Here is a 223,301-nt window from a genome sequence, read left to right as displayed (position 1 = left end):
CCGTCCGAGTTGTGCCTTGCGCTTTGCACGCAATTTCTGAGCCTTGGTCAACATGGGAATCCTTTCGAGCGTGGTGATTGAGACATCCGTTGCGGGCGCCCTGCCGTGAAGCGGCGGGACGTGACGGTATTCAGGGTGAACTGAGGGTGGGTATGGAATGCGAGCCGCCGCAAGGCTCAGCCGACGGTGTCATCTCTGGAAGCTGCCCGGCTTCCGGCACCGCCATCATTCACGACCGCAAGCACGGTCGTGTGGTCTCTATGGAAGATGCGGCCGATCCCCGCCAGCGAGAGATCCCGGCGGCGCTCATAGACCGCGCGCATGCAGGCATGCCTCGGCTTCACCAGCCGGCGCTCCCGGCGCACACTGATGATGTCGTCCCAGCTCACACCGGGAAAATCCTCGAGCACGGCGGCAACGATCTCCTCGATCGGCGCTCTGTCGCGGCCGGCCTCGTTCGACGCACCGGTATCTCGGCTGCCAAGCAGAATTCGGGCCTGGGCGAGCAGCCGCGCTCCCGCATCGGCGAGATCGGCTTCCAGTCTCGCAATCCGCCGTCCTTTCGCTTCGCTGTCGGAAGCAAGTTCGACCAATTGTCCTTCGAGCTCTTTGATGCGCGCAGATCGGCCCATCGCTTCGCTCGGGCGAGCCAGCCGCTCCCGTACGGCGCGATAGTGTCGCGTCTGCCTTGCCAGTTCCGAATTCTCCGCCACTGTTCTCGAACTCCCTTTCCCGTGCTCCCAGCAGTCGCGGTGCCTCCGCAGCCGCGACTTGACTTTACCAATGACATCTATAATGTCGTGTTGTCAACATGATTTATGTTATCAACATTGCTAAGTCCCGTGTCATGAGCGAAAGAGCTGAAAGATTGCGCGAGGCGCGCGTCAAAGCGGGCTATCGGTTCGCCTCCGACGCAGCGAATGCCTTGGGCATCGTGGCCTCGACCTATCGCGCCCATGAGAATGGGCAGAATGAGTTCGAACTCAGCGAAGCGGAGATCTACGGCCGCAAGTTCAATGTCGACCCGCTTTGGCTGCTGACCGGCACCGACCGCCGAAGCTCCACGGGCTCCGCCACCGGCTCGACAATGGTCGAAGTCGACGCGCCGAACGCCCGGATCGGCGCCAAGGTAATCGGCCAGGGGGAAAAGATCCCGGTCTTCGGTCAGGCCGTCGGCGGGGTTGATGGTGAATTCATAATGAACGGCAACGTGCTGTACGAAGTGATGGCGCCGCCGATACTCTCGGACATCTCGGGCGCATATGCGGTCTCGGTTTCAGGCGATTCGATGTACCCGCGCTACGAAGACGGCGAGGTCTGCTTCGTTGATCCCAGCCGCCGCGTCCGGAAAGGCGACTACGTGATCGCTCAGATTCGGCTGGAAGAAGGCGGGGCCCTGCTGGCCTACGTCAAGAAGTTCGTGCGCCACAACAGCTCCGAACTGGTTCTCGAGCAGTTCAACCCCCATAAGGAACTGCGCTTCGAAGCCTGTACCGTTCACTCGGTCCATTATATCGCGCTCGCCGGCAACGCCTGAGGGACGCAAAGCCCCCAGTCGTCAGGCGAAAGTCGAACCAGTGAGCTTATTCCTTTGCCGCACCCCGACGACATCACTCATGTCGGCGGACTCAACACAATTCGTGTTGACATGTATCGTGTCGGATGCAATGTTGGGTGAACACAGGGCAGAATTGCACGGCGGACGAACGCCGGCAGCGATACGAGGAGAATAAGCGCCACATGTCCCTCTCCCGCATCAGATCCGATCTTCATGACCAGGTCGACGAACTCTTCGCCGCCGACTTTCTCCGTTCAACCGACGCGCAGAACCAGATGGCGCTCAAGTGCTTTCTCTCCTCCGCCTATTCTAGTCTGGCTTCGCTCGCCTGGCATCTTGGTGCAGATGGGCATGTCTTCCAGCGTGAAGCCCGGCCCGCGTCGGATCTCGTCGACGACGCCTTCTTCGCACTCAATCGCGAGCGCGAGTTCGGCAGCGGCGTGGATGCAAGCCAGGTCCAGCGGCAGCTCGGTACGCACAATCCCCGGCAGCAATTCGGAGGCGCCCTGTGATCCGCGCCGAGACATACGCCGTCGTCAATCTCGCTGCCCTCAATCTCATCGAGGCTGTCAGTGCCGCCTACTTCGTCACCGAAAGCCAGGCCATCGCCCGTCATGAGTTTCGCGCTCGCGAAATGCTGAAGAAAATCGCCTTCGCTCTCGGCTATGATCTGGCTGAAGCGGCGGCGCAGGACGATCGGCCGCAACGGAGAGCCGGCGCGGAGTCGCCGCAGGCACGACCGGGTCTCAGGCTTGTATCCGCTGAGCTTGCGGCACCGAACGGTGATCGTTGAAGCGCCCGCCCTTCACGCTTCAATCGTCGTCGGGAGGGCACGGCCATTTAGCGGGCGCGGCCAGTCCCGACGGCAACTTGGTCGCGCCGTCACCGCAGGTGAGATCGACCTGTTCCTGTGTGAGCCCGGACGCTCTGGAAAGGTCGACGCCCTCTATCCTCGTCAGGAAAAGGAAGGCGCGGTCCAGATCGATCGGTCCTTCGAGAACCGCACCGCTCAGCTTGGCGCGCGAAAGATTGGCCATCGCGAAGCGCGTGCCCGTCAGCACGGCCTTGTCGAAATTGGCGCGCCCGAGTTCCGCTTTCTCGAAGTCGGCGCCTGCCAGCCGTGCTCCGGTGAAGTCGGTGCGCTGCAGCTCGGCACTTGCGAAGGATGCATTCTCCGCAGAGATGGCTGAAAAGTTGCCGCGATAGGCCTCCACCCTGCTGAAATTCGCCTTGTCCGCTTTCGCCCTGGCGAGCGAAGCACGAACGAGCGTCGCCTTCTCCAGATTAGCGGACGTGAGATTGGCCCCGCGCAGGTCGGTCATCGTAAAATCGGTGTTGAACAAATTGCTGTCCGGGAGGTCGCTACCACCCAGCATGATCTGCTTCTTGTTGCAATCCTGCCAGTCCGTGCCCGGTCCAGCGGCGCTTTTGCAATCCGCCGCTGCGGCGACGCCGGCGGCAAGGGCCCACACCGTGATCGCCGCAGCGCAGAACGTTGTACGCGCGCTGCCACCCGTCTTGCCAAGCTTCGTCATATCGCCGCTCCTCGATCGGCTGCGGGCGAAAGATCAGCAGGCCGACACGTGCCGGACTGAACGAACCACCGCGCAGAACTCAACCGGAATTCAAGATGTTAAGGCGAATCCGCCCGTCAGAAAAGAGCGGCAAAGAGCGGCGCCGTCAATAGCCGATCTTCGCCTTCTTCTGATCGGATCGTGATGCCGGTGGCAGGCTTGCCGCCCGGCGGTTAGGCTGGCGGGCGTTCAGGCCTCGACGCCCTGGATGGCAGATACCTGCCAGTCGGCGCCGGGCTTTCGCGCGAACGTCCATATCTCGACGGCGTCTGTCGCCTCGTCGGCATTGCCGCTCACGACCCTGCCTGTGGCCCTGTCACGCATCACGTCGATGCTCTCGTAGCGCATGGCGACCGTCGCATATTCGGTACCGTTTTCTCTCCATGCCTCCGCGAGGTCGCCCTGAACGAGGTGAACGTCGCGGACTTCGTTCTTGAGACCCTTTGTTGCGTTGTCGCTCAGCTCTTCCGCGAGGTAGGACATGGCTTCGGGTGTGGTCAGCTTACGCAGCGCCGCATAATCCTCCGCTCCGTAGGCAGCCTGGACATCCTTCAGCATCGCCTCGAAGCGATCGAGATCGTCCTGCCCCACGCTGATCTCATCTGTCTGCACCGGTACCGGTGCGGCGGCTGACGCCCCTGTGGCAGCACCACCCATGGCTTCACCTATCCGCGGAATACGGAAGGACGGGGCTGCGCCGGCTGCCGCCGAAGAGCGGGCCGCGGCAGCGGGCGCCGAATAGGCCGGACGCTGGTTGCGGCCGAAGAAGCGCATTGCCAGGGAGATCAGCAGAACGACGAGGCCGACCTGCAGCAGCAGGCCGAGGAAGCCGATGCCGCCGCCGATGCCATGGCCGAGCAGCATGCCGATGAGACCGCCCATCATGAGACCGCCGAGCATGGATCCGCCGAAACCATTGAAAAAGCCCGGCCGTGCATTGGTTCGGTTCTGGCTGGCCGGATTGGTCGCGGTAGAGGGCTGGGTGCTCTGCCGCGGTGTCATGGTTCTGTCGATCGGCGCGGCCGGTGCCGGTGCCGTCCGAGTGACCGGCGGGGCGGAAAAGGTCCGGCTGCCGCGCGAGCCGAAGCCACCGCCTGCCCGCCTCGCGTCAGCGACGTCGACCACCGTCATCATCGCCGCAACACCGATTGCCGCAATGGCCAGAACACGTCCGAAACGCTGCATTTCCACCCTTCCCTGTCTCTCGACCGCAATCGGTCAATACGAGGTCATATAGAGCCGGAGGCGCAGGAATTTAAGAGTGCTGCCCCGTCTTTCCTCGTATTCGGTGTGAGCTAACGGTAAACTGTCCACCAGATTGAGGCGTTTGGCGCCGTTCCTCCCGATGCCTCGGACGCGGCTACGGCTAGCGCACGGGTCCGATAAAGCCGAGTTCAAGCAACTGCCTGGAACTCGAGAACCGCGTCGAGCACGCATCGGAAAAGTCGAACTCACCGGTTTCCTGAAGATCTTCAAACATCTTGCGGTAGACGGCCGCAGCATCGAAATACTGCCCGTCGGCGACTGCCTGTTCGATCTTTTCCTTGTAGTCGGAGAAGAACTTGAAGTGCAGCAGCACACCGGAGACGGCGGTGAAATTCCTTTCGCAGGGCAACGGCTGATGAATGCTGACGCCGAGGCTGCATTCCCTGTCCCAGAAGATGACAGGATATTTGACGAGTTCGAGCAGATGGGCGAATTTGCGCTTCCGCGGGCCGCCCGTGATGCTGATCGCCCGCTTCGTATAGCTGATCTCGTATCCGGAGCCGTCGAAATGATCGGCGATTTCCCACGGCATGCGGCCATCATCGCTGTCGAGCGTGGCAGCCCCGAGCGGTCCGATCGGATACATGTCGAGCATCGGGGCTGCGAGGCGCTTTTCCCCTTTGTTCTCCAGCGCCCGCAGAAGAGCATCGAGCGGCCGGTTCTCGCAATCCTCGTAGATCAGGAACTCGTCGGAATCGACATTCAGATACCACCGGTTCCAGCCATAGCGCTCGAACAGAGCCTCTCGCCATTCACGCCCCCTGCGGGCATCGCGATACCGCACCGGCGAGCTCCAAAGGTCCACATCCGCCTGCGCAAGCAGGTAGTCCCGCGTCCCGTCCGACGATACGTCATCGACGCAGATGAAGCGGGTAACGCCGAGCCTTCGGTAGTGTGCGAGAAACGAAGGCAGCAGCTTCCGGTCGTTATGCGTATTGAACACGAGCGGAATGTCTTCCTTGCCGAGCGCCCGCTGCCCGCCCGGCGTCAGGCACGACATCTCGATCGTCCGCTTCCGCTTGCGGACCCGCGCCGTCAGCTTGTAGGTTTCGTAACGGGTAAGAACGCGATCGAATATCCCTCTGCGAACCCGCTCGCTCTCAGCTCGGCGAAAAGGATAGTGAAGTTCTTTCAAGGTCTGCTCCCGATCGACCGCTGCGAGAGGAAGCGTTTATCGGCATCGGTGCGCGAATTCAACTCCGCCGCAACCGCGAAGCTTGCGCCGGTTGAGGACAGAACCGCCGGCCTGGAATGCAAACGGGTGCCGCGGTCGCAGGGTCCGGCTGCCAAGCTTGACGAAGTTCTCGATCTTTCCCGGAATGTGCTCCCGCCGGTCATACAAAAGAGGCTGTGGCGACTATGCGAAGTCCGCTCGTCAGCTTAGCCGGAGCGATCCAGGCGTAAGCCGAACCATTGCTGCGTTCCGAGAGAAAATTTAAGGTTTTGGTGGGTGATCACGGGCTCGAACCGTGGACCCGCTGATTAAGAGTCAGCTGCTCTACCAACTGAGCTAATCACCCGACCGGAACCGCTTCGCTGCGGTCTGGTGGGGCGTATAATGGCGTTCGCCGGGCTTGTCCAGCGCCCTTTGCAAGTTTTCTGCAAAAATTTCAGCGCGGTGCATTCGTGCGTCCTTCGCCGCCACTTCAGACCGTCAACTCCCCTTCGGCAACTTTTATGGCATGGCCGCCTATCCGCGCGCTCGCGATCTTGCCCTCCGCGATGTCCAGATGCAGATGAATGAAGGAAGGGCGGCCCATTTCGACCCCCTGCTCGATCAGCATGGGGTGGTGGCCATCGACCAGGCCGTCGAAGAAGTTGATGGCGCCTGAAAGAGCGGCCGCGGCCGAGCCGGTTGCCGGGTCTTCGACGAGGCCCATGCCCGGGGCGAACATCCGGGCATGAAAGCGGGCTGTATGATTGATGCCACCGCGACAGTAGAGATAGGCTGCAGCGAGCCGGCCCTCGCCAAGCGGTGCCAGATGCTCCCAGCGCTGCGGATCGAATTCAACCGAAGCCGCCGCGCCGACGTCATGGAGGGGCACCATGACGAAGGGAACGCCGGCGCTCCAGAACGACGGCACATGATTTTCAAAGCCGACCTGCGTGGTCTTGAGCGCAAGTGCGTCGGCGATCTCCTGCCGGTCCAACTGCGCGTGGAGCCGGATCGGTTTGCGCGGCAGGTCGAATTCGGCGAAGGTCGCCGCTCCCGGCTTCAGCCTGACGGCAGCGCGGACCGGCCCCACGCTTTCTTCCAGTACCTGCATCAGTTCGAGCGCACTGTTGGCCTCCCCGTAGGCCGCTTCCGCAATTGCTACGGCCGCTCCGACTGTCGGGTGTCCGGCGAAGGGCAGTTCGTGTGCCGGCGTGAATATCCGAAGCCGGGCGGAATGGGCGACGTTGCCGGGCCGCAGGATGAAAACCGTTTCGGAAAGGTTGAACTCCTGGGCGATCGCCTGCATGGCTTCCTCGGCAAGCCCCTCGGCCTCGAACACCACTGCAAGAGGGTTGCCCGCCAGCCGTTTCTCGGTGAAGACATCGTAGATCGCGTAACGCCGTGCCATACATGTCCCCTTATTGGTCCGGGTCGTTGTGGATTAGGTCCGGGTAGCGCGGTATTACGAAGATCCCGTCTGCCGACGCCGCGACGTCGGGTCAAAACTCTGCTGTGCCGCACCGCTCGCGACCTTGCAACGCCAGCGGCCCGGCGGCAAGGCAAAATGCCCGCGGCGACGTTCCTTCACGCCATCTGCTGCCTGCGGCTACGCGCAAAAAGCCATTCAAGTATGGGTGGAATGAACGGCGGATAATTATGTGCGGTCGGCTCTGGCCCCCGGATCGCCACCGCCTCGTCGATCTCGGGATGGGGATCGGCAGCAACATGCGCCGCCACCCGCGCAAGGATTTCCTCCGCCGTGGCCGCCAATCGGAAAACGCGGAAAACGGTAAGGGTGCCATCCATGCGGATGGCGTGCCAGCCCGGTTCTGCGATCGCCTCGGAAAGCGAGATGCCGGTTTCCTCCATGACCTCGCGCGCGATGTTGCGCGCGACGTCGCAGCGCCCGTCGATGATGTCCTCCGGCTCCAGCGAACCGCCGGGGCTATAGACCCGGCCCGGATTGGCCGTGTGCGCACCCATGCGGATGGCGATCAAAGCGCCGTCCGAAGAGACGAGCATCGGCATGCCGAAGATATGGCTCGCGCCCGCTGCCCTCGTTTTCCGCCACCAGAGAAAGGTCGAATAGGGAACGATATGGGCCCGCGCGCTGATGCGCCCGTCCGTGATCCGGACCGACCTCTGCAGTACCATCCGGCCGTCGAAAAGGTGTGGGTTCGCGGCGATTTCCCGCTGCCAGCTTTCGCGCGCCCGATCCGCCTCTGCCAGATGGAACGGATGGGGCTCGGGCGAGACCTCTATATCGATGTCCGAGACCGGGAAGATCGTCCCGTCGAGAGGCCATTGCCCCTGGCTGGTTTCCAGTAAGGTCATCTTCAAATATCCAAGGTCATTACAACAGGGCAATGGTCGGAGGCTTTCGGACGGTCCCAGCCGGTGCGCGGATAACGCTCGACCTCCTGCCCTGCGGGAAAGATCGTGCGATAGGGCTGCCCGGAACGGATGATTTCAGGCAGCCGGGCCGCGTTGCGGCGCGCCAGCTCCGGCGACAGCCAGATATAGTCGAGCTGGCAGAGATGCCGATCTTCCGGCCCCCTGCTGTGGAAGAGCGTCCAGCGGTCGAGGACCGGCCGGCGCAGATTGGGATTTTCGACAAAACCGTCATGACTGAGGATGTCGAGCGCGCTCGTCGTTTCCTCATGCGGCACAAATTCATAGCCGTTGCGCCGGTCGCCCAGCACCTTCACCTTCTCCTGATAGTCATTCATATCGCCACAGATGGCGAAGACTTTGTCGGCCGTATGTCCGCGGCCGAAGCGGCGTTCGATAATATGGCGCACGGCCTTCACCTCCGCGACACGCACGGCCATCGTCGCCTGCCGGCCGTCGAGACCTTCGCGCGCCGGCCCCATGGACTTGAGATGCACCACATAGAGGGTCAGCGGCCTCCCGCCGATTCTCACGTCCAATTCGAGGCAATCGCGTTTGAAGATGCGGTCGCGGGGCCGGTTCGTAAGTGCCAGTTCGTCGTTGAAAAGGTCGAGATCCTCATAGGTGAGCGCAGCGTGGCTCTTTACCTCCAGGCACTCGATCTTCTGGCCGTCGCGAGTCTCCTCCCGCATCAGCACGGCGACATCTATGCCGCGGGAGTCGTTGCCTTCGATCAGATATTTCTGGCGATAGCCGTTGCCGGCCATGCGAAACAGATAGCCATATTCGAAGGCCTGCAGCGCCGCCATGTTGTCGGCCTCCTGCAGGCAGAGAATATCGGCGTCGCAATCGGCAATCGCCAGCGCCGACATCTGCCGGGTGTCGTCCGTATGCGCGATCGTGCGTGCCTCTTCCAGACGCTGGTATTCCGCCTCGCTGCGAACCTCGAAGAGCCGCAACACCCGATCCTGCTTGAGCTGGTTGCGAAAGCCGGAAAAATCGAAGCGGCTCATGAGGTTTTCGATATTGAAGGTGGCAAGGCGAAGCGACATCAGGGGCAATTCCACATTGAATTGCCGCGGAGATTAGAGCGGGACGAGCAAGAGTGTAAAGCTGCAGATTGTGCCGCGCGCGAGCCCTCCGCGGCGTCGCCGTCCGCCGGGAACCTTGCGATGAGCCCGTGCGCGGCCTTGGCCGCTATCGTCTTACCGCCACCACCTGGGCCCGGCTGAAATAGGACAACTGCACGCGACCCGACTGGTTGCCGCCGATAAGACGTGCGGTCGATTTGGACATCTGCGACAGGACGCCGACGTGATAGCTCCGTCCGGCTCTGACGACGACGACGTCGCCCGGCTTTGCGTAGGACAGCTTGACGGGCGCACCGAACCTCAGCCACGAGCGGGCGATGCCATAGCTCTTCGGTGGCTGCCGGCCGGATTTCCGGGCGACCATCCCCATGAAATGGCCGCACCAGGGCGTACGAGCCGGATTGATGCCGAGAGCGGCGCGCAGGCGCCTGTTGTTCTTCACCTCGTGCAGCCCGGCATATTGCTGGGCCTGGGTGAGCATTCCCGCTGATGCGGTGTCGGGTGACGTAAGCGCAAGAAATGCTGCAGTCAGAAGCGCGACAACCTTCATGAGTTGGTCTCCCTCACGGCGCTGCGCGTCCAATAAGACGCAAAGTCGCCGTAGCACCTGGTTTTGCCGCATCTTCCGGATTGACTTCGATCCAAAAGATGCAGCCGGCGCGGACGGCGTCATGCCGGCCTTCGCCTGCCTCTTCGTCTCCGTCCATCGCAAGAAGTTCGCCCCTTCCGCAGACGCGCATATGCACGCGCCGAGCCGCTCCGCATTCGGGAATGCGTCCCGATCGCAGATGAAGATGGCTCCGGAATCAAAGGGCTAGAGCGTCCTCCACCGAGGCGTGCAGCAACGGCCGCGCCCAGCGCCCGTTAAAGGCGCCAAGGCCGCATGCCTGGATCGCTGCACGGTCCGCCCGTGAGCGGTACCGTGTCGGCAGCCGTCAAGGCTGCACTACGCCTTCGGCACAAAGCACAAAGGACTCTCTAGCGCTTTGAGGCTGCACATGACCGTCTCCGAAAACCGAATATGGATTTTCAGCGCGGTGTTGCAGCCGGCCCGCGAATTGCAATGGCCGTGCCCCCAACCTGATGGCGTTCGCTTTGCGAGAGTTCGAAATTCCCCTGCCAGCCGGTGGTCAGCAGGCGAAAACTTGCCGGCTAGGTGAAGCGAAATTGTGGCAAAGACCGCTTGACTTGCGCAATTGGCGTCGATTTCTTCGCCAATTCGCTACTGTGGCCCGAAATTGGCGCGTTTTTGCCTATCGGTCGGCGGCTGTTGACCCTTATCCCGCCCCGGCGGCCAGCATGGCGGCCTGGCGTCGCTGCTTTCAGGATCAGCGCACCAGACGAATGGCGCCCGGATAATTGAAATGGGTATTGGCAAGCTCCTTGCTGCAATCCATCTTGAAAGTACTGTTGCCGATCAGCGTGATCTCCTGTGCGATCAATCTGATGCACTCACCGCTGGTCGTGCCGTTGCCGGCATATTGGAGCTCGCCGGCGTCGGGCAAATAGAGGATCCCTGTCAGCGAGGATTTGCTGTTGCCGTTGATGACGGCTGGTGCGGTGTTGCCGTGCTCTGCAACGATCGAGAAGCCGGCCCAACTGCCCTCGAGCGAAGGCGAGATATTGAAGGTGGCGCCTCCATTGATCCTGAGTTCCGCATCGTTGATCAGGAAAAAGGTCACGCCCTGACCGCTGACGACCGTCTGGCTGCCGAGTTCGAGCCGGCCGCCGTCGATGATGTAATTGCCCGCCTGGAGTGCGACTGCTCCTTTCAGATCCAGGCCTCCGTAGGTACCGGGTTTCAGCGTCACCACATAGCCGTCGGCATTTTTCGGTGTCTTTCCGGTGCCGTTGCAATCGCCGTTGCCGCCGCCTCCGGCGACGTAGGCCTGACCGCAGCCGGAAAGATCCGTCCAGCCCGAAGGCCTGGGGAGCACCTTGCTCGCAAATGGATCGGGTATGCGCGGCGATCCCTCCACGGCGGCCTCGCAGGCGAGCTGTACCGCCTGCGGCGAGCTGTAGATGCCGCCCGCCGCGTAAAGACACTCGGCTTTGAGCTTGCCTGAGCCGCCGATATAGACCGACTGATCGTCGTCGGAGTTCGAAAGGACCGCGCATCCCGTCAGATCGGCAATTGCGCTGCCGCTGACCTCGAATGCCCGGTCTGCCGTGTGATGAAGCGCAAGAATGCAGGCCTCCGCCCCGGAGGCGCGCGCGGCAATCGCCAGGCGCCGGATCTGCAGCGGCAGGCGCTCGAGGAAGAGCGGCTTGTGGTCCAGCACGAACTCGGCGGTAGCGGTATCTTCATTCACATTGCGCGTGAACTTTACGGACAGCGCCTGCGTGGACGGCTCCGTGGCGACGGCCAGCGCGTCGACGACGCTCTCCTGCGGCAGCGCATAATTGCTCCAGAAGAACTTTTGCGCCGCGGCGTAGGCGTCGTCCTCGGTCGCGCCCTCGCCATAGGCGCGGACCGAGCCGAGCGCGGCCGCATCGAGAGCGCTCTGGATTTTCTCCGCCTCCAGGTAAGCCCCGGCGAAGTCGATCGCCAGCGCAGCCGCGCCGATGATCGGAACGAAAGCGATCGCGCCCAGAACGGCGAAGTTGCCGCTCCTGTCGCGCACCAATCTTCTCAGATGCAGGCGGAACGTCGCGGCCCTCATAGCCTTCCCTCTCAGCAGCCCCACCGCAACACATAAGCATCAACTAATTTTAAGATCGTTACCAAACACGTTCGGCTTTTATGAAATCTTTACAGGAAGCGCTCGGTTGTACCGCTCTCCAAGCCGCCTCCTGCGCAAGAATCGGTCGTAGTTCGTAACAAATCGCCCTGAAAAGTTACTGGACCAAGGCCACCGATCTCGTCAAAAATAACGGTGCAATCAGGGAAATGATTTCAGTAGCAATTTAGATCGGAGCTCCCTTCGGGGTGAACGCCGATTGCGAGGATTTACCCGGTCGAGCTCGCGGCAGCCCCCGGGCGGAGAGTGATGGATATGCCCGGGGCGTCTGGCAGCCGGGTGTGATATTGCCGCCGGGAAAATAGAGAGATTGAAATTTTCGCCGCAATTTACCAGGACCCGCTCGCTGACGGCGGGCCCTGGTTTTGTATGGGCGCTCCTGGCGCCGGGTCATTTCCGCGGCGCCGTTCAACGCCGCAGCAAGCGCGTCAGCCATAGAGATATTCGGGCAGCCAGAGCGTCATGCCCGGCCAGATATACATCATGATCATGCAGAGAATGACGATGAGCATGTAAGGCATCATGCCCGCGAATATCTGGTTGAGGGTAACCTGCGGCGGCGACACGCCCTTGAGATAGTAGGCCGACATCGCAACCGGCGGGGACAGGAACGCAGCCTGCAAATTGACGAAGACGAGCACGCCCCAGAGGATCGGGTCGATGTCGAAATGGTGGAGCATCGGCAGAAAGATCGGCACGAAGATGATGATGATCTCGGTCCATTCGAGCGGCCAGCCGAGAATGAAGATGATCGCCTGAGACAGGATCATGAACTGCACCGGCGTGAGATCCAGCGCGAGAACCCATTGCTCCACCAGCGCCTGTCCGCCGAGGATCGCGAAAACGGCGGAGAAAAGCGCCGACCCGACGAAGAGCCAGCAGACCATGGCGGTCGTCTTCGCGGTCAGGAACACCGCCTCCTTGGTGCGCTGCCAGTCGAGAGTCCGCGCCTGGAGCGCCAGCAGGAAGGCACCGGCCGCGCCGACGGCGGCGGATTCCGTCGCGGTGGTTATGCCGAACAGGATCACCCCGAGCACCACCACCGTGAGGATTGCGAGCGGCATGACGGAGGAAACGAGGAGCTTCACCACCTGCAGCCGTTCCGCCGTCATGTTGCGGTAGTAGCGCAGCAGCGCGAAGACGGCGATTGCGGCGGCAAGGCCGAACCAGACGTAGAAGCTCGTCGCAGGGCCGCCAGCCGCTGCAGGCCCGGCATCGGCTACCGGCGCGCCGAGCTCTTCCAGCCCCTCCGGTGCTTCGGTCGCGGCCGCCTGTTGATGAATGACGACATACCACCAGAGAAGCCAGAGCGTGGACGCCGTCAGCAGAAGCGGGAAGAGCGCCGCAGCAAGGTTCTTGACGAGTTTCCAATAGGTGAGCCGTCCCTCTTCCCCTTTGATCCCGAGCGCGCGTGATGGCGAGACGAGCGCTGCGAGAAGACCGGCGAGCATGTTGGGTGAATAGACCTCTGCGAAATGCTTCATCCATGGCGGCACCGGGACGCGCGTCTGTTCCTCGGGCAGGCTCGGAGCGATCTTCGGATTGAGCATCGCCCAGCCGAGGACATAGGCGAGATAGAGGAGCGCCAGAAAGAAGCCGGGAAACATCGTCGCCGCATAAAGCTTGACCACCGACTGGCCGGCGACGGCCGCATAGACGATGATCATCACCGAAGGAGGGATCAGGATGCCCAGCGTGCCTCCGGCGGTAATGACGCCCGAGGCAAGCTTCACATCGTAACCGGCCCGAAGCATCGGGTTCATGGCGATCACCCCCATCAGCACAACCACGGCGCCGACGAGGCCGCTGGCGATGCCCCAGAAGGTGCAGACGATGAGCGTTGTCACCGCGAGCGATGCCGGAACGCGCCGGAATGACAGCTGGATGCTGTAGAACATCTTGTCGACCAGCGCGCCGCGCTCCATCACGTAGCCCATCAGCACGAAAAGCGGGATGGAGATCAGCACGTCATTGGTCATGGCGCCGTAGGTGCGCTGGACCATGAGATCGAAGACGCGATTGTCGATCCAGGGTTCCACCGGATTGTAGAAGGCGTAGAAGCCGAACAGCATTCCGAGACCCATGAGGGTGAAGGCCGTCGGAAATCCCATCATGATCACGACCACGATGAGGCCCAGCATCGTCAAGCCAAGAAAAGGTTCACTCACCGCTCTCCCCCTCCGAGGCCGCGCTGCCGGGCCGCCCTGTCGATATCCTGCGCGCGTTCGATGGCAGCTTCACGCGTTTCCTCGTCCAGATGCTCGCTATGGGCAAGCTGCTCGGCGACGACGTCGATCTCTTCGACGTCCTTCAGCCGCGCCGGCCACACCCCGGTTCTAAGACAGACGATGCAGCGCAGGATCTCCGCCAGTCCCTGAAGGATGACGAGCGCGCCTGCGATCGGAATGACCGTCTTGAAGTAATAGATCGGCGGCCCTTCGGCGGTCACCGTCGAGTGCTCGCCGATCCGCCATGACAATGCGGCATAGTCGTAGCCTGCATAGATGAGGGCGGCGATTCCGGGCAGGAAGAAGAAGATGTAAAGGATGAGGTCCAACGCCGCCTGTGTGCGCGGCTTCAACGAACTGTAGATGAAATCACCGCGCACATGCGCGTTCTGCGCCAGGGCATAGGCGCCCGCCAGCATGAAGAGGCTGCCGTAGAGCATGTTGCTGGCATCGAAGATCCATGCGGTCGGCATGTTCAGGATATAGCGTTTGAAGACTTCACCGCAGACCAGCATCATCAGACCGATGATCAGCCACGCCGCCGCCTTGCCGGTCCAGACGCTGATGGCGTCGATCCTCATGAGCAGATGCTGAACGTTCACGCGCACCCCCGGGATGGCCAGGTCCTGACCGTACGTCACCGGCCCCGCGCCGGTGATGTACTGGATCGGATGAAGTCAGAGCGACTTGGCGACCCCGTCTCGCCCGAAATAGTGGTCGAAGGCCATCCGCCGGTTGACGACGGTATCCTGCTCCCAGCGTGTCGCGCGTTCGGCAAAGGCGATCTGGGACTGCAGAACCTCCTTGAACACCGGATTTTCCGCCGACTTCTTCTTCACCACCTCGTCATAGACTTCGAGTTGCCGCTTGAGGATTGCTTCGGGCGTCTTGTAGAACTTGACCTGATCGGCCGTCTGCATCTCGCGATAGTCCGTGGAGTAGCGGTCGATCGCTTTCCAGGCCATGTCCGCCGACGCCGCGTCCACCGCATTGGTTATGATTGCCTTCATCTGGTCCGGCAGGCCGTCGAACTTTCCTTTGTTGAACAGGATCTCGAATGTCTCGGCATTCTGATGATAGCCCTGCAGCATGCACACCTTGGAAACGTCGGGAAAGCCGAGCAGGCGATCGGATGAGGCATTGTTGAATTCCGCCGCGTCGAGCAGACCGCGGTCGAGTGCGGCGACGATCTCGCCTCCCGGCAAGGCGTTGACCGCTGCGCCGAGCCCTGTGAACACATCGATCGAGATACCGACGGTGCGGAACTTCAATCCCTGCAGGTCCTCGGCCTTGGCGACTGGCTTCTTGAACCAGCCCAGCGGCTGTGTCGGCATGGGCCCGTAGGGAAACGACACGACATTGGCGCCGATCGACTCGTAAAGCTTGGCGAGCAGGTCCCTGCCGCCGCCGTATTTGTGCCAGGCCAGCATCATGTTGGCGTCCATGGCGAAGCCGGGCCCCGATCCCCACAGCGCCAGCGCAGTCTGCTTGCCGTAGTGATAGACCATCACGCCGTGGCCCCCATCGAGCGTTCCTTCGGAAACCGCGTCGAGCAGTCCGAATGCCGGCACGACGGCACCGGCCGGAAGCACCTCTATCTTGAGGTCGCCACCAGTCATATCGTTGACCTTCTTTGCGAAGTCGAGCGCGAACTCGTGAAAGATGTCCTTGGACGGCCACGTGCTTTGCCAGCGCATGCTCACCGGCCCTTGTGCCCTCACGATGCTCGGCGCTGCAGCCAAGGCCGCCCCGGCCGCTGCGGCGCCGCGGAGAAATTTGCGGCGCGATGGCCCCCCGCTTTCGGCTTTGTGTTTCATGCTTTCCTCCCAAGGCTGCGCGCGAACTCCCTCCCCTTTTGGGAGCGGACTTTTTCGCGGGCATTCACAATCGCTGAAGAGGCACAAGCATCGTCTGGAGACGCGCTGCGCCCCGATTTTTTTCTTGCTGCAGGGGAGAATACTCCCGAATGCGCCCCTCGCAAAGATTGCAGGGAACGAGCGGAGAACGCTGCCGGTCGGATGCGGAAGGGAATAGTATGGCACAGCGTTCTGTCTCACTGCGAGAGCGGCCGATCTCTTCGGGAGGGCATGGCATGACTACCGTTCCGCGAAACCTGATCGTCATCACCATGGCCGGTGCGCTTATGGCCGGCTGCGCCGGCGTTTCGGCCCGAAATGCGGCTCGCACGACGGGCCTGGTCGGCTACGGCCCGAATCCGACTTTGCCGAAGCCGAACCCCACGGTGATCCCGACCGTCAACATCGCCGACGCAAAAGGCTGGCAGGAAGGCGCCACGCCGACACCCGCAAAAGGGCTGAAGGTGAACGCCTTCGCTGCGGGCCTCGATCACCCGCGCTGGCTGCATGTACTGCCGAACGGCGACGTGCTGGTGGCCGAAACCAATGCACCGGCCAAGCACGACGAAGGCTTCAGCCTCAAAAAGGCATTCATGAAGCTGGCGATGAAACGAGCGGGTGCCGCACCGCCAAGCGCCAACCGGATCACGCTTCTGCGCGATACCGACGGCGACGGTATCGCCGATCTTCGCAGAACCTTCGCGGAAGGCCTCAATTCTCCCTTCGGCATGACGCTTTCCAAGGGCAAGCTCTATGTCGCCAATACCGACGCGCTCGTCGCATTCCCCTATTCCCGCGGTCAGACTCGCCTGGGCACGCCGGAAAAGATCATCGACCTGCCGTCGGGAAATCTCAATCACCATTGGACGAAAGACGTGATCGCGAGCCCGGACGGACGAAAGCTCTATGTCACCGTCGGCTCCAACAGCAATGTCGGGGAAAACGGCATGGCTGCGGAAAAATATCGCGCGGCCGTTCTGGAGGTGGACAAGGCAAGCCGCCGCACCCGGGTCTTCGCTTCGGGCCTGCGCAATCCCAACGGCCTGTCCTGGAACCCGGAAAGCGGCGAGCTCTGGGTCGCCGTCAACGAGCGTGACGAGCTCGGCGACGATCTCGTTCCGGACTACATGACCTCCGTCAGGGACGGCGCCTTCTATGGCTGGCCCTACAGCTACTTCGGTCAGAATGTCGATACGCGCGTCAAGCCGCCGCGCCCGGATCTCGTGGCGAAGGCGGTAAAACCCGACTACGCTCTTGGTTCGCACACCGCTTCGCTGGGGCTGACATTCTCCGAAGGCGCATCGCTCGGGCGCGCCTATGCCAACGGTGCCTTCGTAGGCCAGCACGGCTCCTGGAACCGCAGCGTCCACAGCGGATATAAGGTGATCTTCGTTCCCTTTGCCAAGGGCAAGCCGAACGGCCGACCGAGAGACGTCCTCGCCGGCTTTGTCAGCCGGAGCGGGAAGGCGATGGGCCGGCCGGTCGGCGTTGCGATCGACGAGCAGGGCGCCCTGCTCGTCGCCGACGATGTCGGCAATGTCATCTGGCGCGTCAGCCGTAGATAGCGGTCTTCGCCCCGATAGACTTGCCGCTTCCCCATTGCTACTCTCCCACTCGAGGCGATCGCAATGCGATTTTTCATGGCGTCCGCGGCTCTTTGGAGCGGACCGGAAAGTACGCACGAATTACCGCTCACACATGTTCAACCGATCGGTATTTTCGCTCACGACATCGCCGGGAGACGGACGGCATGAGGCGGCTGGCAGCGATCATGGACGCGGACGTCGTCGGCTATAGCCGGCTGATGGGGCTGGATGAAGCAGGCACGTACCGGGCGGTCAAGCAATGCCGTGATGCCTTCATTCTACCTTTGGTCGCGGCCCATGGCGGAAGGATCGTCAAGCAGGCGGGAGACGGGACGCTCGCGGAATTCGCAAGCGTTCTCGATGCGGTCGCCTGCGCGGTCGCGATCCAGCGAACGATGCATGATCACGCCGGAGGCGCCGAAGCGGAGCGTCTGAAGTTGCGCATCGGCGTCCATCTCGGCGACATCGTCGCTGACGATGGCGACATCCATGGCGAAGGCATTGCCGTTGCCGAGCACCTGCAGGAAATGGCGCCGCCCGGCGGCGTGTGCGTGTCGCAGCAGGTTTATGACCAGATCGGCTTGAAGGTGGATTTCCCCTTGACCGAAATCGGCTGCAGGACATTTGCCGATCTTCCCGGTCCGCTGCGCGCCTGGCGCTGGCAGCCGGGCGGCGCGGCAGGGGAAGTGCCGCCGGCGCCGGCGCAAACCGACCCCCTGCCCGGTAAGAAGCGCCCATCGATCGCAGTCCTGCCCTTCGTGAATCTTTCGAGCGCCGACGAACAGGAACATTTCTCCGACGGCTTTACCGAGGAGTTGATCACCACGCTCGCCCGATGCCGGTGGCTGCGCGTCGTCGCTCGCAACTCCTCCTTCACCTTCAAGGGGAAGGCGGTCGACGCAAGGAGAGTGGCGGAAGACCTGGGTGTCAAATACGTGATCGAGGGCAGCATACGTCGCGCGGCCAACCGCATCCGCATCACGGCGCAATTGCTGAGCGGCGAAACCGGCATGCTGCTCTGGGCAGAACGCTACGACCGCATGCTGGACGATGTTTTCGTGCTCCAGGACGAGATCGCGGGGCAGATCACCGGCACCGTGGAGCCGGAACTCGGCTTCATCGAATTCGCTGCGCTGCGCGGCCACACCGCGACGGACATGGATGCCTGGAACATTTACCTGAAGGCGCTATGGCATCTTTACAAGTTCGATCTGGAAAATCTGAGGATATCCAAGACGCTCTTCGAGCGGGCGGTCGATCTCGAGCCCGCCTTTGCCCAGGCCCATGCGCGGCTTGCCTATGTCCATATACAGCTCGGCTGGTACGGCCCCCTGGAAGAGCGGGCCGACCGGATCGCCGACGCGACGGCGCTCGCGGAACGCGCAATCGCGCTCGACGACCGTGAGCCGGCCGCCCATCTTGCCCTCGGCCGGGCACGGGCGCTCGGCGGGCAGCCGCAGCGGGGCATAGACCACCTGCGGAATGCGCTGAGGCTCGATGCAAGCTTCGCCCAGGGCCACTTCGCCCTCGGGCAAGCGCTTTGCTATGTCGGCCGCCCGGAGGAGGGCATTGCCGCGATCAACGAAGCCTTCCGGTTGAGCCCCCGCGATCCGCATCTGTGGACCTTTTACAATATGGTGGCTATCGCCCACTATCAGTCGGGTCGCTTCGCGCAAGCCGCCGAAGCGGCCCGTGCCTCCCTGCGCCAGGAGAACGCCACCTTCTGGCCGGCAATGGTCCTGGCGGCCTCGCTCGGCGCCATCGACCGGACCGACGAAACCAGTTCGGCCGTGGCGAACCTTCTTCGCCGTCGCCCGGACATGACCGTGAAAACGGCCCGCGCCGAATTCTACTTCGGCAGCGTGCCGGTCATGCCGGAAGATTTCATCGCCCGTTTCGTCAGCGATCTGCGCCGCGCCGGCCTGCCTGACTGATATCCAGCTGCTGCCGAATGGCCCGCTCGAAGGGACATGCGGCGGCGCCTGTCCACCACAGCGTAACCGCAAATAAAATCGCCCACGTGGTGCACGTCCCCTCTCCCCCCTTGCGGGTAGAGGGCCAGCGTGAGGGGCAAACTGCAGCAGGGTTGTGTTCCCTGAAACCCCGCCCCCGTTCGTCACTTTCGTGACATCTCCCCCGTACGGGGGTATCCGCCGGGTCGCCCTATCCTATTGCAGCGTGCGCGAAGGAGCGGCGGCCGCCTGGCCGTTCATGGCCTCCGGCGCCGTCGCCTGAGTTCCGCGGTTGCTGTCGAGGCCGGTCGCGACGACGGACACGCGGAAAGTGCCGTCCAGGCTCCGGTCGAAGATCGCACCGACGACGATGTCGGCTTCGTCGTAAACTTCCTCGCGGATGCGGGTCGCCGCCTCGTCCACCTCGAAAAGCGTCATGTCCATTCCGCCGGAGATCGACACGAGCACGCCTTTGGCACCGCGCATGGAGACTTCGTCGAGCAGCGGGTTGGCGATCGCCGCTTCCGCCGCCAGCATCGCGCGGTTCTCGCCGGTCGCTTCGCCCGTGCCCATCATCGCCCGGCCCATGCCCTTCATCACCGTCTTGACGTCGGCGAAGTCGAGATTCATCAGCCCCTCCTTGACGATCAGGTCGGTGATGCAGCTGACGCCCGAATAGAGGACCCGGTCGGCAATCATGAATGCGTCGGCGAAGGTCGTCTTGGCATCGGCGATGCGAAAGAGGTTCTGGTTGGGGATGACGATGACCGTGTCTGCACTCTCCCGCAGCCGCTCGACGCCGAGCTCCGCCGTCTGCATGCGCCGCTGTCCCTCGAAGCTGAAGGGCTTGGTGACGACCGCAACCGTCAGGATCCCGGCCCGCCGCGCCGCTTCCGCGATCACCGGCGCCGCTCCCGTACCGGTTCCGCCGCCCATGCCTGCCGTGACGAAGCACATATGCGTGCCGCCGAGGTGGTCCATGATCTCGTCGATCGATTCCTGCGCGGCCGCATTGCCGATGTCGGGCACCGAACCGGCGCCGAGACCCTCGGTGATGGCAGCGCCCAGCTGGATCCGCCGCTCCGCCTTCGACGTCGCCAGCGCCTGCGCGTCCGTGTTCGCGGCGATGAAATCGACGCCCTGCAGGTTTTCGGCGATCATGTTGTTGATCGCGTTGCCGCCGCCGCCACCGACGCCGATGACCGTGATCTTCGGGCGCATCTCGGTAATGATCGGCTTCTTGTATTCCGTCATGGTTCTTCTCCTTGGGCAGTTCCCCGGCCGCCCGAAAACTCGGAACACGGAGAGCGAATGCGGTGCGGCGCGAATCAGGCGCCTTCATTCTAGGAATTCAAAAAAGCCACAGAGAAGGCAAGAGCGACAAAATCATGGCAGTCCACAACTACCTTCGTCGGCAGGGGAACAAAGAAATATCCGGGCACGTTCAATCTGGGTTTCGCGCAAGGAGGAATGGCTGCCATGGGTACCGAACAAGCCCCGACGGCGAAGGGCAAGCAATCCAGCACCGGCCTGCACAAAAGCGCCGCCAAGGAAGAGAAAAAGACCGAAGCACAAAAGGGATCGGACCTTAGAAAAGGCGCCGATCGGTTCGACGAACGTTCGAAAAGCTCCGACGGCCGCAGCGCCGCCTCGAAGCAGAAGCCGAAAAAGTAAAGAGACGTCTCTTCAACGCCCGCCGCGGGCGCCGGCTCAACCCGCTTCGGATGCGGGCGCGGTGTAGCGCCGGCGCACCGCCTCGGCCAGCCTCTGCCGGCTTTCGGCAGGCGAGAGCGAACGATCCTCTTCTATGCCCGCAGCCTCCTCGGCCAACTCCTCGTCGCCGATGTGTTCCTCGAACCACTTCGAGTAATCGCCGTGGCGCAGATGGTGCTCCCAGGTCGCGTCGTCTATGCCTTCGGCGATCTGCAGAAACATCGTCAGATTGTGGGCGCGCAAATTCATCTCGTTCTTCGGACCGCGGAAATAGAAGCTTGCCTCCTCGCCCAACCGGCCCTCCGCATATTTGCGCGTATGCCGCTTGCGGGCTTCCCGAGGTTGCTCGCTCTTGATCCGCCGAACCGGCGCGGGCGGCGTGCGCCGCCAGAAAAGAACCTCGTCTTCCCCGAAAGCAGCATCCAGCCCGTCCGGCAGCGCCTCACCCAAGACGGAGCAAACCGTCGCGATTACGTCGCGCGCCTTGGGACCGAGCGCTGCGACCGCAGTGATCTCCTTGAGAGCATCGGGCGAGACGGAGTCCGGGTGGACCGTGATCATGATCATGCCGGAGCGGTCGTCGGAAAGCGCGAGCGAGGCACTGTCGCGCGCTGCGGGCATGAGATGATGGGCCTCGTCGATAATCAGCCAGTGCGGCCTGCCGGTCTTGGCACGCAGAGCCGACAAGTCGGGCATCAGGCCGGCGAAGAACTCGGGCCGGTCGTTGGGCTCGACGCCTGTTGCGCTGACGACGACGTTATCGTCCGGATTGGCCAGGAGCTCCAGCACCTCCCTGCCCGTAGGCGCGACAGACCCGTTCCCCACGGTCACCGCGCCTTCAAGCCCCTCATAGTCGCCCTCCGGATCGAATATGCAGAGCTGGAAGCGCCGTTCCCGTAATCGCTCCGCAAGGGCGGTCGCCAGTCTCGACTTGCCGATGCCGGAACTCCCCGCTATCAGCAGCACGTCTTGCGGTCCGATCTCCACCGGCCCTTCGTCATCCTCACCGATCGGCACCTGGTGGCGGGCACTCGCGCACAACGCATAATCGGACTCCATGATCCGGTTCATCAGTTGCTCGACGCCGGCCCCGCGCACACCCTCGAGGATCACGTCGGCCGTCTCCTTGAGCGCCGGCAAGGCGTTGGCCACGGCGGCTCCGCAGCCGCACATCCTCAAAAGCGCGTGATCGTTCTCGGCATCGCCCACCCCCACCACGTTGAGAAAGGAAAGCCCCATCTCCTTCAGGGCCGCCTTCAGCCCCGTGGCCTTGTTCACACCCGTCGGGAGCACCATGACGGCGCCCTTGTTGAAGATGATCTCGAGTTCGAGGCCGAGCTCGTTGATCGCTTCGAGCGCGGCTGTCTGGAACGGCTCCCAGGTGGCGACGATGGAACGGCCGACCGACATCCTGTCGACGCCCTTCTCCTTGAGGCGCTCGATGAAGGCCTCCGGCGGCGAGGGTGCAAGCAGCCGCTCCTCGCCGGTTTCCGGCGTATAGAGCAGCGCACCGTTCTCGACGACGACCTTGTCGAACACATCGATTTCGGGAAATACGCTCTTGAGGTCCGGCAGTTCGCGCCCGGTCACGAGCAGAAGCTTGCGCCCGCTCTCCTTCAGCCTCTTCAAGGTCTCCAGAGTTTCCGGACGGACGGCACCGTAATCGGCCAGTGTACCGTCGTAATCCGTCGCAAGAGCCATGACATACATCTGCGTGCCGCCTCCTTCTGTTACCGGCCGCCGGATCCGCTCGATCTTTAGCCGCCGCTATTGTCGTGCTGCACGGTGGAACGTGCAAGGCCAAGGCTGGTTCCGGCCCGCAAAGCCGCCTGTCGCCGCAAGCTTTGTCTAAAGCCGCCAGCCTCCACGCACGACGAAAGGAACGCGAGCACCGTCGCAGAGCGGCACGCTGCTATAGGCTTTGAGGCTTTGCCCGTCGGGCAGCGCGAGTGTGAGTGCGGAGCGTTCGCCCTCGAAGACCGAGGAGAGAACCCGCATCGGGATGCCTTCGCCATCCCGATGAACCTGCTCCGGACGAATGAGCACGTCGCAAAGCGGCCCCTCGCCTGCATGCGGTTCGCCTGCATGCCCTTTGCCGCCGTGCCTGTCGGCAAGCGCAGCGCGGAGGAGCGGCCAGTCGAGCGCACGCCCCGCTCCCTCCGGCAAATTCAACCGCACGATCGCGCCGCGACCGATCAGACCCCCCACCACCCGACCCTCAGGCCGCGCATAGATATCCGCCGGCGGCGCCACCTGAAGAAGCTTGCCTTCCGACATCACCGCGACGTCGGTCGCAAGCGCCATCGCCTCGGCCTGGTCGTGAGTCACATAGATCATCGTGGCGCCGGAGCGCTCGTGAAAGGCGCGGAAGGTCTCCTCCATCGACTTCCTCAAATGCTGATCGAGATTGGCGAGCGGCTCATCGAGCAGCACCACGTCCGGTTCCGTGACCAGGCAGCGCGCCAGCGCCACACGCTGCCGCTGGCCGCCGGAAAGTACAGCCGGCCGCCGATCGGCGAAATCGGTAAGCTTCACCAGCGAAAGCGCGTCGCCTACCCGCTTGCGCCAGGCCTCGCCGGAAAAGCCGCGGACCTTCAAGGGGTAGCCGACATTCTCCGCCACCGTCATATGCGGCCAGAGCGCATAGGATTGGAATACCATCGCCATGTTGCGCTTCTCCGGCGGCAGCACACGGGCTGCATCCGAAAGCCGGCGCTCGCCGAACTCGATCGAGCCGTCCGTCGGCTGCTCGAAGCCGGCGATCATCCGGAGCACCGTCGTCTTGCCACAGCCGGAAGGCCCGAGCAGCGCGAGAAATCCCTGCTTGCGCAGCGCCAGCGACACGTTCGAAACGGCCGGCCTCACCTGCTCTACACCTTTTCCACCGAAGTTTTTGGTCAGGTGGTTGAGGATCAGTTGCGCCATGGCAGCACGCCCTCCGGCAAATATTTCGCGAAGAATTCCAGCGCCGCCATCAGCCCGATGACCATGACGACGACGAGCACCGAGAGCGCCGAGGCGAGATCGGAAGAGCCGCTGTCGTCGAGATTGAAGATTGCGACGCCGAGCGTCTGCGTGCCGGCGGACCAGAGGAGCGCCGAGACGGTCAATTCGTTCGCCGCGATCAGGAAGACGAGGATGACCGAAGCGCCGGCGGCCGGCGCCAGAAGCGGCAGCAGCACATCGCGCATGCGGCGCAGGAACCCCGCGCCCGCAAGCCGCGCCGCCTCCTCGAGCGAGGGATCTATCTGCAGGAAGGCGCTCATCACCGGCTTGAGGCTAACGGCGAGGAAGGAGGAGAAATAGGCGGCAAGAATGATCCAGATCGTACCGTAGATCGAAACGCCGATCAGCGGCAGCGGTGCCGCGAAGGCAAGGATGAAGGCGACGGCGAGCACGATACCGGGCAGCGCATAGGGGATCTCGATCAGGATCGCCATAAGACTGGCAAGCCGCCCGCGCCGCGTCACAAGCAGGTAACCGGCCGGTACGGTGACCGCAAGCAGGCCGACTGCAGCGGCGGAGGCGAGGAAAAGGGAATTCTTGAGCGCCGTCAACGTCATCGACTGGCGGAAGAGTATTTCCCCATAGGCGTTCAAGGTCATGGTGTCGAAACTGAGCGGCACGCCGTAGGCCGGCACGAGGGAACTTGCGACGAGCGCCAGGAGCGGTGCGACCAGCAGCAGCGCCAGGATTGTCCAAAGCAGCGCCTCCGCGGCGAACCGCATGCGCCCGAGCGTGAAGGCGGCCCTCGCGCCGGCAAGGCCGATCAGGCGATAGTCTCTGCGCTTGAGCGCTCGCTGCTGCAGAAGCAGCCCTGCGGCGGAAATCAGGGCGATCAGCGTCGAAAGCACCGCGATTTCGCCGAAGGTGGACGAACCGAAACTCGCAAACCGGCTGAAGATCAAGGTCGGCAGCGTTTCGATCGAGGCGGGAATGCCGAGTATCGCCGGGATACCGAAATTGCCGATACCGGATACGAAGGCGATCGCCGCTCCGGCGATGAGCCCCGGAGAGGAAAGCGGCAGAACGATGTCGCGAAGGACGCGCCAGGGCGAGGCGCCGCAAAGCCGCGCCGCCTCGACCCCGTCGCGGGGCGCCGCTGCAAGTCCGGCCCTGATCGCCAGGAAGACGAGCGGCGCATGCTGTACGCCGAGAAGCAAGGCGATCCCCGCAAGCGAATAGAGTGGCTGAGGGCTGCCGAGCGGCGGTGCAAGCCCCAGCGTCTTGAGAAGGGGGCTCGATGGACCCGACATCTCCACCCAGGCGAGCGCCGTCACCTGTGGGGGGATCATCATCGGCAGCATGAAGGCGAAGCTCAAGGCAAGCTTGCCACGGATGTCCGTAAGCGCCACGACAAAGGCGAAGAGTGCCCCCACGAAGAGCGAGATCGCCGTGCCGCCGGCCGCCGTGATCAGCGTATTGCGGAGCGCCGCAAAGGTCGCCGCCTCGAAGAGCACCCCCACCGCCTCGCCTCCTTCGAGGCCCTTGATACCGGCCCATCCGAGTCGGATCAGCGGCAGCGCCGAAAGCAGAAAGACTGCGCCGAACACCAATGCCAGCAGCCATGCGGGCTCCCCGCCCGCAGACATGCGCGGGCCACGGAGCCGGAAATATGCCGCTCGCCACCCCGTCCCGGCCTTCGAGGAGTTCGCTCTAGGTGATCGACCCTCCGTCACGTAAGGCGACGGCGGCACCTCGAAGCCGCGCAGCGTCCTCGTCAGCGGTTTCGGTAGCGGAGCCCGGCTCGGTTCCCTGCTCCGGTCTGCCGCCTCGTCCATCGCGCCGCCGAATGCGAACCAAAGCCACAGCCAGGACCGCGCCTTCGACAGAACGCTCAGCGGGCGCTCCAGCTTTTTCAAGCCGGAACCACCCTCGGCACTCCGGTCGGCAGCCGGCGCGCAAGATATCCGGCGCCCGCTGCGGGCGATCTCGTCAGTGTCCGGCATCGAGAGGTCAGTTGGTACCGAAAATGCCGGAGAAGGTTTTCAGGTCCGCCTCGGAGTTCTTCACGGCTTCGGCAGCATCGACCGGCAGCACCTTGATCGTCTCGCGCGCCGGGAAGCCCTCCGGCAAGGCCATGCCGTCGCGCGCCGGGATATAGCCCATTTTCACCGCCACTTGCTGGCCCTCCTCGGAGAGCAGGAAATCAACGAATTTCTTTGCTGTCTCCGGGTTTCTTGCGGTCTTCAGGATGGCGACCGGCTCGGTGACGGCGGAAACGCCCTCGGCCGGGAAGACGAATTCCACCGGCGCACCCTTGGCCTTCTCGCGGATGGCCATGAAATCGACCACCATGCCATACGCCTTCTCGCCGGTCGCGACCGCCTTCAATACGCCGCCATTGCCGCCGGCGGCCGTCGCGCCGTTTTCGGCGAGCGCCTTGTAATAGTCCCAGCCGAGCCCGTCGATGCCGGCAAGCGTCTGGGCATGGATCAGCGCCGCACCCGAGGTGAGCGGGCTCGGCATGGTGACCAGACCCTTGGCCTCGGGTTTCGCAAGATCCTGCCAGCCGGCCGGCTTCATCGAAGCGGAAGCGTTGTAGACGATGCCGGTCGTGATCATCTTCGTCGAATAATAGGCGCCCTCGGCATCGAAGAGCGAGGCGTCATAAGCCGCCGCTTCCGGAGATTTGTAGGGCATCAGATATCCCGTTTCCTTCAGCCGTTGCATCGTCACCGTGTCGGCGATCAGAAGCACGTCCGCCACCGGGTTCCCCGCTTCGATCTCCGCCATCAGCTTGGCCATTATCTTCGTCGTCCCGTCCCGCACCCACTCGACCTCGACACCCGGATTCGCGGCCTGAAACGCGTCCACCGTCGCCTGCGCGTCCTCGTTCGGCTGGCTGGTGTAAAGCACGAGGCTTTCCGCGAAAGCGGCAGTGGACAGGAGGCCGGCGACGAGCGCTGCGGCGACGGCAGGGAGAAGCGTTTTCATGAATTTGCCCTCGGTCGGAGAAAGATCGCGCCGAGGGATAGAGCGGGTGTTTTACAGGGATGTGACAGCGAAAAGCCGGAAAACCCTCAGCTCGTCGGCCGACCGGAGTATTCCACGAATGTTCTCGGACGATCTCTCTAAAATATTATTGGCGATTCAAATCAGCGGCTTGATCGTATTTTCGGGACGGGGTGAGTCCCTCGCACAATTAAATTCGGTTCATCCATTGCATATCTCGAAGCAGCGTTTATATATAGCTCATCGAAACTTGCTTGTGACCTTTGTCTACGCGCCGAAGCGCTTCGTCAGATTTCCTCTCAATATCGATCAAACCGGGCTGATATTCGTCCGGGAACTCTAGCGATTGAAAGGAAATCGTTATGAACTCAGGCACCGTAAAGTGGTTCAACAGCACCAAGGGCTTCGGCTTCATCCAGCCCGACGATGGCGCCACCGACGTATTCGTGCACGCCTCCGCCGTTGAACGCGCTGGAATGCGTTCGCTCGTAGAAGGCCAGAAGGTTACCTACGACATCGTCCGCGACAACAAGTCCGGCAAGAGCTCTGCAGACAATCTGCGGGCCGCATAAATTCGTCATTCGCCTCCGCTGACCACGGATGTACTGGCAGGGAGCGTTTGAATGACGGGGCGCCCCAGCGCGTCTGGTAAAGACGCGCGGCGCTCAAGAGGAGGTCGGGGTAACGCCCGGCCTTTTTTGCTTGTGCCGCCCCCGGGGTGGCACGGACGAAGGAGATGGCCATGGGCCGGAACACCTACAGCGTTGGCGACAGTGTCGTCCTGAGAGCCGATCTCACGCGCACGGCCGCTGCAGACCGGACCTGCCGCATCGTGTCCATCCTGCCCGCGGCCGAACATGGGGAAGCGCAATATCGGGTGCGGTTCGGAACGGAGAACTTCGAACGGCGAATCTTCGAACACGACATCGATCCTTCGGAAACGGCTTCGCCGGTCCAGGAACACGGCCAGACGGCATCGGTCGAAGGCAAGCCCTGGTTCAAACCCTTGAACATCAGGACGCCGAAATAAAGAACCCAATCAGCAATCCTATAAAAACGGAAAGGATATACTTTGCAGGTACTCGTCAGGGACAATAACATCGACCAGGCTCTTCGCGTTCTCAAGAAGAAGATGCAGCGTGAAGGCGTCTTCCGCGAAATGAAGATGCGCAGCGCCTACGAAAAACCGTCCGAAAAGCGCGTCCGCGAAAAAGCAGAAGCTGTCCGCCGCACCCGCAAGCTGGCGCGCAAGAAGCTTCAGCGCGAAGGTCTGCTGCCGTCGCCGAAGAAAGTAGCCCGCGCGCGCTGAGGCGCGCCCTGCGGCTGCACAGCAGCTACGGCGATCCTCGCACGTCTGATGAGCGCGCGGCGCTGTAGGCTGGTACCACTTTGCGACGCGCCCTTGCGCGTCGTTTTCATGCGTGAATTCGCTCGGTCCCCTCTGCGGCGTTTCCTTCGACCCTGCGATCACGGTTCCTGCGCCTTTGCATCCGCCAGACCCACAACGCGGCCGCGCAGATCGCAATTTCCGCCGCAAAGGTCCAGTGCAGTATGAAATTGAGGTACCAGGGCTCAAAGCGCGCCGGCACCTCGACGAGGTTGAAGCGGGTCCCCGAAAGGGAAGGAGCCAGCGGATGTCTGCGGCGATCGAATCGAGAAGAAGGTGCATCATCACGTTGGCGAGCGCGACCCAAACGAGAAACATAGAGTGCCGCTTCCCGGCAAGGGTCAGCGCCGCGGCCGTGAGCGCCGCAACCCCCAGCCAGAAAATCGGCAAATGGGTCCAGTAGTCGTGATGTGGCGTACGCCGGCCGTCTCCGAGGTAAAAATAAAGCAGATCCAAATCCGGAAGCACGGAGAAGATCAGCCCTACCGCGAGCGCGCGGGATCGGATGGTTTCATTCTTTCGAGCGATGCAATGGGTGAGAATGTAACCGGCGGGAAGATGGGCAATGAACATCGAGCGGGATCCTGGGCGGCTGCGTGCCGGATGCAGACCATCAGGGCATCCCGGCATTTTCATGGCAACCTCCGGTTAGGGTTATGAGGAATTTCCACCCTAAAGGGCACTGCAGAGAAGCCTGCTTTTCCCCTCCCGAATCCGCGCTATAGTCACTGGGGCCGGCCCAAGGACATGTCGCATGACACTCACCCTCTACGTTCATCCGCTTGCTTCCTTCTGTCACAAGGTGCTGATCGCGCTGTACGAAGCCGGCACGCCGTTCACCCCGCAGGTCGTGGATCTCGGAGACCCGGCGGAGCATGCTCGCTATCTGGAGGTCTGGCCCGTCGGCAAGATTCCCGTGCTGCACGACGCTGCACGCGACAGGACGGTGCCGGAAACCTCAGTGATCATCGAATATCTCGACCAGCATTACCCCGGTGAGCAGCCGCTGATACCGCACGACGACGCCCTGGCGCTCGAGGCGCGGCTCTGGGACCGCTTCTTCGACCTCTACGTCCAGGTCCCGATGCAGAAGATCGTGACCGATACGCTGCGCGCCTCCGGCGAGAACGACCGGCGCGGCGTCGCCGATGCGCAAGCGGCGCTGGCGAACGCGTATGACCTTGCCGAACGCCACTTCGACGACCGGCGCTTTGCGGTCGGGGAAAGCTTCTCGATCGCCGACTGCGCCGCCGCGCCCGCCCTCTTCTACGCCGGTATCGTGGCCCCGTTCGACGGCACCCATCCGAACCTCGGCGCCTATTTCGAGCGCCTGCTGGAGCGCCCCTCCTTCCAGCGCACCTTGGCCGAGGCGCGGCCTTACTTCCCGCTGTTTCCCTATAAGGACGCGATACCGACAAGATTCCTCTAACATCCTATAGGCGACCAACAACACAAGGAGCGAGACAATGGAATATCGTCGGCTCGGCCGCTCCGGGCTCAAGATCTCGACCATCACCATGGGTACGATGACGATCGGCGGTGGCGGAAAGTTCTCCCAGGTCGGCGATGTCGGTGTCGCGGATGCCCGCCGCTATGTCGACCTCTGCCTGGATGCGGGCGTCAATCTGATCGATACGGCGGACATCTATTCGACCGGCACCTGCGAGGAGATCATCGGCGAAGTTCTCGGAGGAAAGCGCAAGGACGGCGTGCTCATCGCCACCAAGGCGCGCTTCTCGATGGGCCCCGGCCCCAATGACGGAGGCCTGTCGCGCCATCACCTGGTCCACGCCTGCGAGGCGAGCCTGAAGCGTTTGAAGACCGACGTAATCGACCTTTACCAGGTTCATGAATGGGACGGTCAGACGCCGCTCGAGGAAACCATGGAAGCGCTCGATACGCTCGTGCGCCAGGGCAAGGTGCGCTACATCGGCTGCTCCAACTATTCCGGCTGGCACATCATGAAGGCACTCGGCATCAGTGCGCTCGAACACCGCCAGCGCTTCGTCAGCCAACAGATTCATTACACGCTCGAAGCGCGCGAGGCCGAGTACGAACTGGTCCCGATCTCCATCGATCAGGGTCTCGGCATCCTCGTCTGGAGCCCGCTGGCGGGCGGCTTTCTGTCAGGCAAGCACAGGCGCGGACACTCGCCGGAAGGCACCCGCCAGCTTGCCGGCTGGAACGAGCCGCCGATCCGCGACGAGGAACGGCTGTGGAAGATCGTCGACATGCTGGTGGCGATCGCCGCCGAGCGCAACGTGTCCCCGGCGCAGGTCGCGCTCGCCTGGCTTATCGGCCGAGATGCCGTCACCTCGGTGATCATCGGCGGGCGCACCGAGGAGCAGTTCCGCGACAATCTCGCCGCTGCCGGCCTGAAGCTCACCGACGAGGAACGCGAGCTCCTCGACGCCGTCAGCCTGCCGCCGGTCATCTATCCCTATTGGCATCAGCTCTGGACCGCCAAGGACCGCCTCGGCAAAGCCGATCTGTCGCTGCTCGGGCCGCATATTTGAGCGACGACAGCTCTTTATGAACCCGCGGCCGCCCCTCATCCGCCTGCCGGCACCTTCTCCCCGCTAGCGGGGCGAAGGAGACTCGCGGTAGCCGCTCGATATCTCTCCGCAACGGTTCATTGGAACTGAGTGCATGTCGCTTGTCCCTTCTCCCCGATTTGCGGGGAGAAGGTGCCGGCAGGCGGATGAGGGCGAAATCGCCAGCCTGCCGCGACTTCCACTCAGGCCGCCTGCGCGACCTCGCCGCGAATGAGATCGGCCAGCCGGCGGATGCCCTCGTCGATCATCCTGTCGTTGGCGCAGGAGAAGCTGAGCCGCAGGGTGTTTTCGCCGGACCCGTCGGCGAAAAAGGCGCGGCCGGGGACGAACGCCACCTTGGCCGTCTGGATCGACTTGGCCAGCAGCTCAGCGCCGTCGCTCCCCTTCGGCAGCGTTACCCAGATGAACATGCCGCCTTCGGGCTTCGTCCAGGTGACGCCGGCGGGCATGTATTTTTCGAGCGCCGACAGCATCGCGTCACGCCGCTGCCTGTAGGCCTTGTGGATTTTCGCCACCTGCGCCTCGAAGCCCCGCCCGGCGACGGTCGCGATCGCCATCTGGTTGATGGTGGAGGAGTGAAGGTCGGCTGCCTGCTTCATCAGCACCAGCTTGCGGATCACCGGTTCGGCGGCGCAGATCCAGCCGACGCGAAGGCCAGGCGCCAGCGTCTTCGAGAAGCTGCCGCAATAGATCGTGCGGGTGCTGTTTATGTCGCCTTTGCGGGCGATCTCAAGCGCAAGGATCGGCGGGATCGCCTCGCCGTCATAACGCAGCGACTGGTAGGCCGCATCCTCGATGATGGCGATGTCGAGCTCCTCGGCAAGTGCAAGGACGTGCTCGCGCCCGGCACGACCCACCGTCTCGCCGGTGGGGTTGGAAAAGTCGGCCGAGAGATAGGCGAACTTGACGCGCCCGCCCGCTTCCGCTGCAGCCTGGGCATAGGCTGCCGGCGTCCGGTTGCCGGCGGGGTTCAGCTGATCGTAATTGGGTTCATAGGCGTTGAAGGCCTGTAGCGCACCTAAATAGGTCGGCCAGGTGACGAGCGCCGTGTCTTTCGGCGACAGAAACAGCTTGCCGAGATAGTCGAGCCCCTGCTGCGACCCGGAGGTGATGAAGATGTTGTCGACGCTCGCCGGAATGCCAAGTGCCGCCATCTGCCCGGCGAGCCACTCGCGAAGCGGCCGATAGCCCTCGCTCACCGAATATTGCAGCGCAGCACCGACCGACGGCCCATCGAAAATCTCGACGTAAGCCTCCCTGAACGCATCATTCGGGAAAAGCTCAGGATCGGGAATTCCGCCCGCAAACGAAATGATGTCGGGACGATCAAGGAGCTTCAGCAATTCGCGGATTTCCGAAGCCTTCATCCGGCTCGAGCGCGTGGCGAAAATGCTTTCCCAATCCAGCATGGAGGTCCTCCCGGTTGCACCCGAGGGACATGAACACAGCGCAATATTTAAGTCAATATTCCTGACCTATTTTGCCTCAGCTGTCGCCTGCGCCGTTACGGGCAACCGTGCAGCTACAGACATTCCGATACGCTCGTTGGAAATGGGAGGCGTTGGGAAGGGCGGCGTACGGGATCGAAGCATACGGGACTCTGTCGCCGTCGGCACCGGCAGGCAACGATCGGCTAGCCGCTTCGGCTCGAAACGCCGAGGGCCGGACCGGGTAGGTTCCGGTCGGCAGGAGACGGCGAACGACTCCCGATACTCAGGCCTCACCCTCGTCGAAATAGCTGCAGATCAGAAGAAAAGAGATCCCAGCCAAGATAAGCAAATCGAAAAGAGCGAAGTGCTGTATGATCGTGGACATAGTGCTCCTCCTACCCACAAGGGTATCAGAACACAATTTCTGAATTTTTTGAAGAAAATTCTCCGGATGACTTCCGAAGGAGAACTCTATTCTTTAATTTTTATGCGGCGCAACATTTATACTGCGCCGCAAAAGCGAGCCGGAAGAGGCGTTTGTTTGAATCCGCCGTCTTGAATACCTATGCCGGCTGGACCGACTTCACGCTGCCGCTGCTGTCCACGATGCAGGTAAACTTGCGACCGGCGGCATCGAGGTCGACGCTGTAGCTCGTCGCATCGAGCTGTCGAGAACTCATCGGCAGGACCTTGGCGCCGCCGGCCTGGGCGACCACGGCATTGGCGCACAAGAGCTGCAGGTCGGCGGGGGCTGTCTGGAGGCTCGTGCGGGCCATTTCCTGAGGCTCCGGGGTCGATTGGCATGCGGCAAGAAGAAAGACCGCAGCCATCACAGACGCTTGAATTGGACGGCTTCCCGCTTTACTCGTCGACAAATCCACATCCTCCGGTCTTGGCCTATCGCCCGTATCTTCGCGCTCTCGCCCGTGCGGCCGCGTTTCGGCCGGTCACACGCCCTTGTAGAGAGCAGCCCCCTGCATCAGCACGATGACCTTCGCGCCCACGCTGACGCGCGAATGCAGGTCGATAATGTCATCATTGTTCATTCTTATGCACCCGGAGGAAACGTCCAGCCCGATCGTCCAGGGCTCCACCGTACCATGGATGCGGTAGATCGTATCGTTATCACCTTCGTAAAGGTAGAGCGCGCGAGCGCCTAGCGGATTGTCGGGCCCGCCCGGCATGCCGCCTGCCCATTTTGCCGCGTTCGGATCGCGCGCGACCATCTCGGCCGGCGGCGTCCAGGTCGGCCACTCGGCCGTGCGCCCTACCCGAACGATGCCCGCCCAGCCGAAACCTTCGCGGCCTACACCGATGCCGTAGCGGATCGCCTGACCGCCGGGCTGCACGAGATAGAGGAAATGCTGGTTGCCATCGATGATGATCGTGCCCGGAACTTCTGCCGTGCGGAACGGCACCATCTGCCGGCGAAAGGCCTCGGGAACCTGATTGTTTCGCGCGAAGTACTGTCGCGCTTTCCTCTTGTCGTAGTTCACCCATTTCTTCGTCTTGGAATCGTAGATCTGGGTTTGGGCAAGCGCTGCAAGCGGAACGAGGCAAAGACCGAGGAGAAGCAGCGCCTTGCCGAATTTACGCCGGCCTGCCTGTCTTTTCGAGAGCGTCTGGAGCATCGTCATTTCGCCCATCCGTCGATCCGTTCCGCGTGGCTTTCAACCCATTTCCTGGCGTAGTCCGCAGGCGCCTGCCGCTCGACTTCGAGCGCATAGCTCATCGCCGTCACTTCATCCGGCGAGAAATCTACCTTCTGAAGGAACTGCGCGACTTCCGGATGCTTCTTTGCGAAGGCCGTCGCATAGCCGATCTGAAATTGTCCGGCGTCCCAGGCCGTGGCGGCGCTCGATTTGCTGACCCATAGCGGGTCGTTCGGCGGCGCGATCTTCCATTTCGCCGGGTCGTGAGGCGGCTCCTCGAGCCGGGAGATCTGGTGCAGCTTGAAAACGTGGTGCGGAGCGTAGCAGTAGAAGACCATCGGGCGCGCGGTCGCGATCGCCGCGTCGACGGCCGCCATCGCCACTTCCTCCTTGGCCTCGACGAGCGTCAGGTTCGCCGCATAGCCGTAGCCCGCCGCCCGCGCCCGTTCGATGCCCGTCGAAAGCCATTCGGTGGCGCCGATCCACATTTCGCCGCGCCCGTCGCCGTCGGTATCCAGTATCTTGGTCTTGGCCGGATCGCCGAGATCCGCGACCGATTTGATCGTCGCAGCCGCTTCCGGCGTGGCGCAAAGCCCCTGCCATGCAGGCACCGCACGCTCGCTGAGCGTCACGACGCCTTTTTCGGTCACGAATTTGCGGACGAGTTCGTCGAAATTCGGCCGCCAAACCTCCGGCTGGATATCGACCTCGCCCTTTTCGAGGCCGATGAAGGCGGTCAGCGTCCCGAGTTCGCGCACCTCCGCCTCGAGGCTGAACTTCTTGGCGATGCCGAGCTTGAGAATGTTCGCGGCTGCCTGTCCGGATGGCCAGGGCGGCATCGCGATCACCAGATCCGCCGCCGCTGCCGGCGCAGCCACGGCCAACGCCAGCGCCGCCGCGCAAAGGAACTCCCGGCCTCTCCTCACAGTGCCCCCCCGAAAAGATTTATCTGAACGTCGTTCCTATGCGAATGCCTGCTGAGCTTTATCTTCCTTGGGGGCACAATGCACGGCTTGCCGAGTCCCGTCAACTTCCGGTTACACCGCATGCATTTCGCCGCTTAACCTATGCGAGCCGGTGCTCACCGTCCGGGACGGTGCGTGACCCACCGAAGTCCCGCCGCCACCGCAATTCCAAGCAGAGGCCATACCGCCCAGAATCTCCCCTCCCAGGAAAGGAGATTGACCGCAAGGACCGCAAATCCGGCTGCCCCGAGCAGGGCCAGTCCGCGGTCGAGCCGCGTGGACGTCCATAGGCCACCGAGCATCGCGATCAAGGCCAGCGCAAACAGGGGCCATCTGGCCCAGAACGTTCCCTCCCACGACAGCAGATTTATGGCGACGACCGCCGCTGCGGCTACGGCGAGAACGCCGAAAAGGCGACGGCCGGGCGCTGCGCGTCTTACGATCGTCGCTCGCCCTACCCCGGTCTCGGCGGCCGGGGTCCCGCGGTCCGGAAGTGCACCCGGCCTCCCCCAGTCGCGGCCCCGTTTTTGCGACACCGCGCCCTCGGCCGTTCCGATCTGGACCACATAACTCGGAACGCCCCCGTCGATGTTCTTGACCGTCAGCGCGCCAAGGAATTCGAAGCCGACGGCCAGCTTGTTGCGAACCTGATCATAGACGGTGCTCGAAATCACGATGCCGCCGGCCGGCGCCGAGGCTTGCAGGCGGGCCGCGATATTGACGCCGTCGCCGTAAAGGTCGTCGCCGTCAGCGATCACATCGCCGAGATTGAGGCCGATGCGATAATCCATCCGCGCCTCGCCTTGCCGCTCGGCATTCAGTCCGGCCAACTCGTTCTGAACGTCTATTGCCGCCCTCACCGCCTCCACCACGCTCGGAAACTCCGCGATCACCCCGTCGCCCCACGTATTGACCACCCGTCCTTCATGCGCCTCGATCAGGCGCGCCATGGCATCCCGGCTGCGCTTGAGAGCCTGAAGCGTTCCCTCCTCGTCTTTCCCCATCAGGCGCGAATAATCCTGCACGTCGGCGCAGAAAATGGTGGTCAGCTTACGGCGTGTTGGTGACATCGGATTTCGCCCTCGCTCGGAGGCTGGCCGAAGGCCCGCGCCTCGCAGGATAGCGACGCCGTCGCGATTCTCAATGCCGGACGCATCTGCGGCGCGTCACTGCGTGCTTAGAGCACTCCAGGAAAGTGTGTGACGGCTTTGCGTACGGGAGCACCGGCAGCTTGCGGCAAGGAACTGATCGGTCCCTCGGTGGTTTGGAGCCGTGTATCGCATGAAGCGACGAAACTGGAGGTTACAGATGTTGAGAAAAATGTTGGTTGCAGCCGCGATATCCGCCGCTTGCGTGTCCCCAGCCTTTGCTCAGGCCGATATGGTTTGCGACCAGGCAGGCATGACGAAGCTCGAGACTGACGTGGGCCAGATCACCGACACGGGTCGGAAGGAGATGGCGCAGAAGGAACTCGCCATGGCCAAGGAGGCACTGGCGGCGAACGATCAGGAAAAGTGCAAGTCCCATATGGCGAATGCCATGAAGGGTAAGGATCCGATGTAAGCCGCTGCATATGAAGAAGCCGGAGCGTGGGCTCCGGCTTCCCTTTTGTTCATTGCAGGCAGATCTTAGTTTTTCGCCTTGTCGACCAGCTTGTTCTTGCCGATCCAAGGCATCATCGCGCGCAGCTTCGCGCCGACTTCCTCGATCTGGTGAGAGTCGTTGACGCGACGGATACCCTTGAAGCGGGCGGCACCGGAGCGGTATTCCTGCATCCATTCCGAGGTGAACTTGCCGGTCTGGATGTCCTTGAGGACCCGCTTCATCTCGGCCTTGGTCTCTTCGGTGATGATGCGCGGTCCGGTGACGTATTCGCCCCACTCGGCCGTGTTCGAGATCGAGTAGTTCATGTTGGCGATGCCGCCTTCATAGATCAGGTCGACGATCAGCTTCACCTCGTGCAAGCACTCGAAATAGGCCATCTCCGGCGCATAACCGGCCTCGACCAGCGTCTCGAAACCGGCGCGGATGAGTTCGACCAGGCCGCCGCAGAGAACGACCTGTTCGCCGAAGAGATCGGTTTCGCACTCTTCCTTGAAGTTGGTCTCGATGATGCCCGAGCGGCCGCCGCCGACGCCGCAGGCGTAGGAGAGAGCGAGATCGAGGGCATTACCGGAAGCGTCCTGATGAACGGCGACCAGGCAGGGGACGCCGCCGCCCTTCTGGTATTCGCCGCGGACCGTATGACCCGGGCCCTTCGGCGCGATCATTACGACGTCGACCGAGGCCTTCGGCTCGATGAGGCCGAAGTGGACGTTCAGGCCGTGCGCAAAGGCGATTGCCGCGCCGTCGCGGATGTTTCCGGCGATCTCGGCCTTGTAGATGTCGGCCTGCAGCTCGTCCGGCGTCGCCATCATCATCAGGTCGGCCCAGGCGGCAGCTTCGGCAACCGTCATGACCTTGAAGCCGTCCGCTTCGGCCTTCTTTGCCGTGGCGGAACCCGACTTAAGCGCAATGGCGACGTTCTGCGCACCGGAATCCTTGAGGTTCAGCGCATGGGCGCGGCCCTGGCTGCCGTAGCCGATGATGGCGACCTTCTTCGACTTGATGAGGTTGAGATCGGCATCACGATCGTAATAGACGCGCATCGAATTTTCCTTCCCTTTGCTTGTCCGTTTCGCTTTGGCAGCCGCAGATACGGCCGCCCTACCTTTTCGCGCCGTAGAGCGTGAGAAAGGCGTCGACCGCCCGCTCCGCCCTGCGGCTGAAATCCTTCTTCAGGCTACCCGGCTCCTCGCCGAGAAGCATGCGCAAATGCCAGTCGGAGACGACGAGCCCGTAAAGAGCGCCATAGGCTTCGTCAGCGTTGTCGAAAGCCAGGAGACCGGCCTTGCGGCCCGCTTCGAGCAGCGCTCCCGCCCTGCGTCCGATCTGCCGGCGGCCGCGTTCCTGCAGCATGTGGCCGAGCTTCGAGCCTTCCCGGCTCGCCTGTCCGATCGCCAGCCGGTTGAGCGCCAGCGACACGTCGCCCGCCAGCACGTCGAGAAGGTCCTTGGCGAAAGCGACGAGATGCACCCTCAAGCTGCCCCCGTCCAGCTTTGCGGCGGAGACGTCGAGCGTGCGAACCTTGCTCGCCTGAAAGGCGATCATGGCCGAAAGGAGCCCTTCACGATCGCCGAACCACTTGTAGAGGCTCTCCTTGGAGCAGTTCGCAGCGCGCGCCACTCCCGCCGTCGTCAGCGCCTTTTCGCCCCCGTCGACGAGCAGGCGCAAAGCCTGTTCGAGCACCGCTCCCTGGCGCTCGGTCAGGCCGTTTGCGGCACCTGCCTCTCTTATCGCTCCGACGCTTTGCACTCGCTTCGCCCTATCAGTACCGTACGGTACGGTTCGTGAGGTTTCTAATTGTCCGATCCGGCGACGTCAAGCGGTTTTGGATATCGTTTCAAGGCAGCCCCGGACAAAAATGGGAGCAACCCACTGGCGGGACTCCGATTTCCGTGCCTGCGTCGCCCCCGCGCCCGCTTTACCGGTGCGCGCCTCTCTACATTACGAAAATATAATGATCTCAAAGCTTTTCGCTGATCGGGTTGATCTTTATGTTGAATGAAGATGCCTGGGATAGAGAAAAACGATGAGCAAGACAGCCAAGACGACGGACGAAGCGTCGCGTTCGACACCGTCGAACGTCACCGTCATCCCGGCTCCGGTGATGCCGCCACGCAAAAAGCGCCGTTCGCGCCGCCGCTGGATCTTTGCGCTCCTGGTGCTCGCTATCGTCGGCACGGGCTACTATGCCTGGAGCCGCCAGGGCGCGCAGCCGGCCACCACCATGATCACTCAGGCGGTCACGCGCGACGACATCGAAAAGAGCGTGACTGCCGTCGGCACGCTGGAGGCGGTCAAATCGGTCGATGCCGGCGCACAGGTCTCCGGCCAGTTGAAGTCGCTGCATGTCGGGATCGGCGACAAGGTCGAACAGAATCAGCTCATCGCCGAGATAGACCCCGCCTCCATCGAGAACAGGATCGAGATCGACGAGGCGGAACTGGCCAATCTTGAAGCGCAGCTCGTCTCGAAGAAGGCCCAGCTCGTATTGAAGCAGGCCAACATCGAGCGTCAACGCAATCTCGTCGCCACGAAAAGCGTTTCGCAATCGACGCTCGACCAGGCCGTCGCCGATCATGCGGCCGCTGGAGCGGATGTGCAGGCGATCGAGGCGCAGATCCGCAAGCAGAAGGCCACCCTTGCCGGGGACCGGGTCGATCTCGGCTATACCAAGATCTATGCTCCGATGGCCGGCACGATCGTCGACGATCCCGCCAAGGAGGGACAGACCCTCAACGCCAACCAGACGACGCCGACGATCGTGACCATCGCCGATCTTTCCACGATGACGGTCAAGGCGCAGGTCTCCGAAGCCGATGTCGGCAAGCTGAAGCTCGGCATGGATGCGTATTTCACCCTGCTCGGCCAGCCCGGAAAGCGCTTCACCGGCAAGTTGCGTCAGATCGAGCCGATGCCCGATACCGAGAACAACGTCGTCCTCTACTATGCCCTGTTCGATGTCCCCAATCCCACGGGCGAATTGATGATGTCGATGAGCGCGCAGGTCTTCTTTGTCCAGGCGGCGGCCAAGAATGTGCTGGTCGTCCCGAGCACGGCACTCCGCACCATGGAGGCGGCGGCCTCCGACGGGCCCGCAAGAGCGGAAGTGACCGTCGTCGCGCCGTCCGGTGCGAGGCAGACGCGCACCGTCGAGGTCGGTGTCCGCAACCGGGTGAGCGCCGAAATCGTCCGCGGGCTGGAGGAAGGTGAGAAAGTCGTCGTCGACGCTGCCTCCGCCACGAACGGCAACCGCGGTCCCAATACCAACCGGCGCGGCATGCGCATGCCGCCGATGTTCTGAGCACGCCGATGGCCCCGCTCATTTCACTCCGGGATGTCAGCAAGACCTATTTCAACGGCGACATCGCCGTCGAGGTCTTGCACCATATATCCCTCGATATCGAGGCCGGCGAGTTCGTCGCAATCATCGGCCAGTCCGGTTCCGGCAAGTCGACGCTGATGAACATTCTCGGCTGCCTCGACCAGCCGACCTCGGGCGACTACTTCATCGAAGGCGATAGCGTCTCCGGCTTCGACGGCGACGCGCTCGCGGCGCTGCGCCGCCGCACCTTCGGCTTCATCTTCCAGTCCTACAATCTGATCCCGACCGCAAGCGCCCGGGAGAATGTCGAGGTACCCGCCGTCTATGCCGGCGTTTCCGCCCGCGACCGGCACGATCGTGCCAAGGCGCTCCTGCAGTCGCTCAAGCTCGGCGAACGGCTCGATCATCGTCCGAACCAGCTTTCCGGTGGCCAGCAGCAGCGCGTCTCGATCGCCCGCGCCCTGATGAATGGAGGCCGCGTCATCCTTGCCGACGAGCCGACCGGCGCGCTCGACAGCCAGAGCGGCGAAGAGGTGATGCGCCTCCTTCGCGATATGAACGAAAACGGCCACACCGTCATCGTCATCACCCATTCGCGCGAGGTCGCCGCACAGGCCGACCGGCTGATCGAGATCAGCGATGGGCGGATCGTTGCCGACCGCTCCAAGAAGGGACGCAGCAATCCCGATGCAGCCGTCGGTCTCGCCCAAAGCACGCGTGAGGGCTTCGCGGCGATCGCGGACGTGTCGGAAGCGGTGAAGATGGCACTGCGGGCGCTGCGGGCAAACCTCTTTCGTACGATCCTGACGCTTCTCGGCATCGTCATCGGCGTCGGTTCGGTTGTCGCCATGCTCGCCATCGGCACCGGCGCGCAGAATTCGGTACTCGACCGCATCTCGTCGATGGGGTCGGATCTTCTCGTCGTCCGCCCCAGCATGGCGAATTTCCGCGGCAGCGCCGGCGGGACGAATGTTACCCTCGTGCCGGCAGATGCGGACGCGATCACGGAGCTTGCGAATGTCGCATTCGCCGTCCCGGAAATGACGAGCACCGTGACGCTTCGGCGCGGCAACATCGACTATCAGACGACCGCTAACGGAACGGTGCCGCAGTTCACGGAAGCGAAGTCCTGGAAGATCGGCCGCGGCGAGTTCATCAACCGGAACGACATGGAAACATACGCACCGGTCGCCGTGCTCGGCGAGACCGTCGTCAAGACGCTCTTCCCGGAGGGCTCCGACCCGATCGGTCAATACGTGCTCGTGAACAAAATTCCCTTCCAGGTGATCGGGGTGATGAGCGGGATGGGCGCCAGCGCCGGCGGCAACGATCAGGACGACGTGGTCCTCGTGCCGCTCACGACCGGCAGCATGCGCCTCTTCGGTCAGCGCAACATCCGCACGATCACCGTCAAGGTGCAGGATGCCGCGGCAATAGACCTGACCCAGGAGAGAATTCAGGCACTGCTCAACGAGCGCCACAGGAAGGAGGATACCCAGATCACCAACATGTCCTCCGTGCGCGAGGCCTTTACCGAGACTTCGAACACCATGAAGTTCTTCCTGGGATCGGTCGCAGCGATTTCGCTGCTCGTCGGCGGCATCGGCGTGATGAACATCATGCTCGTCAGCGTCAGCGAACGCACACGCGAGATCGGCGTGAGAATGGCGACCGGAGCGCGCGAGCGGGACATACTCGTGCAGTTCATCGTCGAGGCACTGGTCGTTTCCGCGATCGGCGGTGCGATCGGCGTCGTGGCGGGTCTATCGACCGGTTACGCCGCTAAAGCCTTCGGCATGCCCGTCAGCTTCACGCCCGGCCCCGTCGCGCTTGCGTTCGCCTGTGCATTTCTCACCGGCCTGCTCTTCGGCTATCTGCCGGCCAGAAATGCATCGCGCCTCCAGCCGGCGGTGGCCCTCGGCGCGGATTAGATCAATTCCACGCAGTAGCGGTTTTCCCGCCCTGCAAAAGCGCCCATTCAGTCGAAGTCAGATATTTTGCGCGCCTGCGATCAATTCCCAGCGCTTACCGTTCGACTGGGACTGTCGGGCGAAGTAATTATAAGGAGTGCGTGACCAATCTCTGACCGAGTTGGTCCTGTTGTCGAGCACAAGGTCGCCTTCGCTCGTGCGGACGGTGAGAACCGTGTGGCCCTCCCCGCGATAACGCGCAACCGTGAGTAGCAGAGCCGAGGCCGGCCACCCCCGTTTCAGAAGTTCCCGCTTCTTCAGAATTGCAAAGTCCTCGCAGTCTCCGTAAGCGGTCGGCACGCGCCAGTCATCGTCCTTGCCGACATTTGCGCGGTCGCTGCGTTCACGGATGCTTGCATTGACGGTGCTGTTGATCTGTTTGAGCTCGCTGATCTTTTCCGGGGCGAGAACGACGGCCTTCTTGCCGCCGCCAGTGTTACAGAGCCGCGGCTCGCGGGCGCAGAAGGATGCGAAGGCCGGCGGCGCGAAGGCCTTGCCGGCGGTCCTCATGGTTGTACCGGCATCGGCAGCCCCAGGGGCCGCGATCAGCAACAAAAAGACTGTCTGCGCAATGAAGCGTTTCACGAGGCGTTCTCCAACGGCGGGCATAAGTCCCCCGGTTCGCCGTAGAGACTAGCTAAGATAGATTAAGCCATGGTTGATAACCCGAAATGAGGCAGTGATATGGCCATCTACTAACAATTCGTAAGTTGACCACAGGTAATTTTAATTCAATTCTAAAAAGTATTTTTAAAGTTAATGTTTTTAGGAGTATAGAAATGAAAAGAATTAATAGATCGATATTTCGGACATTTTTCATACTATCCACGGCCACGATAGGAGCCGTAATCGTTACGACGGATGCGGATGCAGTACAGCGCCAGCGCATGACTGCCCGTCAGTGCAGTCCGCTTTCGGAAGACAACTTCGCGGCATGTTGCGTTGCAATAAACCGGTCGAAGATTCTCACCCCCGCGCAGATTAAGATGTGTCCGCCCCTGACGACGGCGACCATTGGTGCGGGCACCGGACGCCACGATCGCAGTGACTCCACTGCAAGCGGTCCGACGAGAGGCAGCGGCAAGAGCGGTGGCAACAAGGGCGGCGGCGCTGGCGGCGGCGGTGGTGGCGGCGGCGGCGGCGGCGGCGGCGGTGGTGGCGGCGGCGGTGGTGGCGGCGGCGGCGGCGGCGACAACGGCGGCGGTGGTGGTCAGGATCCCGGCAAGGGCGACCAGGATAATGGCAAAGGTGATCAGGACGGCGGTAAGGGCGGCCAGGATAACGGGAAGGGCGGCCAGGACGGCGGCAAGGGCGGCCAGGACAACGGGAAGGGCGGCCAGGACGGCGGCAAGGGCCACCAGGACAACGGGAAGGGCAACCAGGACGGCGGCAAGGGCAACCAGGACGGCGGCAAGGGTAACCAGGACGGCGGCAAGGGCCACCAGGACAACGACAAGGGTAACCAGGACGGCGGCAAGGGTAACCAGGACAACGACAAGGGTAACCAGGACGGCGGCAAGGGTAACCAGGACAACGACAAGGGTAACCAGGACGGCGGCAAGGGTAACCAGGACAACAATAAGGGCGATCAGGACGGCCAAGGCAAAGGCGGGAAGGACAAGGGCGATAAGTAAGCAGCCGCGGCCATGGCCGCGGTGACGGAAGTCCCTGGCATCAGCGAGAACAGCGATCGCGACCGTCGACGGCTTACGGCCGGACAGGGAAAGTGACAAGCCGGGGCGCTTGTCCAGCAACGTCGACGGTAACCCTTGAAGGGCGGCTCCCGCAGGTGCCGCCCTTCCCTTTTGGCAGCGGTGTCGTCAGAGCGGGATCAGGAAGAGTGTGTAAAACTGAAATGATTTGACCCGTGCAGCGACGACAACCTTTCACTAACCCCTGGTCCCGATAATGCCGCCGCAATCGAGGACCGAATCCCATGACCAAGGCAAATTCCAAAAGACGAAAGCGCAGCACGGCCCGCAAGAGCAGCCGGAGCGGTATGGGCCGCTGGTATCTGGCGGCAGCAGTCATCGTCGGCGGGATTGTGGCCTACGAGCACCGGGGGGAGTTAGGACATCTCCCCGGGGCATCGAAGGTGACGGCACTGCTCTCGCACGCCGAGAAACCGTCCGAGAAAAAAGCGCAGGCGAAGATGCCGGCCGAGAAGAAACCGCCAAAAAAGGTGGAACTGGCGACCATTCCGATCCCTTTCCGTCCGAAGGATCAGACCGGGTCGATAGCGCCGAAGTCCGCATTGATCCCGCCTGCACCCGTCGAACTACCGGTTAGGCAGTCTCTCGAACACACGAACCTGCGGCCGGCCGAGAGCGGCACCTTCTATTTCTGCGGCATCCGCCATGATAACTGCGTTCTCGACGGCGATACCTTCCTGTACCAGGGCCAGAGAATTCTCATCGCCGATATAGATGCGCCGGAAACGAAGCTCGCGAAATGCGACGAGGAACGGTCGCGCGGCTCTTATGCCAAGGCACGATTGCGAGAGTTGTTGAATTCGGGAAACTTCGCCCTCGTTGCATCCGAAGCCACCCTGGGCGACGAGCCCGGCAAGCGGCGGCTCGTCGTCAGGAACGGCAGATCCCTCGGAGACATCCTCATATCGGAAGGGCTCGCCAGAAAGCGAACCGGGCACCCACAGTCGTGGTGCGGCCAGTCCACCGCGCGCGTTTCCGGTTGAACCGTGTCGGCCACAGGACGCGGGATTGGAGTTCGCTACCCATAGCGACGGTGATCTGACAGAACCGCATCGATGACCCGCCGCGATTTTTCGATCTCCCGCCGATCGGTGCCCGGCATCTCGGCGGCAACGATCAGGGCCTTCCACAAGGTCCATCCACGGCCACGCGCCCAGGTCTCTTCGTCGAGCGGAAGGGCGTCCCGGAATGCGGCGCGGCTTGTTTCATCGAACATCGTCCAGGAGATCGACAGGTCGCAAGCCGGATCGCCGACGCCGGACGTGCCGAAATCGATCACGGCGCTCAACTGGCCGTTTTCGACCAGGAGGTTGCCGGAGGCGACATCGCCATGGAACCAGACGGGAGCATTGTTCCATGCGGAGCCAAGCGCCGCCTCCCACACCACACGTGCGGTGGCAACGTCGATCCTGCCCTCGAGCGCTTCGAGTGCCCGGCGCGTTTCGTGGTCGTAGACGGCCAAAGAGCCGCCTCGGAAGAAATTGTGTTGTCCGGGCGGCGGACCGCTTCGCGCGTCGATCCGTTGCAGCGCAGTCAGGAATTCACCGAGGGTCGTCGCAAAACTGCCGAGGTCGGCGATGGGCGCATGGGTCGCGGTCTCGCCCGGGAGCCATCGATAGACGGACCAATGCCACGGATAGCCCCTGCCCGGCCGCCCGATGGCCAAGGGCGCAGGAATACGCAACGGCAGGTACGGCGCAAGACGAGGCAGCCAATGCTGCTCCTTTTCCACTTGAAGCGCGTAATGGGCGGCGCTCGGCAACCGCACGTTCATATCGTCGCCCAGGTGAAAGGTCCTGTTGTCCCACCCTCCGAACTCGACCGGTCTTATCGGCAGGTCCGCCCATTGCGGAAACTGCTCGGAAATCAACTGTTCGACGAGAGCTGTACTGATTTCGGGCGTTTCGGCGGAAGACATCGAATGTCCGCTTCCCTGATCACGGTGATTGGTAGACTGCCGGGAGGAGCAGGATCGCTTCGATGGCTCAATGAGACGGCGGAACGATCCGGCTGAACCGAATTAAGATCATGAAACGTGACGGTTTCCAAGTTCCGCCCGGAACCTGCGCTCAGGCATCGACCTGCAACAGCCCGAGAACCCGCGTTACGGCGGACGGGATAGGGCCGATGACGGGCACATCGAATAGCGGCTGCAGCTGTTCGGCCGCCTGTCCGAGCGGGCCGCCGCCGATGATGACTGCCTCCGCCCCATCCAGGTCGACGGAGGCGCGAACTGCATGCCAGAGTGAGGACCGCAGGCGCTCCTCGTCTCGGGATACGGCGAGCGGATCGCCGGGCGTGCAGCGGATGCCGGAGTAGAGATGGGAAAGCCCCAGATGCCGTGCCCGCTCTGCGATCGCATCCGCGAGGTCGGGCGTCGTGGTTGCAACGCCGAACCGTCGTCCATCCCGCGAAGCCTCCAGCATCGAAGCTTCGCAGATGCCCACGACGGGAATGCCGACACGCTCCCGAAGCAGGGCAAGGCCGGGATCGCCAAAGGCGCTGACGATGATCCCGAGGCAGCCCGGCTCGTGCCTGGTGCCGATTTCCACCACCTCGTCGGCGGCGGCTGCCAGTTCGTCCGGCTTCAGGATCATCCGGGGACTGCGCCTGGCCGTGGCGCTTGCCACGGCCAGGCGTCCATTCGCAGCCTTGTGCGCGATGGAGGCCATCATCTCGCTCGTCGCCTGCGAGCTGTTCGGGTTGATCAGCAGAAGATGGAAGTTCACGTTCTGAGCTCCGCGACGACTGGCCCCTGCTGCGCCGCCTTCGGCTGATCGGCCTCCGCCGGCAGCGAGAGATCCTCCATCGATCGGCCGTAGGTTTCCGGGCCAAGCTGGATGCAGAATGCGAAGACCGCATACATTCCCGCAGCAAGCCCGAAGACGCCGATCATTCCGTAGCTGTCGAACAGCATGCCGGAAATCGTCGGCACGAACGAGCCGGCCGCCGATCCCGTTGCCAGAATGAGGGCCACCCCGAAGGCGCGAATTCTCGTCGGGAACAGTTCCGGCGCATAGATCCAGATCGACGTGTTGAGCAGCAGGACGAAGAACTGGAAGATGGCTCCGAACAGGAGAACGAGATAGATATTGGTGCCGAGAGCGACGATCGACACCGCCGCAAGGCAGGCGAGCGCCGCACCCACGGTCAGCACCTTCTTGCGCGGCAGATAGTAGCCGAACATCGAAGCGGCGATCGCACCGAGGACGCTGCCGCTCTGGATGATCATGCTGTAGAGCAGGCTGCCGGAGAGCGTATAGCCCATCGACACGAAGATGACGGGCATCAGCGTCAAGACCGACAATTGCGCGCCATAGCTCATGAGAATGGCGATCGCTACCGGTATGGTCCGCCCGATGAAGGGGGCTCGGAAGAGCTCCCGCCAGTCGCTCTTCTCGGTTGCCTCGTCCGTCATATGATCTGTCGTCAGGTATTCCTGCACCACGAGATTGCGCGGTTTCAATGAGCCTGAGGCCAGGATGGACAGTACCTTGTTCGCCTCGCCGATCCTGTTCTTCGAGGCGAGGAACCGCGGCGTCTCCGGTACAAAGCGGCGATAGAAGACGACCAGAAGCGCCGGCAGCGCCAGTGACGCAAATAGCCAGCGCCAGCTGTTCTCTCCCGGGAAAAGCGTAAATATCAGCAGGCCGAATGCCGGCGCCAGGAAGTTGCCGAACCCGCCGGCGCCGACATTCACGAGACCCGCCGCCGTGCCGCGAAACTTCGGCGAGCAGAATTCCGAGAGCATCGTCACCGCCGTCGAGATTTCGCCGCCGACGCCGAAGCCGACGATCGCGCGGGCAAAACAAAGCATGGTGAAGTTCGGCGCCATCGCGCAGGCCGCCGAGCCGATGGTGAAGAGCAGGAGATTGACGGTCAGCATCACCCGCCGGCCGTAGCGGTCGCCGAGAATGCCTGACAGCAGTCGCCCGACCGCGGCGCTGCCGAAGGTGATCGTGTTGAGAAACCCGATATCCGTGCCGGTAAGACCCCAGTGCTCCTTGAGAATGGGGCCGGCGACGCCGATCGTGTTCTGTTCGAAGCTGTCGAACAGGCAACCGATCAGGACGAGGGCGAGAATCTGCTTGTGCGCGCCGGTAACGCCGATTTTGGTGAAAGCCGATTCCAGTTGTCGAATGACCGGCGAACTCCCGCCGGTCGGCACCATATTTTCCGCTGCCATTGTTGTTCCCCTTGTGGTTGAACGAGCGTGAAAACTTAGTTTCTCTATCATACATAAAGAAACTGCAGTTTCATAGCCCCGAATCCACGGGGGGCGACGGAGAGGAATTCCTGCCCTTTCCGCAGGCTTGGCCTCCACGAACAAGGCGTTCCGGCAGGGGCCTATCGATGGCGAGCTTCGTGCGCCAAGCCGTTGCGATCCGTACTGCGCGGGCTTACAGCTCTTCCAGCGTGTCGTTCAGTACCTCGATACCGCGCAGCCGGTTCCGGCCGGCAACGCCTGCGGTCTCGATGCAGCGTGTGGTCAGGAGATGGCAGAGCGCCATCACCGACACATGGTTGAAAAGCGGCCCCGGCGCCAGGGTCTGGCAACGGAAGTGCCAAGCCGCACCGCTCAGGAGAGGCACGCCTTCATCGGTGATGTAGAGCAACTTCGCCTTGGTTCTTTCCACCTGCGCCATGAGTTGCTCCATCAGAGCGACGCGGCGCCGCAGGCCGAAGAGAACGACGACGTCGTCGGACGCGATGCTGACCAGATGCTCGCCGAGCGTCTGCCCGCCTCCGGGAATGGCAGCGATGTTTTCGATCACCTGCGTGAGCTGCCATTGCAGATAGGTCGCAAAGGAATGGCTGGCGCGAAAGCCGATGACCCACACCTTGCGGGCCTCCAGGATGGCCGTGGCAGCCGCATCGATCTCAGCCTCGCCGATCGCAAGGAACGTGGCTTCGAGATTGGCGACGCCCTGTGCGACATGCGCTGCGACCGATTGCCGGCCGTCGGCATCGGTGGCGGTTGCCAGGAAAAGGCGCGACCCGGTCTGCTTGTCCGCGCGCGCGTGCCGCCGCGCTTCCTCGTAGTTTTCGTAGCCGAGGCGCTGAACGAAGCGCGATACGGTCGCTTTCGACACATGGGCCAAAGCCGCCAGCTCCTGCGCGGAATAGCTCGCTATCTCCCCCGGAAAATCACAGAGGAAATCGCCAAGCCGCCGCTCGGCCGGGTGCAACTCGGGTAGAATTTCGCGGACACGAGCGAGGAAGGAACGTTCTTTGGCGGCCATTGGCACTCCCATGAAACTGTCGTTTCACGGGACTGTCCGATTTTCGTCCGGCCTTGGCAATAGATGGAAGATCCGCCCCGCGGTCACCTCTCCTCCCGAAGCGTATCCTTCTGCGTTATCAGTCGGGCGCTATGCTGGCCGCTCAGATATGTCCATAGCCAGCTCCAGGCCACGGCAAAGCGGCTGCGGGTACCGATCAGGAAATAGATGTGGGCAATGCCCCAGATCCACCAGGCAAGCGAGCCCTTGAGCTTGATCCGGCCGAAATCGATGATCGCCGCGCGCCTGCCGATGGTGGCCAGGCTTCCCTGGTGCCGGTAGCGGAACGACCCCGGAGCCGGAGAGCCCGTGAAGCGGCCACGGATCACCTGGGCGACGTAGGCCCCCTGCTGCTTGGCCGCGGGCGCGATGCCGGGCACCGGCTTGCCGTCTTCCTGGATGACGGATGCCGTATCGCCGATGACGAAGATGTCCGGATGACCCGGCGCGGTCAGATCGGGCCCGACCTTAACGCGGCCGGCGCGGTCCACGTCGGCGCCGATCCATTTGGCGGCGGGCGAGGCCTGGACCCCGGCCGCCCAGACGAGCGTCCGGCTCGCGACGAAGCTCTCGCCTATCGTGACCCCCTCCTCGGTACAGTCGGTCACCGGCGTGCCCGTCAGCACCTCGACGCCAAGCTTCTCCAGTTCGCGGGAAGCATAGGCGGAAAGCTCCTCGCTGAAGGCGGGAAGAATGCGCGGGCCGGCTTCGACGAGCACCACGCGGGCCAGACGCGTATCGATCCGGCGGAACTCGCCGGGCAGCGTTCTATGGGCCATTTCGGCAATGATGCCCGCAAGCTCGACCCCGGTCGGTCCTGCGCCGATGATCGTGAAGGTCAGCAGTGCGTCGCGCCTGGCGGGGTCCTCCTCCACCTCCGCCTGCTCGAAGGCGATGAGCACGCGGCGGCGAATGGTCGTCGCATCCTCCAGGGTCTTGAGCCCAGGCGCGACCGCCGCCCATTCGTCATGGCCGAAATAGGCGTGCGTTGCGCCGGTCGCCAGGACCAAGGTGTCGTAGGGGATCGATTGCCCATGCACGAGCGTCACTTCCTTCGCAGTCGTATCGACGCCCCCTACCTCGCCGAGCAGTGTCGTCACCTCCTGTCGGTCGCGGTAGAGCCGGCGGATCGGCCATGCGATCTCGGAGGTTGCGAGCACCGTGGTCGCCACCTGGTAAAGCAGCGGCTGGAAAAGGTGATGATTGCGCCGGTCGATCAGCGTGACCCTGACCGGCGCACCCTTGAGGTCGTTGACGAGTTGCAGCCCGCCGAAACCTCCGCCGACCACGACGACATGATGTCTTTCCTGCATGGTCTTCCGTCCTGTTCCTCATCCGCTCACATCGAGCTGGCAACACTGTTGAACTCCACACGCGGGAGCGCAAGCCGTTGCCCGGCATGGCTGCATTGCATCCGCGAATGGTCTTCGCCGGACGTTTCGGCGGCCTACTCCGCATAGCCGACGGGCACTGCGGTACCACTTTTCAGGACTTCCATCGAAATCGACGCGGAAACGTCGAAAAGCTCCACCTTCCGCACGATCTGCTTGTAGACGACGTCGTAGTGTTCGACCCGCGGCAGAACCACCTTGACGATGTAATCGTAATTGCCGGTCAGCCGGTGCGCCTCGACGATCTCCGGAATGTCGCTGATCGCCCTGCGGAACTTTTCGATCCAGTCGTCGGAATGATGCGCCGTCTTGATCAGCGCAAAAACCGTGGTCGGCACGCCCATCCTTTCCCGGTCGAGTACGACGATGCGCCGGGTGACATAGCCGGCCTCCTCCAGCCGCTGAATGCGCCGCGAGCAGGCGGAAAGCGAAAGACTCACCCTCTCGGCAAGGTCGCCCATGGCGACGCTCGCATCCTGCTGCAGAAGCATGAGCAGCTTCCGGTCTCTCTCGTCAAGCACGCTCCGACTCCTTGCTCTTGCCATAGAGTGCGCCGAAATTTTTCGCGGCATTCGGATTCGGGCGCAAATGGCTTGCTAAAATCTGGCCAAGCGCCGATCAAAGCAAACACATGCAACCGGGCCCGCACGATAATCTAGCAATGGAACGGGGAACGTGGCGAAGCGTTCCCGACGGCCAAAGGGCAGCAGCAGGAACGACGATGGAAATGCGGAAAATCGGCCTCATCGGCGGCATGAGCTTCGAAAGCTCGGCAGTCTATTACCGCTTGGTCAACGAGGCCGTGCGCAAGCGACGCGGCAAATTACATTCGGCGGAAGTGCTTCTGCATTCCGTCGACTTCCAGGGGATTGTGGACCTGCAGAGAGCCGGCCATTGGGACGACGCCGCCCTGCTTCTCTCCGATGTCGCCCGCGGGCTCGTCGCCGGCGGCGCGGACTGCATCCTGATCTGCAGCAATACCATGCACATCATTGCCGACGCGGTGCGTGCCTCCGTCGACGTCCCGTTGATCAACATCATCGACGAAACGGCCTTGCGCCTGAAGGCCGCCGGCAGCCGCAAGCCCCTGTTGCTCGCCACACGCTACACCATGGAACACGGCTTCTATGCCGAGCGCATGAACACACATGATATCGACCTGATGGTACCCGATGCGGATGGCCGGACACTCACTCACAACGTGATCTTCGACGAGCTCTGCGCCGGCCAGGTGCTGAACGTCTCGCACTCGGCAATGATCGGGCTCGTCGAGAAAGCAAAGGCGGAGGGTGCGGACGCCGTCATTCTCGGCTGCACCGAAATCTGCCTGCTTCTCGATCCGGCCGAATTGCCGCTCCCGGGCTTCGATTCCACCGCCATCCATGCGGAGGCGGCGGTCGAATTCTCGCTTGGCGACCGGCAGTAAGCTGCACCGCCGAAAGGCGCTGATATAGCAGGCCCACCGCAGCACCGAGAGCAATACCGATCGCATGAGTGTGGCGATGCCACAGGCCTGTGGCGACAATCCGCCTATGGCGTGTCGTCGTACTCCGCCCGCGCCTGCCGGATAGCCTGGTGGTTCTCCAGCGACCAGTCGACGAAGACCCTTAGCACGTCAAGAAACGAGCGCCCGAGATCCGTGAGGCCGTATTCCACGCTCGGGGGCTGCGTCGGGTAAACGGTACGGCGCAGATAACCGTCACGCTGCAGATCGCGTAGCGTCTGGGTCAGCATCCGCTGTGAAATGTCCGGGATGAGCCGCCTGAGCTGCGAGAAGCGCAAAGGACCGTCGGCGAGCGATAGAATCATCAGCGAGTTCCACTTACCGCCGATATTGTCCATCACGTCCCGCACCGGACAATTGTCGATGTCCATAGGCATGCCGCAGACGACTGCCACCCGCTCGCCCTTCAACGTGCCCGACGCCCTGGTCATGTCGGTACCCTTTCCGTAACCACGGCAGAAAAAACTGCCTCCTTTACAGCTCTTAGCAGATCACGGGATAAGAGCAACTCTCAAAAAGAGACCAGCTTTCGGGATGAGCTCATGTCGACAGGACATGCTGAACAACGCGCTGGAGTGGAAACGAAAGGAAAAACATGTCTGGAAGACTGCTCGTAACCGGCGCCGCCGGACAGTTCGGCAAACTCGTGCTCGATGCGCTCCTGACCTCCGGCAAGACGAAGCCGGCCGATATTACCGCCACCAGCCGGGACATCGCCAAACTGGCGGACTACGCAGCGAAGGGCGTCGAGACCCGTGCCGCCGACTTCGACGATCCGGCCTCGCTCGAGCGGGCCTTCGCCGGCGCCGACCGCATACTCATCATTTCGACGGATGTTCTCGACGAACCAGGCAAGCGTCTGAAGCAGCACCTTGCCGCCGTCGAAGCGGCCAGGAAGGCGGCGGTGAAGCACATCCTCTATACGTCGATGCCGCAGCCGGAAACCTCGGTGATCCCTTTCGCGTCCGATCATCTCGGCACCGAAGAAGCCATCAAGGCGACGGGAATTCCCTACACGATCCTGCGTAACGCCTGGTACATGGAAAACCTCCTCCTGTCGCTCCCGCACGCACTCGCGGCAGGACAATGGTTCTCCTCCGCCGGCGATGGCCGTATTTCCCACATCGGGCGCCGTGATCTTGCCGCCGCCGCCGCTTCCGCTCTCCAGTCAAGCTCGACCGAAAGCCGCACTTACACCCTGACCGGACCGCAGGCCCTCACAACCGGCGAGATCGCCGACCTTGTTGCCAAGGCCACCGGCAAGACGCTCGAGGTCGTCCATGTCACTGACGAGGCATTGGCTGGCGGTCTCAAGAATGCGGGTCTGCCGGACTTCTTCGTCCCGATCCTCGTCTCCTTCGACGCCAATGCCCGCAAAGGACATTTCGACATCGTGACCGACGACACCGCCGGGCTTACCGGAAGGCCCCCCATCGACCTCGCCTCCTTTCTGGAGGCGAATAAGTCAGCACTCGTCCACTGATCATGAGGAAGCGGGAGGCCTGGCATACGGCCGGGCCTCGTTTAAAGCGGGAGCAGGAAGAATACGCAGCTTTCCGGTAGGAATTGCGATCCGGCTAATCGAGGGTGGAGGTCGGCGTTCAGCGCAAGGCGGTCTCGCTCGAACTCTGCGGCGCGGACGCTGCGGCCCGGCGAGCTACCCTGCCCTCCTCGGCCTTGTAGAAATATTGGCTCGCCACCAACCAGCCCTTTAACGGCCTCAACGGCGGAATACAGGTCAGGAACATGAACGGCCCGGTGACCAGGAGATGGACCCAAAGGGGTGCGCTGTATTGTACCTCCAGCCACACGCCGAGAAACACGCTCGGCACGCAGGCAAAGCAGATCACGAAGAAAGCAGGACCGTCCGCGGGATCGGCGAAGGAATAGTCCAGGCCGCAGACTTCGCATCCTTGCCTGAGCTTCAGGAAACCATCGAACAAATGTCCCTGGCCGCAACGGGGGCAGCGACCTCGTAATCCCGTATGCAGCGGCGACAGAGGCGGCCACTCATGATCCGACATCGTTCTTCCTTTCAGTCTTCTGCATGCCCCGGCAAACCCGCAAGCCTGCGAGACGTTCCCGTCGACCAGGCACCGGCCGCTTCGGCGATCCCCAAAAGATGACATACAAACCATACAAGAACAATAAATTGTATGCATACGGGGGCGCGGCAATTCCACGCAGTACCTTCGCACGGGAGTATCACCGCTAAACGATGAGGTTTCGGGCCGCCGGCGACTGAGCGAGGAGACCGGCGATGACCTCCAGGCTGTGCCGCAGTTCATCGCGTGTCCGCGCAGACCCCAGACCGAGCCGGACGGCTTCCGGTGGGTCGGAGATCGCGAAGGCATCGCTGGCGACGACGCCGATCCCCGCCGTTCGCAGCTGCGCCGTGAACTCGCCGCGATTCCAACGGGGGGGCAGCTTCAGCCAGAGATGAAACCCCTCGCGATCGGTGAGAAGATCGGCGTCCTCGAGGCTCTTGATCGCGATCTGCTGGCGCGCGCCGGCTTCCGTGCGGATCGCTCCCAGAACCGCTTGCGCCGTTCCTTCCTCCAGCCAGCGCGTGGCGATAGCCGCCGAAAGCGGTGACGTCATGCCGACTGTCGCTCGGATCGCGCCTTCGAGGCGGACTGCCGCCGATCGATCGGGCGCGACGAGATAGGCGATGCGGAGCGCCGGCGAGAGGCACTTGGCAAGCCCCGCTATATAAAAGACGAGGTCCGGCGCGAGCGCGGCCAGTGGCGGAACGGGGTTTGCGGGCAAGGCGCCGTAGGCGTCGTCCTCGATCACGGCCACGCCGTAACGGCGTGCAATCGCCACGATCGCCTCGCGGCGCTCGAGCGGAAGCGTCGCGGTCGTGGGATTGTGAAGGGTCGGATTGCAGTAAAGCGCCTTCGGCTTGTGCCGGGCGCACGCCTCCTCGAACGCGTCGGGCAATATCCCGTTTCGGTCGATCCGGACGCTCACGAGCTCGATACCCATATGCGCCGCCAGTGAGCGGAGGCCGGGATAGGTGAGCGCCTCGGCGCAGATCCTGTCGCCCTTCGTCGCCAGCACCCCGACGCTCGCAAGCAGAGCCCCTTGCGCTCCTGTGCAGACGACCAAGCGGTCGGCTCGAAGGTCGCCGAGCCGCGGCTTGAGCCAGGCTGCACCGGCAGCCCTGTCCCGCTCCGTGCCGCCGACGGGCTGATAGCGCATCAGCAGTTCGGGATCACGCTGGTCGAGAGGCGCAACATCCGTCCACATTCTCTCCGACAGGGCGGGGTCGTCGAAGAGCGGCGGCAGGTTCATGCTCATGTCGACGAGACCGCCCAGCAGGCCGCCCGCCAGACCGCCCGAGGAGGGACGTGCGGCGCTCCGGCGCCGAGCCGTGACGTAGGTACCCTGCCCCACGCGACCCTCGACCAAACCGCGCCGGCGCGCTTCGTTGTAGGCGCGGCTGACGGTTGTAAAGTCGATGCCGAGCGCGGCCGCCAGCGCGCGCTGCGGCGGCAGGCGCACTCCACCCTCAAGTCGACCCGCCGCGATGTCCGCGGCGATCTCGTCGGCAATTGCGAGATACAGCGGTCCTCGCGCTTGACCGAGCGCCGGCATCCAGGAAACCTCCACGCGATCCACGTCCCTCGTAGCCTTTCGAGTCTTACAATGTATGGATATTGCATGGACGGAGTTTGGCGCGCAAGATCGTCCTGGTAGACAGAGCTGGAGCGCGCGGCTTTCCGGCGATACGACTAACCGGGCCTGAGCCGGCGATTGGTGTCGCTCGGCATGAGATCCTTAAACATCCTCGGCACGATGGTCATCGCACCGTAGACGCTGAGGTGGTCGTCGTCGGAATATAAGGGAATGCCGTTCTTCTCGACAGCGCAGACCGGATTACAGAGGAGCGGCACTGCACTGACGCGCTGTACGCCCAGGTCCTCGTCGGCAATGGCCAGGACCGAATTGGCCTTCGCGCTGCGTGCATCGACTGCCTGCCGCGTTGGCGGAGGCGGCAGGTCGGCGTCGATGAGGCGGTGCAGCCCCAACGCGTGCGGAACAGACCAGCCGATCTCCGGTATCCCATCCACGATGACGACGCGCCGGCCGGTGTCGCGGATCTCCCGAACCGTCCTCAAAAACTCGCTCTTGAAAATCGCGTAGTTTCCGGCGGTGCCAAGGCTCGCCTCCTCGAAATCCAGACGGTCGAGGATTGCGGGGCGTCCCGTCTCCCCGGGATATCGTTTACCGTTCGCTGCGAGCGGCCAACGTGCGCTGAGGACGACGATCGGAAAATCATCGCTTTGTTCCAGCATCGCCATGATGGCCGCGTTGAAGGCGACGCAATCTCCGCTGTGTTTCTGATCCACCCGCTGCACGCCGAGGATCGGCGGGCATGCGCCCTTGAAGGCGACCGCGCCGCCTCGTTTCCGGCCGTCCATCAGGAAATCGAGGCCCGACAAAAGCGCCCCTGCATGGGAGTCACCCCATAGGAGCACGTCGTTCCTCCGATCCGAGGGCGAACTTGCTTCGCCTTCGATGCGGCACAGTCCGTCCTTAGGCAGCTTGCCGTCACACCGCCCGCGGCGCGCGTCGATATCGCGACTGCCGGCATAGGCAAGTCGGACATCCTGCGGAAGGCGTTCCGGAAAACCCTCCCGCAGGTCTACGACTGCTGAAACGACCGAGAGGACGGCAGCGCCGGCGAGCGCGGAGGCGAAAATGCGTTGCCGCGAAATTCCAATCGGCGGCCGACGACGGAAGGGCCTTTCGACCAGACGCCAGCTCGCGAAGGCACAGGCGAAGGAAAGGCCTATCGCAAGCGAAGCCTGCGCGTAAGGAAGGTCCAGCGTACCGAGGGTCAAACGAAAATAAACGATGATCGGCCAGTGCCAAAGGTAGAGCGAATAGGAGACGAGGCCGATCGCCACCGGCACCGGGCTGGACAGAATGCGCGCTACGGCCGTCTGCCGTTGCTCGCCCGACCAGAGCAACGCCAGGGCTCCGAAGCATGGCAGCGCGGCGGCAATGCCTGGAAATGGCGTCGCGGCGCTATAGAGCGCGACGGCGATGAAGATTGCCGCGATCCCCGACAGCGCGATCGCCTCGACCAGATACGCGTTCCGGCAGGCCGGAAACACGCCGAGCGCCAGCAGCACACCGAGCCCAAGTTCCCAGGCCCGTGTCGGAGCAAAATAGAAACTCTCCTGCGGATAGGGACCCGTCGCCCAGACGGAAAGCAGGAAGGAGAAGATACAGAGACCGACAAGCGCACCGAGAACGGCCCTGCGCGGCCTCCCGTAGAGCCACCAGAGGAGCAGCGGCAGGACGATGTAGAACTGCTCTTCGACAGCCAGCGACCAGGTATGAAGCAGGGGTTCCAGATCCGCACTTGGAGCGAAGTAGTCGGAAGTGGAGAACCAGAACCAGACGTTCGAGGCGAACATCATTGTCGCCAGTGCCGAACGCGCAAGGCCGACCAGCATGTCCGGCAGAAGGAGAAGCACACCGGCAGCAAGGCACGTCGCCACGACGACGAAGAGCGCCGGCAATATTCGGCGGGCACGCCGCTCGTAAAACGTAGCAAGCGAAAAGCGACCTTCGGCCAGATCCTTATGGAGTATTCCCGTGATCAGAAACCCCGATATCACGAAAAAGATATCGACGCCCACGAACCCGCCGGAAAAACCCGGAATGCCGGCATGATACAAAACTACCGGCAGGATCGCGATCGCTCGCAGCCCGTCAATATCCTTTCGGTACTCCATCTGAGCAATCCTCGAGCACCTGCAATAAATTTATTCGAAATAACTTGATCGATAACGCTGTAGTGTGACCTCTATAATACAAGTGGAGCCCGAACTGAACTCAATTACGTTGATCCGTCGCTTTTTTTTGGCCTCAGCTGCCCGCAGTCGGCGCGCGCAGCTTCACATCAAAAGAGGTACGCGCGAAAATCCCTCGTCAAAGCGACACGCAACAAGAGGCGCGCCGAGCTACTAATCCGTCGCCCTAAGCCGTCTCGCCACAGGAGCGGCGGAAGCGTCGTACGGTCTCGGCCATTCCGTATTCGAGCGCATCGGCCGTCAGCCCGTGTCCGATCGAAACCTCGGCGAGTTCGGGAATGCGTTTGACGAGCAATGGCAGGTTGGCGACGGTCAGGTCGTGGCCGGCATTGACGGCCAGACCAAGGCCGATCGCGATCTCCGCGGTGCGGCCCAGCTCGATCGCGATCCGCTCCGCCTTTTCCGGATCGTCGTAACAGCCGCCATAGGGTCCGGTATAGAGCTCTATACGGTCGGCCCCGGTCTCCTTGGCAAGCTTCAGCGCCTCCGGGTCGGGAACGCCGTCGGCAAACAGCGAAACGCGGAAACCTCTCTTTTTCAGCCGCCCGACGACGTTGCCGAGCAGGTTATGGCTCTTGCGAAAATCCCAGCCGTGATCGGAGGTTGCCTGTGCCGGATCGTCCGGCACCAATGTCACCTGCTCGGGTTCGTGCCGCTCGACCAGTTCGAGGAACGCCTCGTTCGGAAAGCCCTCCATGTTGAATTCCGCAGCCGGAAACTCGTCGTCGATCAGGTCGCGGATCGGCTGGAGATCGGAAAAGCGGATATGCCGCTGGTCCGGGCGCGGGTGGACGGTCAGTCCGCTCGCTCCCGCCTGCAAGGCGGTGCGGCCGAGGCCGGTCACAGACGGCCAGGGGAGATCGCGCCGGTTGCGCAGCATGGCAATGGCATTGAGATTTACGGAGAGCTTTGCAGGCATATCGGAACTTTCGGACGAAACGCCCCAATTGAACGAGGGGCCGAATGATGGCTACGCTGCTGTTCTACCGCAGTTTTCAGGAAACCGAAATCGCTCTTTGCCCGGCCCCGTCACAGGACGCCTCTTTGACAGCGATCAGATAGGTTGATATCAACGTTACCGCCGATGATTGATTGATGCCGCAGCAACCGGAGGAGAGTGATCATGACGATGCAGACCACCGCTACGGAACTGGCAGCGCGTAACCGCGCCCGCTTTCCCAACGAAAGTCCCGACTACCGCCGGGCGCGTAACGCGCTTCTCGCCGAGGAGATCGAATTGAGGCGCCACATCGAGCGGGTGTCGGAGCTGCGCAGGCGATTGCCGCCGGGCGGCGAAGTGACCAAGACCTACCGTTTCGAGAGTGAGAGCGGAACCGTCACACTTGCCGATCTCTTCGGCGACAAGGATACCCTCATCATCTACAGCTATATGTTCGGGCCGCAGCGCGAAAGACCCTGCCCCATGTGCACCTCCCTGATGGCCGGCTGGGAGGGCAAGGTGCCCGATATCGAGCAACGCGTGGCACTCGCCATGGTCGCCCGTTCGCCCGTGGAGAGACTGCTCGCCGCAAAGAAGGCCCGCGGCTGGACGCAATTGAAGGTTTATTCCGATAGCGACGGCGCCTTCACCCGAGACTATGTCAGTGCCGAGGATGAGGACGTTCCGGGCTATACCGTCTTCACGCGGAGAGACGGAAAGATCCGGCACTTCTGGAGTGCGGAGATCAGCGGCGAGATGGCCGATCCGGGCCAGGATCCGCGCGGCGCACCCGATCCCGACCCGTTATGGACCCTGCTCGACACCACGCCAGAGGGACGAGGTGCCGACTGGTACCCGAAACTCGAATATAGCAGCGGCCAGTGATCGCGCCGTTTTAGGCGCCCTCGCCTGCCCGTCCATAGAGGACCGTGCAGGCGACGGCCTTGCGCGCCCGCCAATCCACGCATTTCTGCTGCGGAGCCCGAAACGCGGACTTTTTGACGCGCGGCCTGACAACCACCATCTTTGGGCCTAAGTTTCGAATCAGGCTAAGGTTGCTTATGTTCTAAAACAATTTGAGCCGCATCTTTTATTGGAGCCATCGATGACGCCAGCCGAAAGGCCATGCAATGAGACGATCCGGCGAGCGCTCGCCCGGATTCTCGATAGCAAGGGCTTTCAACGCTCCGAGCGGCTGCGCGCGTTTCTCGCCTATGTGGTGGAAAAGGAGATCCTCGGTGAAGGCGCCCAGTTGAAGGGCTATTCGATTGCCATCGATGTTTTCGGACGCAGCCAGACATTCAATGCGGACAGCGATCCGCTTGTCCGCGTCCATGCCGGCAAGCTGCGCAAGCTGCTAAAGACCTTTTACGAAACGGACGGCGCAGACGAAGAATGGCAGATCGCCATGCCGAAGGGGACCTATGTGCCGGAGTATCGCCGGCGGTCGTCCAGTGTGCCTGTGTCTTCAGGTCACGATACCGCAGGCACCCGCAGCCGGCAGTCCGGGCGCAGGCCGCCCTGGCAGCCCGCCCCCTTCTCCTCTCCCTGGGCCGTGCTCACGGTGCTGCCGCTTCTCCTTTTCGTTCCTCTGCCGGCGTCGGAAATGTCGCTCGAGATCGATGCCGAGGCCAAGCTCGTCAATGGTCCTATGGCCGCCGTCAGGGGCCTTCCCTCTGTCAGCATCAGCGTGACCGGCCCGCAGCACAAGAGCACCCGACGGTTTGCCGCGCAGTTGCGCGAGGCGGCGCTTCGTCACGGAACGCTCGGGCAGGCAACCGCGTCCGACGGCGGCCGTGCGTCGGTTTCGGGCAATCAGGCGCTTGCATTCTCCATAGCGCTCACCTGGTATGATGCGCCTGCGGCCGGCATCCGGGTCACGCTTTCCCATGACGGCGAAGGCATCCCCCTGCGCCAGGACTTCATTACAGCGGACCGGCTCGATAGCGAGGCCGACATTCTCTACGAAAGCACCTCGCTTGCGGCACAGCTTTTTGCCCTGGACGGCGAAATCTATGCCCATGCCGCACTGGAAGGCCTGCAAAGCACGCTGATGCGATGCATGTCGGCGACCGCTCAGTACCGCAAGCTGCTGACGCGCGAGAGCTTCCAGGAGGCGTGGAACTGTCAGCAGAAACTAAAGCCGCTCAAGGGCGACGAGCCCTTCTTCATCCTCTCGGTCAGCAGTCCGCACAAGATCAAGGGTCACTGAACTCTTCACAGGGCGTTCTTCATCCGGTGGGACGCCGCTGAGCGGGAATATGACCCGGCATAATCACGGCCCACATCATATGTTGCCATTGGTGATCGGTGGTCAACTGGCCCGAGAGTTGTTTTCACGCATAGGCAGCGGTAGTATTTGCCGTTAGTCCGCACGTCTTTCCGGATGGACCGCGTGTTCTGCCGAAGGGCAGCTTCCGATGGAACAGAAGAACCCTCTTCTTGGGAAGGAGTTATTCGGAAGCCCTTTTCCATTCGACGCCACTCGATGGCGCCTCCTACGATCTGTACTTGATACGGGCGAAATGCTTGGAGGAAGAAATGAAGAATTGCACGATCGCTCTCGCTCTCGCAGCCTGCTTCGCCTTGTCCGGCTGCCAAACCGCCTCGATGACCGGGGGGCGGACCGGTGAGTTCGGCTGCATCGCAGGCACCGTCGGTGGCGCGGTCGTCGGTGGTCTGGCCGGCGCGACCATCGGATCGGGAACCGGACAACTCTGGGCCGTGGGCGGCGGTGCCGTACTCGGCAGCGCGGCGGGCAGCGCCCTGACCTGCACCTGACCCAAAGGAACGGGGTGATGAAGAGACCAGTCCTCGTGGCGGTGTTCGCGCTTTGCCAGGTGATTGCAGCAGCGGCGCAGGATCAGCCGCTGGCCATGAACCAGGGTCAGATGAATCGTCTCGACCGTGACGGGAACGGCGCCGTCGACCGGCCGGAATACCAGGCCTTCATGGCCTCGGCCTTCGCGAACCTGGACAGGAACAAGGACGGAAGCCTGCGCTCGGAAGAAGTGGCGCAGGTTCTGAACGCGCAGCAATTTGCCGCGACCGACGCCGATCGCGACGGGAAGCTCAGCCGAACCGAGTTCCTCAACAGGGTCATGGCCGACTTCAAATCAGCCGACAGAAGCGGCGACGGCAGCCTCCAATAGGGCAGCGCCGCCGCTCGGCCAAGGATGTTCAGTCGCGATGCCGTTGCGGAGCCAACGCCATGACCTGCGCATAGGCCATGGGCGACCGGCTGCCGGGCATGTTCTCGTCGAGCACCAGGGTCTTCACGTCGTCGGAGCGGACGTCCAGCGCAATGACGCGCTCTAGCTTGTCGATCTGCCATACGGCGTAGCCGAGTTCGGGAACATATCCGCAGTCGCATCCGCAATCCCCGCCGAGGATCTCCCGCGGCTCTTCCGGCAGATACATGATCTGCGGCTTCGGCAACTTGTAACAATGCCCCTCATAGGCATAGCCGTATATCACGCCGATGCTCTTGATGTATCGTTCGCCGCCCCTTTCGAAATTCTTCGCCGGTATGTTGACGCTGACCGGAAGCTGACTGAACTTCAGCTCATCATCGAAAATGGCGAGGACGATCTGCTGCTTTAAGATACCGGCGAGAACGTCGTTGTCGACCGTTCCGATCGCCGCCTCCTTTACTATTCTCACCAGCGTATTCAGGTCTTCGTCCCGAAGCGAAGTTTCGCGTAGCGACGACTTGATTCTTTGCCGGATCTGCTCGTCCGTGATCTTGAATATCTCTTCTCGCGTTGCCGGTCGCCCGTAGAGACGTACTTCGCTCGGATTGTAGGTATCGTAGATTGGTTTGGACAGGCCGTCCGGCTCTTTGCCCACCCCGGGATGGCTGCTGCAATTGCTCATCTTCCTCTCCTTTTCTGTCCCCTATCTCGAGCTGATGATTTCACGCCATGCGAAATTCGCCTCCAGAACTCCGGCGGCCGTTCCATCGGCAGCCGCGACGACAGCGGCCGCGGCCTGATCCAGCCGCAAGGTGTCCGGATTGACCGACCGCAGCGAGGCTGCCAGCGCCTGCCCAACCGCGTCGCGGGCCGACCGCAGCGCAAGTCCGAAGATCATCGGCTTGATCCGGAAAGCCTCTGCCGTTGCCTGACGGAACCGGTCGAAATCATCCTGCTCCAGATGCCGGAGGTCGATATCGAGCAGCCGTATGTCGGCACAGTCGCGTGCCACAAGCTCGCGATGATAGAGCTCGACGATCGAGTCGAAAATTGCGCCCACGAACGGCAGTGCGCGGTCATGCACCTCGCGCGTGACCTCTGACATGCGGCGAAAATTCGTGGCGAGACGGATCTGGGTTTCCGGACTCGTCTCGGCGAAGCGGTTGAGCTCGTTATAGAGAAGGAGGTTCCCTTTCGTCCGCCTGAGCAGCCTGTCGATCGCGGAATCGAAGTGCAGGAACGAGATCAGCGACACAAGGTCTGAAAAGGCCTCGGAAAAAGCGAAGAAGTCGCCTCCATGTGACACAGCCGTCGGAATGCCGGTTTCAGAAAGGAGAATGAGATGTCCGGTCTCGTGAGCGATGGTGTCCAAATTGAGCGCATAGGGCCGCCTTATTCCGTCGATGTCGGAACAGCCAAGCTCCAGGAAGCCGTAGCCCGCCTGGGCATTGTCCCAATTCACGAAGGCAACGATCTCCAGCCGCGGAAAGGTCTGATCGAAGAACCAGCGGACCGGTCTGCCCAGATAGCTCTGCCAGATGTTGAGAACGAAGTGGACACAGGCATAGGCATGCACAGGCAGGAACGCCCGGGAGTCGGGAGACAGGTTGTCGAAATGGCGATCCGGACCCGGTCCCACCGGTGCGCGAGCGGCGCCGTGAAACGGCGGCAGCCGGTCGAAGCCGTAGGGTTCCTTGTCATCGAGCGGATCGACGACATACATCGTCGCGTCGCTCGGGCCTTCGCCGATCTCATCCCTCGGTATGGGCAGCCAGACGCGGTCCGGTTTTTCATAGCCCGGAATGAAGGGTGGCTGAGGGAAAATCCAGAACCGCGTGCCCAGACGGGAATCGCCGGACTCGAGGGCTTCGTCTCGAAGCAGACGCATCGCACACTGCCCCCCGGATGAAAATGCCTAAATTATGGTTTCAATTTATAGGTGTTCACCAAATTCGAGTCAATGCCGCCTGCTTCCAGGTCGCGGAGGAAGGTGTTTGTCGCGATCCAGTCGCCATCTTGCTGCGTGCCGCGATGCTGCTCCAGAAGGCTTGGCGCTTGCTGTAGTGCATGGATCGCGTCGTGCCTCTTCTGTCCGATCATCTGCTCCCGCAGTTCCTTGCTTCTCTCCTGAGCCCAGCCCGCGGCATGCAAGACCGCAGAAAGCGAGCGCTCCCGGAAGTTCAGATTTCGCGCAAACGTTGTAAGTCTCTCGCGTTCCGAACGGCTGACGACACCCAGGCGCCACCACGCGGAAAAGGTTCGCTCCAGGTCGACAAGTGCATCCGTCAAAGGCGGAAAGCCGAGTTCCGGCGGCCCCGAATGTACCGCGACCGCATCGTCGGGGGCAGGGTTGGAAAGTGGACCACGTCCGAAGCGACGATACCACCTGTAGACGAGACCGAGACCGATCATGCCGAAAGCGTCAAGCTCCGCGGCTCGGAGCGCGCCCATGCTGGCGGCGCCGATAACGACGATCCCTTGCGCCATGGCCCAGAGAATTTCCTTGTGCCGGACAGCCGGTCTGTCTTCGAACTGGCCGTCGATCAAAATCATGGCCCGCGGTCGAAAGGCATGTGCCGCAAGCAGGACATCCCCCTGGGCGGCCGGCTGCAGATAAATCGCGTCGAGGATTTTCTCCGCCTCGGCAAGACGCAGCGTCGGACCGAGAAACACTAGGATCGGATTGTCGCCTCGGCCGGCCATCGCACACTCATCGCAGGACGAAAAAGGGAGAGGCTCCGGGAAGAACCGTTCGCACGCAATGGACACCCGCCTCCTCGTCGGCGCCCACGGGAATGGCCAGCACAGGTCCAAGACCGGCTTCGACCACCCGGTCTACCAATGTACCGGGATCCGGAGTCGCCGCGGGCGTCGGCTCTGCCGGCTTGGCCGCCGCATCGGCGAGGACGAGCTCGCGGGCCTTCGCCACCGCGGCATCGGTGCTCCTGCGGTAATGTTCCCTCGTCTGGTCGTCACGGGCGCCGGAGATCGCCCCTGCCCTTGCCGAGAGCGCCTCCAGCATTGCGCTCGCCGCCGCCATTTCGATGCTGGGCCCGGCGGCGTAGCCTTCCGTCGGCAACGCAAGGATCGGTTCCCCGAACCCGGCCTCGACCGTCTGACACCAGACGACGGCAACAGCCGCCGGCGACGGAGCGCGCCACAGTGCAAACGATATCCCGCGAGCGCCCGCGAGCGATCGGATATGATCCACCCCGTCACCGAGTCCGTGGGGCGCAATGCGCCACCGGTCGAAGAAGCCGTGTGTTGCGAATGCGCGTGCGATGGCGTCCCGTTCAAGGCATTCCCATAATCCGTGCAGGAAAGCACCATGGGGGCTCGTATGGCAGGCAAGCCCGGTGGTTGTTCGCAGAAAGACGCCGTCATGGGACGGCTGCGGTTCGCTGTAGCACGTATGCACAAGTTCCAGCGGCACCGGGTGCGCCGAGCCGCCGACGACATCGATACCGTCGATCCACGCAATTGTCCTTTGCCGCCATTTCCCGCGCCACTGCGGAACCACGAGGTTGTCAAAAAGGTCGTCGGCGATTTCGAGCTGGTCGGCCGTCGCCAGAAAGGTCCGCTCCGCCGGAATGGTCTCGGCGAAATAACGCTCGAGCGATTCCATCAGAGCGCCGACTGCCGCCTCCGCTCTCGACAGGCCCCGTCCGAGAGACGTGACCTCTGAAAGCGCGGCGGGGCGGACAGCCTGCATCACCGGCAGGCCGATGCGGTCGAGCCCCGTCAGATCGCCGAGGCGGGTGATGCGCGCGCGGCGGCAGAGTGGCGGCAGGGCGGCGAGACAGCGCTCCAGGCTCCCCTCGACCAGATCATCCGAAAAGGGCGCCTTCCGCGCGGACACGAACGAGGCATAGAGATCAGCGAGGGGGCCGCGTGCGCCCTCGTTCGACTTCGCACCGTTTCGTTCAACGCCCGATGGCAATGCCGAACTCCCGCATCGAATGCCTCGCTCGCCTGATGAGCGCCGTCGCCCCTTGGCTTTCCGCGATTTCAACGGCGCACCGCAGGTCTGTGGCGACGGCATCCTTACGCTCGCCTGCCCGCGCCCGGAGAATGGCGCGGCATCGGTGCAACTCCGCCAGCCAATAGGCATGGCCGGTTTCCTCCCCCCTACCGATCGCTTCGTTAACGATGTCGATCGCCGGCTCGATCTTGCCGGCGAGACCCAGCAAGGTAGCGTGCATGCAGAGATAGATCGGCAGATCCGCCACCGTCCCAAGTTCGCGCAGAAGCGCCAGGCCGTTTTGAAAGGTGGCATGGCCACTCGCAAGGCTCGTGCGGTGCGCCTCGGCCCACCCGCTGAAGAGAATCGACAGGCCGGACAGGGACTGCATCTTGTGCCGCTTTGCGAAATCCGCCATTCGTGCCGAAACCTCGACGAGCCTTTCGAAATCGTCCCGGTAAAAAGCAGACACCGCTTCGGTATCCAGGGAGTGTGCCTTGCTGTGCGCATGCGCTATCCGGTCCGTGAAAGCGATCATTCTCGATAGCGCCGCGTCCGAGGCTTTCGTGCGCCCCGTGAGCCATAGGGAGAGCGCGAGTTGGCCGAGGCCGCAAACCTTCGCATCATGCCCGCCGAATTCCGTTCGGCTCTCTTTGGCGCGCTTCTCGTCATAGAGCGCCAGGCCGGCCTTGATCGCCTCCTGCGTTTCCCGATGGCGGCCGAGATTGAAATCGATCGCCCAAATGCAGTGGTTGACCTGGAGCTGGATTTCCGGTTCGTTGGCCTTCGACAGCATCGACCGCACCTCCAGGGCACGGTCGTGCATGATACGGAAGTCCTGTCCGGTAAGCCACCAACCCCAATATATCGGAAACCATTGGGACTGCTCGGACATCGGTCGTCGCCGGGCGATCTCCACCGCGTCCTCATAAAGCCTTCGCGCGGGGTCGGAACTCAGGCCGACCGTTCCTAGCAAAATCGGACCGAGGGCCGTCAACGCCGAAAGCTTCAGAGGTTCGGCTGTGTCGCTCTCGCTCAATTGGCCGCAAAGATCCAGGGCATGTTCCAGAAATTGCCTCGCCTCTATCATTGCGGACCGGCTCGAACTCTCCTTCCCTGCGGCGATGAACAAGGAAACGGCCTCTTCGACAAGCCCCGCCCTTTCCGCATGCTCGGCAAGCGCGCCGGTATCGATCCAGGCCGCCATGCCACGATTTTGGTCGACCGCTGTGAAGAGCCGCCGATGCAGCACCTGCCGCTGCTTGCGCAGCACGGCATTGTAGATCGTCTCCTGGATCAGCGTATGCCGGAAGCCGTAGGCGGTGCGCCCCGGCACCCTTATCCGCGTCAGGAATCCCGTCTCGCAGAGAGTATCGGCCGCGTTCGCAAGCGCGCTCTTGCCGAAATCGGGTAACAGAGCCCGAAGCAGCGGCAACGTCACCTGCGTGCCGGCGACTGCCGCCGCGCGCGCGACCTCCCTGGCCGTGCCGAGCTGCTGCAGGCGGGATTCCAGTATCGACTCGAACGCCGACACATGCGACGGGTTGGCGCTCTCCGACAGGCGCATCGTGTCGGGCTCGACATTTTGCGACACCCATTGACAGATCTCCTCGATGAAGAGCGGAACGCCACCGGATATCCGTTCGGTCGCATCGAAGAGATCGGGAAGCAGCGCCAGGCGGTGCTCCGGCCATTTTGCCTTTATCGCCAGCCTGGTTTCGTCCGAATCAAGTGGCCGCAACGGAAGCCGCGTCGGGTTGGCGGCGTCGAGCCATTCCGAAGCATAGGAAGGACGCGACGTCGTAACGAGCAAGACGGGGAATTTTGCAATGATCCTCGCAGCTTCGCCAAGCAGGTCACGGGATGTCGGATCGATCCAGTGGACGTCCTCGACAGCCACCACCACCGGCCCGCGTCGGCACACGGCTTCCAATGCACGGAGCATGGCGCGATGAGCCTTCTCGCGGATCGCCTTCGGATCTTCGTTCGACTGCAGACGGCTGCCCTGCGCCCCGAGCAGGTAGGAGAAGACATCGACGACCTCGGCGTCCCTGATACCGTTGCGTTCGAACAGCGCCGCCACCGCAGCGGCCGTCGGACCCATCTGCCCTCCGCTCCCCGACGCCGCCTCGGGGAGATTGTTCAAGAGAGGATGAAGTGTCGAGCGGAAACCGCCGGGCAGGCACTGGAAGAAGAGAAGCTTGGAACGCTTGGCGCGCGTCCGCCTGCGAATTTCCCTGAGAAGACGCGATTTGCCGATGCCGGCGTCCCCCTGGATCAGGACCACGGAGCCTTGTCCCGCAAGGACGCCATCCCAAAGTTGCCCGATGGTATTCAGTTCGTTCTCGCGGTTGATAAGCGGCCCGCCCATCCGTCCGAAGGCATAGAAGCGGTCCACTCCCAATTTATGACCGAGCGCGCGCCAGACTTTCTCGGGCGCCGCAAAGCCCTTGAGCTCCTTGCTGCCCTGAAACACGAAGGCATGGGATCTGCCGGCAAGGTGACGTGTCTCCTCGCAGACCAGAACGCTGTTCGGGGCCGTGATGGCCTGCAACCGGGCAGCCATGGCAAGCGCCGCGCCTGTGACCGGTTCCCGAGTCCAGCCTTCGCGGGATCCTTCGCGAACGAGGGCTACCGACGTGGCGATGCCCACGCGGACCTGGAGATCGTCCTGCCCCGCCTCGCGGCCGACGCGCTTGCAGGCCTCTACGATCCCGAGCCCAGCGCGGATTGCGAGCGAGGCGGCGTCCTTCGCCTCTAGTTCGATCGGGAAGAGCGCAACACCGCCGTCGCCGGCCTCATGCTGCATCACGCCGGAATGCGATGCGATCGCTTGTTTGGAAGCGAGCTGAAAGGCGGACATCAGTTCCTGATAGTCCTCGATATCCATCACGTGCATCAGATCGGTCGACCCGACCAGGTCATAGCAAAGCGCCGTGACGATACGCCGCTCGCCGCCACGCACGGAAGAGCCGCCCGGGCGCTTCCCACGCTCGGCCGCTCCTCGTGGTGTTTTGGTCCGGCTCTCGCGCAGCATGCACCACTCCCGCATTCGCCTGCCAGGTCCGCTCAGATACGCGGCGCTGCCTAAGGGCGACCTGTCTGCCTCGCATTTTTCCGACGTGATCCCGACCTGAGTGCGGAAAATATCACCCCTGACTGCACGCGGTGTCGGGACCGACTCGGGGAAGGCTGATTGCCCGTCAGGGCAATGTCAATCGGCGGGCAGTTGCAAAACGCGCAGCCGGGCAACCTTTCCCCTTCGATGAGCGTTAAGACGCGCCTTCTTGTGCTGCAAGGACCACGCCGTAACCGCAGGCGCTACTGGATTGCCGCACGGTTTGAGCGCAACCTTGCAAGAGGCGGCGCAGGCACCCGGCGCCTGGAGGATGGTTTTTCGTCACATCTGCATCAGGAGACGATCGATGGCACGCACTCCCGCGAAATACTGCGATCTCGTCATGAAGGGCGGCATCACCAGCGGTATCGTCTACCCGAATGCCGCTCTGGCGCTTGCGCGGGACTACCGGTTCAAGAATATCGGCGGCACGTCGGCCGGGGCGATCGCAGCTGCGGCTTGTGCGGCGGCCGCGGTCGGAGATCGGCGGAAGCAGGTGAAGGCGGCGATCGCTCAACCAGAGGAGCACGTCGGTTTCGAAGGCCTTGCGAAGGCATCGTCGAACCTCGCCTCTCCCGGCTTCATCAACGGCCTCCTCCAGCCTGCGGCCGGCGCAGGTCAGGCATTCCGTTTGCTCGTCACACTCGCCGGCAACGCCGGCGTTCTTCGCAAAGGCCTTGCGCTTCTTGGAAGCGTCGTGCTCATCGCACCCGTCGAAACGCTGCTCCTGCTCGCGGCACTCACGGGTCTTGCCTATGCTGTCGGGGGGCAAACCGGCATGATAGCGGCGGCTCTACCGGCTGCGGTCTGCGCCTATCTGGGAGGGGCGGTGTTCTCGGTATTGCGCATCGCTCGTGTCCTGCGCCGCAATCTGATGGGCCTCTGTACCGGCACGGCACCGGATCAGCCCGCCCGCCCAGGAAAGATGGTCTTGACCGATTGGCTCCATGAAACCCTGCAGGCACTGTCCGGCAAGGCTTCGGACCAGCCCCTCACCTTCGGCGATCTTTGGACGGCGGAGCGCTACCCCGGCGAACCGGGCTCCGACCGGGCCGTCACCCTGAAGATGATCACGACCGGCATATCGCACCAGGAACCGCGCAGCCTGCCGTTCGAAAGCGCGCTTTTCTGGTTCAGGCGCACGGAATTCGAAGCGCTTTTTCCGAAGATCGTCGTCGACTGGATGGTAGAGAAGGCCGGGGAGCCGGTCACCGTGGCGGGTGAGGATCACTATCTGCTACCGCATGGCGCCGACATGCCGGTGCTCGTCGCAACGCGCATGAGCCTCAGCTTCCCCCTCCTGATCAGCGCCGTGCCGCTGCATGAGCCGGCCCGCCGCGAAAGCCCGCCGGAATCCGACGGAGAAAACGAAGCTGAAGATACGACTTCGGACGAGGACGAACAGAAGACCGTATTGGACAGCACGGAAGCGCTGACCACCGGCGGCAAGAAGCGCAGGGCCAGGCCCGCCGCGTTCCGGATCTGCTGGTTCTCCGACGGCGGCATCAGCAGCAACTTCCCGATCCACCTCTTCGACCGGGCGCTGCCGCGATGGCCCACCTTCGCCATCAATCTCGTTTATCCGGGAACCTCCGATACCGGCTCGCGGCCGGAGGTCTTTCTGCCGGAGAACAACCGGCAAGGATGGCAGCGGCACTATCAGCCGATTGCACACAAGTCGGCAGTTCACGAACTCTGCGCCTTCGTTTTTGCGATCGTCGCGACCATGCAGAACTGGCGCGATCTCCTCCAGTCGCGCGCGCCCGGGCATCGCGAACGCATCGTCCATGTCTCGTTGAGCCCACAGGAAGGTGGCCTGAACCTCGCCATGTCGAAAGAGGTCCTCGCGACCGTCTCGAAAAAAGGCACGGCCGCCGGCGAGGCATTCGCCCGGTTCTCCTTCGAGAACCATTACTGGATCCGCTGGCGCAATCTCGCCTCGGCACTCCAGCGCTACACAATCGATATTGCCGCGAGCGACGCCTATCAACCGAAGATCCCCGGCTACGAGACCGCCTACGCTCTCGCCCGCGACCCTACGTCGAAGCCTCCCTCCTACCGGTTTGCAAGCAAGGCGGAGCGCGAAGAGGCGGCGCAGCTTCTCGAAAAGCTGATCGGCGAGGGAGAGAAATGGAGCGGTGAAGGCCCCGATCTGACGAAGACGGCGCCGCGGCCGCTGCCACAATTACAGATAGCACCGACTTATTAAAGGGTGAACGACCGAAAGTTTGAAACTACAATTTCCGCTACAGCGTCGCGCGTTATCGGATGCGCTGAGGTCAGGAGCGCGTGACAGTCCCTCATCCGCCTGCCGGCACCTGCTCCCGGCAAGCGGGGCGAAGGACTGACTACAAGCGTCCGTGCCAACAGACTGCCGGCGATTTGCGGGGCAGGTCTCCTCTCCCCGTCGAAAACGGAGAGGGTTTAAGGCGAAGGGCAAACCGCCGGAGGCATAAGGAAGGCCGAGGCTTCACCGGACTATCGTCAACCGCTCGGCGGCGCGTGTGATCGCCGTGTAGAGCCAGCGTTCGCGCGTATCGCGGAAAGCCCAGCTCTCGTCGAAAAGCACGACGTTGTTCCATTGCGAGCCCTGGGCCTTGTGCACGGTCAGCGCGTAGCCGTAATCGAACTCGTCGTAACGCTTGCGCGTGGACCAGGGGATTTCGCCCTCGACGTCCTCGAAAGCCGCCTTCAGGAGCTTGATCTTGGCAGCGCCGCGATCCATGTCGTCGTCTTCCGGGCGGATCATCAGGTTGATCCCCGGCTTGACCGTCTCCTTTGACGAACTCATCACCTGCCAGAGCGAACCGTTGAGCAGCCCCTTGGCCGGATCGTTGCGAAGGCACACGAGCTTGTCGCCGGACTGCGGATATTCGCTGGTAAAGCCCTTCAGTTCGCGAAGCCGCTGGTTGTAGCGCCGCCGTGTCCTGTTGGTCCCGACCAATACCTGATCGGCTTCCAGCACCATGGGCTGTGTCACCTGCCCCTTGGAGATGACCTGGGCGGTGCCGTAGTCGCCGTGCATGATCTCCTTGCCCTCGCGCACCTGCATGGCGAGCTGGATGATAGGGTTGTCCCTGGCCTGGCGATGGATATCCGTCAGGAGAAAATCCGGTTCGTGATTGGTGAAGTAGCCGCCGCCGGAAACCGGCGGCAATTGGCCGGGATCGCCGAGAACGAGGATCGGCGTGCCGAAACTCATCAGATCCTTGCCGAGCGCCTCGTCCACCATCGAGCATTCGTCGACGATGATCAGCGCCGCTTTCGCGACCGGACTCTGGCGGTTGATCGCGAACATCGGCGCAATCGAGGTCTTGCCGGTTTCCTCGTCCTCCACTTCCTCCTCGCCGCGCGGTCGGTAGATCAGCGAGTGGATCGTCTTGGCGTTCGTGGCCCCCTTGGAGCGCAGCACCTGTGCAGCCTTGCCGGTGAAGGCGGCGAACACCACCTCGCCATCGACATTTTCTGCAAAATGGCGGGCGAGCGTCGTCTTGCCGGTGCCGGCATAGCCGAACAGCCGGAAGAGCTGAGATCGGCCTCCCTTCAACCATTGCGAAACGGCCTTCAGGGCCTCATCCTGTTGCGGAGCGAACTGCATGACCTTGAGTGTCAGGATTCGGCCGCCCGGCGCAAGTGCGGATTTGGCCGGCCAGCCAACGAAGCTCGTGCGGTGCTGCTGCGCGAGGCCATCACGTCAGCAATCCACGACTTTGTGGCCGACTTCCGGCAAAACGGCTGTGGCACTTTTTTTGCACCGCACCTTGAATCGGGGCGGCCGATCCTGCTACCAACGGTGCGCTGCATACAGTGTGCAGGAAGCCGCGCCGCCCGCCGGAGAATGACCTTGAAGCCGGAACAGCCCTCAACCCCGACGCTGCCCAGGAACGGCGGACTGGGACGTCTGTCCGCCGTTTGGCAGTGGTGCCTGCTGGCCCTGCTCTCCGCCGTCTTCGCCGGCCTCCTCGAAATGATCGGAATTCCTGCGGGGCTGCTGATGGGGCCGATGATCGCCGGCGCGCTCGTCGGCATGAATGGCGGAACGATCCGGCTGCCGCGACAACTCTTCTTTTGCGTTCAGGTCGTGCTGGCGATGATGATCGCCGCTTCGATGAGTCCCGATCTTCTCGTGACCTTTTCCGGCAATTGGCTCCTCTTTCTCGCCATCATTCTTTCGGTGATCGGCGTCAGCACGCTCTGCGGCTGGACGATCACCCGGATGGGCATCCTGCCGGGCACGACCGCGATCTGGGGCTCGTCGGCGGGCGCTGCCTCGACCATGCTGCTGATGGCCGATGCCTATGGCGCGGACGCCCGGCTCGTCGCCTTCATGCAATATCTGCGCGTCGTCTTCGTCGCCAGCACGGCGACCATCGTGTCTCATCTCTGGGTGAGCGGCGTCGAAGCCGAAACGGCACCTCACTGGTTCGCCCCGCTTGCCGGTCTGCCTTTCATCATGACGCTCGCCGTCGGAATCGCGGGCGGCTTCCTTGGCAAGATACTGCGTGTCCCGGCCGGCGCCTTCCTCGTGCCCTTTGCAATCGGCTCGGCCCTCAACATTACCGGAACGCTTACGATCGAACTGCCGCAATGGCTGCTGGCGCTCTCTTTCGCGATGCTCGGATGGAATATCGGCCTCGGCTTCACGCGGGCAATTCTGGTGCATGCGCGGCGCGCTCTGATGCCGACGATCGTCTCCATCCTCGTGCTGATTGCCTTTTCCGGCTTTCTCGCTCTGTTGCTCGTCAAGGTCGCCGGGACCGATCCGCTGACCGCCTATCTCGCGACCAGTCCCGGCGGGCTCGATTCGATCGCCGTCATCGCTGCCTCGAGTGACGTCGACCTGCCATTCGTCATGGCCTTGCAGACGACCCGTCTGCTCATCATCACGCTGATCGGCCCCGCCCTCGCCCGCTTCGTCGCCGACCGGGCATAAACCCAGCGCGACAATCGTTACTTGCGGAGGGAATAAATCCGTAGCGTTCCGTGTCTTATCCTCGAACCCGCCCGAGCGCGGTTCTCGTCGAAGACATCTGAGGAAGGAACGCCCATGAGAACGCTTGCGTTGACCATCGCCATCTCACTTGGCACGGCCGCCGCCGCCTTTGCCGCTCCGCCCGTGAAAACGGTCGAGTCGGAGAAAGGGCCGGTGCTCGCCGCCGAAAACGGCATGACGCTCTACACTTTCAAAAACGACAAAAAGGGCGTCTCTGCCTGCTATGATGCCTGCGCCACGAATTGGCCGCCCTTCATGGTGGAAGGCGACGCAACGGCCGAGGGTGCCTTTTCGGTCGTGGAGCGAAAGGACGGCAGCAAACAATGGGCGAAGGACGGCATGCCCCTTTATTTCTGGGTGAAGGACAAGAAAATGGGTGACGTCACCGGCGACGGCGTGAAGGGCGTATGGGATGCCGCACGGCCGTGATGGCTTGAATAAACGCGCGGGGGAGGAAATCTCCTCCGCCGACCCGTTCGAGGAGGACGTCCTGGCGCTGATTCCGGCGCTCAGGCGTTACTCGCGCAGCCTCGCGCGTTCCGATACGGATGGCGAAGATCTGCTGCAGGACTGCGTCGAAAAAGTGCTTACGAGACGCGCGCAATGGCGAGGCGTGAACCTTCGCGCCTGGGTCTTCACGATCATGACCAATCTTTATCGCAACGGCCGACGCCGCCGCGCTCAGCACCCGGAAGTGGAGCTTGACGAGACGCTCGGCCTTCGCGCGGAGGAAAACAATGCGGATCCTCTTGAGCGGCAGCGTCTGCTGCGCGCACTCGAGCGGCTCTCCGCGGACAATCGCGCCGTTCTGATGCTCGTCGTCATCGAGGGATACCGCTACCAGGATGTGGCAGACATGATGGAAATTCCGGTCGGGACCGTGATGTCCCGCCTTTCGCGAGCCCGCCGCCAGCTCGCCGAAGCGATGAAGGACGATAACGTGATCGCCCTGCGGAGACCCAAATGAGCGCCGACTTCGAAACCGTCTCCGATGACGACCTCCACGCCTATGTGGATGGCCACCTGGCGCAACCGGAGCGCGAGCGCATTGAATCCTGGCTGGAAAAGCAGCCGGCAAAAGCCGAAGAGGTCCGCCAGTGGCAGGCGCAGGCGACGGCGCTGAAGCAGCATTTCGCCTCTTATGCCCGCAGCGGCGAGGAAGATCGCTCGCTTATATCCGCCCGCCGAAAATCACGGAGTACCGGATGGGCATCGGCGGTGCCGACGCTGCGACGTCTCGCCGCCGGGCTTCTGATCTTTGCCGCCGGCGCGCTCGCCGGAGCCTATGGACCCGACCTCGTGGCTCCGCCGCCCGAGTCCGCCGATGCCTCCGAGGCGCTCCCCCGGCAGGCACAATCGGCATTTCTGATCTATGCCAGCGAAGTCCGCCACCCAGTGGAGGTCGGTGCCAGCGAGCGGGAGCATCTCGCCACATGGCTCGGCAAACGCCTCGATTATGGGCTGAAAATTCCCGACCTGTCCTCGCTGGGATTCTCGCTCGTCGGCGGGCGCCTCGTGCCGGTCAACGATACGGCAGGCGCAATGCTGATGTATGAAGACGTGACGGGGGAACGGCTAACGGTCCTTCTCGGCCGCAACCCGGAAAATCGCGAAACGAGTTTCCGTATATCCAGCCGGGGTGAAGTCGAGACCTTCTACTGGATAGACGGCGAAATCGGCTACGCCGTGACGGGCGAAGTGCCGCGCGCCCTGCTGCAGAAGGTTGCCGACGAATGTTATCGCCAGTTCGAGGCTTCGGAGAGCTCCTGAACCGCCGTTGGACAATCCCTCAACGCAGAGGATCATTCGCGAGCGCGATCGGCGTTCCGTGCGGCGTCGCTTCCGCTGCGCGCTGCCAACTGCCGATCAGCGCTTCCAGTTCGGGGCCGGAAACGAGGGAGAGTTCCGTTACCAGACGGCTCAGCGCCGCAACCCAGCAATCGTAGTAGTCGCTGCCGTCCGCCCTGCGGCCGGGCTTGTAGAGCTCGGCCGAAAGCGCTTCCGCCCATTCGCTCCACGAAAATACACCCTGCTCGTGAAGCCGCACGGTCATGGCAAAGGCGACCGCCTGCCAGGGTTCGGCAAAGACGGGATCGCCCTCGCGCGATTTTGGCAGTTCCGCCGAAGCCAGAAGCGGGGAACGGGCAGGAGCAGGCGTCGATCTATGCGTGTTCAAGATAGCTCTCCCAGGCATCGATAGAGACGGTAAGCGTCGGGTCCGCGCCCTCACCCCAGATCTCGCCGGCGTCGAAGACCACCGTATAGAGCCATTGCGGGTTCTCGCCCCTGCCGTGGGCGTTGTCATCCGGGAAGACGAAGCCGCCCTGCACGGCCTCCACCATGCCTGTCCTGGCGCGGGCGTAGCGCGGCAGGCGCGTGTGGCTCTCCGGATTGAAGTTCTTCGTACGCACTCTCTCGCCGGCGGCAAAACGCGGCGGCGTTTCGACCGGCCGGTCGCATGGCCCGCCCTTGGCGAGCACGCCTGCTACCATATCCGCTGTGAGCACCCGTTTCGGCTCCCGCCCCTTGTCGAGCATGTGGCCGGCGTCGAGCTCGGCTTCCGTCACGAAGCCGTGGCGCTTCAGAAGCGTTTCCAGCGCCCGCGTCCAGATTTCATAATAGCTCGCGGAAAGATAGGTCGCCGGGGGCAGGCTTTCGCGCGCGTGCCGGCTTTCGTCCAGCGTCCAGGCACCGAAAGCGCCACAGGAAAGCGTGATGCCGAGCGCCCGCTTTTCCCACTCTGCATGGAATGTGGGCTCGCTGCGTTCCGGAGCGATCGGACCCATGCCATGCTGACCTCCGAGATCGTGCGGGCCGTTCATCGTACCCCCTCCGGCGAAAGGGCGAGCGCGGTGCCGATCATGGAATCGCGCGTCACGAGCTCTGCCAGGGCGTTCTCGCCGAAACCATCGGTGCCTTCCGGCCGCTCCGGCACCACGAGGTAGCGCAGTTCGGCCGTCGAATCCCAGACGCGAACCTTCTTTTCAGCCGGCAGCTCGAGCCCGAATTCGGCAAGCACGCCGCGAGGATCGATAACGGCGCGCGAACGATAGGGCGGCGCCTTGTACCAGACCGGCGGCAGCCCCAGCACTGCCCAGGGATAGCAGGAGCACAGCGTACAGACGATGAGGTTGTGCGTTTCGGGCGTGTTGAACACCGCACGCATGTGCTCGCCCTGGCGCCCGGTGAAACCGAGGCTGGCGATCGCCGCGGTCGCGTCGCGTTTCAGCCAATCGGCGAAATCGACGTCGCTCCAGGCCTTGGCGACGACGCGTGCGCCGTTTCGCGGTCCCACCTTCGTCTCGTACGCCTCGACGATCGCGTCGATCGCCTCAGGATCGATCAAACCCTTTTCCGTCAGCACCGTCTCCAGTGCCTTTACCCGGGCTTCCATGTCGGTCAGATGGTTGTCGTGGTGATGGCCGTGATCGTCGCCATGCCCATGATGATGCTCGGACATTCCTGGCTCCTCTACCGAAGGCTGCTGATCTTGATGCGTGACCCTAAAAACGTCGCGTGTCGGCGGACTATCTGAGCATCGGCCAAAGACTGACGACGAGCAAGACGGCCATGGTGATGTTGAACCATTTGAGCCTCGCAGGTTCCGAGAGCCATTGCCTGAGGGCCGAGCCGAAACCCGCCCAGGTCGAAACGCTCGGCACATTGACGAGTGCGAAGACGACGCCGACGACGAGCACGCTCATCAGATAGCTGTCGCTGCTCGTATAGGTGGCCATGGCCGAAACCGCCATTACCCAGGCCTTCGGATTGACCCATTGGAAAGCAGCCGCCTGCAGGAAGGTCATCGGCACTGCATTCGCCTTTCCTTCGCCGAGCGAGCGAGACGTGCCGATCTTCCAGGCGATCCAGACCAGATAGGCGCCTCCGGCGAACTTCAGGGCCGTATAGAGGAGCGGCACGGAATGAAGCAGTGCGCCGAGACCGAGCCCCACGGCAATGAGAAGAACGAAGAAGCCGATGCCGATTCCCAGCATATGCGGAATCGTGCGCACGAAACCGAAGTTCACGCCCGAGGCGAACAGCATCATATTGTTCGGTCCGGGCGTGATCGATGTCGTTAAGGCAAACAGGAACAGCGCCAGAAGCGTATCCAGTTGCATGAGTTCCTCCAAAGCCGCGGGTCTGCCGAGAACGCCGCTACAAACCTGGGATTCGCGTCGCGTAATCTCCCGGGCGGCGACCCTGGTGGGTCAAGCTAGCTGACCCAAATGCAACCGCCACCCAAATCTTGTCACGGTGACAAACCGAAAGCCGGGGGTGCTGCACCGCCTTGACCCCTAACCTTTTCCATGGGATAGCCACGCTATGTGTGAACATGACACCCACATTGTCGCCCGGTTCGCCGGCATCCCAACAGGCGGGATGCAGGGGCTTCGCACACGCTGACAACAGCGCCGCGCGTCTATTATACGCGCAGGCACGCGCAACCCCTCAGCCTCGCTCAAAGCGGACGGGGCTTTCTTCTAATTCAGGCGCCCGTCCATCGTCATCATGGAGATGGAAAATGGCACAGAACGTTTACGACAAACCCGAATTCTTCACCGGCTACAGCCAACTCGGGCGATCCCTGCATGGACTCGCCGGCGCTGCCGAATGGCCGGCAATCCGCGCAATGCTGCCCGACCTCAGGGACTTGCGCGTCGTGGATCTCGGTTGCGGCTTCGGCTGGTTCGCCCGCTGGGCGCGGGAGAACGGCGCGGCCCATGTCCTTGGCGTCGACCTCTCCGAAAAAATGATCGCACGCGCGCGGCAAGAGACGGAGGATCCTTCGGTCGAGTATAAAATCGCCGACCTCGAGCATCTGGTTTTGCCCGAGGCGAGCTTCGACTTCGCCTATAGCTCTCTCGCCTTCCATTATATCGAAGACTTCGACCGGCTGGTGCGAACGATCCATAGCACTCTCCTGCCCGGATCGCATTTCGTCTTCACCATCGAACATCCGGTCTACATGGCTCCGACGAACCCTGGCTGGTCCACGGACGCCGAGGGCCGCCGCATCTGGCCGCTCGATCGCTACTCGGCCGAAGGAAAGCGTGTCACCGACTGGCTTGCCAAGGGCGTCGTCAAGTATCACCGCACGCTCGGCACCACATTGAACACCCTGATTTCAGCCGGTTTTTCGATCCGCCGCGTTCAGGAGTGGAGCCCGACCGCCGCTGAGATCGCCCGCAATCCGGACCTCGCGGAAGAGGTCGACCGGCCGATGATGCTGCTCGTTGCCGCACAAAGGTAGGAGTCTCGGCCGCGCGGGATGCGCGAGTAGCGTTTGCCATTCCTTGCCGCCGACCTGTTGGAGGGCAAGCGCCGAATTCAGGAAATATGCCGTAAGGTCCGGCTACTTTCGCTTCTGCGCCTTGCCCTTCTTGGCGGGGGCGGCAACTGGATTTGCCGCCTCCTCGGCCTCTTTCTCCAGCCGCATCTGTTTGAGCCGGGCGGTCTTCTTCACACGCGCCGCAGCCTCCTGCTCGATAATGGCGCGTGATGCAATTGTGGCCTGATCCGCGCGATCCGCAGGGTTCTTCTTCTCGGCCTTGAAAATACGATTGCCGACGTCCTTCATGCGAGATCCTCCATCAAATTTCAGCCAATAAAAAAGGCCGGGACAGGCCCGACCTTCCTCATCATCTCAACCCGCCGCGCCAGTACATCCGTGGTCACGGGCGGGGAGATAACAATGTCATGAAGTGCCGTGTTAGGGCACAAACGCGCAATCCGTTCAGAGAGCGCGAAGGTTGTCCGCCGAGGTCTTGCCCGAGCGCCGATCCTGCGTCAGCTCGAAGCTTACCTTCTGCCCGTCTTTCAGCGTGGACAGGCCGGCGCGTTCAACCGCCGAAATATGGACGAACACGTCAGCGGCGCCGTCATCTGGCTGGATGAAACCGAAGCCCTTGGTGCTGTTGAACCACTTTACCGTTCCAGAAGCCACGTCGATGTCCTTTCAATAGCCATGGAAAACCGCCACCGCATAAAAACGGTGTATCAAAACCGATGTTGTCAGGATTTTCGTGACGATGCGCCTTGGCGCAGAAACAAATATCGTCGATCAATATCGATACCGAGCTATGTAGGTCATCATTGTGTTTCTTACAAGGCACAATTTTATTTTCTTTCGAGAGAAGACTATCGGCGCGACCGCACGCGGCGGCGTGTCACGGCCGCAATGCTGCGACTTGCTTGTGGACTTTCCCCCACGCGGCCTTAAATCTCGGAACTGGAGCAACTCTCAGGACAATCCCTATGCACGAACCGATCCCGACCATCGTTTTCAAGGACGGCCGCAAGGTTCCCGCGCTCGGCCAGGGGACATGGCGCATGGGCGAAAACCGCGCGAAGTCCGCCGACGAGGTCCGCAGCCTGCAGACCGGGCTCGATCTCGGCATGACGCTGATCGACACTGCAGAGATGTACGGCGACGGCGCTGCCGAACGTATCGTGGGAGAAGCGATCCGGGGTCGGCGCGACGAGGCATTCGTCGTCAGCAAGGTGCTGCCCTCCAACGCCAGCCGCGCGGGTACGGTTGCCGCCTGCGAACGCAGCCTGCGCAATCTCGGCATCGACTGCGTCGATCTTTACCTTCTGCATTGGCGCGGGGGCTATCCGCTCGCCGAAACTGTCGCCGCCTTCGAAGAGCTGAAGAAGGCCGGCAAGATCCGTGCCTGGGGTGTATCCAATTTCGACGTCGACGACATGGAGGAGCTGTCGGGCGTTCCTGACGGCGGCAACGTCGCGGCCAATCAGGTGCTCTACAATCTCGCCCGCCGCGGCATCGAATTCGACCTGCTGCCCCGGTGCCGCGATCAAGGCGTGCCGGTCATGGCCTACTCACCGCTCGATGAGGGCCGCCTTCTGCATGACGCCGATCTGATTCACATCGCCAAGGCGCATCAGGCGACGCCCGCCCAGGTGGCACTCGCCTTTTTGAAGACGCGTTCCGGGGTGATCTCGATTCCGAAGACCGGTTCCCCCGAACGCGCCCGCGAAAACCGCGACGCGATGGATATCCGCCTCACGACGGAAAATCTCGACGAACTCGACCGCCACTTCCCGCCGCCGCGAAGGAAGACGCGGCTGGAGGTGATTTGATGCCATAGGGTACCCAGACGGGTGAAGTGGGCTTGAAAGGGTGCGGCAGCAGGTGCAGCCCCTCCCACCTTTTGTGGGGAGGGGTTGGGGAGGCGCGCGCCCCGAAGGGCGCAATCTTCCCGCTGCTTTACATTCCCTGGGGCCCGCGGTTCATCGCGGCGATGCCGGTGCGGCAGACTTCGATCAGCCCGAGCGGCTTCATGATGGCGATGAACTGCTCGATCTTGGAAGGCTTGCCGGTGATCTCGAAGACGAAGTGATCGATGTTGGCGTCGATGACCGAGGCACGGAAGGCGTCGGCGAGCCTGAGCGCCTCCACCCGATGTTCTCCCGAGCCGTGTACCTTGACGAGCGCCAGTTCGCGCTCGATCGGCCGCTCATGGCCCAGACCGGCGGCGCGAACCGTGAGATCTACGACCCGGTGCACAGGCACCAGACGTTCGAGCTGGTTCTTGATCTGCTCGAGCACGTGCGGCGTGCCGCGGGTCACGATGGTGATGCGCGAGAGATGAGCCTCGTGCTCCGTCTCGGAGACCGTCAGGCTCTCGATATTGTAGCCGCGGCCGGAGAAAAGGCCGATGACGCGGGCGAGCACGCCCGGCTCGTTATCGACCAGAACGGAAAGCGTGTGCGTTTCCGCAAGCTCCGTTTCCTTGGCGATGAAGTAGGCGGAGCCCGTCGCCTGAAGATGTGCATTCATTTTCCTGTTCCTACCTTGTCTTCAAACGAGCTGGCGGCCCTTGGCATCGATGGCGTTGGCGACCACCTCGTCCGTTGCCTCGTCCGGGAGCAGCATCTCGTTATGCGCCTTGCCCGAAGGGATCATCGGGAAGCAGTTGGCGAGATTGGCGACGCGGCAGTCGAAGATGACCGGGGCCGGTGTGTCGATCATCTGCCGGATCGCATCGTCGAGCTCTCCCGGCTTTTCGCAACGGATGCCGACGCCGCCATAGGCCTCGGCGAGCTTGACGAAGTCCGGCATCGCCTCGGTGTAGGAATGCGACAGCCGGTTGCCGTGCAGGAGCTGCTGCCACTGCCGGACCATGCCCATATATTGATTGTTCAGGATGAAGATTTTGACCGGCAGGCCGTACTGAACCGCGCACGACATCTCCTGGATACACATCTGGATCGAGGCGTCGCCGGCGATGTCGATGACGAGGCTCTCCGGATGCGCGACCTGGACGCCGACCGCGGCCGGGAAGCCGTAGCCCATGGTGCCGAGGCCGCCCGAAGTCATCCAGCGATTCGGCTCTTCGAAGCCGAAGAACTGCGCGGCCCACATCTGGTGCTGGCCGACTTCGGTGGTGATGTAAGTGTCGCGGTCCTTGGTGAGCTCGTAGAGCCGCTGGATCGCATATTGCGGCATGATGACGTCGGCACTCGGCGTATAGGCCAGCGAGTTGCGCGCCCGCCACCTGGAGATCTCTTTCCACCAGTCGCCAAGCCGCGCCTGGTCGACCGTCTTGGCCGCAGCACGCCACAGGCGGATCATGTCCTCGAGCACAGCGGCGACGTCGCCGATGATCGGAACGTCGACGCGGACGTTCTTGTTGATGGAGGATGGGTCGATATCGATGTGGATCTTCTTCGAGTTGGGCGAGAAGGCATTGAGCCGGCCGGTGATCCGGTCGTCGAAGCGCGCGCCGATGCAGATCATGAGGTCGCAATCATGCATCGCCAGGTTGGCTTCGTAGGTCCCATGCATGCCGAGCATGCCGAGCCAGTTCTTGCCGGAGGCCGGATAGGCGCCGAGGCCCATCAGCGTCGACGTGATCGGGAAGCCGGTGAGCTCGACCAGTTCCCTCAGGAAATGTGCGGCTTGCGGCCCGGAATTGATGACGCCGCCGCCCGAGTAGATGACCGGCTGGCGCGCCGTTTTCATGAGCGCGACCGCCTCCTCGATCCTCTTCAGGTCCCCTTGGGTCTTCGGCTGGTAGCTCTTCTGTGTCGGAACGGCCGAAGGCGGCGTATAGGTACCGGTTGCGAACTGAACGTCCTTCGGAATGTCGACGACGACCGGACCCGGACGGCCCGACTGAGCAACGCGGAAAGCCTCATGGATGACGCGGGCGAGCTCGTTGACGTCCCTGACCAGCCAGTTGTGCTTGGTGCAGGGCCGGGTGATGCCGATCGTGTCGCATTCCTGGAAGGCGTCCGAGCCGATCAGCGACGTCGGTACCTGCCCCGAGATGCAGACGAGCGGGATCGAGTCCATCAGCGCGTCCTGCAGCGGCGTGACCGCATTGGTTGCTCCCGGGCCTGAAGTCACCAGCATGACGCCGACCTTGCCGGTGGAGCGGGCATATCCTTCGGCCATATGGCCGGCGCCCTGCTCGTGGCGGACGAGGATGTGCTGGATATCCTCCTGCTGGAAAATCTCGTCGTAGATCGGGAGCACGGCACCGCCGGGATAGCCGAAGATGTGTTCGACGCCATTGTCTTTCAAAGCCTGGAGAACGATCTCCGCGCCCGTCATCTGGTTCTCAGTTCCGCTCATTGGCCTGCTTCCGTCCCTCGTTCAGGTTTGGGTGAATAACGTGTTTGAAGGCATAAAAAAAGGCCCCGTCAGGAGCCTCGTTCAGCGCATGGGTGGCTACCGCCGGATGGTTACACCATCCTGCCCATGCGCCGTCCCACCACAAGAATAACCGCGAAATTTTTCATGGGGCGATTTGTTAAACGGAAATTCCCCATCCGTCAACGGCTTTGGCGTGTCCCGATCGGCACGGCCTGCGAGCAACCAGTTATTAAACCGCAGCCGCTATCCTGGGACGCAGCAAGGAAAAGGCGCCGGATTCGGCGCGCATCCTGCTGCTGATTGGCGTTTTCGCCCGAGGTGCTGCGTTGCTCGAAAGTGGAAATCAATCGGCGCCTCGCGCCGCCGAGACGGATCGCCGCGATACGTTCAAGCCCGGCAATCGATTTCTCGGGCGGGTCGTCGCCTGCAACGGCTCGCGCGCCACGATCGCGGCGGTCGCCGAAAATGGCGAGACTTCGCTCACCGAGCTCTGGTCGGTCGGCAAGCTGGTTTCGATTTCCGTCGGCACCAACCGTGTCGTCGCACTCGTCTATTCGATGCAGACCGTTTCCGAGGGCTGGGGCGAAGAGGTCAACAATACTTTCCGCATCGAAGTGGAATTGATGGGCGAGGTTCATGTCGGTGCGGATGGGCGGGAAGAGTTTTCCGCCGGCATCAGCCGCTATCCCTATCTCGGAGCGATTGCCCACCGCATCCGCGTGAGCGATCTCGCCCGCATCTACGACTCCGGTCAATCGGACAGTTGCGTCATCGGCAAGCTGACGCAGGACGAAAGTCTCGACGCCACCATCCATGTGCCTTCCATGCTTGCCAAGCACTTTGCCATCGTCGGCACCACCGGCGTCGGCAAGTCGACCGCCGTGACACTGCTCCTGAACAAGGCGATCGCCGCCGACCCGAAGCTGCGTGTGCTGATCCTCGATCCGCACAACGAGTTCGCCGCCGCGTTTCCCGACCAGGCGGTGGTAATCGACACGGATACGCTCGACCTCCCGTTCTGGTTCTTCCGGCTCGAGGAGTTGGCCGAGGTCATCTTTCGTGGACGCCCGCCGGTGCCGGACGAACTCGATATCCTGCGGGATGTCATCGCGGACGCGAAAAAAGCATTCAAGGGCGGCGAATCCGCCCTGATGCGGCGGCAGACGGAAAAGAGCTCGATCACCGCGGATACCCCCGTCCCATACCGCATTGCCGATCTTCTGGCGCTGATCGATGAGCGCATCGGTCGGCTGGAGGGACGCAACGACAAGCCGTACCTGCGCTCCCTCAAGGTCAGGATCGTCTCCGCAGTCAACGATCCGCGCTACCATTTCATGTTCTCGCAGAACACGATCACGGACACGATCGAGGACACGATTGCAAAGATCTTCCGCATTCCGGGCGACGGCAAGCCGATCGCCACCTTCGAGCTTGCCGGCATCCCTTCGGAAGTCGTCAACTCCCTCGCCTCCGTGCTCTGCCGCATGGCCTTCGAGATAGGCCTCTGGGGCAATGGCGCCATTCATATGCTGGTCGTTTGCGAAGAGGCGCACCGCTATGTGCCGGCCGATCCGTCGCTCGGCTTTGTGCCGACACGCCAGGCTATTTCACGGATCGCCAAGGAGGGTCGCAAATACGGAGTCTCGCTCGGCATCATCACCCAGCGGCCGGGCGAGCTCGATCCGACGATCCTGTCGCAATGCTCGACGGTCTTCGCCATGCGGCTCGCCAACGATCGCGACCAGGAAATCATCCGTTCGGCGATCGCCAATTCGTCGATCTCCACCACCAGCTTCATTTCCTCGATCGGCAACGGCGAGGCGATCGCATTCGGCGAGGCGGTCGCAGTGCCGATGCGCATGCGCTTTGCCCGCGTCGACGATGCGCGGTTGCCCCGCGCCCACGGCATCACCGACAAGGTTGACGACGACGCGCCGCCCCTCGCCGACCTCCGTTCGATCATCAGCCGAATGCGTGCCGTCAACGGTCCCGACATATCGAGTTTCCAACAGAGCTATCTGGCGTCACAGACCAAGCAGCCGCCGGCGCTCGAGGACAATAACCGGAGCGGGAGAAGCACCGGGACCGAGATCGCGGACTCCCATTCGCGCCGATACCCCGCATCCGAGCCCTATAGCCCCGACATGCTTCCCCGCCCCTCCGAGCCGGGAAACCAGGAGTTCGAACGCTTCAGCCGGATCCGCGAGCAGATCCTGCCCGGAGAGGCGGAACGGATGTCGGGCCGGCCCGCCGAGGCGCCCGGCCAACCGGATGCAGGCTTCGCCACGCCGGCACCGCGTCACGAGGGGTCGCTTCGCGAAAGCCTGCTCAGGCGACCACTCGGCAGCCTCATCCGCAAATAGAACGGAAGCGGAGGGTACGGTGCGTCCTGACCGCTCAACCTGCCCTGATTGCAATTTTGGATCCGGGGGCTCCTCTCAAGCGTTGAGGTGACGTCAAGGCGAGGAGACGATCATGGACGACACTGACGCATGGAGAAACGAGCGGCGCCTCTGGCTTGAGGGCTCCGATCCCTATCGCGAATTGCTGGACGAAGACTGCATCATGGCATTCCCTGCGCCGGTTGGTCTGCTGCGCGGACGATCGGTCATAATCCGAAGTCTCCAGGGAATTCCGCGGTGGGAACATCTCACGATCAGCGAGAAAGTCATGAGCCGGATCGGCGAGAACTTCATCGTGCTCGGCTATCTTGCGGAGGCGCGACGCGCGGAAGGTGGGCCTTATGCGGCGTGTTGTACCTCGACCTATCACGGCGTGGGAGCAGACTGGAAGCTTATTCAACACCAGCACACGCCGGTTGATTGACGGCCCGCAAGCCTCCGCCTCCGTTGCGCGGAGCAAATTGGGATGAAAATCATGGAAGAGATTTTGACGCGCTTCTTCGAGCGCTACGAGAGCATGGCCAATCAGGTCCTTGCGGGGGCGCTTCCGGTCGGAAGTACGACCTCCGCCTTCGCCACGGACTTTATCGCCGCCTCGCCGGCCGGAGTCATGACGGGAAAAAACGACGAGACCCTGATGGCTTCGATGGAAAAGGGTTATGCCCGCTATCGTGCTATCGGCACCAGGGAATTGAAGATCCGCAAAACCACGGTAACGCCGATCGATGCGCTGCATTTTCTCGTAAGGGTCGATTGGCGCTCCGTCTTCGACGCCGAGGACCAGCCGAATGTCACCATCGATTTCGAGGTTTATTACCTCGTTCAGCTGCGTGGCGGCGAGCCGAAGATTTTCGGTTGGATCAGCGGCGACGAGGAGGCGGTATTAAAGGAGCACGGCATCGACTGACGCTTCTGATGCCGCTTCAGACCGCAGCATAATGCTCAAGGAGCCTCAGCCCTGTGCTCGTTGTTCAGTCCAAGGCATCCGGATCGTCGATACGCTGCCAGGTCTCGTCAAGCTGGTTGCGAAACCAGGTCATCTGACGCTTGGCATATTGCCGCGTTGCCGCCGCGCCGGCCTCGATCACCTGCGCCTCGCTCATCTCGCCTCTCAGCATCGCGGCGATCTGTGGGACGCCGATCGCCTTCATCACCGGCATCTCCGGAGGAAGGCGAAGCGCGAGAAGCGCGCGCACCTCCTCGACGGCGCCTCTCGCAAGCATCGTCTCGAAGCGTCGATCGATACGGCCATGAAGAAGCCGCCGCTCCGGCAATACGACGATCTTCTGCGCGCGCGCCGGGTCGATGTTCACCGGTCCACGGCTCTTCTGGTAAGATCCTATCGGCCTTCCCGTGGCCTCGATTACCTCCAGCGCGCGCACGATACGCTGCCCATCGCCGGGTTGCACGCGCGCCGCCGTCTCCGGATCGCGCTCGGAAAGTTCACCGTGCAGCGCCTCGGCACCCTCCTCCGTCAGGCGCGCACGCAGGCGCTGGCGGATCGCCGGCGGAATCTCGGGCATATCCGATAGCCCTCCGATCAGCGCTTTGAAATAGAGGCCCGTGCCGCCGACGAAGACCGGCAGCCGCCCTTCCTTTCTCAGCCGCGCCACGAGCGCTTCCGCTTCGCGGAGCCACACGCCGGTGGAATAGGCCCGGCCCGGCGGGACGTGACCGTAGAGGAAATGCTCGACGCCCCCCATCTCGCTTTCATCCGGCCGCGCGGTTAGGACTTTCAGCGTCCCGTAAACCTGCATGCTATCCGCATTGATCACGACGCCGCCGTGTCTTTGCGCGAGCTTCACCGCGAGCGCGGACTTGCCGCTGGCGGTCGGCCCGGTTATCAGGATCGCGTCGATGTCTTTCGCAAGGTTTTGCATCATGGCTCTCGTTGCCACGCTTATCGCCAATCCGTCAAATCCCGTTCTGTCGCCAGCACGGGCGGAAGCGGCAGCGGAAAGCCTCGACGCGTCCGGGCTCTATTGGCTCGCGGACGGTATTGCCTGCGACATCGTGTTGAGGGATGGCGCCGAGGCCGGCGAAGCGGAAGCTCGGCTGCGCCAGGCGGTCGCCGGCGCCGCGATCGACGTCGCCGTGCAAGATGCCGAAAGCCGCCGCAAGCGATTTCTGATTGCCGACATGGACTCCACCATGATCGAGCAGGAATGCATCGACGAGCTGGCCGCGGAAGTCGGCTTGAAGGAAAAGGTCGCGGCAATCACCGCGCGCGCCATGAACGGCGAGATCGCTTTCGAGCCGGCACTCGTCGAAAGAGTGGCGCTTCTCCAGGGCCTGCCCGTTACCGTCGTCGCGGAGGTCATCGCCACGCGTATCACATTGACGCCGGGTGGCCGCGAACTGATTGCCACGATGAAGGCGAAGGGACATTACAGCGCCCTCGTCTCCGGCGGCTTCACCGTATTTACCGGCCCTATCGCAGAGAAGCTCGGATTCGACGAAAACCGTGCCAACATTCTCGTTGAAGAGAACGGCAAGCTGACCGGCGACGTTGCCCGGCCGATCCTCGGCAAGCAGGCCAAGGTCGACGCGCTCATCGACATTTCTGAACGGCTCGGCATCACGCCGGCGGACGTCATCGCCGTCGGCGACGGTGCCAACGATCTCGGAATGCTGCAGCTTGCCGGCACTGGAGTGGCGCTCCACGCTAAGCCCGTCGTTGCCGAACAGGCGAAGATCCGCATCGACCATGGCGACCTCACCGCCCTGCTCTATCTCCAGGGATACCGCAAGACGGATTTCGTGACGTGATCATTCTAGAGACCGAGCGGCTCAGGCTCCGTGCCTGGGCCGAGACCGACCGCGAACTCTTTGCCGAGATCAACAACGATCCCACGGTCATGGAGTTCTTCCCGTTCCGCCGCACCCGCGCGGAGGCCGACGCGCTTTTCGACCGCAACAACCGCAACATCTTCGAAACCGGCTTCGGCTTCTTCGCGCTCGCGCTCCGTGAGAACGACTCACCGGTCGGCTTCTGCGGACTTGCACGCACCGATCTCGAACCGCACCTGCCCGACGGCACCGTCGAGATCGGTTGGCGCCTGGCTCTCCGCCATTGGGGAAAGGGCTACGTGACGGACGCAGCCCGGGCGCTTCTCGATTATGGATTCGGCGAGAGGAAGCTTAGGGAGATCGTTGCCATCGCCGTTCCGGCCAACACGCGCTCCACCGCCGTGATGAAGCGGATCGGCATGCGCCCCGATTCCAGGCGCGACTTCGATCATTCCGGCGTCCCGGACACGCATCCGCAGCTCAAACGCCACGTGCTTTACGCAATAACCGCGGAAGAATGGCGGCGGGATGGCCTTGCCGCGAAGCGGTAGCGCCCCGTCGCCACGGCCGAGAGCGCGTGCTCTATTCCATCCGCACCGTCACGAAACGCAGTTCGCCGGTCTTGTTCGCGATCATCAGCAAGGCGTTGCGGCGCCCGTCGGCCTTCAGTTCGGTGACGCGTGAGGTGACATCCTCCGGCGTTTCCATCGCTTCCTGACCGAGTTCGACGATCACCTCGCCCGGCTCCACCCGACGCTCGGCAGCGGGCGAATTGGGTTGCACCTCGGTGATCACGACGCCTTTGACGCTTTCGACGATGCCGAAACTCTGGCGGCGGTCGGCGTCGAGCTCGGCAAGCTTCATTCCGAGCACGGTGTCGCTTGCAGGCAGTTGCGCCGCCGGCGGCTCGCCGGGCTTCGCCTCACCACCGTTCGGCAGCACTTCGCCCGGTTTCGCATTGGCGAGCTGCTCGCCATCCTCCAGCCGGCCGAGCGTCACGCGAGCGGTCTGCTCCTTGCCGTCGCGGATAATGACCACATCGACCGCCTTGCCGACCGGGCTCTCGCCGACCGTGCGCATGAGATCGCGAATTTCCGCGATGTCCGTTCCGTCGAAGCGGATGATGATGTCGCCCGGCTTGATCTCGCCCTTGGTGATCGGACCGCCCTCGATGATGCCCGAAACGAGCGCGCCGCGTGGGAGCTCCATCTTCAGGCTCTCGGCGATATCGTCGGTGACGGGCTGGATCCGTACACCGAGCCAGCCACGGCGCGTCTCGCCGAATTCCCTGAGCTGATTGACGACGTTCACCGCAAGCTCCGCCGGCACGGCAAAGCCGATACCGACCGACATGCCGGTCTGCGAAAGGATCGCCGTATTGATGCCGACGACCTCACCCTGCATGTTGAAAAGCGGACCGCCCGAATTGCCGCGGTTGATCGCCGCATCGGTCTGGATGAAACTGTCGTAGGGTCCGGCATTGATATTGCGGCCGCGTGCGGAGACGACGCCCACGGAGACGGATACGCCCAGGCCGAACGGATTGCCGACGACCATCACCCAATCGCCGATCCTGATCTTTCGCGAGTCGCCGAAGGAGACGGCCTTGAGCGGCTTCTTCGGTTCGACCTTCAGGAGGGCGAGGTCGGTTTTCGTATCCATGCCGACAAGCTTCGCCTTAAGCTTCGATCCATCGGAGAAATTGATCTCGATATCGTCGGCATCCTGGATGACGTGGTTGTTGGTGACTATGTAGCCGGCCGGATCGATGATGAATCCCGAACCGAGCGAGTTGACCGTGCGCGGCCGGCCGCCCTCGCCGCCCTGTCCTTTGAAAAACTCGTCGAAGAACTCCTGATGCGGCGATCCTTCCGGCACCTGCGGCATCGGCGCATTGTCGTCGCTCTTGACGTTCTGCGAAATCGAGATGTTGACGACGGCGTCGAGCAGTCCCTCGGCGAGATCGGCAACGGACGGCGGGCCGGCCGGAGGCCGGGACGTGGCCGTCTGGGCCAGCGTCGCATTGGTGAATATGAGTGCCGTCGCAGCCGCCAGCACCAGGCCGCGGAAGAATTCGGGTCGTTTCGACAAGTCGCTAGGCTCCTATCATTTCCCTTACATAACGCCGGCCCCCGGTCGTCCGGCAAGGATGATGCATGAACATCGCTCGGCTGCAACGAACTACAGCGCAGCGCGACCCGATCGAGACGCGCATCACGCGAACCTTCTCTTGAAGATACGGCGGAATTCCGAAGCGTCCAAACACGATTTCCTGATCCGGGCAGCGAACCGGCGGCGCCTCAGATGGTTATTTCGTGCCCGTGCTCTTTCAGAGCCTCCACGGCCTGCTCGAGGTTGGACCCCGCGACGAAGACGTAATCGGTGCTGAAGGTGGAATTGGCGAAGACGCCGACACCTGCCTCCGAGAGCGGTCGCAGCACCGACGATAGAACGCCTGGCACGTCGAAACTGAAGTGCTGCTCGATGCGGAAGCAGCGCCAGCCGAGCGAACTCTGCACGCTCGATGGGACACGGGCGGCACGACAGACGAGCGTCATTTCCTCGCGGGAACTGGAAACCGTCCAGAACCCCGGGCCCGGCAGCCACTCCGGAATCGCGGATCCGACGTTCAAACGGGTAATGGCATATTCGGCATCGACCAGCCGGATGAGCAATTTATGTGGCATTCGCATTATCCTCGAAGCAACCATACGAGCCCGACACCGACGGCCACCGAAGTCAATCCGGCCAATCGGAGCTGATGTTCAGGGACATACGGCAATCGCCTCGCCAGTTCCACCAAAACCAAAGGGGCCAGTGCGTACACCAGCCCCTCGATGATCAGGAAAAAAGCCAGACCGGTCAAAAAGTCGGACATCGTCCGCTCAATCTGCGGTGGTCGGCGCCGCCAGGCCCGGGCTCGGTGGCGGTTGGCCCGCACCGTCCGCACTGTTGAAATAACGGAAGAATTCCGAATGCGGCGACAGCACGATGGTTGTATCCGGGCTGCCGATCGACTGCGCATAGGCAGCCATCGACCGGTAGAACTCGAAGAAGCCCGGATCGCGCTGGAATGCGTCGGCAAATATCTGCGTCCGCTCCGCTTCGCCCTCACCGCGCAGGATTTCCGAATCACGCTGCGCTTCGGCGACGATCTCGACCACTTGACGATCGGCAATCGCGCGGCGTCGCTGGCCTTCCTCGTTGCCCCGGGCACGGATCAGTTCGGCTTCGGCCAGACGTTCCGCCTTCATCCGATCGTAGGTCTGCTGCGAGACTTCCTGGGTCAGGTCCGTGCGGCGGATGCGCACGTCCTCGATGTTGAGACCAAGCGACTCGGCATCCGCGCTGAGGTCCGTACGGACCTCACGCATCATCGATGCGCGCTCGTCGGAAAGCGCCGCCTCGAATCCCCTCAGACCGTAGACCCGGCGCAGCGACGCATCGAGGCGCGTCCTAAGCCGGGACTCCGCAGATTCCCGGTCTCCGGAAACCGTCTGCCGGAAGCGGCGGGGGTCGGCGATCTTGTAGACGACGAATGCATCCACCTCGTAGAATTTGCCGCCGGAGACCTGCACGCGGATATTGTCGAGGTCGAAACGGAGTGCCTGGTCTTCGACATACTGGACGCGATCGGCGTCCATGAAGCCGAATGGAAGCTTGAAATAAAGACCCGGTTCGCTCTTCACCTCCCGGATCTGACCGAAGCGAACGACGATCGCCTGCTGGCGCTCGTTCACGACGAAGACCGAGGAATAGACGACGAACAGGACGGCGGCGAGGACGATCAGGATTATTGAACTGCGATTATTGATCATTGGTTTCCTCCCGACTGAACGGGCCTGCCGATTTCGTTGAGCGGCAGGTAGGGCAGCACGCCCTGGCCGTTCTTTTCGTCCAGGATGACCTTCTTGGACTTGCCGAGAACGCCTTGCAGCGTTTCGATGTAAAGCCGCTTGCGCGTGACCTCGGGGGCCTTGGAATATTCGTCGTAGACCGAGATGAAGCGCTGAGCCTCACCCTGAGCTTCCTTGACGACGCGGTCCTTGTAGGCGGCTGCCTCTTCGCGGATCTGGGCGCCCTGGCCGCGAGCCCTGCCGAGCACCTGGTTGGCGTACTGGTTCGCCTCCTCCACGAAGCGGTCCTCGTCCTGTTCGGCGCGCTGCACTTCGTCGAATGCATCGGCCACCTCACGCGGCGGTGCGGCATCCTCGATCGCTACGGTATTCACCGATATGCCGGCGCCGTAAGCATCCATCGTCGCCTGGATCGTGTTCTTCACGTCCGCGGCGATCGCCTGGCGGTTGTCGCGGAAGATATCCTGGGCCGGACGGCGGCCGACGACCTCGCGCATTGCGCTTTCGGCCACCTGCTGCAGCGTGTCGGCCGGGTTCTCGACATTGAAGAGATAGGCCTTCGGATCGGTAACCGAGAACAGCACCGAGAACTGCACGTTGACGATGTTCTGATCGCCGCTGAGCATCAGGCCGGCATTCGACTGGCCCGTGCGGCCGCCGATATTCTGCTGCTGCTCCGTCACCTTGACGATCTCGACGGTTTCGAGCGGCCAGAAGTGATAGTGCAGGCCCGGCATGGAGATTTCTTCCTTCGGCTTGCCGAAGCGCATCTCGACGCCGCGTTCATCCGGCTGAACGGTATAGATGGAATTCAGCAGAACGAAGCCGAGGACCAACAGGCCCACGATGACGAAGATCCCGCCGTTGAAGCCTCCCGGAACCACGTTTTTCAACTGATCCTGGCCACGCCGGATGATCTCTTCCAGATCCGGCGGACCACCTCTTCCGCCGCGTGGCCGGTTGGGCCCCTGGCCCCATGGCCCCTGATTGCCGCCGCCGCCGCCCCACGGGCCGCCGCCGCCGCCATTCTGATTGCTCCAGGGCATCAAATCCTCACTTCCAAGAAACTCTGTCGCTGAACGCCCCGCAGGCATTGCGGCCGGTCACGATGTGAACCCGTTATAGGTATCATGTGCATTGCTTTCAACGCGATACGGCCGAGTTCACCGTAAATGCGTTAAAATTGTTCACCGCTCCCGCCGCAGCGATAGGCAAGTGCGAGGATAAGCACCCAGACCGCTCAGGCTCCGGCACCTTCTGGCGGCGACGTGCGGCGGCGCCAGGTCACGAAGTGCATCGCGTGGCTGTCTTTCTCGCCGCGCGGAAGGTCTTCCTCCAGCACCTTTTCGAAAATCGCCGGGTCGATAGAAGGGAAGCGTGTATCGCCATCCACCTCCGCTTGCACTTCGGTCACGTGCAGCACATCGGCCATGCCGATCGACTGACGGTAGATCTCGCCGCCGCCAATGATGCAGATCTCGTCGGCCCCGACCGCGGCCGCCCGCTCCCGCGCGATCGTGAGCGCCACTTCCAGCGACGGCGCCACCTCCGCGCCGGGAGCCTCGAAATCGGGGTTGCGGCTGATGACGATGTTCGGCCTGCCGGGCAAGGGTCGCCCGAGCGAGGCCCAGGTCTTACGTCCCATGACGACCGGCTTGCCGATCGTCAGCGCCTTGAAGCGCTTGAGATCGGTCGAGAGCCGCCAGGGCAGATCGCCCTCGCGGCCGATGACTCCATTCGCTGCGACAGCGACGACGAAAACGATCTTCGGTCGGGTGGTCACCTTCTGCTCCGCCTCAGTCATGAAAGCCACTCGGCTTGCTGTCGATTTCACGCGCGCGAACCAGCGCCGCCCGGTCCGTGACGACGCGAATATAGCGATCTATCACATCGCTTTCCGGCAGGATCTTGCGCATCCACTGCAATGCGCTTGCGAGCAACAGATCGGCCGCGCTCATCGATTCGCCAAGGAGATAGGTGTGCCGCGTAAGCGCGTCGATCACATGCGCGCACATTTCGGTGTAAAGCCTCGCGAGCCCCGGATTGTTCACCGTCACTCCGGATATATGAGCGAGAGCGGTCGGCTCGATGACACCGGCATAGTAGGCGAGCCACGACAGATAGGCGCCGCGCTCGCGATGGCCGGGCGGCCGGCTCAGGCTGCAATCGGGATAGAGATCCGTCAGATATTGCACGACCGCCACCGACTCCCAGATCAATGTCCCGTCGTGGAGGAGTGCCGGCACCTGCTTGTGCGGATGCGGATTGTTTTCGTCCGGGCCGCCGGATCCGTCCCAACGGCGGATATCGACATAACGGATGTCGTAGTCGGCACCGAGTTCTTCGAGCAGCCAGATGATGCGCGATGAGCGCGACAAAGGCGCGTGGATCAGCGTCAGCATGGAAACCTCCCATTGGGGCACCACCGGGAAACGCGGGAGCCGGCTTTGCCCGGAGTGCTTAGCTAGACCGCGACCGGCGCCTTGATATGTGAATCGGCTTCGTAGCCGACGAGCTCAAAGTCTTCGAATCTAAACGAAAATATATCCTTCACCGCCGGATTTATTTCCATTTTCGGCAGCGGCTTCGGCGTTCTCGTCAGTTGCAGCTGCGCCTGTTCGAAGTGGTTGCGGTAGATATGTGCGTCACCAAGCGTATGAACGAAATCGCCGGCTTCGAGCCCTGTCACCTGCGCCACCATCATCGTCAGCAGAGCGTAGGAAGCGATATTGAAGGGTACGCCGAGAAAGATATCGCCCGAGCGCTGGTAGAGCTGACAGGAGAGCTTCCCGTCCGCCACGTAGAACTGGAACAGGCAGTGGCATGGCGGGAGCGCCATTTCGTCCACAAGCGCCGGATTCCAGGCCGAAACGATGTGGCGGCGGGAATTAGGATTGGTCTTCAGGCCTTCGACGAGCGCCGCGATCTGATCGATATGTCCGCCGCCGGGCGTCGGCCAGGAGCGCCATTGATAGCCGTAGACCGGTCCGAGCTCGCCGTTTTCGTCTGCCCATTCGTCCCAGATGCTCACCCCGTTTTCCTTGAGATAGGCGACGTTCGTGTCGCCCCTGAGGAACCAGAGAAGCTCGTGAATGATCGAGCGTAGATGCAGCTTCTTGGTGGTCAGCACCGGAAAACCCTGCGACAGGTCGAAGCGCATCTGATAACCGAAAACGGAGCGCGTGCCCGTACCCGTACGGTCGCCCCGGTCGGTTCCCGTTGTGATCACATGTTCGAGGAGATCGAGATATTGTCGCATGCTTTTCCGCCGACGATTCGTTCGTAGCGTCGAAAATAGAACGAACCGCCGCGCGAACCAATGGTGGAAAGGTGTTTTCCCGCACTTCGCGTCGCCATGCACGACCGTCCGTCGATCGGGCCAACCAGCCCCAAGACCTCCGGCATACGCGCCCGGCGGTTCATTTCGACGGGCGTCGGTTTGCGGCGTGGTCCTGATACTGCTCGTTCCTTACCGCCCTCTCGTCGAGGCCCCGCGAGTCGGAATGCTGGGCCTTGTCCCTGTTCGACAGGACGTCGTTTTCGCCGAGGACGCCTTCCTTCAGTTCGGTTTTCGCACCGCTACCGTCGCCCTTGCCCTTGTCGGGCTTTCCCATGTTCTTCTTGCTGGCGTGAGCCATCGCAGTCTCCTTTCAGCTATTCTCGGAAATGCCGGCCAGTTCCATCAGTCGCCGGCGCCCTTGTGATGCCTGCTCTCCTGATTTTTCCCACGCAGAATGCTGCGATCGTCCGCCTCGCGGGCATCGCCATGCTCGGTGCTCAAATCCTGTCCCTTGCGTTGCGCCTTTCTCAAAGCGTCGGAACGGTGCAGATCCGCTTCGGCATTGAAGTCCTTGTCTGCGTTGGAGGTGTTCTCGCGGCCCTGCAGCACGCGCTTCTGCTGCTCTTGCGTCTTTCTGCCGACCATTGCCTTGCTCCTATTTGTTGCTGCGACCGCGCTGGTCCGGGTTTGCGCCGCCTTGCGCGGTCGTGTCGTTCGCGACATCTCCTTCGATAGTGTTGCCGCGTTTCAGGGCTTCGTAGTCCGACGGTCCACGAATGCCCTTCGTGCGTCCGATCCCGGGATCCTGCTTCAGGTCCTTGTCGCTCGGGCGGCGTGTCTTCGGATGTTTGGACGATGTCATCGGCCTTCCTCCTGCTCTGCGACTTGTTCCGGGGCGCCCCTGGTTCACTTCCTCGTTTAACCGCACTGAACCGTGAATGTTCCGCAATCGCGGCCCCCTTCGGCAGCACGAGGCGGAGCATATTTATCGGCAGCGGCGAAACAATCGCGGCGTATGGCTGTTAGGCCAATCTACAGCGCCGCGTTCTTCGCGGGACGCGAAATTCTGCATGTTCACGCCTGAACGGGCTCTAGGCGCCTGAACCGGTTCCCGCCAAAGAGACATGCAGTTGCGCTTCAGCCATCAAGCAAGGGAGGTGACGATGAGCGCCACAGGTCTCGACGTCTTCGAGAAGACACTGCAAACGACCCATATCTGGCTCGGCGAGATCATGGAACAACACGGTCCCGACCGGAAAGTCGCCTGGCACATCCTGTCAGTTGTGCTGCGGGTCCTGCGGGACCGGCTTCCTCCGGAAATCGCGGCCCATCTCGGCGCGGAACTTCCGCTGATCGTACGAGGCGCCTACTACGATCAATACCGGCCGAACCACCCACCGGACAAGGGCACTCGTTCGCTCGACGAATTTCTCGCCCGGATCGCGGACGGTATGAAGGATACGCGGCCGGTCAATCCGGCCGACGCGGCGCGTAGCGTATTTCGGGTCCTGGCACGGCATGTCGACCTTGGCCAGACTGCTAAGGTACGCGACGCCTTGCCCAAAGAAATTCAGTCGCTGTGGCCCGACAGCATCGGCGCCCGCGAATAGCCAAAACGGGGGCGAATAAAAGAGATCGGCGCCGGGTCACGGCGCCGCCGGGGCAGCTCTGGCGCCCGGCCGGCTCGTCGCCGACCGGAAAGCGCTTTGCCGGCCAACCTGGATCAGAGCGTCTGGAGCTTGCCCAGATTCTTGGCGACCAGATAGTAGAAGGTCACACGCGACTTGCTGCGATCATCCGCCATCGCTTTGGCCGCCGCAGCAACAGCGGCATCTGCATCTGACCCGCCGACGCCGAGCTTCTTCTCACACCACTTTTCCTTGACGCGTTCCAGTTCTTTTGGATCCGACGCCGAAACGAGGGCGGAATCCTTATTGCGAAGGGCGATACCGAGATGGCGCACGATCTTGTTGACAACTGCTTCGTCGGCGCTGCTGTCATACTTCTGCACGTCTGCAAGATAATCAGTCATGAAGCCTCCACTTTGCACTTGCTCTCAAAAGCTGCCGCCCTTCTCGCGAACCGCGTGCAGCAGGCGGAGTTTTTCACGCCGCTCGTGTAAGTCAAGCATTTCGTGCGGAGTTGGCGAGACCGACATAAATCCGTCGTTTCCCTCAAGAAGCCCTTTTCTTGGCAGTCGGAAAGACCTATATGACGAGTGCCGTCTTCGGGCGGCTATGGCAATAAACGGGCGATGCAATAAACCCATTGGACCCGGGGGCGGTACCCGGCGCCTCCACCAAAAACCGGCCTGGTGCAGACCGGCTTTTGATGGGGGCGAAATAGGATCGACAAGGGCGTAAAGATCGACTTTTTGCTCGGCATTGTACCACCGTTATCGGGCTAAACTTATAGTTGCAAACGACAACTATGCTGAAGCACGTCTCGCTGCCTAACGGCGGTGCGACACTTCAAATCAAGTCCTTCCGGGTAGCACCGTAAGGCGGGGTCCGAAGGCACCTGGCAACAGAAGCCTTCACCTTCTCCCCTGTCGTGAAATGGTCTATAGATGCCTCAATAATTGACTCGTCATAAACAGACGGGCAATGAAGGAGCAGGCCACGGCGCCGACATAGTCAAGGCGCAGGTTTGGCTGTAGCACCTTGAATCGCTGCATGATTTCCTGAATGGAGTTCCGGTTGCAGGAATCATGCATCAAGTGACTTGAAGAGAACGGGGACCAAATGGGCCAGGACCATATTCGCTACGACATTCTGGCGCAGGACGCGCTTCGCGGCGTCATTCGCAAGGTGTTGGCCGAAGTTTCCGCTACGGGCCACCTGCCCGGCGATCACCACTTCTTCATTACGTTCCTGACCGGTGCGCCCGGTGTCCGGATCTCGCAACATCTCAAGGCCAAATATCCGGAACAGATGACGATCGTCGTCCAGCACCAGTTCTGGGATCTGAAGGTTACCGAGACCGGCTTCGAAATCGGCCTTTCGTTCTCGGACACACCGGAAAAGCTTGTGATCCCGTACAATGCAATTCGCGGCTTCTACGATCCCTCGGTCAACTTCGAACTGGAGTTCGATGTGGCGGCCGGTGAGGAAGAAGAAACCGATTCGGCGGAAATAACCGCTTATCCGCTCGACGAAGCTGCCGAGGCCGCAACTGACGAAAGCACGGAAAAACCCGACGGCCCGAAGGGCGGCGGCGCTTCCGTCGTCTCGCTCGATTCCTTCCGCAAGAAAAACTGACGACGCGAGGAGGCGCGGACCATGGCCGGCGACGTGATCAATCTGCGTCAGTTCCGCAAACGCCAGGCTCGGACTGAAAAGGAAAAGCAGGCCGAGCAGAATCGCCTTACCTTCGGCCGCAGCAAGACCGAGAAGGCCCTGACCAAGGCCTTGAACGAAAAGGCCGCAAAGACGCTTGATCACGGCAGGCTCGAGCAAGCGGGCGGCGAGGCCTCAATCGACCGGAAGAAGCCGTGACGACCGCAGCCGCAAAAGCGATTCCCACTCAAGGACTTGCGGCAGCTTTCCGAATCCGATCGGCAGCTGCTTGAATCCGTTTATGAGCATGGGGAAGGTCGTCAAGCATTCGGCCACCTTGCACGGACACCGCACCAGCTTCACTCTCGAAGAACCCTTTTGGCTGGAATTGAAATCCATCGCCAAGGACCGCGACATGCCGCTCGCGCGGCTCATTGCCGAGATCGACGACGGCCGTGGCCAGGATGGAAATCTGGCGTCGGCCTTACGGGTCTATGTGCTCGCCTGGGTCAAGGCACGCGAAGGGACGGTGCGCGAGGCATAGAGCCACCTCCGGGAACAATGCCGTTGCTCGCCGGTCGCCTGCTACTGCACGGTAATGTCGGGAAGCAAATCGAAATTCAGGCCCTGACCAGCCGGTGGTCCGGCATTTTGCCCGCCCGGGTTGCCGGAAGGCGATGGCAACTGGCCGCCGCGCCGGGCATCCTGCGATGGAGCGACAGGCGTCTGCTGGCGACCGATGCTGCGCGGCGGCAGCTGCCGCATTCTCAGCCGCTCCTCATCCTCCGCACGGCGTTCAGCGGCCGCCCGTGCTTCCGCCTCCGCCCGCATCCGCGCCGCTTCCGCCGCCGCTGCCTGACGGCGGCGCTCCTCGGCGATCGTCCGCAAGCGCTGCTGCTCACGCTCCGCCGCGCGCCCCCGATAAAGCGCGACCTCGCGGCGCAAGCGTTGCTTTTCGAGCACATTCGCCTGTAGTGTCTCGACACGCCTGCGCTCGCGCTCGAAGGCTCTGAGCGACAGGAAGTTCGACAGCTCCGTGACATCGATCGTCACGCCGGGCGATGCAAGCAGCCCGGCATAGGAGAACCGGACGCGAGGCTCGGCTCCCGCAAGCGCCTCCTCGCCGGGACGGAAGGTCAGATCGATCGCCCCGCTCATTCGCCCTGCAGGCAAGTCGAAAGCGGCCTCCCCGCTGAAAGCGGCGTTGCCATCACCGGCGGTGACGTTCTGCGCCCTGACGGTTCCGCCTGCAATGCCGAAGGGCACCTTCACAGCACCGACGACCGACTGGCCGGTGAAGAGCAGGTTCTCTGCAGCCTTGCGGATCGCATCGGGCGAGATATCGGTCTTCATTGCGTCCGCCGCCGCCATCAGTTGCGGCAGCGCCGCCGTATTGATGCCGTTGAGCGTAAGCCCGTTCAAGGTCGCCGTTCCAGATCCGCTGAGCGATTGCACCATTGCCTGCGGCGTTGCGCCGGCAGCCTCCATCGCCACGGCAAGATCGAAGCGGCCGGTCGCCACCGGGCCCGTCGGCCGTACCCAACCCGTTTCGGCAATGTCGGCACCTGTGAGATCGAACTTCGAGCGCAGGTAGCCGGAGCCGTTGGCATTGCCGATTTGCAGCCGCCCCGCGAGCTTGCCCCCCAGCCAGTCTCCCGTCGCATCGCTGAGTGCGAGTTCATCTCCCTTCCATTGCAGCTGCCCGGCAAAGCCGGTCACCGGACCGTAGACGCCTGGCCAGAAGCGCTTCGCACTTACGTTGAGCGCCACATCGAGCCCGGTCCATGCCGGTTTTACGACCGGTGCCAGCGCCAGTCCCCCGGTGCTTGCGTCGTGAACCTGCCCCAGAATTCCTTCGCCGAGCCAGGCGAGATCGAGGGCATCGACCGAAAGCTCCCCTTGCGCCTTGCCGAGGACCTTGCGGTCGATCGAAAGCGCGCCGGCAAAGCCGTTCTGGTCGGCTTTGCCCTCGATTGCGGTCACTGCGATTTTTTCGGCATCGGTCGCAAACTCGGCCGAGACCGTTACCGGCAAACCGCTGCCCATCTGCGGCAGCCCGATGCCCTGCAACAGCAGATAGGGCTCCAGGTCCTCGGACTTCAGGGTGAGCTTCCCCTGCCCTTCGAGGTAGTGCGCGCGCGCAAGATCGAAGACACCGTTCGCCGCAAGCGACGTCCGCTCCGTGGTGAAGGTCAGCGAACCATTTGCCTTCGAGCCCTCCGTGCTCTGCAGCTTTATGGCAAGAATGCCGTTTGCGTCCGCTTCGAAGGGCAGCGGGTCCAATCCGGCCTGCCCCAGGAGAACGGATGTCTGCGGATTCTCGAGCGTCGCCTCCAGCAGCATGCCCTGGCCGGCGAGCGCCTGGGCGACATCGGGCGCCTGATAGCTGGCGGCTATCTTGCCTCCGTTGGCGGTCCCGATTACGCCGAAGGTGAAGGGTGCGTTCCCCTCCTTGTTGCCGGCCGTCAGCGTTACGTCGAAAGCAGCGTCCGAGTAATAGGGTCCGGCCTTGATCAGCCGTGCCAGCGCCGGATGGGCCGCGCTATGCCGTCCGATCATTTCGAGGAAGGGCGTAAGCTCCTCCGCGGCGAGTTTCATCTTCGCCGACACGACCGGTTTTTCGAGCCCGCCGCTGATGCGGCCGGAAAACGCAAGCTGTGCGCCGGAAAGAGCGCCGATCGCCACGCGCTCCGCCTGGAGCTGGCCGTTCTTGAAGGTGAGTACCGCCTGAACGTCCTGCGCTTCCTCACCGAAGGCGGAGAATGTCTCGGCGGAAAGATCGGCGGCGATGGCGTGCTGCAGCAACGTCCCGGTGGAGGCGTCGCCCGCGACAAGACCGGCGAGGGCCTGAAGCGCCTCCATATCTATGCGGTTGCCTTTCAACTGCAGCGACAGCGCGGGCGGCTGCTCGGCGAAGGACTGGCGCTCGATCCTGCCGCGCAGCGTGGCCGGACCCGCCGCCACTTCAAGGTTTTCAAACTGCTGCAGAGTGTCCGTCAGATTGACCGTCGCCGAAAACCCGGCCGTTTTCAGCGTGCGTATCTCCGGATCGACCGATCCCGCCAGCCAGTTCGCGAATCCCGACGGCTGGTTCGAAGCGATGACGAGGTCCCCGCGAAAGGAGCGCTGCTCCTTGAGGCTCAGCCGGCCCTTGGCTTCCAGTTGCGTGCGGCCGGGCAGGAGTGCGACCGCATTGTCGACGATCCAGCCGGCGCCGTCGGGCCGGACGTCAAGGCGAACGTCGCGCACCGTCGTGTCGCCGATCACGATCGCCGGAAGTTTCAGACTGGCGCGTCCCGGCACCTGCGGGATCGGGATATCGGCGGCGATCGCCAGCATTGCGTCGATCCGCTGGCGTAGCGAGACGGCCGGATCGCGCCCCGTCTTGCCGCTGCTGCCGGAATTGCCGATGCGGCTGACATCGATCTGCTGGCCGTCGGCGATCAGCAGGAACCGCTGGTCCTTGCCGGTGTCGAGCGTCGCCTCGCCGGTGACGATATAGGGATCGTCGGGCGGCCCTATTTCGAAATGGTATTCCGGTACGCGGATGCTTTCATTGGTAAGCTGGAACTCGCCGTTGATACGAAGGGCGCCGTCCGCCTTGACCTCGCTGGCGGGCCGGTTCTCCGTGAGCGTGAAGCGCCCGGCATAAACCGGTCTGAAATCGACGATCTTCAGATCGCCGTCGAGCTCCACGCCGAAGGGCCGTTCGTCCGGCACCAGCCGCGCCCGCAGGCTCAAGGCGCCTGTTTCGTCGACAGTGTTGCTCGTCAATGAGAAGCTTCCCGCCTCACCGTCGAGCGTCGCACGGCCTTCGACCTTCCAGGGCCCGGCGAGCGTGCGGGCGGAGAGGTCGGCGGAGAGCTCACTGACCAGGCGTGTGCGCCCCGTCTGCTCATCCACGAACTCGATCTCGCCGTCGGCGATCTCCACCCTTTCCAGGATGACCGTATTGGCGGGAATCGCGGCGCGCGACCCGCGTGCCCAATCCAGCGTGCCATCGGGCTGGAGCCGGAGCCGCGCCTTCGGCCGGTCGAGCCGCATGTCGAAGATCAGTGCCTCGCCGCTCAGGAAGGGCGCAAGCTCCGCGCTCATCGAAAACTGCGCGACCTGAATCAGCGGTGCGCCGCCGTCGCTCGCTCCGACGCGCACGTCGTTGAGCGTGACCGTAGGAAAGGGAATGAGACGCGCATCGACGCTGCCATGGACCACCACGGGCTTGCCCATGATGCGGCTTGCCTCCCGCTCGAAATCGGCACGGAAGCTGGTCCAGTCGATAAACAGGGGTGCGATCAGCGCGGCAAAGAGCGCGACGACCAACAGTCCTCCGAGGGTAACCAGAATTCGCGCCAGCACCGTGTCACATTCCCGTCAGTTCGTCCGTCCCTTGCATTGCGGCTTTGAACCGGTTTTGCAAGTCTCAGGCAAAGATCTTGCCCGGATTGAAGATGTTGTCGGGATCGAGAGAGCGTTTGATCTGCCGCATCAGATCCAGCGCATCGCCGAGTTCGGCCGCAAGAAACGGCATCTTGCCCTGCCCGATCCCATGTTCGCCCGTACACGTGCCGTCCATGGAGAGCGCCCGCCCATTCAGCCGCTCGACGAAAGCCTCCGCCTTCGCCACGTCAGCCGCATCCGTGTCGTCGAAGAGCAGCCCCACATGAAAATTTCCATCGCCGGCGTGCCCGACGATCGGCGCGACCAAACCATGCGCAGCAATGTCTTCATGCGTCGCCGCGACGCAGTCGGCAAGACGCGAGATCGGCACGCAGACGTCGGTGGAGAGAATGGCGCGCCCGGGCATGAGGCTCTTCTGCGCCCAGTAGGCGTTGTGCCGTGCCTTCCAGAGCCGTGCCCGCTCTTCCGGATTGGTCGTCCAGATGAAACCCGTAGAACCGAATTCCGACGCTATTTCGGCGAATTGACGGGACTGCAGCTCGACGCTCTCCCCGTTGCCGTGGAATTCGACGAAAAGGGTGGGCGTTTCCTGGTAGGTCAGGCCCGAATAGGCATTGCACGCCCTCATCTGCAACGCGTCCAGGAGTTCTATGCGCGCCACCGGGATGCCGGACTGGATCGTCAGGATCACGGCATTGCAGGCGTCGGCAATCGTCGGAAAAGGGCAGACGCCGCCGGAAATCACCTCCGGTATGCCCTGCAGGCGCAGCGTGATCGAGGTGAGGATGCCGAGGGTGCCTTCCGCGCCGACGAAGAGGCGCGTCAGGTCATAGCCGGTCGACGACTTGCGCGCCCGATGGGCCGTCGTGATTTCGCGCCCGCCGGCGACGACGGCCGTGACGGCGAGCACGTTTTCCTTCATGGTGCCGTAGCGCACCGCATTGGTGCCCGATGCACGCGTCGACGCCATGCCGCCGATCGAGGCGTTGGCGCCCGGATCGATCGGGAAGAAGAGACCGGTGTCGCGCAGGTAGCTGTTGAGTTCCTCCCGCGTCACGCCCGGCTCCACCGTGCAGTCCAGGTCGTCGGCATTGACCGCAAGCACCCGGTTCATCCGCATCATGTCGACCGAAATGCCGCCATGGGGCGCGTTGACGTGACCTTCGAGCGAAGAGCCCGTTCCGAAGGGGATGAGCGGCACGCGGTGCTCACATGCGATCTCCACGACCTCGCGCACCTCGGCTGCACTTTCGGGGAAAACCACGGCATCGGGCAGCTGCGCGGGAATGTAGGTCGTCGTGTGGGCGTGCTGGGCCCGGATCGCTTCACCGGTCTGGAATCGATCGCCGAAGCGTGTGGCGAGGTGTGTTTTGGCCGCCGCGATACCGTTCTCGTTTCTCGCCCCTGCCCGGATTGCGTTCACCGCCACGAAAATTCTCCTTCTCATCTCCCGATGCGCCTTCGCGGCCCCGGAAGAGCGCTCTTTCGTCTTGAGCGCCCGCACAATCTATCTCCAATTCGCACTCGAATTAAGGGCACCCGGTCCGGCGCGACAAGGAAAATACGCGAGGGCTCACTCTCCCGTCTCCACTCTCGCAAATCCGTCGCGGGCGCTTTGGACGGCTTCGAAGATCGACACCGTCCTTGTCCGCACGCGCCCCAGCCACCCGGCCGACCGGAAGCGCTTACATTTCAATGGGCTACTGTGCAAATCGGAATCACTTTGTCCAGAAGTTCACCGGTTTGGAGCGGCATCGCGTCAAAAAATTACCGCCGGTGATACCGGCTTGTCACAAGTCCGGCCGACTGGAGGGCACCGCAGCGAATGCGCCTTTTGTTTGCAGGCCTATAGGGTATTATGTCCGGAAAGGGAGAACGTCGCATGTTCGGGCTGCTTGCTTTGATCACCGCGTCGATTTTCTTCGGCGCCGCCATTTACATCAATGTGGCTGAACAGCCTGCCAGACTGGCGCTGGACGGAGGTGCAGCGCTGCGGGAATGGGTACCCGCCTATCGGCGCGGCTTCGAGATGCAGGCTCCTCTCGCGATCGTTTCCTGCCTCCTCGGCGCTGTGGCATGGTGGCAGTCAGGCGATGCGCTCTGGGGCTTGGGAGCGGCCGTCATCATACTCAACTGGCCCTATACGCTTTTCGTCATCATGCCCGTCAACCAGCGCCTGGAGACGACCCGTCCGGATCAGGCGAATGCGGAAACCCGCGAACTGATCGAGCGCTGGGGCAGGCTCCATGCCGGCCGCAGCGCCCTCGGTGCGCTCGCTACCCTCATCTATCTCGCTGCCGCAGCAGGCGGCTTCTGACGAGCCCGCGGCAATTGCGCCGCGCCACCTGCCGCTGCCTCAGATCTCGCTCATGTCAGATCTTGAGCACCTCGGCCGCCTTCATCTCCTCCAGCAGCTTCCGCTCCTCGTCGGCATGCGGCTTGGTAAAGCGGGCAATGACCAGATAGGCGACGGGGGTCAGATAGAGCGTCACGACCACCGCCAGACCCAACCCACCCACGAGCACCCAGCCGAGGGCGATGCGCGCTTCGGCGCCGGCACCGCTTGCCAGAACCAGCGGTACCGCGCCCACGACAGTCGCGATCATTGTCATCATCACCGGCCTAAGACGGATATTGGCGGCATTCTCGATGGCGCTGCGGACGTCCTGCCCACGGTCGCGGAGCTGGTTGGCGAATTCGACGATCAGGATGCCGTTCTTGGCCATGATGCCGACCAGCATGACGAGTCCGATCTGACTATAGATGTTGAGCGTGTTGCCGGTCACGATCATTGCGAAGACGGCGCAGGCGAGACCGAGCGGCACGGTCGACATGATGATGAGGCCGCTTACGAAGCTTTCGAATTGCGCCGCAAGCACCAGAAAGATGATGACGAGCGCGAAGCCGAAGGTAACGAACAGGCCGTTGGCGTTCTCGTCCAGCGTCGTGGCTTCGGCAAGCGGCATGATCCGCGATCCGGGCGGCAGAAGGGGTTCGGCCATCTCCTCGACCATCGACAGCGCCTCGCCGAGTGCGAGATCGGACTTCAGCCCGGCCGACAGCGAAACGGCGCGCAGTTGCGATTCGCGGGAAAGCTGCGGCGCCACTGCCTTCTCCTCGACCGTGGCGATGGACGACATCGGCACGATGCGGCCGTCGCCGGCCTTGACGAAGATGTTCTGCAGATCCGTCGGGTCGTTGAGCGGCTCGGTGGAAGAGAGCAGTTTGACCGGATAGGCCTCTCCTTCCACGAAGATATCGACGACGCTGCTGCCGTCGAGCATCGCCTGCAGCGCCCAGGAGAGGCCACCTATGTCCACGCCGAGGTCGGAGGCGCGCTCCCGGTCGATCGTCACCGACAATTGCGCCTGGTTGGCCTCGTAGTTGAGCCTCACATTCTCGAAGCGGCCGGTATCCTCCATCGCCCTGACGAGCTTCGCCGCCGCGTCGCCCAGCTTCGTGTAATCATTGCCGACAAGCGCGACCTGCAGGCCGCTGCCGGCACCGCGGATACCGAGGCTGTTCGCCTGGATGGTGAAGGCGCGAACCGACGGGATCTTCGACGTCGCCCTGTTGATGTCGGCGACGATCTGGCCCTGCGTACGCTCGCGCGCTTCCCATGGGGCAAGCGTCAGGACCATGAAGCCGCTATTGGCCGAGCCGCCCTGACCGGAAATCGAGAACACATTGCTGATCTCGCCGGATTTGAGCAGCGGCTGCAGGCCCTCTTCGATGCGGCGCAGCTGTGCCTGCGTGTATTCCAGCGAGACGCCCTGCGGCGCGTTGACCCGCAGCATGACCTGCGAACGGTCCTCGTTCGGCGTCAGCTCCGACTTGAGCGTCAGAAAGCCCAAAGCGCCGACGGCGGTAAAGAAGGCGGCCACCGCGAAGACGATGAGCGGCGCATTCAGGCAGGCGCGAAGCGTCACGCGGTAGAAGGCGGAAGCGCGCCGGCCGAAGCGCTGCATCACCCCCTCATGCTCATGCGGCTCTTTCGTCAGCATGCGCGAGGCGAGCATCGGACAGAGCGTCAGCGAGACGAAGGACGACAGGAGGATCGAGAAGGCGAGCACGAAGCCGAATTCACGGAAGAGCCCGCCCGTCTGCCCCGGCAGGAAGGAGAGCGGAACGAACACGGCCGCCAGCGTAGCCGTGGTTGCGAGCACGGCGAAGAAGACCTCGAGCGTACCGTGGACGGCGGCGGCGCGCGGACCGAGGCCCTCGGCCCGGCGCCGCACGATATTTTCGAGCACCACGATCGCATCATCGACGACGAGCCCGGTCGCAAGCACGATCGCCAGAAGCGTCAGGATGTTGATCGAGAAGCCCGCAAGATAGATCGCGGCCACCGTTCCGATCAGCGCGATCGGCATGGTTATGGTCGGGATGAGCGTCGCGCGCCAGTCGAGCAGGAACAGGTAGATGACGAGGGTGACGATGAAAACGGCGACGAAGAGTGCGATCTCCACCTCATGGATGGCGCCGTTGATGAACACCGCATCGTCGCTGGTGATCTTGAGCTCGGTTCCGGGCGGCAGGATATCCGAGGAGATCGCGTCCACGACGCTGCGCACGCCCTCGGAAATATCGACCGTGTTCGACTGGGCCTGGCGGATGATGCCGAGGCCGATACCCTCGCGGCCGTTGGAGCGCAGCGCCGAAGTGCCCGTATCCGGGCCGAGGGTCACGGTCGCGACGTCGCGAAGCCGGACATTGTTGCCGAGCATCAGGTTTTCGAACTGCTCGGGCGTCTGGAGGTCGGCCGTCGCCCGAACGGAGATGTCCTGACTTGCGCTCGTCAGCGAGCCCGCCGGCACATCGTAGGAGGCGTCGGAAAGCGCCTCGCGAAGATTGGCCACGGTGACTCCGCGTCCGGCGAGCTTCGCCTGATTCAGGTCGATACGGAAAATCTTCTCCTGGTCGCCGTAGACGGTGACGTCGGCAACGCCTTCGACCGCGGCCAGCCGGTCGCTGATCTCGTTCTCGACGAGCAGCGTCATGTCGTCCATGCTCATCGTGTCGGAGGTCAATGCAAGGCGCATGATCGGCTGGCTGTCGGAATCCGCCTTCACGATGCGCGGCTCGTCGGCATCATCAGGCAATTGGCCGGTGATCCGGCCGAGCGCATCGCGAACGTCGTTGGCCGCCTGGCCGATATCGGTCGTGTCGGAGAATTCGAGCGTCACCCGGCTGCGCCCGAATGACGAGGAAGACGAAATGCCCTTGATGCCCTGCACGCGCGAGACGGCACCTTCGATGACCGAGGTCACTTCACGGTCGATCGTTTCCGGCGAGGCGCCGTCGAACTCGGTCGTGACCGAAACCACCGGCTGGTCGACCTGCGGCAGTTCGCGGATCTCGACGCCGTTCCAGGCGGCAAGACCGGCCACGACGATCAGCGTGTTGACGACCAGGGCGAAGATCGGCCGGCGGATGAAAAGCGCGGTGAAACCCGTCTTTCCGCCCTGCCCTCCGCCTGGTTGATGGCCTCCCATGCCGATATTCATTTCGCGTCTCCCGCGACCTTCTGCTCGGCCTCGGCCGCAGGCTCGCCGGCGATCCGCACCACGCCGCCGTCGCGAAGCCGCTGCACGCCCTCGGTCACGACGCGGTCGCCCTCGGCGAGGTCCGCATCGACAAGCACCCTGTCGGGATTGCGCTGGATGATCTTGATCGGCACGCGCTCGCTTTTGTCGCCTTTGACCCGCCAGATAAAGGAGCCTTCGGAGCTCCATTGGATCGCCAGCGGGTCGACGGTGGGATATCGGTCGCCGTCGAATGCCACGGTGACCGAAAAGGACATGCCGGCGCGCAGCATGTCATCCGGATTCTCGAGTCGCGCCCGGACCCGGAGCGTCCGGCTCTCCGGGTCGAGGCGGTTGTCTATCGCGTGAACGACGCCCTGGAGTGCACGCCCTGGCTGCGCGATCGCGCTCGCGGTCACCGGCTGATCGACGGAGATCTTGCCTGCGAAGCGCTCGGGCACCCAGAAATCGACGAGGATCTGCGACCGGTCGTCCACGACGGCGATCGGCGTCGAGGTCGTGACGTAATCTCCTATATTGACGGTGATGATCCCGACCACCCCCTTGGAGGGCGCCACGATGTCGCGACGCTTCAGGTCGAGCTCGGCGGTTTTCAGCGCCAGTTCGGCTGCCTGCAGCGCGATTTCGGAGTCACGCACCTCGACGGCCGTCACTGCGCGCGCGGTGCTGAGATTGCGGTAGCGCTCGACCTTCTCCCGGGCACTGTCGCGGGTCAGCCGCGCCTGCTCGGCAGCGATCATCTGGTCGTCGCTGTCGAGGCGCGCGATAACCTGGCCTTCCGTGATCCTGTCGCCCGACTTCACCAGTATTTCCGTGAGATTTCCCGTTGCGGTCGGCGTCACCGTAACCGAGCGGATCGCTTCGCCGTTGCCGATCGCGTTCAGCCTGTCGTTGACGACGGCGCGCTCGGCAGGCTTAACGACGACCAGGGGGGCTTCCGCGAAGCCGCTGCGTCGACCCTGCCCGCGCTCGCCATTGCCCGAACCGCCCCCTGCCCCTTCGCCGTCCTTTGGTCCCGACAACGCATCGATCAACGGTTGCGAAACCCCGATCGCCGCCAAGGTCTCACCCGCGCCGGGCGCAAAGCGCACCCACGCGGCGCCCCCGACGGCGAGGACGACGACGCTGATCGCGAGCTGATTCCAAAAGCGCATTCATGTCTCCAAAAGAAAAGCTCTCCAAAAGAAAAAGCCCTCCAAAAGAAAAGGGCGCTCCAACGAGGCGCGCACCCGATGGAACGTTCCGATTTGCGCCGATTATCGTTGTTTGCAGACGTCCGGGCAATCTCGGAATGGCATCATTACGCAATTGTAACAAAAGCGATTTTGGTGGCGGCATGATGGCCCCTGCGCCCGTCCTGAACCGCACACGCTGGCGGCGGGTCGGCGGCATGTTTACAGCTTGCGTGGCTCGGCTATTCTGTTCGTCGCCGGCGGCTGTTTCGGGCCGGCTCTCGACACGAAGGGAGACGGCAATGTGCGATGCATGCGTCATCGAATCGGTCAAGCAGCGGATGATGTCGCGGCGGAGTTTGCTCCGTGCGGCCGCGGTCGGTACGGCAGGCATTGCCGCCGCCGGCATGGGGATCGCACCTCCGGCGCTTGCCGCCGGCCACGGCAGCGTCACCGATCTCACCCATGAACTTCATGAGGAGTTTCCGACTTTCTTCGGTCAGCAGCAATTCTTCCGGGAGCAGAAGTTCAAATATGCCGAACACAAGTTCAACCTGTTCGAACTTCGGGTGAACGAGCACACCGGGACTCATGTCGACGCGCCGCTGCACTTCTCCGCCGACGGCCTTTCAGTCGCCGAGTTGCCCCTCGACAAGCTGCTCGTGCCGCTCTGCGTCGTCGACATCCGCGAGAAGGCGGCCGCCGATCCGGATGCGCAGCTGACGCCGGACGACATCAAGGCGTGGATTGCGGCCAATGGAGACATTCCCGAAAACGCCTGCGTCGCCATGCTGTCGGGCTGGTCGGATCATCTCGGTACCGACAAGTTCCGCAATGCAGACACGGCCGGTAAGATGCATTTCCCCGGCTTTCACGTGGAAGCGGCCAAGTTCCTGATCGAGGACACGAAGGCAGCCGGCATCGCCGTCGATACCCTCTCGCTCGATCACGGCATTTCGCCCGATTTCGCCACCCATTACGCCTGGCTGCCGGAAGGCCGCTGGGGCCTCGAGGCGGCCGCCAATCTCGACAAGGTGCCGGCCAAGGGCGCGACGCTGGTCCTCGGCGCACCAAAGCACCGTGGCGGCACCGGCGGCCCGGCCCGCGTCTTCGCCCTCGTTTGAAACGCATGGAGTAAGCATGAGCACTGTGGCGCCGCCATCCGGTCCCGAATCCGACCCACGCGTCAAGGCCGTCTTCGACGACATCCGGGCGACTCGGAAATCGGACTTCATCAACAATATGTGGCTCTGGCTCGCCTTCGACCCCGAACTGCTGGAGCGGACCTGGGCGGAGGTCAAGGCGGTAATGGCGACGCCTTCGGCGCTCGACCCGCTGGTGAAGGAAATGCTGTATATCGCGGTTTCCGTGAGCAATGGCTGCGGCTACTGCATTCATTCCCACACCGCCGCCGCAAGGACCAAGGGAATGACGGACGCCGAGCACGCGGATCTCCTGCGCGTCATTTCGCTCGCCGCCAAGACCAACCAGCTGGCGACGGCCCTGCAGGTCCCGGTCGATCCGGTGTTCGACGCGTCCGGCAAAACATAAACGGCGGCATGCCGACCTGAAAACATCAGTCTTTCCACAGGCATGCGCGAGCGGGCGAAGGTTCCGGAATAAAAGAAGAACATCCTTTCTGGCCTTTCGGTCCCGAATCACTACATTGGGCCGCATGACCAAAGGTTTTGACGATATTCCCTTTTTCGACGAGGAACCCGCGCCGCGGAAACCCGCCGCCGCCGGCGGCGGCATCGCGGCGCGCGCCATGGCCGCCCGCGACAAGGCGCAGCGACCGGACTATGTCTCCGGGCTCAACCCGGAGCAACGGGAGGCAGTCGAGGCGCTGGAAGGTCCGGTGCTCGTGCTCGCCGGCGCCGGCACCGGCAAGACGCGCGTTCTGACCACGCGGATCGCCCATATCCTTTCGACCGGCCGCGCCTATCCCTCGCAGATCCTCGCCGTCACCTTCACCAACAAGGCGGCGCGGGAAATGAAGGAGCGCATCGGCGTGCTCGTCGGCCACGCCGTCGAGGGCATGCCCTGGCTCGGCACCTTCCACTCGATCGGGGTCAAGCTCCTCCGCCGCCATGCCGAGCTGGTGGGTCTGCGGTCCGATTTCACCATCCTCGACACCGACGATGTCGTTCGACTTATCAAGCAGCTCATCCAGGCGGAGGGTCTCGACGACAAGCGCTGGCCGGCCAAGCAGTTCGCCGGCATGATCGACACCTGGAAGAACAAGGGCCTGGACCCGTCGCAAATCCCGGAAGGCGATGCCCGCGCCTTTGCCAACGGCAAGGGCCGCGAACTCTATGCCGCCTACCAGAACCGGCTGCTGACCCTGAATGCCTGCGATTTCGGCGATTTGCTGCTGCATCCGATCCGCATGTTCCGCGCCAATCCGGACGTGCTGAAGGAGTATCACGCCAAGTTCCGCTACATCCTCGTCGACGAGTACCAGGATACCAACACGGCGCAATATATGTGGCTGAGGCTGCTGGCCCAGCGGACGCAGGGTTCCGGGAAGAACAACCCCTCCCCAAGCCCTGCGGCGCCGCAGTCCAGCCCCTCCCCCTCGTGGGGAGCGGTTGGGGAGGGGCATTCCCCTGGCGCCGAAGAGAGAAAGCCCACCGTCAACATTTGCTGCGTCGGCGACGACGACCAGTCGATCTATGGCTGGCGCGGCGCCGAGGTGGACAACATTCTCCGCTTCGAGAAGGATTTCCCCGGCGCCAAGGTCATCAAGCTGGAGCGCAACTACCGCTCGACCGAGCATATCCTCGGCGCGGCGGCGCATCTGATTGCCCATAACGAGGGCCGGCTCGGCAAGACGCTCTTTACCGAGCGCACCAATCCCGACGACGAGAAAGTGCATGTTCATGCCGCCTGGGATTCCGAGGAGGAGGCTCGCGCGATCGGCGAAGAGATCGAGCAGCTCCAGCGCAAGAAGCACAACCTGAACGACATATCGATCCTCGTGCGCGCCTCATTCCAGATGCGCGAGTTCGAAGACCGCTTCGTCACGCTCGGCCTCAACTATCGCGTCATCGGCGGCCCTCGCTTCTATGAGCGGCTCGAAATTCGCGATGCCATGGCCTATTTCCGCCTCGTCTGTCAGCCCGCCGACGATCTCGCCTTCGAGCGGATCGTCAACACGCCGAAGCGTGGCCTCGGCGAGACGACCGTCCGTACCCTGCACGACTATGCCCGGGCCCGCGACATCCCGATGCTGTCCGCGGCGAGCGAGATCGTCGAGACGGACGAATTGAAGCCGAAAGCGCGCAAGGGCCTCTTCGACGTCGTCGCCGATTTCCGCCGCTGGCAGGCTTTGCTCGAATCGACGCCGCACACCGAACTTGCAGAGCAGATCCTCGACGAGAGCGGCTATACCGCCATGTGGCAGGCCGACAAATCGGCCGAAGCGCCCGGGCGCCTGGAAAACCTGAAGGAACTCATTCGTTCGATGGAAGCCTTCGAATCCATGCGCGGCTTTCTCGAGCACGTCGCCCTCGTGATGGACGCCGAGCAGAACGAGAATATGGACGCCGTCTCCATCATGACGCTGCATTCGGCCAAGGGGCTGGAATTCGACACCGTCTTCCTGCCGGGGTGGGAGGAAGGGCTGTTCCCGCATCAGCGCGCCCTGGACGAGGGCGGCCGCGCAGGTCTGGAGGAGGAACGCCGCCTCGCCTATGTCGGCATCACCCGCGCCAAGCGCCGCTGTCATATCTGGTTCGTTTCGAACCGCCGCATCCACGGCCTCTGGCAATCGACGCTTCCCTCACGTTTCCTCGACGAGTTGCCGCTCGCCCATGTGGAAGTCGCCGAACAGGAGGTCTCTTATGGCGGCTACGGTCGCGGCGGTTACGGCCAGTCGCGCTTCGACAAGGCCGATCCCTTCGAGAACAATTATCAGACGCCCGGCTGGAAGCGCGCCCAGCAGCACCGCTCGGACGCCACCCGCGACAATTGGGGCACCCGCTCCGGCCACGCCATCGAACGCATCGGTTACGGCGAATCGGGGCCCCGCACCCGCACCATCGAAGGCGAGCTCGTCGCCAAGTCGACGAGCGCCGAGCCCTCCCGTTTCAATGTCGGCGACCGGGTCTTCCACATCAAGTTCGGCAACGGCAACATCGCGGCGATCGAGGGCAACAAGCTGACGATCGATTTCGACCGCGCCGGGCAGAAGCGCGTGCTGGATGGGTTCGTAGAGCCGGTGTAAGCACTTCCGGAAAAATGTGCAGCGCTTTTCCGCTCTACCCTATCCCAGCCCTCAAAACATCTTTCGATACATGACGAAGCCCGACTTCTCGGCCACCTTGTCGTAGAGCTGCATCGCCGTGTGGTTGGTCTCGTGGGTCAGCCAATAGACGCGCGGCGACCCCGCGCGTTTCGCCGCTTCGTAGACGCCGTTGATAAGCGCCCGGCCGACCCCCTTGCCGCGGGCGGCCCCATCGGTGAAAAGGTCTTGCAGATAGCAGTTCGGCTGGATCGACGTCGTGCTGCGGTGGAAAATATAGTGCGTCAATCCGATGAGCCGCCCTTCGCTTTCGGCGACCAGCGCATGCATCGGCTCATAGGCATCGAAGAAGCGCGACCAGGTCATCTGGGTGATGTCGGGAGGGAGCGCCGTTTCACCGGCTCGGCCGTAAAAGGCGTTGTAGCCGTTCCAAAGCGGCAACCACTGCTCATAGTCGAGGCGCGTTACCGGGCGTATGGCAAGATAGTCGGACATTCTCAATCCCCGTTCGCAAATTCAGGCGCACTACAACTATCTTTGCCGGAAGCCTGTGTCACCGCCCCAGCGCAAGACCCCGTTTATCCGCCCCTCGCCTGTCTCAACAGCGCGATCACCTCGGCATCCGTGGTCTGCTCGAAATCGTCGTAATAGACGCTGACCGCATGGAAAGGGGTGGGGGTGGCGAGACAGACGAGCCGGTCCACCTCGTCCCGCAGGGCGACGATCGCGCTCTTCGGCGAGACCGGAACGGCGAGCATCAGCGCCGCGGCGCCTGCCTGCCGCAGGGCTTTCGCCGCAGCTTTGGCCGTTCCCCCCGTGGCAATACCGTCATCGACAATGATGACATTGCGCCCGCTTGGAGAAATTCGCGTCTGATCGCCCAGATAGAGGACGCGGCGGCGCGCGAGTTCGAGCCTTTGCCGCTCGGTCTCCGCCTGCACGTACTTCTCGGAAGGACTGACGATACGCATTGCCTCGGCATTGAGGACGACCTGCGGCTCGTCGCTGTCGACCAGCGCTCCGAGACCGAATTCGGGATGACCGGGTGCGCCGATCTTGCGAACGATGAGGAGTTCGAGGGACGCGCCGAGGGTTTTTGCCACCTCGAAGGCCACCGGTACGCCGCCGCGCGGCAACGCCATCACCAGCGGGTCGGCGAAGTCCGCTTTCTCGGTGAGATGCGCTTCGATGGCGCGAGCAAGCCTTCGACCCGCATCGGCCCTGTCTGCAAAGGGTATGTCTGCAAAGGATATGCCTTCCTGGGCCATGACATCGCTCCCTGAAAAGCGCCGCTACCGATTGCCACAACCATGGAGAGAGTGATCGCTCAAATTGCAGCGAATTTCGCCAGCTTTCGTTAATGCGCCATCGTTACCAATGGCCTTGCATAATGGCTGAAACGCAAGCCGCACTTTATTTTAGCACGACAGGCCGTTTCGAAATGAGCTTTCTCTCCGCCATACCGGTCATCGCCCTTCTTGCCATGCTACCCGTTCTCCTTTCTCTGCGGCCGGTCTCCGCTGTTCGGGAGTTCTCCGCGGGTTGCGCGCTCTCGGCAGCTTCGGCAGGCGCTTTGACGGTCGCGGCGGCGTTGCAGGCGCCGGTCGCTGCAATGTTCGGCTATGCGGGTCTTGCCGTTTCCCTCTTCTTCGTCCTACAGGGCCTCCGCTGGTTCCTCGCATCGTCGATGCCGGCATCGCTTTGTCTGGTGCTCGCATTCACGAGCGGCGTGCTCGGCTTCATCATCGCGCTCGGCGGCCATGACAGTCCGGCCGCGGCCCTGATTGTCGTTGCGGGCGTTGTCGCGGCTCCACTTTTCGTCCTTGGTCTGGCCGCAGCCGACCGCTGGCCGAGCGAAAAGCCGGCGATCGGGATCGTAGTCGTCGGCTCCGCCGCCGTGGTTTTCACCGCCCTTGCTCATGTTCTCGGCCCATCGTCGCACGTCTTGCCGGGGCCCCCGGGCCCGCCCGCTTCGATGCTGTTTGATTTCCTGCTCGTCACCATGCGGGTGCTGTGCCTTCCCCTCGTCTTCCTGGCCGTGTTCCTTACGATGCAGGCCCGCATCATCGCCGGGTTGAGGGCTATGATCGCACGCGACGGCTTGACCGGTGCGCTGTCGCGCGGGACGCTCATGGAAGAGGGCGAGCGGATCTTCGCCGAGTGCCTGGCACGCCAGGAGCCGGCTGCCTTCCTGCTGCTCGACCTCGATTTCTTCAAACAGATCAACGATCAGTACGGGCACGCCTGCGGCGACATGGCGCTCGCGCATTTTGCCGAAACCGTCTCGGCTTTCCTCGCCGGACGGGGCGTCCTCGGACGGATCGGTGGCGAGGAATTCGGCATCGTCCTGCCGGATCACACGGAAGAGCAGGCAAAGGCGCTGGCGGAGGACATCTGCCGCGTGGTGCGCGAGACGCCTGCCGGCCGCTCGCATCAGCGCATCCGTTTGACCGTGAGCATCGGGATCGCCGCCGCCATAGCGGGCGAAACGATTGCCGACGTGATGATACGCGCCGATCTTGCTCTCTACGACTCAAAGGCGGATGGACGCGACCGTTGCTCGGTGGCAAGGGATCGCCGCATCGACGCCAGCGCCCGCGCCCTCGCGGCAGCCGCCGCGCAATTGCGCGAAGCGCGTGCCGCCCGGTCGGAACTGCGCCACTCCGCGTGACTTCTCGCACGATGGATCCTGCATATCGACGGGCGTGGCGGCCGGTGCTTGCATTGCAGCATCCGCTGCCTATCTGAACGGTGCAGTTCATTGGAGGATACTCATGTTGCGCCGCATCCGTGCCTTGCTTGTCGCCGGCCTCACCGTCTCGGCCGCGGCGGTTGCGCCCGTCCACGCCGAAACCGTCGGCCAGGTCGGGGTCGACTGGCTCGGCAACGATATCAAGATCGATGCCGTGAGCGACCCGAAGGTGACCGGGGTTACCTGCCACGTCACCTATTTCGATCGCAGCGTCATCGACCGCCTGAAGAACGGCAACTGGTTCGAGGATCCGTCGAACAACTCCATCGCCTGCCGCCAGACCGGCCCCATTGCCATCGGCGATATCGACCTGTCGAAGGAGGGGGAGGAAGTCTTCCGTTCCGGACTGTCCCTCATCTGGAAGAACCTGCTGGTGACCCGTATCTACGACAAGGCCAACGACACGCTGATCTATCTGGCGCATTCGAGGCAGTTGACCGACGGTTCGGCCAAGATGTCGATCACCACGGTCCCGCTCTATGGCCAGCCGGTCACCTGGAAGAATGGGCGGCCGGAATAAGCGATCCGGCAGACGCAGCAGATCAAACGGCCGGAAGGGGAGTACGGGTTTCCGCACTCCCCTTCCGAGCTACAGCGCGCGCTTCTGCGAGACTAAGGTCTGCCGCATTTTACGCCGCATACATAATTTCTTGAGCTGGTGCGCCTCGATGAAACATGCAGTAGCTGATTTCGCGCCTTACGGTTTAGGCGGCACAATACCCCGATAGTAGTCGCCCTCACCCGGGTCGAATCTCTCCTGGTAGGTACCGTTCGGAGACATCATACGACCTCCGTCGATACTCCCTGTCGCAGTCGGGTCGACCGAAGACGGAGGCAGGTTACGCGACGTCGGCATGCGCACCTGATTCTGCGTCCCCGGAGGGTGGTTCGGGTCGAGGCCCTGATAGTAGCTATCCGCAAAGGCTGGCGCCGCGGCGCCCACCAAGGCGGATGACAGGACAAATGCAGCAAATGATTTTTTCAGAGAAAGTCTCATGACATTAACTCCTATGTCCGTTAGGCATCCCACCTCCCAATGGATGCTACTGTTCAGCATACGAGCCTCCTACGGATGCTGCGGTTACAAAGATAACACCGGGCACCGGTCGAAAGCGTTTGACGATTTGTCACTTTTGCTCATCCAAGAGTGATGCTCATTACGTAACTGTAACTTGACCGCCCCCTGCACCGACCAAGGTGGCATTGCGGGCGCGTCCTCAGCCTGAAAGAGCATGCAGCGGCGGACCATCGCCTCTGAAGGCGGTGGTCCGCGAAAGCGCAATGCGCTCGAAGGCATCAGGAATGTTTAGGGACGGGGAGCCGGAGGCGCGATGCCTTGATAATAGTCCCCGTCACCGGGGCCCTGATACTCGTTCGTATAGTGCTCCCGTACTCGGCCGGGAGCGTTGCTCGCCCGGCTGCCCGGCACCGGTTCCATGTAGATGCTGCCGGTCGGCGCAGGATCGACATAGACGCTGCCCGTCGGTGCGGGATCGACATAGACGCTGCCGGTCGGGGCAGGATCGACGTAATACGGACGGGCCGGCACCATTACCGCGCCTCTGTTCTGAGTGCCCGGAGGATTATGCGGGTCGATGCCCTGATAGTAACTGTCTGCAAAGGCCGGCACGGCGACGCCGGCAAGCGCCGATGAGAGGGCAAATGCAGCGAGCGATGTTCTGAAAGAAACTTTCATGGCGTTGCTCCTGTCTGTTTCCACATCAGCTTCCAAACGCGGAGGCTGTAATCACCAGCAGACGGCTTCTCGCCAAATGCTGCCTGTGCATAACTCGTTTGGCGTGCAGGGGTTCCTTGCGTGCGACCGCTACGTTTTCACATTTGCTCGCTCCGCCGTGATGCCGATCGCCGTGCAGCAGCCGCCGAGCGTCCGCCGGCTCATGCGAAAAGGCCCGCTTTCGCGGGCCCATTCGGAAACCGTCCCTGGCGGTCCGGCAGTCATGCTTTCAGGGCCGAGCCGATCTGAAAAATCGTGATTAGGCTGCCTGGGCCAGTTCCTCGGCGATGACGGTGTCGAGATTGAGGAAGCAGACCATGGATTTTTCAAGGGCGACGATGCCGCGGCAGAAGGCGCGCTGGGCTTCCGGGATGATCTCCGGCGCGGGCTGCAGGTCTTCGCTGCGAATCGTCATCATATCGGAGACCTGCTCGACCAGCAGTCCGACGAGCTTGCCATTGATGTCGGTGACGATGATGGCGGAGCGCTCCGACGGCTCGGTCATCTTCATGCCGAGGCGGCAGGCCATGTCGATGACCGGGATCACCGCACCCCGGAGGTTGATGAGGCCGAGAACGTACGGCGGCGTGTGCGGCATCGGCGTAACCGGTGCCCAACCGCGGATTTCCCGGATTGCCATGATGTCGATGCAGAATTCCTGTTCACCAAGGTGAAAGGAGACGATTTCGAGATAGGCGCCTGACTGCTTGATTGCGTTGCTCATGATCAAAACTCTTCCCAATTTTCACCGGACGCCGTTACCGACGGCGTTGATCCCGGCATGTTGCCGAATGCGCCAGCCAGTTTTCCCATCAGCGCCTTTGCTGGAGATGGAGCTGGACGCGTGGATGATTGCGCGGCCGCGGGCTTGCGAAGTGACACCGGCGCGGCAGCAGTCGCTGATGCCGCCCCGGCCGGAGCGCCTGCCCTCGCCGGGCCTGCCCTGCCCGGCGGCCGGATCGCCGCCGTGCGGATCGCCGTCTCGCGCGCCTGCCCGTGGCGGAATTGCCCGACGATCTCGCTGAGCTTCTCGGCATCCTGCGCAAGCGTATGGCTCGCCGCATTGGTCTGCTCGACCATGGCGGCATTCTGCTGCGTCATCTGATCGAGTTGAGCGACGGCGGTATTGATTTCGCGGAGGCCCGTCGATTGCTCGCGCGCCGCCATGACGATCGAGCTCATATGTTCGTTGATGCAGGCCACCTTGGCACCGATGCGGCCGAGCGCGTCGCCGGTCTCCTGAACCAGCCTGACGCCGGTCTTGACCTCGTTGCCCGAGCGGCTCACCAGAGCCTTGATATCCTTCGCGGCACCGGCAGCGCGCTGGGCGAGCTCCCTCACCTCCTGGGCAACGACGGCAAAGCCCTTGCCGGCCTCCCCCGCCCGCGCGGCCTCGACCCCGGCATTGAGCGCCAGCAGATTGGTCTGGAACGCGATCTCGTCGATCACGTCGATGATCTTGCCTATCTCGCTGGAAGCGCCCTCGATGCGGGCCATGGCGGCGATCGCCTCGCCGACGATGCGCCCGGACTCCTCGGCATTGATGCGGGCCTCGTCGACCATATGGCTTGCCTCTTCGGCGCGCTCGGTCGCTGTCTTCACAGTGACGGTGATTTCCTCGAGCGCGGCCGAGGTTTGCTCCAGCGATGCGGCCTGTTTTTCCGTTCGCCGAGCCAGATCGTCGGCCGCGCTACGCATCTGCCGCCCGTTCGATTCGATCGAGGCGGTATTCTCCGTGACACTCGAAAGGACATGGCTCAGCCGTTCCACCGTGTCGTTGAAGTCGCGGCGCAACGCATCGAGCCCGCTATCGAAAGGCTCGCGGATCGCAACCGCCAGATTGCCGTCTGCAAGCTGATTGAGCGCTCCGCCGAGGGCTTCGACTGCGGTCTTGATCCGTCCGATAGCCTGCTCGCGCTCCGTCTCGTGCCGCTCGCGTTCCGCCTCGATTTCCTGCCGACTCGTCCTCGCCCCTTCCTCGAGCGCGCGTTTCTCGATTGCCGAGACCCGGAAAAGCTCCACCGAACGTGCCATCTCGCCGATTTCGTCGCCGCGGTCGAGCCCCGCCACTTCAGTCGTGAGCTCGCCCGAATGTATTCGCCGCATGCCGTCGCGCAGACCGAGGATGCCCCGGCGCAAGACGTTCCCATGGAACCAGATAAGGCCGATCAGGGTCGCCATTGCCAGCAAACAGGCGGCTGCCTGGAGCATGAGCCCATGCTCACCATTGGTGCGGACATCTGCGATGCGCGCCGCGGCCAGGCCGGCTGCGGCATCGGCCAGTTGCGCAAGCGATGCGCCAACGCGCTCGCCTGCGGCGTCGATGACATCGTCGATGCGGGCGAATTCCTCGCCTGGCGCTCCGGCCTCCACGAGCGCTTTCAGGTCCTGCTCGACGGCCTTGCGCAGTTGGGCGATATCCGCTTCGTAACCGGCAAGAACTTCCGGCTTGCCGACAAGACGCGCGAGCGCCTCGAGATCGGCTTGCCTGCCCTCGATGACCTCGAGCGAGGATTTGATCTGGGCCGCACGCTCCGGCTGTATCCGGCGTTCGCCGCGGTCGACGATGGTGTCCATTGCCGCAAGCACGAGCTTCAGGCGGGCAAGGCGCATTTCCTCTATCGTTCCCATGTCGCGCTGAGCGACAACCGCCTTGTCGAGCGCCTCTTGCGAGCTGCCTTGCTCATAGAGGCCGACGGCGAGAACGGAACCGAAACCGAGAAAAGCTGCCCCCGCAAGCGTCGCAAGGCGTTGGCTGACGGAGAGCGTTCTCCTGGCGGATGCAAGGGTGTTCATCGATATGACAGTCCATAGCTGGACCCGCCGCGGCAGGCGGGGTCCTCCGTTGCGATCGATGCGGAAAACCGGGCTCGATCAAACCGGATGACCTCATGTCATATCGAAGTGGTTCACTTCTCCGCGTCTGTGGACAGTGGCAAACAGACCTTAAACAATCGCTAAAACACGGGCCGCGACTTTGCGGAAGTTCGCGCGTTTCGACCGCTGCTGCCCTTTTCCTTCCGTCTCATGGTGTTATGATCGCCTTATGCGCACGGACACCAAAAAGTCGCTCTCTCCCCTGATCTTCGCCCTTGCCACGGGCGTGCTCGCGCTCGTCTTTCTGCTCGCCTTCAGGGGCTGGATCGCGAATGGCGCCGACATTTTCCTGTCGCTGGCGCAAGCCGGTCTCGCCTGGTGCATTTGAGACGCATCGCCTCGAGCACACCTGCGGCAATTGTCCCCTTTGCACCCGTGTGTCCGAAGCGGTATCAACGCTACATTCCTGACGGCCCGACGGCGCCGTGCGTCCGTTTCAGATGCGTCGGGGCAGCAACAGACTGGTGGCAATAATGAAATCCATACGCATCGTTCTCTGGGTAGCCATTCTCGTCATGGTGGCCGTCCTCGGCTGGCTGACCTTCGACATGACGCAGTCGAAGCAGCAGGCCGCATCCGGCCCCTTCGGCGTACCCTTTACCCTCGTCGCCCAGAATGGCGAGCCCATCACCGAGAAAGCGTTCACCGGCAAGCCGACGGCGCTCTTCTTCGGCTTCACCCATTGCCCGGAAGTTTGCCCCACCACGCTGTTCGAACTGAACGGCTGGCTCGACAAGGTCGACCCCGAGGGCAACAAGCTGCAGGCCTACTTCATCACCGTCGATCCGGAGCGCGATACCCCCGAAGTGCTCAGCCAGTATGTTTCAAACGTGTCCAAGCGCATCACCGGTATCTCCGGTCCGCCCGAAAAGGTGCTGGAAATGGTCAAGGGTTACCGCGTCTATTACAAGAAAGTCCCCACCGACGAGGCAAAGCCGGACGGCGACTACACAATGGATCATACCGCCTCGGTCTTCCTGCTCGACGCCAACGGCCAGTTCAGCGGAACGATCGCCTATGGCGAAAATCCCGAAACGGCCGTCAAGAAGCTGGAAAACCTCACGCGCGGCTAACAAGGTTTGCCCGTGTATCCTGCGGGCGCCGGCAATCCCGGCGCTTTGCCTTTGTACCTCATTCATGATAGCGGCGAACCGCCCACAGCGCGCGCATCCGATCGGACGCGCCGAAGCCACTGTGGCCCTTTTGAATGGCTGCATGCCGAAGGAAAGCACCGTGAGCGAGATACGCCTTTTCGTTACCACTACCGAGAAGCAGGCGGCCGCCGTCCTCGACGTCATGAGCGCAATCTTCGAAGAAGACGATTACGCGATCGCGACCATGGAGATCGACGAGAAGCGGGATGTCTGGGAGGCCTCCGTCTACATGATGACGGATGAAGAGGAGAGCGTGAGATCACGCCTCGCTCAGGCACTCGAAGCCGAATTCTCGCACCTTCCGATCGAGCGCGAAGTGCTGCCGGATGTCGACTGGATCGCCAAGTCGCTGGAGGGCCTCGCCCCCGTGCGCGCGGGCCGCTTCGTCATCCACGGCTCGCACGATCGCGACAAGGTGAAGCCGGGCGAGATTGCCATCGAGATCGATGCCGGTCAGGCCTTCGGCACCGGCCATCACGGCACGACCGCCGGCTGCCTCGAAATGCTTGCCTCCGTCGCCCGATCCCGGCCTGTCCGCAACGCGCTCGACCTCGGGACGGGAAGCGGCGTGCTGGCGATCGCCGCCTGGAAGCTCCTGCATGTTCCGGTGCTCGCAACCGACATCGATCCGATCGCAACCCGCGTCGCTGGCGACAACGCCCGTCGCAACGGCGTCGTCAACGGCTTGACCTTCGCCACGGCGCCCGGCTTCCACTCGACCACCTTCAGCGCCAACGGCCCCTTCGACCTCATCATCGCCAACATTCTGGCGCGGCCGCTGATGAAGATGGCGCCGCAACTTGTGGCCAACCTCGCTCCGGGCGGTTCGGTCATCCTCTCGGGCATTCTCGCCGAACAGCGCTGGAAGGTGCTCGCAGCCTATAACGGCCAGAACCTCAGACATGCGTGCACCATCTGGCGCAATGGCTGGGTAACCATTCATCTGACCAGGTAAGCCACGCTTGTCGCAGACGCGTCCGGTCGCGGCGTCCGCTTCAGTGTTTCTATGAAACGTTGGAATGCTCTAAAGCGCATCCCTGATCGGGAACATGTCTTCGCCGTAATGATGAAGCCTCGTGTGATGTCGGCGGCATAACCACCGCACCTTCAAAGGCTCGTCGTATTGATCGTGATGGGCATCGACCGCTTCGATCCCGCAAACCTCGCACGTTTGCTTTTCCAGCTCGCCTGCCTTCACGGCTCGCTGCACAGCGAGGTGAGCATCATATTTTCCCGGATTGGCACGGCGCCAATTGGCTTGGCGGGTATCGGTTTTCAGCATCGCTGCTCTACCTCTGCATGCTCCGTTTGAGAGATATCCTCGCAAGTCGACCGTAAGCGGACATATCACGAAGCAAACCGTTCTTCATTTGTTTTCCCGTGGACACCGCCTCTTTCCACAGGAACCTCCGTATCGACCGAAACGGGAGCTGAGAAAACGAAAAGGCCGCCCGGTCCATCATGACGGGCGGCCTTCTCGAAACAAAGGCGATGCCGAAGCATCGCCTGCTGACCGGCTTTTGGCCGACCATACCCGCGAGCTTGAGGAGGAGGAGCGCTCAAGCGGGCTCTACCGTTCCGAAGCTGGCCACCCTGAGGGAGGAGGAGAACAGATGACCAACTATTCTCGGAACTGCAGTCTTTTGAACCGGCGGACGTTCGTCCGTGTTCGTTGAGGCGGCTTATAACCTATAATTCCGATAGAGAAAGCCACATTCGGGCATGGGTGCCATGCGCCGCGTGCATATGTATTACAAATGAGCAAATGGCCGCCCGCGCTGCCCGAGGTGCCGGACGTTCACGCGAATTTCGCCTCCCTCTCCGGGAGCGGATCTTAAGTTGTTATTTTATGCGGGTCGTTACCCCAAAACCGCTGCACACTTTTGGAAGAGATGCATTAACATGCTCGTCTCACCTGCGGTTCTCCGCCAAGCTTACCGGGAAAGTCCATGTTCCAATCCTTCGAAGTCACCTCCACGCCCCAGTTCGGCAAGGAGAGAACCACCGCCCTGCGTGCCGCCCTCGCAACCCTGGGCGTCGATGGCTTCCTCGTGCCGCGTGCCGACGAATTTCAAGGGGAGTATGTGCCCCGCAGTTCCGAGCGGCTGTCGTGGCTGACGGGCTTTACCGGTTCGGCCGGTGTAGCGCTCGTGACGCAGCGCGAAGCGATCGTCTTCGTCGACGGCCGTTATGTAACCCAGCTCAAGGAGCAGGTGGACGGCAGCGTCTTCACCGGCGGCGATCTCATCGGCGAACCGCCGCATGTCTGGCTGGAGCGCCATGGACCCAAGGGCTTCCGCCTCGGCATCGATCCTTGGCTGCACACCGCGGCGGAAGTTCGCCGGCTCGAAAAGGCGCTGACGGCGGTCGGCGGCAGTGTCGTCCTCCTCGACCACAATCCGCTCGACCGGCTCTGGACCGATCGTCCCACAGCGCCGCTCGGCCCTGTGACGATCCAGCCGGTCGAGCATGCGGGACAATTGGCAAGAGACAAGATAGCGGAGATCGCGGCGGGCGTGTCAAAGGCGAAGGCCGCGGCCGTCATACTCACCGATCCCTCCTCCGTCGCCTGGACCTTCAACATCCGTGGCAGCGACGTGCCGCACACGCCGCACCCGCTGGCACGCGCCATCATCCATGCGGACGGCAGCGCCGAGCTTTTCCTCGACAAACGCAAGACCGGCATCGAGCAGGAGGCCTACCTGACGCAACTCGCCGATATAATGGCGCCTGCTACCTTCGACGATCGGCTCGCCGCCCTCGCCTCAACCGGCGCAGCCATCATGATCGATCCGGATCTCGCCCCCTTTGCGATCGGCGAGCTGATTCGCAGGAAGGAAGGTTCGGTGGTCGAGGCGGTCGATCCCGCCCGCCTGCCACGCGCCTGCAAGAATGCAGCCGAGATCGCCGGATCGACCCGGGCGCACCTGCAGGATGGTGCGGCGATGATCGAGTTCCTCGCCTGGCTGGACGCGAGGGAGCCCGGCAGCGTCACCGAAATCGGGGCAACCAGGCAATTGGAGGCGATGCGCGCGGCCGTCGGCGAGCGCATGCAGAACCCCCTGAAGGACGTTTCTTTCGACACGATCGCCGGCGCCGGTTCGCATGCCGCAATCATGCATTACCGGGTCACGAACGAAACCGACCGGCGGATCGAGGCGGGTACCATGTTCCTGATCGACTCCGGCGCGCAATACATCAACGGCACGACCGACATCACCCGCACGGTCGCGATCGGCGCGGTGCCGGAAGAACAGAAGCGATTCTTCACGCTCGTGCTCAAGGGCATGATCGCAATCAGCACGGCGCGCTTCCCGAAGGGGTCACGCGGCGTCGATCTCGATCCGCTCGCCCGGATCGCACTGTGGAAGGCGGGCGCCGATTATGCGCACGGGACCGGCCACGGTGTCGGCTCCTATCTCTCGGTCCACGAAGGACCGCAGCGCATTGCCCGCCTTGCCACGCAGGAATTGCTGCCGGGCATGATGCTGTCCAACGAACCCGGTTACTATCGCCCCGGTGCCTTCGGCATCCGCATCGAGAATCTCGTCGTCGTCCGTCAGCCGGAGGAGATCGATGGCGGCGACCAGCCGATGCTCGGCTTCGGCACGCTGACCTTCTGCCCGATCGATCGCCGGCTCGTCCTTCCCGCCCTGCTGACCGACGACGAGCTCGACTGGCTGAATGCCTACCACGCGGAAACGCGGGAAAAGCTGATGCCGCTGCTGTCGGACGCGGAGACGAGAGACTGGCTGGTCAATGCTACGGAAGCAATCGCACGGTAGCTCGGAACCGGGCGGCCCGGCGGTGTGGGCTGGGGCTGGGGTACCGCCGGGCCTCCGTTGGGAGGGTCGATTTCTCAACCAACAGCATGGTTATATTTGCGGCGACGCTTTCGCGTAACCCGCGAATTTTACTGGATCGCAGCCTCAGAGCGTTTCATAAGACACACAAAGGTCGCTGCAGGAAACTTTTCGGGACTGCAATCTCTTCTTCCTCATCCCTGCGCATGTCACAGAGATGAGGGCAGCGCCGCGCCTGCGGCGCGACGAGCACAGGGATGAGGCGATCAAAAAAGCCGCGGCGGGTAGCCCGAATCTCGACAGGCCTTCATCCGACAATCGTCTGAATGCCGAATCACCGCGCGTTCCCAGTCAGATACCGAGCATCGTCTTGGCTTGGCTGAGCGCTGCTTCTGAGCCCGCATGGTCGCCGGCCTTGTGCAAGTCTTCGCCCTGCTGGCGCAACTGTTTCACCTTGGCCATGTCGGCCTCGGACAATGATGCGTTGGGCATGGCCGCATCGATGGCCTGCATCATGGAGGGGCACTGATTCGCAAAAGCGGGGACAGGCGCAAGCGCGAGAAACAGCGCAACGGAAATTCTGGTAATCATGGTCGCTCCTCCGTGGGCCGGGGGGCGGCTGCCTCCCCGGCAACGAGAGGATGATAGTCCAGAACCGGCCCGGCGCCAATCCGAGCGGCCGGACCCGTGCTCAGGCGGGCGGGAACCTACATGATCAGGTGCCGGATCGCCATGACCGCGATCCAGCCGACGAGCAGCATACGAAGCGTCGAGAAGCGCAGCCCGATGACGAAGGCGACGAGCATCGCTGCGGCGACGTCGATGCCACCATAGACGAAGGCGGGCGCCACCAGCGTCGTCAGTACAGCCGCGGGAACTGCGTTCAACGCAGATTCGATCCGCGGGGGAATGTACTTCAGCTGCGTGATGAGCACGTAGCCACCGAAGCGCGTGACATACGTGGCGACCGCGGCCGCAACGATGAGATAGAGCAGATCGAGGTGTTGCGCGTCCAAGGATCAGGCCTCCTTTTCCACGGCGCGGGCTTCGATCACCGGTCGCTTCGGCGGCATACAGGCCGCAAGCACGATGCCGGCAAGCGCGCCGATGCTGACATGCCAGGGGGAGCCGACGAAATGCATTGCCGCCACCGAGGCGACGGCGCTCACGGCCACGATCGGCAGAAAACGGTCGCGTGTGCGGAAGCTCATCACCAGCCCTAGAAAGTAGATTGGGAGGAGCACGTCGAGACCGATCGCCTTGGGATCGCCGATCAGCTGCCCGAAAATCGCACCGATCAGCGTATTGATGATCCATGGAACATAGATCACGACGCCGAAGCCCGCATACCAGGCGAAGGTGACCGGCAATCCGCGCTCGCCGCGCTGTTCGGTCTCTGCATATTGCGGATCCACGAGCAGAAAGAAGGCGATCAGCTTTTGAGCGAAGCTGAAATGGCGGATGTGCTTGGCGAGAGAAGCGGAATAGAGCACGTGGCGGAAGTTGACCGCAAAGACCGAGAGCACCACGAGCCAGGGCTGCACGTTGCTTCCGAAGAGTTCTATGCCGACCATCTGGCTTGCACCCGCATAGACGGTGGCGCTCATGAATACCGCATCGGCAATCGAAAAACCGTTATCCACCGCAAGCGCCCCGAAAAGCGCGCCGAAGGGCGATGCCGCCAGCATGATCGGAAAGCCGCCGCGAAGCCCTTCCCGGAAATCGCCTCTGCTCATGAAATTCTCCCGCGGGGGCCGCTCGTAACGAGCATGCCGGCAGATTGCCTGCCGGACAGATAGGGGCTGCCGCACATCGCGACAATTCAATTACTCTGATGCGGCGATTGAATTTTCTGATGGTTGGACGCGCGTCATTCCAAGCGCACGCAAGACCAGGTGCTCGGCCGGCCAACCATAAGAAGGCGGACGCAAGGAACGCGCCCGCCCCGACACGTCAGCGCTTTACCTGAAACGTGTGCTCTATGCCTGGAAAAGTGCGCGCCTTCACCTCGTTGGCATAGGCCTCCGCCGCCTTTGAGATCGTCGGCGCCAGTTCGGCGAAGTGCTTGACGAAGCGCGGTTTGAAATCGTTGAAAAGACCCAGCATGTCGTCCGATACCAGGATCTGGCCGTCGCAGGCCGGCGAAGCGCCGATGCCGATGGTCGGCGCGCGCAGCGTGGCGGTGATCTCGCGGGCGACCGGCTCCACCGTTCCCTCGACCACGATGGCGAAAGCGCCGGCATCGTCGATCGCCTTGGCGTCGCGGCGGATCTTGGCCACTTCCTTCTCGTTGCGCCCGACCGAGCGGTAGCCGCCCGTCGTGTTGACGAGCTGCGGCATCAAGCCCACATGGCCGAGCACCGGAATGCCACGGCTGACAAGAAATTCGACCGTCTCGGCCATCTCGGCCCCGCCCTCGAGCTTCACTGCGCTGCAGCCCGTTTCCTTCAGGATGCGCGCGGCGCTGCGGAAGGCCTGTTCCTTGGATTCCTGATAGGCGCCGAAAGGCAGGTCGACGACGACACAACAGCGCTCCGAACCGCGCATGACCGCCTGGCCATGCGCAATCATCATGTCGAGCGTGACGCCGACGGTCGTATCGAGGCCGTAGAGAACCATGCCGAGCGAATCGCCGACGAGGAGGAAATCCACATGAGGATCGAGAAGCCGTGCGATCGGCGTCGTATAGGCCGTCAGGCTGACGATCGGGCGCTCGCCCTTCAGGGCATCGATGCTGGCGGGGCTGAGCCGCCGTTTCGTGGTCTGGACGCTCATTCTCAGGCTACCTTTGCAAAACGGGCGGATTTCGGGGCTATGACGCGGTTGTCGAGCAGCTTCGTGGTGCCGAAGCGGACGAAGAGCAGGAGCAGGACCGGCTTTTCTCCCATCTCGCCGACAGGCTCAAGCGTTTCCGGGTCGCGCAGCGCCACCACTTCGGGCCGCGCCAGGGGTTCGCCGGCGAGAAACTCCAAGACACCCTTCTCGATTTCGGGCGGTTCGGTGACGCCGCTTGCGATCAGCCGCTCGGCCTCGTCCAGCGCCTTCGGCACGATCGCGGCTGCACGCCGCTCTTGTGTCGTCAGATAGACGTTGCGCGACGAACAGGCGAGCCCGTCCTCCTCGCGCACCGTCGGTACGCCGATGACCGTAACCGGCTGCGCCAGATCCTCGACCATGCGCCGGATGATCTGGAGCTGCTGGAAATCCTTTTCGCCGAAGTAGGCGCGGTCCGGCTGGACGATGTTGAAGAGCTTGGTGACGACGGTCGCAACGCCTGCGAAATGACCGGGCCTCACCGCGCCTTCGAGCTCGGAGCCGAGCTTCGGCACGTCGACCACCGTTTCCATCGGCCGCGGATACATGTCGGAAACGCCGGGTGCAAAAAGGAAATCGACGCCGCCATCGGTCAGCAACGCCTGATCACGGGCGAGGTCGCGCGGGTATTTGCCAAGATCCTCGTTCGCGCCGAACTGCAGCGGATTGACGAATATGCTGGCAACGACCACGTCGTTCGCGACGCGGGCGCGGCGCACGAGTTCCATATGGCCGACATGGAGATAGCCCATGGTGGGGACCAGTCCGATGGACCTGCCCGCGCGCCGATGCTCGGCAAGGGCGTCTCGCAGTTCGGCGATGGTGCTGATGGTTCTCATTTCGGACCCTCCAATCCGCCGGGACGTTAGATACGCCCCGCTTCGCCGATATGGCTCCTGCATCGTCAAAATGCTACAGCGACAGTTGCGCGTCCGATAAGACGCGCGGCTGCGGGCGCCAGCCCCGCGAAAAGGCAATTGCACAAATTTTGGCTGCAAGATCTATCTTGTGCAGCGCAAAAACACAAACGGAAATGGGCTCAAATTCGAAGCGCCGCACCTGATCGGCGTCTCAGACAGCGGTCGAGTACGAGGGGGTCGCAAAATTCAACGAGCCCTGTCGGCACGCGGCACATGTCTTCGTCCTTGGCTCATCGGAGCGAAACCATCTTCAACAAGGAGCACCCCATGCGCATGATTTTCGTCAACCTGCCGGTCAAGGATCTGAAAGCCTCGCGGTCCTTCTTCTCCGCTTTGGGCTTTACATTCAACGAGCAGTTTTCCGACGAGACCGCCGCCTGCATGGTCATCGACGACAATATCTTCGCCATGCTTCTGACCGAGCCGAAGTTCCGTAGCTTCATCGTCGGCGAGATCAGCGACACGGCGAAGGGCACCGAGGTCATCACCGCGCTCTCCGCCGGAAGCCGTGCCGAATGCGACGACATGTTCGACAAGGCTATTGCCGCGGGCGGCAAGCCATGGAAGCCGGCGATCGACTACGGCTTCATGTACGGCATCAGCTTCCAGGACCTGGACGGCCACGTCTGGGAGTTCATGTGGATGGACATGTCGGCTGAGCAGCAGGCGTGACAATCTAAACCAACGGGTCGCGCGGCATCGCTCTCATCCGCCTGCCGGCACCTTCTCCCCCCGTCCATGGGGAGAAGGGACTGAAAGGGGCGCCGCGAATCCCCTTCGCCCCGCTTGCGGGAGAAACAAAATACGCTACCCGCCGATCAACGCCAGCCACTCGTCCTCGTTCATCGTCTGGACGCCGAGTTCGCGGGCCTTGTCGAGCTTCGAGCCGGCGCCCGGGCCGGCAACGACGATGTCGGTCTTCTTCGATACCGATCCCGCCACCTTGGCGCCCAGACTCTCCGCCTTCGCCTTCGCCTCCTCGCGCGTCATCTTCTCCAGCGATCCCGTGAAGACGACCGTCTTGCCGGCGACGGGGCTGTCGGTCGCCACGGGCAATGCCGCGCTTTCGGGGGTAACTTCCCGCAGCAGCTCGGAAACGACCTTCAGGTTGCGCGGCTCCTTGTAGAACTCGACAATGGCGCGAGCGACCACCTCGCCAATGCCGTCAATGCTGTTCAGCTCGTTCCAGGCATCTCCCGAAAAGCCTGCCGCCTCGGTCATGGCCGCTCCGAAATGCTCGTAGCTGCCATAGGAGCGCGCAAGCAGCTTGGCGGTCGTCTCGCCCACATGGCGGATGCCAAGCGCATAGATCAGGCGATGGAGCGCTATCGAGCGGCGGGCATTGATCGCCTCGTACAGCTTGCGGACGCTTACCTTGCCGAATCCGTCGATGTTCTCAAGCTTGTTGAGCGATTGCTCCTGGCGGCGCTCGAGCGTGAAGATCTCGGGAGCGGTGCGGATCCGCAGATTCTCGTCCTCGCTTTCGAAGAAGAACTCGATCTGCTTGGAGCCGAGGCCTTCGATGTCGAAGGCATTGCGCGAGACGAAATGCTTCAGATGCTCGACCGCCTGCGCACGGCAGACGAAGCCGCCCGTGCAGCGGCGCACGGCATCCACCTTGCCGGTCTTTTCGTTGATGTCGCGCACCGCATGGCTGCCGCAGATGGGGCACGTCGTGGGAAACCTGTAGGGCTCGGCGCCATCCGGCCGCTCGTCCATCACCACGTCGACGATCTGAGGGATCACGTCCCCTGCCCGCTGGACGATCACCATGTCGCCGATACGGACGTCGCGCCCATCGCGGATCGGTTCGCCGGTGTTGCCGACGCCCCGGATGTAATCCTCGTTATGCAGCGTCGCGTTAGTGACGACGACGCCCCCGACCGTGATCGGCTCCAGCCGCGCGACGGGCGTCAGGGCGCCGGTACGGCCGACCTGAATGTCGATGCCCTTCAGACGCGTGAACGCCTGTTCGGCCGGAAACTTGTGCGCCGTTGCCCAGCGCGGACTGCGCGAGCGGAAGCCGAGCCTGGCCTGCAGATCGAGCCGGTCGACCTTGTAGACGACGCCGTCGATGTCGTAGTCGAGGTCCGGACGCTCCCGCTCGATATGGTGATAGTGCTCCAGGAGCGCGTCGGCGGAGAAGAAGCGCTGCATCAGCGGGTTGACCGGGAATCCCCAGGCCTTGAAGGTCTCCACCATGCCGAGCTGCGTATCCGCAGGCATCGCCGAAATCTCGCCCCAGGCATAGGCGAAGAAGCGCAGCTTGCGGTTCGCCGTCACCTTCGCGTCCAGCTGCCGGAGCGAACCCGACGCCGTATTGCGCGGGTTGACGTAGAGCGGCCTGCCCTGCGCCGCCATTTCGGCATTGAGCGCGGCGAAGTCCGATTTCGCCATGTAGATCTCGCCGCGGATCTCGACAACGTCAGGCGCGTCGGCGGGAAGCGTCTGCGGGATCATGCCGATGGTACGAACATTGGCCGTGACGTTTTCTCCGGTCGTGCCGTCGCCGCGGGTCGCAGCCGTGACGAGCCGCCGGTTTTCGTAGCGCAGCGACATGGATAGCCCGTCGATCTTCGGCTCGGCCGTGAAGGCGATCGAGCCGCTCGGTAGCTGGCCGAGGAAGCGGTAGACGCCGGCGACGAATGCGCGGGCGTCCTCGTCCGAGAAGGTATTGTCGAGCGACAGCATCGGCCGCGCATGGGCGACGGGCGCGAAGGTGAGCGAGGGCGCGGCACCGACCTTCCGCGAGGGGCTGTCCTCGCGGACAAGTGCCGGAAAGCGCTCTTCGATGAGATCGTTCCGCCGCTTCAGCCCATCGTAGTCCGCATCCGAAATCTCCGGAGCATCCTTGCCGTGATAGAGGACGTCGTGGCGGGAAAGCTCCGCCGCCAGGAAGGCGAGTTCCTCGGCAGCTTCCGCTTCGTTCAATTGTTCGACGGGTTTTCTTTGATTCAGCATGGATGCGGCTCCAGAACTTTGGAGTCGCTTTTACTGCATGATTCTTAAAATCGGAATCGATTTGAGGGTAATCGATACGAAGATAAGCGGGGGGCTATTCAACCGTTGCCGGCGAGCAATCGCGCAGCCGCAGCCCTCGCCTCCTCGGTAATCGAGGCGCCGGCGAGCATGCGGGCGATCTCTTCCGTGCGTGCCGCTTCGTCCATGCGGGCGACTCGGGTCGCGATCATCTCGGTTTTTTCCGCGGAAGGCCCCTTCGAAATCAGGAGATGCGTCGCCGCACGCGCGGCAACCTGCGGCGCATGGGTGACGGAAAGCACCTGCACGGTTTTCGAAAGTCGCTTCAGGCGCTGGCCGATCGCATCCGCCACGGCGCCGCCGACGCCGGTATCGATCTCGTCGAAGACGAGCGTCGGCGCCGACCCGCGGTCGGCAAGCGCCACTTTCAGCGCCAGCAGGAAGCGCGAGAGCTCGCCACCCGAAGCGACCTTCATGATCGGCCCCGGCCTGGTGCCGGGATTGGTCTGGACGTGGAATTCGACCGCATCGATCCCGTCGGCCGTCGGCGATCCCGGGTCGCTCGTCACCTCCACCATGAAGCGGGCGCGTTCGAGCTTCAGCGCAGGCAGTTCTTCCATGACGGCGGCCGAAAGCGCAGCAGCCGTATTGTGGCGCTTCTCGGAAAGCGAGCGGGCCGCAACGTCGAAGGCCGCTCTGGCCTCGGCGACCTGTATTTCCAGATGCTTCAGCTTCTCCTCGCCGGCGTCGAGATCGGCAAGATCTGCGATCATCCGCGCGGCAAGTGCCGGCAGTTCGGTGACGGGAACCGAATATTTGCGGCTCGCGGCCCGCAGAGCAAAAAGCCGCTCCTCGACGCGCTCGAGTTCCTTCGGATCGAATTCCGTGTTGCGGAGCGCGCGCTCGACCGCCATCTGGGCATCCGCGAGCTGGTTCAGCGCCCCGTCCAGAAGCTCGACCGTCTCTTCGAGCAGGCCGGGTGCCTCATGGCTCTTGCGTTCGAGCCGCCGGACGAGCGACGCGATGAGCGGTACCGGCGAGGCGTTGCCGTTCAGAAACTCGGATGCCTCGCTGATGTCTCCGGCAATGCGCTCGACCTTCATCATGCGGGCCCGGCTCTCGGCGAGTTCCTCCTCTTCGCCGTCGCGTGGCGAAAGCGTCTCGAGTTCCTCGACGGAGGAACGCAGATAGTCCGCCTCGCGGGCTGCTGCCTCCACCTTCTCGCGGTGTTTCTTCAGACCGCGCTCGGCATCCTTCCAGCCGCGATAGAAGGTCGCGACGTCTTCCGCAGCTTCGGTCGTGCCGCCGAAAGCGTCGAGCAGCGTGCGGTGCGCGTCGGTGTCGACAAGCGCCCGATCGTCGTGCTGGCCGTGAATTTCAACGAGCGTCTGGCCGACCTGCCGCATCAGCTGGACGCTCACCGGCTGGTCGTTGATGAACGCCTTGGTGCGGCCGTCGGCCGATTGCACACGGCGGAAGATCAGATCGCCGTCGTCGTCGATGCCGTTCTCGCGCAGGAAGAGCCGCGCCGCATGGCCGGCGGGAACGTCGAAGACAGCGGTAACCTGGCCCCTTTCCTCGCCGTGACGCACGAGCGAACCGTCGCCGCGGCCGCCCAGCGCGAGCGACAGACTGTCGAGAAGGATGGATTTGCCCGCGCCGGTTTCGCCGGTCAGCACCGAAAGCCCGGCATCGAAGCTGAGGTCAAGCCGTTCGATCAGGACGATATCGCGGATCGCGAGCTGGGCGAGCATCCGGTTTCATATCTTCGTTGTCGGGCGCCGGGAAAATCACGCGCCGATGAGGTTCTTTCCCGCGCGCGCGATCCAGGACGTGCCGGTTTCGCGCGGCTCAAGCCCGCCGGATTGCAGCAGCTTGTAGGAGTCGGCATACCATTGGCTGTCGGGGTAGTTATGCCCGAGAACCGCTGCCGCCGTCTGGGCTTCCCCAGTCACGCCCATCGCATAATAGGCTTCGACGAGACGGGCGAGCGCTTCCTCGACCTGATTGGTGGTCGGATATCGCTCGACGACGGTGCGGAAGCGTGAAATCGCCGCAAGGTATTCCTTGCGCTCGAGATAATAGCGGCCGACCTGCATCTCCTTGCCGGCGAGCTGGTCGCGTGCAAAGCGGATCTTTGCCTGCGCATCGTCGACATATTCGGAGTCCGGATACTTGTCGACGACGACCTGCATCGCCTCGATCGCCTTTGCCGCAGGTCTTTGATCCTGCGTCACCGACGGAATCTGCTTCGTATAGGCAAGGCCCTGGATATATTGCGCGTAGGCCGCGTCTTCCGACTGCGGATAAAGGTTCAGATAACGGTTGGTCGAGTTGATCGCGTCCTGATACTGGCCGTTGCGATAGGAAACGAATGCATTCATGACCAGCGCTTTGCGGGCATATTCGGAGAACGGATGCTGCTTGTCGATCGCCTCGAACTTCCGCGCCGCTTCCGTCGTCTTGCCGGCATTCAGGTTTGCGAGGCCCTGGTTGTAGAGCACGTCCGGCGGATCGGTCTCGGCCGTGAGTTTGGTGATGTCGATGTCCGGATCGTTCTGGCAGGCCGTGATCAGACTGGAGCCGGCGATAGCCGCAAGAACGACCGCGGCGACGCGCGCTGATCTTCTTATGTCGACAGAAACTGCAAGAACCATCGGATATTCCCGTTTCACTCAGCGCCTAGCATCGCGCCAGACTTGCGCGTTTTAGAGCAAGTTACCTCAAGACCGCAACGTCATGATCGGCAATTCATGCAAATTTGTGGCGCCCTGCAGCGCTGCACCCCTTTTCAGATGTGTAAAGCGCCTCTGGCATCGTGAAAATCGGTGGCGAAGAACACGCGTTACTCGGGGAAACTATCGAATCATCATAAAAATGCCGGCCTTTCGGCCGGCGACTGGAGAAGAATATCCTATGCCGTCAGGCGGACCAGGGCGCGAAGCCCGGCGCGGCAACCGCCACCATGTCCCGCGAACGGGTGCGCTGACGCGGCGTTGCCGTTTCCACCACCTCATAGGCGGTCGGATCGCTGAGCAATGCCTTGAGGGCATTGGCGTTCATCCGGTGCCCGCCGCGATAGGAGCGGTAGCAGCCGAGGAAGGGAGCGCCCGCCAGCGAAAGATCGCCTACGGCGTCGAGGGTCTTGTGGCGGACGAACTCGTCCGTATACCGCAGTCCCTCCACATTGATGACCGCGTTGTCGTCCGAGATTACCACGGAGTTTTCGAGTGACGAGCCGAGCGCGAAACCGCCTGCCCAAAGGCGCTCCACATCGCGCATGAAGCCGAAAGTACGCGCCCGCGACAGCTCCCGTTTGAAAACGGAAGGCGTCATGTCGCCCTTCCATGCCTGGCGGCCGATCAGCGGGCAGTCGAAATCGATCTCGACTTCGAAGCGCATGCCGTCATAGGGCGTGAATTCCGACCAGGAAGCGCCCGATTCGATGCGCACCGGCTTTAGGATGCGGATATAGCGGCGCTTCTCGGCAAGCGATTGAATACCTGCCTGCTCGATCGCCTCGATAAAGGGGGCGGAGCTGCCATCCATGATCGGCATTTCGGCGCCATGCACCTCGATCGACAGATTGTCGAGGCCGAGCGCATAGACCGCCGCCATGACATGCTCGATCGTCGCGATCGAGGTCGCCGGCGAGAGGCCAAGGACGGTGCAGAGATCGGTGTTGCCGACCTGCGAAGAGACGGCCCGGAATTCGCTCACCCGGCCGCCGGCAAGCACACGCTGGAACACGATCCCGGCGTCGGCATCGGCCGGCTGGAAGGTGATCTCGACTTCCGCACCGGAGTGAACGCCAATTCCCTTGAGGGTTATCGGGTTTGCAATCGTCGTCTGAAACCCGAGCAGTTCGATTCCCATTCTCGTCACTTTCAATCAAGGCGGCCTTCGGCCAAAATCCTAGAGGGTGCCACGTTGCTCAAGACACAAGACGAAGTACCGGGATCCCGCGCCAGTCGGCGGAAATCTCGTCTTCGAACTAACAGCGCCCGATCGAATCGTATGCGTCCCCAATTCCGATGATGAAAATAAGAGTTTGGAGACACCATTCCAAATCACTGTTCGTTTCGGTTTGTTACGCAATTCATATGCGCGCAATGCAAATGATAAGCATCTGATTTCACGCGAGAAATCGAAAAATGCCCGGGCTGGCGCCCGGGCATCGGCAAGGTGAAGGAACAGTCTCCGCATGTTTCCCTGAACCGGAGCCGGCTCAGGAAAAACTGCGGCGACTGAAAGTACCACGGCGACGTTGCGCGTCCGATCGGACGCACGGCACCGTAGGTATCAGCTCGACTGGCGGCGCAGGAACGCCGGAATTTCGAGCTGATCGTCTTCATGCGACCGCATCTGAGGCGCAGCGCGACCGTGATCGTCGAGCTGGCCGCGACGCGGCGCATAGAGGCTGGCTTCCGGCGAAAGCGGCCGGCGCTGTTGCGAGGCGGCGCTTGGTGCGGCGGCGGTCATGTCGGACGAGACATTCGTCGCTTCCCGTTCACGCAGCCCGAGCGAGCTCGTGATCCGGTTCAGGAGTCCCATCGGTCCGCGTTCCTCCTGATGCACAGGCGCCGGCTGCGTCCGGTGATCCATTTCCGCCTTCACGACCGGCGGAAAGTCCTCGACCTTCGGCATGCGTACCGGCTCGGCCTGCTGCCGCACGACCGGGGTGGGCTCCTGCCGGACCGGCTGTGCCTGCATCTGCGGCTGAACGGGCGCCTGCATCTCGACCGGGCGCGGTGCCGGCTGCGCCGGCCGCATGACCGGTGCGGCCTCCGCCGGAGCGACGCCTGCGAAAAGCTTGCTCTGCGGACGGAAGGTCTCTTCCTGCAGTTGCGGCTGCGGCTGCGGCTGCGGCTGCGGTGCGGCGACCTGGGTGCGCGCAGCGATGTCGAGTTCGCGCTCCATTTCGGCTTCGCGAATGGCGAGCGCGATGTGGTCGACATTCTGCTGCTGCTGGAGCGGCTGCTGCACCGGCTGCGGCTGCGGGGCCGGCTGCAGCGAAACAGTCGGCTGCGGCTGGGCCGGAACGGCGGCGGACGGGCGGACGATCGGCTTCGGCGCTACCGGACGAAAGTCGGCGGAGCGGCCGGCCACCTCCGCGGCCGTGCGGTCGATGCCGGTCGCGACGACCGAAACCCGAATGAGGCCTTCGAGCTCCTCGTCGAAGGTCGCGCCAAGAATGATGTTGGCGTCCGGATCGACCTCCTCGCGGATACGCGTCGCAGCCTCATCCACCTCGAACAGCGTGAGGTCGCGGCCACCGGTGATGGAGATGAGCAGGCCTTGAGCGCCCTTCATCGAGGTTTCGTCGAGCAGCGGGTTGGCGATCGCAGCTTCCGCAGCGGCCATTGCGCGGCCTTCGCCGGAGGCTTCGCCCGTGCCCATCATGGCGCGGCCCATTTCGCGCATCACCGAACGGACGTCGGCGAAGTCGAGGTTGATGAGGCCTTCCTTGACCATGAGGTCGGTGATGCAGGCGACGCCGGAATAAAGAACCTGATCGGCCATGGCGAAGGCGTCCGCGAAGGTCGTCTTGTCATTGGCGATGCGGAAGAGGTTCTGGTTCGGGATGACGATCAGGGTGTCGACCGACTTCTGAAGATCGGAAATACCCTGGTCGGCGATCCGCATGCGGCGTCCGCCTTCGAAATGGAACGGCTTGGTGACGACGCCGACGGTGAGGATACCCTTGTTGCGGGCAGCCTGGGCGACGATCGGAGCAGCGCCCGTGCCGGTGCCGCCGCCCATGCCGGCGGTGACGAAGCACATATGCGTGCCCTGCAGGTGATCGATGATCTCGTCGATGCATTCTTCAGCGGCCGCACGGCCGACTTCCGGCTGCGAGCCGGCACCAAGACCTTCGGTGACGGCGACACCCATCTGGATGATCCGCTCGGCCTTGGTCATGGTGAGTGCCTGGGCATCCGTGTTGGCGACGACGAAATCGACGCCCTGGAGCCCGGCGGTGATCATGTTGTTGACGGCGTTGCCGCCGCCGCCGCCGACGCCGAAGACCGTGATACGCGGCTTCAGCTCGGTAATGTCCGGCTTCTGCAAGTTGATGGCCATAGTCCTGTTCCTTCTCTTTCCCTGGCCGCCTTGCCGAGCCGGCCAATTCCTTCAAACTCGAACACCTGTCCCGTTCGGCGCTATGCCGAGCGGTCTAGAAACTTTCTTTCAGCCATTGCCCCATGCGGGCGAAACGGCTGTTGCCGCCGAGGGTGGAGAACATGCCGCTGCCGGCGGCATGCGTCTCGAGGTCGGCGACCTGAGGGTAGATCATCAGCCCGACGGCCGTGGAGAAGGCCGGGCCCTTGGCAGCGGCCGGCAGTCCGGATACGCCGAGCGGGCGGCCGATGCGGACATTGCGTGCAAGGATGCGCCGCGCCGCTTCCGGCAGGCCTGTCAACTGGCTGGCTCCCCCCGTCAATACGATCCGCTTGCCGACGATCGGGCTGAAACCGGACCGCTGGATACGGTCGCGTATGAGTTCCAGCGTCTCTTCGATGCGAGCGCGAACGATGCGCGAAACCAGAGCGCGCGGCACGTGCGTCGGCTGGTCGCGGTCGTCTTCGCCGATCGGCGGAACCGAAATGATATCGCGCTCGTCCGCGCTGTTCGGAAGCGCCGAACCGTGCACGACCTTCAGGCGCTCGGCATCCTCGATGCGGGTGGACAGGCCGCGCGCAAGATCGGTCGTGACATGGTGGCCGCCAAGCCCGACGGCATCCGCATGGACGAGCTTGCCTTCGGCGAAAACCGAGATCGTCGTCGTACCGCCGCCCATGTCGATGGCCGCACATCCGAGCTCGACCTCGTCATCCACGAGTGCCGCAAGGCCGCTGGCATAGGGCGTCGCGACCATGCCCTCGACCGAGAGGTGAGCGCGGTTGACGCAGAGCTCAAGGTTCTTCAGTGCGGGCCGCTCCGCCGTCAGCACATGCATGTCGACGCCGAGAACGTCACCGAACATCGCCAGCGGGTCGCGGATGCCGCGCTCGCCGTCGAGCGAGAAGCCGGTCGGCAGAGAGTGCAGGATGGCACGATCGGTGCGCAGCGACTGGTGACCCGCGGCAGCGAGTACCTTCTTTAGATCGTTTGCCTCGACCTCCTGCCCGCCGAGATCGATCGTCGCGGTATAGACGTCGCTCTGCAGGCGGCCGGCCGAAACATTCACGATGAGGCTGTCGATGGTCAGTCCCGCCATGCGCTCGGCTGCATCGACCGCAAGCCGGACGACACTTTCGACCGCGTCGAGATCGGCAATGACGCCATTCTTGACGCCCCGCGACTTCTGGTGACCGATGCCGATGACCTCGATGCTGTGCGTGCGCCCCGGCAGGATCTGGCTTTCCGCACGCGGCGTCAGGCGGCCGATCATGCATACCACCTTGGTCGAGCCGATATCGAGCACCGACACGACATGCGACCGCTTCGAGGGCAAAGGTTTCAGACGCGGAAGGCCGAAATTGGCGGATCCGAACAAACTCATATCCGCTTCTCCTGGGCTTTCAGCATTTTCTCCCTCGCCTTGAGTGCGACTTCCCGGCGCTTCACAGCTTCCGGCGTCAACTGTACGGTCGTGCGGTCTTCGAGCCTGAGATCGACGGCGGCGATATCGCGCTCCAGCAGCTGATGCGTGTCTTGCATACCGGCGAGCACGCTCATCGCGCGGGCAACATCCTTTTCCGGAAGCTTCACGACGACGCCGTTGTTGAGCCGCAAATCCCAGCGACGCCCGGCCACGCGCACGAAGGCTTTGACGCGGGAGCGGAACTCCGGCCAGCGGGAAAATTCATCGTAGAACGCGGCCGCCGCCGTCTCCGCGTCGCGGCCGACGAAAAGTGGCAGGCTGGCGAACTTGTTGTCCCTGAGCGGCGCGATGACGCTGCCGCTGCGCTCTATCAGGGAGAGATCCGATCCGTGCTGCCAGATACCGAAGGCTTCGCGCTCCTTGAGAACGACCTCGATCGTACCCGGATAGATCTTGCGCACCGTGACGGTCTCCACCCAGGGCAGTTCGCCGATAAGCCGACGCGCCTCCTCGATGTCGAGCGCCACCAGTGACGTCATGCCGTCCAGGCCGAGCTGCTGGAGAATGTCGATCTCGGAGGTCTGCGCGTTGCCGGAGACGCGGACGTCCTCGATCGCGAAGCCGGCGGCAGTCGTCGAGACCTGCGCGAAGCTCTGCGTGTGGCCGCCGAGCGACATGCCGTAAAGGCCCGTGGCCACCATGAAAGCTGCGGCGGAAACTGTTCCGGTATGATTCGGGAAGCGGATTCGACCGGCGCCAAGGCTGATCAGAAAGCGCACGCCCTTGCGCAGCGGCCGCGGCAGGACGAACGCTTCATCCGCCTCGGCGACAGCGCCGGCCGGGTAACGAACCCTCTTGCCCCTTCTGCCCCTCAGCGCAAGCACGACGCGTCCTCCACCATCCACCTGAGAAATTCACCGAACTGAAGGCCCGCATGCTGCGCCATTTCGGGCACCAGGGACGTTGGGGTCATGCCGGGTTGGGTATTGATCTCGAGCCAGATCAACTCGCCCTCACCATCCCCACGATCGTCGAAACGAAAGTCGGACCGGCTGACGCCGCGGCAACCGATCGCCTCATGCGCCTTCAACGCCAGTGTTTGTATTTTTTGGTAAATATTTGGTGAAATCTGTGCAGGTATGACGTGCTTTGAACCACCTTTTACGTATTTCGAGTCGTAATCGTAGAAGGCGTGCCCCTGCGGGATGATTTCAGTGACGCCGAGGGCGACATCGCCCATGACACCGCAGGTGAATTCGCGTCCGGCAATATAGCGCTCGACCATGACGCGGTCGCCGTACCGCCACTCGCTTGAGGTGATCACCTGAGGCGGATGCGACTGATCCTCCTTGACGATCACCACCCCGAAGCTCGACCCCTCGCGGACCGGCTTCACCACATAGGGCGGTTTCATCGGATGCTGATTGCCGAAGCTGCGCCGGTCCATGACCAGCGCCTCGGCAACCGGGATGCCGGCAGCCTTGGCGACATGCTTTGCCTGGTCTTTATCCATGGCCAGTGCCGAAGCCAGGACGCCCGAATGGGTATAGGGGATCTCGAGATATTCGAGAATGCCCTGGATCGTCCCGTCTTCGCCGAACGGCCCATGAAGCGCATTGAAGACGACATCCGGGCGCAAATTCTGAAGAACCGCTGCGACGTCGCGACCGACATCGACGCGCGTGACGCGATAGCCTTCCGCCTCCAGGGCATCCGCGCAAGCCGTCCCCGAAGACAGGCTCACCGGCCTCTCCGAGGAAAATCCGCCCAACAGGACAGCAACATGCTTGCTGCTCATTCAAACCCCCAAACAATACGCCACTATCGCGAAGCTTGCTTGCACCTGGCTGATTTCGAAGCCTCGATTCGCGTGACCGCCGCGTGGAACCACTACAACGACATTATGGTTAATGAAGTGTTTACTTTGGTTAACTCTCGCCGCGAAACGCGCTTCGGCGAAACCCGCCAAGAATCAATCAGAGACAAGATTTCCTAGCTGAATCAGAGCTTTCTGTGGCTTGCAAGGGAAATAATCTTAGGAAAGGCAGAGCCCGCCTGCGTGTGCAGGCGGGCTCTACACGGTCTCGCGTTGCGCTATCTTTCCCGATCTAGCTATCGTCGCCGACGATTTTCCATACGATTCCGGCGATGGCTGCACCGATCAGCGGTGCGACCCAGAAGAGCCAGAGCTGGGAAATCGCCCAGTCGCCGACGAACAGCGCCTGTCCGGTCGATCGGGCCGGATTTACGGAGGTGTTGGTGACCGGGATCGAGACGAGGTGAATCAAGGTCAGCCCCAGGCCGATGGCGATGGGCGCGAAGCCCACAGGCACACGGCCATGCGTCGAGCCAAGAATGATGAGCAGGAAAAAGGCGGTCATGACGACCTCGGTGACGAGAGCCGCCGTCAACGAGTAGCCCCCCGGAGAATGTTCGCCGTAACCATTGGCGGCAAAACCGCCAAGCTGGAAATCGGCCTTGCCGCTGGCGATCACGTAGAGCACGGCAGCTGCGGCGATCGCGCCGGCGACCTGCGCGATGATGTAACCGACGAGGCTCGCCGGCGGCATTCTGCCGGCTACGGCAAGTCCGACCGATACCGCCGGATTGAAATGGCCGCCGGAAATTCCGCCGACCGCATAGGCCATGGTCAGCACCGTAAGGCCGAAGGCAAAGGAGACCCCGAGCAGGCCGATGCCGACCTCCGGGAAGGCAGCGGCAAGTACGGCGCTGCCGCACCCGCCGAGAACGAGCCAGAAAGTACCGAGAAATTCCGCAGAGAGCTTTCTGAACATGAATATTCCCCCAAATCGAAGCAAAACGCTTCGCCGGCGAGAGTTCTCCAGTATTCGATTCTCGTCAAGCAGGAGATGTATTTCCTGGCGATGCCCGCAATACGGGAAGCCCGTGAATTCATGTAGGTGGGCATGTCGACCGCTCGAGCACACCGGGGCGATGCGCCGGTGGAATATTGCTGCGCCGGCAAGCGCATTTAGTTCGCATTTCTTACGAAATCGGACTTTCTCAATGTGAAAACTTGCGCTAAGAACCGGCCGCCCGCCTCCCAAGACGGCATAACCGCCAGATCATTTTTTTGCGTCCATGGGACGGCGAACTGATCTAACCCTCTGAAACTACGCAATTCCGGCGGGAGAGAGTTACTCGCTTTCCCGCGAATTGCCACAGGAACGAACCAATGACAGACGCGACAACCTCGCTGTCGCCGCAGGATGGTGCGTTGCATCGGCAGGCCGTGAACTCCCCTGCCCGGGTGCTGTTCGCCAGCCTGGTCGGCACCACGATCGAATTCTTCGACTTCTATGTCTATGCGACCGCAGCGGTAATCATCTTCCCGCACCTTTTCTTCCCTGCAGCCGATCCGACCTCGGCAATGCTGCAGTCCCTCGCCACCTTTTCGATCGCCTTCTTCGCCCGCCCGCTCGGCGCCGTGATCTTCGGTCACTTCGGCGACAGGATCGGCCGAAAGGCGACGCTCGTCGCCGCGCTGATGACCATGGGCATTTCCACGGTCATCATCGGCCTGTTGCCCACCTATGCGACGATCGGCGTCGTGGCACCGCTGCTGCTTGCCCTTTGCCGTTTCGGTCAGGGCCTCGGCCTCGGCGGCGAATGGGGCGGCGCGGTGTTGCTCGCCACCGAGAATGCGCCCGAAGGCAAGCGGAGCTGGTACGCCATGTTCCCGCAGCTGGGCGCGCCGATCGGCTTCATCCTGTCGGCAGGAACCTTCCTCATCCTCGGCGAAGTCATGAGCGAAGAGGCCTTTTTCGCCTGGGGCTGGCGCGTTCCCTTCATCGCCAGCGTGCTGCTCGTGATCGTCGGCCTCTATGTCCGCCTGAAGATCACCGAAACGCCGGAATTCCAGAAGGCGATCGACAAGCACGAGCGTGTCGAGGTGCCGGTCGCGGCGATCTTCCGCTCGCACAAGCGAAGCCTCGTACTCGGCACTTTCGTGGCGCTCGCGACCTTCGTCCTGTTCTATCTGATGACCGTCTTCTCGCTCTCCTGGGGCACGACCAAGCTCGGCTATTCGCGCGAACAGTTCCTGCTCGTACAGATGACGGGCGTCGTCTTCTTCGGCCTGATGATCCCGGTCTCCGGCATACTTTCGGACCGCTTCGGCCGGCGCCTCGTGCTGGTGCTGACGACGATCGGCATCGGCGTTTTCGGCCTCTTCATGGCGCCGCTTCTGTCATCCGGTCTCGGCGGGGCCTTCGTCTTCTCGATCGTCGGCCTCGGCCTGATGGGCCTCACCTACGGGCCGATCGGCGCGGCGCTGGCGGCCCCCTTCCCGACGGCGGTGCGCTATACCGGCGCCTCGATGACCTTCAACCTCGCCGGCATCTTCGGCGCGTCGCTGGCGCCCTATATCGCCACCTGGCTCGCGACCAATTACAGCCTCGGCCATGTCGGCTACTATCTGCTGGCGGCGGCGTCGATCACGCTCGTCTGCCTGCTTCTTTCGAACGAGGAAGAGGTCTCGGGCTGAGAGATGGAATAATCCGGAAAAAAAGGCCGCGTCGGTTATCCGCCGCGGCCTTTTTCTTGGTCCCGATTTCGGATCAGGCCGTGGCGCGGCCGAGGAATTCCCTGATTTCATAGCCCGGCATGAAATTGCCGACCCGCTTGATTTCCCATTCCAGCTTGACGCCGGAATGCTCCATCACCCGCTGGCGCACGGTCTCGCCGAGATATTCGAGCTCGTAGCCGGTCGCCTGTCCGGTATTGATCATGAAATTGCAGTGAAGCGGCGACATCTGGGCATTGCCGATCATCATCCCGCGGCAGCCGGCCTCGTCGATCAGCTTCCAGGCCGAGTGGCCGTCCGGGTTCTTGAACGTGGATCCGCCGGTCTTCTCGCGGATCGGCTGCACCGTTTCGCGATGCTGGCGCACGGCGTCCATGTCGGTGCGGATCTTGGTCTTGTCTTCCGCATAGCCCTCGAAGATCGCATGCGTGAAGATCAGCTCCTTGGCCGCGCCGGAATGGCGGTAGCCGTAGCCCATCTCGGCTTTGCTCAGGACATGCCTGTTGCCCTTGCGGTCGACGGCATGGACCTCGACGACGCGTTCGCTGGTTTCGCCGCTATTGGCGCCGGCGTTCATGCGGAGTGCCCCGCCGATCGAACCGGGAATGCCGTAATAGAAGTAGAAGCCGCCGATACCATGGTCGAGCGCCATGGCGGCGATGTTCTTGTCCGGGCAGATCGCGCCCGCCTTGATGCGGTTTTCACCGGCGAGTTCCAGATCGCCGAAGCCCTTCGCCGAAAGCCGGATGACGACCCCCGGAATACCGCCGTCGCGCACGAGCAGGTTGGAGCCCACGCCGACGACCATTACCGGCACCTCTTCGGGCACCAGCTTCAGGAAGGCGACGAGGTCGTCGGTGTCGTGCGGCTGGAACATGAGCTCGGCGAGACCGCCCGCCCGAAACCAGGTAACGCGGTCCATCGGCGCATCGGGCGTGAGACGTCCGCGGATTGCAGCGACGCCGTTTCCGAGCGAATCGAGAAGTTTCTGACCGTTGACCTGTTTCATGCTCGATTTCCTGAAATTTCCGCGAGCTGCTTGGGCAAGGCCGCGGCCCAATAGGTAATGCTGCCAGCTCCCAAGAGAACCACAAAATCGCCCGGCTGTGCAATCTTCGCGATAACGGGCGCCAGTGCCTCCTGTCCGGGGATGTGGCGGGCATCGCGATGGCCGGCAGCCTTGATGCGGTCGACGAGCGCTTCCGAACTGACGCCCTCTATGGCTTCCTCGCCGGCCGCATAGACCGGAGCGAGCAGGATCGTATCGGCGTCGTTGAAGCAGGATGTGAAGTCTTCGAAGAGGCTCGACAGGCGCGAGTAGCGATGCGGCTGGTGGACCGCGACGATGCGCCCCTGGCACGCCTCGCGCGCCGCCCTCAGGACCGCCCTGATCTCGACGGGATGGTGGCCGTAATCGTCGAAGATGCGCGCGCCGTTCCACTCACCCGTCAGAGTAAAGCGGCGTTTCACGCCGCCGAAGGTGGCAAGACCTCTCGCAATGTCCTCGGGCTTGATGCCGAGCCGCTGTGCGACCGCCACGGCAGCCGTGGCGTTGGAGACATTATGGCGTCCGGGCATCGGCAGCCTGAGGTCCTTGATCGCGATCACCTGGCCCGTGCGGCGGCGGCGGATCTCGATATCGAAGATGGAAGTCGCACCGTCCATGCGGATATTGTGGAAGCGCACGTCGGCCTGGGGGTTCTCGCCGTAGGTGACGACCTTCCGATCCTCGATCTTGCCGACCATGGACTGGACCTCCGGATGGTCGAGACACAGCACGCCAAAACCGTAAAAGGGCACGTTCTCGACGAACTGCCGGAATGCCGCGCGCACGGCGTCGAAATTGCCGTAGTGGTCGAGATGTTCGGGATCGATATTGGTGACGACCGCGATGTCGGCCGGCAGCTTCAGGAACGTGCCGTCGGATTCGTCTGCTTCGACTACCATCCATTCGCCGGCGCCCATGCGCGCATTGGTGCCGTAGGCGTTGATGATGCCGCCGTTGATCACGGTCGGATCGAGGCCGCCCGCATCGAGCAGGGCGGCAACCATCGAGGTCGTCGTCGTCTTGCCATGGGTCCCGCCGATCGCGATTGCATTGCGGAAGCGCATCAGCTCGGCAAGCATCTCGGCCCGCCGCACGACCGGCAGGAATTTCTCGCGCGCAGCGATGAGCTCGGGGTTGTCCTTCTTGATCGCCGTCGAGACGACGACCACCTCGGCATCGCCGAGATTTTCCGCTTTGTGCCCGATGGAGACGCTGATGCCCTTTTCCCGCAGACGCTGCACATTGGCGCTGTCGGCCTGGTCGGAACCCTGGACGCGATGGCCGAGATTGTGCAGGACCTCGGCAATACCGCTCATGCCGATGCCGCCGATACCAATGAAATGTACGAGCCCGATCGTCTTCGGCATCTTCATGAGCGTGTTTCCTTGAACTTCGCGACTGTCGAGCCGCTGGCAATAGCCTCTACCAGCAAGGCAAGCAAGCGCGCGGCATCCGGCTTGCCGGTCTGGCGGGCGCCGGCCGCCATCTGCGCCAGCGCATCCGGGTTGCTCATCGCATCCGCAAGGATGCCGGCGAGCCGCTCGGCGCTGAGCTCCACCTGCGCGATCACGCGCGCCCCCCCTTTCGCGGCGAGTGCCGCGGCATTGGCTGCCTGATCGTGGTCGAGAGCGTAGGGATACGGCACCAGGATCGCCGGGCGTCCGATGACCGAGATTTCCGAAACGGTGGACGCGCCCGAGCGGCAGATAACGAGCTGCGCCGAAGCGATCCGACCGGCCATGTCGGTGAAGAAGGGAGATACCTCAGCGGGAACGCCGAGCTTCTCGTAGACCGCAATGACGCCTTCCCGATCCTCGGGCCGGGCCTGCTGCGTCACCTTCAGCCGCTGGCGCAGCGCGTCGTCGAGCCGGCAGACCGCCTGCGGCACCGTTTTCGAGAAAAACTGCGCGCCCTGGCTGCCGCCGAAGACCACCAGATGAAAGGGCGCATCATCGGCAGCCGGCGCATAAGGAAGCCCGGCAGCCTTCAGTACCGCCGGACGCACAGGGTTTCCGGTCGCCACGGTCTTCGCCGCGAAGGCTCCGGCGCCTTCCGGGAGAAAGCCGCCGGCCACGGCCTTGACCCGCGATGCGAGCATTTTGTTGGCGCGGCCCATTACCGCGTTCTGTTCGTGGATGATCGACGGAATGCCCATGCCCGTGGCCGCAAGCAGCGGCGGCACCGTCGGGTAGCCGCCGAAGCCGACGACGGCCCTGGGCCTAAGCCTGGCAATCAGTCGCCGGGCCGCCCTCAGCCCCGTCCAGAGCTTCCACACCGACCGGGCGAGTTTCATCGGGTTCTTCGAACCGATCGTCGCCGACGGCACGACATGAATCTCGTCGGCCGGGAACTTCCCCGTGAAGCGTTCGGCACGGCTGTCCGTCACCAGATGCACGGAATAGCCCGTCGCTTTCAGCTCATGCGCCAGCGCCTCGGCTGGAAAGAGGTGCCCGCCGGTCCCGCCGGCGGCAAGAAGAATGATGCCTTTATCCATGTCTCACTCCGCCGGCACTCCGACGCCCGATCGAAAGAGGCTGCGCTCGACGGCACGTTTCTCCGGCCGATGACGCGTCAGTGCCAGAATGAACCCCGCCGTCACGCAGATCGCCACCATCGACGACCCGCCATAGGAAATCAGCGGAAGCGTCATGCCCTTGGCCGGAAGCAGCTCGAGATTCACGCCGATATTGATCATCGACTGGATGCCGATTTGCAGAACCAGCCCGGCAACCGCGAACCGATTGAAGTCGTTGCGCTCGCGGAAGGCATGATTGAGGCCGCGCATGACCACGAAGGCGAAGATCATGACGATGACCATGCAGAAGACGATGCCGAACTCCTCCGCAGCGACGGAGAAGATGAAGTCCGTATGGCTGTCCGGAATGATGCGCTTCACCACGCCCTCACCGGGGCCGCGGCCGAACCAGTCACCGCGAATGATCGCCTCGCGGGCCGTATCCACCTGGAACGTATCGCCTTCGCCGGTCAGGAACCGGTCGATGCGGCCGGCGACGTGGGGCAGGATGGAATAGGCGGCGAAAAATCCGCCTATCGCCACCGACGCGAGCACGATGATCCAGAGCCATGGCATGCCGGCCATGAAGAACATGCCGCCCCAGACCGCCGCAGTGAGGATGGTCTGGCCGAGGTCGGGCTGGGCAACGAGGAGCGCCCCGACGATACCGAAGAGGAGGATCGAAAGCAGATTGCCGGGAATTTCCGGCTGCCGTGCATGTTCGGCGAAAAGCCAGGCGCAGACCACGACAAAGGCGGGCTTCATGAATTCCGAGGGCTGTACCGAAATGCCGGCGAGCGACAGCCACCGCCGGGAGCCCTTGACCTCCTGGCCGAAGAACAGAGCCAGCACCATCATCGCCGTGGAAATCACGAGCAGGATGATCGCCGTGCGCCGAACCTGTCGGGGCGAGAGAAAGGAGATGCCGACCATCACCACCAGCGACGGCAGGAGGAAGAGCGCATGGCGCTTGACGAAGTGGAAGCTGTCGAGGCCGAGCCGTTCGGCGACCGGGGGGCTTGCGGCGAAGGAGAGCATGAAGCCCACGCCCATCAGCAGGATGAAGGCGGCGAGAAAAAATCTGTCGATCGTCCAGAACCAGTCGGCCACGGGGCCACGTTCGGCTCGGCTTACCATCAGTCTGTCCCCTTTCCGGGCGCGTACCGCGCCAACATCCACTACCGGCCGAAGCCGTCAAATCAGCATGCTCACGCCCTCGAGCGCCGCCACATGGCCGACGAAGGCATCTCCGCGCACCTCGAAATTCTTGTACTGGTCGAAGCTTGCGCAAGCCGGGGAAAGCATCACGGCCGCAGGGCCTTGCGTGTCCCGCGCCGCATCCGCTGCCGCGTGCGCAACCGCCTTTTCCAACGTCCCCGAGATTTCGTAGGGCACTGCTTCGCCGAGTGTCGCCGCGAAGGAGGGTGCCGCTTCTCCGATCAGATAGGCCTTTACGATCTTCGGGAAGAATGGCGCCAGTGACGTGATGCCGCCCTCCTTCGGCAGACCGCCGGCGATCCAGTAGATTCGGTCGTAACTCGAAAGCGCCGGGGCTGCAGCCTCTGCATTGGTCGCCTTGCTGTCGTTGACGAAGACGATCTCGCCCTTTTTCGCAACCGGCTGCATCCGGTGTTTGAGGCCCGGAAAGCTCCTGAGGCCGTTCACGATATCCTTCCCGGAGATGCCGACCGCCAGGCAGGCGGCGATCGCAGCCGCGGCATTCTGGGCATTGTGCCCTCCGCGCAGCGTCTGGATGCCGGCAAGATCGGTAAAGAGCGACGATGCCCCGTCCTGCGCCCGCATCAGCGCCGAGCCTTCGGCATATACGCCCTCGGCAAGCGGATGGCGGCGCGATATGCGCACGACCTTTGTTCCTGCCCGCTCCACCCGATCCGCGATCAGGCTCGAGAGGCTGTCGTCGACGCCGACGACCGCCGTTCCGCTCCCCGCCACCAGACGCTCCTTGATATCCGCATAGTGCTGCATCGTGCCGTGGCGATCCAGGTGATCCGGCGTCAGGTTGAGCAGTATCCCGGCGGTCGGGTCGAGCGTGGGCGCAAGGTCGATCTGGTAGGATGAGCATTCGACGACATAGAAGCGCCCTGCTTTCGGCGGGTCCAGCGTGAGCACCGCGGTGCCGATATTGCCGCCGAGCTGCGTGTCCCGCCCGCTCGTCCTGAGGATATGGGCGATCAGGGCCGTCGTCGTGGATTTGCCATTGGTGCCGGTGATGGCGATGAAGGGGCAATCGGGCGCGTGTTTGCGTCGCTCACGCACGAAGAGCTCCACGTCGCCGATGATCTCGACGCCCGCCTGATGCGCGAGATCGACGCTCCAGTGCGGCTTCGGATGCGTCAGCGGCACGCCGGGCGAAAGCACCAGGGCGGCAAAGTCATGCCAGTCGACGCCGCGCAAGTCAGCCGTGGTTATCCCGGCCGCCGCAGCCTTGGCGACGCTGTCAGGATTGTCGTCCCACGCCACGACATCGGCTCCGCCCGAAACGAGTGCCTGAGCCGTCGCGAGCCCCGAGCCGCCAAGCCCGAAGAGTGCGATCTTCCTGCCCTTGAATGTGGTGACCGGGATCATCGCGGCTCACCGCAGCTTCAGCGTCGAGAGGCCGACCATTGCGAGGATCACTGCGATGATCCAGAAACGGATCACCACCTGGCTTTCCGTCCAGCCTTTCTTCTCGAAGTGATGGTGGATCGGCGCCATCAGGAATACGCGATGCCCGGTGCGCTTGAACCAGAAGACCTGGATGATGACCGACAGCGTCTCGATGACGAAGAGCCCGCCGATGATGACCATGACGATCTCGTGCTTGGTCGCGACGGCCACGGTGCCGATCAGGCCGCCGAGCGCAAGCGAACCCGTATCGCCCATGAAAATCGCAGCAGGCGGTGCGTTGAACCAGAGGAAGCCGAGGCCCGCGCCGATCACGGCGCCGAGGATCACCGCGAGTTCGCCGGTGCCGGGCACGAAATGGATCTGCAGGTAATTGGCGAAGACGGCGTTACCCGCAAGATAGGCGATCAGCCCGAATGCGGCCGACGCGATCATGACGGGAACGATCGCGAGCCCGTCGAGACCGTCGGTCAGGTTTACGGAATTTCCCGCGCCGACGATGACGAACCCGCCGAACAGCACGAAGAAATATCCGAGATTGAGCATCAGGTCCTTGAAGAAGGGAAAGGTCACCGACGAGCCGAAGGTGGAACCCGCCGCCCCCGCGGAAAGCGCCGCCTGCATCATGAAGAAGACGGCAACGGCGGCGATCACGAACTCGATGCCGAGCCGTGCCTTGCCGGAGAAGCCCTTTTCCGACTGCTTCGTCACCTTCAGATAGTCGTCGTAGAAGCCTATCGCGCCGAACCCGAGCGTCACCAGAAGCGTCGATACGACGTAGATGCTGGATAGATCGGCCCAGAGCAGCGACGACACCACGATGCCGGTCAGGATCATCAACCCGCCCATGGTCGGGGTCCCTGCCTTCTTGAAGTGCGTCTGGGGGCCGTCCGCCCGGATCGGCTGGCCCTTGCCCTGGCGGATGCGCAACGATGCGATCATGGCGGGGCCGAACAGGAACACGATCAAGGCAGAGGTGAAGAGAGCCGCCCCCGTACGGAAGGTGATGTAGCGAAAGAGATTGAAGAATTGAAAGTGGTCCGCCAGTTCCACAAGCCAGATCAGCATAAGGGACCTTTCCCCCAGAAGTTTATAATCGGACATCGTCCAACAGAATCATCTGCCAGAAGATACCCGCTTGCGTTCGACTATGTTAGGCCATTTCCCCTGGCCGAAGGCCGTATCCACCAGCACTGCGGCGCCGCGCACCCTTTCGGGCGTACAAGAGCCGCCGCAGCGCTTTCAGTAGCCGCATGTTCTTCCGCAGACCGGTTCCGGGTTCGAGGAAACATGCAGCGATGGCAACGTCCCTATACTTCCCCTGCTCCGGCCGTCTCCTGCGGATAGGCATCGAGAAGCGCCTGGACGATCTTTGCGCAACCGGTGCCCTTCGAAGACTTGACCATCACGACGTCCCCGGCCGCGACAGCTCCGAGCGCGTAGCCCGTGAGATCATCCACACGGTCCCGATGGACGACGGATACCTCCGGCGGCAGGGCGTCGCGCAGATGGGCCATCTCTGGTCCGGCCAGCCAGACATCGGCAATACCCGCCTCGACAATGGGTCTCGCAAGCGCCGCATGAACCGCCGCCGAATGCTCGCCCATTTCCAGCATGTCGCCGAGAACGGCAATGCGTCGCCCGCCGGGTGACGGCTCTGCATCGCGCAGAAGCGAGATCGCCGCCCGCATCGAGGCGGGATTGGCGTTGTAGCTTTCGTCGATCACGGTGAGGTGCCCGGTGCCGATCCTGAGGTGATGCCGCAGCCCCCGGCCCTTTTCCGGCTGCATCGTCGCAAACGACGCGACGACGCGATCGGTATCCGCGCCTGCCAGCGTCGCCGCGGCGATCGCCGCCAAGGCGTTCTCGGCAATATGGCGCCCGGGTGCCCCGATCGCTATCTCAAGCGTTCTGCCTCCGACGGCGGCCCAGAGCACCGAGCTTTCCGCTCCCCCGGCAAACTCGGCCAGACGGAACTCCGATCTCGGATTTGCGCCGAAGGAATGGACATGGCTGACCCCCGCCGCCGCAGCCGCCCTTTCGAGGAGCTCGTATTGCGCGCTGTCGCGATTGATGACCGCATGGCCGCCATTGACCACGCCTTCGAAGATCTCGGCCTTGGCGGCCGCAATCTCGTCCAGGCTCGTGAAATTGCCCAGATGGGCGGCGGCAATGCTGGTCACGACCGCGACATGCGGGCGGACCATCCGTGTCAGCGGCAGAATTTCGCCCGCATGGTTCATTCCGATCTCGAAGACCCCGAAATCGGTCGTCTCCGGCATGCGCGCAAGCGTCAGCGGCACGCCCCAGTGATTGTTGAAGGACGCCACGGAGGCGTGGACCCGGCCGAGGGGCGACAGCACGTGCCTCAGCATCTCCTTCGTGGTGGTCTTGCCCACCGATCCCGTGACGGCGATGATTTTCGCCGCGCTGCGGTCGCGTGCCGCGCAACCGAGCCGGATCATCGCCTCCAGCACGTCGTCGACGACGATCATCGGGGCGGTCAGGCGCCCCAGCGCCGGGAGTTTCGCTTCGCTGACGACCAGGAGCGCGGCTCCGTTTGCAAGCGCGATCCCGGCATAGTCGTGGCCGTCGACGCGATCGCCTCTGATCGCGAAAAAGGCCTCGCCATCGCCGATCGTGCGGCTGTCGATCGAAATGCCGGTGATCCCTTCGGGCAGGTTCCCGACCGGGCGGCCGTTCATGGCGGCCAGAAGATCGCTGCTTGTCCAGAGCCAGTTCAAATCAAAGACCTCCCAGTGCCTTGCGGACCTCCGCGTGGTCGGAAAAAGGCAGCGTCACCGAACCGACCGTCTGCCCCTCTTCATGCCCTTTTCCGGCAACGATCAGCGTATCGCCGGTCTTCAGCATTCCGACGGCCGCACGGATCGCCTCGGCGCGATCGCCGATTTCCGTAGCCCCCTTGGCCGCGGCCATGATCTCGGCACGGATCACTTCCGGTACTTCCGAGCGCGGATTGTCGTCGGTGACGATCACGACATCGGCGAGGCGGCTGGCAATCTCTCCCATGATCGGGCGCTTGCCCTTGTCCCGGTCGCCGCCGCATCCGAAAACCACCACGACCCGGCCGGTGGTAAAGGGACGCACGGACTCCAGTACGTTTGCGAGTGCGTCCGGCTTGTGGGCGTAGTCCACATAGGCGAGTGCGCCGTCCTTCGTCTGTCCGACGAGCTCCAGCCGCCCCGAAGCGCCCTGCAGCCTCTCCAGCGCCGAGAATGCCGCCTTTGCGGTGATCCCGGTGGACATTGCGAGCCCCGCGGCAACGAGCGCGTTGGCGATCTGGAAATCACCGGCGAGCGGCACGTGAATTTCGTAGATGTCGTCGCCGACATGCACCTCCGCCGACTGCTTGTGGCGGAAATGCTCGACGCGCTTCAGCGCGATGAAATCGCCGTTGCGCCCGACGGTGCGCACATCGTGGCCGGCCTTGCGAGCGGCAGCGATCGCCTCGGCGGACCATTGGTCGTCCGCGAAGATCACCGCCGGCGAACCTTTCGGCAGGAGCGCCCCGAAGAGGCGCATCTTGGAGGCCATGTAGTGTTCGACCGTCGGATGGTAATCCATGTGATCGCGGCCGAGATTGGTAAAGGCGGCGGCCGCGAGGTTGACCCCGTCCAGCCGGCACTGGTCCAGGCCGTGGCTCGAAGCCTCCATTGCCGCATGGGTCACGCCCTCATCGGCAAGTTCGGCAAGCAGCTTATGCAGGGATACCGGGTCGGGGGTCGTCAGCGAGCCGTATTCGGTGCGGCCGGGCGCCACCACTCCCGTGGTGCCGATCATCGCCGCCGAGAAGCCGCTATGCGCCCAGATCTGCCGGGTGAAGGAGGCAACGGACGTCTTTCCCGCCGTGCCCGTGACCGCCACCATCGTCTCCGGCTGGCGCTCGTAGAAGCTGGATGCCGCCTTTGCCAGGAACCTTCGCGGTTCGGAGATCGCAAAGACGGGCGCACCCGCTTCCGCCTGGGCGCCTTTTCCGGCGACGACCGCCGAGGCTCCGCGAGACAGCGCATCCGCTATGTAAGCAGCCCCGTCAGCCTTCGATCCGGCAACGGCGACGAAGAGATCGCCGGGCTTGACCTGCCGGCTATCGGCCGTGATGCCGCTGATCTCGATGGTTGCGGCGTCGCCCTTCAGCTGCGCCGAAAGTTCCGGGAAATTCGATCCCGCCAGATCCGTGATCTTCATGAACTGCACGTCTCACATCGATATGAACCAACAGCGCCGTGCGTCTTTTCAGACGCGCAAAGGTCGCCGTAACACTTTGAATGCAGCATGGTATGGTCCTTGAATCGACTCCGGTTCACGGAGCCATGCAGCGGAATCGCGAATCCTCCGCCTTTCATTTCACGGTCAATAAGACACAAGCAAGGCAGAACCGTCTTGTCCGAATTTCGGCTCCACGCCGAGCAGCGGAGCGGAGCGGCTGATGATGTCGCGCACCATCGGGGCGGCATTCGAACCGGCCGTGCGGCCCCCGCCTTCGCCGGTCTTGGGCGCGTCGATGAAGGTCAGCACCATGTATTTGGGATCGTCGATCGGAAACGCCGCAAGGAAGGCATTGAAGTTCAGGTCGCTGGCATAGCGGCCGTTGACGACCTTGTCGGCCGTGCCGGTCTTGCCGCCGACATTGAAACCCGGAACGAGCGCCCGCTTGCCCGAACCCGCGATGCCGTTCCAGCGAAGCAGATAGCGCATGTCTTCACTGGTGCTCTTCTTGACCACTGCGCTCGCAAGTTCGCTCGCTTTTTCCTCGCTGCGCGGCAGGAAGGTCGGCGGGATGAGTTTGCCGCCATTGACCAGCGCGGCACCTGCGACCGCCGTCTGCAGCGGCGTCGTCGAAACGCCGTGGCCGAAGGAGATCGTGATCGAGTTGATCTTCTTCCACTCGCGCGGCTGGCTTGGCGCCTTTACTTCCGGCAGTTCGGTCGGAAGCCTCGTCAGCAGGCCTATCCGCGTGAGGAACTCCTTGTGGCCCGGAATGCCGATCAGGTCGGCGATCTTGGCGGTGCCGATATTCGAGGAATACTGGAAGATTTCCGGCACCGTCAGTACGCGGCGCTTGCCGTGGAAGTCCTTGATCGTGAATCCGCCGATGCGGATCGGCGCGGTCGCATCGAAACTGTCGTTGAGCGTCACCTTGCCGGAATCGAGACCCATGGCGATGGTGAAGGTCTTGAAGGTGGAGCCCATCTCGAACGTGCCGTTCGACATGCGGTTCATCCAGCCCTCTTCGGCGCCTTCCGCGGGCCTGTTCGGGTCGTAATCCGGCACGGAGGCCATGGCCAGCACTTCGCCGGTATGGACGTCGAGGACGACGGCACCGGCGGCAATCGCCTGGTAGTTCTTCATGCCCGCGTCGATGACGTCGCGCACGATGTTCTGCACGCGCACGTCGATCGAGAGCCTGACCGGTTCGAGCTTGGCATCGCTGGTCATTCCGATCGCCGCAAGATCGGCGAGACCCTGCTCGTCTATGTAACGCTCCATACCGGCGACGCCGCGGTTGTCGATGTTGACGTGACCGAGGATGTGGGCGGCAGTCGGCCCTCCCGGATAGAAGCGCCGTTTCTCCGGGCGGAAGCCGATGCCGGGAATGCCGAGCGCGAGGATTTCGCTCTGCTGCTTCGGCGTCAGTTGCCGGCGCAACCATTGAAAGCGCGAATTCGACTTGAGCTTGTTGTAGATTTCGCGCGCGTTGAGATCGGGAAGCACCGTCGCCAATCGCTCCACCGCCTCGTCGGCATCGACGATCTTGTGCGGCTCCGCATAGAGCGAGACGGTACGGATATCGGTTGCGAGAACCTCGCCGTTGCGGTCGAGAATGTCCGGCCGCGAGGCCATGAGACTATCGGCGCGGCCGATCGAGGAGACCGTTTCCGGTTGCGCGAGACCATATTGGACGAGGCGTCCTCCGATCGCCGCGTAAACGAGGCCGAAACTGGCGATGATGATCGCGACCCGGCTTTTCGCCCGGCTTGCGCTCTTCTTGCGCGTTCCTTCGAAAGTGACGTTGAGCCCGCTGTCGGCGGGGCGGTTATTGCCGCCCGCCGAAAAATGCGCCTTGCTCTTCAGCACCATGATACGAGAGAGAAACGACATCAGCGCGCCACCGAACCTGTTGCAATATTATCGGCCTCGATGACGGCGGCGATATTGTCGGCCGCCTGGTCCTTGGCCTTCTTATCCTCTTCGGAAGGAGGCAGATCAGCCCTCAGCATCGGCAGCTCCTCCGGCCGCGCCAGCTGCGTCGAGGGGGTCGGCGCGAGTTGCAGATCGGCTGCAAAGACGGTCACCAGCCTCTCCAACCGGTTCGGCTGGGTCAGAAGCGCCCAGTCGGCCTTGAGCAGATCGATCGTGTCCTCTTCGAGCTTTATCGCTGCGTCGAGCCTGCGCACCTCTTCGAGCTTGTTCTCGGCCTTATGCTTGATCGTGTAGGTGACCGTCGCGGCCGCCGTCATGATGACGATCAGGACAATATCGAGCGTTCTGAGCATCGTCTTCTAGCCCCCCAGCCTTGCAAGGCTCGCCAGTTCCGGCAGATTGAAAATCGAAAGATCGGCGCCCGGCGACGGAGCCTCGGTGCGGACACCCGCTCTCAGCTTCGCGGACCGGGCACGAGGATTGCGGGACGCCTCCTCCTCGCTTGCCGCGACCATAGGCTTGCCGACTGGCGTGAAGGTTGCGGCGCGCGCCGTCACCAGCGGCAGATGGCGGGAGCCGCCCGCCTTGCCGGACCGATCCTGGAAGAACGTCTTTACGATTCGATCCTCGAGCGAATGAAAGGTAACGACGACGAGCCGGCCGCCAGGTTTCAGAGCCCGTTCGGCCGCAAACAGGGCATGGGCGAGCTCGCCCAGCTCGTCATTGACGAAGATGCGCAGCGCCTGGAAAACGCGCGTTGCGGGGTGAATCTTGTCCTTGGCCTTGCGCGGCGTAACCGTCTCGATGAGATTTGCGAGATCGCGGGTGGTCTCGAACGGCGTCTCGGCGCGGCGTTTTTCGATGGCACGCGCAATCCGCCCCGCCTGTTTTTCCTCTCCGAGGAAGCCGAAGATGCGGATGAGGTCCGACACCTTCGCGCGATTGACGACATCGGCGGCGGAGACGCCGGCGGCCGACATGCGCATGTCCAGCGGCCCCTTCTTCTGAAAGGAGAAGCCACGCTCCGCCTCGTCGATCTGCATGGAAGAGACGCCGATATCGAGCACGACGCCGTCGAGCCCCTGTGCCGGCGCATGCTCGGCCAGATCGGAAAAACGGGAATGAACGAGTTTCAGCCGTCCGCCGCTCGCGTGCATCATGGCCTGCCCCGCGGCGATCGCCGTCGGATCGCGGTCGAGCGCGATGACGTCGGCACCGGCATCGAGAATGGCGGATGCGTAGCCGCCGGCGCCGAAAGTGCCATCGAGAACGATCTTGCCGGGAGCGGGATCCAGAGCCGCGAGAACTTCCTTCAGGAGGACGGGAATGTGACGAACCGGTCCGCCGTCGGCATCAGAAGTTCCGCCGCCTTGATCCGTCACCATTCCGCCTCTCCATTCTATTGTGAACGCAGCCCCCGTTGCTTGCGCCCTTCTCTGGCCTCCGCCTGCGCCCTCGCAAACGCCTGCGGATCCCAGAGCTGAAAATGATCGCCCCGCCCGACGAAGGTCACGTCGTTCGAGATGCCGGTGAAGTCGCGGATGAAATCCGTCACCATCAGCCGGCCCTCCGGGTCGAGCTTCACATAGACCCCGCCCCCATGAACAAGGAGCGACATCTCGTTGGCCGCATCCGAAAACGGATCCTCGGCGGCCATCTGCTTCTCGAACCGGTCCAGAAGCTCCGGCCCGCCGACGCTGATCGCCGGAAAGACGAAGTCCTGAAAACAGTATAACTCCCGCACGCCTGCCTCCAAAAGCACGGCGCGGAAGGCCGACGGGACGGAGACCCGCCCCTTGGCATCGATCCGGTTCGTAACATGTGACAAGAAGCGGTTCATGACGCGAAACGGCCGCCTCCGATTGACGGGCCACGATCATCGGCCCGCACATACACTCGCACCACCGCGCATGGATCCCCCGCCGGGCACGTGCGTGCCCGCCTGATCTTCCCATCGACGGAAGCCTCGAATTTCGCGATGGAGGGCCGCTGCATGGCCCTTGCGCAGTACCATTATGGGATAACATGGGACCATATGGGCGTCAATGGGAGAAGCTCGTAACCAGCCTTGCGGATGATCAAATATTGATAGGTTGTTAAGTTTAACAAAGGGTTACGATCCAAACCCTAATGCCTTGGAATCGCGCGCAAAAGCGAGCCCCGCCGGTGAGGTGCGGCGAGCCTCGCAGGCGTGATTCGCCTGAGTCAGGGAATTGAGGAGACGTGCTTTGCCGCAGTGGCGAAAGCTGCAAAGAAAAAAGCCAGTTGGCCTGTAAGCCGGGTTCTGTATGGCTCCGCCTCCGGAGAGACGAAACGTGGCAGCCATTCATCTGGGGCTGCGCTTGCGCGCAGCCTCGTGCAACCCACCCGGACGACGCGCCTGGAAACCGGCTGGGCGCTTGCGCGCCCATGTCGTCCCTATTCGGTCTTGCTCCCGGTGGGGTTTGCCGTGCCGTCCATGTCGCCATGTCCGCGGTGGGCTCTTACCCCACCCTTTCACCCTTACTCCGCAAGCGGAGCGGTCTGCTTTCTGTGGCACTTTCCCTGGGGTCGCCCCCGCCGGACGTTATCCGGCACCGTGTTTCCGTGGAGCCCGGACTTTCCTCGCCCCGCGGCCTTTCGGCACTTGCGAGGCGCGGCTGCCCGGCCAACTGGCAGAGGCTCATTAAACGACCGGGACGGCAAGCGCCAGAGAAATCGGCACTGCCGCGCGGTCCGGCGGTTACTTAGCGATACGCGACCGCGAAGTCCGTTTCGTACCCGTCCGCCTCGAGCCGGCCTTCCGTCATTAGCAACGCGCCAAGCCTGCCGATCTCGTCGGAGCTCTTGGCAGCCTGGCCATTGCCGCCTGTGAGCACGGCGATGCGGTCGCTCACGAAACCGATATAAGGATAGCCGTGTCGCGTGAACGCCGTGACGCAGGGCGAATAATGCGTCGAAACGGGTCTCAAGGCGGGGATCGTCTCGGCGAGCAGTCCGCGCATGTGTTCGGCCGCTTCCGCGTTTGCACCGCTTCGGAACCAGTCCCTGATCGCCCGCTCGCTCGCAAGGATCCGATCGGTCGGATCGCCGCCGATCTTTACGTAGTGTTTGCCATCGGCATAGGCAACCGGCGGCAACAGGTAATAGCTTCTCTCCTGCTCCGGCGCGACGCCGATCAGCGACGGCATGCCTTCATAGAAGGAAAGATCATCCGCGCCCACCTCCGCAAAAAGCACGGTGCGCGCCTTTACCGCAAGGTCGAGCGGCCGCGGAAGAAGCGCCTGCGAAAGCGAGAAGCCGCCCGCAGCGACCAGGACGCGGCCGGCCCGTACCAGGTGGCCGTCGGTCGTGCCGACCACCACGTGATCCGGGCCGTCTTCGACCGAGATCACCTCCGAGCGGATCACCCGTGCACCCGATTTCTCGGCCGCGATCGTTTGCGCCCGGACGAGCGAGCGAGGATTTATGTAGCCTGCGCCGCTTGCCTCGTGAACGCCGGCATAGCCTTGCGGGAAGCGGAACCAGGGAAACCGCCCGGCAAGGTCGTCGCCAAGGATCAGCGGTGCCTCGAGGCCGAGCCTGTCGCGGGCACGCTCGACATTCTCGAGATAATCGAACGCGCCGCCGGGAGCTGGGGCCGCGATCAGACAGCCGACGGGAAAATAGAATTCGACGCCGCTTTCCTGTGCGATTTCCGGATACCGATCGATCGAGCGCCGGGCCAGACGCGCCCAGACCGGGTCGTCGTCGATCGTACGGGTGATGCGGGCATTGTCGTAATGACTGGCGAAAACGCCGCCGTGGTTCGCCCAGTCCTCCGGCTCATCGGGGCCGATAAGCGCGACACCGGCGCCCGCCCTCGCAAGGTGACGCGCCGCTGCGGCGCCCATCATCCCCTTGCCAATGATAACGAAATCAACGCTCTCCGACATGCCTTTCCCCGATGTTCGCTTCGCGACCGAGATAGCACGCCGTTCAGGCTTTCGCACCGAATTCCTTCGGACAATCAACAATATGCCGGAACGCAATACCCACCCGGCGTATGTCTTACAGCGTCACATGCGATAGATCACAACCAGTCCAGGATGTTCTTGACTTTACCGCAATAGCGCTTCGAAACGGGGTTCATTCGCTTCGCGGCGTGGCCGGCATTGTATTTGAGGATGGTGCCGCAGGTCGTCCCGTCCGAAAGCTCCTGCGCCTTCGCCAGGTACTTCATCCCGAATTTGATATTGGTCTCAGGCTCGTAGAGGTCTTTGATCGAGCCGGTATAGCCCATCATCCGGGCCGTGGCCGGCTTGATCTGCATCAGGCCGACTTCGCCGGCGCTTCCGCGAGCCTTGGCATTGAAGTTGCTCTCGACCTCGACGATCGCGTGAGCGAGGTCGGCGGGAATGCCGTATTGCTTGGCATAGGACTGGATGAGGATCGTATATTGGGATCCGCGCGGCAAAGTCAGGTCGGGTTTCGGATAACCCGTCGTTCTGCTTACCGACGGAATTGCAGAAGTCTTGACGGTTTTGTCGATGCCCCCTGCATACGACGTACCAATCCCGGCGAAGAACATGCCAAGGCATGCCGCCACCGCAGCAACAGACGCTATTCTCATTTAGTTTGAAGTCTCCGGTCTGGGGAACCGATCGCGCGGCGCACCCCACCGCGACGATCGAATTTCCCGATCGTTTTCATTGACAAGAGTGCCGCGCCCGGCGCCACATCCCCTGCAGTTGATGCAACGGAAATGACCGGCGCATCATGGTAAACATGTGGCAGCACGAGAAAATCGTGCACGAAAATCAATCAGACGCTAATTTAGGGCGGACAAAAATCGCTTTTCAGGCGGCCAGAATCGGCAATGTCGAAAGCAGGCGGTGCAACGTATCGATGGTGGAAACGTCGGCGATGCCGTCCACTCGCGATTGTCGGAAATGGCGCTGGAACGCAGCGACCACCCCTTCGGTCTTCGCGCAGAAATCCCCTGTGATTTCAACTCCGTAACCATAAAGCAAAAGCATGGACTGGAGTGCTTCCACGGGCTGGCCCCGGTCGCCGCGCTGGAAGAAGCGACCGCCCCTCACGGAGGCCGGTTCAACCCAGTGTCCGACCCCGCGACGAAACAGCACATCCCAAGGAAAATTTTCTCCAGGATCAACCTTGCGAATCGGCGCGATATCGCTATGCGCAAGCACCCTCTCCGGGGTGATTTGCCAGCGTTCGCCACAGTCCAGACACAATTCGGCGACCGCCTCGATCTGCGCTTCAGGGAAGTCCGGGAGGCCGCCCGGGTGACCGGCATTGGCAATCTCGATCCCGATGGAGCACGAATTGATATCCGTTTCGCCCTTCCAGACGCCCTTGCCCGCGTGCCAGGCCCTGCGTTCTTCCGGCACCAGCTGGGCGATTCGCCCCTCCTCGTCTACGAAATAATGACAGGAGACCTGGCTTTCCTCGCGACAGAGCCAGTCGAGCGCGGACGCCGCCGTCTCCATGCCGGTGTAATGAAGGATGATCATATCCGGCCTGCGCCCGCCGGCGCGCTCGCCATGGTTGGGCGAGGGCACGAGATGAGCGCCGGGGAAGTCGCAGGTCTCGGATGTCATGCGGCGCGGCGCTCTCTTTCGATCGCCTCGTAGGCCGCGTTGAGCACGGCCATGCGATCGTTGGCGATCGCGTGGAACTCTTCCGGCACGCCGCGCGCCACGAGCATGTCCGGGTGGTTCTCGGAAACGAGAACGCGATAGCGCTTGCGAATCGCGGAAAAGTCATCCTTCGGCGAAACGCCGAGAACCTGGTAGGGATCGCGGTCGTCGCCATGAACGTGGCGCGCCATGATGCACCCGAAATGCTCGTCGTCCATCCTGAATATTTCAGCCACACGCCTCAGGAACGTAAGCTCCTTCTCGTGCACCGCCCCGTCCGATTTCGCGATATGGAACAGGCCGTCGACGATGTCTTCGAGAATCGGGCAATTCCTCTCGCAAGAGGAGCAGAGCGAAGCCATTTTCTCCGCATAGGCCTCGTAGCCGGCAACGTCCTGGCGGGCGAGATTGTAAAGCCTGGCGACGTTCCTCGCCTGGTCCGCGGGAAACTTGAAGATGTCGCGAAAGGCGCTCACCTCGGCCTCGTTCACGATGCCGTCGGCCTTCGCCATTTTCGCCGAAAGCGCGATCATGGCGACCGAAAAGGCGACCTTTCGCCGGGTTTCCGGATCTCCTTCGAAGAGCGTCCGGACCGCCTCGACCACTCCCGTAAGGGCGTTACCAGTGGTCGTGACGATTTTGAGGAGGCTGTCCCAAAATGACATGAGTGCGATTGTTCCCTGTCCACCACGCGAGCATGATCTGATGCGGTGGCGATTTGCAAGCGGCAGAGCCGCGTCAACCATCATGGATGACGAATTTGTGATGGCCCCTCAATAATTCATATCGCCACAAATCTCAATCGAATTCCTGGACGGCGCCGTGCGACCTTCAGGCGCAACGCTGCAACCGCGCGGCCGGTTCCCCTTTCTCGTGATCCACAACCCTGTCATTTAATTTCCATCGGATTTGGGTTAGACCACCGCTATCTTTGATCTAAGGCAAGGATTTAGAATGCGGTTGATCTCACGAGCGATCGCTTGATGCCGAAATCCCCAGGAGGACCCCATGGCCAAGAAGAAAGTCGCAATGTTGACGGCAGGCGGGCTCGCGCCCTGCCTCTCATCCGCTGTCGGCGGCCTGATCGAACGCTACACGGACATCGCGCCGGACTATGAGCTCGTGGCCTACCGTTCCGGCTATCAGGGCCTGCTTCTCGCCGACCGGATCGAAATCACCCCGGCCATGCGCGAGAAGGCGCATGTGCTCCACCGCCACGGCGGATCGCCGATCGGCAACAGCCGCGTGAAACTCACCAACACGGCCGACTGCGTGAAGCGCGGCCTCGTCAAGGAAGGGGAGAATCCGCTGCGCGTTGCGGCCGAGAGGCTCGCCTCCGACGGCATCAGCATCCTGCACACGATCGGCGGCGACGATACCAACACCACCGCGGCCGATCTCGCAGCCTATCTCGGGGCCAACGGCTACGATCTGACGGTCGTGGGCCTGCCGAAGACGGTCGACAACGACGTGGTGCCCATCCGCCAGACACTCGGCGCCTGGACGGCGGCCGAATACGGCGCACGCTTCTTCGACCATGTCAGCAACGAACAGAGCGCTGCGCCGCGCACCCTCGTCGTCCATGAAGTCATGGGCCGCCACTGCGGCTGGCTGACCGCGGCAACCGCGCGCGCCTATATCCAGCTGGCCGGCAACAAGGAATATGTCGACGGCTTCATGATGAACGCACAGCTGAAGAACATCGACGGCCTCTACCTTCCCGAGATGGCGTTCGATCTGGAGGCGGAAGCCGAGCGCCTGCGCGAAGTCATGGATCGCGCCGGGTTCGTCACGCTGTTCGTGAGCGAAGGCGCCTGCCTCGACGCCATCGTCGCCGAACGGGAGGCCGCCGGCGAGACGGTCAAGCGGGACGCGTTCGGCCACGTGAAGATCGATACGATCAACGTCGGCAACTGGTTCTCCAAGCAGTTCGCGGCGCTCCTCGGCGCCGAGCGGTCCATGGTGCAGAAGTCCGGCTACTACGCCCGCTCCGCCCCCGCCAATGTCGACGATCTGCGCCTCATCCAGAGCATGGTCGATCTGGCGGTCGAGAGCGCGCTCAACAAGGTCTCCGGCGTGACGGGTCACGACGAGGACCAGGGCGGGCGGCTGCGCACGATCGAGTTCCCGCGCATCAAGGGCGGAAAGCATTTCGACACGTCCGCGAAATGGTTCGGCGAGGTCATGGATGTCGTCGGTCAGAAATGGCAGGTGGCCGACTGATGAAGGACGAGGAACGGTTCGCTGTTTTCTGAAACGGCGAACCGCTTCTCACCGGAGGCTTTCGGCTCGAGAGGAGTTGACGGCTGCCCGCCGGCATGGCTCCCTCCTCTTCAGCAGCCATTCAACCGCGGAGCCCCCTCATGTCCTTCGAACACTGGTTCGCCTTCGCCGCCGCATCTGCGGTGCTGCTTGCGATTCCCGGCCCCACGATCCTTCTCGTCATATCCTATGCGCTCGGCCACGGCCGCAAGATCGCGGGGGCGACCGTGGCCGGTGTGGCTCTTGGCGATTTCACCGCAATGACGGCGTCGATGCTCGGCCTCGGTGCTCTGCTTGCAACCTCGGCGGCGATTTTCACCGTGCTGAAGTGGATCGGCGCCGCCTATCTCGTCTGGCTCGGCATCAAGCTCTGGAAGGCGCCGGTCGGCAACGACAGCGGGAGCACCCTTGAAACGAGTCCTGCAGAAAGGCCGCTGCGGATATTCGTTCACACCTATGCGGTGACCGCACTCAACCCGAAGAGCATTCTCTTCTTCGTCGCCTTCCTGCCCCAGTTCCTCGATCTGTCGCGGCCGCTTTTCGCGCAGATGGCCATCTTCGAGACGACCTTCCTGATACTCGCCACGACCAACGCGGCGCTTTATGCCTGGCTTGCTGCCGCGGCCGGAAGCACCATCCGCAAGCCGAATGTCCGGCGCATCGTCAATCGCCTCGGTGGTTCGCTGCTCATCGGCGCCGGCCTGCTGACGGCGGGTCTGAAGCGCGCCACGACCTGACATGAGCAGTCTCTGAAATGCTCTCACGCGCTTGCCGCAACCGGCGGCATAGGTTAATGGAGATTCAAGCGCGGCGGGGTGGCAACCGCTGATTTGCAGGGGCTACGGGGCCCAGAAGCACGAAAGTGACAGCATGGCGAAATTCCGTATTCCCCTTTCGAAGCGGGCACTTGCCGCCGTGTCCCTCGTTTCCGTCGCTGTTGCTTCCGGATGTTCCACGGTCGAGCATACGTCGCTTGCGGAGTTAACGGCCGTGCAGACGGTCACGCCCCTGCCGAAGCCGGGAACGGAGACGACGGCTTACGCACTGCCTGCGCCGATCGGCGCAACGGCGAGCACCTCGGCCGCATTGACCGCACAGACCTCGTCGGCGGCGCCGGCAAGCGCCGCGGGAACTGATGTCGCTGGCGAAACGAAGACGGCGCCCGCGACAGACACGACCCTCGCTTTCGCGGCTCCCCAGTCGGTCGCCGTGCCGGCGGCCAAACCCGCGCAGCCCTTTGAAGTAGCGATGGCGACACCCGTCTCGGCAGGCACCTCCCCGGCAGCCGCGCCGCCGGTCCCCGAGAAAGGCGCCGGACATCAGTCCGCCCCGCTTATCGGAGTTGCCGCCTCGTGGGAGTCGGATTTCGACACCGGCGAGCCGGTCGGTCTGGAAACGCTTGTCGCCAAGCGCATGATCGTTCCGACGGAGCGCCCGAAGACGGGCGTGTTCGGCACCGCAGTCGGCGCGGTCGCAAGCGTCATCCCCGATTCGCTGAAGTCCGGAAAAACACCGACCAGCTCGCGGCCGGAGCTTGACAGGCTGATCAAATATTATGCCGAGCTGAACGGTCTGCCGCTCGAGCTGGTGCACCGGGTGGTCAGGCGCGAGAGCAACTACAACCCCCGCGCCTACAGCAAAGGCAATTTCGGGTTGATGCAGATCCGCTATAACACGGCCAAGGGTCTCGGCTATGAGGGCCCGGCCGAAGGGCTCTTCGACGCGGAAACCAACCTCAAATACGCGACCAAGTATCTGCGCGGAGCGTGGATGGTTGCCGACAACCAGCACGACGGCGCGGTAAGGCTCTATGCCAGCGGCTATTATTACCATGCCAAGCGCAAGGGCATGCTCGACGAGCTGAATATGAGGTAAGCCGAGCGGCTGGCCTGTCTGCCGGACATCGCTCAATCGAGCGCGTCGATTATCCTCGCATTCAGCTTCTGCACGTCGTAGCCGAGGCGCGACGGTGTCAGCCCCAGGCGGACGACCGCGAGGCGAAGCGAGGGGACGATCATAATCGCCTGCCCGTCATGTCCAAGCATCCAGAACGTGTCGGGCGGGAAATTCGCCGTTCCGGCGCGGATACCGTTTTCCTTGAGCCAGACCTGGCCGGCCCCGTAGTCGCCGCCGGAAGCCGCAGTCGGCGTGCGCATGAAGGATACGTAACCTTCCGGCAGGAGCCGCCTCCCCTTCCAGCTTCCGTCCTGAAGCAGAAACTCCGCGAAGCGCGCCCAGTCCGGCGCCGACGCATACATGTAGGAAGAGCCGACGAAGGTTCCGCTTGCATCCGTCTCCATCACGGCGCTCGTCATCCCGAGGGGAGCGAAGAGCGCCTCGCGCGGATAGGAAAGCGCTTCGGCCGGATCGTCGAATGTCTCCATCCAGAGCCGGGACAGAAGATTGCTCGTGCCGCTCGAATAGGCGAATTTCGTGCCCGGAGCCGCCTCCAGAGGCTTCGAGGCGACGAAGCCGGCCATGTCGCTTTCCAGATAGAGCATGCGCGTCACGTCCGTGACGTCGCCGTAATCCTCGTTGAAATCGAGCCCGCTCTGCATCGCGAGAAGATCGGTCAGCTTGATGCGAGCCCGCTCGTCGCCGTTCCATTCGGTCACCAGATCGGTCTGGGCCAGATCCATCCGCCCTTCGGCAATGCGCCGGCCGATGATCGCCGCCGTCACGGACTTCGTCATGGACCAGCCGAGCAGGGGCGTGTTCCGGTCGAAGCCCGCCGCATAGGTTTCCGCGACCAGCCTGCCATCCCTGACGACCACGATTGCGCGCATGCCCGGACCTGCCAGTGCCGGATCTTCGACAAGCATTTGAATGGCCGCGTCGATGTCCGGCTTGTCCCCGTCCGGCCAGTCGACGCCAGGATCGTGGGCGAGAGGCGCCGTCGCCGACTCGGTCCCGCGCATCCCCGCGATGGCCTCGGCGCTGCCTCCGCTCACATTGGCGCAACCGCTGCCCGGACGGTAGACGGCGCGGCCGGGTGCGGCAAAGCCCAGGATACGCGCCGTCACGCTCTGCTCTTCCCGATCGACCGAAACGCGCACGAGCTTCAGCAGCGGGTGCCCGGGCGCCTGCACGTCCTGCGCCAGCACTTCCTGCGGATCGCGTCCGGCGAGGAACACGTTGGAGCAGACGATCTTGGCGGCATAGCCGTCTCCCACCTTGAGGAGTTCAGGCGGAAACAGCGCCAGCCAACCGACGAGGCCCACGAGCGAGGCCGCCCCCAGTCCGCCAAGCGTCTTCAGAAGACCCTTCATTCTCGCCCTCCCGCTCTTCGCATAAGTGCTACTGCGCTTTCGCCCGTCTGACCAGTCGGATGAGGGGCAATACCCGAATCCCTGCGAGCCCTTGTGCGAAACCTCGTCATCAAAGTGTAGCCGAGTCACCTTAGAAGCGGCTCAGTTTCAATTGGACGATAGGCAAGATGACCGACTTCGCCCCGGATGCCGGCTTCGGCAAGAAGAATCCGAAACTGAAAAGCGCACTCCTGCAGCATAAACCTCTCTCCCCCGCCGGTCTCTCCGAACGCCTGTTCGGTCTGCTCTTTTCCGGACTCGTCTACCCGCAGATCTGGGAGGATCCGATTGTCGACATGGAAGCGATGCAGATCCGCCCCGGACATCGGATCGTGACGATCGGTTCCGGCGGCTGCAACATGCTGACCTACCTCTCGGCCGCGCCTGCCCGGATAGACGTGGTCGATCTCAATCCCCATCACATCGCGCTCAACCGGCTGAAGCTTTCGGCCTTTCGCCACCTGCCGAGCCACAAGGACGTGGTGCGGTTCCTCGCCGTCGAAGGTACGCGCACGAATGGTCGGGCTTACGACGTGTTCCTCGCTCCGAAGCTCGATCCGGCAACCCGCGCCTATTGGAACGGCCGGGATCTCACCGGCCGCCGGCGCATCGGCGTCTTCGGGCGCAACATTTACCGTACCGGCCTGCTCGGCCGCTTCATTGCCGCGAGCCATGTTCTCGCACGGCTGCATGGCGTCAATCCTGAAGACTTCGCAAAGGCGCGCTCCATGCGCGAGCAGCGGCAGTTCTTCGACGACAAGCTCGCTCCGCTCTTCGAGCGTCCCGTCATCCGGTGGATCACCAGCCGCAAGAGCTCCCTTTTCGGCCTCGGCATCCCGCCGCAGCAGTTCGACGAACTCGCGAGCCTGAGCAGGGAGAAATCCGTCGCCGCGGTGCTGCGCAATCGCCTGGAAAAGCTGACCTGTCATTTCCCCTTGCGCGATAACTACTTCGCCTGGCAGGCCTTTGCGCGGCGCTACCCGCGGCCGGAAGAGGGCGAGTTGCCGCCTTATCTTCAGGCATCGCGATACGAAGCGATTCGCCACAATGCGGAGCGCGTCGAGATCCACCATGCGAGCTTCACCGAGCTTCTCGCCGGCAAGCCCGCCGCCTCCGTCGACCGCTACGTGCTCCTCGACGCACAGGACTGGATGACCGACCAGCAGCTGAACGATCTCTGGACGGAGATCACCCGCACCGCCGACGTCGGCGCGGCGGTGATCTTCCGCACGGCGGCGGAAGCGAGCATCCTGCCGGGGCGCCTCTCCACCACGCTCCTCGATCAGTGGCACTACGATGCCGAGAGCTCGATGAGGCTCGGCGCCGAGGACCGGTCGGCGATCTATGGCGGCTTCCACATCTACCGGAAGAAAGCATGAGCGCCGTGCAGACTGCGAATGAAAGCCAGGCTCACCTCATGGACCGCATGTATCGCTATCAGCGGTACATCTATGATTTCACGCGCAAATACTATCTCTTCGGCCGTGACACGCTGATCCGTGAATTGAACCCGCCGCCGGGTGCATCCGTGCTGGAAGTCGGTTGCGGCACGGGCCGCAATCTCGCCGTGCTCGGGGAACTCTACCCCGGTGCGCGCCTCTTCGGCCTCGATATCTCGGCCGAAATGCTGGCGACCGCCAAAGCCAAGCTCCGGCGCCAAAATCGGGCGGACGCAGTGTTGCGGGTCGCCGACGCGACGAACTTCACCGCCGCCTCCTTCGATCAGGAAGGTTTCGACCGGATCGTCATCTCCTACGCCCTTTCCATGGTTCCCGAATGGGAAAAGGCGGTCGATGCCGCGATTGCCGCGCTCAAGCCGGGCGGCTCGCTGCATATCGTCGATTTCGGCCAGCAGGAAGGTTGGCCGGCCGGCTTCCGCCGCCTCCTCCAGGCCTGGCTCAGACGTTTCCACGTCACGCCGCGCGAATCGCTTTTCGACGCGATGCGCAAAAGGGCCGAGAGAGACGGAGCGGCGCTCGAGGTCAGATCGCTCGGACGAGGTTATGCCTGGCTCGCCGTCTATCGCCGCGCGGCACCGTAGCGGACGATGGCGGAAAGCATTCGGCTGCAATTCCCACTTGAGCTAACGCAATTTTTACGATGATATGGTGAAAAGGAGGTCACGCCTCCCTGGGGGACATCACCAATCATGGAAACCATCGCGTGAGGCAGGATCGTCGTTCGTCTCGAAACGGAACCCCCATGCGCCGGCTTCTCCTGGCATTGCTGCCCATCGCCTCCATTCTCTCTTCCTGTACCTCCACCGATTACGACCTCGTCAAGACGGCCTCCATTCAGCCGCGCTTCCACGATACGGATCCGCAGGATTTCGGCGGCCGCACGCCGCACCATCACAGCGTTCACGGAATCGACGTCTCCAAGTGGAACGGCGACATCGATTGGCGAAAGGTCAAGAATTCCGGCGTGTCCTTCGCGTTCATCAAGGCAACCGAAGGCAAGGACCGGGTGGACTCGCGCTTCCACGAATATTGGCAGCAGGCGCGCGCCGTCGGCCTCGCCTACGCGCCCTATCATTTCTATTATTTCTGCTCCACCGCCGACGCCCAGGCCGACTGGTTCATTGCCAACGTGCCGAAGAGCGCAGTCCACCTGCCGCCCGTCCTGGATGTCGAATGGAACGGCGAATCGAAGACCTGCCGCTACCGGCCGGCGCCGGACACCGTACGGTCCGAAATGAAGCGGTTCATGGACCGGCTCGAGGCCCATTACGGCAAACGGCCGATCATCTACACGTCCGTCGACTTTCACCGCGACAATCTGGTCGGCGCCTTCAACGACTATCATTTCTGGGTGCGCTCGGTAGCCAAGCACCCAAAGGACATCTACGTCGAACGCCGCTGGGCCTTTTGGCAATATACCAGCACCGGCGTGATCCCCGGCATTCAGGGCAGCACGGACATCAACGCCTTCGCCGGTTCCGCCAGGAACTGGCAGAAGTGGGTCGCGACCGTCTCGCAGGCAAGATAGACCAGAGGACGGGGCGGCATGGTCCGCATTTTTCTTCATTCGGTCATAATGCTCTGAGAGAGCATCGATAGATTTCATTCTCGACAGACTTCGGGCCCGGCGGCATTCCGTGCGGCCGGCCACGGAAAGGAATTGTAATGACAGGCACAGCGCGCAAAGCCCTTCTCTCCCTCGGATTCCTTGCCCTCGCCGGCACGCCGGCCCTGGCGCAAGCTCCGGCTCAGTCGGGAAACCCAGCCGCCGCGTGCGGCGGCGACCTCGGCTCCTTTCTGGAGGGCGTCAAGGCCGAAGCGGTCGCCAAGGGCATTCCCGCAGACGTCGCCGATCGGGCCCTCGCAGGCGCCGCGATCGACCAGAAGGTGCTCAGCCGCGACCGCACCCAGGGCGTGTTCAAGCAGACCTTCACCGAATTTTCGAAGCGAACCGTCAGCAAGTCGCGCCTCGACATCGGTGCGCAGAAGATGCGGGAATATGCCGACGTCTTTGACCGGGCCGAGCAGGAATTCGGCATACCGGCGCCCGTGATCACCGCATTCTGGGCGATGGAAACCGACTTCGGCGCCGTGCAGGGCGATTTCAATACGCGCAACGCGCTGGTGACGCTGGCGCATGACTGCCGCCGCCCGGAAATGTTCCGGCCGCAGCTTCTCGCTGCAATCGAGATGGTGCAGCACGGCGATCTCGATCCCGCGACGACCACGGGCGCATGGGCGGGCGAGATCGGCCAGGTACAGATGCTGCCTGAGGACATCATCGCCTATGGCGTCGACGGCGACGGCGACGGCCATGTCAATCTCAAGAAGAGTTCTCCGGATGCCATTCTGACGGCGGCGAAATTCATCCAGAGCCTGGGCTTCAAGCGCGGGGAGCCGTGGATTCAGGAGGTCCGCGTCCCGGAGCAACTGCCTTGGGAGAAGACGGGCCTGCAGTCCGGCATGACCGCCGGCGACTGGTTCGCACTCGGTGTCACGCCGCGTGACGGCAACACCTCCAACAGTGGGCTCGAAGCCTCGCTGGTTCTCCCTCAGGGCCGCAAAGGCGCCGCTTTCCTGACCTACCCGAACTTCAAGATCTATCTCGAGTGGAATCAGTCCTTCATCTACACGACCTCCGCCGCCTATTTCGCGACCCGGCTTGCCGGTGCGCCTCCCTATCAGCAGGGCAATCCGGAACCGGGGCTCGGCGACGCCGAGATGAAAGCCCTGCAGACCAGATTGCAGGCGCTTGGTCATGACGTCGGCAAGATCGACGGCATTCTCGGCTCGGGCACGCGGGCCGCACTGCAGAAGGAGCAGTTGAAGCTCGGCCTTCCCGCCGACGGCTGGGCAACACCGGGCCTGCTGGAGGCGCTTTAACCTTTGGCAGGACGCAAGAAGCGGGTGGCGACACCCGCTTCGCCGCAATACTGCTTGCACAATTCTGAATTGTCGGGCTCCTATTCCGGCTTAGAGCGCGGTCGTTCCGGATGGGCGCACGAAGTGCGCTCCAACTTATTCGGTCGACGCATCGTGCTTTCCGAAATCGTCCGATTTCGGGCCGATGCGGCAGCTGCTGCGCAGGCAAGATATGGCTTCACCCGCAAATTCCATCAGCACCCACATGACCATGCGCCTCTGGGCACTGCTCGGGCTGCTCGGTCTCATCTGGGGCGGTTCCTTCTTCTTCGCCCGGGTGGCCGTTGCCCATGTGCCGCCTTTCACGCTCGTGCTTTTGCGTCTCGGCCTCGCTGCCCTCGCCCTGCATCTCTATCTTCGCGGGCGACACGGCATATATCCGGCGCTCGCCGGGCGCTGGCGCGAGTTCCTGCTCATGGGGCTCATCAACAACGCCATTCCGCATGCGTTCATCTTTCTCGGCCAGACGCATATCGGCGCCGGTCTCGCTGCAATCCTCAACGCCACGACGCCGGTCTGGACGGTGCTCATCGCGAATGTCGCGACCGAGGATGAAAAGCTGAGCACCGCGAAGTTCAGCGGTTGCCTGCTCGGGCTTGCCGGTACCGTCGTGCTCATAGGGCCGAGTGCGCTTGCCGGCCTCTTCGGCGCTGCCGGCGACGTGCCGCTCTGGGCGCTGGTCCTGCCGGTCCTGGCGGCAGTCAGCTACGGGTTTTCCGCTTCTTACGGCAGACGCTTCCGCAATCTGGCCGCGCCGGTGACGGCCGCCGGGCAATTGACCGCATCGACACTCATCATGCTGCCGGTCGCGGTTCTCGTCGACATGCCATGGACCCTGCCCATGCCGCCGCTCACGACCGTGCTCGCGATCCTCGGACTGGCGCTCGTTTCAACCGCCTATGCCTATATCCTGTTCTTCCGCATCATGGCCGAAGCGGGCGCCACCAACACCTCGCTGGTAACGCTGCTCGTCCCGCCAAGCGCCATCCTGCTCGGCTATCTCTTCCTGGGAGAAATACTGCAGGCGACTGATATCGGGGGCATGCTGCTCATCGCCGTCGGCCTGGCGATCCTGGATGGGCGCGTCCTGAAGCTCGGATATTCCGCCGGACGGTGACCATTCCGCGCGCCACGATCCGCCCGGCGGGCGCCCGGTAGACTGATTCACCGTCTTTTTCACACACTCACGCAGCGTTACAGATGTTTACATTAACCTCCTGGCAGGAATTGTGAATAAAATGTGGCATTCCCAATAATTGATTGTTTTCAACACGTTATATGTATTCATGAAAAAATCGGAGATAGGGAATTTCGCAGTGCAGCACAAGTTTCGCTTTCACATGCCGTTTTTTCGCCCTATGTTTTACCCGTCAACGCAGGGAGGATCAGCTTATGGGACTTACACACTCGTTGAACGTCCTTATGATCAGTGCAGCGTTCGCATTCGTGGCCGTAATGCTTTTCGTGTGATTCAGGGCCACTGACAGTCCAGCCGAAACGGGGACTTTAATTTCCGGAAAATCCATTTTGCAGCAAGGTCTCACCGCCGCTCAGGCGCAATAGTTCGACAGGCTGCAACAATCAGAAAGCCCATGAATGCTGCGGCATTCATGGGCTTTCGCTATGGTGCTGCTTATCCGAGGTCGGCCGTCATGCCCTCGCGACCGCCCGGACCGGGCGCTCCGTGTCTGCCGGCTGAGCCGGCGCGAGTTCCGGATCATAGCCGATCAGTTCGCAAACGGCAGTGATGAGCTGCGGGCGGTTCATCGTGTAGAGGTGGAAATCGCTGACGCCGCGCCGGACGAGATCGGTGATCTGTTCGGCCGCGATATGGGCCGCCTCCCGGAAACGCCCTTCCGGCTGATCGTCAAGAGGGCCCAGCCGCGAAACGATCGACTCCGGAACTCTGGCGCCGCAAAGACCGGCAAATTTCTGCACCTGGGTAAGATTATTGATCGGCAATATGCCGGGTACGATCGGTATCGCGATGCCCGCGCGCCTTACGCGTTCCAAATAGCGCTCGAAGTCGTCATTGTCGAAGAAGAACTGCGTAAGCGCGCGCGTTGCGCCATTGTCGACCTTGCGCTTCAGCATGTCTATGTCGGCAGCGACGTCGGGGCTCTCCGGATGCTTTTCCGGATAGGCGGAGACGGAGATCTCGAAATCGCCGCGCGCCCGCAGGGCCTCGACGAGGGCGGCGGCATTTTCGTAGCCGCCCGGGAAAGGCTCGTAGACGCTGCCGATACCGCCTTGCGGATCACCCCTCAAAGCCACGAAATGGCGCACCCCGCAGGCGACGAACTCGTCGATGACCGCATCCACCTCCGCCTTCGGCGCGCCGACGCAAGTGAGATGCGCGGCCGTATTCCGGATCTCCATCTCCCCGATCATCCGCTTGACCGTCGTCAGGGAGCGCGCCTTGGTCGACCCGCCGGCACCGTAGGTCACGGTGACGAAGGCGGGCGCGAAGACGGAGAGAGCCGTGACGGTCTGAAAGAGTTGCGCCTCCATCTCGTCGTTCTTCGGGGGGAAGTACTCGAAGGAAAATCTAAGCCCGTCGCAGTCCACGGGATAAGGCGTCCGTCCGTTCATTCTCAAACTCCCCCTGCATGAAGACGCTGGCGCGGCAAGTCGGCAACGGTTTCGACCGCGCGCTGATCGCGCGCCAGCCAGATGGTGACAGTCAGCTTCCCCTCCTGCCCGCCTTCCGGCGCAAGATCGGTCGTCTTCTCGAGCGAAAGATCCGCCTTCTGCAGCCATTCGCTCATTGTCTGGTGCGAGAAGCCCAGGCGCGCATGGGCATGGTCGTCACGCAAATGTTCAAGCCCATGCGGCGCGAAATCGATGATGACGAGCCGGCCGCCCGGGACGAGCATGCGCGCGGCCTCGGCAATCGCCGCCTCGGGCTCCTCGAGATAATGCAGCACCTGATGGATCGTGACGAGATCGAAGGATTGACCATCAAGCGGCAGGTTGAAGATGTCGCCGTGGCGGATCGACGCCTTGGTGATGCCGGCCCTGTCCAGGTTGGACCGCGCGACCGCCAGCATGTCGCGGCTGGCGTCGACCCCGATGCCGCGACGGTAGATACCCTCGAAGAGCTGCAGGATACGTCCGGTTCCTGTGCCGAGGTCGAGCAGGCTGTCGACCGGCTCGTCGCCGACCATCGCCTTGAGCGCCGCCTCGACGTCGCCTTCGGCGATGTGCAGACGTCTGAGCTTGTCCCATTCGGCGGCGTTGCGGCTGAAATAGGCCTGCGCCTTCTCCGCGCGGGTTCTCTTCAACGTGGCAAGGCGGATGGCATCCCTGGCCAGAATTGCATCGTCGGCTGCGGCCGATGCGAGAAGCTCGCGGATCAGCGCGACGCGACGGCCCTCCTGCCGCAGGCGGAAATAGGCCCAGGCGCCTTCCTGATAGCGATCGATGAGCGCGACCTCGGCCAACAATTTCAGATGACGGGAAATGCGCGGCTGCGATTGCCCGAGAATTTCAGTAAGATCGGTGACCGTCAGGTCACCGGCCGAGAGAAGGGCCAGCAGGCGCAGGCGCGTCGGCTCGCCCGCCGCCTTCAGGACGTCGACCAGCGCATCCAAACCAAGCGTTTCCCGATCAGCCATAGCCTTCCCCATCAACACATAAAGATATGTTTATGTGATTTGTGACAGCTGCGCAAGAGATTTGCGCATAGAGGCAATAGAATGGCGTCTGGAGGATAGAACGGCCGGACCTTGCGGTCGCCCGGCCGACAAATGGCGCGCTACGATTTGTGGAGATTTCAGAACGCTTGGGGAGCGGCTCTGCCCGTCGACCCCCTCTGCCTCGGCCCCGACATTCATCCTCAGCCGTGACCCCGACAGTCATCCTCTGCCTGGACCGGAGGATCCACACGCCGGGCATAGGAGCCGAACTCCGTGGATGACGCGGTGCATGCAACGGGACTGCGCGTAACGCCGCCTGTTTGAGTATCGGTGGCTTGTGAACGGATCCTCGGGTCAAGCCCCGAGGATTACGGCGGCGAAGCCCGGCGATGGCGACCCGGAGAGGCCGCCTTCGCTGGATGTACAGACTCAAAGAACGCCGTCAGCGATGCGCCGCCGCAAACCTATGACGGTCAACGCGTCAGGCGCTTGTAGGTTACGCGCTTCGGGTTGACCGAGTCCGGGCCGAGGCGGCGGATCTTGTCCTTTTCATAATCCTCGAAATTGCCTTCGAACCACTCGACGTGGCTGTCGCCCTCGAAGGCGAGGATATGGGTGGCAAGGCGGTCGAGGAACATGCGGTCGTGGCTGATGATAACAGCGCAACCGGCGAAGTTTTCGAGCGCATCTTCCAGTGCGGCCAGGGTCTCGGTGTCGAGGTCGTTGGTCGGTTCATCGAGCAGGACGACGTTGCCGCCGGACTTCAGCATCTTGGCAAGGTGAACGCGGTTACGCTGTCCGCCCGAAAGCGTGCCGACCTTCTGCTGCTGATCGCCGCCCTTGAAGTTGAAGGTCGAGCAATAGGCCCGCGAGTTGACCTCGTGCTTGCCGAGCTTGATGATGTCGTTGCCGCCCGAGATTTCTTCCCAGACCGTCTTGTTGGCGTCGAGCGCATCGCGGCTCTGGTCGACATAGGCGAGCTGCACGCTGTCTCCGATCCGGATGGAACCGTCGTCGGGCTGCTCCTGCCCGGTGATCATGCGGAAGAGCGTCGTCTTACCGGCGCCGTTCGGTCCGATGACGCCGACGATGCCGCCCGGCGGCAGCTTGAAGCTCAGGCCTTCGATCAGCAGCTGGTCGCCATAACCCTTGGAAATATTCTCCGCCTCGATGACCACCTGCCCCAGTCGTTCGCCCACGGGAATGACGATCTGCGCATCGCCCGGACGCCGGTCCGCAGCCGCCTCGACCAGCTCGTCATAGGCGCGAATACGAGCCTTGGACTTCGCCTGGCGGGCCTTGGGGCTCGAAGAGATCCACTCCTGCTCGCGGCTGATGGCCTTCTGGCGGGCAGCCTCTTCGCGTCCTTCCTGCGCCATGCGCTTGGCCTTCGCCTGCAGATAGGCGGAGTAGTTGCCCTCATAGGGAATGCCCCGTCCGCGGTCGAGTTCGAGAATCCAGCCTGTGACGTTGTCGAGGAAGTAGCGATCGTGCGTGACCATCAGCACGGCGCCCGGATATTCGCGCAGGTGTTTTTCGAGCCAGGCGATCGTTTCCGCGTCGAGGTGGTTGGTCGGTTCGTCGAGCAGAAGCAGTTCGGGCTGCGACAGCAGAAGCTTGCAAAGCGCCACGCGGCGCTTCTCGCCGCCGGAGAGATTGGTGACCTCCGCATCGCCCGGAGGGCAACGCAACGCTTCCATCGCCATTTCCACCTGACTGTCGAGGTCCCAGAGGTTCTGGCTGTCGATGACGTCCTGGAGCTTGGCGCCCTCTTCCGCGGTTTCGTCGGAATAGTTCATCATCAGCTCGTTGTAGCGGTCGAGGATCGCCTTCTTGGCAGCCACCCCTTCCATCACGTTATCGAGCACGTTCTTCTGAGGATCGAGTTGCGGCTCCTGTGCGAGATAGCCGACCCTCGCACCTTCGGCGACCCAGGCCTCACCGGTATATTCGGTATCAAGGCCGGCCATGATCCGGAGCACGGTCGACTTACCGGCCCCGTTCGGGCCGAGAATGCCGATCTTCGCCTCCGGATAGAAGGAGAGATGGATGTTCTCGAGGACCTTCTTGTTGCCGTAGGCCTTGTTCAGCCCGGCCATGTGATAGATGAATTGACGTGCCATAAAGGAAATGCTCCGCATCGGAAGGGAATTTTGCCCGCTATGTAGGCGAATTATGGTGGCGGGGCAACGCCAAAGGCCCTTGCCCCCACGCTCCCCCGCCGCTTCCTCAATGCGAATTGCGGTCCGGATCAGCCCCGCCCGGCAGCGTCTGCGACCCCCTTCGCGCATTTGAATTCCGTCGGCCCCGCCGCCTGGATCAAATCCGCCAGCTCGGCTTTGCCCGAGAGGTCGCCCGAGAGCCCGATCGTCAGCCCGGTAATCACGTCGCGGCCGTTCACCGACTGGCAACGCATGCGCACCCGGTCTCCGGCCCCCGCCCCGAAAGTCTGGTCGAAGGCCTGCTTGATCTGTTTTTCGTCGAGTTCCCTGCCGATCCCGCCGGCGAAGAGCGCACGCACCGCCGACCGGTTGAGCTCGTCCAGAAGCCGGAGCTGCAGCGCGAAATAGTCCTCGGCATTTGCCGTCTGGCAGGTACCGTTGCGCAGCCATTGGTGCCGGTCCAGACCGGACATGACGCCCGGCATGGCGACGAGCAGGCGCTTGGCCGTCTCGTCCCCCATGGCGACTTCCGGCAGTTCCAGCCAATCGCCCTTGCGGTCGCGCGCTTTCAGATCCGCTTCCACGCCGCAATAGCTCTTCTTGAGCGGCCATAGTCCATGAAGCGAGAAATTCGTGGCGTCGAAGCGATCCGCGGTCTGATCGACGCATTCCTTGCGATCGGGCCGCGTCTCGCAGAATCCCGGCTGCCAGCTCACGGCGAGGACATATTCCGTCCTTCCCGCGCCGGTTTCGCCCTCGCTCGCCTCACTCTCCTGAGCCGCAGCGAGGGGCGCATTCGCCAAACCCAGCGCCAGCGCCGCCAACCTGATCAGATGCATCATCGCCCTTGTCTTCATTGCCCCAAACCCTCTAAAGGAAACAAAACAGGAACAAATAACGCCATATACGGGAAAATTGCAACCCTGAATCGCATCTGCGGATTCGTTGTGATCTCATGCGCAACGAGCAACAAGCTGCGGTTGCCTTTCCCACCCAAATCGATTTGATATCCGCACGGCATCCGCAAGTGGGGGAGAGCGCATGGCATGTTCGGGCAGGTGAGGACGCATCGAAGCCCGACCGGCGCGACGCTCGGCTGGCGCCATCTCGGCGCCGCGGGTGAACCGCAAGGCATTCTCGTCATCAGCCACGGCCTTGCCGAGCATTCCGGCCGCTATGCCCGCTTTGCCGAAGCCATGGCCGGCCAAGGTTTCCACGTCTACGCCCATGACCACCGCGGCCACGGCACGAGCTGTGCCCCCGATGCGTGTCCCGCCATGTTCGCGCAGCGGGATGGCGCTGCCAAGGTCGTCGCGGATCTCCGCGCGCTCCGCGATATGGCGGTGGCCAGCCATCCCGGCCTGCCGGTCGTGCTGTTCGGCCATTCGATGGGCGGCCTGATCGCGCTTAACGCCGCCGAAACCGATCCGGAACTCTACGACGCGCTTGCTGTGTGGAACTCCAATTTCCGGCCCGGCCTTGCCGGGCGCGGCGGCCAGTTGCTGCTGGCGATCGAGAAGATGCTGAAGGGTTCGGACGTGCCAAGTCCGCTCGTGACGAAACTCACCTTCGGTGCCTGGAGCACCAGCATCGCCGACCGGCAGACCGATTTCGATTGGCTCTCGCGCGATAGAAGCGAGGTTGCCAAATATCTCGAAGATCCGCTCTGTGGTTTCGACCCGACCGTATCGCTGTGGCTCGACGTATTCGCCTTCGCCTTTGCCGGGGCCCGCTCCGACCGGCTGTGGCGGCTACCGTCAAGCCTGCCGGTTCACCTCGTCGGCGGCAGCGCCGATCCTTCCACCCTCAACGGAGAGGCCGTTCGCTGGCTGGGCAACCGCATGAAAGCGCGGGGCATGACGGATGTCACGATCGCAATTCACGAGGGCATGCGCCACGAAACGCTGAACGAGATCGGACGGGAAAAAGCGATGACGGAGTTCGCCGCCTGGTGCAGGAAGGCAGTCGGGGGAAAGCGGCACCGTCCATGAGCGAGCTCTCCCTTTCCAAGGCGGCAATCGACCACAACCGGATCTCCTACGGCCTGACGCTGATGGTCCTTTCGGTGTTGCTGTCGCCGCTGATCGACGTCTTCTCGAAGCTCGCCATAGCGACGGTTCCCTCGGCCGAGATCACGGCGGCACGCTTCCTGCTGCAGATCGTCTTCATCCTGCCGATCGTCCTTCTGCGCGGCACGCTGTTCGATCTCACCTGGCGCAAGAGTGCGCTGCATGCGCTGCGCGGCGGCCTTTTAGTGGTGACCATGCTTTCCTTCATCACCACGCTGAAGGTCATGGAGGTGGCCGATGCCATCGCCATCTTCTTCGTGGAACCGATCATCCTCACCATTCTCGGCAGCATTTTCCTGAAGGAGACGATCGGGTGGCGCCGTTATACCGCCTGCGCTGTCGGCTTCCTCGGTTCGCTGCTCGTCATCCAGCCGAGCATGCAGGAAGTTGGTTGGGTCGCGCTTCTGCCGATCGTCGCCGCCTTCGGTCTCGCCGTTTTCCTGCTCGTGACGCGCATGGTCGCGCAGAACGAGGACCCCTGGTCGATGCAGTTCCATGCCGGCATCTGGGGAGGCCTCTTCTGTCTCGCGCTGCTCTGGTTCGGCGAGGGCAGCGGATCGAGCGTCTTCGATCCGGTCTGGCCGGACGGCCGCGCCTGGTATTATCTGTTGGGAGTCGGCGTCACCGCGACGATCTCCGGCGTGCTCGGCGTCTATGCCTATCGGGCGGCGCCGGCCTCGGTGCTCGCGCCGCTGCAATATCTCGAGATCGTCTCGGCGACGATTTTCGGCTGGCTCGTCTTCGGCGATCTGCCGGACGCGCTGAAATGGCTGGGGATCGCGATCATCATCGGCTCAGGACTTTATATCATCTGGCGCGAGCGACAGGTGCAGAAGACGGCGGGTATCGCGCCGGTGTCGCCGGCGATCTGACAGCGGCGAAACAGGACAGCAGTTGGGAGGTGCACATGAAAACGGGCGGACAACTGGTGGTGGAGGCGCTTGCCGCAAACGGGGTGAAGCGCATCTCTTGCGTACCGGGAGAAAGCTATCTGGCGGTGCTCGATGCGCTTTACGACGCCGACATCGAGGTCGTCGTCTGTCGGCAGGAGGGCGGGGCCGCAATGATGGCGGATGCCTGGGGCCGGCTGACGGGCGAGCCCGGCATCTGCATGGTCACCCGCGGCCCCGGCGCGACCAATGCCTCCGCCGGCCTCCACGTGGCCCGGCAGGATTCGGTTCCGATGATCCTCTTCATCGGCCAGGTGCAGCGCGACGCCCGCGAGCGGGAGGCTTTTCAGGAAATCGAGTATCGCCGGGCCTTTACCGAAGTCGCAAAATGGGTCGGCGAAATCGACGATCCGGCGCGCATCCCGGAATTCGTGACGCGCGCCTTCGCCGTCGCGACGTCCGGCCGTCCCGGCCCCGTGGTCCTGACCTTGCCGGAAGACATGCTGACACAGAGCGCCGAAGCACCGGCCGCACGCGCTTACCGGCCGGTGGAAAGTCACCCCGGCCCAGGCCAGATCTCCCAGCTTGCAGAGCTTCTCTCCACCGCGAAAAGGCCGATCGCCATTCTCGGCGGTACCCGCTGGTCCGCCGAGTCCGTAGCCGGATTCCAGAGCTTCGCCGAGCGTTGGCAGCTGCCTGTCGGCTGCTCCTTCCGCCGCCAGATGCTTTTCGACCACCTGCATCCGAACTATGCGGGCGATGTCGGCATCGGCATCAATCCGTCGCTGGCAGGCGAGATCCGGGATGCCGACCTCGTCCTCCTCGTCGGCGGGCGGTTCTCGGAGATGCCTTCCTCCGGCTACACGCTGATCGACGTCCCCTACCCCAGGCAGACCCTGGTGCATGTCCATCCGGATCCGGGCGAGCTCGGCCGGGTCTACCGTCCGGACCTCGCAATTGCCGCGAGCCCGCGCGACTTCGTCGCGGCGCTCTCGAGCCTGACGCCTTCGGCCGAGCCCCATTGGTCCGCCCGCACCGGGGAAATGCATGCGGCCTACCTCAAATGGTCGACGCCGCCGGAAAAGGGACCGGGCGACGTGCAGATGGGCCCGATCGTGAACTGGTTGGAGGCGAATACGAGGCCGGAGACGATCTTCACCAACGGTGCAGGCAACTACGCCACCTGGCTCCATCGCTTCCACCGTTTCCGGCGTTACGGGACGCAGGCTGCTCCCGCTTCCGGTTCGATGGGCTACGGCCTGCCGGCCGCAGTCGCGGCCAAGCATCTGCATCCCGACCGCGAGGTGGTCTGCTTTGCCGGGGACGGCTGTTTCCTCATGCACGGCCAGGAGTTCGCGACCGCCGTCCGCTACGAACTCCCCATCATCGTGCTCGTCGTCAACAACGGTATCTACGGTACGATCCGCATGCACCAGGAGCGCGAATATCCCGGCCGCGTCAGCGCGACGGATCTGACGAACCCGGATTTCGCAGCGCTCGCCCGCGCCTATGGCGGCCACGGCGAAACGGTGGCGAGGACGGAAGAATTTGCAGGCGCCTTCCTGCGGGCGCGTGAGAGCGGCAAGCCGGCTATCATCGAGATCAAGCTCGATCCGGAAGCGATCACGCCGACGCGGACGCTGAGCGAAATCCGGAACGGGTGAGTGCATTTGGTGGCCCGGCTGCAGCCGGGCCCGCCTCAGCCCCGAATGTGCAGCGTCTGCTGATAGACTGCGGTGGAGCGGGCGCCGGAGCGGCAATAGCCGAGCATCGGTCGCTGGAACTCGTCCAGTGCGTCGACCATGCTCTTGACCGCGTCCGCGGTCACGCCCATCGGGCCGACCGGGATATGGGTGATCTCCAGCCCGAGTTCCTGGGCACGTGCCGCGATGGCGTCGAAGGTCGGCTGATCGGGGGCCTCGAAATCCGGGCGATGACAGACGATGGACTTGAAGCCGAGCGCCTTGATCTCGTCGAGGTCGTCGACGGTGATCTGGCCCGAAACCGAGTACTCATCGTTGATCTGGCGAATGTCCATGTGGCGTCCCTCAAGAAAAGCGTTGCCCTGATTTAGGCCCGGCGCCGGGCGGCGTCAATCGAGAAGGCGTCATCGGGAGACGGTGAAAGCCAGGCGATATTCACGCGACTGACCGGGCTTAAGAGCACCAAGCTCCCCGTTTGCGGCAAGTTCGGGCCGTTTCGCCAGGCGATGCGAGGCCGGTTCGATGCTGACGACGTTGGCGCCGCCGCGCTGACAGCGCCACATCTGCAGGAACGGCAGCGTCTCGGTCCGGAACCGCACACGGAGTGCACGCCCGTGAAGACCCGGCATTGCGGTCAGCGCCACCTCCGACCATCCGTCACAGGCAACGGCAGGCCGGCAGAAATGCGCGCTATCCCCCTCGCCGAAGCGCCAGGGAAGCGATCCGCCGTCGACCGACGGGCTTTCGATCCGCGTCATCTCGCCGAGCAGCCGGCCCGCGATGTTCATGTGATACATCATCATCGGCGCAAAGGCCGACGAACCGATGTTGACGACGCGGTCGGCAAGCGTCACGGCGTGCGCGGCCGCATCGACTTGCCAGAGCCGCTCTATGGCCGCTCGGCCGCCGCAGGCGAGATCGACTTCGGTCACCGCAGTACGGCGATCGCCTGCCCCGCACATCTCGGTCCGGCTGACAGGCGTTCCGGCGAGCGAACCATGCAGGGGATAATAGGCGCCGGCGCCGCCTTCCAGAGCCTCGGGATGACGAATGTGCTCAGGACCGCAGGTGAACAGGAAACCCGCAAGCGCGCGGTCGATCCGCGGATCGCCGTCCGAGGGGATCGCCGCGCCGGGCGACAGGTCGACGCCGCCGACGACGAAGGCCGCGACATCGAGTGCCGAGGACGGGTCGAACAGGAGGTGGATCGCGGCGCCATCGGCCGCGTTCAAGGTGGTCCGCATTTCACCTCCTCAGAAGGAGCCCGGAATCAGGCAGAGAATCCATGATAGTCGAAGCCTCGGAACCGGGCCATTTCGGCGAGCGTTGCAATGGGCAGGATGTTGGCCTAACTAATTTAACCGGCTGTTCATGATGAATTCACTTTTTTCACATTAACGTCCAAATCGGTATGTACCGCCGCAAAGCAACCGCCATGAAGACAGGTTCCCTAGTGACGCCCGCGACCCGCACCGGCCTTTCGCTCTTCGCAGCATTCGCCCTCATCGCCGTGGAGCTTGCGCCCGCCAACGCACAGGATGCCTATGGTGGCTATTGGGGCGGCGGCGACGTGATGCTCGTCACCCCCGAGGGCGACATTCTCGACTATATCCCCGGAGAGGCCGAGGTTCACGCCATGCGCGACCGGCGCGGACGCACGGTGCTCGTGGATCCGTGGGGCAATATCGTCGCCACCGTCGTGCCGAATGACGGCTATGGTCGCGGACAGCGGCGCCGCCAATACGGGCGCGATGGCTATCCCGATCCCCGCGATCGCGGTTACGGCTATTCGGAGCCCGGCGAGTTTACCGGCGCCATCCCCGAATATCGCGATATTGCGCCCGCTCCGGTCGAGCGCGAGGATCTGCCCAACAGCCTTCCCTCGCTCTCCGATCGTGAGGAGGCTGCCTACGATCCGCAATACAATGACCCGCTGGCACAGCCGATGCCGCCGGCCATGACGGTGAGGGGAAAGTCGCGCGCCGAGATCGCTGCCCTGCAGGTCTTCCTCGACCGCGAAGGCTATTCTCCCGGCGTGATCGACGGCAAGATGGGCTCGAACGTCACCAAGGCCATTGAAGCCTGGCAGCAGGCAACGGGCGAAACGCTCGATCCGAACAATACCGAAGACATTCTCGAGCGGCTGCGCTTCAACGGCGGCTTGCCGATTACGACCTACACGATCACCGCCGCGGATGCGGCCGGCCCCTTTGTCGCCTCCATCCCGGAAGATTACGCACACAAGGCGCAGCTGCCGCATCTGTCGTTCACGTCGGTGACGGAGATGCTCGGCGAAAAGTTCCACATGGACGAGGCCTATCTGCGCGAGCTCAATCCCGGTGCCGATTTTTCAATTCCCGGCACAACGATCAAGGTCGTCAATCCCGGCCCGAACAAGAAGGGCAAGGTGGCGCGCATCCTCGCGGACAAGGCCCGCAAGCAGGTGCTCGCCTACGACGAAGCGGGGAAACTGATCGCCGCCTATCCGGCCACAATCGGCTCCTCCGACACGCCGTCGCCTTCCGGGACCGTGCATGTCGAGCGTATCGCCTTCGATCCTGGTTATACCTATAACCCGAAGATCAACTTCCAGCAGGGCGCGAACGACAGGATCCTGCAATTGCAGCCGGGTCCGAACGGCCCGGTGGGCACCGTCTGGATCGCACTGTCGAAGCCGACCTACGGCATTCACGGGACACCGGAGCCGTCGAAGATCGGCAAGACCCAGAGCCATGGCTGCGTCCGCCTTACCAACTGGGATGCGACCGAACTCGGCAAGATGGTGAGCACTGGCGTCACGGTCGAATTCGTCGACTGACGCACGACAATCGGCCAAGCGTGCCGCGTGAATGCGCATGATCGCGACACGCTTGAGCTGCCTCGAATGCCATATAGCCCTGCCGGCGCAGCAGCCTCATGACATCATGAAACATTGTCATGAAAAACTCCGACGCATTGCCTTTATCACAGGCGAAACACCCCTGACTCTAAGGAACTGTCCGCGATGGCAACGGAGCGTGCTCTCCCCAATCTCTGGCATGCGACGGCACCGGCCGCTCCGCGCACCGCTCCGCTAGCAGGCGACCTGGCGGTCGAGGTGGCGATCGTCGGAGGTGGTTTCACTGGCCTTTCGGCCGCGCTTCATCTGGCCGAGACAGGCGTCAGGACGGCGGTGATCGAATCGCGGATGATCGGCTTCGGGGGTTCGGGCCGCAATGTCGGCCTGGTCAATGCCGGCATGTGGGTGCAGCCCGACGACCTGATTGCAACGCTCGGAGCAGCCGCGGGCAATCGGCTTCTCGACGAACTCGGCGACGGCCCGTCATTCGTCTATGATCTCGTTGCGAAACATGGAATCGAATGCGAAGCCGTTCGCAACGGCACGCTGCATATGTCGGTCGGCGCGGAAGGGCTCAAGGAAATCCGGGAGCGCGAGGCGCAATGGAAAAAACGCGGTGCTCCGGTTGAGGTGCTTTCGGCAGAAAAGGCGCACGCGCTTTCAGGGGCCGAGTGCTTCACAGGCGCACTGCTCGACCGTCGCGCCGGAACGATACAGCCGCTCGCCTATGCGCGGGGATTGGCCCGTGCAGCGCTTGCCGTCGGCGCCGAAATCTTCACCGATACCCCCCTCCTTGGAGCCAGCCGCCAAGGCGATCTCTGGAAATTGAAGACCGGGCGGGGGACGGTCACGGCCCGTCACGTCATTTTAGCGACCAACGCCTATGGAGGCCTTGTCACCGATGTCCCATGGAAGGAGTATCGGCAGGAGCTGACGATCCTTCCCTATTTCCAGTTCGCGACCAATCCGCTGCCCGACAACGTGGCCGAGCGCATATTGCCCGAACGGCAGGGGGCCTGGGACACGGGGCTGGTGATGACCTCCTTCCGCATGGACAAGCAGAACCGGCTGATTTTCGGATCGATCGGCAGGCTCGATGCGATCGCCGCGAGCACACACCGGGCCTTCGCCGCCCGGTCCGTGCGCAAGCTCTTCCCCTTTATCGGGGATTTCCGCTTCGAATATTGGTGGGACGGCCGCATCGGCATGACCACGAACAATCTGCCGGCCATGCATGTGCTCGCCCCGAATGTCGTATCGATCAGCGGATATAACGGCCGCGGCATAGCCCCAGGTACGGTCTTCGGCCGCGCGCTTGCCCGTCACGTCACCGGCGACACGTCCGCGATCCCGCTTGCCGAGACGCCGGTCACGCCGGATCCGTGGCGGACCCTGAAATCCGTCTTCTACCACGCCGGCGCCCAGGCCAAGCATTTCATCGATAAACGGTTCTGAACGGCAACGCCCTTCGCGATCGATCGCTACGCCGCCCGCGGCAAAGCCGAGCGCAGGCGGGACATCAGGGCGCGGCGTGCGGTCACGGGGAGCAGGTTCTGCACCTCGGCGGCAAGCGCGTAGGCGTTTTCGCGCGCCTTGTCGAGATTGCTGACCCTGTTCGGGTCCATCATCTGCAGGGTGCCGCCGCACTCGAAGATTTCGCGATAGGCAACACGCTCGACGATCGGCGTGTCGAGGACCGAAACGCCGCGGGAGGCGAGCAGCGCCTTGATCGTCTGCAGCGCTCGCGTGGTCACCAGCGAATTGACGCGCGTCAACACGACCGAGTGGTTGATGCGTACCCTCGCCTTCTCTCCGATATGGCGGATAAGTTCAAGAATCTGTACGGCCCCCCGCGCATCCATGGCACAGCCCTGAACCGGTATCAGCACGTGATCGGACAGCCCCAGCGCCAACGCGACGATCGCGTCCTTGGCTCCGGCGAGGTCGATGACGATGAAATCGGCCTCACCCTTGAGTTCGCGGATATGACAGGGAAGCGAAGCCGGAGTGACGTGCGAAATCACCTCGAGATTGGCGACACGGCCGGACACTTCGGACCAGCTCGTGATCCAGCGCTGCGGATCGGCGTCCAGTACCACGACGCGGTTTCCCTGCCTCGCCAGTTCCGTCGACAGGATCAGCGCCGCGGTCGTCTTTCCCGCACCGCCCTTTGCATTGGCGAATGTGATGACCGCCATTTCTCTCACCTCGTCCTTGCTCGTTTCCGGTCCGCCGAGCGATGCCCGGCGCGCGGTTTCCTTAATAGAACCTTGCAGAACATGGTTAACGAAATGGAAACTTTTGGCCCCCAAAAGTTAACCGTGGGGCGCATTTTCCGTTGAAGAGCAACGAAAAAGCCCGGAAAACATGGGTTTTCCGGGCTCGAAAAAATTAACGACGGCTCCCGTCAAATGCATTCGGCGAACAGCTTTTTGGCAGCATCGAGCGTCAGTTCGACGGGATTGCCGCCGGCCGTCGGATCGACGATCGCCATCTCGGCCATCTCGTCGATACGGTCCGTGCCGACACCAAGCGCCGACAGCTTGTCGGGAACGCCGAGTTCCTCCCGGAGCTGCAGCACATAGTCATAGAAACCGTCGAAACCGCCCGCAATGCCGAGATAGGCGGCGGCGCGACCGATCTTCTCCTCGATCGCGGAGCGGTTGAACCGCAGGACCGGGGGCATCACCACGGCGTTGGTCATGCCGTGATGGGTGTTGTAGATCGCGCCGACGGGATGCGACAGCGAGTGGATCGCGCCGAGGCCCTTCTGGAATGCAACCGCCCCCATGGCCGCCGCGCTCATCATATTGGCACGGGCTTCGAGATCCGTGCCGTCCTTATAGGCGCGCGGCAGGTATTCCTTGACGAGCCGCATGCCCTCGAGGGCGATACCTGCCGACATCGGGTGATAGAAGGGAGACGAATAGGCTTCGAGGCAATGGGCAAAGGCGTCCATGCCCGTGCCGGCGGTGATCGCCTTGGGCATGCCGACCGTCAATTCCGGATCGCAGATCGTGACGCCAGGAAGGAACTTCGGATGGAAGATCACCTTCTTCACATGACTTGCCGAATTGGTGATGACGCTGGCGCGCCCGACTTCTGACCCGGTGCCGGCGGTCGTCGGAACGGCGACGATCGGCGCGATACCTTCGACGCTCGCCCGGGTCCACCAGTCGCCGATATCCTCGAAGTCCCAGACCGGCCGCGTCTGGCCGGCCATGAATGCGACGCACTTGCCGAGGTCCAGGCCCGAGCCGCCGCCGAAGGCGACGACGCCGTCATGGCCGCCGTCACGGAACGCTTTCACGCCGGCTTCGAGGTTCCTGTCGTTGGGGTTCGGATCGACGTCCGCGAAGATCGCGCGTCCGAGCCCACCCGCTTCCAGAATATCGAGCGCCTGCTGCGTGATCGCCATCGGGGCAAGTCCGCGATCCGTTATGAGCAGCGGCTTCTTGATGCCGAGCGCCTTGCAGTGGTCGGCAAGCTCCTTGATCCGGCCGGCGCCGAATTTGACGGCGGTCGGATAGCTCCAGTTGGCGGTGATGGTCATGCGGTCACTTTCTTGAGGTGATAGGATTTCGGGCGGGTGAGGTTGTGGAAGCCGAGCACCGAGAGCGAGCCGCCCCGGCCGGTCTCCTTGACGCCGGTCCAGCACAGCGCCGGATCGAGATAGTCGGCGCGATTCATGAAAACCGTGCCGGTTTCGAGCTCACTGCCGATCCGGGCCGCGCGCTCCGCATCCTTCGTCCAGAGCGACGCGGTAAGACCGTACCGGCTGTCGTTCATCAATTCGATCGCCTCGGCGTCGCTCTTCACCTTCATGATGCCCACGGCCGGCCCGAAGGTTTCCTCGCGCATGAACTCCATGGAGTGATCGACGTCGACAAGGACTTGCGGCGCCAGATAGGCACCGCCATCGTCCTGCGGGAAGAGCTTCGGGTCGATCAGCGCCTTGGCACCCCTGGAGATCGCATCGGCGATCTGATTGCGCACCGTTGCCGCAAAGCGCTTGTTTGCCATCGGACCGAGCGTCGTCTCCGCATCGAGTGGATTGCCGAGCTTGTAATTGGACGCCCAGGCGACCGATTTCTCGACAAAGGCGTCATAGAGCGACTCGTGCACATAGATGCGCTCGATGCCGCAGCAGCACTGGCCGGAATTGTAGGTCGCGCCGTCCATCAGCGTGTCGACGGCCGCGTCGAGGTCGGCATCCTCCATCACATAGCCAGGATCCTTGCCGCCGAGTTCGAGGCCGAGGCCGGTAAAGGTGCCGGCCGCCGCCCGCTCGATCGACCGGCCGCCTTCGACCGATCCGGTGAAGTTGATGAAGTCGAAGCTCTTGGCGGCAATCAGCGCCGCCGTCGTGTCGTGATCCAGGAACAGGTTCTGGAAAACGTCCGCCGGAACGCCCGCCTCGATGAAGGCGCGCACCATGCGCTCGCCGACGAGGATCGTCTGGCTGGCGTGCTTGAGGATCACGGTATTGCCGGCCATCAGCGCCGGCGCGACCGTGTTGATCGCGGTCATATAGGGATAGTTCCACGGAGCGATGACGAAGACGACGCCATGCGGCTCGCGCGCGATGCGCCGCTCGAAGCGGTCGCTCTCCTCCACGACGAGCGGCTTCAGCGCATCGGCCGCGATCGAGGCGACGTAATTGGAGCGCTCGTTGAATCCCTTGAATTCGCCGCCATAGCGCACCGGCCGGCCCATCTGCCAGGCGAGCTCCGGCACCACCTCGTCGACCATCTCGTTGAGGCGTGCCACGCCGGCAAGCACCAGCTTCACACGTTCATCGAGCGGGCGCCTGGCCCAGGCCTTCTGCGCGAGGCGCGCATGTGCCACGGCCTGCCTCGCCATCTCCAGCGGCATTGCCGGGCGCTCGGCATAAACCTCGCCGTCGACCGGCGAAACACATCGGATCATCGTCATGATCGTCTTCCTGTTCTCATTTCACATGAATTCCCCTCCCTAACCCTCCCCACAAGAGGGAGGGGCTTGACCTGCGGCACCGCTCCGCACGGTAGTTCGGCCATGCTCCTTGTTGAGGCATCGGCTTTCGATCGGAGGGTGCCGCAACGTAGCCCCTCCCCCTCGTGGGGAGGGATTGGGGAGGGGCGTTTCTACGCCCTTTCGAACCCGCGCGCGACCTCCCAGTCGGTCACCCGCCGGTCATATTCCTGCTGCTCCCATTCTGCGGCGTGCACATAATGATCGACAACCTCTTCGCCGAAAGCGGCACGCAGCATCTTCGAACCGGAAAGCGCCTCGCTCGCCTCTCTCAGCGTATGCGGGATCTCGCGCACCTCCTTGCCCTGATAGGCGTCGCCCACGAAGGGCGCCTCCAGTTCCATCTTGTTCTCGATGCCGGAAATGCCGGCCGCGATCAGGGCGGCAAAGGCAAGGTACGGATTGAGATCGGAGCCGCCGACGCGGCATTCGATGCGGATTGCCTTGCTGCCCTCACCGCAGAGGCGATAGCCGGCCGTGCGGTTGTCCTTGCTCCAGATCGCCTTGGTCGGAGCGAAGGTGCCGGCCATGAAGCGCTTGTAGGAGTTGATATAGGGCGCCAGGAAATAGGTTACCTCGCTCGCATGGGCGAGCTGACCGGCCACATAGTGGCGCATGAGCTCAGACATGCCATACTGCCCGTTCTTGTCGAAGAACAGCGGCGTTTCTCCGTCCTTGCTCCAGAGCGACTGGTGGATGTGCGACGAGGAGCCGGCGGCCGAGTAGTTCCACTTGGCAAGGAAGGTGATCGCCTTGCCGCGCTGCCAGGCGATTTCCTTGCAGCCGTTCTTGATGATCGCATGCCGGTCGGCCATCGTCACGGCCTCCGCGTAACGGACGTTGATCTCCTCCTGGCCGGCGGACGCCTCGCCCTTGGAGTTCTCGACCGGAATCCCGGCTCCCTGAAGACCGTTGCGGATCGCCCGCATCACATCCTCTTCCTTGGTCGTCTGGAAGATGTGGTAATCCTCGTTGTAGCCGCTGGCGAGCTGCAGGTCGCGATATCCCGAGAGCCTCGCATCGTCATAGGACTGATCGAAGAGGAAGAATTCGAGTTCGCTCGCCATATAGGCCTTGAAGCCCAAGGCTTCGAGGCGCGCCACCTGCTTCTTCAAAATGGCGCGCGGCGAGTGCGGCACTTCCGCATGCGTGTCATGGTCCAGCATGTCGCAGAGAACCAGCGCGGTGCCTTCGAGCCACGGAATGCGCCGGAGGGTCGAGAGGTCCGGCTTCATCGTGTAATCGCCGTACCCTTTCTCCCAGCTCGTCGCCTTGTAGCCCGGAACGGTCTCCATCTCCATATCTGTGGCAAGCAGGTAGTTGCAGCTATGCGTCTCCTTCCATGCGCTTTCCACGAAATATTCCGCATGAAACCGCTTGCCCATCAGGCGGCCCTGCATGTCCACCTGGCAGGCGAGCACCGTGTCGATGCGGCCGGCGGCAACATCCTCTTTCAGTTCCTCGAACGAATAGCTCATGAAAGTGTCATCCCATGTTCGGCGCGGCCGTTCCCTTGAACCGCGAAACGAAGCGGGGATCGCGGTCGCGACCCCCACTCTCTTGATGTTGGTTCAGGCTTCGCCGACCGCCTTTTCGGCAGCGGCGATCTCGGCCTGGCGGCGCGCAACCTCGTCGCCGATCGGCGGGCCGCGGAAACGGCGGTTTTCGAAGGCGAACCAGATGATGCCGGTCACGATCAGGAAGCCGACGGTGATGTAGAGCGCCCAGTCGTTCGGCGGCTGAATGCCGAGGACGAAGATCAGCACCATGGCGACGATAGAAAGGATAGCGAAGAGCTTGAACATGCCCTCACCGAGGTTCCACGGCCCCATCTTGTCCCACTTCGATGTTCCCCAGGCGAACAGACCCAGGGTGATCGGGATCGCGAAAGAGAAGAACAGGAAGATGACGGTGCAGGAGACGACGATCGTGTAAACCGGCGTGTCGCCTATCGACACCAACGACGATCCCCAGACGAAGAGCACCGCAAGAATGGAACCCGTCCAGATGGCGGCCACCGGCGTGCGATAGGTCGGGCTCACCTTCGACAGCGCTTTGGAGGCCGGCAGGCCGCCGTCCCGCGAGAAGGCGAAGATCATGCGGGAAACCGAGGTAACCGTTGCCAGCCCGCACAGCCACTGACTGACGAATATGGCGAGGTAGAGGATATCCTTGATGATCGGGTTGACCTGGGCGTCCATCGCCCAGAAGAACACGTTCCAGCCCTGCTTGGCAGCCTCGTCCATATCAGGAATCATCAATACGAAGGAGCACAGCATGATGTAGCCGAAGAGAGCGGCCCAGAGCACGGAGGAAATCATGCCGCGCGGCACGGAATGTGCGGCCTTGACCGTTTCCTCCGAGGTATGGGCAGAGGCGTCATAGCCGGTGATCGTGTAGATCGGCAGCAGCAGCCCGAGAAGGAACACCCAGGTTCCCGAGGTTTGCGGCCACACATTGCCGCCCGTCTCGCCCGAATAATTGGAGAAGGTGAAAAGACGGCTGATCTCGTAGGTGTCGGCAGCGGCAAGGCAGACCAGCGCGAGGAGGATCGCGGTAACGAAGATCAGATAGCCCGAGAAGTCGGTGAGTTTCGCCGTCAGTCCGATGCCCATATGGTTCACGAGCGCCTGCGCGCCGGTGATGATCGCCAGGAAGACGATGCGCGTCATCGTCGTGTCCTCGAGACCGAAGTAAGGCGTTCCGAACGAGCCCATGAAAAAATAATAGGTGCCGACATTGATGGCGCCGAGAACGGTGACCAGACCGAGCAAATTGAACCATGCGGTCAGCCAGCCGGTAAAACGGTTGCCGAGGATTGAACCCCAGTGATAGAGGCCGCCGGCGGTCGGATAGGCGGAGCTGATCTGCGCCATGGCGACCGCGAAGACAAACGAGATGAAGCATCCGAGCGGCCAGCCGATGCCGATCGCGGCGCCTCCGGCCCCGGAAGTCGCCTGCGCCAGCGAGTTGATGCCACCGGACAGAATGCAGATGATCGAGAACGAGACGGCGAAATTCGAGAACTGGCTCATTCGCCTTTCGAGTTCCTGGGCATAGCCCATCGAATGCAGGATCTGCATATCCTGCTTCTTGTCGACTTCGGTGTAGTCTGACATCCTTTTCCCCTGTTTCTCCAAGACCCGCCGCGCCATTGCGGAAGATCATGTCACCCCTGCTCCGGAAACCGGAGCAGCACCGCGGCTTTGCCGCTCCCCCAGGGTCTTTTAGTGCGCCGGAAGGGCAGCCACGCTCTTCGCGAGCAGCCCCGCCAGATAATCGGCCATGACCCTTTGGCCGACTTTATCGCGGATGAGATCGTTGCGAATCTCGATCATGACATTCGGCACGCCAAAGCGGACGCCGTACTCGATCAGGCTGTGCGTCACACCGTCGGCCGGCCCGTAAGGCTCGTTGCGGCGGACCTCGTAACCCGCCTCGCCGATGGCTGCGGCGGCAAGCATGCGGTCCGCGAGCCGGCTGTCGGCGTCGTGCAGAATGCCTAACTCGACTGTCCGCGGCTTGCCGAAATAGATCGGCGTGAAACTATGCATGGTCACGAGAACCGGCCGCCTGCCTGCGGCCTTGCGGTCTGCGACCGCGCGCGTCACCGCCTCCTGAAACGGCAGATAGATCTCCTCCACCCGCGAACGCCGCTCCGCCGCCGACATGGTCCTGTTGCCGGGCACGTCATAGACCTCGCTGAGGACAGGCATCGCCGCGTCAGACTCCGGCGGCCTGTTGCAGTCATAGGCGAGCCGGGAAAAACGTTGATGGATGACCGTGCCGTCAAGCTTTTCGGAGAGCAATCGGGAGACTGCCAGTGCGCCGGGATCCCAAGCGACATGACTCTCGAGCGCCTCCTTCGAAAGGCCGAGCGTTCCCAGCCGCTCGGGCATCCGGTTCGAGGCATGCTCGCAGACGAAGAGGAATTCTCCCTTCGCTTCGGCGTTCTCGATCGCGACCGGGTCGCCCTCTGCCTCAGTCAAAAGTCCCGTCAAAACCGGCCCCCAATGCCTCGTCAGACGATGGTTGTGAAGAGAATTCTTCACGAATCGGCACGTGTCAATGGAAAACTGAAACGATCTTTTCAAAATTGCGATTGACTCCGATTGTGACAGCGATGTTTAATTTCCGGCAAGCTGGCAAAGACCGGCCAAGGGGACGACATTGAACGGCAACACGGCTTCCATGACGGTGTCGGATGTGATCAACGCACATTTCGCCGCGCTGACGCGCGCCGAAAAGCAATTGGCGGAGACACTTCTCGACAATTACCCGGTCTCCGGTCTCGGTTCGATCACCACGGTCGCCGAGAACGCCGGCGTTTCGACGCCGACGGTCGCCCGCATGGTTCAGAAGCTCGGTTTTCGCGGCTTCCCGGACTTTCAGGCACGGCTTCATCAGGAGCTCGAGGCGACGATCTCCAATCCGATCGCCAAGCACGACCGCTGGGCGGCCAGCGCGCCGGGGACGCATACGCTCAACCGCTTCGCCGACGCGGTCATGGGAAACATGCGCCAGACGCTGTCGCAGATCGAACCCGCGGAGTTCGACACGGCCGCCGCACTCGTTGCCGATTTGAAGCGCAGGGTCTATCTCGTCGGCGGGCGCATCACCCGCTCTCTCGCGGATTACCTCTTCACTCATCTTCAGGTCATCCGAACCAGCGTGACGCAGATCGCCGCGAACCCGAGTTCGTGGCCGCATTACGTGCTGGACATGCGCCGGGGAGACGTCCTCATCCTGTTCGACATCCGCCGTTACGAGCAGGAGATGGAAACGCTCGCCCGCTCCGCCCGAGACCGCGGCGTCGAGATCATCCTCTTCACGGACCAGTGGGGCTCTCCGGTCGCCAAGTCTTCATCGAAGGTCTTCCGCGCGCGGATCGAGGTTCCCTCCGCATGGGACAGTTCCGTGATGCTGCTCTTCCTCGTGGAGGCGCTGATCGAGGCGGTACAGAGCTCGAACTGGGACCAAACTCGGGACCGGATGAGGACGCTGGAGGGCCTGTTCGATTCCACCCGCATTTTCCGCAAGCCGGTCTAGGAGGGCTCCGGCGGCTTGAATTCCCTGATGGAAGAGCATTCAGGCGACATTCGAATGCAACCGGGGCGGATTGCTCCGAAGCCGACATATCTGCCGCAGACGGGACAAGGCCTGTCACATAAGCTTCATCGCATATCTTTAACTGCATCGGCGAAATTGAACGAAAACCCAATAAGGAGAACGCCAGTGATTTCAAGGACTCAACGCCTGCTCTCGCTTTCGACCGCCATGCTGCTCGCAACGACGGCAGTAGCCGTTGCCGAGCCGAGCGAAGAGCTCATCGCAGCCGCCAAGAAGGAAGGCACGCTGACGACAATCGCGCTCCCGCACAATTGGTGCGGGTACGGCGACGTGATCGCCGGCTTCAAGGCCAAATACGGCATCGAAGTCAACGAACTGAACCCGGATGCGGGCTCCGGAGACGAGATCGAGGCGATCAAGGCCAACAAGGGCAACACCGGCCCGCAGGCCCCCGACGTCATCGACGTCGGCCTCTCTTTCGGCCCCTCGGCCAAGGCCGAAGGCCTGATTCAGCCCTACAAGGTCTCTACCTGGGACACTATTCCGGACACGGCCAAGGATCCGGAAGGCTATTGGTACGGCGACTATTACGGCGTTCTCTCCTTCGTGGTGAACACCGATATCGTCAAGGACGTGCCGAAGGACTGGGCGGACCTCAAGAAGTCCGACTATGCGAACTCGGTCGCCCTCGCCGGCGATCCGCGCGCATCCAACCAGGCGGTGCAGGCGGTCTACGCCGCAGGCCTCGCGGCCGGTGAAACCGATGCGGCAAAGGCCGGGGAAGCGGGCCTGGCCTTCTTCGCCGAGGTCAACAAGGCCGGCAACTTCGTCCCGGTCATCGGCAAGTCCGCCTCGCTTGCGCAAGGCTCGACGCCGATCATCATCGCCTGGGACTATAACGGCCTCTCCTGGCGCGACAGCCTGAACGGCAACCCGCCGGTCGAAGTCGTCGTCCCGGCCTCCGGCGTCGTCGCCGGCGTCTATGTGCAGGCGATCTCTGCCTTCGCTCCGCATCCGAACGCCGCCAAGCTCTGGATGGAATATCTTTATTCGGACGAAGGTCAGCTCGGCTGGCTGAAGGGCTACTGCCACCCGATCCGCTTCAACGACCTCGTCAAGAACGGCAAGGTTCCGCAGGAAATGCTCGCCAAGCTGCCGCCGGCCGCATCCTACGAAAAGGCCGTGTTCCCGACACTCGACGAGCAGGCCAAGGGCAAGGAAGCGATCACCACCAAGTGGGACAGCGTCGTCGGCGCGAGCGTGCAGTAACTGCCATTGCGTACCTCCCCGCCTCGTACGTGGCGGGGAGGTCATTTTCCTCCGACGCCGGGACAGCCGAAAGCTTTATGACCACGACAACAGCAGCAGCACCCCTGATCAGCAAACGAGCGATCATCGACTGGCTGGGCATCGCGCCCTTCATGATTTTCGCGCTGATGTTCCTGGTCGTTCCGACGCTCTATCTCGTCACCGGCGCCTTCCTCACGCCTGCAGGCGAGTTCACCTTCAAGAATATCGGCGATCTCTTCACGCCCTCGATCCTCTCCGCCTACTGGATTTCGATCCGCGTATCGGTCGCCTCCTCGCTCGGCGGCGCGCTCATCGGCTTTTTCCTCGCGTGGGCGATCGTGCTTGGCGGGCTGCCGGGCTGGATTCGCTCCGGGCTCCTCACCTTTTCCGGCGTCGCCTCCAACTTCGCGGGCGTTCCGCTCGCCTTCGCCTTTCTCGCGACCCTCGGCCGCACCGGTCTTGTCACCGTGTTTCTGCGCGACTGGTTCGGCTTCAATCTCTATTCGACGGGCTTCAATCTCCTGAGCTTCCTCGGCCTCACCATCACCTACATGTATTTCCAGATCCCGCTGATGGTGCTGATCCTTACGCCGGCGCTCGACGGCATGAAGAAGGAATGGCGCGAAGCTTCCGAAATTCTCGGCGCCTCCACCTGGCAATACTGGCGCATGGTGGCGCTGCCGATCCTCTGGCCGAGCCTGCTCGGCACGACGCTCCTGCTCTTCGCCAACGCCTTCGGCGCGATCGCCACCGCCTACGCGCTGACCGGCAGTTCGCTCAATATCGTCCCGATCCTGCTCTATGCGCAGATCCGCGGCGACGTGCTCCATAATCCGAACCTCGGCTATGCGCTGGCGCTCGGCATGATCGTCATCACCGGCATCTCCAATATTCTCTACATCTGGCTGCGGATGCGCGCCGAACGGTGGCAGAAATGAAAGCAAGACGTCTCGGTGCCTGGATCGCCATCGCCATCGGGGCGAGCTATTTCATCGTTCCGCTGCTCGGCACGCTGGAATTCTCGCTGCGCATGCGCCGCGATGCCTATTCCTTCGACGCTTACCGGTCGGTCTTCTCCGACTTCCAGTTTCGCGAGACCTTCGGCTATTCGATGCTGATGGCGTTTTTCACGATCATCTTCGGCATGCTGCTGGTGGTGCCGACCGCCTATTGGGTGCGGCTGCGCCTGCCCCAGGTCCGCCCCGTCATCGAGTTCATCACGCTGCTGCCGCTCGTCATTCCGGCGATCGTCATCGTCTTCGGCTATCTCAGACTCTATAATTCGTCCTCGTTCCTGCCGCTGACCGGCTCCACTTCCGGCACCAACGCGCTCCTGATGTTCTCCTACATGACGCTGTCGCTTCCCTATATGTACCGCGCCGTCGACACGGCGATGCGGGCCATCGATGTCAGAACGCTGACGGAGGCCGCGGAAAGCCTCGGCGCCAAATGGCCGACCATCCTCTTCCGCTGCATTTTCCCGAATGTGATGAGCGGCGTGCTTTCCGGTGCCTTCATCACCTTCGCGATCGTCATGGGCGAATTCACCATGGCGGCGCTGCTCAACCGCCCGGCCTTCGGCCCCTATCTGCAGCTTGTCGGCGCCAACAAGGCCTACGAGCCTTCGGCGCTCGCCGTCATCGCATTCGCGATCACCTGGCTCAGCATGGGATTGATCCAGCTGGTATCGCGCTTCCAGAAATCCGCTCCGGCCAAGGCTTGATCACATGGCATTCCTGCAACTGACCAACATCCAGAAATCCTTCGGCCCGGTCCAGGTCGTGCATAATTTCGACATGGGGATCGACCAGGGCGAGTTCGTCTCCTTCCTCGGCCCCTCCGGCTGCGGCAAGACGACCATACTGCGCATGATTGCCGGCTTTGAAATGCCGTCCGGCGGCTCGATCTTCATCGACGGCAAGGACCAGGGCACGCTGAAGCCGAACCAGCGCAATATCGGCATGGTGTTCCAGGCCTACGCACTCTTTCCCAACATGAATGTTCACGACAATGTCGCCTTCGGCCTCAAGGTCGCCGGCGCTTCCAAAACGGAGATCGAGGCACGGGTGAAGCAGATGCTCGGACTGATCAAGCTCGAGCATCTGGCGGACCGCTTCCCCTATCAATTGTCCGGCGGACAGCAGCAGCGCGTGGCGCTTGCCCGCGCCCTCGCCGTCAAGCCGCAGGTGCTGCTCCTCGACGAACCGCTCTCCGCGCTCGATGCAAAAATCCGCATCTCGCTGCGGGAGGAGATCCGGCAGATCCAGCAGCAGCTCGGCATCACCACGGTATTCGTGACGCACGACCAGGAAGAGGCACTGTCGATCTCCGACCGGATCGTCGTCATGAATGCCGGCCGCGCCGATCAGATCGGCACCCCTTTCGAGATCTACAACACCCCGGCCACACGATTCGTCGCCTCCTTCGTCGGCACACTCAACATCATCGAGGGCAAGGTGGCCGATCCCGCCAGCGGCGCGGTCACCATAGGCGGGCAGCGGATTTCGCTGAAAGAGCCGATAGCCGGGGCAAAGGGCGGCGACAGCATTTCGCTGGCACTCAGGCCGGAAGCAGGCTCAATCGCCGAGGGCGCCAGGGGCGATACCGCACTTCCGGGCCAAGTCGTATCGAGGAGTTTTCTCGGCTCCGTCATCCGCACCAAGCTGCGGGTCGGCGAAGACATCATCTCCTTCGATATGTTCAACGATCCGGGCATGACCCCACCGGTCGCCGGCGAGAGCGTCACGCTGCGCTTCGCGGCAAAGGACCTGCTCGTCATCCGCGAATAGACCGGCGGGAATGAATTGGTCAGGGGCGCGAAATCCTTGGAAAATTCTGTCGTGATTTTTCGCTTTCACGTCGCAGCACAGATTTGACGGCGGCGAAACAGCCGCTATAGTCGCAAGCGTTCTCAGGGCGGGGTGAAATTCCCCACCGGCGGTAGCGAACACAGGATCGGGAATGGTCGGTGGTCGAAGCCCGCGAGCGCTTCGCATTTTCGTGCGAAGGTCAGCAGATCCGGTCGAATTCCGGAGCCGACGGTTATAGTCCGGATGGAAGAGAGCAAGCAGAGGCGTCGCCCCTCCCCGGGGTCTTCGCACATGCATGTTCGCCCGACGGGATCATTGGAAAATGCCAACCCTGAAAGGCTTGAGACCATGACCATACTTTCCCATCCCTCCGCCAAGATCGCCATCGTCCGCGCCCGCTGGCACGCCGATATCGTCGATCGTTGCGTCGACGCCTTCATTGCGCAATGGACGAAACTCGGCGGCAGCGCCGCCGATGTCGAGATCTTCGACGTGCCGGGAGCGCTCGAAATCCCGCTGCATGCGCAGGCGCTCGCCAGGACCGGCCGCTACGCGGCGATCCTCGGCACCGCCTTCGTCGTCAATGGCGGCATCTATCGCCACGACTTCGTCGCCGGGACGGTGCTCGACGGCATGATGCGCGTCCAGCTCGATACCGACGTGCCGGTGCTCTCCGCGGTCCTGACACCCCACAACTTCCAGGAAAGCGAGCCTCTGATCGCCTTCTTCCGCGACCATTTCGTCGTCAAGGGCGAGGAAGCCGCGAATGCCTGCGCGCAGATTCTCGATGCCCGTGCGAAGCTCGCGCTGGTCGACGCCTGAAACGGTGCTGCCCCTCTCCCCGGGCTAAACCCGAGAGGCGCAGATGTACCAATTCCATTCAGAAAAGGGGCGCGGTCGGCATCGGCCGCGCCTTCACATTGAAGCGATTGAAACCCCACGCGATCCGCGATAACAAACTTGAATAACACTTGAAGGATTACTGCGGTCGGGCTTGGCAAGCCGGCAGGACCGGAGAAAGCGACGATGACATTTCAGCCGCGCATGCAGAACAGGATCAGCGGGTTTTCGATCATCGGCGGCCTCAACCGCAGAGAGTGGAATGGTGTGGTCGCGGATGTGTGGGATGTGGAATGCGTTCCGCATGCGGGCGGCTATTATATCGCCGAGGACCCCCGCATGTTCATCGTGCTCGACGCCAAGGGCGGCGGCAATTGCAGGGTGAAGCTCGCCGCAAACGGCAAGGGTGCCGTCCAGAACTACCATCGGCAGGCCCTCTCCTATATCCCGGCCGGAATGGAGCTCTGGACCGATGTCGTCGACATCCATTACATCCGGCATCTCGATCTTCACTTCGACATCGATGCACTCGGCAGACGCCTGAAGGAAGACCTCGACGCCGCGGCAATCGAGACGCCCCGGCTGATGTTCCAGGACGAACGCTTCCTCACGATCGCCGGCCTGATCGCAGCCGAGTGCCTCAATCCCCAGCCCCTCCACGATCTTTACGGCGACGGCCTCACGGTGGCGCTTTTCATCGATCTCATGAAGATCGGCAAGCGAAGCGGCCGCAAGCGCAGCCAGCTTGCGGCGTGGCAATTGCGGCGGGCCGTCGATTTCATCGAGGAGAATTTCGCCCGTAATGTCCGGCTCGAGGAACTCGCCGACCTCACGGGCCTCTCCCAATCGCATTTCAGTCACGCCTTCAAAGCTTCGACGGGTGTCGCGCCTCACCAGTGGCACATCAATGCGCGGGTCGAACGGGCAAAGCAGATGCTGCTCAGGAGCGACGCCCCGCTGACCTCGATTGCCGCCGAGACGGGCTTTGCCGATCAGGCGCACTTCACCCGTGTGTTTCGCAAGGCAGTCGGCACGACTCCGGCCTTCTGGAAGAAAAGTCACACCGCCTGACCAGTCCGCCGGCAGCGCGCAGTTTTTGCCCAAAATCGTTCAATTTCCCGATATCGGGACAAGCGCCGCCAAAATAGTTGATCTAGACACTCATCTTATTGTCGACGGTGCCGGTCGCGCGGGGCAACGCGGGGCCGGCCGATTTTCGGGGCATGAATGAGATGAAGTGCAGGATTCGCGGGGCGCATCTGAAGACTCTTCTGGCGAGCGGAGCGGCGCTCGCGCCGCTGATGATGAGCGGAATGGCGCTGGCGCAGGAGGGAAACGCCACGCAGCTCGAGCGAATCGTCGTCGAGGGCGGCAATGCGACGGGCGCCAACGCGAGCGGACCGGTGGACGGCTACGTCGCAAAGGCGACCGCAACCGGGTCGAAGACCGCCACGCCGCTCAACGAAATCCCCCAGTCGGTCTCCGTCGTCGGCCGCGAGGAACTGGACGATCGCGCCGTGGTCAACAAGGTCGACGAGGCCTTGCGCTATACGCCGGGCGTCACGTCGGCACCTTTCGGCACCGATCCCGACACGGACTGGTTCTACATCCGCGGCTTCGATGCGGCCCAGACCGGCCTCTTCCTCGACGGCTTGCCGCTCTTCAGCTTCGGTTTCGGCAATTTCCAGATCGACCCTTTCATGCTGGAGCGGATCGAGGTGCTGAAGGGCCCGGCCTCCGTGCTCTATGGCGGGTCCAATCCGGGCGGCATCATCAATCTGATCAGCAAGCGTCCGCTCGATGAGCCGCTCTATTACACCGAAGTCGGCATCAACAGCGACGGCAACGCCTTCACCGGCTTCGACATCAACGACAAGCTGAACGATGACGGAACGGTTCGCTACCGCCTGACCGGAAAGGTCGCCGGCGGCGACAACTATTCGGACTATTCCGAGGACCTGCGCGGTTTCATCCTTCCTCAGGTAACCTATGCACCCGACGACGCGACCAGCCTGACCGTCTTCGGCCTGCTCCAGGGTCTGGACCAGGTTCATGTCGGCAACGGCTTCCTGCCCTATGTCGGAACCGTGGTCGATGCTCCCTACGGCAAGATCGACCGCGACGCCTATTTCGGCGAGCCGGACATGGACGAAGGAACCTACGCCCAGCAGATGGTCGGCTACGAGTTCACGCACGACTTCGACAACGGCTGGAAATTCACGCAGAACGCCCGCTATGCCCATCTCCACAAACACGAGAACTATCCGTATCCCTACGGCTATGTCGGCCCGGGCTTCGGCAATGTCGATCCGATCGCTCCGGACTACCTCCTGAACCGCATCGGTTTCGAGGCCACCTCGAAAGTCGACAGCTTTGCGATCGACAACCGCGCCGAGACGGAATTCGATCTCGGCGCCACGAGCCACACCTTCCTCGCCGGCCTGGATTACAAATATTACCGACTGGACCACATTGGCGCCTCGGGAGGCGCAACACCGATCAGCCCGACCGATCCGGTTTATGGTGTGCCGCAGGGCCCGAAATCCGTCTACATCAACCAGGTTTTCACGCAGCAGCAGATCGGCATTTATGCTCAGGATCAAGTGCGGTTCGGCGACGGTTGGCTGGCCACGCTCAATGGGCGATACGACTATGTGGACACCGACCTCAGGAACGGCGCCACGGCCTGGGCCGCAGCTTCGAACTTCGGATATGACGACGGAGCGCTCAGCGGCCGGGCCGGCCTTGCCTACGAGTTCGAAAGCGGCGTTACGCCCTATTTGAGCGTAGCGACATTCTTCAATCCGCTCGTGGGCTCGCGCGACTCGAACCCGGATCCCGCGGTCACGACGCTGGTGCCCCTGAAGCCCGAAGAAGGCTACCAATACGAAGCGGGGATCAAATACGAGCCGACGTTTATCGATGGTTTGTTCACCGCCTCGGTCTTCGAGATAACCAAGCAGAACGTCCAGGTGACCGACACACTCGGTGTTTCCACACAGCTCGGCGAGGTGCGCTCCCGCGGTTTCGAGCTCGAGGGCAAGGTGAATATCGACGAAAACTGGAAGGTCGTCTCGGCGTTCAGCTATACCGATCTGGAGATCACGGAAGACGCCAACCCGTCGCTGCTCGGCAAGTCGCCCTATCTCATACCCGAGACTCAGGCCGCTCTGTGGCTCGACTACACCGTGACCGACGGCGCGTTCGAAGGCATGAGCCTCGGTGCGGGCGTGCGCCGCCAGGGCGAGTCCTGGGCGGACGCCGCGAATACGAAGAAGGTCCCGGCGGCGACGCTCGTAGATGCCGCCATCCGCTACGAGAAGAACGACTGGACAGCGTCGCTCAACGTCGCCAACCTGTTCGACAAGGACTATGTCGCGGGCTGCCAGGGCCTCCTGACCTGCGGCTATGGCGAAAGCCGGACCTTCACGCTGAAGCTCAGCAAGAAGTGGTGACGGGCGGCATTTCCACCTCATCCGCCTGCCGGCACCTCCCCGCAGGCGGGGCGAAGGTCGCGGCGGCGAGTTGAGGGGGGCCGCCTCGTCCCGCGATCAAACTTTCATTTTTCCATCATGTAGATCGGCAACGACTGTCACACTCAACTGGTAGCAAGCGCTCGGCTTCATTCATGCCAACAATCTGCAGGGAGCGCTTTGCAATGAGAATCTCCGTCACTACGTCCCTTATCATCGGCTTGGTCGCAGGCATCGCGCCTGGCCTGCCGGCGGCTGCAGCCGAAAAGACGAAGTTTGAGTTCTGGTACGGCCTTTCGGGCGATCTTGGGGAACGTGTCCAGGATGCCTGCAAGAAGTTCAACGAAAGCCAGACCGAATTCGAGATCGTCTGCACCTCGCAAAACGGATACGACGCGACCCTGCAGAACACGATTGCCGCCTACCGCGCGAAGAAGCAGCCGGCAATCACCCAGATCTACGATGCCGGCACTCTGGACATGATGCTTTCGGGTGCATTCGTGCCCGCCAGGAAGCTGATGGCCGACAACGGCTACAGCATCGATTGGAACAATTATTTCGGCGGCATCGCCAATTATTATGCGACGGCAAAGGGAGAACTGAACTCCTTCCCGTTCAACTCCTCGACTGCGATGTTCTACTACAATGTCGACGCCTTCGAGAAGGCCGGCGTCGATTTCAAGCCGGACACCTGGGAACAGGTCGAGGCAGCGGCCCGCAAATTGAAGGCAGCCGGATACGAATGCCCGCTCGCCTTCAACTTCGATACCTGGCAGCTCATGGAGCAGTTTTCGGCCATCCACAACCAGCCGATCGCCACCAGGGGGAATGGCTACAACGGGCTGGATGCCGAGCTGGTCGTCAACAGGACCAGGTTCGTGGACCATGTGAAGTTCTTCAAGAAAATGGCAGACGAGAAGCTGTTCGTGGTCAAGACCAAGCAGTTGGGCATGGATCTCGTCCCGGCCTTCACGTCGCAGACCTGCCAGATGATACAGACCTCGATCGCCGACCATGGCACCGTCGGCAAGTCCCTTCCCGAGGGGGTGAAGTGGGACGTCGCCATGCTGCCCGTATGGAACGGCACCGAGCGGCAGAATTCTCTCGTCGGCGGCGCGTCGCTCTGGGTGCTCGCCGGCCGTCCGGAAGCGGAGTACAAGGGCGCGGCCGCCTTCCTCAACTATCTCGCGACACCCGAAATGGCCGAGTGGTGGTCCACGGTAACCGGATATATCCCGGTGACCAGGACCGGGTTCGACGCCATGAAGTCAAACGGGTTCTACGACAAGGCACCCTACAAGGGACGCGAGCTCGCCATCGAGAGCCTGTCCTTTACTCCGACCTCGGAGAACACCCGCGGCATTCGCCTCGGTGGCTTCACGCAAGTCCGCAAGGAACTCGCGACCGCCCTCGAAGCGATCTTCATGCAGAACGCGGACGTGCAGACGGAACTCGACAGGGCCGTTGAACGCGGCAATGCCGTCCTGCGCCGTTTTGAGAAGACCTACGCCGGACAGACGCTGAACTAGATCTGATCCGATCCGGGGCCTGCCGTGACGTCGGCAGGCCCGATTTTCTTCCTGCACATCGGAAATCGAAGCTATGGACAAGCGTGCGGCCTTTCGCAGCTGGTGGCTGCCAAGCCTATTCGCCCTGCCGCAGATCATCCTGATCCTGCTGTTTTTCTATTGGCCAGCAGTCGCCGTGCTGCGATGGGCGTTCACATTGGAGCCGCCGTTCGGGGGCGCCGCGGAATTCGTCGGCCTTGCCAACTTCCAGGAGGTTTTCGCCGATCCGCTCTACTGGAACTCCGTCGGTATCAGCCTGGCATTCGCCCTTTGCGGCACCTTGGCCACCATCTTCATCGGCCTCGTTCTTGCGCTTGCGGTCGATCGGCAATTGCCGGCCTCAGCTCCGTTCCGGTTTCTGTACATTCTGCCTTATGCGATTGCAGGCCCGGCCGCAGGCATGGCTTTCCGCTTTATCCTGTCGCCGGAGCGCGGACTGATGGCATCGGTCAACGCGGCTTTCCCGGATTTCTGGAACCCGGCCAAATACGGCAGCCACGCCCTGATTCTCGTCATCGTCGTCTTTGCGTGGAAATGGGCGGGCTACACATTCATCTTCCTTCTCGCCGGCCTTCAGTCGGTCCCCCGTTCGCTTATCGAGGCTGCCGCCATGGACGGCTCCGGCCCCGTCCGCCGTGCGGTCGATATCCAGGTACCCATGCTGGCGCCGACGCTCTTCTTCCTGCTGGTCATCATGATGACCGAGGGATTCGTCGGGGCCGACACCTACGGCATCGTAGACCGAACGACGGAGGGCGGGCCGAACCACGGCACGGATGTGATGGTGTACCGCATCGTCGAGGAGGCATTCCGCGGCTTGAACTATTCCGGCGCGTCGGCGCAAAGCCTCGTCCTCATCGGTCTCATCATGATCTTCACCTTCATCCAGTTCCGCTTCATCGAGCGCCAGGTCCACTACAAGTGAGGCTCACATGATACAGCGGACACCTTTCGCCAACGCCCTCACCTACGGCGTGATGATCTTCGGCTTCCTGCTGCTGATCGGCCCTTTCATCGTGATCGTGTCGGGCGCCAGCCAGACCTTTCAGCAAGTAAACGCCGTACCCTTCAGTCTTCTGCCGCAGGATCGCCTGATCGAGAACATGAGGGCCGCATGGGAGCGCGCCAATCTCGGAACGGCGATGCTGAACAGTTTGGTCATGGCCAGCCTCGTCACGATCGGCAAAGTGGCCCTGTCGGCGCTGACGGCCTTCGCCATCGTCTTCTTCCGAACCCCGCTGAAGGGCTTCTTCTTCTGGATGGTGTTCATTACCCTGATGTTGCCGCTGGAGGTGCGCGTGGTGCCCACCTATGCCGTCGCTGCCGATCCGTTCCAACCCGTCCGGCTTCTGATCTCCGCAGTAACGGGCTTCGAAGTCTCGGTCGACTGGAACCTTCTCAACTCCTACGCCGGCCTCACGCTGCCCCTGATCGCGACCGCGACCGGAACGTTCCTCTACCGCCAGTTCTACCTGACCCTGCCCGACGAACTGGCAGAGGCGGCGCGGATGGACGGGTCGGGTGCGATCCGCTTCTTCATCGATATGCTGCTGCCGCTGTCGCGCACGAACATGCTCGCTTTGACCACGATCATGTTCGTCTATGGGTGGAACCAGTATCTCTGGCCGCTCCTGATGGTGACGGACCCTCAATACAAGACCACGATGATGTCGCTGATTGCGCTCCTGCCGTCCGAAAACGGCACTCCGGACTGGAACGTGACGCTTGCCGGATCCTTGATCATCATGCTGCCCCCGCTCATCGTCGTTGCCGTCCTCCAGCGGTGGTTCGTTCGCGGGCTCGTGGCGACCGAAAAATGAATCGCATTTCCCAAACAGAAACAGACAGAGAGGCCCGCGTTCATGGCTGACATCCAAATTAGCGCCGTGCGCAAGTCCTACGGCAAGGTCCCTACCCTGCATGGCATCGACCTCGCCTTCGCGTCGGGAGAATTCGTCGTTATCCTCGGTCCGTCCGGGTGCGGGAAATCGACGCTTCTGAGGATGATCGCGGGGCTGGAGGAAATCACCGCCGGGGAGATCGCCATCAACGGGCGGGTCGTCAACAGGCTTGAGCCGCGCGAACGCGGCTGCGCCATGGTGTTCCAGAACTACGCCCTCTATCCCCACATGACCGTCGCCGGAAATATCGGCTATGCCCTGAAGGTGGCGGGCATACCGAAGGCTGAGCGGCTGCGCCGCATCGAGGAAACAGCGAAGATCGTCGGGCTTTCCGACTATCTCAATCGGAAGCCCGCGGCACTTTCCGGCGGTCAGCGCCAGCGCGTTGCCATGGCCCGCGCGATTATCCGCGAACCGAGCGTGTTCCTTTTCGACGAACCGCTCTCGAATCTCGACGCCAAACTGCGCGTCACCATGCGAGCCGAGATCCGGAAGCTGCATCAGCGTCTCTCGGCAACGTCCATCTTCGTCACCCATGATCAGGTCGAAGCCATGACGCTCGCGGACAAGCTGGTGGTCATGAACAAGGGCCTCGTCGAACAGGTAGGACAGCCGCTCGACATCTACCATCGTCCGGCAAGCATCTTCGTCGCGTCCTTCATCGGCTCGCCGGCCATGAACCTGTTCGATGCCGAGATCGACGTCGGCAACGCCTGCCTGACCTTCGCCGGCGCGAAGCTGCCGATCGACAGGAGGATTGCGGCGCGTCTGGGCGCAGGAAACATCACGATCGGCATTCGCCCGGAACAGTGCATCGTGTCGCCCGAAGCAAAAGGCGGCGTCGCGATCAAGGTCGAGTTCGTCGAGGAGCTCGGATCCGGCCGCGTCATTCACGCGGAGCTGCATGGCCGTCCCTTCGCCGCCTGTGTGGACGAGAAAGTGCGCGTCCGGCCGGGTGATTGGATCGACCTGGAGCTGCCTTTGGCGCAATTGCACGTTTTCGACCGCGAGTCAGGCCGGCGGATCGGGGTCGATCTGGAACCTCGCGCCGTCGCTGCTTCCGCCGCTCGACCGGCATTCGAAACAATCTGATCGCGTCCATCGAGAAGGAGAAACGCAATGAACGAAATCATTTCCGCCGTAGGCTTTTGCAACCGGACCGGCAAGGGCGATCTTTCGAGCCTGGACGCGTCCTTACGCGAAGTTGCCGAAACGGGTGCTGACGCCTGCGAAATCGGAATTTACGGCGAAGAAATCGTCAGTGGCGGACGCATCATCGAAGACCGTGTCCGGCGCGTCGCCGACATCACGAAGAAATATTCCTTCAAAAAGCTCTCGCTGCACGGTCAGATCCTGTCCAACTTCATGGATCGCCAGCATCATCATCTGCAGAAAAAGGTCGTGAGGGCGATGCTCGAATTGTGTGACCGGCTTGGCGCCGGGATCCTCGTTCATCACTCCGGCGCGGCGCAGCTCGCCCCCGGAGAAAGCGCCGCCGATCTCGACAGGATGGAACGCGATGCCCTCGCGGAAATGGCGGAGATCGCAAAAGCGTACGGAGTACGCATCGCGCTTGAAAACATCTTCACGACGGAAACCGGCCAGTATCGGCAGACGCCGAGGCAGGTCGCCGAAACCGTGCGGGCGATCGGTTCCGACAACGTCGTCGCGCTCATCGACTTCTCGCATGCCTATATCGAAGCGACGCATCGAGGACTCGACTTCCGCGACGAGCTGAGGACAATGGCGCCGGTGACTGGTCACCTGCATGTCCACGACAGTTTCGGGCTGCCCTATTCCATGACCCGCTTCTATCATCCGGCAGAGGCGACCGCACTCGGCATCGGAGACCTGCATCTGCCGATCGGCTGGGGCGACATTGCCTGGGACGACATTTTCTCCGAGTTGACCTTCCTTCCGGACACGACGCTGATCATGGAAATCGACGCCGGGCGGTTTGCCGATCAGCAACCGGCGTGCCTGGAGCGCGCACGGAGTCTGGCCGCCGCAGTGGGACTGAGATCCGCGGCGTAGCGTGCGCGGTCACCTTTCCGCGCGTACCAGATCACGACGTTTCGGGTTGGAAGGCTACAGGATCAAAACCAATCCTGTTCCAGAAGCGAAAACACCCGGCATTGCTGCCGGGCGTCTCGCTGCGTGCGCATGAGGGAGGATCAGCACGCGCCGCAGAATTCGCGACCGTTACTTCGCCTGATCCAGGCGGTCGATCGCTTCGACATTTGCCGCCGACGGACCATTGGGGTCGAACTCGGAGGCCAGCCACGTATCGACGATCGATTTCGCCAGTTCCGGGCCGATGACGCGCGCGCCCATGGTGATGATCTGGGCGTTGTTGGATTTGGCCGCCCGCTCGGCGGAATAGGTATCGTGGGTCAGCGCGGCGCGGATGCCCGGCACCTTGTTGGCCGAGATGCACACGCCGATGCCGGTGCCGCAGATCAGAATGCCGCGCTCGTTTTCGCCGGCCGTGATCGTCTGCGCCAGATCGCGGGAGAGATCGGCATAGTAGCCGGTCTGACTCAGGTCCTTGACTTCGAGATCGCTCCTCTTGGCGAGATGCGCGGCGATGACGTCGAGCAGGGGCTTGCCGGCACTGTCGGCTCCAATCGCGATTTTCATGTCGTTTCCTTTCCGTAAGGTGTTGTTGCCTGACCCGGCGATGCTCAGATCGCCCGGGCTACGCGTTGCAGAATGTCGAGGTAGCCGCCCACGTCCCAGGCGGAGCGGCCGATGAAGAGCCCGTCGATATGGCGCTGGAGGATCAATTCCTCGCAGTTCTGCGGATTGACGCTGCCGCCATAGAGTACCGGAACCTTCACGCCGAGTGCACGCTCGGCGACTTCGCCAATGCGGCGGTGGCGGGCATCCGCATAGTCGGCGGTGGCCGGTATGCCGTTGACGCCGATCGCCCAGACCGGCTCATAGGCCAGGAGAACGGGCGCCGTCCGCGCCGCGCCTTCGAGAAAGGCAAAGGCGCCTTCCACCTGGCGCTTCAGGACCGTATCCGCCTCGCCCGCTTCGCGTTCCGCGAGAGTCTCGCCGATGCAGATCAACGGCACGAGCCCATGCTTGACGGCGGCTGCCGTCTTCAGGCCCACGGTGCGGTCGGTCTCGCCGAAATGCTCCCGCCGCTCGCTGTGGCCGAGCTCGACGATGTCGAGATCGCAATCCCTCAGCATGACCGGAGAAATTTCGCCGGTCCAGGCGCCCGCATCGTCCCAGTGCATGTTCTGCGCACCGACCTTGACGCTCGTCGCCTTAAGCCTTTCCTTCACCTGCCGCACGGCGGTGAACGGAGGAATGACGAAGCGCTGTATCCGCTGATCGCGCCCATCGTCGGCGGCCGCAAGACCGTCGGCGAAGACCATTGCCTCGGCCAGCGTCTTGTTCATCTTCCAGCTCGTGCCGACCCAGAGACCAGTCTTGCTCATGCGTTCTCCAATATTTTCCGATTGTCGATCCTGACGAGCTTGACGCCGGCGTCGCCGAGCGCCGCCGTATTCCCCTCGGACACTTCGCTTCCGGTCAGCACCGCATCGAAGGCCTCCAGCCCCGTCAGGAAATGCAGGGCCGACCGGCCGAACTTGCCGTGGTCCACCAGGAGATATTTGCGGCTGGCGGATTTCACCATCTGGCGCTTGATCTGCACGACCTCCTGATCCTGGTGGAACGCTGACGCGCCCTCGACGGCCGAACTCGACAGGAAGGCCACGTCGGCGCGCAGCGAACGCAGCGCCTCCTCGGTGACGACACCGAAAAAGCCGTTGAATTTCTTGCTGTAATGCCCGCCAAGCGCGATCAGGTTGATGCCCGGGGCTCCCGAAAGATCGGCGATGACGCCGAGATTGTTGGTGATGACGGTGAGCGGGCGAATATCCCTTAGAAACCCGGCGATCGCTCCGGCCGTCGAGCTGTCGTCGATGATGATGCTCTGGCCGGGCTCGATCAGCGTCGCGGCATGTTCCGCAAGGCGGCGCTTCTCGCCCGTCGCGATCTTTTCGCGGTAGCGGAAATCGCTTTCGAATTGCGGGCTCGACTGGATGGAAGCGCCGCCATGGACCTTTCGCAGGAGCCCCGCCTGTTCGAGATCGTCAAGATCGCGATGAACCGTCATCTTGCTGACGCCGAAGCGAAGGGCGAGTTCCTCGACGGAGGCTGTTCCCGCCTCCATCAGGACATCCATGATCGCCTGGCGTCTGTCTTCCGGTTTCATCGCATCGTCCCGTCAGGTGCAGCCTCGGCTGCGCCAAGGGAAAGGTAACAGTCTTCTGTGATATTCCAACTAAAATATGGGATTTTGTTACATTTCATTGTGATAATTTCGAAGCATTGAATCCCGTGTGGATAAAGGGCTCCCAGAATTCAACCGACTCCCGGATCATTTCCACCACGTTGCGGTCGGTCGGTTCGCGCTCCCGGAAGGAAAGCTCCAGGCAGATTTCGTTGTCCGTCCCGCCTCCCCTCCTGATGGCCTCGAGCAGTCGTTCGGGCGTGATCCTGCCGTCCTTGTTGTGGGCGGCCGTGAAGGGCCAGTGTCCGCCCTTGTTCATCGAGGACTGCTTGACGTGAATGATCGGCGACTGCCGCGGAAAGGCCTCCGCCCAGGCATAGGGATCGACGTCGGCGGCGTTCGGCGATGTGACGTCGCCATGATCGATGTCGACCATCATCCTCATCGGGATCGGCAGGTCGGCTGCCGCCAGACGCCGGTCGAGCGCCCTGCACGCCTCGATCGTGTGGCCGAACTCCCGGCCGACCGACATCGGCTCCCAGAAGACATAGGAAAGGCCCGCGGCCTTGGCGTGCTCTGCCACCTCGCGCCAGCATTCGATGGCGATCGTCATCAGTTCCTCGCGACGCGCCGGGTCGTGATAATCCCTGAGCGTGAAGATCGCGAATTGCGTACCCATGCCGGAGGCGCCGAGCTCGGCGGAGATATCGGCAAAAGTCTTGAACCAGTCGACATAATAGCGCCGGACGTCCGGGTCGGGATGCCCGAAATGATTGAGACGGCCATAGGGGCCTGTCATGCCGGAGGTGATTTTCACGCCGGTACGGCCGAGCGCCGTTCGAAACTGCCGCAGCGTCTTGTTGATCGTCGCCGCCGGCCAGCCCGGATTGACGAATTCATGGGTGAGCTGGACGTAACCGATGCGGATCTTCTCGGCGATGGTGTCGATCAGGTCGTCCGCCTCGGCAAAGCGGTTGACCAGAGGATTGGTGTTGAGCGACAGCGTGAAGGCCATTGCCGGCTCCTTGCTACCAGAGGAATTTCGGGAGGATGAAATCGGGGCTCGCGCCGTGCTCCCGGAAGAGCTGCCGGCGCTCCGCGTCCGACCGCTGCTCGAGAATTCCGGTGGCGACGAGCACCGAGCCGAGCCCGGCCGCCGCAGCCCCGGCAATGTCATGCTCGACGCTGTCGCCTATGGCACAGACGCGCCGCGGCTCCGGCCGCCCGAGAAAATCGAGCGCGAAGTCGTAGATGTCGGCAAACGGCTTGCCGATCCAGCGCACAGGACCGCCCAGCTCTTCGTAAAGCTCGGCGATGCGACCGGCGCCGAAGGCCGGGCCGCTCCTCGTCAGCATAACCTTGTCCGGGTTGGTACAGAGGCACGGGATGCCTCGCCGGGCAGCCGGTCCCAGCAGAACTTCGTAATAGGCAAGCGGATGGATATCGCCCTCGCTCCCCGCCAGCAGCACGATGTCGGCGTCTTCACCGCTCTCGGTGCGGACGAGGTTCAGCCCCTTGAGCGGCGACTGATCGCCGTCGCGGCTGATCAGAAGGCACTTGCGCGCTGCGCCACCCTCGCCTTCGGCCTCCCGTTTCAAGAGCTGCCAGGCAACCTCTCCCGAGGTCAGGAACCAGTCCCAGCTTCCGCCCTGGAAACCGAGTGCCTCCAGCCGCCGATCGTTCTCGGCCGAGCGCTTGCCGGAATTGGAGAGGATGATGACCCGCTTTCCGGCCTGTTTGAGACGGACAAGCGTTTCCGCCGCACCCGGATAGGGCCCGCGACCGTCTCTCAACACTCCGTATTGATCTACGAGAAAGGCATCATATGCGTCCGATATCGCAGAGAGGGCTGGAATTTCCCGGACGGCGCTCATAGCACGCCCGCCTCTTTCGCTCCCGACAGCGCCAGGCGAGCGGCGCCGGCAGCAGCCTCTTCCGATAGCACCGGCAGGAAGGGAACGGCGAGCCTCCGTTTTCGGATTTCGGTCCACACCCCGTTCTTCGCGCCGCCGCCGACGGTGCGGATCGAGCCTAGGGCCGGGCTGCCGAGGGATACGAGCCGCTCATAAGCAAGACGCTCGACCCCCGCGATGCCCTCGAAGATCGCCTTCAGGAATTCGGCGTCCTCCGTCGGGCGCGGTTCCATGCGCGGCATAAAGGCGGGATCGGCCACCGGGAACCGCTCGCCGGGCTTCAGCAGCGGATAGAAGTCGAGGCCCGTATCGCTCGCCGGGTCGATTTGCTCCGAAAGCTCGGCGATCCGATCGTTGCTGAAATGCGCGGCGAGAACCGCGCCACCGGTATTGGAGGCGCCGCCGGCAAGCCACATATCGCCGATCCGGTGGCTGTAGAGCCCGAATTCCGGGGCAAAGAGCGGCTTGTCGGAGAGCACCTTCACCGTCAGCGTCGTGCCCAGCGCGCTGACGGCGTCACCCGGCCGGTCAGCGCCGGTCGCAAGGAAGGAGGCGCAGCCATCCGTCGTACCCGCAACGATAACGGCTTCGCTCGGCAGTCCGAAGGCTTCCGCCGCGGCCGGCGAGATCGTCGCGACCGGCGCCCCCGCCGGCAGAACATCGGGCAGAAGATCGATACGCGCGCCGGTCCGCGCAAGCCATTCCGGCCAGTTGCGGGCAACGGGATCGTAGCCGGTCTTCAGCGCGTTGTTTTCGTCGCTGACGTCATAAAGCCCGGTGAAATGGCCGGCAATCCAGTCGGCCTGGTGAATGACACGGAAGACGTCCGGGAGCGACTGGAAGGTCAGCAGCTTGGCCAGGCCCGATGTTGCGCCATGTGCCGCACTCTCCTTGGGTGCATGAACGGCGATACGCTCCAGAACGGCGGGATCGCCGACCGGGTCGTTATACATGAGCGGTGTCGCGAGCGGCGCTCCGTCGACAGCGACCGGGAGCATGGTGCCCGACGTGCCGTCTATGCCGACCGCACATATATGCGAGCCGTCGACCGCTTCGAGTGCCTGCGCAAGCGCGGCCTGGACCGCCTCCCACCAGCCAAGCGGATCGCGATGGTCATCGGAAAAGGCGGCAAGCCTGGCTGCGCCCGACGCGACGATCTCGCCCGCAGCGGTCATCGCCACGGCACGTGCACCGGACGTGCCGAGGTCGATGCCGAGAACGAGCTTGCCCCGGCCGCTCATTGCAGCACCTGCCCTGCACGGTTCAGCTGCTGGCGGTATTTTTCCGCGTCCCAGCCGAGAAGTTCCGCGTTTTCCGCATCGGTGAGATAGCGCAGCCTTGCACCCTCCGGGATTCGCGCCGTCACGTCCGAAAGGCAGCGCGCCATGGCGAGCGCGCCGGCAGAGATATCCTTGAGCACCAAGGCGCCCTTGCCGGGAAAGAGAAGGACCGGCGGCAGGCTCTCTCCCGCGCGACGGAATCCCTCTTCGAGAGAGAGCGCGTTCTCTCCGGGAGCGGCGACAACCGATCCCTTGCCGAGAAAGATCACGTGGTCCGGATAGAGGCTGCCTCCCGCGGCAATTCTGCAGCTTTCGAGATCGGTCGCGGCATCATGGATCCGACCGTCGTCGGGCAGCCGGTAGGCGCTGTTGACCGCAAGGCGCGACAGCGCCTCAAGGTCGGCGGAAGGCGCCCGCCGCACGGGCACGGCGAAGCGCTGGGATACCTCTGCGAGAAGACGCGCCGCGTCCGCGACCGTCTCGGCGGCGACGGCGAGCCCGTGATTTCCGAGTACCAGGACCGAGGTGTCATCCCGAATCCGCTCGGCAATTGCCTTGGCGAGCGGCAGCCCCGGCCTGGCATAGGGAACGAAGGCGTAGGGAATGCCCTTAAGCTTCTCTTCGGCAATCGCGGCCGCGTCGGCGTGAACGGCAGTCGCGATCGTCTCGACGCAATGGACATGAACCACCACCTTCTGCGGCATCAGCGCGTGGACCGTGGTTTCGATCGACGGCCTGAGGCCCGAGGGGTTCAGATCCTCGACGACGAAATCCTGCGCCTTCTCCGTCGCCGGGTCGTCCCGCTCCAATGCGTCGAGCAACGGGTCGAGCGCGACCGCGACCATCACGTCGCGCCGACGGGCATGGGCAAGCCACAGGCCGGAAGCCTTGATCCAGAGGGTTCCGCCCTCCTTGATCGAGGTATTGCCGCCCGCGCCCTGAACGAGATCCGGATCGGCGCCGACACGCGCCGACAGATCGAGAAGCGCTTCGAATTCGGAGCTTCGCAACATCAATTCTTCCTTCTCACGCCGCAGCCTGCTGGCCCTCGAACCAGCCGCTGAAGGCCCGCTTCTCGGCGTCGCTCATATGCAGGCCGTGTTTGGTGCGCCGTTCCAACAGGTCTTCCGCCGTGCGCGCCCATTCATTCTCTATGAGGAAGCGGGCTTCCCGCTCCCGGAAGAGCTGCGTGAACGCCGTCCCGAGCTCGTCGAGACAGGTGGCGCTGCCGATCAGATCATGCGCCCGCGTGCCGTAAAGCCGGGCGTAGTGCTTGGCGAGGTCCGACGGCAGCCACCGGTAGCGCGCGCGCAGGTCGCCGAGGAACTGGTCGAAATCCGCATCCGCCATGTCGCCGCCCGGCAGATGCGCACGCGCCGTCCAGGCCGGGCCCATCTTCGGAAAGAAAGGCTTCAACCGTTCGAGCGCGTGCTCGGAAAGCTTGCGGAAGGTCGTGATCTTGCCGCCGAACACCGAGAGCAGCGGCGCGTCCTTCCCGGCGGCGTCGAGCTCGAAAATATAGTCGCGCGTCACTGCCGACGGATTTTCGGCATTGTCGTCGTAAAGCGGACGCACACCCGAAAAGCTGTGAAGGATGTCGCCCGGCGCCAGTTGCTGCTTGAAATAGCGGTTCACCGATTTCAGGAGATAGGCGACCTCGTTTTCGTCCGCCGTGACGTCCTCAGGCCGCCCGTCATAGGGAATATCCGTGGTGCCGATCAGCGCCAGATCGTTCTGATAGGGATTGATGAAGATCACGCGCTTGTCGGGGTTCTGGACGAGATAGGCCTGCCGCCCCTCCCAGAACTTCGGCACGACGATGTGGCTGCCCTTGACGAGGCGCACGCTGCGGCTCGAATTCAGTCCCGCAACGCGGCCGATCACGTCGTTGACCCAGGGCCCGGCGGTGTTGACCACGCAGCGCGCCTTGGCCTCCGTCTTCGCTCCGGTCGCGGCATCGGTCATCTCGACATGCCAGAGGTCGCCTCGCCGGCGAATACCGGTGCAGGCGGTGCGGGTCAGTATCCGGGCGCCTTTCTTTTTCGCGTCGAGCGCGTTGAGCACGACGAGGCGGGCGTCGTCCACCCAACAGTCGGAATATTCGAAGGCCTTGCGATAGGCCGGCTTGATTGCGGCACCTTCGGGGGCCGTGCGCAGGTTGAGCACCCGCGTGCCGGGGAGGCGCTTGCGGCCGCCCAGGTGATCGTAGAGGAAGAGGCCGAGCCGTACGAGCCAGGCCGGCCGGTCGGCCGGATTGTGCGGCAGCACGAAACGCATCGGCCAGATGATGTGAGGTGCGGATTCCAGCAGAACCTCGCGCTCTATCAGGGCTTCGCGCACCAGGCGGAACTCGTAATATTCGAGGTAGCGTAAGCCGCCATGAACGAGCTTGCCGGAGCGGGAACTCGTGCCCTGCGCCAGATCGTCCTTCTCGCAGAGCAGGACGGAGAGCCCCCGCCCTGCCGCGTCGCGGGCAATGCCCGCCCCGTTTATGCCGCCGCCGATGACGAAAAGGTCGTATGTACCGGTTTCGGAACTCACGTGCTTGTCTCCTGTCGTCGCCATGCGGTCAGGCGGCCTCGCCGTTGGGTTTGTCCTGATGGCCGTAAGTGGCAAATCCCTCGATGACGCCGGCGATTTCCTCCTCAGGCAGGACCACCGGGCCGCCGATCAGGAGCGCGTGGTAATATTGCTTGGCGATCGTCTCGAGCTCGACCGCCGCCCACATCGCCTTTTCCAGGCTCGAACCGGTCGCGATCATGCCGTGATTGGCCATGAGGCAGGCGGAACGCCCCTCCATCGCCTTCAGAACGTTCTGCGACAGCGCCTTCGTGCCGTAGCGGGCGTAATCGGCGACGCGCACGTCGGAACCGCCGAAGGCGGCGATCATGTAGTGGCAGGCGGGAATCGGCTTGCCCGCGATCGCGAGGATCGTCGAGAAGGTCGCGTGGGTGTGAACGACGGCGCCGACATCCGGCCGCGCCCGCAGAATGTCGAGGTGGAAGGGCCATTCGACAGACGGCCTTTTGGGGCCTGCCCAGGCGCCATACTCGCCGTCGATCGGCATGGCGACGATCATCTCAGGCGTCATCTCGGCATAGGGGATCGCAGACGGGGTGATCAGCATCGTGCCGCCATGGCGCAGGCTGATATTACCCGAAGTGCCCTGGTTGAGGCCGATCGCATTCATGTGGCGGCAATGGTCGATGATCGACTGGCGCAGTTGAAGTTCGTTCATCGTCCCACCTCAGCACGGATTGACCGGCGGCAGGCCGGCGATGTAGCGGCGCACTTCCTCGGCAGCCATTTCGGCCGCATAGGTCACGGTGCGTACCGACGCGCCCGCGATATGCGGCGTCAGCGTCACATTGGGAAGATTCAACAGCGGCCAGCCTTCCGGCACGGGCTCGACGGCAAACGTCTCCAGCATCGCGCTTGCGAGATGGCCGCTGACGAGATTCTCGTAAAGCGCGTCATAGTCGCAGAGCGGTCCGCGGGCCGTGTTCACGAAGATCGCCCCCGCCTTCATCTTCGCGAAGGTCTCCGCATTCATCATGTTCTTCGTCTCTTCGCTGACGCGCGGATGCAACGTCACCAGGTCGGCGCGGGCAAGCAGTTCGTCGAGCGAGACGTGCTCGACGCCGGCATTCCTGTCTTCGGCGCTGAGCTGAACATAGGGATCGTGGACGAGCACCTTGGTGCCGAAAGCACGAAGCAGGCGGACCACCTTGGTGCCGATATTGCCGTAGCCGATGACGCCGACCGTCATTTCGGAAAGCTCGCGGCCGGTGCGGTCGGCACGGTAGAGATCGCCCCGCCATTCGCTCCGCCTCAGCGCTTCGTGCCCCACGCGGATAAGGCGCGTCTCCGCGAGGATGGCGCCGATCGTGAATTCGGCGACGGCACTCGCATTGCGGCCGGGCGTGTTGACGACGAGGACGCCCGCTTCGCGAGCGGCTTTCATGTCGATATTGACCGGACCGCCGCGCGACACGGCGACGAGCTTCAATCCCGGCAGGTCAGCCAGCATCGTTCGCGACAGGGGCGCAAGCTGCGTCACGAGGATTTCGGCATCGCCGACGAAGTCGACGATTTCGCCGGGCTTGCCGAGATATTCCTTGAGGCCGTCCATGCCCTCCACGGCATAGCCGTGCTCCATCGGCACGTCCGGCCAGGGCAGTTCGAGCATGCTGATCTCATGCCCGTCGCCGCATGCCTCGACGATCTTGTCGCGAAAAACATCCGGCAGCATGAACCGGTCGCCGATAATGGCTATCTTCTTCATTGCGGTCTTTCCTGTTGGTTTCCCGTTCCGGCTGCGTGGGAGAGCGCATGCCAGACGGGTTGAAGCGCAAGGCGCGACTGCTTGTAGGCGGGGAAAAGCGCATCATAGCGGCGCGCAAGCTCTTCATCCGCGGGTTCTGCCGGCCGATGGTGGGGCCGCACCCATTCGCGGACGCAGTCGGCCATCGAGGGATAAATGCCGAGAGAGACGGCGGCGATCATCGCCGCACCGGCGGCACCCGCCTCCTCGCGTTCGCTCGTCTGGATGCTGGCGCCGAGAGCCCCGCCGAGAATGCGGCGCAGCGAGGCGCTGCGCGCAGCGCCGCCCGACAGACGAACGCAGGCCGGCAGCGGCCCCATCGCGGCGTAACAATCCCGCGAGGCAAAGGCGAGACCGTCGAAGACCGCACGCACCATGTCGCCGAAGCCGTGATTGATCGAAAGCCCGACGAAGGAGGCGCGGGCCGAAGCATCGACAAAGGGGCCGCGCTCACCGGCCTCCGAAATGTAGGGCTGGAAGAGAAGCGGAGTCTCGTTCGCCTCGGAAAGCCAGCCATCCACATGGGTGAGCAGATCGTTCTTCGATTTCTCGATCCCCATGCCCTTGAGGAGACCTCCCGCAAACTGCAGGATCCAGTCGATATTGAGCGTCGCAGCCATATTCGACTGCATCTGCGCATAGGTGCCCGGAATCGGCATGCACATGGTGTAGCCGGTGTGATCCTGGTTGAGCCGAACATCGTCGGCGCCGGCGGCCAGACGCATGTGCATGCCTGTCGAGCCTATGATCGAGCAGCCCGTGTCGGTTCCGGGATCGTAGAGGCCAGCGCCGAGCGCCGTGCAGACGACGTCGACATAGCCAAGCACCACCGGCGTCCCCGCCGGCAGGCCCGTGGCGGCTGCGGCGGCAGCCGAGAGAGGGTGATGCGTGCTCGCCCCGTCGACGATTTCCGGCAGCAGGTGTTTGAGTTCGTTGAGACCGAGAAAGTCGATCACGTCGTCGGAATACTGGCGCTTGCGGAAATCGCCGAAGGTGAAATTCGCTTCCGAGGGATCGGTCGCGCGCCTGTCCGTGAGATTGAAATAGAGCCAGTCCTTGCAATGGAATGCGGTCGCAGCACCTTTCAGCATCTCCGGTGCATGATCCTTCATCCAGCGCAACTGCGGGCCCTGCTGGCAGGCGGCAAGTCCGGAGCCGGTGCGCGAGAAACGCTCCGCATCGCCGCTTTCGGCCCGCAGGCGTTCGACGATTGCGCTCGCGCGCGCATCAAGCCAGAGCCAGCCCTTGCCCACCGGCTCGCCCTCTCTGTCGATCATCCAGGTGCCGTCCCCCTGACCGGTCACCGCGATGGCGGCAACACGGCCAGGGAGGTTCTCGATCCTGGCCGAGAGCTCGACCAGGGTTTTGACCGTGTCCGTCCAGGTACGCCGCAACTCCTGAACGCTGCCGGTGCGGCCCACCGCCTCATAGCTGTTCGGAACCGCCGTCATCGCCAGCTGCCGGCCGCCGAGATCGAAGGCGACGGACTTGATGACGGACGTTCCGGCATCGATGCCGATGAGGATGTCGCGCATCAGGCGAGCTCCTCGCCGTGCGAAATCGCCATACCGCTCTCGCTGTCGAAGACGTGCAGGCTTGCAGGGTCGAGCCGGATGCCGATCGGCTGACCGATCTCCAGGCTGGTACGGTCGTGTTCGACGAGCACCATGGTGCCGCCGGCGAAATCGGCCGCGATATGGGTCTGGTCGCCGAGCCATTGATTGACGGCAACACGCCCCGTCACCCCGTCTGCACTGCGCCGGACGGAATAGGGCCGGATGCCGAGAACCACATTCTGGCGCTTCATCAGCGCATTGCGGACGGCATGGGAGAAATCGGCGGCCTGGTATTCGAGCCGGACCCCGTCCTTGAGGCCGAAGGTCACGCGGGCGTCCGTGCCGCTGACGCTTGCCTCGAAGACGTTCATCGGCGGCTCGCCGACGAAGGTTCCGGTGAAGAGATTCGCCGGCCGCTCCTTGATCTTCTGCGGCGTATCGAACTGCTGCAGCACGCCGCCTTCCATGACGGCGATCCGGTCGGCGAGCGCGTTCGCTTCGGTCTGATCGTGGGTGACGAGAATGGCGGTGAGCCCGCGTTCCTTGATGTAGTGCTTGATACGGCCGCGCAGCACGGCGCGCAATTGCGGCTCGAGCTGGCCCATCGGTTCGTCGAGGAGATGCAGGTCGGCGTCGCGGATAAGCGCGCGTCCGAGGGACGCCCTCTGCTGCTGACCGCCGGAAATCGAACTCGGATAACGGCCGAGAATATCCTCGATCTCGAGCAGTTTGGCGATGCTCGCTACCTTCTCTTCGACGACGCTTTGAGAGAGCTTCGACGCCTTGAGCGCAAAAGCTATGTTTTCGCGTACCGTCAGCGGCGGATAGAGCGAATAGCCTTCGAAGGCCATGGCGACGTTGCGGCGGACCGGCGCAAGCATATGCACCTGCCGGCCGGCGACCGAAATCGTGCCGCGCGATACCGGTTCGAAGCCGGCGATCATGCGAAGGGTAGAGGTCTTGCCGCAGCCGGAGGAGCCCAGAAGCGCGATGATCTCACCCTTCTTCACCTCCATGTTCAGCTGCTTCACGGCGTGAACGCCGTAGTCGACCGGGCCATAGAACTTGTCGACGTTGTCGATCAAAAGAGCGGTAGCGTTCATGCCGCTTCTCCATCGCGCTTGGATGCCAGTTCGGAAGGAAGAATGCGCTGGCCCGTCGCCTTGTCGAACAGAAAGGCCGCCC

At 62.8% G+C, this 223,301-nt stretch carries 208 protein-coding genes, 1 tRNA gene, 2 other RNA genes, 2 pseudogenes and 1 riboswitch (2 of these 214 cut by a window edge); of the genes and pseudogenes, 78 read left to right on the top strand and 135 right to left on the bottom strand.

Going from position 1 to position 223,301, the window contains the following annotated elements; translation table 11 throughout:
* Both ACFHWW_RS11380 and ACFHWW_RS11375 read right to left on the bottom strand, forming a co-directional pair.
* Nucleotides 1-54: the 5' end (the start) of a hypothetical protein gene (locus ACFHWW_RS11380; RefSeq protein ID WP_100674859.1), read on the bottom strand. It extends 567 nt beyond the left edge of the window; 54 of the gene's 621 nt are visible here — the first part of the coding sequence; it begins with the start codon at nucleotides 52-54; its stop codon lies beyond the left edge, outside the window.
* Between the two features lie 122 nt (nucleotides 55-176).
* Nucleotides 177-713: a helix-turn-helix domain-containing protein gene (locus ACFHWW_RS11375; RefSeq protein WP_379938227.1), complete on the bottom strand. Its 537-nt coding sequence runs from the start codon at nucleotides 711-713 to the stop codon at nucleotides 177-179.
* A 134-nt stretch (nucleotides 714-847) separates the two neighbouring features.
* On the opposite strand from ACFHWW_RS11375, the gene ACFHWW_RS11370 reads away from it, so the two are divergent.
* The 3 genes from ACFHWW_RS11370 to ACFHWW_RS11360 all read left to right on the top strand — a co-directional run bounded on the left by ACFHWW_RS11370 (nucleotide 848) and on the right by ACFHWW_RS11360 (nucleotide 2,351).
* Nucleotides 848-1,537, top strand: coding sequence for a helix-turn-helix transcriptional regulator (locus tag ACFHWW_RS11370; RefSeq protein ID WP_198516931.1), 690 nt, complete (start codon nucleotides 848-850; stop codon nucleotides 1,535-1,537).
* A gap of 203 nt (nucleotides 1,538-1,740) precedes the next feature.
* Entirely contained in the window at nucleotides 1,741-2,070 is a 330-nt protein-coding gene (locus ACFHWW_RS11365) for a hypothetical protein (protein ID WP_379938226.1), read from the top strand.
* Entirely contained in the window at nucleotides 2,067-2,351 is a 285-nt protein-coding gene (locus tag ACFHWW_RS11360) for a hypothetical protein (RefSeq protein WP_100674863.1), read from the top strand. The genes ACFHWW_RS11365 and ACFHWW_RS11360 overlap by 4 nt, the downstream gene beginning before the upstream one ends.
* A 19-nt stretch (nucleotides 2,352-2,370) precedes the next feature.
* Here the strand turns inward: ACFHWW_RS11360 and ACFHWW_RS11355 are convergent, their stop codons facing one another.
* The 13 genes and pseudogenes from ACFHWW_RS11355 to ACFHWW_RS11295 form a co-directional block, all read right to left on the bottom strand.
* A complete protein-coding gene (locus ACFHWW_RS11355; RefSeq protein WP_100674864.1) occupies nucleotides 2,371-3,093 on the bottom strand; it encodes a pentapeptide repeat-containing protein in 723 nt (240 codons plus the stop codon).
* 228 nt (nucleotides 3,094-3,321) lie between these two features.
* Nucleotides 3,322-4,317, bottom strand: a complete 996-nt coding sequence (locus ACFHWW_RS11350) for a Tim44 domain-containing protein (RefSeq protein ID WP_379938225.1) — start codon at nucleotides 4,315-4,317, stop codon at nucleotides 3,322-3,324.
* A gap of 181 nt (nucleotides 4,318-4,498) precedes the next feature.
* A complete protein-coding gene (locus ACFHWW_RS11345) occupies nucleotides 4,499-5,398 on the bottom strand; it encodes a glycosyltransferase family 2 protein (RefSeq protein ID WP_379938268.1) in 900 nt (299 codons plus the stop codon).
* Between the two features lie 249 nt (nucleotides 5,399-5,647).
* Nucleotides 5,648-5,737 (bottom strand): annotated as a pseudogene (locus ACFHWW_RS11340) (LpsS); the annotation flags it as partial.
* 105 nt (nucleotides 5,738-5,842) lie between these two features.
* Nucleotides 5,843-5,918: transfer RNA gene (locus tag ACFHWW_RS11335), tRNA-Lys, on the bottom strand.
* Nucleotides 5,919-6,044: 126 nt separating this feature from the next.
* Nucleotides 6,045-6,962: a PhzF family phenazine biosynthesis protein gene (locus ACFHWW_RS11330; protein ID WP_100674866.1), complete on the bottom strand. Its 918-nt coding sequence runs from the start codon at nucleotides 6,960-6,962 to the stop codon at nucleotides 6,045-6,047.
* Between the two features lie 176 nt (nucleotides 6,963-7,138).
* On the bottom strand, nucleotides 7,139-7,888 hold the full coding sequence (locus ACFHWW_RS11325; RefSeq protein WP_379938224.1) for an NUDIX hydrolase: 750 nt from the start codon (nucleotides 7,886-7,888) through the stop codon (nucleotides 7,139-7,141).
* A gap of 2 nt (nucleotides 7,889-7,890) precedes the next feature.
* Nucleotides 7,891-8,997 carry an endonuclease/exonuclease/phosphatase family protein gene (locus ACFHWW_RS11320; protein ID WP_379938223.1) on the bottom strand — a complete coding sequence of 369 codons (1,107 nt, stop codon included), beginning with the start codon at nucleotides 8,995-8,997 and terminating at the stop codon, nucleotides 7,891-7,893.
* 145 nt (nucleotides 8,998-9,142) lie between these two features.
* Nucleotides 9,143-9,586 (bottom strand): TIGR02594 family protein, encoded by a 444-nt coding sequence (locus ACFHWW_RS11315; protein WP_100674869.1) that lies wholly within the window; start codon nucleotides 9,584-9,586, stop codon nucleotides 9,143-9,145.
* A gap of 778 nt (nucleotides 9,587-10,364) precedes the next feature.
* The gene (locus ACFHWW_RS11310) at nucleotides 10,365-11,699 is read right to left on the bottom strand and encodes a TadE/TadG family type IV pilus assembly protein (protein WP_379938222.1); all 1,335 of its coding nucleotides are present in this window, start codon (nucleotides 11,697-11,699) and stop codon (nucleotides 10,365-10,367) included.
* A 506-nt stretch (nucleotides 11,700-12,205) separates the two neighbouring features.
* Nucleotides 12,206-13,945, bottom strand: coding sequence for a TRAP transporter large permease subunit (locus tag ACFHWW_RS11305; RefSeq protein WP_275599866.1), 1,740 nt, complete (start codon nucleotides 13,943-13,945; stop codon nucleotides 12,206-12,208).
* Entirely contained in the window at nucleotides 13,942-14,586 is a 645-nt protein-coding gene (locus ACFHWW_RS11300) for a TRAP transporter small permease subunit (RefSeq protein WP_164867060.1), read from the bottom strand. The genes ACFHWW_RS11305 and ACFHWW_RS11300 overlap by 4 nt, the downstream gene beginning before the upstream one ends.
* Before the next feature lie 96 nt (nucleotides 14,587-14,682).
* On the bottom strand, nucleotides 14,683-15,822 hold the full coding sequence (locus ACFHWW_RS11295) for a TRAP transporter substrate-binding protein (protein ID WP_379938221.1): 1,140 nt from the start codon (nucleotides 15,820-15,822) through the stop codon (nucleotides 14,683-14,685).
* 275 nt (nucleotides 15,823-16,097) lie between these two features.
* On the opposite strand from ACFHWW_RS11295, the gene ACFHWW_RS11290 reads away from it, so the two are divergent.
* Together ACFHWW_RS11290 and ACFHWW_RS11285 are read left to right on the top strand one after the other, a co-directional pair.
* A complete protein-coding gene (locus ACFHWW_RS11290; RefSeq protein ID WP_275597722.1) occupies nucleotides 16,098-17,426 on the top strand; it encodes a sorbosone dehydrogenase family protein in 1,329 nt (442 codons plus the stop codon).
* 185 nt (nucleotides 17,427-17,611) lie between these two features.
* Complete coding sequence (locus ACFHWW_RS11285) at nucleotides 17,612-19,381, top strand: tetratricopeptide repeat protein (RefSeq protein WP_379938220.1); 1,770 nt, start codon at nucleotides 17,612-17,614, stop codon at nucleotides 19,379-19,381.
* Nucleotides 19,382-19,615: 234 nt separating this feature from the next.
* On the opposite strand, the gene ftsZ (ACFHWW_RS11280) is transcribed toward ACFHWW_RS11285, so the two are convergent.
* On the bottom strand, nucleotides 19,616-20,653 hold the full coding sequence (gene ftsZ / locus ACFHWW_RS11280; RefSeq protein ID WP_018095334.1) for a cell division protein FtsZ: 1,038 nt from the start codon (nucleotides 20,651-20,653) through the stop codon (nucleotides 19,616-19,618).
* Between the two features lie 225 nt (nucleotides 20,654-20,878).
* Between ftsZ (ACFHWW_RS11280) and ACFHWW_RS11275 the strand changes: the two genes are divergently transcribed.
* Nucleotides 20,879-21,073, top strand: coding sequence for a hypothetical protein (locus tag ACFHWW_RS11275; RefSeq protein WP_018095335.1), 195 nt, complete (start codon nucleotides 20,879-20,881; stop codon nucleotides 21,071-21,073).
* Nucleotides 21,074-21,109: 36 nt separating this feature from the next.
* Here ACFHWW_RS11275 and ACFHWW_RS11270 read toward each other — a convergent pair whose 3' ends face one another.
* The 4 genes from ACFHWW_RS11270 to ACFHWW_RS11255 form a co-directional block, all read right to left on the bottom strand.
* The gene (locus ACFHWW_RS11270) at nucleotides 21,110-22,822 is read right to left on the bottom strand and encodes an HAD-IIB family hydrolase (RefSeq protein ID WP_379938219.1); all 1,713 of its coding nucleotides are present in this window, start codon (nucleotides 22,820-22,822) and stop codon (nucleotides 21,110-21,112) included.
* 138 nt (nucleotides 22,823-22,960) lie between these two features.
* The gene (locus ACFHWW_RS11265; RefSeq protein ID WP_338283955.1) at nucleotides 22,961-24,037 is read right to left on the bottom strand and encodes an ABC transporter ATP-binding protein; all 1,077 of its coding nucleotides are present in this window, start codon (nucleotides 24,035-24,037) and stop codon (nucleotides 22,961-22,963) included.
* Nucleotides 24,025-26,061 carry an ABC transporter permease gene (locus ACFHWW_RS11260; RefSeq protein WP_379938218.1) on the bottom strand — a complete coding sequence of 679 codons (2,037 nt, stop codon included), beginning with the start codon at nucleotides 26,059-26,061 and terminating at the stop codon, nucleotides 24,025-24,027. The genes ACFHWW_RS11265 and ACFHWW_RS11260 overlap by 13 nt, the downstream gene beginning before the upstream one ends.
* A 7-nt stretch (nucleotides 26,062-26,068) precedes the next feature.
* Nucleotides 26,069-27,049: an ABC transporter substrate-binding protein gene (locus ACFHWW_RS11255; RefSeq protein ID WP_275597716.1), complete on the bottom strand. Its 981-nt coding sequence runs from the start codon at nucleotides 27,047-27,049 to the stop codon at nucleotides 26,069-26,071.
* A 380-nt stretch (nucleotides 27,050-27,429) separates the two neighbouring features.
* Here ACFHWW_RS11255 and ACFHWW_RS11250 point away from each other — a divergent pair, with 380 nt between their 5' ends.
* The 3 genes from ACFHWW_RS11250 to rpsU all read left to right on the top strand — a co-directional run bounded on the left by ACFHWW_RS11250 (nucleotide 27,430) and on the right by rpsU (nucleotide 28,376).
* Nucleotides 27,430-27,639, top strand: a complete 210-nt coding sequence (locus ACFHWW_RS11250; RefSeq protein ID WP_018095341.1) for a cold-shock protein — start codon at nucleotides 27,430-27,432, stop codon at nucleotides 27,637-27,639.
* 170 nt (nucleotides 27,640-27,809) lie between these two features.
* Nucleotides 27,810-28,097 carry a cold-shock protein gene (locus ACFHWW_RS11245; RefSeq protein ID WP_100674880.1) on the top strand — a complete coding sequence of 96 codons (288 nt, stop codon included), beginning with the start codon at nucleotides 27,810-27,812 and terminating at the stop codon, nucleotides 28,095-28,097.
* 42 nt (nucleotides 28,098-28,139) lie between these two features.
* A complete protein-coding gene (rpsU, locus tag ACFHWW_RS11240; RefSeq protein WP_003537123.1) occupies nucleotides 28,140-28,376 on the top strand; it encodes a 30S ribosomal protein S21 in 237 nt (78 codons plus the stop codon).
* Between the two features lie 360 nt (nucleotides 28,377-28,736).
* On the opposite strand, the pseudogene ACFHWW_RS11235 reads toward rpsU, so the two are convergent.
* Nucleotides 28,737-29,027 (bottom strand): annotated as a pseudogene (locus tag ACFHWW_RS11235) (metal-dependent hydrolase); the annotation flags it as partial.
* Nucleotides 29,028-29,208: 181 nt separating this feature from the next.
* Here ACFHWW_RS11235 and ACFHWW_RS11230 point away from each other — a divergent pair.
* The gene (locus ACFHWW_RS11230; protein ID WP_379938217.1) at nucleotides 29,209-29,883 is read left to right on the top strand and encodes a glutathione S-transferase family protein; all 675 of its coding nucleotides are present in this window, start codon (nucleotides 29,209-29,211) and stop codon (nucleotides 29,881-29,883) included.
* Between the two features lie 37 nt (nucleotides 29,884-29,920).
* The gene (locus ACFHWW_RS11225) at nucleotides 29,921-30,970 is read left to right on the top strand and encodes an aldo/keto reductase (protein WP_379938216.1); all 1,050 of its coding nucleotides are present in this window, start codon (nucleotides 29,921-29,923) and stop codon (nucleotides 30,968-30,970) included.
* Nucleotides 30,971-31,191: 221 nt separating this feature from the next.
* Here the strand turns inward: ACFHWW_RS11225 and ACFHWW_RS11220 are convergent, their stop codons facing one another.
* The 5 genes from ACFHWW_RS11220 to ACFHWW_RS11200 form a co-directional block, all read right to left on the bottom strand.
* Entirely contained in the window at nucleotides 31,192-32,418 is a 1,227-nt protein-coding gene (locus tag ACFHWW_RS11220) for a PLP-dependent aminotransferase family protein (RefSeq protein WP_379938215.1), read from the bottom strand.
* Between the two features lie 584 nt (nucleotides 32,419-33,002).
* Nucleotides 33,003-33,269, bottom strand: a complete 267-nt coding sequence (locus ACFHWW_RS11215; RefSeq protein ID WP_234819379.1) for a hypothetical protein — start codon at nucleotides 33,267-33,269, stop codon at nucleotides 33,003-33,005.
* Between the two features lie 117 nt (nucleotides 33,270-33,386).
* Complete coding sequence (locus tag ACFHWW_RS11210; RefSeq protein ID WP_100675116.1) at nucleotides 33,387-34,085, bottom strand: L,D-transpeptidase; 699 nt, start codon at nucleotides 34,083-34,085, stop codon at nucleotides 33,387-33,389.
* Nucleotides 34,073-35,017: a glycine betaine ABC transporter substrate-binding protein gene (locus ACFHWW_RS11205; protein ID WP_324761959.1), complete on the bottom strand. Its 945-nt coding sequence runs from the start codon at nucleotides 35,015-35,017 to the stop codon at nucleotides 34,073-34,075. The genes ACFHWW_RS11210 and ACFHWW_RS11205 overlap by 13 nt, the downstream gene beginning before the upstream one ends.
* Nucleotides 35,018-35,172: 155 nt before the next feature.
* Nucleotides 35,173-36,126: an adenylate/guanylate cyclase domain-containing protein gene (locus ACFHWW_RS11200; RefSeq protein ID WP_379938214.1), complete on the bottom strand. Its 954-nt coding sequence runs from the start codon at nucleotides 36,124-36,126 to the stop codon at nucleotides 35,173-35,175.
* 238 nt (nucleotides 36,127-36,364) lie between these two features.
* Between ACFHWW_RS11200 and ACFHWW_RS11195 the strand changes: the two genes are divergently transcribed.
* Nucleotides 36,365-36,619 carry a hypothetical protein gene (locus ACFHWW_RS11195; protein WP_018095352.1) on the top strand — a complete coding sequence of 85 codons (255 nt, stop codon included), beginning with the start codon at nucleotides 36,365-36,367 and terminating at the stop codon, nucleotides 36,617-36,619.
* A 65-nt stretch (nucleotides 36,620-36,684) separates the two neighbouring features.
* Here ACFHWW_RS11195 and ilvC read toward each other — a convergent pair whose 3' ends face one another.
* Nucleotides 36,685-37,704, bottom strand: a complete 1,020-nt coding sequence (gene ilvC, locus ACFHWW_RS11190) for a ketol-acid reductoisomerase (protein ID WP_018095353.1) — start codon at nucleotides 37,702-37,704, stop codon at nucleotides 36,685-36,687.
* Between the two features lie 58 nt (nucleotides 37,705-37,762).
* Nucleotides 37,763-38,410, bottom strand: a complete 648-nt coding sequence (locus tag ACFHWW_RS11185; RefSeq protein ID WP_018095354.1) for a TetR/AcrR family transcriptional regulator C-terminal domain-containing protein — start codon at nucleotides 38,408-38,410, stop codon at nucleotides 37,763-37,765.
* Between the two features lie 277 nt (nucleotides 38,411-38,687).
* On the opposite strand from ACFHWW_RS11185, the gene macA reads away from it, so the two are divergent.
* Complete coding sequence (macA, locus tag ACFHWW_RS11180; RefSeq protein WP_379938213.1) at nucleotides 38,688-39,962, top strand: macrolide transporter subunit MacA; 1,275 nt, start codon at nucleotides 38,688-38,690, stop codon at nucleotides 39,960-39,962.
* A gap of 8 nt (nucleotides 39,963-39,970) precedes the next feature.
* Nucleotides 39,971-41,914, top strand: a complete 1,944-nt coding sequence (locus ACFHWW_RS11175) for a MacB family efflux pump subunit (RefSeq protein WP_379938212.1) — start codon at nucleotides 39,971-39,973, stop codon at nucleotides 41,912-41,914.
* 57 nt (nucleotides 41,915-41,971) lie between these two features.
* Here ACFHWW_RS11175 and ACFHWW_RS11170 read toward each other — a convergent pair whose 3' ends face one another.
* Complete coding sequence (locus ACFHWW_RS11170) at nucleotides 41,972-42,562, bottom strand: transglutaminase-like cysteine peptidase (RefSeq protein ID WP_100675112.1); 591 nt, start codon at nucleotides 42,560-42,562, stop codon at nucleotides 41,972-41,974.
* A gap of 377 nt (nucleotides 42,563-42,939) precedes the next feature.
* Between ACFHWW_RS11170 and ACFHWW_RS11165 the strand changes: the two genes are divergently transcribed.
* Nucleotides 42,940-43,587: a hypothetical protein gene (locus tag ACFHWW_RS11165; RefSeq protein ID WP_379938211.1), complete on the top strand. Its 648-nt coding sequence runs from the start codon at nucleotides 42,940-42,942 to the stop codon at nucleotides 43,585-43,587.
* 302 nt (nucleotides 43,588-43,889) lie between these two features.
* Nucleotides 43,890-44,648, top strand: coding sequence for a thermonuclease family protein (locus ACFHWW_RS11160; RefSeq protein ID WP_324761964.1), 759 nt, complete (start codon nucleotides 43,890-43,892; stop codon nucleotides 44,646-44,648).
* Between the two features lie 35 nt (nucleotides 44,649-44,683).
* Here ACFHWW_RS11160 and ACFHWW_RS11155 read toward each other — a convergent pair whose 3' ends face one another.
* From ACFHWW_RS11155 to ACFHWW_RS11130, 6 genes are all read right to left on the bottom strand, one after another.
* Entirely contained in the window at nucleotides 44,684-45,583 is a 900-nt protein-coding gene (locus ACFHWW_RS11155; protein WP_379938210.1) for an aminoglycoside phosphotransferase family protein, read from the bottom strand.
* Nucleotides 45,584-45,734: 151 nt separating this feature from the next.
* Nucleotides 45,735-46,394, bottom strand: coding sequence for an aspartate/glutamate racemase family protein (locus ACFHWW_RS11150; RefSeq protein ID WP_338283943.1), 660 nt, complete (start codon nucleotides 46,392-46,394; stop codon nucleotides 45,735-45,737).
* Complete coding sequence (locus ACFHWW_RS11145; RefSeq protein ID WP_018095362.1) at nucleotides 46,391-47,851, bottom strand: MFS transporter; 1,461 nt, start codon at nucleotides 47,849-47,851, stop codon at nucleotides 46,391-46,393. The genes ACFHWW_RS11150 and ACFHWW_RS11145 overlap by 4 nt, the downstream gene beginning before the upstream one ends.
* A gap of 214 nt (nucleotides 47,852-48,065) precedes the next feature.
* Nucleotides 48,066-48,908, bottom strand: a complete 843-nt coding sequence (locus tag ACFHWW_RS11140) for a MurR/RpiR family transcriptional regulator (RefSeq protein WP_379938209.1) — start codon at nucleotides 48,906-48,908, stop codon at nucleotides 48,066-48,068.
* 83 nt (nucleotides 48,909-48,991) lie between these two features.
* Nucleotides 48,992-50,260: an NAD(P)/FAD-dependent oxidoreductase gene (locus ACFHWW_RS11135; RefSeq protein WP_379938208.1), complete on the bottom strand. Its 1,269-nt coding sequence runs from the start codon at nucleotides 50,258-50,260 to the stop codon at nucleotides 48,992-48,994.
* 134 nt (nucleotides 50,261-50,394) lie between these two features.
* A complete protein-coding gene (locus ACFHWW_RS11130) occupies nucleotides 50,395-50,859 on the bottom strand; it encodes an Lrp/AsnC family transcriptional regulator (protein WP_003533799.1) in 465 nt (154 codons plus the stop codon).
* A gap of 200 nt (nucleotides 50,860-51,059) precedes the next feature.
* Between ACFHWW_RS11130 and ACFHWW_RS11125 the strand changes: the two genes are divergently transcribed.
* Nucleotides 51,060-51,764, top strand: a complete 705-nt coding sequence (locus ACFHWW_RS11125) for an aspartate/glutamate racemase family protein (protein WP_324761968.1) — start codon at nucleotides 51,060-51,062, stop codon at nucleotides 51,762-51,764.
* A gap of 104 nt (nucleotides 51,765-51,868) precedes the next feature.
* On the opposite strand, the gene ACFHWW_RS11120 is transcribed toward ACFHWW_RS11125, so the two are convergent.
* Complete coding sequence (locus ACFHWW_RS11120) at nucleotides 51,869-52,273, bottom strand: helix-turn-helix domain-containing protein (protein ID WP_324761969.1); 405 nt, start codon at nucleotides 52,271-52,273, stop codon at nucleotides 51,869-51,871.
* 164 nt (nucleotides 52,274-52,437) lie between these two features.
* On the opposite strand from ACFHWW_RS11120, the gene ACFHWW_RS11115 reads away from it, so the two are divergent.
* Complete coding sequence (locus ACFHWW_RS11115) at nucleotides 52,438-53,325, top strand: SDR family oxidoreductase (RefSeq protein WP_379938207.1); 888 nt, start codon at nucleotides 52,438-52,440, stop codon at nucleotides 53,323-53,325.
* A gap of 118 nt (nucleotides 53,326-53,443) precedes the next feature.
* On the opposite strand, the gene ACFHWW_RS11110 is transcribed toward ACFHWW_RS11115, so the two are convergent.
* From ACFHWW_RS11110 to ACFHWW_RS11095, 4 genes are all read right to left on the bottom strand, one after another.
* Nucleotides 53,444-53,866: a DUF983 domain-containing protein gene (locus ACFHWW_RS11110; protein WP_018095368.1), complete on the bottom strand. Its 423-nt coding sequence runs from the start codon at nucleotides 53,864-53,866 to the stop codon at nucleotides 53,444-53,446.
* A 187-nt stretch (nucleotides 53,867-54,053) separates the two neighbouring features.
* A complete protein-coding gene (locus tag ACFHWW_RS11105; RefSeq protein ID WP_379938206.1) occupies nucleotides 54,054-55,442 on the bottom strand; it encodes a PLP-dependent aminotransferase family protein in 1,389 nt (462 codons plus the stop codon).
* A gap of 137 nt (nucleotides 55,443-55,579) precedes the next feature.
* Nucleotides 55,580-57,595, bottom strand: a complete 2,016-nt coding sequence (locus ACFHWW_RS11100; RefSeq protein WP_379938205.1) for an acyltransferase family protein — start codon at nucleotides 57,593-57,595, stop codon at nucleotides 55,580-55,582.
* Between the two features lie 244 nt (nucleotides 57,596-57,839).
* Nucleotides 57,840-58,592 carry a pyridoxine 5'-phosphate synthase gene (locus tag ACFHWW_RS11095; RefSeq protein WP_379938204.1) on the bottom strand — a complete coding sequence of 251 codons (753 nt, stop codon included), beginning with the start codon at nucleotides 58,590-58,592 and terminating at the stop codon, nucleotides 57,840-57,842.
* A 204-nt stretch (nucleotides 58,593-58,796) separates the two neighbouring features.
* Between ACFHWW_RS11095 and ACFHWW_RS11090 the strand changes: the two genes are divergently transcribed.
* From ACFHWW_RS11090 to ACFHWW_RS11075, 4 genes are all read left to right on the top strand, one after another.
* Nucleotides 58,797-59,498 carry a DUF899 family protein gene (locus tag ACFHWW_RS11090; RefSeq protein ID WP_100671632.1) on the top strand — a complete coding sequence of 234 codons (702 nt, stop codon included), beginning with the start codon at nucleotides 58,797-58,799 and terminating at the stop codon, nucleotides 59,496-59,498.
* Nucleotides 59,499-59,718: 220 nt separating this feature from the next.
* The gene (locus ACFHWW_RS11085) at nucleotides 59,719-60,825 is read left to right on the top strand and encodes a hypothetical protein (protein WP_379938203.1); all 1,107 of its coding nucleotides are present in this window, start codon (nucleotides 59,719-59,721) and stop codon (nucleotides 60,823-60,825) included.
* Between the two features lie 329 nt (nucleotides 60,826-61,154).
* Nucleotides 61,155-61,394 (top strand): glycine zipper 2TM domain-containing protein, encoded by a 240-nt coding sequence (locus tag ACFHWW_RS11080; RefSeq protein WP_018095373.1) that lies wholly within the window; start codon nucleotides 61,155-61,157, stop codon nucleotides 61,392-61,394.
* 17 nt (nucleotides 61,395-61,411) lie between these two features.
* Nucleotides 61,412-61,765, top strand: a complete 354-nt coding sequence (locus ACFHWW_RS11075; RefSeq protein WP_100671634.1) for an EF-hand domain-containing protein — start codon at nucleotides 61,412-61,414, stop codon at nucleotides 61,763-61,765.
* 28 nt (nucleotides 61,766-61,793) lie between these two features.
* On the opposite strand, the gene ACFHWW_RS11070 is transcribed toward ACFHWW_RS11075, so the two are convergent.
* Genes ACFHWW_RS11070 through ACFHWW_RS11050 form a run of 5 tightly spaced genes read right to left on the bottom strand, consistent with a single transcriptional unit; the run spans nucleotide 61,794 to nucleotide 68,805 of the window.
* The gene (locus ACFHWW_RS11070) at nucleotides 61,794-62,489 is read right to left on the bottom strand and encodes a hypothetical protein (RefSeq protein ID WP_379938202.1); all 696 of its coding nucleotides are present in this window, start codon (nucleotides 62,487-62,489) and stop codon (nucleotides 61,794-61,796) included.
* A 21-nt stretch (nucleotides 62,490-62,510) separates the two neighbouring features.
* The gene (locus ACFHWW_RS11065; RefSeq protein ID WP_275597695.1) at nucleotides 62,511-63,695 is read right to left on the bottom strand and encodes a hypothetical protein; all 1,185 of its coding nucleotides are present in this window, start codon (nucleotides 63,693-63,695) and stop codon (nucleotides 62,511-62,513) included.
* Nucleotides 63,696-63,727: 32 nt separating this feature from the next.
* A complete protein-coding gene (locus ACFHWW_RS11060; RefSeq protein ID WP_338283935.1) occupies nucleotides 63,728-64,510 on the bottom strand; it encodes a TfuA-like protein in 783 nt (260 codons plus the stop codon).
* A gap of 7 nt (nucleotides 64,511-64,517) precedes the next feature.
* Entirely contained in the window at nucleotides 64,518-65,747 is a 1,230-nt protein-coding gene (locus ACFHWW_RS11055; RefSeq protein WP_379938200.1) for a YcaO-like family protein, read from the bottom strand.
* Nucleotides 65,731-68,805, bottom strand: coding sequence for an ATP-binding protein (locus ACFHWW_RS11050; protein ID WP_379938199.1), 3,075 nt, complete (start codon nucleotides 68,803-68,805; stop codon nucleotides 65,731-65,733). The genes ACFHWW_RS11055 and ACFHWW_RS11050 overlap by 17 nt, the downstream gene beginning before the upstream one ends.
* A gap of 388 nt (nucleotides 68,806-69,193) precedes the next feature.
* On the opposite strand from ACFHWW_RS11050, the gene suhR reads away from it, so the two are divergent.
* Nucleotides 69,194-71,095 (top strand): RpoH suppressor SuhR, encoded by a 1,902-nt coding sequence (suhR, locus tag ACFHWW_RS11045; RefSeq protein ID WP_379938197.1) that lies wholly within the window; start codon nucleotides 69,194-69,196, stop codon nucleotides 71,093-71,095.
* A 261-nt stretch (nucleotides 71,096-71,356) separates the two neighbouring features.
* Here suhR and ACFHWW_RS11040 read toward each other — a convergent pair whose 3' ends face one another.
* A complete protein-coding gene (locus tag ACFHWW_RS11040; RefSeq protein WP_018095382.1) occupies nucleotides 71,357-72,484 on the bottom strand; it encodes an ATP-dependent RecD-like DNA helicase in 1,128 nt (375 codons plus the stop codon).
* 246 nt (nucleotides 72,485-72,730) lie between these two features.
* On the opposite strand from ACFHWW_RS11040, the gene ACFHWW_RS11035 reads away from it, so the two are divergent.
* The 4 genes from ACFHWW_RS11035 (at nucleotide 72,731) to ACFHWW_RS11020 (ending at nucleotide 75,649) form a co-directional block, all read left to right on the top strand.
* Complete coding sequence (locus tag ACFHWW_RS11035) at nucleotides 72,731-73,819, top strand: AbrB family transcriptional regulator (protein ID WP_324761982.1); 1,089 nt, start codon at nucleotides 72,731-72,733, stop codon at nucleotides 73,817-73,819.
* Nucleotides 73,820-73,933: 114 nt separating this feature from the next.
* Nucleotides 73,934-74,308, top strand: coding sequence for a hypothetical protein (locus tag ACFHWW_RS11030; protein ID WP_018095384.1), 375 nt, complete (start codon nucleotides 73,934-73,936; stop codon nucleotides 74,306-74,308).
* Entirely contained in the window at nucleotides 74,292-74,846 is a 555-nt protein-coding gene (locus ACFHWW_RS11025; RefSeq protein WP_018095385.1) for an RNA polymerase sigma factor, read from the top strand. The genes ACFHWW_RS11030 and ACFHWW_RS11025 overlap by 17 nt, the downstream gene beginning before the upstream one ends.
* A complete protein-coding gene (locus tag ACFHWW_RS11020) occupies nucleotides 74,843-75,649 on the top strand; it encodes an anti-sigma factor family protein (protein WP_379938194.1) in 807 nt (268 codons plus the stop codon). The genes ACFHWW_RS11025 and ACFHWW_RS11020 overlap by 4 nt, the downstream gene beginning before the upstream one ends.
* Nucleotides 75,650-75,668: 19 nt before the next feature.
* On the opposite strand, the gene ACFHWW_RS11015 is transcribed toward ACFHWW_RS11020, so the two are convergent.
* The 4 genes from ACFHWW_RS11015 to ACFHWW_RS11000 all read right to left on the bottom strand — a co-directional run bounded on the left by ACFHWW_RS11015 (nucleotide 75,669) and on the right by ACFHWW_RS11000 (nucleotide 78,000).
* The gene (locus tag ACFHWW_RS11015) at nucleotides 75,669-76,055 is read right to left on the bottom strand and encodes a nitrile hydratase accessory protein (RefSeq protein WP_100671644.1); all 387 of its coding nucleotides are present in this window, start codon (nucleotides 76,053-76,055) and stop codon (nucleotides 75,669-75,671) included.
* Nucleotides 76,042-76,701 (bottom strand): nitrile hydratase subunit beta, encoded by a 660-nt coding sequence (nthB, locus tag ACFHWW_RS11010; RefSeq protein WP_379938192.1) that lies wholly within the window; start codon nucleotides 76,699-76,701, stop codon nucleotides 76,042-76,044. Before nthB ends, ACFHWW_RS11015 begins: the two co-directional genes overlap by 14 nt.
* Complete coding sequence (gene nthA, locus ACFHWW_RS11005) at nucleotides 76,698-77,339, bottom strand: nitrile hydratase subunit alpha (RefSeq protein ID WP_379938191.1); 642 nt, start codon at nucleotides 77,337-77,339, stop codon at nucleotides 76,698-76,700. The genes nthB and nthA overlap by 4 nt, the downstream gene beginning before the upstream one ends.
* 67 nt (nucleotides 77,340-77,406) lie before the next feature.
* Nucleotides 77,407-78,000 carry a LysE family translocator gene (locus ACFHWW_RS11000; RefSeq protein ID WP_018095390.1) on the bottom strand — a complete coding sequence of 198 codons (594 nt, stop codon included), beginning with the start codon at nucleotides 77,998-78,000 and terminating at the stop codon, nucleotides 77,407-77,409.
* Between the two features lie 404 nt (nucleotides 78,001-78,404).
* Between ACFHWW_RS11000 and ACFHWW_RS10995 the strand changes: the two genes are divergently transcribed.
* The gene (locus ACFHWW_RS10995; RefSeq protein WP_379938189.1) at nucleotides 78,405-79,133 is read left to right on the top strand and encodes a class I SAM-dependent methyltransferase; all 729 of its coding nucleotides are present in this window, start codon (nucleotides 78,405-78,407) and stop codon (nucleotides 79,131-79,133) included.
* Nucleotides 79,134-79,235: 102 nt separating this feature from the next.
* Here ACFHWW_RS10995 and ACFHWW_RS10990 read toward each other — a convergent pair whose 3' ends face one another.
* A complete protein-coding gene (locus ACFHWW_RS10990; protein ID WP_003533858.1) occupies nucleotides 79,236-79,460 on the bottom strand; it encodes a hypothetical protein in 225 nt (74 codons plus the stop codon).
* Between the two features lie 156 nt (nucleotides 79,461-79,616).
* Nucleotides 79,617-79,826: a cold-shock protein gene (locus ACFHWW_RS10985; protein WP_003533862.1), complete on the bottom strand. Its 210-nt coding sequence runs from the start codon at nucleotides 79,824-79,826 to the stop codon at nucleotides 79,617-79,619.
* 311 nt (nucleotides 79,827-80,137) lie between these two features.
* Here ACFHWW_RS10985 and ACFHWW_RS10980 point away from each other — a divergent pair, with 311 nt between their 5' ends.
* Nucleotides 80,138-80,983, top strand: coding sequence for an aldo/keto reductase (locus ACFHWW_RS10980; protein WP_379938187.1), 846 nt, complete (start codon nucleotides 80,138-80,140; stop codon nucleotides 80,981-80,983).
* 127 nt (nucleotides 80,984-81,110) lie between these two features.
* Here the strand turns inward: ACFHWW_RS10980 and ilvN are convergent, their stop codons facing one another.
* Both ilvN and ACFHWW_RS10970 read right to left on the bottom strand, forming a co-directional pair.
* Nucleotides 81,111-81,683, bottom strand: a complete 573-nt coding sequence (gene ilvN, locus ACFHWW_RS10975; protein WP_018095393.1) for an acetolactate synthase small subunit — start codon at nucleotides 81,681-81,683, stop codon at nucleotides 81,111-81,113.
* Between the two features lie 21 nt (nucleotides 81,684-81,704).
* The gene (locus tag ACFHWW_RS10970) at nucleotides 81,705-83,483 is read right to left on the bottom strand and encodes an acetolactate synthase 3 large subunit (protein ID WP_018095394.1); all 1,779 of its coding nucleotides are present in this window, start codon (nucleotides 83,481-83,483) and stop codon (nucleotides 81,705-81,707) included.
* Nucleotides 83,484-83,830: 347 nt separating this feature from the next.
* On the opposite strand from ACFHWW_RS10970, the gene ACFHWW_RS10965 reads away from it, so the two are divergent.
* The 3 genes from ACFHWW_RS10965 to ACFHWW_RS10955 all read left to right on the top strand — a co-directional run bounded on the left by ACFHWW_RS10965 (nucleotide 83,831) and on the right by ACFHWW_RS10955 (nucleotide 86,813).
* On the top strand, nucleotides 83,831-85,867 hold the full coding sequence (locus ACFHWW_RS10965; protein WP_379938186.1) for an ATP-binding protein: 2,037 nt from the start codon (nucleotides 83,831-83,833) through the stop codon (nucleotides 85,865-85,867).
* Between the two features lie 112 nt (nucleotides 85,868-85,979).
* Nucleotides 85,980-86,330 carry a hypothetical protein gene (locus ACFHWW_RS10960; RefSeq protein WP_100671651.1) on the top strand — a complete coding sequence of 117 codons (351 nt, stop codon included), beginning with the start codon at nucleotides 85,980-85,982 and terminating at the stop codon, nucleotides 86,328-86,330.
* Nucleotides 86,331-86,372: 42 nt separating this feature from the next.
* On the top strand, nucleotides 86,373-86,813 hold the full coding sequence (locus ACFHWW_RS10955; RefSeq protein ID WP_379938184.1) for a nuclear transport factor 2 family protein: 441 nt from the start codon (nucleotides 86,373-86,375) through the stop codon (nucleotides 86,811-86,813).
* 64 nt (nucleotides 86,814-86,877) lie between these two features.
* Here the strand turns inward: ACFHWW_RS10955 and miaA are convergent, their stop codons facing one another.
* Nucleotides 86,878-87,789, bottom strand: coding sequence for a tRNA (adenosine(37)-N6)-dimethylallyltransferase MiaA (gene miaA, locus ACFHWW_RS10950; RefSeq protein ID WP_379938183.1), 912 nt, complete (start codon nucleotides 87,787-87,789; stop codon nucleotides 86,878-86,880).
* Here miaA and serB point away from each other — a divergent pair.
* Both serB and ACFHWW_RS10940 read left to right on the top strand, forming a co-directional pair.
* Nucleotides 87,788-88,675, top strand: coding sequence for a phosphoserine phosphatase SerB (gene serB / locus ACFHWW_RS10945; protein ID WP_379938181.1), 888 nt, complete (start codon nucleotides 87,788-87,790; stop codon nucleotides 88,673-88,675). The two genes, miaA and serB, sit on opposite strands and share 2 nt — an antisense overlap.
* Nucleotides 88,672-89,247, top strand: a complete 576-nt coding sequence (locus ACFHWW_RS10940; protein WP_379938180.1) for a GNAT family N-acetyltransferase — start codon at nucleotides 88,672-88,674, stop codon at nucleotides 89,245-89,247. Before serB ends, ACFHWW_RS10940 begins: the two co-directional genes overlap by 4 nt.
* Before the next feature lie 31 nt (nucleotides 89,248-89,278).
* Here the strand turns inward: ACFHWW_RS10940 and ACFHWW_RS10935 are convergent, their stop codons facing one another.
* From ACFHWW_RS10935 to ACFHWW_RS10885, 11 genes are all read right to left on the bottom strand, one after another.
* Nucleotides 89,279-90,787: a Do family serine endopeptidase gene (locus ACFHWW_RS10935; protein ID WP_100671656.1), complete on the bottom strand. Its 1,509-nt coding sequence runs from the start codon at nucleotides 90,785-90,787 to the stop codon at nucleotides 89,279-89,281.
* Between the two features lie 209 nt (nucleotides 90,788-90,996).
* On the bottom strand, nucleotides 90,997-91,383 hold the full coding sequence (locus tag ACFHWW_RS10930; protein WP_003534920.1) for an ACT domain-containing protein: 387 nt from the start codon (nucleotides 91,381-91,383) through the stop codon (nucleotides 90,997-90,999).
* Nucleotides 91,384-91,388: 5 nt separating this feature from the next.
* Nucleotides 91,389-91,574, bottom strand: a complete 186-nt coding sequence (locus ACFHWW_RS10925; RefSeq protein WP_018095402.1) for a DUF2065 domain-containing protein — start codon at nucleotides 91,572-91,574, stop codon at nucleotides 91,389-91,391.
* 7 nt (nucleotides 91,575-91,581) lie between these two features.
* Entirely contained in the window at nucleotides 91,582-92,514 is a 933-nt protein-coding gene (gene hflC, locus ACFHWW_RS10920) for a protease modulator HflC (RefSeq protein ID WP_379938179.1), read from the bottom strand.
* Nucleotides 92,511-93,599: an FtsH protease activity modulator HflK gene (gene hflK / locus ACFHWW_RS10915; protein WP_100671658.1), complete on the bottom strand. Its 1,089-nt coding sequence runs from the start codon at nucleotides 93,597-93,599 to the stop codon at nucleotides 92,511-92,513. Before hflK ends, hflC begins: the two co-directional genes overlap by 4 nt.
* 194 nt (nucleotides 93,600-93,793) lie before the next feature.
* Entirely contained in the window at nucleotides 93,794-94,357 is a 564-nt protein-coding gene (locus ACFHWW_RS10910; RefSeq protein ID WP_379938178.1) for a dihydrofolate reductase, read from the bottom strand.
* Entirely contained in the window at nucleotides 94,350-94,955 is a 606-nt protein-coding gene (locus tag ACFHWW_RS10905; RefSeq protein ID WP_018095406.1) for a glutathione S-transferase, read from the bottom strand. The genes ACFHWW_RS10910 and ACFHWW_RS10905 overlap by 8 nt, the downstream gene beginning before the upstream one ends.
* A 62-nt stretch (nucleotides 94,956-95,017) precedes the next feature.
* Nucleotides 95,018-95,812, bottom strand: a complete 795-nt coding sequence (locus ACFHWW_RS10900; protein WP_275597680.1) for a thymidylate synthase — start codon at nucleotides 95,810-95,812, stop codon at nucleotides 95,018-95,020.
* A gap of 160 nt (nucleotides 95,813-95,972) precedes the next feature.
* On the bottom strand, nucleotides 95,973-96,191 hold the full coding sequence (locus ACFHWW_RS10895) for a hypothetical protein (RefSeq protein WP_100671661.1): 219 nt from the start codon (nucleotides 96,189-96,191) through the stop codon (nucleotides 95,973-95,975).
* A gap of 44 nt (nucleotides 96,192-96,235) precedes the next feature.
* Nucleotides 96,236-96,478, bottom strand: a complete 243-nt coding sequence (locus tag ACFHWW_RS10890; protein WP_010969715.1) for a hypothetical protein — start codon at nucleotides 96,476-96,478, stop codon at nucleotides 96,236-96,238.
* A gap of 10 nt (nucleotides 96,479-96,488) precedes the next feature.
* On the bottom strand, nucleotides 96,489-96,695 hold the full coding sequence (locus ACFHWW_RS10885) for a hypothetical protein (RefSeq protein ID WP_379938176.1): 207 nt from the start codon (nucleotides 96,693-96,695) through the stop codon (nucleotides 96,489-96,491).
* A gap of 301 nt (nucleotides 96,696-96,996) precedes the next feature.
* On the opposite strand from ACFHWW_RS10885, the gene ACFHWW_RS10880 reads away from it, so the two are divergent.
* Entirely contained in the window at nucleotides 96,997-97,443 is a 447-nt protein-coding gene (locus ACFHWW_RS10880; RefSeq protein ID WP_338283919.1) for a DUF2267 domain-containing protein, read from the top strand.
* Nucleotides 97,444-97,556: 113 nt separating this feature from the next.
* Here the strand turns inward: ACFHWW_RS10880 and ACFHWW_RS10875 are convergent, their stop codons facing one another.
* A complete protein-coding gene (locus ACFHWW_RS10875; RefSeq protein WP_100671663.1) occupies nucleotides 97,557-97,865 on the bottom strand; it encodes a DUF2853 family protein in 309 nt (102 codons plus the stop codon).
* A 149-nt stretch (nucleotides 97,866-98,014) separates the two neighbouring features.
* On the opposite strand from ACFHWW_RS10875, the gene ssrA reads away from it, so the two are divergent.
* From ssrA to ACFHWW_RS10855, 4 genes are all read left to right on the top strand, one after another.
* Nucleotides 98,015-98,374, top strand: a transfer-messenger RNA (tmRNA) gene (gene ssrA / locus ACFHWW_RS10870).
* Nucleotides 98,375-98,577: 203 nt separating this feature from the next.
* Nucleotides 98,578-99,093 (top strand): SspB family protein, encoded by a 516-nt coding sequence (locus ACFHWW_RS10865; protein WP_127711995.1) that lies wholly within the window; start codon nucleotides 98,578-98,580, stop codon nucleotides 99,091-99,093.
* Between the two features lie 21 nt (nucleotides 99,094-99,114).
* Nucleotides 99,115-99,330, top strand: coding sequence for a DUF4169 family protein (locus ACFHWW_RS10860; RefSeq protein ID WP_127711993.1), 216 nt, complete (start codon nucleotides 99,115-99,117; stop codon nucleotides 99,328-99,330).
* An 82-nt stretch (nucleotides 99,331-99,412) separates the two neighbouring features.
* Complete coding sequence (locus ACFHWW_RS10855) at nucleotides 99,413-99,655, top strand: ribbon-helix-helix domain-containing protein (RefSeq protein WP_379938175.1); 243 nt, start codon at nucleotides 99,413-99,415, stop codon at nucleotides 99,653-99,655.
* A 41-nt stretch (nucleotides 99,656-99,696) separates the two neighbouring features.
* Here the strand turns inward: ACFHWW_RS10855 and ACFHWW_RS10850 are convergent, their stop codons facing one another.
* Nucleotides 99,697-103,431 (bottom strand): AsmA-like C-terminal region-containing protein, encoded by a 3,735-nt coding sequence (locus ACFHWW_RS10850; RefSeq protein WP_379938266.1) that lies wholly within the window; start codon nucleotides 103,429-103,431, stop codon nucleotides 99,697-99,699.
* A 100-nt stretch (nucleotides 103,432-103,531) separates the two neighbouring features.
* A complete protein-coding gene (locus ACFHWW_RS10845) occupies nucleotides 103,532-104,938 on the bottom strand; it encodes an FAD-binding oxidoreductase (protein ID WP_379938174.1) in 1,407 nt (468 codons plus the stop codon).
* Between the two features lie 453 nt (nucleotides 104,939-105,391).
* On the opposite strand from ACFHWW_RS10845, the gene ACFHWW_RS10840 reads away from it, so the two are divergent.
* Complete coding sequence (locus tag ACFHWW_RS10840; RefSeq protein WP_100671669.1) at nucleotides 105,392-105,826, top strand: DUF1772 domain-containing protein; 435 nt, start codon at nucleotides 105,392-105,394, stop codon at nucleotides 105,824-105,826.
* Nucleotides 105,827-105,881: 55 nt separating this feature from the next.
* Here ACFHWW_RS10840 and ACFHWW_RS10835 read toward each other — a convergent pair whose 3' ends face one another.
* A complete protein-coding gene (locus ACFHWW_RS10835) occupies nucleotides 105,882-109,016 on the bottom strand; it encodes an efflux RND transporter permease subunit (protein WP_379938173.1) in 3,135 nt (1,044 codons plus the stop codon).
* Complete coding sequence (locus ACFHWW_RS10830; RefSeq protein WP_100671671.1) at nucleotides 109,013-110,209, bottom strand: efflux RND transporter periplasmic adaptor subunit; 1,197 nt, start codon at nucleotides 110,207-110,209, stop codon at nucleotides 109,013-109,015. The genes ACFHWW_RS10835 and ACFHWW_RS10830 overlap by 4 nt, the downstream gene beginning before the upstream one ends.
* Before the next feature lie 320 nt (nucleotides 110,210-110,529).
* On the opposite strand from ACFHWW_RS10830, the gene ACFHWW_RS10825 reads away from it, so the two are divergent.
* From ACFHWW_RS10825 to ACFHWW_RS10815, 3 genes are all read left to right on the top strand, one after another.
* A complete protein-coding gene (locus tag ACFHWW_RS10825) occupies nucleotides 110,530-111,351 on the top strand; it encodes a cyclase family protein (protein WP_127711979.1) in 822 nt (273 codons plus the stop codon).
* Between the two features lie 16 nt (nucleotides 111,352-111,367).
* Entirely contained in the window at nucleotides 111,368-111,778 is a 411-nt protein-coding gene (locus ACFHWW_RS10820) for a carboxymuconolactone decarboxylase family protein (protein WP_018095422.1), read from the top strand.
* Nucleotides 111,779-111,902: 124 nt separating this feature from the next.
* Nucleotides 111,903-114,455, top strand: a complete 2,553-nt coding sequence (locus tag ACFHWW_RS10815; RefSeq protein ID WP_100671673.1) for an ATP-dependent helicase — start codon at nucleotides 111,903-111,905, stop codon at nucleotides 114,453-114,455.
* Nucleotides 114,456-114,506: 51 nt separating this feature from the next.
* Here the strand turns inward: ACFHWW_RS10815 and ACFHWW_RS10810 are convergent, their stop codons facing one another.
* Together ACFHWW_RS10810 and ACFHWW_RS10805 are read right to left on the bottom strand one after the other, a co-directional pair.
* The gene (locus ACFHWW_RS10810; RefSeq protein WP_100671674.1) at nucleotides 114,507-114,968 is read right to left on the bottom strand and encodes a GNAT family N-acetyltransferase; all 462 of its coding nucleotides are present in this window, start codon (nucleotides 114,966-114,968) and stop codon (nucleotides 114,507-114,509) included.
* Between the two features lie 83 nt (nucleotides 114,969-115,051).
* A complete protein-coding gene (locus ACFHWW_RS10805; protein ID WP_275597675.1) occupies nucleotides 115,052-115,741 on the bottom strand; it encodes a phosphoribosyltransferase in 690 nt (229 codons plus the stop codon).
* A 122-nt stretch (nucleotides 115,742-115,863) separates the two neighbouring features.
* On the opposite strand from ACFHWW_RS10805, the gene ACFHWW_RS10800 reads away from it, so the two are divergent.
* Nucleotides 115,864-117,144: a diguanylate cyclase gene (locus ACFHWW_RS10800; RefSeq protein WP_379938170.1), complete on the top strand. Its 1,281-nt coding sequence runs from the start codon at nucleotides 115,864-115,866 to the stop codon at nucleotides 117,142-117,144.
* Between the two features lie 103 nt (nucleotides 117,145-117,247).
* Nucleotides 117,248-117,745, top strand: a complete 498-nt coding sequence (locus ACFHWW_RS10795; RefSeq protein ID WP_100671677.1) for a CreA family protein — start codon at nucleotides 117,248-117,250, stop codon at nucleotides 117,743-117,745.
* Nucleotides 117,746-117,922: 177 nt separating this feature from the next.
* On the opposite strand, the gene ACFHWW_RS10790 is transcribed toward ACFHWW_RS10795, so the two are convergent.
* From ACFHWW_RS10790 to ACFHWW_RS10775, 4 genes are all read right to left on the bottom strand, one after another.
* A complete protein-coding gene (locus tag ACFHWW_RS10790; RefSeq protein WP_100671678.1) occupies nucleotides 117,923-118,282 on the bottom strand; it encodes a hypothetical protein in 360 nt (119 codons plus the stop codon).
* 249 nt (nucleotides 118,283-118,531) lie between these two features.
* Nucleotides 118,532-118,921, bottom strand: a complete 390-nt coding sequence (locus ACFHWW_RS10785; protein WP_275597673.1) for a hypothetical protein — start codon at nucleotides 118,919-118,921, stop codon at nucleotides 118,532-118,534.
* 298 nt (nucleotides 118,922-119,219) lie between these two features.
* Nucleotides 119,220-119,684: a chemotaxis protein CheW gene (locus ACFHWW_RS10780; RefSeq protein ID WP_003536237.1), complete on the bottom strand. Its 465-nt coding sequence runs from the start codon at nucleotides 119,682-119,684 to the stop codon at nucleotides 119,220-119,222.
* 2 nt (nucleotides 119,685-119,686) lie between these two features.
* On the bottom strand, nucleotides 119,687-121,756 hold the full coding sequence (locus ACFHWW_RS10775; RefSeq protein WP_379938167.1) for a methyl-accepting chemotaxis protein: 2,070 nt from the start codon (nucleotides 121,754-121,756) through the stop codon (nucleotides 119,687-119,689).
* Nucleotides 121,757-122,006: 250 nt separating this feature from the next.
* On the opposite strand from ACFHWW_RS10775, the gene ACFHWW_RS10770 reads away from it, so the two are divergent.
* The 3 genes from ACFHWW_RS10770 (at nucleotide 122,007) to ACFHWW_RS10760 (ending at nucleotide 123,946) form a co-directional block, all read left to right on the top strand.
* Nucleotides 122,007-122,165 carry a hypothetical protein gene (locus ACFHWW_RS10770; RefSeq protein ID WP_100671682.1) on the top strand — a complete coding sequence of 53 codons (159 nt, stop codon included), beginning with the start codon at nucleotides 122,007-122,009 and terminating at the stop codon, nucleotides 122,163-122,165.
* A 145-nt stretch (nucleotides 122,166-122,310) separates the two neighbouring features.
* A complete protein-coding gene (locus ACFHWW_RS10765) occupies nucleotides 122,311-122,910 on the top strand; it encodes an SCO family protein (RefSeq protein ID WP_379938165.1) in 600 nt (199 codons plus the stop codon).
* Nucleotides 122,911-123,070: 160 nt separating this feature from the next.
* On the top strand, nucleotides 123,071-123,946 hold the full coding sequence (locus tag ACFHWW_RS10760) for a 50S ribosomal protein L11 methyltransferase (protein WP_198516689.1): 876 nt from the start codon (nucleotides 123,071-123,073) through the stop codon (nucleotides 123,944-123,946).
* Nucleotides 123,947-124,015: 69 nt separating this feature from the next.
* Here the strand turns inward: ACFHWW_RS10760 and ACFHWW_RS10755 are convergent, their stop codons facing one another.
* Nucleotides 124,016-124,273, bottom strand: a complete 258-nt coding sequence (locus tag ACFHWW_RS10755) for a hypothetical protein (RefSeq protein WP_003536225.1) — start codon at nucleotides 124,271-124,273, stop codon at nucleotides 124,016-124,018.
* 667 nt (nucleotides 124,274-124,940) lie between these two features.
* On the opposite strand from ACFHWW_RS10755, the gene ACFHWW_RS10750 reads away from it, so the two are divergent.
* Entirely contained in the window at nucleotides 124,941-126,776 is a 1,836-nt protein-coding gene (locus ACFHWW_RS10750; protein ID WP_379938163.1) for an aminopeptidase P family protein, read from the top strand.
* Nucleotides 126,777-127,145: 369 nt separating this feature from the next.
* On the opposite strand, the gene ACFHWW_RS10745 is transcribed toward ACFHWW_RS10750, so the two are convergent.
* The 5 genes from ACFHWW_RS10745 to panC all read right to left on the bottom strand — a co-directional run bounded on the left by ACFHWW_RS10745 (nucleotide 127,146) and on the right by panC (nucleotide 130,447).
* Nucleotides 127,146-127,385: a hypothetical protein gene (locus ACFHWW_RS10745; RefSeq protein WP_379938162.1), complete on the bottom strand. Its 240-nt coding sequence runs from the start codon at nucleotides 127,383-127,385 to the stop codon at nucleotides 127,146-127,148.
* Nucleotides 127,386-127,501: 116 nt separating this feature from the next.
* Nucleotides 127,502-127,810, bottom strand: coding sequence for an AzlD family protein (locus ACFHWW_RS10740; protein ID WP_324762010.1), 309 nt, complete (start codon nucleotides 127,808-127,810; stop codon nucleotides 127,502-127,504).
* Between the two features lie 3 nt (nucleotides 127,811-127,813).
* Nucleotides 127,814-128,530 (bottom strand): AzlC family ABC transporter permease, encoded by a 717-nt coding sequence (locus tag ACFHWW_RS10735; RefSeq protein WP_338282340.1) that lies wholly within the window; start codon nucleotides 128,528-128,530, stop codon nucleotides 127,814-127,816.
* A 217-nt stretch (nucleotides 128,531-128,747) separates the two neighbouring features.
* Nucleotides 128,748-129,569: a 3-methyl-2-oxobutanoate hydroxymethyltransferase gene (gene panB / locus ACFHWW_RS10730; RefSeq protein WP_379938161.1), complete on the bottom strand. Its 822-nt coding sequence runs from the start codon at nucleotides 129,567-129,569 to the stop codon at nucleotides 128,748-128,750.
* 2 nt (nucleotides 129,570-129,571) lie between these two features.
* Nucleotides 129,572-130,447 carry a pantoate--beta-alanine ligase gene (panC, locus tag ACFHWW_RS10725; RefSeq protein WP_379938160.1) on the bottom strand — a complete coding sequence of 292 codons (876 nt, stop codon included), beginning with the start codon at nucleotides 130,445-130,447 and terminating at the stop codon, nucleotides 129,572-129,574.
* 348 nt (nucleotides 130,448-130,795) lie between these two features.
* Here panC and ACFHWW_RS10720 point away from each other — a divergent pair, with 348 nt between their 5' ends.
* Nucleotides 130,796-131,200 (top strand): VOC family protein, encoded by a 405-nt coding sequence (locus tag ACFHWW_RS10720; protein ID WP_026168647.1) that lies wholly within the window; start codon nucleotides 130,796-130,798, stop codon nucleotides 131,198-131,200.
* Between the two features lie 135 nt (nucleotides 131,201-131,335).
* Here ACFHWW_RS10720 and ligA read toward each other — a convergent pair whose 3' ends face one another.
* The 8 genes from ligA to ACFHWW_RS10680 form a co-directional block, all read right to left on the bottom strand.
* Nucleotides 131,336-133,489 (bottom strand): NAD-dependent DNA ligase LigA, encoded by a 2,154-nt coding sequence (ligA, locus tag ACFHWW_RS10715; RefSeq protein ID WP_379938159.1) that lies wholly within the window; start codon nucleotides 133,487-133,489, stop codon nucleotides 131,336-131,338.
* A 98-nt stretch (nucleotides 133,490-133,587) separates the two neighbouring features.
* Complete coding sequence (recN, locus tag ACFHWW_RS10710; protein ID WP_379938158.1) at nucleotides 133,588-135,261, bottom strand: DNA repair protein RecN; 1,674 nt, start codon at nucleotides 135,259-135,261, stop codon at nucleotides 133,588-133,590.
* A 36-nt stretch (nucleotides 135,262-135,297) separates the two neighbouring features.
* Nucleotides 135,298-136,164, bottom strand: coding sequence for an outer membrane protein assembly factor BamD (locus ACFHWW_RS10705; protein WP_018095445.1), 867 nt, complete (start codon nucleotides 136,162-136,164; stop codon nucleotides 135,298-135,300).
* A gap of 265 nt (nucleotides 136,165-136,429) precedes the next feature.
* Nucleotides 136,430-137,383 (bottom strand): UDP-3-O-acyl-N-acetylglucosamine deacetylase, encoded by a 954-nt coding sequence (gene lpxC / locus ACFHWW_RS10700; protein ID WP_018095446.1) that lies wholly within the window; start codon nucleotides 137,381-137,383, stop codon nucleotides 136,430-136,432.
* 426 nt (nucleotides 137,384-137,809) lie between these two features.
* Nucleotides 137,810-139,591, bottom strand: a complete 1,782-nt coding sequence (ftsZ, locus tag ACFHWW_RS10695; RefSeq protein ID WP_275597664.1) for a cell division protein FtsZ — start codon at nucleotides 139,589-139,591, stop codon at nucleotides 137,810-137,812.
* A 94-nt stretch (nucleotides 139,592-139,685) separates the two neighbouring features.
* Nucleotides 139,686-141,014, bottom strand: coding sequence for a cell division protein FtsA (gene ftsA / locus ACFHWW_RS10690; RefSeq protein ID WP_010969742.1), 1,329 nt, complete (start codon nucleotides 141,012-141,014; stop codon nucleotides 139,686-139,688).
* On the bottom strand, nucleotides 141,011-141,940 hold the full coding sequence (gene ftsQ / locus ACFHWW_RS10685; protein ID WP_379938157.1) for a cell division protein FtsQ: 930 nt from the start codon (nucleotides 141,938-141,940) through the stop codon (nucleotides 141,011-141,013). The genes ftsA and ftsQ overlap by 4 nt, the downstream gene beginning before the upstream one ends.
* Nucleotides 141,928-142,854, bottom strand: a complete 927-nt coding sequence (locus ACFHWW_RS10680) for a D-alanine--D-alanine ligase (protein ID WP_100671692.1) — start codon at nucleotides 142,852-142,854, stop codon at nucleotides 141,928-141,930. The genes ftsQ and ACFHWW_RS10680 overlap by 13 nt, the downstream gene beginning before the upstream one ends.
* On the opposite strand from ACFHWW_RS10680, the gene ACFHWW_RS10675 reads away from it, so the two are divergent.
* Nucleotides 142,840-143,052, top strand: coding sequence for a hypothetical protein (locus tag ACFHWW_RS10675; protein WP_157813664.1), 213 nt, complete (start codon nucleotides 142,840-142,842; stop codon nucleotides 143,050-143,052). The two genes, ACFHWW_RS10680 and ACFHWW_RS10675, sit on opposite strands and share 15 nt — an antisense overlap.
* A 112-nt stretch (nucleotides 143,053-143,164) precedes the next feature.
* On the opposite strand, the gene aqpZ is transcribed toward ACFHWW_RS10675, so the two are convergent.
* Nucleotides 143,165-143,851, bottom strand: a complete 687-nt coding sequence (gene aqpZ, locus ACFHWW_RS10670; RefSeq protein WP_018095451.1) for an aquaporin Z — start codon at nucleotides 143,849-143,851, stop codon at nucleotides 143,165-143,167.
* A gap of 401 nt (nucleotides 143,852-144,252) precedes the next feature.
* Here aqpZ and ACFHWW_RS10665 point away from each other — a divergent pair, with 401 nt between their 5' ends.
* Complete coding sequence (locus ACFHWW_RS10665) at nucleotides 144,253-145,563, top strand: MFS transporter (protein WP_127712412.1); 1,311 nt, start codon at nucleotides 144,253-144,255, stop codon at nucleotides 145,561-145,563.
* Between the two features lie 73 nt (nucleotides 145,564-145,636).
* Here ACFHWW_RS10665 and murB read toward each other — a convergent pair whose 3' ends face one another.
* The 17 genes from murB to ACFHWW_RS10580 all read right to left on the bottom strand — a co-directional run bounded on the left by murB (nucleotide 145,637) and on the right by ACFHWW_RS10580 (nucleotide 164,238).
* A complete protein-coding gene (gene murB, locus ACFHWW_RS10660; RefSeq protein ID WP_018095453.1) occupies nucleotides 145,637-146,611 on the bottom strand; it encodes a UDP-N-acetylmuramate dehydrogenase in 975 nt (324 codons plus the stop codon).
* Nucleotides 146,608-148,023 carry a UDP-N-acetylmuramate--L-alanine ligase gene (gene murC / locus ACFHWW_RS10655; protein WP_018095454.1) on the bottom strand — a complete coding sequence of 472 codons (1,416 nt, stop codon included), beginning with the start codon at nucleotides 148,021-148,023 and terminating at the stop codon, nucleotides 146,608-146,610. The genes murB and murC overlap by 4 nt, the downstream gene beginning before the upstream one ends.
* Nucleotides 148,020-149,144 (bottom strand): undecaprenyldiphospho-muramoylpentapeptide beta-N-acetylglucosaminyltransferase, encoded by a 1,125-nt coding sequence (gene murG, locus ACFHWW_RS10650; RefSeq protein ID WP_379938156.1) that lies wholly within the window; start codon nucleotides 149,142-149,144, stop codon nucleotides 148,020-148,022. The genes murC and murG overlap by 4 nt, the downstream gene beginning before the upstream one ends.
* A gap of 3 nt (nucleotides 149,145-149,147) precedes the next feature.
* On the bottom strand, nucleotides 149,148-150,302 hold the full coding sequence (ftsW, locus tag ACFHWW_RS10645) for a putative lipid II flippase FtsW (RefSeq protein ID WP_379938155.1): 1,155 nt from the start codon (nucleotides 150,300-150,302) through the stop codon (nucleotides 149,148-149,150).
* Nucleotides 150,303-150,359: 57 nt separating this feature from the next.
* On the bottom strand, nucleotides 150,360-151,751 hold the full coding sequence (murD, locus tag ACFHWW_RS10640; protein WP_379938154.1) for a UDP-N-acetylmuramoyl-L-alanine--D-glutamate ligase: 1,392 nt from the start codon (nucleotides 151,749-151,751) through the stop codon (nucleotides 150,360-150,362).
* Between the two features lie 6 nt (nucleotides 151,752-151,757).
* Nucleotides 151,758-152,858, bottom strand: a complete 1,101-nt coding sequence (gene mraY, locus ACFHWW_RS10635; protein ID WP_018095458.1) for a phospho-N-acetylmuramoyl-pentapeptide-transferase — start codon at nucleotides 152,856-152,858, stop codon at nucleotides 151,758-151,760.
* A 242-nt stretch (nucleotides 152,859-153,100) separates the two neighbouring features.
* Nucleotides 153,101-154,534 (bottom strand): UDP-N-acetylmuramoylalanyl-D-glutamyl-2,6-diaminopimelate--D-alanyl-D-alanine ligase, encoded by a 1,434-nt coding sequence (locus ACFHWW_RS10630; protein WP_100671698.1) that lies wholly within the window; start codon nucleotides 154,532-154,534, stop codon nucleotides 153,101-153,103.
* A gap of 1 nt (nucleotide 154,535) precedes the next feature.
* Nucleotides 154,536-155,996, bottom strand: coding sequence for a UDP-N-acetylmuramoyl-L-alanyl-D-glutamate--2,6-diaminopimelate ligase (locus ACFHWW_RS10625; protein ID WP_100671699.1), 1,461 nt, complete (start codon nucleotides 155,994-155,996; stop codon nucleotides 154,536-154,538).
* A gap of 165 nt (nucleotides 155,997-156,161) precedes the next feature.
* Nucleotides 156,162-157,910, bottom strand: coding sequence for a penicillin-binding protein 2 (locus ACFHWW_RS10620; RefSeq protein ID WP_018095461.1), 1,749 nt, complete (start codon nucleotides 157,908-157,910; stop codon nucleotides 156,162-156,164).
* A complete protein-coding gene (locus tag ACFHWW_RS10615) occupies nucleotides 157,910-158,305 on the bottom strand; it encodes a hypothetical protein (RefSeq protein WP_100671700.1) in 396 nt (131 codons plus the stop codon). Before ACFHWW_RS10615 ends, ACFHWW_RS10620 begins: the two co-directional genes overlap by 1 nt.
* Nucleotides 158,306-158,311: 6 nt before the next feature.
* Nucleotides 158,312-159,337, bottom strand: coding sequence for a 16S rRNA (cytosine(1402)-N(4))-methyltransferase RsmH (gene rsmH / locus ACFHWW_RS10610; protein WP_018095463.1), 1,026 nt, complete (start codon nucleotides 159,335-159,337; stop codon nucleotides 158,312-158,314).
* Between the two features lie 14 nt (nucleotides 159,338-159,351).
* A complete protein-coding gene (mraZ, locus tag ACFHWW_RS10605) occupies nucleotides 159,352-159,792 on the bottom strand; it encodes a division/cell wall cluster transcriptional repressor MraZ (protein ID WP_018095464.1) in 441 nt (146 codons plus the stop codon).
* Nucleotides 159,793-160,209: 417 nt separating this feature from the next.
* Nucleotides 160,210-160,607, bottom strand: an RNA gene (gene rnpB / locus ACFHWW_RS10600) — RNase P RNA component class A.
* A gap of 71 nt (nucleotides 160,608-160,678) precedes the next feature.
* Nucleotides 160,679-161,866 carry an NAD(P)/FAD-dependent oxidoreductase gene (locus ACFHWW_RS10595; RefSeq protein WP_379938153.1) on the bottom strand — a complete coding sequence of 396 codons (1,188 nt, stop codon included), beginning with the start codon at nucleotides 161,864-161,866 and terminating at the stop codon, nucleotides 160,679-160,681.
* Nucleotides 161,867-162,003: 137 nt separating this feature from the next.
* Nucleotides 162,004-162,543, bottom strand: coding sequence for a lytic transglycosylase domain-containing protein (locus ACFHWW_RS10590; protein WP_100671704.1), 540 nt, complete (start codon nucleotides 162,541-162,543; stop codon nucleotides 162,004-162,006).
* 226 nt (nucleotides 162,544-162,769) lie between these two features.
* Nucleotides 162,770-163,534, bottom strand: a complete 765-nt coding sequence (locus ACFHWW_RS10585; protein ID WP_275597650.1) for an N-acetylmuramoyl-L-alanine amidase — start codon at nucleotides 163,532-163,534, stop codon at nucleotides 162,770-162,772.
* Complete coding sequence (locus tag ACFHWW_RS10580; RefSeq protein ID WP_275597649.1) at nucleotides 163,531-164,238, bottom strand: DnaJ family molecular chaperone; 708 nt, start codon at nucleotides 164,236-164,238, stop codon at nucleotides 163,531-163,533. The genes ACFHWW_RS10585 and ACFHWW_RS10580 overlap by 4 nt, the downstream gene beginning before the upstream one ends.
* A gap of 343 nt (nucleotides 164,239-164,581) precedes the next feature.
* On the opposite strand from ACFHWW_RS10580, the gene ACFHWW_RS10575 reads away from it, so the two are divergent.
* The 3 genes from ACFHWW_RS10575 (at nucleotide 164,582) to ACFHWW_RS10565 (ending at nucleotide 167,710) form a co-directional block, all read left to right on the top strand.
* Complete coding sequence (locus ACFHWW_RS10575) at nucleotides 164,582-165,796, top strand: pyrophosphate--fructose-6-phosphate 1-phosphotransferase (protein WP_018095469.1); 1,215 nt, start codon at nucleotides 164,582-164,584, stop codon at nucleotides 165,794-165,796.
* Nucleotides 165,797-165,936: 140 nt separating this feature from the next.
* Nucleotides 165,937-166,572, top strand: a complete 636-nt coding sequence (locus tag ACFHWW_RS10570; protein ID WP_379938152.1) for a LysE family translocator — start codon at nucleotides 165,937-165,939, stop codon at nucleotides 166,570-166,572.
* A gap of 133 nt (nucleotides 166,573-166,705) precedes the next feature.
* Nucleotides 166,706-167,710, top strand: a complete 1,005-nt coding sequence (locus tag ACFHWW_RS10565; protein ID WP_100671709.1) for a lytic transglycosylase domain-containing protein — start codon at nucleotides 166,706-166,708, stop codon at nucleotides 167,708-167,710.
* A gap of 32 nt (nucleotides 167,711-167,742) precedes the next feature.
* On the opposite strand, the gene ACFHWW_RS10560 is transcribed toward ACFHWW_RS10565, so the two are convergent.
* Entirely contained in the window at nucleotides 167,743-169,104 is a 1,362-nt protein-coding gene (locus ACFHWW_RS10560; protein WP_379938151.1) for a serine hydrolase domain-containing protein, read from the bottom strand.
* A gap of 167 nt (nucleotides 169,105-169,271) precedes the next feature.
* Here ACFHWW_RS10560 and ACFHWW_RS10555 point away from each other — a divergent pair, with 167 nt between their 5' ends.
* The 5 genes from ACFHWW_RS10555 to ACFHWW_RS10535 all read left to right on the top strand — a co-directional run bounded on the left by ACFHWW_RS10555 (nucleotide 169,272) and on the right by ACFHWW_RS10535 (nucleotide 174,642).
* Nucleotides 169,272-170,522, top strand: a complete 1,251-nt coding sequence (locus ACFHWW_RS10555) for a DUF3419 family protein (RefSeq protein ID WP_324762027.1) — start codon at nucleotides 169,272-169,274, stop codon at nucleotides 170,520-170,522.
* Nucleotides 170,519-171,184 (top strand): class I SAM-dependent methyltransferase, encoded by a 666-nt coding sequence (locus ACFHWW_RS10550; RefSeq protein WP_379938150.1) that lies wholly within the window; start codon nucleotides 170,519-170,521, stop codon nucleotides 171,182-171,184. Before ACFHWW_RS10555 ends, ACFHWW_RS10550 begins: the two co-directional genes overlap by 4 nt.
* Before the next feature lie 161 nt (nucleotides 171,185-171,345).
* Nucleotides 171,346-172,131: a GH25 family lysozyme gene (locus ACFHWW_RS10545; protein WP_100671713.1), complete on the top strand. Its 786-nt coding sequence runs from the start codon at nucleotides 171,346-171,348 to the stop codon at nucleotides 172,129-172,131.
* A 137-nt stretch (nucleotides 172,132-172,268) separates the two neighbouring features.
* Nucleotides 172,269-173,486 (top strand): lytic murein transglycosylase, encoded by a 1,218-nt coding sequence (locus tag ACFHWW_RS10540; RefSeq protein ID WP_100671714.1) that lies wholly within the window; start codon nucleotides 172,269-172,271, stop codon nucleotides 173,484-173,486.
* Nucleotides 173,487-173,697: 211 nt separating this feature from the next.
* Nucleotides 173,698-174,642: a DMT family transporter gene (locus tag ACFHWW_RS10535; protein ID WP_275597642.1), complete on the top strand. Its 945-nt coding sequence runs from the start codon at nucleotides 173,698-173,700 to the stop codon at nucleotides 174,640-174,642.
* A 533-nt stretch (nucleotides 174,643-175,175) separates the two neighbouring features.
* Here ACFHWW_RS10535 and metF read toward each other — a convergent pair.
* From metF to ACFHWW_RS10515, 4 genes are all read right to left on the bottom strand, one after another.
* Entirely contained in the window at nucleotides 175,176-176,117 is a 942-nt protein-coding gene (gene metF / locus ACFHWW_RS10530) for a methylenetetrahydrofolate reductase [NAD(P)H] (protein WP_379938149.1), read from the bottom strand.
* Between the two features lie 2 nt (nucleotides 176,118-176,119).
* On the bottom strand, nucleotides 176,120-177,142 hold the full coding sequence (locus ACFHWW_RS10525; RefSeq protein WP_018095479.1) for a metalloregulator ArsR/SmtB family transcription factor: 1,023 nt from the start codon (nucleotides 177,140-177,142) through the stop codon (nucleotides 176,120-176,122).
* A 494-nt stretch (nucleotides 177,143-177,636) separates the two neighbouring features.
* On the bottom strand, nucleotides 177,637-179,286 hold the full coding sequence (ettA, locus tag ACFHWW_RS10520) for an energy-dependent translational throttle protein EttA (RefSeq protein ID WP_338282405.1): 1,650 nt from the start codon (nucleotides 179,284-179,286) through the stop codon (nucleotides 177,637-177,639).
* Nucleotides 179,287-179,414: 128 nt separating this feature from the next.
* Nucleotides 179,415-180,182 carry a ribonuclease T2 gene (locus ACFHWW_RS10515; protein WP_275597638.1) on the bottom strand — a complete coding sequence of 256 codons (768 nt, stop codon included), beginning with the start codon at nucleotides 180,180-180,182 and terminating at the stop codon, nucleotides 179,415-179,417.
* Nucleotides 180,183-180,371: 189 nt separating this feature from the next.
* Between ACFHWW_RS10515 and ACFHWW_RS10510 the strand changes: the two genes are divergently transcribed.
* The 3 genes from ACFHWW_RS10510 to ACFHWW_RS10500 are packed head-to-tail and all read left to right on the top strand — an operon-like array spanning nucleotide 180,372 to nucleotide 183,948.
* Nucleotides 180,372-181,316 carry an alpha/beta hydrolase gene (locus ACFHWW_RS10510; protein WP_338282408.1) on the top strand — a complete coding sequence of 315 codons (945 nt, stop codon included), beginning with the start codon at nucleotides 180,372-180,374 and terminating at the stop codon, nucleotides 181,314-181,316.
* On the top strand, nucleotides 181,313-182,266 hold the full coding sequence (locus ACFHWW_RS10505; RefSeq protein WP_338282409.1) for a DMT family transporter: 954 nt from the start codon (nucleotides 181,313-181,315) through the stop codon (nucleotides 182,264-182,266). The genes ACFHWW_RS10510 and ACFHWW_RS10505 overlap by 4 nt, the downstream gene beginning before the upstream one ends.
* A gap of 35 nt (nucleotides 182,267-182,301) precedes the next feature.
* A complete protein-coding gene (locus ACFHWW_RS10500) occupies nucleotides 182,302-183,948 on the top strand; it encodes a thiamine pyrophosphate-binding protein (RefSeq protein ID WP_275597635.1) in 1,647 nt (548 codons plus the stop codon).
* A 35-nt stretch (nucleotides 183,949-183,983) separates the two neighbouring features.
* Here ACFHWW_RS10500 and ACFHWW_RS10495 read toward each other — a convergent pair whose 3' ends face one another.
* Both ACFHWW_RS10495 and ACFHWW_RS10490 read right to left on the bottom strand, forming a co-directional pair.
* Entirely contained in the window at nucleotides 183,984-184,322 is a 339-nt protein-coding gene (locus tag ACFHWW_RS10495; protein WP_010969769.1) for a TIGR01244 family sulfur transferase, read from the bottom strand.
* A gap of 69 nt (nucleotides 184,323-184,391) precedes the next feature.
* The gene (locus ACFHWW_RS10490) at nucleotides 184,392-185,231 is read right to left on the bottom strand and encodes a DUF4432 family protein (RefSeq protein ID WP_338282418.1); all 840 of its coding nucleotides are present in this window, start codon (nucleotides 185,229-185,231) and stop codon (nucleotides 184,392-184,394) included.
* Nucleotides 185,232-185,398: 167 nt separating this feature from the next.
* Between ACFHWW_RS10490 and ACFHWW_RS10485 the strand changes: the two genes are divergently transcribed.
* A complete protein-coding gene (locus tag ACFHWW_RS10485; protein ID WP_338282420.1) occupies nucleotides 185,399-186,805 on the top strand; it encodes a L,D-transpeptidase in 1,407 nt (468 codons plus the stop codon).
* Between the two features lie 186 nt (nucleotides 186,806-186,991).
* Nucleotides 186,992-188,281, top strand: coding sequence for an NAD(P)/FAD-dependent oxidoreductase (locus ACFHWW_RS10480; protein WP_379938148.1), 1,290 nt, complete (start codon nucleotides 186,992-186,994; stop codon nucleotides 188,279-188,281).
* 26 nt (nucleotides 188,282-188,307) lie between these two features.
* Here ACFHWW_RS10480 and ACFHWW_RS10475 read toward each other — a convergent pair whose 3' ends face one another.
* The 6 genes from ACFHWW_RS10475 to ACFHWW_RS10450 form a co-directional block, all read right to left on the bottom strand.
* On the bottom strand, nucleotides 188,308-189,024 hold the full coding sequence (locus ACFHWW_RS10475) for a ParA family protein (RefSeq protein ID WP_003529183.1): 717 nt from the start codon (nucleotides 189,022-189,024) through the stop codon (nucleotides 188,308-188,310).
* 209 nt (nucleotides 189,025-189,233) lie between these two features.
* The gene (locus ACFHWW_RS10470) at nucleotides 189,234-190,379 is read right to left on the bottom strand and encodes an iron-containing alcohol dehydrogenase (protein ID WP_100671725.1); all 1,146 of its coding nucleotides are present in this window, start codon (nucleotides 190,377-190,379) and stop codon (nucleotides 189,234-189,236) included.
* On the bottom strand, nucleotides 190,376-191,761 hold the full coding sequence (locus ACFHWW_RS10465; protein WP_338282425.1) for an aldehyde dehydrogenase family protein: 1,386 nt from the start codon (nucleotides 191,759-191,761) through the stop codon (nucleotides 190,376-190,378). Before ACFHWW_RS10465 ends, ACFHWW_RS10470 begins: the two co-directional genes overlap by 4 nt.
* A 191-nt stretch (nucleotides 191,762-191,952) precedes the next feature.
* Nucleotides 191,953-193,317 (bottom strand): glutamine synthetase family protein, encoded by a 1,365-nt coding sequence (locus tag ACFHWW_RS10460; RefSeq protein ID WP_338282427.1) that lies wholly within the window; start codon nucleotides 193,315-193,317, stop codon nucleotides 191,953-191,955.
* 93 nt (nucleotides 193,318-193,410) lie between these two features.
* Entirely contained in the window at nucleotides 193,411-194,958 is a 1,548-nt protein-coding gene (locus ACFHWW_RS10455) for an amino acid permease (RefSeq protein ID WP_275597632.1), read from the bottom strand.
* A gap of 108 nt (nucleotides 194,959-195,066) precedes the next feature.
* Nucleotides 195,067-195,840, bottom strand: coding sequence for an N-formylglutamate amidohydrolase (locus ACFHWW_RS10450; protein WP_100671729.1), 774 nt, complete (start codon nucleotides 195,838-195,840; stop codon nucleotides 195,067-195,069).
* 169 nt (nucleotides 195,841-196,009) lie between these two features.
* Here ACFHWW_RS10450 and ACFHWW_RS10445 point away from each other — a divergent pair, with 169 nt between their 5' ends.
* From ACFHWW_RS10445 to ACFHWW_RS10385, 13 genes are all read left to right on the top strand, one after another.
* Nucleotides 196,010-196,888 (top strand): MurR/RpiR family transcriptional regulator, encoded by an 879-nt coding sequence (locus ACFHWW_RS10445; protein ID WP_379938147.1) that lies wholly within the window; start codon nucleotides 196,010-196,012, stop codon nucleotides 196,886-196,888.
* A 186-nt stretch (nucleotides 196,889-197,074) separates the two neighbouring features.
* A complete protein-coding gene (locus tag ACFHWW_RS10440) occupies nucleotides 197,075-198,178 on the top strand; it encodes an ABC transporter substrate-binding protein (protein ID WP_379938146.1) in 1,104 nt (367 codons plus the stop codon).
* A gap of 77 nt (nucleotides 198,179-198,255) precedes the next feature.
* Nucleotides 198,256-199,137, top strand: a complete 882-nt coding sequence (locus ACFHWW_RS10435; RefSeq protein WP_018095498.1) for an ABC transporter permease subunit — start codon at nucleotides 198,256-198,258, stop codon at nucleotides 199,135-199,137.
* On the top strand, nucleotides 199,134-199,922 hold the full coding sequence (locus tag ACFHWW_RS10430; RefSeq protein WP_018095499.1) for an iron ABC transporter permease: 789 nt from the start codon (nucleotides 199,134-199,136) through the stop codon (nucleotides 199,920-199,922). Before ACFHWW_RS10435 ends, ACFHWW_RS10430 begins: the two co-directional genes overlap by 4 nt.
* Nucleotides 199,923-199,926: 4 nt before the next feature.
* The gene (locus ACFHWW_RS10425; RefSeq protein ID WP_338282434.1) at nucleotides 199,927-200,988 is read left to right on the top strand and encodes an ABC transporter ATP-binding protein; all 1,062 of its coding nucleotides are present in this window, start codon (nucleotides 199,927-199,929) and stop codon (nucleotides 200,986-200,988) included.
* A 114-nt stretch (nucleotides 200,989-201,102) separates the two neighbouring features.
* A riboswitch (FMN riboswitch) is annotated at nucleotides 201,103-201,268 on the top strand.
* A gap of 89 nt (nucleotides 201,269-201,357) precedes the next feature.
* The gene (locus ACFHWW_RS10420) at nucleotides 201,358-201,831 is read left to right on the top strand and encodes a 6,7-dimethyl-8-ribityllumazine synthase (protein WP_018095501.1); all 474 of its coding nucleotides are present in this window, start codon (nucleotides 201,358-201,360) and stop codon (nucleotides 201,829-201,831) included.
* Between the two features lie 204 nt (nucleotides 201,832-202,035).
* On the top strand, nucleotides 202,036-202,920 hold the full coding sequence (locus tag ACFHWW_RS10415; protein WP_275599879.1) for an AraC family transcriptional regulator: 885 nt from the start codon (nucleotides 202,036-202,038) through the stop codon (nucleotides 202,918-202,920).
* 152 nt (nucleotides 202,921-203,072) lie between these two features.
* A complete protein-coding gene (locus ACFHWW_RS10410; RefSeq protein WP_379938145.1) occupies nucleotides 203,073-205,304 on the top strand; it encodes a TonB-dependent siderophore receptor in 2,232 nt (743 codons plus the stop codon).
* A gap of 203 nt (nucleotides 205,305-205,507) precedes the next feature.
* The gene (locus ACFHWW_RS10405) at nucleotides 205,508-206,851 is read left to right on the top strand and encodes an extracellular solute-binding protein (RefSeq protein ID WP_275597626.1); all 1,344 of its coding nucleotides are present in this window, start codon (nucleotides 205,508-205,510) and stop codon (nucleotides 206,849-206,851) included.
* A 73-nt stretch (nucleotides 206,852-206,924) separates the two neighbouring features.
* A complete protein-coding gene (locus tag ACFHWW_RS10400; protein ID WP_100671735.1) occupies nucleotides 206,925-207,815 on the top strand; it encodes a carbohydrate ABC transporter permease in 891 nt (296 codons plus the stop codon).
* 7 nt (nucleotides 207,816-207,822) lie between these two features.
* A complete protein-coding gene (locus tag ACFHWW_RS10395) occupies nucleotides 207,823-208,710 on the top strand; it encodes an ABC transporter permease subunit (protein ID WP_379938144.1) in 888 nt (295 codons plus the stop codon).
* Between the two features lie 42 nt (nucleotides 208,711-208,752).
* Nucleotides 208,753-209,883 carry an ABC transporter ATP-binding protein gene (locus tag ACFHWW_RS10390; RefSeq protein ID WP_275599881.1) on the top strand — a complete coding sequence of 377 codons (1,131 nt, stop codon included), beginning with the start codon at nucleotides 208,753-208,755 and terminating at the stop codon, nucleotides 209,881-209,883.
* A gap of 27 nt (nucleotides 209,884-209,910) precedes the next feature.
* Nucleotides 209,911-210,825, top strand: a complete 915-nt coding sequence (locus ACFHWW_RS10385) for a sugar phosphate isomerase/epimerase (protein WP_100671738.1) — start codon at nucleotides 209,911-209,913, stop codon at nucleotides 210,823-210,825.
* A 168-nt stretch (nucleotides 210,826-210,993) separates the two neighbouring features.
* On the opposite strand, the gene ACFHWW_RS10380 is transcribed toward ACFHWW_RS10385, so the two are convergent.
* The 13 genes from ACFHWW_RS10380 to ACFHWW_RS10320 form a co-directional block, all read right to left on the bottom strand.
* A complete protein-coding gene (locus ACFHWW_RS10380; protein WP_003537271.1) occupies nucleotides 210,994-211,431 on the bottom strand; it encodes an RpiB/LacA/LacB family sugar-phosphate isomerase in 438 nt (145 codons plus the stop codon).
* A gap of 44 nt (nucleotides 211,432-211,475) precedes the next feature.
* The gene (locus ACFHWW_RS10375; RefSeq protein WP_379938143.1) at nucleotides 211,476-212,243 is read right to left on the bottom strand and encodes a triose-phosphate isomerase; all 768 of its coding nucleotides are present in this window, start codon (nucleotides 212,241-212,243) and stop codon (nucleotides 211,476-211,478) included.
* On the bottom strand, nucleotides 212,240-213,025 hold the full coding sequence (locus ACFHWW_RS10370; protein WP_275597623.1) for a DeoR/GlpR family DNA-binding transcription regulator: 786 nt from the start codon (nucleotides 213,023-213,025) through the stop codon (nucleotides 212,240-212,242). Before ACFHWW_RS10370 ends, ACFHWW_RS10375 begins: the two co-directional genes overlap by 4 nt.
* Nucleotides 213,026-213,119: 94 nt before the next feature.
* Complete coding sequence (locus ACFHWW_RS10365) at nucleotides 213,120-214,058, bottom strand: sugar phosphate isomerase/epimerase family protein (RefSeq protein WP_379938142.1); 939 nt, start codon at nucleotides 214,056-214,058, stop codon at nucleotides 213,120-213,122.
* A 13-nt stretch (nucleotides 214,059-214,071) separates the two neighbouring features.
* A complete protein-coding gene (locus tag ACFHWW_RS10360) occupies nucleotides 214,072-214,917 on the bottom strand; it encodes a TIGR01459 family HAD-type hydrolase (RefSeq protein WP_379938141.1) in 846 nt (281 codons plus the stop codon).
* Nucleotides 214,914-216,197, bottom strand: a complete 1,284-nt coding sequence (locus tag ACFHWW_RS10355; RefSeq protein WP_379938140.1) for an FGGY-family carbohydrate kinase — start codon at nucleotides 216,195-216,197, stop codon at nucleotides 214,914-214,916. Before ACFHWW_RS10355 ends, ACFHWW_RS10360 begins: the two co-directional genes overlap by 4 nt.
* Nucleotides 216,194-217,249, bottom strand: coding sequence for a class II aldolase/adducin family protein (locus ACFHWW_RS10350; RefSeq protein WP_338282454.1), 1,056 nt, complete (start codon nucleotides 217,247-217,249; stop codon nucleotides 216,194-216,196). Before ACFHWW_RS10350 ends, ACFHWW_RS10355 begins: the two co-directional genes overlap by 4 nt.
* A gap of 13 nt (nucleotides 217,250-217,262) precedes the next feature.
* The gene (locus tag ACFHWW_RS10345) at nucleotides 217,263-218,801 is read right to left on the bottom strand and encodes a glycerol-3-phosphate dehydrogenase (protein WP_379938139.1); all 1,539 of its coding nucleotides are present in this window, start codon (nucleotides 218,799-218,801) and stop codon (nucleotides 217,263-217,265) included.
* 4 nt (nucleotides 218,802-218,805) lie between these two features.
* Nucleotides 218,806-219,474, bottom strand: a complete 669-nt coding sequence (locus ACFHWW_RS10340) for a class II aldolase/adducin family protein (protein ID WP_100671745.1) — start codon at nucleotides 219,472-219,474, stop codon at nucleotides 218,806-218,808.
* A gap of 9 nt (nucleotides 219,475-219,483) precedes the next feature.
* A complete protein-coding gene (locus tag ACFHWW_RS10335) occupies nucleotides 219,484-220,521 on the bottom strand; it encodes a 2-hydroxyacid dehydrogenase (RefSeq protein ID WP_379938138.1) in 1,038 nt (345 codons plus the stop codon).
* Nucleotides 220,518-222,095: an FGGY-family carbohydrate kinase gene (locus tag ACFHWW_RS10330; RefSeq protein ID WP_275597615.1), complete on the bottom strand. Its 1,578-nt coding sequence runs from the start codon at nucleotides 222,093-222,095 to the stop codon at nucleotides 220,518-220,520. Before ACFHWW_RS10330 ends, ACFHWW_RS10335 begins: the two co-directional genes overlap by 4 nt.
* The gene (locus ACFHWW_RS10325) at nucleotides 222,095-223,219 is read right to left on the bottom strand and encodes an ABC transporter ATP-binding protein (RefSeq protein WP_127711264.1); all 1,125 of its coding nucleotides are present in this window, start codon (nucleotides 223,217-223,219) and stop codon (nucleotides 222,095-222,097) included. Before ACFHWW_RS10325 ends, ACFHWW_RS10330 begins: the two co-directional genes overlap by 1 nt.
* Nucleotides 223,216-223,301, bottom strand: partial view of an ABC transporter ATP-binding protein gene (locus ACFHWW_RS10320; protein WP_379938137.1) — the 3' portion only. 1,033 nt of this gene lie beyond the right edge of the window; 86 of the gene's 1,119 nt are visible here — the last part of the coding sequence; its start codon lies beyond the right edge, outside the window; it ends in the stop codon at nucleotides 223,216-223,218. The genes ACFHWW_RS10325 and ACFHWW_RS10320 overlap by 4 nt, the downstream gene beginning before the upstream one ends.

This window comes from Sinorhizobium sp. P24N7 (genome assembly GCF_042436655.1).
GTDB classification, from domain to species: Bacteria; Pseudomonadota; Alphaproteobacteria; order Rhizobiales; family Rhizobiaceae; genus Sinorhizobium; species Sinorhizobium meliloti_A.
This window is presented reverse-complemented; position numbering and strand designations above follow the sequence as displayed.

What these genes read in the sequence shown, in the direction of transcription:
- panC (WP_379938160.1), bottom strand. Translation starts at nt 130,447, where the DNA reads ATGAGAACCATCAGCACCATCGCCGAACTGCGAGACGCCCTTGCCGAG.
- lpxC (WP_018095446.1), bottom strand. Translation starts at nt 137,383, where the DNA reads ATGGGAATCGAACTGCTCGGGTTTCAGACGACGATTGCAAACCCGATA.
- ACFHWW_RS11070 (WP_379938202.1), bottom strand. Translation starts at nt 62,489, where the DNA reads ATGAGCAATTGCAGCAGCCATCCCGGGGTGGGCAAAGAGCCGGACGGC.
- ACFHWW_RS10395 (WP_379938144.1), top strand. Translation starts at nt 207,823, where the DNA reads ATGATACAGCGGACACCTTTCGCCAACGCCCTCACCTACGGCGTGATG.
- ACFHWW_RS10895 (WP_100671661.1), bottom strand. Translation starts at nt 96,191, where the DNA reads ATGGCTCACGCCAGCAAGAAGAACATGGGAAAGCCCGACAAGGGCAAG.
- ACFHWW_RS11115 (WP_379938207.1), top strand. Translation starts at nt 52,438, where the DNA reads ATGTCTGGAAGACTGCTCGTAACCGGCGCCGCCGGACAGTTCGGCAAA.
- ACFHWW_RS10385 (WP_100671738.1), top strand. Translation starts at nt 209,911, where the DNA reads ATGAACGAAATCATTTCCGCCGTAGGCTTTTGCAACCGGACCGGCAAG.
- ACFHWW_RS11085 (WP_379938203.1), top strand. Translation starts at nt 59,719, where the DNA reads ATGACGCCAGCCGAAAGGCCATGCAATGAGACGATCCGGCGAGCGCTC.
- ACFHWW_RS10775 (WP_379938167.1), bottom strand. Translation starts at nt 121,756, where the DNA reads ATGAACACCCTTGCATCCGCCAGGAGAACGCTCTCCGTCAGCCAACGC.
- recN (WP_379938158.1), bottom strand. Translation starts at nt 135,261, where the DNA reads ATGCTCGCCCAGCTCGCGATCCGCGATATCGTCCTGATCGAACGGCTT.
- ACFHWW_RS10420 (WP_018095501.1), top strand. Translation starts at nt 201,358, where the DNA reads ATGACCATACTTTCCCATCCCTCCGCCAAGATCGCCATCGTCCGCGCC.
- ACFHWW_RS11230 (WP_379938217.1), top strand. Translation starts at nt 29,209, where the DNA reads ATGACACTCACCCTCTACGTTCATCCGCTTGCTTCCTTCTGTCACAAG.
- ACFHWW_RS11210 (WP_100675116.1), bottom strand. Translation starts at nt 34,085, where the DNA reads ATGGGCGAAATGACGATGCTCCAGACGCTCTCGAAAAGACAGGCAGGC.
- ACFHWW_RS10400 (WP_100671735.1), top strand. Translation starts at nt 206,925, where the DNA reads ATGGACAAGCGTGCGGCCTTTCGCAGCTGGTGGCTGCCAAGCCTATTC.
- ettA (WP_338282405.1), bottom strand. Translation starts at nt 179,286, where the DNA reads ATGGCACGTCAATTCATCTATCACATGGCCGGGCTGAACAAGGCCTAC.
- ACFHWW_RS10620 (WP_018095461.1), bottom strand. Translation starts at nt 157,910, where the DNA reads ATGTCGTTTCTCTCTCGTATCATGGTGCTGAAGAGCAAGGCGCATTTT.
- mraY (WP_018095458.1), bottom strand. Translation starts at nt 152,858, where the DNA reads ATGCTGATCTGGCTTGTGGAACTGGCGGACCACTTTCAATTCTTCAAT.
- ACFHWW_RS10750 (WP_379938163.1), top strand. Translation starts at nt 124,941, where the DNA reads ATGTTCCAATCCTTCGAAGTCACCTCCACGCCCCAGTTCGGCAAGGAG.
- ACFHWW_RS11120 (WP_324761969.1), bottom strand. Translation starts at nt 52,273, where the DNA reads ATGACCAGGGCGTCGGGCACGTTGAAGGGCGAGCGGGTGGCAGTCGTC.
- ACFHWW_RS10815 (WP_100671673.1), top strand. Translation starts at nt 111,903, where the DNA reads ATGACCAAAGGTTTTGACGATATTCCCTTTTTCGACGAGGAACCCGCG.
- ACFHWW_RS10375 (WP_379938143.1), bottom strand. Translation starts at nt 212,243, where the DNA reads ATGAGCAAGACTGGTCTCTGGGTCGGCACGAGCTGGAAGATGAACAAG.
- ACFHWW_RS10505 (WP_338282409.1), top strand. Translation starts at nt 181,313, where the DNA reads ATGAGCGAGCTCTCCCTTTCCAAGGCGGCAATCGACCACAACCGGATC.
- ACFHWW_RS11270 (WP_379938219.1), bottom strand. Translation starts at nt 22,822, where the DNA reads ATGTATGTCATGGCTCTTGCGACGGATTACGACGGTACACTGGCCGAT.
- ACFHWW_RS11065 (WP_275597695.1), bottom strand. Translation starts at nt 63,695, where the DNA reads ATGCGTCTGCTTCGAGACGAAGCCCTCGAGTCCGGCGATTCCCGTCTG.
- ACFHWW_RS11215 (WP_234819379.1), bottom strand. Translation starts at nt 33,269, where the DNA reads ATGGCTGCGGTCTTTCTTCTTGCCGCATGCCAATCGACCCCGGAGCCT.
- metF (WP_379938149.1), bottom strand. Translation starts at nt 176,117, where the DNA reads ATGAACGGACGGACGCCTTATCCCGTGGACTGCGACGGGCTTAGATTT.
- ACFHWW_RS11125 (WP_324761968.1), top strand. Translation starts at nt 51,060, where the DNA reads ATGGAAATGCGGAAAATCGGCCTCATCGGCGGCATGAGCTTCGAAAGC.
- ACFHWW_RS11100 (WP_379938205.1), bottom strand. Translation starts at nt 57,595, where the DNA reads ATGGAGTACCGAAAGGATATTGACGGGCTGCGAGCGATCGCGATCCTG.
- ACFHWW_RS10995 (WP_379938189.1), top strand. Translation starts at nt 78,405, where the DNA reads ATGGCACAGAACGTTTACGACAAACCCGAATTCTTCACCGGCTACAGC.
- ACFHWW_RS10325 (WP_127711264.1), bottom strand. Translation starts at nt 223,219, where the DNA reads ATGAACGCTACCGCTCTTTTGATCGACAACGTCGACAAGTTCTATGGC.
- ACFHWW_RS10785 (WP_275597673.1), bottom strand. Translation starts at nt 118,921, where the DNA reads ATGAAAGTTTCTTTCAGAACATCGCTCGCTGCATTTGCCCTCTCATCG.
- ACFHWW_RS10570 (WP_379938152.1), top strand. Translation starts at nt 165,937, where the DNA reads ATGTCCTTCGAACACTGGTTCGCCTTCGCCGCCGCATCTGCGGTGCTG.
- ACFHWW_RS10465 (WP_338282425.1), bottom strand. Translation starts at nt 191,761, where the DNA reads ATGACGATGATCCGATGTGTTTCGCCGGTCGACGGCGAGGTTTATGCC.
- ACFHWW_RS10330 (WP_275597615.1), bottom strand. Translation starts at nt 222,095, where the DNA reads ATGCGCGACATCCTCATCGGCATCGATGCCGGAACGTCCGTCATCAAG.
- ACFHWW_RS11095 (WP_379938204.1), bottom strand. Translation starts at nt 58,592, where the DNA reads ATGCCTGCAAAGCTCTCCGTAAATCTCAATGCCATTGCCATGCTGCGC.
- ACFHWW_RS10405 (WP_275597626.1), top strand. Translation starts at nt 205,508, where the DNA reads ATGAGAATCTCCGTCACTACGTCCCTTATCATCGGCTTGGTCGCAGGC.
- ACFHWW_RS11310 (WP_379938222.1), bottom strand. Translation starts at nt 11,699, where the DNA reads ATGAGGGCCGCGACGTTCCGCCTGCATCTGAGAAGATTGGTGCGCGAC.
- ACFHWW_RS11260 (WP_379938218.1), bottom strand. Translation starts at nt 26,061, where the DNA reads ATGCCGGACACTGACGAGATCGCCCGCAGCGGGCGCCGGATATCTTGC.
- hflC (WP_379938179.1), bottom strand. Translation starts at nt 92,514, where the DNA reads ATGATCAATAATCGCAGTTCAATAATCCTGATCGTCCTCGCCGCCGTC.
- ACFHWW_RS10735 (WP_338282340.1), bottom strand. Translation starts at nt 128,530, where the DNA reads ATGAGCAGAGGCGATTTCCGGGAAGGGCTTCGCGGCGGCTTTCCGATC.
- ACFHWW_RS10455 (WP_275597632.1), bottom strand. Translation starts at nt 194,958, where the DNA reads ATGTCAGACTACACCGAAGTCGACAAGAAGCAGGATATGCAGATCCTG.
- ACFHWW_RS10855 (WP_379938175.1), top strand. Translation starts at nt 99,413, where the DNA reads ATGAGCATGGGGAAGGTCGTCAAGCATTCGGCCACCTTGCACGGACAC.
- ACFHWW_RS10800 (WP_379938170.1), top strand. Translation starts at nt 115,864, where the DNA reads ATGGCTGAAACGCAAGCCGCACTTTATTTTAGCACGACAGGCCGTTTC.
- hflK (WP_100671658.1), bottom strand. Translation starts at nt 93,599, where the DNA reads ATGCCCTGGAGCAATCAGAATGGCGGCGGCGGCGGCCCGTGGGGCGGC.
- ACFHWW_RS10825 (WP_127711979.1), top strand. Translation starts at nt 110,530, where the DNA reads ATGTGCGATGCATGCGTCATCGAATCGGTCAAGCAGCGGATGATGTCG.
- ACFHWW_RS10720 (WP_026168647.1), top strand. Translation starts at nt 130,796, where the DNA reads ATGCGCATGATTTTCGTCAACCTGCCGGTCAAGGATCTGAAAGCCTCG.
- ACFHWW_RS10805 (WP_275597675.1), bottom strand. Translation starts at nt 115,741, where the DNA reads ATGGCCCAGGAAGGCATATCCTTTGCAGACATACCCTTTGCAGACAGG.
- ACFHWW_RS10960 (WP_100671651.1), top strand. Translation starts at nt 85,980, where the DNA reads ATGGACGACACTGACGCATGGAGAAACGAGCGGCGCCTCTGGCTTGAG.
- murD (WP_379938154.1), bottom strand. Translation starts at nt 151,751, where the DNA reads ATGATCCCGGTCACCACATTCAAGGGCAGGAAGATCGCACTCTTCGGG.
- ACFHWW_RS11315 (WP_100674869.1), bottom strand. Translation starts at nt 9,586, where the DNA reads ATGAAGGTTGTCGCGCTTCTGACTGCAGCATTTCTTGCGCTTACGTCA.
- ACFHWW_RS10545 (WP_100671713.1), top strand. Translation starts at nt 171,346, where the DNA reads ATGCGCCGGCTTCTCCTGGCATTGCTGCCCATCGCCTCCATTCTCTCT.
- ACFHWW_RS10755 (WP_003536225.1), bottom strand. Translation starts at nt 124,273, where the DNA reads ATGCTGAAAACCGATACCCGCCAAGCCAATTGGCGCCGTGCCAATCCG.
- ACFHWW_RS11080 (WP_018095373.1), top strand. Translation starts at nt 61,155, where the DNA reads ATGAAGAATTGCACGATCGCTCTCGCTCTCGCAGCCTGCTTCGCCTTG.
- ACFHWW_RS10790 (WP_100671678.1), bottom strand. Translation starts at nt 118,282, where the DNA reads ATGCTGAACAGTAGCATCCATTGGGAGGTGGGATGCCTAACGGACATA.
- suhR (WP_379938197.1), top strand. Translation starts at nt 69,194, where the DNA reads ATGGCACGCACTCCCGCGAAATACTGCGATCTCGTCATGAAGGGCGGC.
- ACFHWW_RS10900 (WP_275597680.1), bottom strand. Translation starts at nt 95,812, where the DNA reads ATGCGACAATATCTCGATCTCCTCGAACATGTGATCACAACGGGAACC.
- ACFHWW_RS10480 (WP_379938148.1), top strand. Translation starts at nt 186,992, where the DNA reads ATGGCAACGGAGCGTGCTCTCCCCAATCTCTGGCATGCGACGGCACCG.
- ACFHWW_RS10765 (WP_379938165.1), top strand. Translation starts at nt 122,311, where the DNA reads ATGAAATCCATACGCATCGTTCTCTGGGTAGCCATTCTCGTCATGGTG.
- ACFHWW_RS11060 (WP_338283935.1), bottom strand. Translation starts at nt 64,510, where the DNA reads ATGGCCGGCCGAGGCGACAATCCGATCCTAGTGTTTCTCGGTCCGACG.
- ACFHWW_RS11220 (WP_379938215.1), bottom strand. Translation starts at nt 32,418, where the DNA reads ATGCTGGATTGGGAAAGCATTTTCGCCACGCGCTCGAGCCGGATGAAG.
- nthB (WP_379938192.1), bottom strand. Translation starts at nt 76,701, where the DNA reads ATGAACGGCCCGCACGATCTCGGAGGTCAGCATGGCATGGGTCCGATC.
- ACFHWW_RS10355 (WP_379938140.1), bottom strand. Translation starts at nt 216,197, where the DNA reads ATGAGCGGCCGGGGCAAGCTCGTTCTCGGCATCGACCTCGGCACGTCC.
- ACFHWW_RS11225 (WP_379938216.1), top strand. Translation starts at nt 29,921, where the DNA reads ATGGAATATCGTCGGCTCGGCCGCTCCGGGCTCAAGATCTCGACCATC.
- ACFHWW_RS11170 (WP_100675112.1), bottom strand. Translation starts at nt 42,562, where the DNA reads ATGCCCGCCGTTGGAGAACGCCTCGTGAAACGCTTCATTGCGCAGACA.
- ACFHWW_RS11365 (WP_379938226.1), top strand. Translation starts at nt 1,741, where the DNA reads ATGTCCCTCTCCCGCATCAGATCCGATCTTCATGACCAGGTCGACGAA.
- ACFHWW_RS11350 (WP_379938225.1), bottom strand. Translation starts at nt 4,317, where the DNA reads ATGCAGCGTTTCGGACGTGTTCTGGCCATTGCGGCAATCGGTGTTGCG.
- murB (WP_018095453.1), bottom strand. Translation starts at nt 146,611, where the DNA reads ATGAAACAGGTCAACGGTCAGAAACTTCTCGATTCGCTCGGAAACGGC.
- mraZ (WP_018095464.1), bottom strand. Translation starts at nt 159,792, where the DNA reads ATGAACCGCTTCTTGTCACATGTTACGAACCGGATCGATGCCAAGGGG.
- ACFHWW_RS10795 (WP_100671677.1), top strand. Translation starts at nt 117,248, where the DNA reads ATGTTGCGCCGCATCCGTGCCTTGCTTGTCGCCGGCCTCACCGTCTCG.
- ACFHWW_RS11300 (WP_164867060.1), bottom strand. Translation starts at nt 14,586, where the DNA reads ATGAGGATCGACGCCATCAGCGTCTGGACCGGCAAGGCGGCGGCGTGG.
- ACFHWW_RS11175 (WP_379938212.1), top strand. Translation starts at nt 39,971, where the DNA reads ATGGCCCCGCTCATTTCACTCCGGGATGTCAGCAAGACCTATTTCAAC.
- ACFHWW_RS10510 (WP_338282408.1), top strand. Translation starts at nt 180,372, where the DNA reads ATGTTCGGGCAGGTGAGGACGCATCGAAGCCCGACCGGCGCGACGCTC.
- ACFHWW_RS10880 (WP_338283919.1), top strand. Translation starts at nt 96,997, where the DNA reads ATGAGCGCCACAGGTCTCGACGTCTTCGAGAAGACACTGCAAACGACC.
- ACFHWW_RS10590 (WP_100671704.1), bottom strand. Translation starts at nt 162,543, where the DNA reads ATGAGAATAGCGTCTGTTGCTGCGGTGGCGGCATGCCTTGGCATGTTC.
- ACFHWW_RS11050 (WP_379938199.1), bottom strand. Translation starts at nt 68,805, where the DNA reads ATGCTGCGCGAGAGCCGGACCAAAACACCACGAGGAGCGGCCGAGCGT.
- ACFHWW_RS11165 (WP_379938211.1), top strand. Translation starts at nt 42,940, where the DNA reads ATGTGTCCGCCCCTGACGACGGCGACCATTGGTGCGGGCACCGGACGC.
- ACFHWW_RS10430 (WP_018095499.1), top strand. Translation starts at nt 199,134, where the DNA reads ATGAAAGCAAGACGTCTCGGTGCCTGGATCGCCATCGCCATCGGGGCG.
- ACFHWW_RS10335 (WP_379938138.1), bottom strand. Translation starts at nt 220,521, where the DNA reads ATGAAGAAGATAGCCATTATCGGCGACCGGTTCATGCTGCCGGATGTT.
- nthA (WP_379938191.1), bottom strand. Translation starts at nt 77,339, where the DNA reads ATGTCCGAGCATCATCATGGGCATGGCGACGATCACGGCCATCACCAC.
- ACFHWW_RS10860 (WP_127711993.1), top strand. Translation starts at nt 99,115, where the DNA reads ATGGCCGGCGACGTGATCAATCTGCGTCAGTTCCGCAAACGCCAGGCT.
- ACFHWW_RS10340 (WP_100671745.1), bottom strand. Translation starts at nt 219,474, where the DNA reads ATGAACGAACTTCAACTGCGCCAGTCGATCATCGACCATTGCCGCCAC.
- ACFHWW_RS11000 (WP_018095390.1), bottom strand. Translation starts at nt 78,000, where the DNA reads ATGCAACTGGATACGCTTCTGGCGCTGTTCCTGTTTGCCTTAACGACA.
- ACFHWW_RS10830 (WP_100671671.1), bottom strand. Translation starts at nt 110,209, where the DNA reads ATGCGCTTTTGGAATCAGCTCGCGATCAGCGTCGTCGTCCTCGCCGTC.
- ACFHWW_RS11355 (WP_100674864.1), bottom strand. Translation starts at nt 3,093, where the DNA reads ATGACGAAGCTTGGCAAGACGGGTGGCAGCGCGCGTACAACGTTCTGC.
- ACFHWW_RS10820 (WP_018095422.1), top strand. Translation starts at nt 111,368, where the DNA reads ATGAGCACTGTGGCGCCGCCATCCGGTCCCGAATCCGACCCACGCGTC.
- ACFHWW_RS11275 (WP_018095335.1), top strand. Translation starts at nt 20,879, where the DNA reads ATGGGTACCGAACAAGCCCCGACGGCGAAGGGCAAGCAATCCAGCACC.
- ACFHWW_RS11160 (WP_324761964.1), top strand. Translation starts at nt 43,890, where the DNA reads ATGACCAAGGCAAATTCCAAAAGACGAAAGCGCAGCACGGCCCGCAAG.
- ACFHWW_RS10770 (WP_100671682.1), top strand. Translation starts at nt 122,007, where the DNA reads ATGCGCACGGACACCAAAAAGTCGCTCTCTCCCCTGATCTTCGCCCTT.
- ACFHWW_RS11195 (WP_018095352.1), top strand. Translation starts at nt 36,365, where the DNA reads ATGTTGAGAAAAATGTTGGTTGCAGCCGCGATATCCGCCGCTTGCGTG.
- ACFHWW_RS10680 (WP_100671692.1), bottom strand. Translation starts at nt 142,854, where the DNA reads ATGAGCAGCAAGCATGTTGCTGTCCTGTTGGGCGGATTTTCCTCGGAG.
- ACFHWW_RS10990 (WP_003533858.1), bottom strand. Translation starts at nt 79,460, where the DNA reads ATGAAGGACGTCGGCAATCGTATTTTCAAGGCCGAGAAGAAGAACCCT.
- ACFHWW_RS10980 (WP_379938187.1), top strand. Translation starts at nt 80,138, where the DNA reads ATGCACGAACCGATCCCGACCATCGTTTTCAAGGACGGCCGCAAGGTT.
- murG (WP_379938156.1), bottom strand. Translation starts at nt 149,144, where the DNA reads ATGGATAAAGGCATCATTCTTCTTGCCGCCGGCGGGACCGGCGGGCAC.
- ACFHWW_RS11265 (WP_338283955.1), bottom strand. Translation starts at nt 24,037, where the DNA reads ATGGCGCAACTGATCCTCAACCACCTGACCAAAAACTTCGGTGGAAAA.
- ACFHWW_RS11110 (WP_018095368.1), bottom strand. Translation starts at nt 53,866, where the DNA reads ATGTCGGATCATGAGTGGCCGCCTCTGTCGCCGCTGCATACGGGATTA.
- ACFHWW_RS10665 (WP_127712412.1), top strand. Translation starts at nt 144,253, where the DNA reads ATGACAGACGCGACAACCTCGCTGTCGCCGCAGGATGGTGCGTTGCAT.
- ACFHWW_RS11020 (WP_379938194.1), top strand. Translation starts at nt 74,843, where the DNA reads ATGAGCGCCGACTTCGAAACCGTCTCCGATGACGACCTCCACGCCTAT.
- ACFHWW_RS10555 (WP_324762027.1), top strand. Translation starts at nt 169,272, where the DNA reads ATGACCGACTTCGCCCCGGATGCCGGCTTCGGCAAGAAGAATCCGAAA.
- ACFHWW_RS10550 (WP_379938150.1), top strand. Translation starts at nt 170,519, where the DNA reads ATGAGCGCCGTGCAGACTGCGAATGAAAGCCAGGCTCACCTCATGGAC.
- ACFHWW_RS10350 (WP_338282454.1), bottom strand. Translation starts at nt 217,249, where the DNA reads ATGTTGCGAAGCTCCGAATTCGAAGCGCTTCTCGATCTGTCGGCGCGT.
- ilvC (WP_018095353.1), bottom strand. Translation starts at nt 37,704, where the DNA reads ATGCGCGTCTATTACGATCGTGATGCCGATCTCAACCTCATCAAGTCG.
- ACFHWW_RS10485 (WP_338282420.1), top strand. Translation starts at nt 185,399, where the DNA reads ATGTACCGCCGCAAAGCAACCGCCATGAAGACAGGTTCCCTAGTGACG.
- ACFHWW_RS11255 (WP_275597716.1), bottom strand. Translation starts at nt 27,049, where the DNA reads ATGAAAACGCTTCTCCCTGCCGTCGCCGCAGCGCTCGTCGCCGGCCTC.
- ACFHWW_RS10410 (WP_379938145.1), top strand. Translation starts at nt 203,073, where the DNA reads ATGAATGAGATGAAGTGCAGGATTCGCGGGGCGCATCTGAAGACTCTT.
- ACFHWW_RS11285 (WP_379938220.1), top strand. Translation starts at nt 17,612, where the DNA reads ATGAGGCGGCTGGCAGCGATCATGGACGCGGACGTCGTCGGCTATAGC.
- ACFHWW_RS11290 (WP_275597722.1), top strand. Translation starts at nt 16,098, where the DNA reads ATGACTACCGTTCCGCGAAACCTGATCGTCATCACCATGGCCGGTGCG.
- ilvN (WP_018095393.1), bottom strand. Translation starts at nt 81,683, where the DNA reads ATGAATGCACATCTTCAGGCGACGGGCTCCGCCTACTTCATCGCCAAG.
- ACFHWW_RS10460 (WP_338282427.1), bottom strand. Translation starts at nt 193,317, where the DNA reads ATGAGCTATTCGTTCGAGGAACTGAAAGAGGATGTTGCCGCCGGCCGC.
- ftsZ (WP_018095334.1), bottom strand. Translation starts at nt 20,653, where the DNA reads ATGACGGAATACAAGAAGCCGATCATTACCGAGATGCGCCCGAAGATC.
- ACFHWW_RS11075 (WP_100671634.1), top strand. Translation starts at nt 61,412, where the DNA reads ATGAAGAGACCAGTCCTCGTGGCGGTGTTCGCGCTTTGCCAGGTGATT.
- ACFHWW_RS11200 (WP_379938214.1), bottom strand. Translation starts at nt 36,126, where the DNA reads ATGTCACCAACACGCCGTAAGCTGACCACCATTTTCTGCGCCGACGTG.
- ACFHWW_RS10425 (WP_338282434.1), top strand. Translation starts at nt 199,927, where the DNA reads ATGGCATTCCTGCAACTGACCAACATCCAGAAATCCTTCGGCCCGGTC.
- ACFHWW_RS10565 (WP_100671709.1), top strand. Translation starts at nt 166,706, where the DNA reads ATGGCGAAATTCCGTATTCCCCTTTCGAAGCGGGCACTTGCCGCCGTG.
- ACFHWW_RS10515 (WP_275597638.1), bottom strand. Translation starts at nt 180,182, where the DNA reads ATGAAGACAAGGGCGATGATGCATCTGATCAGGTTGGCGGCGCTGGCG.
- ACFHWW_RS10585 (WP_275597650.1), bottom strand. Translation starts at nt 163,534, where the DNA reads ATGACATCCGAGACCTGCGACTTCCCCGGCGCTCATCTCGTGCCCTCG.
- ACFHWW_RS10890 (WP_010969715.1), bottom strand. Translation starts at nt 96,478, where the DNA reads ATGGTCGGCAGAAAGACGCAAGAGCAGCAGAAGCGCGTGCTGCAGGGC.
- ACFHWW_RS11320 (WP_379938223.1), bottom strand. Translation starts at nt 8,997, where the DNA reads ATGTCGCTTCGCCTTGCCACCTTCAATATCGAAAACCTCATGAGCCGC.
- ACFHWW_RS10905 (WP_018095406.1), bottom strand. Translation starts at nt 94,955, where the DNA reads ATGCTGACGCTGATCCACGCGCCTTTGTCGCGCTCATCGCGCATCATC.
- ACFHWW_RS10435 (WP_018095498.1), top strand. Translation starts at nt 198,256, where the DNA reads ATGACCACGACAACAGCAGCAGCACCCCTGATCAGCAAACGAGCGATC.
- ACFHWW_RS11090 (WP_100671632.1), top strand. Translation starts at nt 58,797, where the DNA reads ATGACGATGCAGACCACCGCTACGGAACTGGCAGCGCGTAACCGCGCC.
- ACFHWW_RS10380 (WP_003537271.1), bottom strand. Translation starts at nt 211,431, where the DNA reads ATGAAAATCGCGATTGGAGCCGACAGTGCCGGCAAGCCCCTGCTCGAC.
- ACFHWW_RS11295 (WP_379938221.1), bottom strand. Translation starts at nt 15,822, where the DNA reads ATGAAACACAAAGCCGAAAGCGGGGGGCCATCGCGCCGCAAATTTCTC.
- ACFHWW_RS11330 (WP_100674866.1), bottom strand. Translation starts at nt 6,962, where the DNA reads ATGGCACGGCGTTACGCGATCTACGATGTCTTCACCGAGAAACGGCTG.
- ACFHWW_RS10930 (WP_003534920.1), bottom strand. Translation starts at nt 91,383, where the DNA reads ATGCCACATAAATTGCTCATCCGGCTGGTCGATGCCGAATATGCCATT.
- ACFHWW_RS10840 (WP_100671669.1), top strand. Translation starts at nt 105,392, where the DNA reads ATGTTCGGGCTGCTTGCTTTGATCACCGCGTCGATTTTCTTCGGCGCC.
- ftsA (WP_010969742.1), bottom strand. Translation starts at nt 141,014, where the DNA reads ATGAGTTTGTTCGGATCCGCCAATTTCGGCCTTCCGCGTCTGAAACCT.
- ACFHWW_RS10615 (WP_100671700.1), bottom strand. Translation starts at nt 158,305, where the DNA reads ATGCTCAGAACGCTCGATATTGTCCTGATCGTCATCATGACGGCGGCC.
- ACFHWW_RS10580 (WP_275597649.1), bottom strand. Translation starts at nt 164,238, where the DNA reads ATGTCATTTTGGGACAGCCTCCTCAAAATCGTCACGACCACTGGTAAC.
- panB (WP_379938161.1), bottom strand. Translation starts at nt 129,569, where the DNA reads ATGAGCGTCCAGACCACGAAACGGCGGCTCAGCCCCGCCAGCATCGAT.
- ACFHWW_RS11030 (WP_018095384.1), top strand. Translation starts at nt 73,934, where the DNA reads ATGAGAACGCTTGCGTTGACCATCGCCATCTCACTTGGCACGGCCGCC.
- ACFHWW_RS10675 (WP_157813664.1), top strand. Translation starts at nt 142,840, where the DNA reads ATGCTTGCTGCTCATTCAAACCCCCAAACAATACGCCACTATCGCGAA.
- ACFHWW_RS11135 (WP_379938208.1), bottom strand. Translation starts at nt 50,260, where the DNA reads ATGCAGGAAAGACATCATGTCGTCGTGGTCGGCGGAGGTTTCGGCGGG.
- ACFHWW_RS10475 (WP_003529183.1), bottom strand. Translation starts at nt 189,024, where the DNA reads ATGGCGGTCATCACATTCGCCAATGCAAAGGGCGGTGCGGGAAAGACG.
- ACFHWW_RS10575 (WP_018095469.1), top strand. Translation starts at nt 164,582, where the DNA reads ATGGCCAAGAAGAAAGTCGCAATGTTGACGGCAGGCGGGCTCGCGCCC.
- ACFHWW_RS10535 (WP_275597642.1), top strand. Translation starts at nt 173,698, where the DNA reads ATGGCTTCACCCGCAAATTCCATCAGCACCCACATGACCATGCGCCTC.
- murC (WP_018095454.1), bottom strand. Translation starts at nt 148,023, where the DNA reads ATGAAGATGCCGAAGACGATCGGGCTCGTACATTTCATTGGTATCGGC.
- ACFHWW_RS11345 (WP_379938268.1), bottom strand. Translation starts at nt 5,398, where the DNA reads ATGTCGTGCCTGACGCCGGGCGGGCAGCGGGCGCTCGGCAAGGAAGAC.
- ACFHWW_RS11040 (WP_018095382.1), bottom strand. Translation starts at nt 72,484, where the DNA reads ATGCAGTTCGCTCCGCAACAGGATGAGGCCCTGAAGGCCGTTTCGCAA.
- ACFHWW_RS11245 (WP_100674880.1), top strand. Translation starts at nt 27,810, where the DNA reads ATGGGCCGGAACACCTACAGCGTTGGCGACAGTGTCGTCCTGAGAGCC.
- ACFHWW_RS10490 (WP_338282418.1), bottom strand. Translation starts at nt 185,231, where the DNA reads ATGCGGACCACCTTGAACGCGGCCGATGGCGCCGCGATCCACCTCCTG.
- ACFHWW_RS10705 (WP_018095445.1), bottom strand. Translation starts at nt 136,164, where the DNA reads ATGGTTCTTGCAGTTTCTGTCGACATAAGAAGATCAGCGCGCGTCGCC.
- ACFHWW_RS10810 (WP_100671674.1), bottom strand. Translation starts at nt 114,968, where the DNA reads ATGTCCGACTATCTTGCCATACGCCCGGTAACGCGCCTCGACTATGAG.
- ACFHWW_RS10360 (WP_379938141.1), bottom strand. Translation starts at nt 214,917, where the DNA reads ATGAGCGCCGTCCGGGAAATTCCAGCCCTCTCTGCGATATCGGACGCA.
- ACFHWW_RS10495 (WP_010969769.1), bottom strand. Translation starts at nt 184,322, where the DNA reads ATGGACATTCGCCAGATCAACGATGAGTACTCGGTTTCGGGCCAGATC.
- rsmH (WP_018095463.1), bottom strand. Translation starts at nt 159,337, where the DNA reads ATGGTGACGGATCAAGGCGGCGGAACTTCTGATGCCGACGGCGGACCG.
- serB (WP_379938181.1), top strand. Translation starts at nt 87,788, where the DNA reads ATGGCTCTCGTTGCCACGCTTATCGCCAATCCGTCAAATCCCGTTCTG.
- ACFHWW_RS10865 (WP_127711995.1), top strand. Translation starts at nt 98,578, where the DNA reads ATGGGCCAGGACCATATTCGCTACGACATTCTGGCGCAGGACGCGCTT.
- ACFHWW_RS11325 (WP_379938224.1), bottom strand. Translation starts at nt 7,888, where the DNA reads ATGACCTTACTGGAAACCAGCCAGGGGCAATGGCCTCTCGACGGGACG.
- ACFHWW_RS10970 (WP_018095394.1), bottom strand. Translation starts at nt 83,483, where the DNA reads ATGAGCGGAACTGAGAACCAGATGACGGGCGCGGAGATCGTTCTCCAG.
- ACFHWW_RS11140 (WP_379938209.1), bottom strand. Translation starts at nt 48,908, where the DNA reads ATGGCCGCCAAAGAACGTTCCTTCCTCGCTCGTGTCCGCGAAATTCTA.
- ACFHWW_RS10745 (WP_379938162.1), bottom strand. Translation starts at nt 127,385, where the DNA reads ATGATTACCAGAATTTCCGTTGCGCTGTTTCTCGCGCTTGCGCCTGTC.
- ACFHWW_RS10910 (WP_379938178.1), bottom strand. Translation starts at nt 94,357, where the DNA reads ATGACTGAGGCGGAGCAGAAGGTGACCACCCGACCGAAGATCGTTTTC.
- ligA (WP_379938159.1), bottom strand. Translation starts at nt 133,489, where the DNA reads ATGCTGAATCAAAGAAAACCCGTCGAACAATTGAACGAAGCGGAAGCT.
- aqpZ (WP_018095451.1), bottom strand. Translation starts at nt 143,851, where the DNA reads ATGTTCAGAAAGCTCTCTGCGGAATTTCTCGGTACTTTCTGGCTCGTT.
- ftsW (WP_379938155.1), bottom strand. Translation starts at nt 150,302, where the DNA reads ATGGTAAGCCGAGCCGAACGTGGCCCCGTGGCCGACTGGTTCTGGACG.
- ACFHWW_RS11145 (WP_018095362.1), bottom strand. Translation starts at nt 47,851, where the DNA reads ATGGCAGCGGAAAATATGGTGCCGACCGGCGGGAGTTCGCCGGTCATT.
- ACFHWW_RS10525 (WP_018095479.1), bottom strand. Translation starts at nt 177,142, where the DNA reads ATGGCTGATCGGGAAACGCTTGGTTTGGATGCGCTGGTCGACGTCCTG.
- ACFHWW_RS10885 (WP_379938176.1), bottom strand. Translation starts at nt 96,695, where the DNA reads ATGACATCGTCCAAACATCCGAAGACACGCCGCCCGAGCGACAAGGAC.
- ACFHWW_RS10835 (WP_379938173.1), bottom strand. Translation starts at nt 109,016, where the DNA reads ATGAATATCGGCATGGGAGGCCATCAACCAGGCGGAGGGCAGGGCGGA.
- ACFHWW_RS10955 (WP_379938184.1), top strand. Translation starts at nt 86,373, where the DNA reads ATGAAAATCATGGAAGAGATTTTGACGCGCTTCTTCGAGCGCTACGAG.
- ACFHWW_RS10415 (WP_275599879.1), top strand. Translation starts at nt 202,036, where the DNA reads ATGACATTTCAGCCGCGCATGCAGAACAGGATCAGCGGGTTTTCGATC.
- ACFHWW_RS11250 (WP_018095341.1), top strand. Translation starts at nt 27,430, where the DNA reads ATGAACTCAGGCACCGTAAAGTGGTTCAACAGCACCAAGGGCTTCGGC.
- ACFHWW_RS10390 (WP_275599881.1), top strand. Translation starts at nt 208,753, where the DNA reads ATGGCTGACATCCAAATTAGCGCCGTGCGCAAGTCCTACGGCAAGGTC.
- ftsZ (WP_275597664.1), bottom strand. Translation starts at nt 139,591, where the DNA reads ATGGCCATCAACTTGCAGAAGCCGGACATTACCGAGCTGAAGCCGCGT.
- ACFHWW_RS10500 (WP_275597635.1), top strand. Translation starts at nt 182,302, where the DNA reads ATGAAAACGGGCGGACAACTGGTGGTGGAGGCGCTTGCCGCAAACGGG.
- ACFHWW_RS10540 (WP_100671714.1), top strand. Translation starts at nt 172,269, where the DNA reads ATGACAGGCACAGCGCGCAAAGCCCTTCTCTCCCTCGGATTCCTTGCC.
- ACFHWW_RS10345 (WP_379938139.1), bottom strand. Translation starts at nt 218,801, where the DNA reads ATGGCGACGACAGGAGACAAGCACGTGAGTTCCGAAACCGGTACATAC.
- ACFHWW_RS11025 (WP_018095385.1), top strand. Translation starts at nt 74,292, where the DNA reads ATGCCGCACGGCCGTGATGGCTTGAATAAACGCGCGGGGGAGGAAATC.
- ACFHWW_RS11370 (WP_198516931.1), top strand. Translation starts at nt 848, where the DNA reads ATGAGCGAAAGAGCTGAAAGATTGCGCGAGGCGCGCGTCAAAGCGGGC.
- ACFHWW_RS10365 (WP_379938142.1), bottom strand. Translation starts at nt 214,058, where the DNA reads ATGGCCTTCACGCTGTCGCTCAACACCAATCCTCTGGTCAACCGCTTT.
- ACFHWW_RS10625 (WP_100671699.1), bottom strand. Translation starts at nt 155,996, where the DNA reads ATGAAGATCACGGATCTGGCGGGATCGAATTTCCCGGAACTTTCGGCG.
- ACFHWW_RS11155 (WP_379938210.1), bottom strand. Translation starts at nt 45,583, where the DNA reads ATGTCTTCCGCCGAAACGCCCGAAATCAGTACAGCTCTCGTCGAACAG.
- ACFHWW_RS11105 (WP_379938206.1), bottom strand. Translation starts at nt 55,442, where the DNA reads ATGCCGGCGCTCGGTCAAGCGCGAGGACCGCTGTATCTCGCAATTGCC.
- ACFHWW_RS10370 (WP_275597623.1), bottom strand. Translation starts at nt 213,025, where the DNA reads ATGAAACCGGAAGACAGACGCCAGGCGATCATGGATGTCCTGATGGAG.
- ACFHWW_RS10470 (WP_100671725.1), bottom strand. Translation starts at nt 190,379, where the DNA reads ATGACCATCACCGCCAACTGGAGCTATCCGACCGCCGTCAAATTCGGC.
- macA (WP_379938213.1), top strand. Translation starts at nt 38,688, where the DNA reads ATGAGCAAGACAGCCAAGACGACGGACGAAGCGTCGCGTTCGACACCG.
- ACFHWW_RS10925 (WP_018095402.1), bottom strand. Translation starts at nt 91,574, where the DNA reads ATGTCCGACTTTTTGACCGGTCTGGCTTTTTTCCTGATCATCGAGGGG.
- ACFHWW_RS10875 (WP_100671663.1), bottom strand. Translation starts at nt 97,865, where the DNA reads ATGACTGATTATCTTGCAGACGTGCAGAAGTATGACAGCAGCGCCGAC.
- ACFHWW_RS10780 (WP_003536237.1), bottom strand. Translation starts at nt 119,684, where the DNA reads ATGAGCAACGCAATCAAGCAGTCAGGCGCCTATCTCGAAATCGTCTCC.
- miaA (WP_379938183.1), bottom strand. Translation starts at nt 87,789, where the DNA reads ATGATGCAAAACCTTGCGAAAGACATCGACGCGATCCTGATAACCGGG.
- ACFHWW_RS10560 (WP_379938151.1), bottom strand. Translation starts at nt 169,104, where the DNA reads ATGAAGGGTCTTCTGAAGACGCTTGGCGGACTGGGGGCGGCCTCGCTC.
- ACFHWW_RS10595 (WP_379938153.1), bottom strand. Translation starts at nt 161,866, where the DNA reads ATGTCGGAGAGCGTTGATTTCGTTATCATTGGCAAGGGGATGATGGGC.